This is a genomic window from Bacillus sp. SIMBA_074 (assembly GCF_046534555.1).
Classification (GTDB): Bacteria; Bacillota; Bacilli; order Bacillales; family Bacillaceae_G; genus Bacillus_A; species Bacillus_A mycoides.
This window is the reverse complement of sequence record NZ_JAWRYM010000001.1, coordinates 1-230,686: the sequence shown is the minus strand read 5'-3', so window position 1 is coordinate 230,686 and position 230,686 is coordinate 1. Positions and strand designations below refer to the sequence as shown.

General features: G+C 34.5%; 219 protein-coding genes, 7 pseudogenes, 2 riboswitches and 6 other annotated features (1 of these 234 cut by a window edge). Of the genes and pseudogenes, 173 read left to right on the top strand and 53 right to left on the bottom strand.

Features of this window, described 5'->3' with window-relative positions:
* A protein-coding gene (locus SB773_RS01130) for a DUF4179 domain-containing protein (protein ID WP_410588202.1) crosses the window boundary here: on the top strand, positions 1 to 394 show its 3' end. The gene continues 713 nt to the left of window position 1, outside the view; the window shows 394 of its 1,107 coding nt (coding positions 714–1,107); its start codon lies beyond the left edge, outside the window; it ends in the stop codon at positions 392 to 394.
* A gap of 40 nt (positions 395 to 434) precedes the next feature.
* Here the strand turns inward: SB773_RS01130 and SB773_RS01125 are convergent, their stop codons facing one another.
* On the bottom strand, positions 435 to 1,508 hold the full coding sequence (locus tag SB773_RS01125; protein WP_410588200.1) for a WD40/YVTN/BNR-like repeat-containing protein: 1,074 nt from the start codon (positions 1,506 to 1,508) through the stop codon (positions 435 to 437).
* 268 nt (positions 1,509 to 1,776) lie between these two features.
* On the opposite strand from SB773_RS01125, the gene SB773_RS01120 reads away from it, so the two are divergent.
* Positions 1,777 to 2,676, top strand: a complete 900-nt coding sequence (locus SB773_RS01120; protein WP_002012090.1) for a cation diffusion facilitator family transporter — start codon at positions 1,777 to 1,779, stop codon at positions 2,674 to 2,676.
* A gap of 193 nt (positions 2,677 to 2,869) precedes the next feature.
* The gene (gene fbpA / locus SB773_RS01115) at positions 2,870 to 3,040 is read left to right on the top strand and encodes a Fur-regulated basic protein FbpA (protein ID WP_002012091.1); all 171 of its coding nucleotides are present in this window, start codon (positions 2,870 to 2,872) and stop codon (positions 3,038 to 3,040) included.
* Between the two features lie 52 nt (positions 3,041 to 3,092).
* Here fbpA and SB773_RS01110 read toward each other — a convergent pair whose 3' ends face one another.
* Together SB773_RS01110 and SB773_RS01105 are read right to left on the bottom strand one after the other, a co-directional pair.
* Positions 3,093 to 3,764 (bottom strand): GntR family transcriptional regulator, encoded by a 672-nt coding sequence (locus SB773_RS01110; RefSeq protein ID WP_002030983.1) that lies wholly within the window; start codon positions 3,762 to 3,764, stop codon positions 3,093 to 3,095.
* A 16-nt stretch (positions 3,765 to 3,780) separates the two neighbouring features.
* Entirely contained in the window at positions 3,781 to 4,746 is a 966-nt protein-coding gene (locus SB773_RS01105; RefSeq protein ID WP_002126685.1) for a DMT family transporter, read from the bottom strand.
* 163 nt (positions 4,747 to 4,909) lie between these two features.
* Here SB773_RS01105 and SB773_RS01100 point away from each other — a divergent pair, with 163 nt between their 5' ends.
* Positions 4,910 to 5,221 (top strand): DUF3784 domain-containing protein, encoded by a 312-nt coding sequence (locus SB773_RS01100; protein ID WP_002064702.1) that lies wholly within the window; start codon positions 4,910 to 4,912, stop codon positions 5,219 to 5,221.
* A gap of 75 nt (positions 5,222 to 5,296) precedes the next feature.
* Here the strand turns inward: SB773_RS01100 and SB773_RS01095 are convergent.
* Positions 5,297 to 5,414: pseudogene (locus tag SB773_RS01095) on the bottom strand (cobalamin biosynthesis protein); the annotation flags it as partial.
* Positions 5,415 to 5,417: 3 nt separating this feature from the next.
* Here SB773_RS01095 and SB773_RS01090 point away from each other — a divergent pair.
* The 4 genes and pseudogenes from SB773_RS01090 to fumC all read left to right on the top strand — a co-directional run.
* Positions 5,418 to 5,507 (top strand): annotated as a pseudogene (locus tag SB773_RS01090) (TIGR03943 family putative permease subunit); the annotation flags it as partial.
* A gap of 112 nt (positions 5,508 to 5,619) precedes the next feature.
* A complete protein-coding gene (locus SB773_RS01085) occupies positions 5,620 to 6,279 on the top strand; it encodes a class I SAM-dependent methyltransferase (RefSeq protein WP_002030981.1) in 660 nt (219 codons plus the stop codon).
* A gap of 395 nt (positions 6,280 to 6,674) precedes the next feature.
* Positions 6,675 to 8,078, top strand: a complete 1,404-nt coding sequence (gene nhaC, locus SB773_RS01080; protein WP_002126686.1) for a Na+/H+ antiporter NhaC — start codon at positions 6,675 to 6,677, stop codon at positions 8,076 to 8,078.
* Between the two features lie 126 nt (positions 8,079 to 8,204).
* Positions 8,205 to 9,593, top strand: coding sequence for a class II fumarate hydratase (fumC, locus tag SB773_RS01075; RefSeq protein WP_002035171.1), 1,389 nt, complete (start codon positions 8,205 to 8,207; stop codon positions 9,591 to 9,593).
* Between the two features lie 205 nt (positions 9,594 to 9,798).
* Here fumC and SB773_RS01070 read toward each other — a convergent pair whose 3' ends face one another.
* Positions 9,799 to 11,148 carry an FAD-binding oxidoreductase gene (locus SB773_RS01070; RefSeq protein ID WP_410588195.1) on the bottom strand — a complete coding sequence of 450 codons (1,350 nt, stop codon included), beginning with the start codon at positions 11,146 to 11,148 and terminating at the stop codon, positions 9,799 to 9,801.
* 230 nt (positions 11,149 to 11,378) lie between these two features.
* Positions 11,379 to 11,801, bottom strand: coding sequence for a PH domain-containing protein (locus SB773_RS01065; protein WP_002126689.1), 423 nt, complete (start codon positions 11,799 to 11,801; stop codon positions 11,379 to 11,381).
* A 132-nt stretch (positions 11,802 to 11,933) separates the two neighbouring features.
* Between SB773_RS01065 and SB773_RS01060 the strand changes: the two genes are divergently transcribed.
* The 3 genes from SB773_RS01060 (at position 11,934) to SB773_RS01050 (ending at position 14,868) form a co-directional block, all read left to right on the top strand.
* Positions 11,934 to 12,122, top strand: a complete 189-nt coding sequence (locus SB773_RS01060; protein ID WP_012260704.1) for a hypothetical protein — start codon at positions 11,934 to 11,936, stop codon at positions 12,120 to 12,122.
* A 343-nt stretch (positions 12,123 to 12,465) separates the two neighbouring features.
* Positions 12,466 to 13,230: a DUF2087 domain-containing protein gene (locus tag SB773_RS01055; protein WP_002126691.1), complete on the top strand. Its 765-nt coding sequence runs from the start codon at positions 12,466 to 12,468 to the stop codon at positions 13,228 to 13,230.
* Between the two features lie 228 nt (positions 13,231 to 13,458).
* Positions 13,459 to 14,868, top strand: a complete 1,410-nt coding sequence (locus SB773_RS01050) for an MATE family efflux transporter (RefSeq protein WP_002086395.1) — start codon at positions 13,459 to 13,461, stop codon at positions 14,866 to 14,868.
* Between the two features lie 53 nt (positions 14,869 to 14,921).
* Here the strand turns inward: SB773_RS01050 and SB773_RS01045 are convergent, their stop codons facing one another.
* Positions 14,922 to 15,620, bottom strand: coding sequence for a peptidase E (locus tag SB773_RS01045; RefSeq protein WP_002031081.1), 699 nt, complete (start codon positions 15,618 to 15,620; stop codon positions 14,922 to 14,924).
* 541 nt (positions 15,621 to 16,161) lie between these two features.
* On the opposite strand from SB773_RS01045, the gene SB773_RS01040 reads away from it, so the two are divergent.
* From SB773_RS01040 to SB773_RS01015, 6 genes are all read left to right on the top strand, one after another.
* Positions 16,162 to 16,560 carry a DUF3942 family protein gene (locus SB773_RS01040; protein ID WP_002031084.1) on the top strand — a complete coding sequence of 133 codons (399 nt, stop codon included), beginning with the start codon at positions 16,162 to 16,164 and terminating at the stop codon, positions 16,558 to 16,560.
* A gap of 125 nt (positions 16,561 to 16,685) precedes the next feature.
* Complete coding sequence (locus SB773_RS01035) at positions 16,686 to 17,102, top strand: BlaI/MecI/CopY family transcriptional regulator (RefSeq protein ID WP_002031086.1); 417 nt, start codon at positions 16,686 to 16,688, stop codon at positions 17,100 to 17,102.
* 1 nt (position 17,103) lies between these two features.
* The gene (locus SB773_RS01030; protein ID WP_002126694.1) at positions 17,104 to 17,916 is read left to right on the top strand and encodes a M56 family metallopeptidase; all 813 of its coding nucleotides are present in this window, start codon (positions 17,104 to 17,106) and stop codon (positions 17,914 to 17,916) included.
* A 54-nt stretch (positions 17,917 to 17,970) separates the two neighbouring features.
* Positions 17,971 to 18,684: a cytochrome c-type biogenesis protein CcdA gene (ccdA, locus tag SB773_RS01025; protein ID WP_410588190.1), complete on the top strand. Its 714-nt coding sequence runs from the start codon at positions 17,971 to 17,973 to the stop codon at positions 18,682 to 18,684.
* 18 nt (positions 18,685 to 18,702) lie between these two features.
* Positions 18,703 to 19,257: a TlpA family protein disulfide reductase gene (locus SB773_RS01020; RefSeq protein ID WP_002031090.1), complete on the top strand. Its 555-nt coding sequence runs from the start codon at positions 18,703 to 18,705 to the stop codon at positions 19,255 to 19,257.
* Between the two features lie 14 nt (positions 19,258 to 19,271).
* Positions 19,272 to 19,955, top strand: a complete 684-nt coding sequence (locus SB773_RS01015; RefSeq protein ID WP_410588188.1) for a prolipoprotein diacylglyceryl transferase family protein — start codon at positions 19,272 to 19,274, stop codon at positions 19,953 to 19,955.
* 56 nt (positions 19,956 to 20,011) lie between these two features.
* Here SB773_RS01015 and SB773_RS01010 read toward each other — a convergent pair whose 3' ends face one another.
* Positions 20,012 to 20,557, bottom strand: coding sequence for a helix-turn-helix domain-containing protein (locus SB773_RS01010; RefSeq protein ID WP_002012259.1), 546 nt, complete (start codon positions 20,555 to 20,557; stop codon positions 20,012 to 20,014).
* A 149-nt stretch (positions 20,558 to 20,706) separates the two neighbouring features.
* On the opposite strand from SB773_RS01010, the gene dsdA reads away from it, so the two are divergent.
* Positions 20,707 to 22,044, top strand: a complete 1,338-nt coding sequence (gene dsdA, locus SB773_RS01005; RefSeq protein ID WP_050000190.1) for a D-serine ammonia-lyase — start codon at positions 20,707 to 20,709, stop codon at positions 22,042 to 22,044.
* Positions 22,045 to 22,197: 153 nt separating this feature from the next.
* Positions 22,198 to 23,445 (top strand): DUF445 domain-containing protein, encoded by a 1,248-nt coding sequence (locus tag SB773_RS01000; RefSeq protein WP_002086386.1) that lies wholly within the window; start codon positions 22,198 to 22,200, stop codon positions 23,443 to 23,445.
* Between the two features lie 30 nt (positions 23,446 to 23,475).
* On the opposite strand, the gene exsE is transcribed toward SB773_RS01000, so the two are convergent.
* From exsE to SB773_RS00980, 4 genes are read right to left on the bottom strand one after another with little or no spacing between them, the layout of a single operon-like run.
* A complete protein-coding gene (gene exsE, locus SB773_RS00995; RefSeq protein ID WP_410588185.1) occupies positions 23,476 to 24,438 on the bottom strand; it encodes an exosporium protein ExsE in 963 nt (320 codons plus the stop codon).
* Entirely contained in the window at positions 24,435 to 25,505 is a 1,071-nt protein-coding gene (locus SB773_RS00990) for a hypothetical protein (RefSeq protein ID WP_410588183.1), read from the bottom strand. The genes exsE and SB773_RS00990 overlap by 4 nt, the downstream gene beginning before the upstream one ends.
* Complete coding sequence (locus SB773_RS00985) at positions 25,498 to 25,941, bottom strand: hypothetical protein (protein WP_016092882.1); 444 nt, start codon at positions 25,939 to 25,941, stop codon at positions 25,498 to 25,500. Before SB773_RS00985 ends, SB773_RS00990 begins: the two co-directional genes overlap by 8 nt.
* Entirely contained in the window at positions 25,938 to 26,426 is a 489-nt protein-coding gene (locus SB773_RS00980) for an RNA polymerase sigma factor (protein ID WP_080029293.1), read from the bottom strand. The genes SB773_RS00985 and SB773_RS00980 overlap by 4 nt, the downstream gene beginning before the upstream one ends.
* A 276-nt stretch (positions 26,427 to 26,702) precedes the next feature.
* Here SB773_RS00980 and SB773_RS00975 point away from each other — a divergent pair, with 276 nt between their 5' ends.
* The 13 genes from SB773_RS00975 to SB773_RS00915 all read left to right on the top strand — a co-directional run bounded on the left by SB773_RS00975 (position 26,703) and on the right by SB773_RS00915 (position 38,783).
* A complete protein-coding gene (locus SB773_RS00975; protein WP_002012250.1) occupies positions 26,703 to 27,341 on the top strand; it encodes a response regulator transcription factor in 639 nt (212 codons plus the stop codon).
* A gap of 4 nt (positions 27,342 to 27,345) precedes the next feature.
* Entirely contained in the window at positions 27,346 to 28,446 is a 1,101-nt protein-coding gene (locus SB773_RS00970) for a sensor histidine kinase (RefSeq protein ID WP_016119985.1), read from the top strand.
* A gap of 136 nt (positions 28,447 to 28,582) precedes the next feature.
* Positions 28,583 to 29,521 (top strand): ABC transporter ATP-binding protein, encoded by a 939-nt coding sequence (locus tag SB773_RS00965; RefSeq protein WP_002086377.1) that lies wholly within the window; start codon positions 28,583 to 28,585, stop codon positions 29,519 to 29,521.
* Between the two features lie 36 nt (positions 29,522 to 29,557).
* Entirely contained in the window at positions 29,558 to 30,667 is a 1,110-nt protein-coding gene (locus SB773_RS00960; RefSeq protein ID WP_002126711.1) for an ABC transporter permease, read from the top strand.
* 1 nt (position 30,668) lies between these two features.
* Complete coding sequence (locus SB773_RS00955) at positions 30,669 to 31,814, top strand: ABC transporter permease (RefSeq protein WP_002086373.1); 1,146 nt, start codon at positions 30,669 to 30,671, stop codon at positions 31,812 to 31,814.
* Between the two features lie 129 nt (positions 31,815 to 31,943).
* Positions 31,944 to 33,155, top strand: coding sequence for a cardiolipin synthase (cls, locus tag SB773_RS00950; RefSeq protein ID WP_410588179.1), 1,212 nt, complete (start codon positions 31,944 to 31,946; stop codon positions 33,153 to 33,155).
* 368 nt (positions 33,156 to 33,523) lie between these two features.
* A complete protein-coding gene (locus SB773_RS00945) occupies positions 33,524 to 33,802 on the top strand; it encodes a TIGR04197 family type VII secretion effector (protein WP_088265847.1) in 279 nt (92 codons plus the stop codon).
* Positions 33,803 to 33,844: 42 nt separating this feature from the next.
* A complete protein-coding gene (locus SB773_RS00940; protein ID WP_033729660.1) occupies positions 33,845 to 34,207 on the top strand; it encodes a DUF3958 family protein in 363 nt (120 codons plus the stop codon).
* Positions 34,204 to 35,793, top strand: a complete 1,590-nt coding sequence (locus SB773_RS00935) for a T7SS effector LXG polymorphic toxin (RefSeq protein WP_410588176.1) — start codon at positions 34,204 to 34,206, stop codon at positions 35,791 to 35,793. The genes SB773_RS00940 and SB773_RS00935 overlap by 4 nt, the downstream gene beginning before the upstream one ends.
* Positions 35,790 to 36,443, top strand: coding sequence for an SMI1/KNR4 family protein (locus tag SB773_RS00930; RefSeq protein ID WP_078205669.1), 654 nt, complete (start codon positions 35,790 to 35,792; stop codon positions 36,441 to 36,443). The genes SB773_RS00935 and SB773_RS00930 overlap by 4 nt, the downstream gene beginning before the upstream one ends.
* Positions 36,444 to 36,679: 236 nt before the next feature.
* Positions 36,680 to 37,249 (top strand): imm11 family protein, encoded by a 570-nt coding sequence (locus SB773_RS00925; protein ID WP_410588174.1) that lies wholly within the window; start codon positions 36,680 to 36,682, stop codon positions 37,247 to 37,249.
* A gap of 230 nt (positions 37,250 to 37,479) precedes the next feature.
* The gene (locus tag SB773_RS00920; RefSeq protein ID WP_341099182.1) at positions 37,480 to 38,052 is read left to right on the top strand and encodes an imm11 family protein; all 573 of its coding nucleotides are present in this window, start codon (positions 37,480 to 37,482) and stop codon (positions 38,050 to 38,052) included.
* Between the two features lie 161 nt (positions 38,053 to 38,213).
* Complete coding sequence (locus SB773_RS00915) at positions 38,214 to 38,783, top strand: imm11 family protein (protein ID WP_340803337.1); 570 nt, start codon at positions 38,214 to 38,216, stop codon at positions 38,781 to 38,783.
* Between the two features lie 227 nt (positions 38,784 to 39,010).
* On the opposite strand, the gene pyrH is transcribed toward SB773_RS00915, so the two are convergent.
* Complete coding sequence (pyrH, locus tag SB773_RS00910; RefSeq protein ID WP_003188660.1) at positions 39,011 to 39,754, bottom strand: UMP kinase; 744 nt, start codon at positions 39,752 to 39,754, stop codon at positions 39,011 to 39,013.
* A gap of 378 nt (positions 39,755 to 40,132) precedes the next feature.
* Between pyrH and SB773_RS00905 the strand changes: the two genes are divergently transcribed.
* The 6 genes from SB773_RS00905 (at position 40,133) to SB773_RS00880 (ending at position 50,266) form a co-directional block, all read left to right on the top strand.
* Positions 40,133 to 41,404, top strand: coding sequence for a cation:dicarboxylate symporter family transporter (locus SB773_RS00905; protein WP_002130957.1), 1,272 nt, complete (start codon positions 40,133 to 40,135; stop codon positions 41,402 to 41,404).
* Positions 41,405 to 41,428: 24 nt separating this feature from the next.
* Positions 41,429 to 42,868 (top strand): aspartate ammonia-lyase, encoded by a 1,440-nt coding sequence (gene aspA, locus SB773_RS00900; protein ID WP_002012229.1) that lies wholly within the window; start codon positions 41,429 to 41,431, stop codon positions 42,866 to 42,868.
* Positions 42,869 to 42,942: 74 nt separating this feature from the next.
* A complete protein-coding gene (malS, locus tag SB773_RS00895; protein ID WP_002126727.1) occupies positions 42,943 to 44,655 on the top strand; it encodes an oxaloacetate-decarboxylating malate dehydrogenase in 1,713 nt (570 codons plus the stop codon).
* Between the two features lie 64 nt (positions 44,656 to 44,719).
* Positions 44,720 to 46,018, top strand: a complete 1,299-nt coding sequence (locus SB773_RS00890) for a sensor histidine kinase (protein WP_087946990.1) — start codon at positions 44,720 to 44,722, stop codon at positions 46,016 to 46,018.
* Between the two features lie 2 nt (positions 46,019 to 46,020).
* On the top strand, positions 46,021 to 46,953 hold the full coding sequence (locus tag SB773_RS00885; RefSeq protein WP_060751548.1) for a response regulator: 933 nt from the start codon (positions 46,021 to 46,023) through the stop codon (positions 46,951 to 46,953).
* 118 nt (positions 46,954 to 47,071) lie between these two features.
* On the top strand, positions 47,072 to 50,266 hold the full coding sequence (locus SB773_RS00880) for a DEAD/DEAH box helicase (protein ID WP_060751547.1): 3,195 nt from the start codon (positions 47,072 to 47,074) through the stop codon (positions 50,264 to 50,266).
* A gap of 135 nt (positions 50,267 to 50,401) precedes the next feature.
* On the opposite strand, the gene SB773_RS00875 is transcribed toward SB773_RS00880, so the two are convergent.
* Positions 50,402 to 50,533: a DUF3934 family protein gene (locus tag SB773_RS00875; protein ID WP_000047589.1), complete on the bottom strand. Its 132-nt coding sequence runs from the start codon at positions 50,531 to 50,533 to the stop codon at positions 50,402 to 50,404.
* A gap of 408 nt (positions 50,534 to 50,941) precedes the next feature.
* Positions 50,942 to 51,201, top strand: a binding site (T-box leader).
* Positions 51,202 to 51,271: 70 nt separating this feature from the next.
* Between SB773_RS00875 and asnA the strand changes: the two genes are divergently transcribed.
* The gene (gene asnA / locus SB773_RS00870; protein ID WP_016104478.1) at positions 51,272 to 52,255 is read left to right on the top strand and encodes an aspartate--ammonia ligase; all 984 of its coding nucleotides are present in this window, start codon (positions 51,272 to 51,274) and stop codon (positions 52,253 to 52,255) included.
* Positions 52,256 to 52,399: 144 nt separating this feature from the next.
* Entirely contained in the window at positions 52,400 to 52,840 is a 441-nt protein-coding gene (locus SB773_RS00865; protein ID WP_201038476.1) for a helix-turn-helix domain-containing protein, read from the top strand.
* A 289-nt stretch (positions 52,841 to 53,129) separates the two neighbouring features.
* Here the strand turns inward: SB773_RS00865 and SB773_RS00860 are convergent, their stop codons facing one another.
* Positions 53,130 to 53,582, bottom strand: a complete 453-nt coding sequence (locus SB773_RS00860) for a VOC family protein (protein ID WP_060751544.1) — start codon at positions 53,580 to 53,582, stop codon at positions 53,130 to 53,132.
* A 356-nt stretch (positions 53,583 to 53,938) separates the two neighbouring features.
* Positions 53,939 to 55,168 (bottom strand): aspartate kinase, encoded by a 1,230-nt coding sequence (locus tag SB773_RS00855; RefSeq protein WP_410588167.1) that lies wholly within the window; start codon positions 55,166 to 55,168, stop codon positions 53,939 to 53,941.
* Between the two features lie 201 nt (positions 55,169 to 55,369).
* A riboswitch (Lysine riboswitch) is annotated at positions 55,370 to 55,556 on the bottom strand.
* Positions 55,557 to 55,748: 192 nt separating this feature from the next.
* On the opposite strand from SB773_RS00855, the gene SB773_RS00850 reads away from it, so the two are divergent.
* Genes SB773_RS00850 through SB773_RS00840 form a run of 3 tightly spaced genes read left to right on the top strand, consistent with a single transcriptional unit; the run spans position 55,749 to position 58,904 of the window.
* Positions 55,749 to 56,657 (top strand): DoxX-like family protein, encoded by a 909-nt coding sequence (locus tag SB773_RS00850; RefSeq protein ID WP_410588165.1) that lies wholly within the window; start codon positions 55,749 to 55,751, stop codon positions 56,655 to 56,657.
* A gap of 4 nt (positions 56,658 to 56,661) precedes the next feature.
* Positions 56,662 to 57,273: a DUF4166 domain-containing protein gene (locus tag SB773_RS00845; protein ID WP_410588163.1), complete on the top strand. Its 612-nt coding sequence runs from the start codon at positions 56,662 to 56,664 to the stop codon at positions 57,271 to 57,273.
* Between the two features lie 5 nt (positions 57,274 to 57,278).
* A complete protein-coding gene (locus SB773_RS00840) occupies positions 57,279 to 58,904 on the top strand; it encodes a YndJ family protein (protein ID WP_002186172.1) in 1,626 nt (541 codons plus the stop codon).
* A gap of 28 nt (positions 58,905 to 58,932) precedes the next feature.
* Here SB773_RS00840 and SB773_RS00835 read toward each other — a convergent pair whose 3' ends face one another.
* Positions 58,933 to 59,418, bottom strand: coding sequence for an 8-oxo-dGTP diphosphatase (locus SB773_RS00835; RefSeq protein WP_002135545.1), 486 nt, complete (start codon positions 59,416 to 59,418; stop codon positions 58,933 to 58,935).
* 325 nt (positions 59,419 to 59,743) lie between these two features.
* Between SB773_RS00835 and SB773_RS00830 the strand changes: the two genes are divergently transcribed.
* The 4 genes from SB773_RS00830 to SB773_RS00815 all read left to right on the top strand — a co-directional run bounded on the left by SB773_RS00830 (position 59,744) and on the right by SB773_RS00815 (position 64,391).
* Complete coding sequence (locus SB773_RS00830) at positions 59,744 to 60,988, top strand: N-acetylmuramoyl-L-alanine amidase (RefSeq protein ID WP_002012211.1); 1,245 nt, start codon at positions 59,744 to 59,746, stop codon at positions 60,986 to 60,988.
* A 258-nt stretch (positions 60,989 to 61,246) separates the two neighbouring features.
* Positions 61,247 to 62,626: an S-layer homology domain-containing protein gene (locus tag SB773_RS00825; protein WP_078203068.1), complete on the top strand. Its 1,380-nt coding sequence runs from the start codon at positions 61,247 to 61,249 to the stop codon at positions 62,624 to 62,626.
* Positions 62,627 to 62,821: 195 nt separating this feature from the next.
* Positions 62,822 to 64,084, top strand: a complete 1,263-nt coding sequence (locus tag SB773_RS00820) for an MFS transporter (protein ID WP_002193108.1) — start codon at positions 62,822 to 62,824, stop codon at positions 64,082 to 64,084.
* 28 nt (positions 64,085 to 64,112) lie between these two features.
* A complete protein-coding gene (locus SB773_RS00815; protein WP_144512445.1) occupies positions 64,113 to 64,391 on the top strand; it encodes a hypothetical protein in 279 nt (92 codons plus the stop codon).
* 19 nt (positions 64,392 to 64,410) lie between these two features.
* On the opposite strand, the gene SB773_RS00810 is transcribed toward SB773_RS00815, so the two are convergent.
* Positions 64,411 to 64,875, bottom strand: a complete 465-nt coding sequence (locus tag SB773_RS00810; protein WP_016126764.1) for a hypothetical protein — start codon at positions 64,873 to 64,875, stop codon at positions 64,411 to 64,413.
* 89 nt (positions 64,876 to 64,964) lie between these two features.
* Between SB773_RS00810 and SB773_RS00805 the strand changes: the two genes are divergently transcribed.
* The 4 genes from SB773_RS00805 to SB773_RS00790 all read left to right on the top strand — a co-directional run bounded on the left by SB773_RS00805 (position 64,965) and on the right by SB773_RS00790 (position 68,702).
* The gene (locus SB773_RS00805; protein WP_016126765.1) at positions 64,965 to 65,273 is read left to right on the top strand and encodes a hypothetical protein; all 309 of its coding nucleotides are present in this window, start codon (positions 64,965 to 64,967) and stop codon (positions 65,271 to 65,273) included.
* 326 nt (positions 65,274 to 65,599) lie between these two features.
* Complete coding sequence (locus tag SB773_RS00800; protein WP_410588158.1) at positions 65,600 to 66,412, top strand: polyphosphate kinase 2 family protein; 813 nt, start codon at positions 65,600 to 65,602, stop codon at positions 66,410 to 66,412.
* Between the two features lie 531 nt (positions 66,413 to 66,943).
* Positions 66,944 to 67,279 (top strand): YrdB family protein, encoded by a 336-nt coding sequence (locus tag SB773_RS00795; protein WP_002064764.1) that lies wholly within the window; start codon positions 66,944 to 66,946, stop codon positions 67,277 to 67,279.
* A 154-nt stretch (positions 67,280 to 67,433) separates the two neighbouring features.
* Positions 67,434 to 68,702: an MFS transporter gene (locus SB773_RS00790; RefSeq protein ID WP_410588156.1), complete on the top strand. Its 1,269-nt coding sequence runs from the start codon at positions 67,434 to 67,436 to the stop codon at positions 68,700 to 68,702.
* Positions 68,703 to 68,759: 57 nt separating this feature from the next.
* On the opposite strand, the gene SB773_RS00785 is transcribed toward SB773_RS00790, so the two are convergent.
* Entirely contained in the window at positions 68,760 to 69,743 is a 984-nt protein-coding gene (locus tag SB773_RS00785; protein WP_002126759.1) for a ketoacyl-ACP synthase III, read from the bottom strand.
* 182 nt (positions 69,744 to 69,925) lie between these two features.
* Here SB773_RS00785 and SB773_RS00780 point away from each other — a divergent pair, with 182 nt between their 5' ends.
* The 7 genes from SB773_RS00780 to SB773_RS00750 all read left to right on the top strand — a co-directional run bounded on the left by SB773_RS00780 (position 69,926) and on the right by SB773_RS00750 (position 77,742).
* The gene (locus tag SB773_RS00780; protein WP_002168668.1) at positions 69,926 to 70,477 is read left to right on the top strand and encodes a cobalt transporter CbiN; all 552 of its coding nucleotides are present in this window, start codon (positions 69,926 to 69,928) and stop codon (positions 70,475 to 70,477) included.
* Positions 70,478 to 70,957: 480 nt separating this feature from the next.
* The gene (hflX, locus tag SB773_RS00775; RefSeq protein WP_002012171.1) at positions 70,958 to 72,217 is read left to right on the top strand and encodes a GTPase HflX; all 1,260 of its coding nucleotides are present in this window, start codon (positions 70,958 to 70,960) and stop codon (positions 72,215 to 72,217) included.
* 577 nt (positions 72,218 to 72,794) lie between these two features.
* Positions 72,795 to 73,874: an RNA-guided endonuclease TnpB family protein gene (locus SB773_RS00770; protein ID WP_002186163.1), complete on the top strand. Its 1,080-nt coding sequence runs from the start codon at positions 72,795 to 72,797 to the stop codon at positions 73,872 to 73,874.
* A 203-nt stretch (positions 73,875 to 74,077) separates the two neighbouring features.
* Positions 74,078 to 75,289, top strand: a complete 1,212-nt coding sequence (locus SB773_RS00765; RefSeq protein ID WP_002168666.1) for an MFS transporter — start codon at positions 74,078 to 74,080, stop codon at positions 75,287 to 75,289.
* A gap of 10 nt (positions 75,290 to 75,299) precedes the next feature.
* Positions 75,300 to 76,217, top strand: a complete 918-nt coding sequence (gene cysK, locus SB773_RS00760) for a cysteine synthase A (RefSeq protein WP_002168665.1) — start codon at positions 75,300 to 75,302, stop codon at positions 76,215 to 76,217.
* Between the two features lie 94 nt (positions 76,218 to 76,311).
* Positions 76,312 to 76,824, top strand: a complete 513-nt coding sequence (locus SB773_RS00755) for a GNAT family N-acetyltransferase (protein WP_002186162.1) — start codon at positions 76,312 to 76,314, stop codon at positions 76,822 to 76,824.
* 93 nt (positions 76,825 to 76,917) lie between these two features.
* Positions 76,918 to 77,742 (top strand): DUF4037 domain-containing protein, encoded by an 825-nt coding sequence (locus tag SB773_RS00750; protein ID WP_002168663.1) that lies wholly within the window; start codon positions 76,918 to 76,920, stop codon positions 77,740 to 77,742.
* A 41-nt stretch (positions 77,743 to 77,783) separates the two neighbouring features.
* Here SB773_RS00750 and SB773_RS00745 read toward each other — a convergent pair whose 3' ends face one another.
* Positions 77,784 to 79,418: a putative polysaccharide biosynthesis protein gene (locus SB773_RS00745; protein ID WP_410588151.1), complete on the bottom strand. Its 1,635-nt coding sequence runs from the start codon at positions 79,416 to 79,418 to the stop codon at positions 77,784 to 77,786.
* Between the two features lie 220 nt (positions 79,419 to 79,638).
* Positions 79,639 to 79,861 (top strand) — a binding site (T-box leader).
* Between the two features lie 302 nt (positions 79,862 to 80,163).
* Between SB773_RS00745 and SB773_RS00740 the strand changes: the two genes are divergently transcribed.
* The gene (locus SB773_RS00740; protein ID WP_002012165.1) at positions 80,164 to 81,507 is read left to right on the top strand and encodes a sodium-dependent transporter; all 1,344 of its coding nucleotides are present in this window, start codon (positions 80,164 to 80,166) and stop codon (positions 81,505 to 81,507) included.
* Between the two features lie 149 nt (positions 81,508 to 81,656).
* Here SB773_RS00740 and SB773_RS00735 read toward each other — a convergent pair whose 3' ends face one another.
* Positions 81,657 to 82,361: a polysaccharide deacetylase family protein gene (locus SB773_RS00735; protein WP_410588149.1), complete on the bottom strand. Its 705-nt coding sequence runs from the start codon at positions 82,359 to 82,361 to the stop codon at positions 81,657 to 81,659.
* A gap of 326 nt (positions 82,362 to 82,687) precedes the next feature.
* Here SB773_RS00735 and SB773_RS00730 point away from each other — a divergent pair, with 326 nt between their 5' ends.
* The 4 genes from SB773_RS00730 (at position 82,688) to SB773_RS00715 (ending at position 85,604) form a co-directional block, all read left to right on the top strand.
* The gene (locus tag SB773_RS00730) at positions 82,688 to 82,951 is read left to right on the top strand and encodes a CD3324 family protein (protein ID WP_002012161.1); all 264 of its coding nucleotides are present in this window, start codon (positions 82,688 to 82,690) and stop codon (positions 82,949 to 82,951) included.
* 155 nt (positions 82,952 to 83,106) lie between these two features.
* Entirely contained in the window at positions 83,107 to 83,793 is a 687-nt protein-coding gene (locus tag SB773_RS00725) for a DUF421 domain-containing protein (protein ID WP_410588146.1), read from the top strand.
* A 110-nt stretch (positions 83,794 to 83,903) separates the two neighbouring features.
* Entirely contained in the window at positions 83,904 to 84,545 is a 642-nt protein-coding gene (locus tag SB773_RS00720; RefSeq protein ID WP_044440442.1) for a FusB/FusC family EF-G-binding protein, read from the top strand.
* Positions 84,546 to 84,707: 162 nt separating this feature from the next.
* Complete coding sequence (locus SB773_RS00715; RefSeq protein ID WP_410588144.1) at positions 84,708 to 85,604, top strand: RCC1 domain-containing protein; 897 nt, start codon at positions 84,708 to 84,710, stop codon at positions 85,602 to 85,604.
* A 90-nt stretch (positions 85,605 to 85,694) separates the two neighbouring features.
* Here SB773_RS00715 and msrA read toward each other — a convergent pair whose 3' ends face one another.
* Positions 85,695 to 86,231, bottom strand: coding sequence for a peptide-methionine (S)-S-oxide reductase MsrA (gene msrA, locus SB773_RS00710; protein ID WP_131245864.1), 537 nt, complete (start codon positions 86,229 to 86,231; stop codon positions 85,695 to 85,697).
* A gap of 90 nt (positions 86,232 to 86,321) precedes the next feature.
* Complete coding sequence (locus tag SB773_RS00705) at positions 86,322 to 87,080, bottom strand: SDR family oxidoreductase (protein WP_410588142.1); 759 nt, start codon at positions 87,078 to 87,080, stop codon at positions 86,322 to 86,324.
* Between the two features lie 258 nt (positions 87,081 to 87,338).
* Positions 87,339 to 87,584 (top strand) — a binding site (T-box leader).
* A 67-nt stretch (positions 87,585 to 87,651) separates the two neighbouring features.
* Positions 87,652 to 87,890 (top strand) — a binding site (T-box leader).
* Positions 87,891 to 88,041: 151 nt separating this feature from the next.
* Between SB773_RS00705 and ilvE the strand changes: the two genes are divergently transcribed.
* Genes ilvE through ilvA form a run of 6 tightly spaced genes read left to right on the top strand, consistent with a single transcriptional unit; the run spans position 88,042 to position 94,943 of the window.
* Positions 88,042 to 88,941, top strand: coding sequence for a branched-chain-amino-acid transaminase (gene ilvE / locus SB773_RS00700; protein ID WP_002168658.1), 900 nt, complete (start codon positions 88,042 to 88,044; stop codon positions 88,939 to 88,941).
* A 22-nt stretch (positions 88,942 to 88,963) separates the two neighbouring features.
* On the top strand, positions 88,964 to 90,679 hold the full coding sequence (gene ilvB / locus SB773_RS00695; protein WP_002126786.1) for an acetolactate synthase large subunit: 1,716 nt from the start codon (positions 88,964 to 88,966) through the stop codon (positions 90,677 to 90,679).
* A complete protein-coding gene (locus SB773_RS00690; protein WP_002126787.1) occupies positions 90,676 to 90,906 on the top strand; it encodes an ACT domain-containing protein in 231 nt (76 codons plus the stop codon). The genes ilvB and SB773_RS00690 overlap by 4 nt, the downstream gene beginning before the upstream one ends.
* Positions 90,907 to 90,920: 14 nt before the next feature.
* Positions 90,921 to 91,928: a ketol-acid reductoisomerase gene (gene ilvC, locus SB773_RS00685; RefSeq protein WP_002126790.1), complete on the top strand. Its 1,008-nt coding sequence runs from the start codon at positions 90,921 to 90,923 to the stop codon at positions 91,926 to 91,928.
* 46 nt (positions 91,929 to 91,974) lie between these two features.
* Positions 91,975 to 93,648, top strand: a complete 1,674-nt coding sequence (ilvD, locus tag SB773_RS00680) for a dihydroxy-acid dehydratase (protein WP_002012150.1) — start codon at positions 91,975 to 91,977, stop codon at positions 93,646 to 93,648.
* A 32-nt stretch (positions 93,649 to 93,680) separates the two neighbouring features.
* A complete protein-coding gene (gene ilvA, locus SB773_RS00675) occupies positions 93,681 to 94,943 on the top strand; it encodes a threonine ammonia-lyase IlvA (protein WP_002012149.1) in 1,263 nt (420 codons plus the stop codon).
* A gap of 99 nt (positions 94,944 to 95,042) precedes the next feature.
* On the opposite strand, the gene SB773_RS00670 is transcribed toward ilvA, so the two are convergent.
* Positions 95,043 to 95,270: a hypothetical protein gene (locus tag SB773_RS00670; RefSeq protein WP_012260734.1), complete on the bottom strand. Its 228-nt coding sequence runs from the start codon at positions 95,268 to 95,270 to the stop codon at positions 95,043 to 95,045.
* 52 nt (positions 95,271 to 95,322) lie between these two features.
* Positions 95,323 to 96,426 (bottom strand): CapA family protein, encoded by a 1,104-nt coding sequence (locus tag SB773_RS00665; RefSeq protein WP_002126792.1) that lies wholly within the window; start codon positions 96,424 to 96,426, stop codon positions 95,323 to 95,325.
* 213 nt (positions 96,427 to 96,639) lie between these two features.
* Between SB773_RS00665 and SB773_RS00660 the strand changes: the two genes are divergently transcribed.
* From SB773_RS00660 to SB773_RS00650, 3 genes are all read left to right on the top strand, one after another.
* Positions 96,640 to 97,359, top strand: a complete 720-nt coding sequence (locus SB773_RS00660) for a DUF554 domain-containing protein (protein ID WP_410588137.1) — start codon at positions 96,640 to 96,642, stop codon at positions 97,357 to 97,359.
* Between the two features lie 14 nt (positions 97,360 to 97,373).
* Positions 97,374 to 98,240, top strand: coding sequence for a GNAT family N-acetyltransferase (locus SB773_RS00655; RefSeq protein WP_002126793.1), 867 nt, complete (start codon positions 97,374 to 97,376; stop codon positions 98,238 to 98,240).
* Positions 98,241 to 98,356: 116 nt separating this feature from the next.
* Positions 98,357 to 99,571, top strand: a complete 1,215-nt coding sequence (locus SB773_RS00650; RefSeq protein WP_002086285.1) for a multidrug efflux MFS transporter — start codon at positions 98,357 to 98,359, stop codon at positions 99,569 to 99,571.
* 55 nt (positions 99,572 to 99,626) lie between these two features.
* On the opposite strand, the gene SB773_RS00645 is transcribed toward SB773_RS00650, so the two are convergent.
* Complete coding sequence (locus SB773_RS00645) at positions 99,627 to 100,388, bottom strand: DODA-type extradiol aromatic ring-opening family dioxygenase (protein WP_410588135.1); 762 nt, start codon at positions 100,386 to 100,388, stop codon at positions 99,627 to 99,629.
* A gap of 209 nt (positions 100,389 to 100,597) precedes the next feature.
* Between SB773_RS00645 and SB773_RS00640 the strand changes: the two genes are divergently transcribed.
* From SB773_RS00640 to SB773_RS00620, 5 genes are all read left to right on the top strand, one after another.
* Positions 100,598 to 101,521 carry an alpha/beta fold hydrolase gene (locus SB773_RS00640; protein WP_098636097.1) on the top strand — a complete coding sequence of 308 codons (924 nt, stop codon included), beginning with the start codon at positions 100,598 to 100,600 and terminating at the stop codon, positions 101,519 to 101,521.
* A 56-nt stretch (positions 101,522 to 101,577) separates the two neighbouring features.
* Positions 101,578 to 102,183, top strand: coding sequence for a pentapeptide repeat-containing protein (locus SB773_RS00635; RefSeq protein ID WP_003188583.1), 606 nt, complete (start codon positions 101,578 to 101,580; stop codon positions 102,181 to 102,183).
* Positions 102,184 to 102,305: 122 nt separating this feature from the next.
* Entirely contained in the window at positions 102,306 to 102,665 is a 360-nt protein-coding gene (locus SB773_RS00630) for a YunG family protein (protein WP_002086281.1), read from the top strand.
* Positions 102,666 to 102,718: 53 nt separating this feature from the next.
* On the top strand, positions 102,719 to 104,044 hold the full coding sequence (locus tag SB773_RS00625; protein ID WP_002086280.1) for a bifunctional S-methyl-5'-thioadenosine deaminase/S-adenosylhomocysteine deaminase: 1,326 nt from the start codon (positions 102,719 to 102,721) through the stop codon (positions 104,042 to 104,044).
* A 155-nt stretch (positions 104,045 to 104,199) separates the two neighbouring features.
* Complete coding sequence (locus SB773_RS00620) at positions 104,200 to 105,828, top strand: peptide ABC transporter substrate-binding protein (protein ID WP_016126770.1); 1,629 nt, start codon at positions 104,200 to 104,202, stop codon at positions 105,826 to 105,828.
* Between the two features lie 65 nt (positions 105,829 to 105,893).
* On the opposite strand, the gene SB773_RS00615 is transcribed toward SB773_RS00620, so the two are convergent.
* A complete protein-coding gene (locus SB773_RS00615) occupies positions 105,894 to 106,424 on the bottom strand; it encodes a GNAT family N-acetyltransferase (protein WP_002126807.1) in 531 nt (176 codons plus the stop codon).
* 53 nt (positions 106,425 to 106,477) lie between these two features.
* On the opposite strand from SB773_RS00615, the pseudogene SB773_RS00610 reads away from it, so the two are divergent.
* Positions 106,478 to 106,750: pseudogene (locus SB773_RS00610) on the top strand (M23 family peptidase); the annotation flags it as partial.
* A gap of 59 nt (positions 106,751 to 106,809) precedes the next feature.
* On the opposite strand, the gene SB773_RS00605 reads toward SB773_RS00610, so the two are convergent.
* A complete protein-coding gene (locus SB773_RS00605) occupies positions 106,810 to 108,105 on the bottom strand; it encodes an Nramp family divalent metal transporter (protein ID WP_016103141.1) in 1,296 nt (431 codons plus the stop codon).
* 493 nt (positions 108,106 to 108,598) lie between these two features.
* On the opposite strand from SB773_RS00605, the gene trhO reads away from it, so the two are divergent.
* On the top strand, positions 108,599 to 109,558 hold the full coding sequence (gene trhO, locus SB773_RS00600; RefSeq protein WP_002086277.1) for an oxygen-dependent tRNA uridine(34) hydroxylase TrhO: 960 nt from the start codon (positions 108,599 to 108,601) through the stop codon (positions 109,556 to 109,558).
* Between the two features lie 48 nt (positions 109,559 to 109,606).
* Here the strand turns inward: trhO and SB773_RS00595 are convergent, their stop codons facing one another.
* Positions 109,607 to 111,082, bottom strand: a complete 1,476-nt coding sequence (locus SB773_RS00595) for a hypothetical protein (RefSeq protein ID WP_002126812.1) — start codon at positions 111,080 to 111,082, stop codon at positions 109,607 to 109,609.
* A 175-nt stretch (positions 111,083 to 111,257) separates the two neighbouring features.
* On the opposite strand from SB773_RS00595, the gene panE reads away from it, so the two are divergent.
* Positions 111,258 to 112,190 carry a 2-dehydropantoate 2-reductase gene (panE, locus tag SB773_RS00590; RefSeq protein WP_410588130.1) on the top strand — a complete coding sequence of 311 codons (933 nt, stop codon included), beginning with the start codon at positions 111,258 to 111,260 and terminating at the stop codon, positions 112,188 to 112,190.
* A 62-nt stretch (positions 112,191 to 112,252) separates the two neighbouring features.
* Here the strand turns inward: panE and SB773_RS00585 are convergent, their stop codons facing one another.
* A complete protein-coding gene (locus SB773_RS00585) occupies positions 112,253 to 112,381 on the bottom strand; it encodes a hypothetical protein (RefSeq protein WP_002086273.1) in 129 nt (42 codons plus the stop codon).
* Positions 112,382 to 112,520: 139 nt separating this feature from the next.
* Positions 112,521 to 112,667, top strand: a riboswitch (cyclic di-AMP (ydaO/yuaA leader).
* A gap of 142 nt (positions 112,668 to 112,809) precedes the next feature.
* Between SB773_RS00585 and SB773_RS00580 the strand changes: the two genes are divergently transcribed.
* The 5 genes from SB773_RS00580 (at position 112,810) to SB773_RS00560 (ending at position 119,696) form a co-directional block, all read left to right on the top strand.
* The gene (locus SB773_RS00580) at positions 112,810 to 114,636 is read left to right on the top strand and encodes an APC family permease (protein WP_002126816.1); all 1,827 of its coding nucleotides are present in this window, start codon (positions 112,810 to 112,812) and stop codon (positions 114,634 to 114,636) included.
* A gap of 604 nt (positions 114,637 to 115,240) precedes the next feature.
* Positions 115,241 to 116,401, top strand: a complete 1,161-nt coding sequence (gene nheA, locus SB773_RS00575; RefSeq protein ID WP_002126819.1) for a non-hemolytic enterotoxin NHE subunit A — start codon at positions 115,241 to 115,243, stop codon at positions 116,399 to 116,401.
* Between the two features lie 37 nt (positions 116,402 to 116,438).
* Positions 116,439 to 117,647 (top strand): non-hemolytic enterotoxin NHE subunit B, encoded by a 1,209-nt coding sequence (gene nheB, locus SB773_RS00570; RefSeq protein ID WP_002126822.1) that lies wholly within the window; start codon positions 116,439 to 116,441, stop codon positions 117,645 to 117,647.
* 108 nt (positions 117,648 to 117,755) lie between these two features.
* Positions 117,756 to 118,835, top strand: a complete 1,080-nt coding sequence (gene nheC / locus SB773_RS00565) for a non-hemolytic enterotoxin subunit C (protein ID WP_033708128.1) — start codon at positions 117,756 to 117,758, stop codon at positions 118,833 to 118,835.
* 234 nt (positions 118,836 to 119,069) lie between these two features.
* A complete protein-coding gene (locus tag SB773_RS00560) occupies positions 119,070 to 119,696 on the top strand; it encodes a LysE family translocator (protein ID WP_000432973.1) in 627 nt (208 codons plus the stop codon).
* A gap of 304 nt (positions 119,697 to 120,000) precedes the next feature.
* Here SB773_RS00560 and SB773_RS00555 read toward each other — a convergent pair.
* Positions 120,001 to 120,206, bottom strand: a pseudogene (locus SB773_RS00555) (hypothetical protein).
* Between the two features lie 342 nt (positions 120,207 to 120,548).
* Here SB773_RS00555 and SB773_RS00550 point away from each other — a divergent pair.
* The 6 genes from SB773_RS00550 to deoR all read left to right on the top strand — a co-directional run bounded on the left by SB773_RS00550 (position 120,549) and on the right by deoR (position 126,955).
* Positions 120,549 to 121,499 (top strand): nucleoside hydrolase, encoded by a 951-nt coding sequence (locus SB773_RS00550; protein WP_002126827.1) that lies wholly within the window; start codon positions 120,549 to 120,551, stop codon positions 121,497 to 121,499.
* 685 nt (positions 121,500 to 122,184) lie between these two features.
* Entirely contained in the window at positions 122,185 to 122,628 is a 444-nt protein-coding gene (locus SB773_RS00545) for a carboxymuconolactone decarboxylase family protein (RefSeq protein WP_000083030.1), read from the top strand.
* 241 nt (positions 122,629 to 122,869) lie between these two features.
* Positions 122,870 to 123,400, top strand: coding sequence for a GNAT family N-acetyltransferase (locus SB773_RS00540; protein ID WP_002126830.1), 531 nt, complete (start codon positions 122,870 to 122,872; stop codon positions 123,398 to 123,400).
* Between the two features lie 551 nt (positions 123,401 to 123,951).
* Entirely contained in the window at positions 123,952 to 124,347 is a 396-nt protein-coding gene (locus SB773_RS00535; RefSeq protein WP_002141295.1) for a DUF3224 domain-containing protein, read from the top strand.
* 115 nt (positions 124,348 to 124,462) lie between these two features.
* Positions 124,463 to 125,353, top strand: coding sequence for a Vgb family protein (locus SB773_RS00530; RefSeq protein WP_001223216.1), 891 nt, complete (start codon positions 124,463 to 124,465; stop codon positions 125,351 to 125,353).
* A gap of 654 nt (positions 125,354 to 126,007) precedes the next feature.
* Positions 126,008 to 126,955: a DNA-binding transcriptional repressor DeoR gene (gene deoR, locus SB773_RS00525; protein WP_000356572.1), complete on the top strand. Its 948-nt coding sequence runs from the start codon at positions 126,008 to 126,010 to the stop codon at positions 126,953 to 126,955.
* Between the two features lie 48 nt (positions 126,956 to 127,003).
* Here the strand turns inward: deoR and SB773_RS00520 are convergent, their stop codons facing one another.
* The gene (locus SB773_RS00520) at positions 127,004 to 127,366 is read right to left on the bottom strand and encodes a hypothetical protein (RefSeq protein ID WP_002086260.1); all 363 of its coding nucleotides are present in this window, start codon (positions 127,364 to 127,366) and stop codon (positions 127,004 to 127,006) included.
* 156 nt (positions 127,367 to 127,522) lie between these two features.
* Here SB773_RS00520 and deoC point away from each other — a divergent pair, with 156 nt between their 5' ends.
* From deoC to SB773_RS00490, 6 genes and pseudogenes are all read left to right on the top strand, one after another.
* Complete coding sequence (deoC, locus tag SB773_RS00515; protein WP_002012110.1) at positions 127,523 to 128,194, top strand: deoxyribose-phosphate aldolase; 672 nt, start codon at positions 127,523 to 127,525, stop codon at positions 128,192 to 128,194.
* Positions 128,195 to 128,299: 105 nt separating this feature from the next.
* Positions 128,300 to 129,481 carry a NupC/NupG family nucleoside CNT transporter gene (locus SB773_RS00510; protein ID WP_002035026.1) on the top strand — a complete coding sequence of 394 codons (1,182 nt, stop codon included), beginning with the start codon at positions 128,300 to 128,302 and terminating at the stop codon, positions 129,479 to 129,481.
* Positions 129,482 to 129,517: 36 nt separating this feature from the next.
* The gene (locus SB773_RS00505; protein WP_002126836.1) at positions 129,518 to 130,819 is read left to right on the top strand and encodes a pyrimidine-nucleoside phosphorylase; all 1,302 of its coding nucleotides are present in this window, start codon (positions 129,518 to 129,520) and stop codon (positions 130,817 to 130,819) included.
* Positions 130,820 to 130,852: 33 nt separating this feature from the next.
* The gene (locus tag SB773_RS00500) at positions 130,853 to 131,248 is read left to right on the top strand and encodes a cytidine deaminase (RefSeq protein ID WP_000358532.1); all 396 of its coding nucleotides are present in this window, start codon (positions 130,853 to 130,855) and stop codon (positions 131,246 to 131,248) included.
* Positions 131,249 to 131,414: 166 nt separating this feature from the next.
* Positions 131,415 to 131,811 (top strand): annotated as a pseudogene (locus SB773_RS00495) (DUF2871 domain-containing protein).
* Positions 131,812 to 131,826: 15 nt separating this feature from the next.
* Positions 131,827 to 132,309, top strand: coding sequence for a CcdC family protein (locus SB773_RS00490; RefSeq protein WP_002012104.1), 483 nt, complete (start codon positions 131,827 to 131,829; stop codon positions 132,307 to 132,309).
* 50 nt (positions 132,310 to 132,359) lie between these two features.
* On the opposite strand, the gene SB773_RS00485 is transcribed toward SB773_RS00490, so the two are convergent.
* Positions 132,360 to 132,590 carry a DUF896 domain-containing protein gene (locus tag SB773_RS00485; protein ID WP_002126840.1) on the bottom strand — a complete coding sequence of 77 codons (231 nt, stop codon included), beginning with the start codon at positions 132,588 to 132,590 and terminating at the stop codon, positions 132,360 to 132,362.
* A gap of 146 nt (positions 132,591 to 132,736) precedes the next feature.
* Positions 132,737 to 133,444 (bottom strand): alpha/beta fold hydrolase, encoded by a 708-nt coding sequence (locus SB773_RS00480; protein WP_078204143.1) that lies wholly within the window; start codon positions 133,442 to 133,444, stop codon positions 132,737 to 132,739.
* Between the two features lie 142 nt (positions 133,445 to 133,586).
* Between SB773_RS00480 and SB773_RS00475 the strand changes: the two genes are divergently transcribed.
* A complete protein-coding gene (locus SB773_RS00475; RefSeq protein ID WP_001100323.1) occupies positions 133,587 to 134,459 on the top strand; it encodes a LysR family transcriptional regulator in 873 nt (290 codons plus the stop codon).
* Positions 134,460 to 134,513: 54 nt separating this feature from the next.
* Here SB773_RS00475 and SB773_RS00470 read toward each other — a convergent pair.
* Both SB773_RS00470 and SB773_RS00465 read right to left on the bottom strand, forming a co-directional pair.
* A pseudogene (locus SB773_RS00470) lies at positions 134,514 to 135,381 on the bottom strand (urease accessory protein UreH domain-containing protein).
* A gap of 19 nt (positions 135,382 to 135,400) precedes the next feature.
* A complete protein-coding gene (locus SB773_RS00465) occupies positions 135,401 to 136,393 on the bottom strand; it encodes a F510_1955 family glycosylhydrolase (RefSeq protein ID WP_088004733.1) in 993 nt (330 codons plus the stop codon).
* A 223-nt stretch (positions 136,394 to 136,616) separates the two neighbouring features.
* Here SB773_RS00465 and SB773_RS00460 point away from each other — a divergent pair, with 223 nt between their 5' ends.
* Both SB773_RS00460 and SB773_RS00455 read left to right on the top strand, forming a co-directional pair.
* The gene (locus SB773_RS00460; RefSeq protein WP_002126845.1) at positions 136,617 to 137,900 is read left to right on the top strand and encodes an aminopeptidase P family protein; all 1,284 of its coding nucleotides are present in this window, start codon (positions 136,617 to 136,619) and stop codon (positions 137,898 to 137,900) included.
* A gap of 118 nt (positions 137,901 to 138,018) precedes the next feature.
* Positions 138,019 to 139,614, top strand: coding sequence for a multicopper oxidase family protein (locus SB773_RS00455; RefSeq protein ID WP_410588119.1), 1,596 nt, complete (start codon positions 138,019 to 138,021; stop codon positions 139,612 to 139,614).
* 51 nt (positions 139,615 to 139,665) lie between these two features.
* On the opposite strand, the gene SB773_RS00450 is transcribed toward SB773_RS00455, so the two are convergent.
* Positions 139,666 to 140,211 carry a hypothetical protein gene (locus SB773_RS00450; protein WP_088005179.1) on the bottom strand — a complete coding sequence of 182 codons (546 nt, stop codon included), beginning with the start codon at positions 140,209 to 140,211 and terminating at the stop codon, positions 139,666 to 139,668.
* A gap of 438 nt (positions 140,212 to 140,649) precedes the next feature.
* Here SB773_RS00450 and topB point away from each other — a divergent pair, with 438 nt between their 5' ends.
* The gene (topB, locus tag SB773_RS00445; RefSeq protein WP_002012275.1) at positions 140,650 to 142,794 is read left to right on the top strand and encodes a DNA topoisomerase III; all 2,145 of its coding nucleotides are present in this window, start codon (positions 140,650 to 140,652) and stop codon (positions 142,792 to 142,794) included.
* A 504-nt stretch (positions 142,795 to 143,298) separates the two neighbouring features.
* Positions 143,299 to 144,546, top strand: a complete 1,248-nt coding sequence (locus SB773_RS00440) for a DUF4153 domain-containing protein (protein ID WP_002126853.1) — start codon at positions 143,299 to 143,301, stop codon at positions 144,544 to 144,546.
* A gap of 125 nt (positions 144,547 to 144,671) precedes the next feature.
* On the opposite strand, the gene SB773_RS00435 is transcribed toward SB773_RS00440, so the two are convergent.
* The gene (locus SB773_RS00435; protein ID WP_410588116.1) at positions 144,672 to 145,625 is read right to left on the bottom strand and encodes an arsenic resistance protein; all 954 of its coding nucleotides are present in this window, start codon (positions 145,623 to 145,625) and stop codon (positions 144,672 to 144,674) included.
* A gap of 312 nt (positions 145,626 to 145,937) precedes the next feature.
* Here SB773_RS00435 and SB773_RS00430 point away from each other — a divergent pair, with 312 nt between their 5' ends.
* From SB773_RS00430 to SB773_RS00410, 5 genes are all read left to right on the top strand, one after another.
* Complete coding sequence (locus tag SB773_RS00430; RefSeq protein WP_016126776.1) at positions 145,938 to 146,630, top strand: FMN-dependent NADH-azoreductase; 693 nt, start codon at positions 145,938 to 145,940, stop codon at positions 146,628 to 146,630.
* A 239-nt stretch (positions 146,631 to 146,869) separates the two neighbouring features.
* The gene (gene brnQ / locus SB773_RS00425; RefSeq protein ID WP_002126859.1) at positions 146,870 to 148,228 is read left to right on the top strand and encodes a branched-chain amino acid transport system II carrier protein; all 1,359 of its coding nucleotides are present in this window, start codon (positions 146,870 to 146,872) and stop codon (positions 148,226 to 148,228) included.
* Positions 148,229 to 148,314: 86 nt separating this feature from the next.
* Positions 148,315 to 148,734 (top strand): VOC family protein, encoded by a 420-nt coding sequence (locus SB773_RS00420; RefSeq protein WP_050000219.1) that lies wholly within the window; start codon positions 148,315 to 148,317, stop codon positions 148,732 to 148,734.
* A gap of 355 nt (positions 148,735 to 149,089) precedes the next feature.
* A complete protein-coding gene (locus tag SB773_RS00415; RefSeq protein WP_410588113.1) occupies positions 149,090 to 150,739 on the top strand; it encodes a copper resistance CopC/CopD family protein in 1,650 nt (549 codons plus the stop codon).
* A gap of 35 nt (positions 150,740 to 150,774) precedes the next feature.
* Complete coding sequence (locus SB773_RS00410) at positions 150,775 to 151,395, top strand: YcnI family copper-binding membrane protein (protein ID WP_002126863.1); 621 nt, start codon at positions 150,775 to 150,777, stop codon at positions 151,393 to 151,395.
* A 118-nt stretch (positions 151,396 to 151,513) separates the two neighbouring features.
* Here the strand turns inward: SB773_RS00410 and SB773_RS00405 are convergent, their stop codons facing one another.
* Positions 151,514 to 152,290 (bottom strand): alpha/beta fold hydrolase, encoded by a 777-nt coding sequence (locus SB773_RS00405; RefSeq protein WP_016126777.1) that lies wholly within the window; start codon positions 152,288 to 152,290, stop codon positions 151,514 to 151,516.
* A 185-nt stretch (positions 152,291 to 152,475) separates the two neighbouring features.
* Positions 152,476 to 153,381 (bottom strand): DMT family transporter, encoded by a 906-nt coding sequence (locus SB773_RS00400; protein ID WP_002086216.1) that lies wholly within the window; start codon positions 153,379 to 153,381, stop codon positions 152,476 to 152,478.
* 97 nt (positions 153,382 to 153,478) lie between these two features.
* Between SB773_RS00400 and SB773_RS00395 the strand changes: the two genes are divergently transcribed.
* The 4 genes from SB773_RS00395 (at position 153,479) to SB773_RS00380 (ending at position 156,329) form a co-directional block, all read left to right on the top strand.
* On the top strand, positions 153,479 to 154,348 hold the full coding sequence (locus tag SB773_RS00395; RefSeq protein ID WP_410588110.1) for a LysR family transcriptional regulator: 870 nt from the start codon (positions 153,479 to 153,481) through the stop codon (positions 154,346 to 154,348).
* A 119-nt stretch (positions 154,349 to 154,467) separates the two neighbouring features.
* Positions 154,468 to 154,899: an Rrf2 family transcriptional regulator gene (locus SB773_RS00390; protein WP_003188522.1), complete on the top strand. Its 432-nt coding sequence runs from the start codon at positions 154,468 to 154,470 to the stop codon at positions 154,897 to 154,899.
* Positions 154,900 to 155,002: 103 nt separating this feature from the next.
* A complete protein-coding gene (locus tag SB773_RS00385) occupies positions 155,003 to 155,653 on the top strand; it encodes a DsbA family oxidoreductase (RefSeq protein WP_410588108.1) in 651 nt (216 codons plus the stop codon).
* Between the two features lie 73 nt (positions 155,654 to 155,726).
* Positions 155,727 to 156,329, top strand: coding sequence for a nitroreductase family protein (locus SB773_RS00380; RefSeq protein ID WP_002135720.1), 603 nt, complete (start codon positions 155,727 to 155,729; stop codon positions 156,327 to 156,329).
* Between the two features lie 189 nt (positions 156,330 to 156,518).
* On the opposite strand, the gene SB773_RS00375 is transcribed toward SB773_RS00380, so the two are convergent.
* A complete protein-coding gene (locus SB773_RS00375) occupies positions 156,519 to 156,938 on the bottom strand; it encodes a GNAT family N-acetyltransferase (RefSeq protein ID WP_002126872.1) in 420 nt (139 codons plus the stop codon).
* 190 nt (positions 156,939 to 157,128) lie between these two features.
* Here SB773_RS00375 and SB773_RS00370 point away from each other — a divergent pair, with 190 nt between their 5' ends.
* From SB773_RS00370 to SB773_RS00360, 3 genes are all read left to right on the top strand, one after another.
* Positions 157,129 to 157,263: a hypothetical protein gene (locus SB773_RS00370; protein ID WP_002012306.1), complete on the top strand. Its 135-nt coding sequence runs from the start codon at positions 157,129 to 157,131 to the stop codon at positions 157,261 to 157,263.
* A 107-nt stretch (positions 157,264 to 157,370) separates the two neighbouring features.
* Positions 157,371 to 158,981 carry an amidase family protein gene (locus SB773_RS00365; protein WP_003188520.1) on the top strand — a complete coding sequence of 537 codons (1,611 nt, stop codon included), beginning with the start codon at positions 157,371 to 157,373 and terminating at the stop codon, positions 158,979 to 158,981.
* Positions 158,982 to 159,140: 159 nt separating this feature from the next.
* On the top strand, positions 159,141 to 160,160 hold the full coding sequence (locus SB773_RS00360) for an AI-2E family transporter (protein WP_003188519.1): 1,020 nt from the start codon (positions 159,141 to 159,143) through the stop codon (positions 160,158 to 160,160).
* A 46-nt stretch (positions 160,161 to 160,206) separates the two neighbouring features.
* Here SB773_RS00360 and SB773_RS00355 read toward each other — a convergent pair whose 3' ends face one another.
* Both SB773_RS00355 and SB773_RS00350 read right to left on the bottom strand, forming a co-directional pair.
* Positions 160,207 to 160,491 (bottom strand): YesK family protein, encoded by a 285-nt coding sequence (locus SB773_RS00355; RefSeq protein WP_016126778.1) that lies wholly within the window; start codon positions 160,489 to 160,491, stop codon positions 160,207 to 160,209.
* Between the two features lie 111 nt (positions 160,492 to 160,602).
* Entirely contained in the window at positions 160,603 to 161,547 is a 945-nt protein-coding gene (locus SB773_RS00350) for an L-lactate dehydrogenase (RefSeq protein WP_002064875.1), read from the bottom strand.
* A gap of 200 nt (positions 161,548 to 161,747) precedes the next feature.
* On the opposite strand from SB773_RS00350, the gene SB773_RS00345 reads away from it, so the two are divergent.
* From SB773_RS00345 to SB773_RS00290, 12 genes are all read left to right on the top strand, one after another.
* The gene (locus tag SB773_RS00345; protein WP_003188516.1) at positions 161,748 to 163,184 is read left to right on the top strand and encodes a flavin monoamine oxidase family protein; all 1,437 of its coding nucleotides are present in this window, start codon (positions 161,748 to 161,750) and stop codon (positions 163,182 to 163,184) included.
* Positions 163,185 to 163,301: 117 nt separating this feature from the next.
* Entirely contained in the window at positions 163,302 to 164,225 is a 924-nt protein-coding gene (locus SB773_RS00340; RefSeq protein ID WP_041868035.1) for a CobW family GTP-binding protein, read from the top strand.
* 130 nt (positions 164,226 to 164,355) lie between these two features.
* Positions 164,356 to 164,961 (top strand): TetR/AcrR family transcriptional regulator, encoded by a 606-nt coding sequence (locus tag SB773_RS00335; protein WP_001290796.1) that lies wholly within the window; start codon positions 164,356 to 164,358, stop codon positions 164,959 to 164,961.
* Positions 164,962 to 164,976: 15 nt separating this feature from the next.
* Complete coding sequence (locus tag SB773_RS00330; protein WP_001161506.1) at positions 164,977 to 166,467, top strand: o-succinylbenzoate--CoA ligase; 1,491 nt, start codon at positions 164,977 to 164,979, stop codon at positions 166,465 to 166,467.
* A 4-nt stretch (positions 166,468 to 166,471) separates the two neighbouring features.
* Entirely contained in the window at positions 166,472 to 166,888 is a 417-nt protein-coding gene (locus tag SB773_RS00325) for a MaoC family dehydratase (protein ID WP_002012316.1), read from the top strand.
* Positions 166,888 to 167,883: a 3-oxoacyl-ACP synthase gene (locus tag SB773_RS00320; RefSeq protein WP_001219349.1), complete on the top strand. Its 996-nt coding sequence runs from the start codon at positions 166,888 to 166,890 to the stop codon at positions 167,881 to 167,883. Before SB773_RS00325 ends, SB773_RS00320 begins: the two co-directional genes overlap by 1 nt.
* Positions 167,884 to 167,945: 62 nt before the next feature.
* Positions 167,946 to 169,742, top strand: coding sequence for a 6-bladed beta-propeller (locus SB773_RS00315; protein ID WP_002126883.1), 1,797 nt, complete (start codon positions 167,946 to 167,948; stop codon positions 169,740 to 169,742).
* 234 nt (positions 169,743 to 169,976) lie between these two features.
* On the top strand, positions 169,977 to 171,194 hold the full coding sequence (locus tag SB773_RS00310) for a substrate-binding domain-containing protein (RefSeq protein WP_000061988.1): 1,218 nt from the start codon (positions 169,977 to 169,979) through the stop codon (positions 171,192 to 171,194).
* 91 nt (positions 171,195 to 171,285) lie between these two features.
* Complete coding sequence (locus SB773_RS00305) at positions 171,286 to 172,059, top strand: ABC transporter ATP-binding protein (RefSeq protein WP_410588101.1); 774 nt, start codon at positions 171,286 to 171,288, stop codon at positions 172,057 to 172,059.
* Positions 172,037 to 172,738, top strand: coding sequence for a branched-chain amino acid ABC transporter ATP-binding protein (locus tag SB773_RS00300; RefSeq protein WP_001196706.1), 702 nt, complete (start codon positions 172,037 to 172,039; stop codon positions 172,736 to 172,738). Before SB773_RS00305 ends, SB773_RS00300 begins: the two co-directional genes overlap by 23 nt.
* Before the next feature lie 21 nt (positions 172,739 to 172,759).
* A complete protein-coding gene (locus SB773_RS00295; protein ID WP_000382784.1) occupies positions 172,760 to 173,620 on the top strand; it encodes a branched-chain amino acid ABC transporter permease in 861 nt (286 codons plus the stop codon).
* Between the two features lie 49 nt (positions 173,621 to 173,669).
* Positions 173,670 to 174,623, top strand: a complete 954-nt coding sequence (locus tag SB773_RS00290) for a branched-chain amino acid ABC transporter permease (RefSeq protein ID WP_002126891.1) — start codon at positions 173,670 to 173,672, stop codon at positions 174,621 to 174,623.
* Between the two features lie 164 nt (positions 174,624 to 174,787).
* On the opposite strand, the gene SB773_RS00285 is transcribed toward SB773_RS00290, so the two are convergent.
* On the bottom strand, positions 174,788 to 175,576 hold the full coding sequence (locus SB773_RS00285; protein ID WP_002031321.1) for a LysR family transcriptional regulator: 789 nt from the start codon (positions 175,574 to 175,576) through the stop codon (positions 174,788 to 174,790).
* Positions 175,577 to 175,696: 120 nt separating this feature from the next.
* On the opposite strand from SB773_RS00285, the gene SB773_RS00280 reads away from it, so the two are divergent.
* The 12 genes from SB773_RS00280 to SB773_RS00225 all read left to right on the top strand — a co-directional run bounded on the left by SB773_RS00280 (position 175,697) and on the right by SB773_RS00225 (position 187,179).
* A complete protein-coding gene (locus SB773_RS00280; RefSeq protein WP_215576987.1) occupies positions 175,697 to 176,254 on the top strand; it encodes a DUF4865 family protein in 558 nt (185 codons plus the stop codon).
* 24 nt (positions 176,255 to 176,278) lie between these two features.
* Positions 176,279 to 176,689 carry a tautomerase family protein gene (locus SB773_RS00275; RefSeq protein ID WP_044444538.1) on the top strand — a complete coding sequence of 137 codons (411 nt, stop codon included), beginning with the start codon at positions 176,279 to 176,281 and terminating at the stop codon, positions 176,687 to 176,689.
* Positions 176,686 to 177,009, top strand: coding sequence for a carboxymuconolactone decarboxylase family protein (locus SB773_RS00270; RefSeq protein ID WP_033709001.1), 324 nt, complete (start codon positions 176,686 to 176,688; stop codon positions 177,007 to 177,009). Before SB773_RS00275 ends, SB773_RS00270 begins: the two co-directional genes overlap by 4 nt.
* A 101-nt stretch (positions 177,010 to 177,110) precedes the next feature.
* The gene (locus tag SB773_RS00265) at positions 177,111 to 177,554 is read left to right on the top strand and encodes a MarR family winged helix-turn-helix transcriptional regulator (RefSeq protein ID WP_060752042.1); all 444 of its coding nucleotides are present in this window, start codon (positions 177,111 to 177,113) and stop codon (positions 177,552 to 177,554) included.
* A gap of 52 nt (positions 177,555 to 177,606) precedes the next feature.
* Complete coding sequence (locus SB773_RS00260; protein WP_078179199.1) at positions 177,607 to 178,548, top strand: ring-cleaving dioxygenase; 942 nt, start codon at positions 177,607 to 177,609, stop codon at positions 178,546 to 178,548.
* A 16-nt stretch (positions 178,549 to 178,564) separates the two neighbouring features.
* Entirely contained in the window at positions 178,565 to 179,620 is a 1,056-nt protein-coding gene (locus SB773_RS00255) for an LLM class flavin-dependent oxidoreductase (protein ID WP_410588096.1), read from the top strand.
* 599 nt (positions 179,621 to 180,219) lie between these two features.
* A complete protein-coding gene (gene cydA / locus SB773_RS00250; RefSeq protein WP_002012335.1) occupies positions 180,220 to 181,623 on the top strand; it encodes a cytochrome ubiquinol oxidase subunit I in 1,404 nt (467 codons plus the stop codon).
* On the top strand, positions 181,610 to 182,626 hold the full coding sequence (gene cydB / locus SB773_RS00245; RefSeq protein WP_002141342.1) for a cytochrome d ubiquinol oxidase subunit II: 1,017 nt from the start codon (positions 181,610 to 181,612) through the stop codon (positions 182,624 to 182,626). The genes cydA and cydB overlap by 14 nt, the downstream gene beginning before the upstream one ends.
* On the top strand, positions 182,626 to 184,347 hold the full coding sequence (gene cydD, locus SB773_RS00240) for a thiol reductant ABC exporter subunit CydD (protein ID WP_044444534.1): 1,722 nt from the start codon (positions 182,626 to 182,628) through the stop codon (positions 184,345 to 184,347). The genes cydB and cydD overlap by 1 nt, the downstream gene beginning before the upstream one ends.
* A complete protein-coding gene (gene cydC, locus SB773_RS00235) occupies positions 184,344 to 186,068 on the top strand; it encodes a thiol reductant ABC exporter subunit CydC (protein ID WP_410588093.1) in 1,725 nt (574 codons plus the stop codon). The genes cydD and cydC overlap by 4 nt, the downstream gene beginning before the upstream one ends.
* 195 nt (positions 186,069 to 186,263) lie before the next feature.
* Positions 186,264 to 186,485: a hypothetical protein gene (locus SB773_RS00230; protein ID WP_215598270.1), complete on the top strand. Its 222-nt coding sequence runs from the start codon at positions 186,264 to 186,266 to the stop codon at positions 186,483 to 186,485.
* A 244-nt stretch (positions 186,486 to 186,729) separates the two neighbouring features.
* Positions 186,730 to 187,179, top strand: a complete 450-nt coding sequence (locus SB773_RS00225) for a DUF6376 family protein (protein ID WP_070141860.1) — start codon at positions 186,730 to 186,732, stop codon at positions 187,177 to 187,179.
* A gap of 35 nt (positions 187,180 to 187,214) precedes the next feature.
* Here the strand turns inward: SB773_RS00225 and SB773_RS00220 are convergent, their stop codons facing one another.
* The 3 genes from SB773_RS00220 to SB773_RS00210 form a co-directional block, all read right to left on the bottom strand.
* Positions 187,215 to 187,553: an EamA family transporter gene (locus SB773_RS00220; protein ID WP_002165951.1), complete on the bottom strand. Its 339-nt coding sequence runs from the start codon at positions 187,551 to 187,553 to the stop codon at positions 187,215 to 187,217.
* A complete protein-coding gene (locus SB773_RS00215) occupies positions 187,546 to 187,887 on the bottom strand; it encodes an EamA family transporter (RefSeq protein WP_002086172.1) in 342 nt (113 codons plus the stop codon). The genes SB773_RS00220 and SB773_RS00215 overlap by 8 nt, the downstream gene beginning before the upstream one ends.
* Before the next feature lie 273 nt (positions 187,888 to 188,160).
* Entirely contained in the window at positions 188,161 to 189,162 is a 1,002-nt protein-coding gene (locus SB773_RS00210; RefSeq protein WP_410588089.1) for a S66 family peptidase, read from the bottom strand.
* A 219-nt stretch (positions 189,163 to 189,381) separates the two neighbouring features.
* Here SB773_RS00210 and SB773_RS00205 point away from each other — a divergent pair, with 219 nt between their 5' ends.
* Positions 189,382 to 190,335, top strand: a complete 954-nt coding sequence (locus SB773_RS00205; protein WP_410588087.1) for a D-alanyl-D-alanine carboxypeptidase family protein — start codon at positions 189,382 to 189,384, stop codon at positions 190,333 to 190,335.
* Between the two features lie 248 nt (positions 190,336 to 190,583).
* Positions 190,584 to 191,183, top strand: a complete 600-nt coding sequence (locus SB773_RS00200) for a nitroreductase family protein (RefSeq protein ID WP_002141347.1) — start codon at positions 190,584 to 190,586, stop codon at positions 191,181 to 191,183.
* Between the two features lie 43 nt (positions 191,184 to 191,226).
* Here SB773_RS00200 and SB773_RS00195 read toward each other — a convergent pair whose 3' ends face one another.
* Positions 191,227 to 191,397, bottom strand: coding sequence for a hypothetical protein (locus tag SB773_RS00195; protein ID WP_002086168.1), 171 nt, complete (start codon positions 191,395 to 191,397; stop codon positions 191,227 to 191,229).
* A 705-nt stretch (positions 191,398 to 192,102) separates the two neighbouring features.
* On the opposite strand from SB773_RS00195, the gene entFM reads away from it, so the two are divergent.
* On the top strand, positions 192,103 to 193,395 hold the full coding sequence (entFM, locus tag SB773_RS00190) for an enterotoxin EntFM (RefSeq protein ID WP_002012346.1): 1,293 nt from the start codon (positions 192,103 to 192,105) through the stop codon (positions 193,393 to 193,395).
* Between the two features lie 166 nt (positions 193,396 to 193,561).
* Here the strand turns inward: entFM and SB773_RS00185 are convergent, their stop codons facing one another.
* Positions 193,562 to 194,326, bottom strand: a complete 765-nt coding sequence (locus SB773_RS00185; RefSeq protein WP_002086164.1) for an alpha/beta fold hydrolase — start codon at positions 194,324 to 194,326, stop codon at positions 193,562 to 193,564.
* Positions 194,327 to 194,601: 275 nt separating this feature from the next.
* Between SB773_RS00185 and SB773_RS00180 the strand changes: the two genes are divergently transcribed.
* The 8 genes from SB773_RS00180 (at position 194,602) to SB773_RS00145 (ending at position 202,274) form a co-directional block, all read left to right on the top strand.
* Positions 194,602 to 196,362, top strand: coding sequence for an ABC transporter ATP-binding protein (locus tag SB773_RS00180; protein ID WP_002031356.1), 1,761 nt, complete (start codon positions 194,602 to 194,604; stop codon positions 196,360 to 196,362).
* Between the two features lie 86 nt (positions 196,363 to 196,448).
* Positions 196,449 to 197,126, top strand: a complete 678-nt coding sequence (hitR, locus tag SB773_RS00175; RefSeq protein WP_002126920.1) for an envelope stress response regulator transcription factor HitR — start codon at positions 196,449 to 196,451, stop codon at positions 197,124 to 197,126.
* Positions 197,123 to 198,223 (top strand): envelope stress sensor histidine kinase HitS, encoded by a 1,101-nt coding sequence (hitS, locus tag SB773_RS00170; RefSeq protein ID WP_410588083.1) that lies wholly within the window; start codon positions 197,123 to 197,125, stop codon positions 198,221 to 198,223. The genes hitR and hitS overlap by 4 nt, the downstream gene beginning before the upstream one ends.
* A 98-nt stretch (positions 198,224 to 198,321) precedes the next feature.
* Entirely contained in the window at positions 198,322 to 199,041 is a 720-nt protein-coding gene (locus SB773_RS00165; RefSeq protein ID WP_000818985.1) for a 3-ketoacyl-ACP reductase, read from the top strand.
* Between the two features lie 149 nt (positions 199,042 to 199,190).
* Positions 199,191 to 199,862, top strand: a complete 672-nt coding sequence (locus SB773_RS00160) for an O-methyltransferase (protein ID WP_410588081.1) — start codon at positions 199,191 to 199,193, stop codon at positions 199,860 to 199,862.
* Positions 199,863 to 199,995: 133 nt separating this feature from the next.
* Positions 199,996 to 200,874 (top strand): aminoglycoside 6-adenylyltransferase, encoded by an 879-nt coding sequence (locus SB773_RS00155; protein ID WP_002168604.1) that lies wholly within the window; start codon positions 199,996 to 199,998, stop codon positions 200,872 to 200,874.
* 160 nt (positions 200,875 to 201,034) lie between these two features.
* Positions 201,035 to 201,865, top strand: a complete 831-nt coding sequence (locus SB773_RS00150; protein ID WP_002031366.1) for a peptidoglycan-N-acetylglucosamine deacetylase — start codon at positions 201,035 to 201,037, stop codon at positions 201,863 to 201,865.
* A 70-nt stretch (positions 201,866 to 201,935) separates the two neighbouring features.
* A complete protein-coding gene (locus SB773_RS00145; RefSeq protein WP_002012358.1) occupies positions 201,936 to 202,274 on the top strand; it encodes an SdpI family protein in 339 nt (112 codons plus the stop codon).
* A gap of 43 nt (positions 202,275 to 202,317) precedes the next feature.
* Here the strand turns inward: SB773_RS00145 and SB773_RS00140 are convergent, their stop codons facing one another.
* Positions 202,318 to 202,926, bottom strand: coding sequence for an NUDIX hydrolase (locus SB773_RS00140; protein ID WP_410588078.1), 609 nt, complete (start codon positions 202,924 to 202,926; stop codon positions 202,318 to 202,320).
* 81 nt (positions 202,927 to 203,007) lie between these two features.
* On the opposite strand from SB773_RS00140, the gene SB773_RS00135 reads away from it, so the two are divergent.
* From SB773_RS00135 to bcbE, 20 genes and pseudogenes are all read left to right on the top strand, one after another.
* Positions 203,008 to 203,646 (top strand): pyridoxamine 5'-phosphate oxidase family protein, encoded by a 639-nt coding sequence (locus tag SB773_RS00135; RefSeq protein ID WP_002012360.1) that lies wholly within the window; start codon positions 203,008 to 203,010, stop codon positions 203,644 to 203,646.
* A 236-nt stretch (positions 203,647 to 203,882) separates the two neighbouring features.
* Positions 203,883 to 204,114: a binding site (T-box leader), on the top strand.
* A 116-nt stretch (positions 204,115 to 204,230) separates the two neighbouring features.
* Positions 204,231 to 204,462 (top strand) — a binding site (T-box leader).
* 155 nt (positions 204,463 to 204,617) lie between these two features.
* Positions 204,618 to 205,913 carry a homoserine dehydrogenase gene (locus SB773_RS00130; protein ID WP_410588075.1) on the top strand — a complete coding sequence of 432 codons (1,296 nt, stop codon included), beginning with the start codon at positions 204,618 to 204,620 and terminating at the stop codon, positions 205,911 to 205,913.
* On the top strand, positions 205,906 to 206,964 hold the full coding sequence (gene thrC, locus SB773_RS00125) for a threonine synthase (protein ID WP_410588073.1): 1,059 nt from the start codon (positions 205,906 to 205,908) through the stop codon (positions 206,962 to 206,964). The genes SB773_RS00130 and thrC overlap by 8 nt, the downstream gene beginning before the upstream one ends.
* Positions 206,961 to 207,854, top strand: coding sequence for a homoserine kinase (gene thrB, locus SB773_RS00120; RefSeq protein ID WP_410588071.1), 894 nt, complete (start codon positions 206,961 to 206,963; stop codon positions 207,852 to 207,854). The genes thrC and thrB overlap by 4 nt, the downstream gene beginning before the upstream one ends.
* A gap of 92 nt (positions 207,855 to 207,946) precedes the next feature.
* Positions 207,947 to 208,159: a DUF6366 family protein gene (locus tag SB773_RS00115; protein WP_410588379.1), complete on the top strand. Its 213-nt coding sequence runs from the start codon at positions 207,947 to 207,949 to the stop codon at positions 208,157 to 208,159.
* A gap of 219 nt (positions 208,160 to 208,378) precedes the next feature.
* Positions 208,379 to 210,682, top strand: a complete 2,304-nt coding sequence (locus SB773_RS00110; protein ID WP_410588069.1) for a glycoside hydrolase — start codon at positions 208,379 to 208,381, stop codon at positions 210,680 to 210,682.
* A gap of 359 nt (positions 210,683 to 211,041) precedes the next feature.
* Positions 211,042 to 212,043, top strand: coding sequence for an LCP family protein (locus SB773_RS00105; protein ID WP_113770212.1), 1,002 nt, complete (start codon positions 211,042 to 211,044; stop codon positions 212,041 to 212,043).
* Positions 212,044 to 212,105: 62 nt separating this feature from the next.
* A pseudogene (locus tag SB773_RS00100) lies at positions 212,106 to 212,366 on the top strand (sensor histidine kinase); the annotation flags it as partial.
* 134 nt (positions 212,367 to 212,500) lie between these two features.
* Positions 212,501 to 213,322, top strand: a complete 822-nt coding sequence (locus tag SB773_RS00095; protein WP_410588066.1) for a peptidoglycan-N-acetylglucosamine deacetylase — start codon at positions 212,501 to 212,503, stop codon at positions 213,320 to 213,322.
* 14 nt (positions 213,323 to 213,336) lie between these two features.
* Entirely contained in the window at positions 213,337 to 213,993 is a 657-nt protein-coding gene (locus SB773_RS00090; RefSeq protein ID WP_060752135.1) for a YkyA family protein, read from the top strand.
* 161 nt (positions 213,994 to 214,154) lie between these two features.
* The gene (locus tag SB773_RS00085; RefSeq protein WP_002012374.1) at positions 214,155 to 214,835 is read left to right on the top strand and encodes an MgtC/SapB family protein; all 681 of its coding nucleotides are present in this window, start codon (positions 214,155 to 214,157) and stop codon (positions 214,833 to 214,835) included.
* A 77-nt stretch (positions 214,836 to 214,912) separates the two neighbouring features.
* On the top strand, positions 214,913 to 215,449 hold the full coding sequence (locus SB773_RS00080; protein ID WP_002141362.1) for a GNAT family N-acetyltransferase: 537 nt from the start codon (positions 214,913 to 214,915) through the stop codon (positions 215,447 to 215,449).
* A gap of 250 nt (positions 215,450 to 215,699) precedes the next feature.
* Complete coding sequence (locus tag SB773_RS00075; protein ID WP_410588063.1) at positions 215,700 to 217,508, top strand: IucA/IucC family protein; 1,809 nt, start codon at positions 215,700 to 215,702, stop codon at positions 217,506 to 217,508.
* Positions 217,509 to 217,575: 67 nt separating this feature from the next.
* Positions 217,576 to 219,417 carry an IucA/IucC family protein gene (locus tag SB773_RS00070; protein ID WP_410588061.1) on the top strand — a complete coding sequence of 614 codons (1,842 nt, stop codon included), beginning with the start codon at positions 217,576 to 217,578 and terminating at the stop codon, positions 219,415 to 219,417.
* Entirely contained in the window at positions 219,404 to 220,642 is a 1,239-nt protein-coding gene (locus SB773_RS00065) for an AMP-binding protein (RefSeq protein ID WP_410588059.1), read from the top strand. Before SB773_RS00070 ends, SB773_RS00065 begins: the two co-directional genes overlap by 14 nt.
* Positions 220,639 to 220,914, top strand: coding sequence for a petrobactin biosynthesis protein AsbD (gene asbD / locus SB773_RS00060; RefSeq protein ID WP_002064932.1), 276 nt, complete (start codon positions 220,639 to 220,641; stop codon positions 220,912 to 220,914). The genes SB773_RS00065 and asbD overlap by 4 nt, the downstream gene beginning before the upstream one ends.
* A gap of 24 nt (positions 220,915 to 220,938) precedes the next feature.
* Positions 220,939 to 221,943, top strand: coding sequence for a DUF6005 family protein (locus SB773_RS00055; RefSeq protein WP_410588057.1), 1,005 nt, complete (start codon positions 220,939 to 220,941; stop codon positions 221,941 to 221,943).
* A 14-nt stretch (positions 221,944 to 221,957) separates the two neighbouring features.
* Positions 221,958 to 222,800 carry a sugar phosphate isomerase/epimerase family protein gene (locus SB773_RS00050; RefSeq protein ID WP_002126948.1) on the top strand — a complete coding sequence of 281 codons (843 nt, stop codon included), beginning with the start codon at positions 221,958 to 221,960 and terminating at the stop codon, positions 222,798 to 222,800.
* Positions 222,801 to 222,922: 122 nt separating this feature from the next.
* Complete coding sequence (locus tag SB773_RS00045; protein ID WP_000113539.1) at positions 222,923 to 223,129, top strand: alpha/beta-type small acid-soluble spore protein; 207 nt, start codon at positions 222,923 to 222,925, stop codon at positions 223,127 to 223,129.
* 217 nt (positions 223,130 to 223,346) lie between these two features.
* The gene (gene bcbE / locus SB773_RS00040; RefSeq protein WP_080784646.1) at positions 223,347 to 224,597 is read left to right on the top strand and encodes a bacillibactin exporter BcbE; all 1,251 of its coding nucleotides are present in this window, start codon (positions 223,347 to 223,349) and stop codon (positions 224,595 to 224,597) included.
* A 48-nt stretch (positions 224,598 to 224,645) separates the two neighbouring features.
* On the opposite strand, the gene SB773_RS00035 is transcribed toward bcbE, so the two are convergent.
* On the bottom strand, positions 224,646 to 225,263 hold the full coding sequence (locus SB773_RS00035; RefSeq protein ID WP_410588053.1) for a LysE/ArgO family amino acid transporter: 618 nt from the start codon (positions 225,261 to 225,263) through the stop codon (positions 224,646 to 224,648).
* A 122-nt stretch (positions 225,264 to 225,385) separates the two neighbouring features.
* Here SB773_RS00035 and SB773_RS00030 point away from each other — a divergent pair, with 122 nt between their 5' ends.
* Together SB773_RS00030 and SB773_RS00025 are read left to right on the top strand one after the other, a co-directional pair.
* A complete protein-coding gene (locus SB773_RS00030; RefSeq protein ID WP_410588051.1) occupies positions 225,386 to 226,828 on the top strand; it encodes an aminotransferase-like domain-containing protein in 1,443 nt (480 codons plus the stop codon).
* Between the two features lie 12 nt (positions 226,829 to 226,840).
* Positions 226,841 to 227,008 carry a DUF3933 family protein gene (locus SB773_RS00025; RefSeq protein WP_002086120.1) on the top strand — a complete coding sequence of 56 codons (168 nt, stop codon included), beginning with the start codon at positions 226,841 to 226,843 and terminating at the stop codon, positions 227,006 to 227,008.
* An 87-nt stretch (positions 227,009 to 227,095) separates the two neighbouring features.
* On the opposite strand, the gene SB773_RS00020 is transcribed toward SB773_RS00025, so the two are convergent.
* On the bottom strand, positions 227,096 to 228,061 hold the full coding sequence (locus SB773_RS00020) for a patatin-like phospholipase family protein (RefSeq protein WP_410588049.1): 966 nt from the start codon (positions 228,059 to 228,061) through the stop codon (positions 227,096 to 227,098).
* Positions 228,062 to 228,143: 82 nt separating this feature from the next.
* Positions 228,144 to 228,305 carry a YjcZ family sporulation protein gene (locus tag SB773_RS00015; protein ID WP_002012392.1) on the bottom strand — a complete coding sequence of 54 codons (162 nt, stop codon included), beginning with the start codon at positions 228,303 to 228,305 and terminating at the stop codon, positions 228,144 to 228,146.
* Between the two features lie 224 nt (positions 228,306 to 228,529).
* On the opposite strand from SB773_RS00015, the gene SB773_RS00010 reads away from it, so the two are divergent.
* Together SB773_RS00010 and SB773_RS00005 are read left to right on the top strand one after the other, a co-directional pair.
* Positions 228,530 to 229,282 (top strand): YwqG family protein, encoded by a 753-nt coding sequence (locus SB773_RS00010; protein ID WP_341024128.1) that lies wholly within the window; start codon positions 228,530 to 228,532, stop codon positions 229,280 to 229,282.
* 146 nt (positions 229,283 to 229,428) lie between these two features.
* Positions 229,429 to 230,589: a transglutaminase domain-containing protein gene (locus SB773_RS00005; protein ID WP_088032600.1), complete on the top strand. Its 1,161-nt coding sequence runs from the start codon at positions 229,429 to 229,431 to the stop codon at positions 230,587 to 230,589.
* Positions 230,590 to 230,686: the final 97 nt, after the last annotated feature.

The window sequence follows — 230,686 nt, the reverse complement described above, 5'->3', positions numbered from 1 at the left end:
AAACATAGATAAAATGGAAGTAACCCCGATGTCCTTTATCGTTTTTTACAATCAGGAAGAATCTAAGGCATTACGGAGTATATGGGATAGCGCTGATGTGGAATTAGAAATAAAAGATGATTTAGGAAATAAATATGCAGGTGAAGGAAATGGCGGAACTAGTACAGTAGCAGAGCCACATAAAAGTAGTTGGAGTGCTACATTCCAAATGTTAAACGAAAATGCAACAAAGCTTATCGTTACACCTCGTGTGCACTTGCGAGTTCATACACCTGAAAATCATGGTGGAGTGGAATATGTGAATGGAAAAGAGAAGAAAATTGAAGTGCCGAAAAAAGAAGCGAAGAGTAAAGATATTGTTCTAGATGATATCGTAATTGATTTAAAGAAATAAAAGAGAGACTGCCTAAAAACATTAGGCAGTCTCTTTTTCGTTAAAAACTAGTTACGAGTAACGCATGCGGATGCTGCGTTTTATACTCATCTTTCCACGGAATATTTAGTTGTTCCCACGATTCGCCGCTATCATTGGATTGAAAGACGCCATTATTATTTAAAGTGTAAAACGTATGTGGTTCGGCTGGATTTGTAGCAAACATCGAAATGACTGTACCAATTGCAGATGGTAGACCTTGCTGTACTTGCTGGAACGGAGTATCTTTCGTTTTCCGATAAATATAAGATTCATAAGGAATACGGTGATGAGCAAGGTCGGCACTTGGTGCGGCAGAAACAAGAATTGTATCGCAATCAGCGGGATCGATAGCCATGCTGTATAAATAATGATGCTCAAGTCCGTCACTACATGAGATCCAGCTGTTTCCACTGTTATAACTTTCAAGATATGCACGATCAGGTCCGCCCATAAATCCGTCACCACATGATGCATAAAGGCGATTTGGGGCTTCAGGGTGCATGAGTAATTGATGAGCATCGATAGGAGCACCGAATTTTTTATCAATCCATGTATGCCCTGTATCATTACTTTGAATAACAGCACCAGCTTCGATTGAAACATGGAGTGTATTTGGATTGTTTGGATCAACTGTAATCCAGCGTACGTGATGGGTAAAAGGTCTAGGCGGAAAAGCCCACGTATAAGAAGATAATAATGATTTCATATTTTTAAGTTCAGTCCACGTTTCACCACCATTTTCTGAACGGAATAAAGCACTAGGTTCTGTACCTACATAAACGACGCCGTAGCCGTTAACTTGTTCATTTGAGCTTATCGTTATAGAAGTAATAGAAGAGTGTAAAATACCATCCTCTTTAGGGAAATCAAAGTAACGATATGAATCTCCAATTGGTCTCCACGAATCCCCGCCATCGTCACTTAGCCATAAACCTCGTCCAAATGTGCCGCAATAAACACGATTTGTTTGGAATGGATCAACCACAATACAGGTAGGTTGCATATTTTGTAAATGATATGTGGTTTCATAGTTACCATATTGTTCTTTTACTACAACAAGTTCACGCTCCATGCAGAGAAATAGTCGTTTCAATTTTGTAACCCCCTTAAAAATTCTTTCATTAGTAAACAATATGAAAATAAAAAAGAAGTAGTCTTGTTTTTAGTTGAGAAAAAGGACTTGTTTGAAAAGTAGCGAAGTTTGTATACAGAGGAAGCGGGATAAAGTGAAACTTTAATCAGTGGGGTATTGTTCATCTTCTACTGATTAGTAGCATTCACTATCGGGCGTTAATGGGGGATAAAGATAGGGAATGTGTTTCATACTAACATACAGATATTGCACTTAAAGGAGCATTTGTATGGGGCACTCACATGATCACGGTCATTCAAAAAATAAAAAAGCGTTATTAATTGCCTTCTTATTAACAACAAGCTTTATGATTGCTGAAGTTATTGGCGGATTTGTAACAAATAGCTTAGCACTATTGTCTGACGCAGGGCATATGTTAAGTGATGCAGTATCCTTAGCTTTAAGTTTACTTGCGTTCAAGCTTGGGGAAAAAACGGCAACGGCCGCGAAAACATATGGGTATAAGCGAGTCGAAATGTTAGCGGCATTATGTAATGGTGTCGTTCTTATTGTCATTTCAGTATATATTTTTATTGAAGCAATTCGTCGTTTTAAGGAACCAGTTGAAATCGCTAGTAATGGAATGCTCATTATTGCTGTGCTTGGTCTGCTTATTAATATTGTATCAGCTTGGATATTAATGAGAGGCGGAGATGTGAAAGGTAATTTAAATTTAAGAAGTGCGTTCTTACATGTACTAGGCGATTTATTAGGTTCAGTTGGAGCGATTATTGCTGCGTTACTTATTAAATTTTTTGGATGGACTGCTGCAGATGCGGTTGCTAGTATTCTTGTGTCTATTTTAGTCATTATAAGTGGATGGCGTGTAACACGTGATACAGTTCATATATTAATGGAAGGTGCACCGCAGCACATAGATGCTGAAGAGGTGAAAAATACATTATTAAATATTACTATTGTAAAAGAAGTTCATGATTTACATATATGGTCTGTAACATCAGATTTTCAAGTATTAACTTGCCATCTTATTATCGAAGGTAATGAAACGCAAAGCGTATTGAAAGAAGCAACGGATGTATTAAAGGGGAAATTTCATGTAGAACATGTCACCATTCAAGTTGAAATAGAAGGTGAATTTAACCATAATGAGACAACTTGCAAAGTATGAAAGAAAAAGGGTATGAAAAAATGTCATAACATTTTTCGCGTGGCATACATATATATAATGTGGCCACAAATACTTTGTAAGGTAAATATTTCATAAGATTACTTTACTTATTAAGAATCATCTTTTATAATCAAAAGTGGTAATTGATAAAGATTATCATTTTCAATGATCGTAGAAAGGAGTTTTTTAAAAGATGAGTAGTCAACTCCGTTTTGCTGTTGAAAATCGTAAGAGACATTTAATTGATGAGTTAATTGGAGCAGGGGTGTTTAAGATTCGCGACCGACAATTATACGAGCTGTCTTTAGAGGAATTGGAAAAAGAGTACGAGCATATTGAAGATTACGCAAATATTCAGGCATAGCACATAGATTATTAAAGAAGGAGCTGGTTACACTTTTGTGTAACCAGCTTTATTATTTCATAGAAATTATTTTTTGTATTTCTTTCATTGGACGGAGCCAGTTTTGAGACATCATTTGTTCCATTCGTTTTTCATCCTGTTTTTGTAGTGCTTGAATTATAGAGTGATGTTCTTTAATAGATTGACTTGCAGGCACGAAGTTTTGGAAAAATAAATATTCAAGGCGTAAAATGTGAAGTTGCATATTTTCTAGAAAAGGTTCAATATATCGGTTTTTAGCAATAGAAGTAATTGTATTGTGAAATCGTATATCTAGTTCTAAAGCTTTTTTTGAATCTTTTTCATGTATAGATTGTTGAAAAGCATCATTTATTTCGGAAAGTAGTTTAATATCAGCGTCTGTAACTTTTTGAAGTGCTTGCTTTCCTATAATTGAGTGAAGACCAGCTATCGTCTCATAAATGATAGATACGTCGTCTAACTTAATAGGCGCGATTTTCGTTTTTTGCCCAGGTACCATTTCAACTAATCCAGAAAGTTCTAAAATTTGTAAAGCTTCTCTAACAGGTGTTCTGCTTACTCCTAGTGCTTCTGCCAATTCCCCATCATTTATTTTTTCATCAGGTCGTAAAACACCTTCTATAATCCAATCTTGCAGTTGATTTAAAACGAGTGACTTTGCTGAAACTCTTCCTGGTTTTTTATAATTTTGAGGGACAGGCATAGTGAATTCAATCCTTTCATTGTATATGTTTCTTTTTCGTATTAACAAGCTTTAATTTTGGTTTTCCTTTATCCGGTTTTTGGCTTAATATGAGCACCATTACAATTACACAAAAAGCACCTAATAACTGAAAAGATTGAAACGGTACGTGCAAAATAAGCACAGAAGAAATAATAGCTGCGAGTGGTTCTGTACAGCCAAATAATGTTGTTTCTTTAGGCGTAAGGTATCTTATGCTATCTAAGTATAAATAAAATGCGATGAGTGTCCCGAAAATGACGACAAATGTAATGAGCGGGAGGGTACTTAGTTTTACATATTTCATAGTTGATAATAAAATGAATTCGTTTGTGGAAATAAAGTGTAAAATCGTTACGCCAATCCCCCCAATGATCATCCCCCATCCAACGATAACGGATGAAGACCACTTTTCTAACAATTCTTTTGAATACAAACTATAAAATGCAAGAGATAGTCCAGATAAAATGCCCCAAATGATAGCAGGTGTAGATACAGCTAAGTTATGAACAGAACCGTTTGTTAATAGGAGAAAAGTCCCTACTAATGAGAGGGTAATTGAAATATAATCAATTTTTGATGGACGAACGCTCCATTTGAAAAGTAAGTATACAGTGATAAATATAGGGGCTAAATATTGTAACAAAGTTGCAACAGCAGCGTTTCCTTCTTTAATAGAAGCGAAGTACGTGTACTGTACAGCAAGCATGCCTAAAAGACCGAACAAAATTATCTTATTTGCATCAGACTTTTGTTTCCAAATTCCAAATATTTCTTTTTTGTTCGCTCCGAATGATGACATAATGAGCAAAATAGCACCGGATATAAGCAAACGGATTGTAACTAACCATTCAGTAGAAACGTTTTCGTATTGAAAAAGTTGTTGCGCAGCTGTTCCGGACAATCCCCATAAACAAGCACCGATTATGACCATTATAATTCCTTTTAATCGATTTGGATCCATAAAATATATAGTCCTCCTTTCAAAAAAATATATATTAGATACAATATGCAATATATCACGAAATGGAGTGTTAATAAACTGAAATTTCTAATTAAAAATAAAATTGTTTAGTAAGAACGATCATCTTTTTTGTGTATAGTAAAATATCGTAGGGGAGAGTTATATGCTAGCAGGATTTTTGGTTTGTTTATTTGTTGGATTACTTATCATTTTTTTAGGCTATCAAATACATGTGAAAAAGAGATTGTTTTTGTTGGCAGGCTATCAGGAAGAAACGTTTGTTGGAGATAAAAATAAATTAGCGAAGCTTTCAGGTGTGTTTTCCTATATAGTCGGAGTTGCTACTATACTATTACCGTTTGGCTTAGAAAAAATAGGTGATGTAGTTGGTATCGTATATGCTATCTTAATTGTTTTAGGTACAATTGTGTTTCTTATTAAAGCAAATATGTTAAATAAGAGTACTACAAAGTGAAAAAGGCTCCATGCTACGGAAGCCTTTTTATTATGAAGTGAAAGTAAAAGCGGGAATAGGATCAACAAATGTATTTCAATCTTGTTTCATTTCTTTTTCTGTTAATAGAACGATTCATATCGATGCCGATAAATACAAGTTCAGTTATTTGATCTCCATATCGTTCATCCAAGTTTTTCAATGCTTCTGGTTCTAAGGAATGCTATTTCCACTTGTGAAAATAAGTAAAGTAGAGAAGATTAAGAAGCCAGCAAATCCATATGTATATGATGCTTTACCCCAATAAGAATGGGGTAATTCTTCATCTTTTTATGAAATATAATCATAATCGCGGCGCCAAAAAAATAAAGATAAGAGTAATTTGGTTTGTTAAAAATATGTGTATAAGGAGATACGTGATGAACTGGGTTACTCATAAACCATCGTTTGAATTTGAAAATTTTAGTCCTATTATTCGGTCACAATCTGCGTGGAGTGGGCATTTAGATTTCGCATATGATTTAGTAAGATTTGAAGAACCAGCAACTTTAGTTGAGTTAGGTACGCATTTAGGTGCTTCCTTTTTTAGTTTTTGCCAGGGGGTAAAAGATGGTGGGTTAGCCACAAAATGTTTTGCTGTAGATACTTGGGCTGGAGATGGGCATACAGGTCCATATGGAGAAGGGGTTTTTCAAATAGTAGAAAAAGTGGTGAGGGATAACTACCTGAATATAGGGAATTTAATTCGGTCTACTTTTGATGATGCTCTGGATGAGTTTCAAGATGAAACGATAAATCTTTTGCATATTGATGGCTATCATACGTATGAAGCTGTTTCTCATGATTATAAAACATGGTTACCTAAAGTTGCGAAAAACGGTATTGTATTATTTCATGATATTGAAGTTAAAAACGGTGATTTCGGTGTGTATAAGTTTTGGGATGAGGTCAAGGTGAAATACCCTCATTTTCAGTTTGGGCATTCATATGGACTCGGAGTTTTATTTCCGAAAGGTTGTAGCGATAAGTTTTCGGAAATACTTAAAAATAAAGAAGAGATACAAAATATGTATAAATAAAAGAGGCGCATGCATCGATTAAATGATGTGTGCTCTTTTTTTATGTGGAAATATATTATTACATATGAGGTGAAAGCGGTAGTAAAAAGTTTTGTTGAGGCAAATATTAAAAAGGTTATTATGGGTTAATAATTAGTGGGGATGGATAAAACCCTCATTGATTAAAGTTTTATTTCATTAGGTGTTTTTATCTAAATAAATAAAAATACAACATTTTTTATATTTTTCATTGCGAAAAGCGCAATCTACTTTTACAATAGAAAGGGTTGTGAATATATTATACTGAAAAAATAAATCGAAATAATATGAAAATTTTGTTTTGTCTTCGCTAATTGTATACTACATACACGTAAGACTACATACATCATGTTATCGACTTGTAAGGAGAGAAAAAAATGAAAAGTGTAAGATTACCATCGATGCTAGAAATTATTATTCTTTTATGCCTATTTCTTGCTGTCGTCTTTTCCTTCCAAACGATTTTTGATCTCCCAATTCAATTAGCGCTATTTATTTCATGGTTTTTAGTTATTGCGCTTGGATTAAGATTAGGATTTCGTTATCAAGAATTGCAAGATGCAATTACGAAAGGGATTTCTAATGGATTAGAAGCAATTCTTATTTTAGTTGCAGTTGGGGCTTTAATTGGAACGTGGATTGCTGGTGGGGTTGTACCTACATTAATTTATTATGGATTAGAATTCATTCACCCTAGCATATTCTTATTGGCAACTTTAATTATTTGTTCAATCACTTCTATCGCGACAGGAACATCATGGGGAACAGTTGGAACTGCAGGTATTGCTATGATGGCGATAGGTGAAGGGCTTGGATTACCACTTCCGCTTGTTGCGGGTGCAGTCCTTTCAGGAGCTTATTTCGGAGACAAATTATCACCACTTTCTGATAGCACAGTTCTTGCAGCTTCTATGGCGAAAGTAGATGTTATCGCTCACGTTCGAGCTATGCTCGTATTAGACGTTCCAGCTTATATTATTACCAGCATTATGTTTACTGTTGCTGGATGGATGTATGGCGGGGATAATGTAGATTTAAATAGAGTTGAGTTTTTAAAAGAATCTTTATTAAAGCACTTTGATATTAAAATATGGATGCTTGTTCCAGCGGTAATTGTTATTGTGCTATTGGCGATGAAGAAACCATCTATGCCAACAATTGCTATGGGAGCTTTAATTGGTGCAATTTGGGCAACACTTTTCCAAGGAATGAACTTTGGAGAGGCAATTGGAACAGCATATAACGGATTCTCAATTCAATCTGGTGTCGAGTTTGTCGATAAGTTATTAAACCGTGGTGGAATTAATGGTATGCTTGGTTCAGTAGCTGTTATTATTTTCGGATTAGGTTTTGGTGGATTACTTGAAAAGTTAGGTGTTCTAAAGGTAATCGTATCGAAATTTGAGAAGAAATTAAATTCTGCAGGTAATGTAACATTGTCTACATTAATCGTTGCATTTTTAGCTAACATATTTGGTTGTGCGATGTACGTATCACTTATTTTAACACCAAAAATTATGGAAGATAGCTATGATAAATTAAAAATAGATCGCCGCGTATTAGCACGTAACTCAGAAGTAGGTGGAACTTTGACTTCTGGTATGGTTCCATGGTCTGATAATGGTATTTTTATGGCTGGTATTTTAGGTGTATCAACATTATCATACGTTCCATTTATGTGGCTAAGCTTCGTATCACTCATTTTAGCAGTTATTTATGGATATACAGGCAAGTTCATTTGGTATGTAGATGATGCGGATAAAGGAAAGCAAGCATCATAAAAAAATTACCTTCTGCGGTGGCGGAAGGTAATTTTTTTTATATGTATTAATGAGAATTCTTATCATTTGATAGAAAGTCTGTTAAAATAAAAGATGTAGGTATTTTATTTTCAAGGGGATGAAAAAATGGAGTACAGAATTGAAAGAGATACATTAGGAGAAATGAAAGTTCCAGCTGATAAATTATGGGCAGCACAAACGCAGCGTAGTAAGGAAAATTTTCCGATTGGAACAGAGCATATGCCGCTTGAAATTGTAAAAGCATTTGCGATTTTAAAGAAGAGTGCAGCGCTTAGTAATCAAAAATTAGGAAAGCTATCAGAAGAGAAGACGCAAGCAATTGTGGAAGCTGCTGATGAAGTTATCGCAGAAAAATGGAATGAACATTTTCCACTTGTCGTATGGCAAACGGGTAGTGGTACACAATCGAATATGAATGTAAATGAAGTAATTGCAAACCGCGGTAATCAAATTTTGAAAGAAAAGGGATCTGACGTACATATTCATCCGAATGATGACGTGAACATGTCTCAAAGTTCAAATGATACGTTCCCAACAGCACTTCATGTAGCGTGTGTAATTGCGGTAGAAAACCATGTATTGCCAGCTATTACGAAATTAAAAGAAACATTAGCAGAAAAAGTAACTGCATTTGAACATATTATTAAAATCGGTCGTACGCATTTACAAGATGCAACACCTTTAACGTTAGGACAAGAAATTAGCGGATGGCACCGTATGCTTGAAAAAACAGAGCGTATGATTGCAGATAGCAATACATATATGAAAGAATTAGCAATTGGTGGTACTGCGGTTGGAACTGGAATTAATGCGCACCCTAAATTTGGTGAGATGGTAGCAGAAGAAATTAGTCTGTTTACAGGTAAACAATTTGTTTCTGCACCAAATAAATTCCATGCGTTAACGAGCCATGATGAAGTTGTATTTGCACATGGAGCATTAAAAGCATTAGCTGCTGATTTAATGAAGATAGCTAACGATGTGCGCTGGCTTGCAAGTGGTCCACGAAGTGGTCTTGGGGAAATTATTATCCCTGCAAATGAACCAGGAAGCTCTATTATGCCAGGTAAAGTAAATCCAACGCAAAGTGAAGCATTAACAATGGTTGTAGCACAAGTTATGGGGAATGACACAACAATCGGATTTGCTGCGAGCCAAGGTAATTTTGAGCTAAACGTATTCAAACCAGTTATTGCTTACAACTTCCTGCAATCTGCTCACTTATTAGCTGATGCAACCGTTTCGTTTAATGATAAATGTGCAGTTGGTATTGAAGCAGATGAAGAAGTAATTAATGAAAATGTAAATCGTTCATTAATGCTTGTAACAGCGCTAAACCCACATATCGGGTATGAAAATGCCGCGAAAATTGCAAAGCATGCCCATAAAGAAGGGTTAACTTTAAAAGAAGCAGCATTGCAATCTGGACTACTAACAGAAGAGCAATTTGATGAGATTGTAGATCCGAAAAAAATGATTGCTCCGAAAGAATAATAGAAGAGGCCAAGATTCTTAATTTAGAATCTTGGCTTTTTTATCCCGCTATTTGCCGGGCAGTAAAACTCCTACCTCAAAATTCGGCTGAAGCAAAGAAGTTAGGTGGGAGCCCTGCTGCCCATAAACGCCCGATTGGTGAAGGCTAATAATCAGTGGGGGATGAACAAAACCTCCACTGATTAAAGTTTCACTTTATCGCATATTAATTTTTAATTCCTTGCGGAAAAGTAAATACACATAAAGGGTCATATTTTTTACTGATTTTTCTTAATTTGTTCGCATGTGTCCCGTAATAAGCGTTCATATAATCTTTCAAATCGCTGTATGGGAAATTGATGAATGAGCCTTCTGTTATAGATTCTATATAGTCAAATCGGCTTTCTAACCATTGGGAATTATCCTTTTTAACAATCGGATCTTCCCATATAGTTTGGATTCCTAGAATATAATGTGCATCGCGGTAATAAAAAGCGCTCGCATCTTTACCTACATCTTGAATTTTTCCTCCAAGGGGGTAGAGACTTATAGCTGCAAAAATACTACCGGAAGCTCTATCTTCAATAAGACTAATAATTTTTTCGATTTCTTCCTCGTTATATTGTTTATGAACGAACCGGCCTATAGATTTAAATTGTTCAGACGAGGGATATGAAGATTCTACAATGGCCATTGCTTCAAGAAAACTGATATATTGTAAATTCATCTTCACCCCGTTTATATTGAGTAAATCTTGTAGAATGAACGCTGCATCTTCTGGGGTACCGTAATATAAACCTCGTCCATATATTGCAAGTCCTTCCACAGCAGAGTTGTATATGCTCGCACCGATTGTCATCTTACTATTTAAATTTACTAGCCAGCTTTGCCATGTGTGAAGAAATTCCTTTTGGATGTCTACTGAAGCGTTAGGCCAATATAGTTCAACGAAAGTAACTTTATCAACTATTGGAGGGAGCTTAAAAGTTAGCGAAACAACGATGCCAAAATTTCCGCCACCTGCCCCGCGACAAGCCCAAAATAAGTCTTTATGGCAAGTTTCATTAGCTGTAATTACTTTACCTTTATAGTCAATTAATTCTAACTCTATTAAATTGTCACAACCAAGGCCGAAATACCTACTAGAATAGCCCCAACCGCCACCTAAAGTGTATCCACTTACTCCAACAGTTGGACAAGTTCCTCCTGGAAATGGATAACCTTTTGAAGAAATAAAGTCATAGATTTGTTTATTTTGAGCACCACCTTGAATGACTAATGTATTTTTATGTTCATTAAGCTGCATACAGTTCATTTTACTTATATCAATTACGAGGACATTGTTTCCGACAGAATATCCTTCGTAATGGTGTCCACCAGAACAAATGCGAATAGCAATTTCATTTTTTCTCGCCCAAATAATCGCATTACTAACATCCCATTTCGTAAAACAATAAATGATAGCTAAAGGAAACTTTTGAATAGCCCGATTCCATTCTTGTCTAGCTTCTTCGTACTCACAATCATATCTTGTAATAATTTCACCTGTTAATCCTTCATAACTTAACTCATACATAATAAGCACCTTTCATTCATTTTGTGTAGTAGTTTGTTTTTCTAGAAATAGTGTATGTTCGTATCGTTTGTTTGTGATGAAGGCGTAGTATCTTTATGTAATAAAAAATAGACTAACTATTGGGGAGTTAGCCTGAGGGGAGAATAAATATGTAAACGGCGGTTTTACTTGGGGAGGATATTCAATTCTTATATAGTTATCCTAATAGCATTGAACTGTCTCAAACAAAATTATTCATTTGAGGTGCTATTGATTATTTTCACATTTGGCCAGTTTTCTTTTAAGAGTGAAATGAATTTCTCCTCTTCTTGTGGTACGAAAGATGTTACTGAGTCGAATAAATTATAATGAACTTCTATTTGTTGTCTTGTCCAATTTTCTGAACGAAGCTTTTTACCAGAGTATTTAATGTGGCGTATATTTTCAAATGGAATTTCAGTACGGAGTATGAAACCATGTTTAACAATAAGGGCAGATTCCGTTATTTTGTAATGAGAAAAATAGAAAGAAGAGAGATTCACGATATTTAAGAGCATCATGAGAGTGAAAAAAATAGAATTCTCATTTTGAAAGAATAGAGAAATAAAAAAAACGACTAAAAACAATGAGATTAAAATGATATGAAATGGATTTTTTTTCGCTTTAAATTTCAAGTAAATCACCTCGGTATACCAGTCATTAAAATAATTAAATCACAATATTGTAATGAAACGTAAAAATATGCAACATTACATATTCTTACGTTTCATTATTCGTGTAAACTTTTTTTGATGGGGTAAATTTGAATGGAGTTTTCAAAAGTGGAGTTGCATAAAATGATTTGCAGAAAAAGTATTAAAGTAATAGTCATAATTAGTTGTATGATGATTAGTGGTTGTTCAAATAGATTCGTTGAGGATGGAAATCGAAAACATGTATTTGTAAAAGCAAGTAAAGTTTTAGTAGAGGTTGTTTATAAAATATATAAAAGGTAAAAGGTGTTTTCGTATATGGAAACACCTTTTTTGTAGTTAAAATTGAATGCTGAAGTTTTGGAATGTGTGAATGCCGGTTCCATGTTGAATTAGGTTTGTAGCACTTAAATATTGAACAGCATATTTCACATCTTAATAATAAGTGGTTTCTAAAAACACATTCGCTGTTTGTTGGGATAAGTCCTTTTTATAATGTATAAATAGATATTTTTATAAAAGTTTGCAAAATAGGTAAACGAAATATTGAATTGTTTGCTTTTGGTATGGTAAGATGATGGAGTGGTAATAAACGGTATCGTAATTTGTTTATGGTTTTAATAAACCCTTTGGAGGAATGTTTAGTATGAGTGATATTTCAGAGAAGTTTTGGGATGCGTCGATAGAGGAATTGAAGAAAGGGTATGTATTTGACGAGGAAGCAGAGGAGTATGTTTGTTTAGCTTGTGGAGAAACGTTTATTAAAGGGGTTATTTATCAAGAAAATCAAGTGTTGTATGAAGCAGAGAAGTTTGTACAGTTGCATATTCAAAATGAGCATACATCTATGTTTGAATATTTATTAAATCTTGATAAAAAGTTTACAGGCTTAACTGATTTGCAAAAGAAAATGGTTCAGTTTTTCCATATGGGACTTAACGATAAAGAGATTGTAAAAGAAATGGATGGCGGGAGCACATCGACGATTCGCAATCATCGATTTACATTGCGCGAGAAAATGAAGCAAGCGAAAGTATTTTTAGCGTTAATGGAATTGTCAGAAGAAAAATCAAAAGTTCAAACTAAATTTGTACCGATTCATAGAACAGCTACGATGGTGGATGATAGATACAATATTACAGAGGAAGAAAATGCTGAAGTTTTAACAGTGCATTTTACAGAAGGTTTGGATGGACCGCTTTCTAAATTTCCAAAAAAGCAAAAGCGTAAATTGATTATATTACGTCATTTAGTGAAGAAATTCGATAGTAATAAAAAGTATACTGAAAAAGAAGTGAATACAGTTTTAGAAAATATATATCCGGATTTTGTAACTTTGAGAAGATATTTAATCGAATATGGTTTTTTAGATAGAACAGCTGATGGAAGCCAATATTGGGTGAAGTTATAAGAATGAAGAGAAGAAAATGAATAGATGCACATAATAAAAACAACTATACAAAGAGATAGAGGATTACAGATATGAAAAATATGTTAAAGTTCTATGATGAATTTGAAAATAGTGAGTGGAAGAGGCAATTACTTTGACGAGCAAACAGTATAGAAATGGTTGGAGTAATTACAACTATTTGAGCACGGATTTAACTGTGCAGATTTTAAATAAAAGGAGAAATGAAATTTGAAACCACCTACAGATAACAATAAAGAAGGTGTAGAGTCACAGAAGTCAGAAACAGAACATAAGCCGATATGGAAATCGATGTCCATGTTTTTAGTGCCGTTACTTTTAAGTAATGTATTACAATCAGTTGGACAGTTATTTGGAATGGTAGTAGTAGGAAGATGGCTAGGCGTAAATGATCTAGCAGCTATATCGGCATTTTTCCCGTTATTTTTCCTACTCGTTTCATTTGTAATTGGAATTGGTTCTGGTAGTTCAATTTTAATTGGTCAGGCATTTGGTGCTAAAAATGAGGAGCGCTTAAAAGCTATCGTTGGTACGACGCTTACGTTTACTTTTATTATCGGAGTCGTGTTGGCGATAATAGGTAGTATTTTTGCGATGGATATTATGCGTCTTATGGGAACGCCAGAAAATATTATTGAAATAAGTGTGCATTACGCAAGAATTTTATTTATATCTATGCCAGTGTTATTCTTATATTTTGCATATACAACATTTATGAGAGGTACAGGAGATTCAAAAACGCCATTTTACTTTTTAATCGTAAGTACAGCGCTAAATATGATTTTATTACCAATTCTTATTTTTGGCTGGTTAGGAGCTCCGAAATTAGATGTTTACGGAGCAGCCTATGCTTCAGTTATATCTACAGTTATTACGTTTATTGTCATGCTAGTGTATTTAAAGAAGAAAAATCATCCACTACAATTAGACGGGACAGTAAGAAAATATCTTCGTATGGACTGGGAGTTATTAAAATTATTGTTACGCCTCGGTATTCCAGCGAGTATTAATATGATATTAGTTTCATTATCAGAGATCGCGGTAATCGCATTTGTAAATCGGTACGGTTCAGATGCAACAGCGGCGTATGGTGTTGTGAACCAAGTTGCAAGTTATGTACAAATGCCAGCGGTTAGCCTCGGCATTACCGTATCAATTTTTGCAGCGCAATCAATTGGTGCGAACCAATTTGATCGATTACAGAAAGTTGTTAAGGCCGGAATTATTATGAATTATATCATTGGTGGTGTATTAATATCTCTTATTTACTTGTTCTCAAGAGATATTTTAGCACTATTTTTAACAAGTCAAAATACAATTGACATTGCTCATAGTCTAATCATGATTACATTATGGAGCTACTTAATTTTCGGTCATGCACAAATTATTAGTGCGACAATGCGAGCAAGTGGTACTGTACTATGGCCAACTGTAATCAGTGTTGTATCAATTTGGCTTGTTGAAGTACCTGTGGCGTATTATCTTTCTTACCATACGAGCCTTGGAATAGAAGGGATATGGATTGGGTATCCAGCTGCATTCATTGTCAGCTTAATATTACAGTATGCATATTATAAGCTTTCATGGCAGAAGAAACGAATTACACGATTAGTGAGTTAAAAGATGAAAATGTCCCTAAGTCATTATACTTAGGGACATTTTTTTATGAATGCTTATAAATAACTTTTTAAAGTTATGTCAAAATGTTGTCTAATGAGTTCTCCATTATTCATATAAAACTCCCAAGCTGTATCTGGCTCACCGATAATTTCAAATGAACCTTCTGTAATATATAAAGCGCAATTATCTTCTAATGCAATACCTTCTATATTACCTTGGTGAGTTTGTAAAAACGTATGGAAGGCATTCATTCTATTTAATTGATTGTAATGGGGACAAAATCTTTTGTTAACAATACCCCAGCCACTACTTTCTATATAACCGGAACCTTCATAATCTGAACGAATGCTAGATGTGAACCAGCACATAGCACCGGCACTATATCCTGCAATAAGTGTTCCACGTTTTAAAGCAAATAGTAACTTTTCATCTAGTTTATGTTCTTTCCATTGTTCAAGCATGTGAACGTAATTTCCACCGCCAAGGTAAATTAAATCGGCAGAATGAATCATCTCATCTATTTCATATTTAGTAGGTGTTTCGGTTGAAATGCGTAAAATTTGAACCTCACAATGTAATTGCTTTTCAAATGTTGCTAAAAATAACTTTATATATCCTTCATCATCACGACTAGCTGTAGGAATGAATAATACTTTTGGGTATTGTTTATTCGTTAATTCTATAAGTCGTTCATTAATATGCAAGTGATTTGGATCTTGTAAATCACCGCCACCAATGACTGCTAATTTCATAGTAAAGCACCACCTAATAATATTTGTTATGTAAAAATTCGATAGTGGGGAGTTACATTCCTTCTGTGATTTAATGAATAAGGGGAAATAAAGTGAACAATATATTGAAATAGCATAAGGAGTCGATAGCTGTGGATAGAAAGGAATTAGAAGCAGTTTAGCCCGCTATTTGCGGGCAGTAAACTCCCGTCTCAAAATTCGATTGGAGCAAAGCAGTTAGGCGGGAGCCCTGCTGCCCGTAAACGCCCGATTGGTGTGGGCTAATAATCAATGGGGGATGAACACCCCCCATTGATTAAAGTTTCACTTTATTGATATATAATACTGGAAAATATTGTTTCAAAATATGGGAACAATATGTTTAAATGAATATAACGACGTACTAATGAATGTTGAAAGAGTATTTATATTTAAAAAGTACAGGGAATACCAAAAGTTTTACAAAAGTGTTTTTTACTTTTTATAGGAACTTATTTTATAATATAGTTAAATTATATTAATATATTTATTAGCGTAGACTAAAAAGAGGGAGCGTGAAAGAGTGGATTTTCGATTTGAGTTCGCAGCGAAGGTGAAAGAATATTTAGATGATGAAAAAGATGAAAAAATAATAAAAGATGGACACAGAGATATAATTTATAAATATTTATATCCGTTAGAGAGTGAAATTGGAATTTTTAAAAACCCTAACTTTACTTTTTTTGCATCAGGAAGACGTTCACATATAGTATTAGAAAATATTGAATTTAAAACAGAAGTAAACGTAGAAAGTAATATAATTGAAATTACAAAAATAGTGGATAATGTGGTGATTCCATTAGATACTATCGTAGCTAAAGATCGGGAATTATTTGCACTTGGGCGTAATGAGAAATTTAGTGTGCAAATATTAGAATATTATCTCTATGATACATTTGGAGAGAAGTTAGGTTTACAATGAATCGAACGTGGTACAGATAACTAATTAGTGGAGATTAGGATTCATTTAAGTATCAGTTAATATCATTTATGTTTGACCTTCTATATATTTTATACTACAATCTGTAGTGTGAAAGGGGCCATACGATGTTTACTCAAAACTACAAGTTAAATGAGCAAGGGTTAAATCACTTTTTCGGACCGCTTGAAGCGAAAATAATGGAAATTGTTTGGGCTACTGAGGGTATTACCATTAAAGATGTGCAACAGAGATTAAGTGAAGAATCCCCGGTGAATTTTAATACTGTAATGACAGTTATGAACAGATTAGTAGAGAAAGCACATTTAGAAAAGCATATTGTGAAAAGAAGTGGTATGTATCGTACTACACAAACGAAGGAAGAATTTTTATCTAATCAAACGAAGAAAATGACACAGGAATTAATGGGTGAATTTGGAGATCTTGTTGTGAACCATATGATAGATGAGTTAGAACAAGCTGATCCATCTTTAATAAAAAAATTAGAAGAGAAATTAAGTCGGCTAAAAAAAGAGGACCGATAAAATGAAGTGGCAAATGCGTAAAATCGTTTTGTTAGCAGTGACTATTAGTGTGCTTTTTTTAAGCATGTTAGTATACTACGTTACATACCCATTTCTTTTTCAAAATAAAGCATTTTTCCTTTCTCAATTTTGTTTATTTGAATTACAAAAACATATGAGGGAACTATCAATACTTCGTATAATGATAGCCGGATTACTGTTATTTACTGTAATCATTATGAGTAAAAGAATTTGGAAGCAATTTTTTTATAGTAAAAGATTGAAAAGAAATCTCGTGTCTATTACTAGAAAAGGAAAGCAAGTGTACGTATTATCAACGTTACAGATTACGGCATTTACAATTGGATTATTTCGACCGAAAATTGTCATTTCAGAAGGAATGTTTCAGGCATTTTCTGAGGAAGAAATTGATGCGATTGTATTACATGAGGAATATCATCAAAAAAATCGAGATCCATTAAAGTTATTTTTCTTTACATTGTTAGCTGAGGGAATGATGTATATTCCTATATTAAAAGGGATGTTGCAGCGTTATCATGTATATCAAGAGCTATCAGCAGATAAATATGCGATGCAAAAAATGAAATCTTCATTTGAGCTAGGTAGTGCATTATTAAAGTTAATTAAAATAAAGACGATGGAAAATCAATGTATTACAGCGTCGTTTGCGAAAACCGCAATTAATTTACGAATTGAGCAAGTGTTGAATGAGAAAGTTGTTAAGCTGAATATACCATTACATACAAATTCAGTATATGTAACGTTAGGGCTATTTTGTATGTCGATTGTACTTATTGTCGGAGAGTGCATATAGCCTCTTTTTTTAATAATTAACACTACGCATTGTAGTGTATTTAGGGGGAATAAAATGAATGCGGCGGATTTAACAATTTGGCTAGTAGTAGGGGCTGGGATACTTTCATTTATATCACCATGTTCTTTACCGCTATATCCATCTTATTTATCATATATTACAGGTGTGTCTATTCAAGATTTAAAAGAAAATCGTGGGATTATGCAAAAGTCAGCGATTATACATACAGTATTTTTTATGATCGGTTTCTCGGTTATATTTTATGCGTTAGGTTTATCGGTGAGTTGGATTGGGATTACTTTTTCATCTAATCAAAGATTGATTCAACAAATTGGTGGGGTTTTTATTGTTTTGATGGGGTTATTTATGACTGGATTGTTTCAGCCTAAGTGGCTTATGGCAGAGAAAAAAGTGCAGTATAGAAGTAAATCGACAGGATATATTCGCTCAGTTTTGGTCGGCATGACATATGCAGCAGGATGGACACCGTGTGTTGGTCCGATATTTTCTGCAGTGCTTATGCTCGGGGCGACCAATCCGGAAAGTGCGCTTCTTTATATTACGGCATATACTCTTGGCTTTGCAGTTCCGTTTTTCGTGATGGCATTTTTTATTGGAAAGGTAAAATGGATTGTTACTTATGCCAATGTCATGATGAAAATCGGCGGTGGAATGATGATTTTAACAGGGGTTTTATTATACACAAATCAAATGACGAAAATTACAGCGTTCTTTATTCGTCTATTCGGCCGATTTACGGGATTTTAGAAATGAGGAGGAAGAAAAGTGAAGAAACTAATTGCTATTATACTAGCTGGGGCACTAATTTGGGCCGGAGTTAACTTTTATAATACTAAGAAAGAAGAAAAAGAAAGAAAAGCGAAACAAGCGGAGTTACAAGAGAAGGAAGTATTACCACAAGTGGGATTTAAAGCGCCGAACATAACATTAAAAGGATTAGATGGGAAGCTTTATTCGTTAAATGATGCAAAGGGAAAACCATATGTTATTAATTTTTGGGCATCATGGTGTGGTCCATGTGAAATGGAGGCTCCTGATCTAGTTCGTTTGTATGATAAATATAAGGAGGATGTTGAAATCTTTGCGGTAAATGCAACAATCGGGGATCCAGTACAAGAAGCGAGCGCATTTGCAGATCGTCACGGATTTAAATTTCCTGTTCTATTAGATATGGACGGAGTAGCTGGAATAGATTATAAAGTATTTTCTTTACCAACGACATTTTTTGTTAATAAAGATGGAATTATTGTAGATCATGCACGAGGTGTATTACCTCCAGATCAATTAGAAGAGAAGTTTAAGAAAATAATTGAGAATTAAGAGGGGATTTCATAGTGATGGAGTGGATGGTGAGGTTACAACCCGTTTCTCTTATAATAGGAAGTTTATTTGGATTTACTCTAATGAAACTAAGGATGAAAAAGCAAAATATTCAATATGAAAAAATGATGGATGCAGTAACGAATGGCTTTCTTATCATTGTATTAGTATGGAAATTCGCACCGGCAATTTTAAATCCGGTATGGGCCATTGGGGCGCCAATGCCAGCATTATTAGCTGTAGGAAGTATTAAGCATATTATAGTAGGGTGCGTAATTGCGAGTATATATATTGTTTGGAAAAGTAAAAAAGAGCAATTTTCTCTTCGGATTTTACTTGATACATTACCTTTTGGATTTTGCGTGAGTATAATCTTTTATTTTATATTCCATCAAGAAGTAGGTGCACAAACGACACTGCCGTGGGGGATGAAAATATATGAATCAAAATTTTTGTATCATCCTATTTTCATGTATGAGATTATACTCGCACTCGGTATAATTGGCTCGTTATGGATTAAAAATGAAAGATTAGGAAATGGAAAGAATATAAGCTTTTTTCTAATTTGCGAGGGAATTGCTCATATCATTATTTCACTTATTAGTGAACAAAATTCGGTTTTAGTTGGTCTTTCAATACAGCAAATACTCAGTTTTTGTGTTATTAGTCTAGGGATTTTGTTCGTACCAAAAAAATAAAAGTAGCCATGCACGGAGAGCATCTATGCATGGCTATTTTTGTATCATCATATGAATTAAAAAATCGGCGGAGTAACAGAAAATAAAACAATCGCATTTTTCTCGAATTGATTTACCCATTTATGTTTTAAATAAGCTGGTATTTTTACGCTATCACCAGTTTCTAATGTGTATTCTTCTTCATTTAAGTGCAATGTGATTTTTCCGTCTAATACAAATGCTAATTCTTCACCTTTATGTTCTAGAACATTTTCTGATGAAGCAGTATTCGGTGGGATAGTCATAATTGCTGTTGCTAAATTTCCTGTGAAATCAGGTGATAACAATTCATATGATAAATTATCGATAATCATTTTTTTTCTTTTATGAGAACGTACAATTAAATCGTCTGTATTATTTTCTTCAAGTAAAAAACTAAATGTTGGAACATCAAGAGCTTTTGCAAGTACCTTTAATGTTTGAATAGAAGGGTTAGCAGAACCACGTTCAATTTGACTAAGCATTGATGGTGTGATTTCGGCCATCTTTGCTAATTCTTTACTAGTTAATCCTTTTTCTTTTCTTTGTTTTTCAATCTTTTTACCAATATCTATATTTTCCATAATAAATGCTCCTTAATAATTATTAAATTATATTTAAATAAATTAAATTTAAATTAACTAAAATTAATTATTTATGTTAAACTATATTAAAATTAATTTAATTATAATTTATTATATGGCTATCTACAAGGATATGAGGAGGAAGAGGAATGAAGGAGATAGAGGCATTAAAAGAGCAATATCCACTAGTAAATAACTTAATCGCAACAGAAGAAGTATTTTGGATAAACCCGAATATGGAAAAGTATGAAACAGCAATAAAAAATTCGCCACTTAATGAAGAACATGTAAAAGACGCGGAAGAGAGATTAAAGCGTTTTGCACCATATATTGCGAAAGTATTTCCTGAAACGAAGGAAACAGGCGGTATTATAGAATCACCTTTAGTGAAAATACCTTCTATGAAACAATCTTTAGAGAAAAGTTATGGGCAACCTATTTTAGGGGGATTACTATTAAAATGTGATAGCGGGCTTCCGATATCAGGATCAATAAAAGCTAGAGGCGGAATATACGAAGTGCTGAAACATGCAGAGCAACTGGCACTTCAGTATGGAATGTTAACAGGGAAAGATGATTATTCAATTTTAGATAGTGATAGATTTAGAGGTTTTTTTGCGAAGTATTCAATTGCAGTAGGTTCTACTGGCAATTTAGGGCTTAGCATCGGTATTATGAGTGCGAAATTAGGTTTTAATGTGACTGTTCATATGTCGGCAGACGCAAAAGAATGGAAAAAAGATTTATTAAGAAGTAAAGGTGTAAACGTTATTGAATATGAAGCTGATTATAGTAAAGCAGTAGAAGAAGGAAGACTGCAAGCAGATGCAGATCCTAGCTGTTATTTTGTTGATGATGAAAACTCACATGATTTATTTTTAGGATACGCAGTAGCAGCATCACGTTTACAAAAACAATTAGAAGAGTTAGAAATTGTAGTAGATGAAGAGCACCCTTTATTCGTTTATCTTCCGTGCGGGGTAGGTGGCGGGCCTGGCGGAGTAGCATTTGGTTTAAAGTTATTGTACAAAGACAATGTGCACTGTTTCTTTGCGGAGCCTACGCACTCTCCGTGTATGTTACTCGGTTTAATGACAGGGCTTCACGATAAAATTGCCGTTCAAGATATCGGGATTGACAATGTAACTGATGCGGATGGGCTTGCAGTAGGAAGACCATCTGGATTTGTCGGTAAAACGATGGAACCATTTTTGAGTGGAAATTATACAGTAAGTGATGAAGAGTTATATAGATTATTAAAAGAACTGGCTGATACTGAAAATATTTATTTAGAGCCTTCTGCATTAGCGGGTATGATAGGGCCGTTGAATGTATGTAAAGCTGAAAATGAGTATTTACAAAAACAACAGTTAACAGAGAAGGTGAAGAAAGGTACTCATATTGTGTGGGGAACTGGTGGGAGTATGGTTCCGGAAGACGTGATGAATGGGTATTATAAGAAAGGTTTGGAATTAACGTGTAAATAAAAATGAGGCTATTTACAGCCTCATTTTTTTCATGTACATAAAATTCTTTGTTATTTTCGCACTAGTTCTTTATAGTATAGATATAAAGGATTGCTAATATCGAATAAAAATAACAAAAAGCTTTATTTTACATAATAAGAGGATGTGTATACGATGTCATTACAGACTAAATATATAGCGGGTATTTCGCTTGGGGTTATGGGCGTAGGTTTTGCGGCTTCCATCCCTTTTCAAGGAACGGTAGCTGGGGAGATTATTCAAGGGGGATTTGAAGCTGGGTTAGTTGGTGGACTTGCAGATTGGTTTGCGGTTACAGCTTTATTCCGTCATCCGTTGGGAATTCCAATTCCACATACAGCATTATTACCTAAAAATCGGAAACGGGTAACAAAGGGTCTCGTTTCTACGTTAGAAAATGAATGGCTGACGAAAGAAAGTATTACAAGTAAAGTAAAAGAAATGCAGCTAGCACAAATGGTACTGCAAATTGCTGAGAAAGAGTTACAGTCTGACGCTGTGAAAAAAGGAATTGTAACAATTGCTGAGAAAGCGATTCTTCAAATAGATACAGAAAAATTAGCAGTTATTATTGAAAAAGAATTAAAAACGTATTTGCATACAATTAACACAAGTAACATATTACAAGTTCTCGTGGATCAATTAGTAGTGCAAGAATATGATGAAAAAACACTTGATTACATATTAGTAAAAGTGAAAGATTGGACGGCTCAAGATGAAGCACGTTATCAGCTCGGAAGCTTAGGTATGAAGGCGATGGAAAACATAAAAGTAGATGGATTCCTGCAGTTTACTTTGAAATCATTTATGAATATTGTAGATGAAGATAAAATCGGCGGCATTTTGCAGAAGTTTATCATTAGTAATATTAACAGCTTACAAGATGCAGATAATAGCACAAGACAACTTATATTAGCGAAAATTCGTCAAGAGATTATAAATGTAAAAGAAAATGAATCTTTATTACAGGAATTAGAGAAGTGGAAAGAAAAATGGATTGCAAATTGGGATGCTACAGACAAAATAAAAGAAATGCTAGAGCAAGTACAGAGTAGGGCAGTTACCTTTGTGAAGAATGAAGAATTTGCTGATAAATATGTTGTTCCATTCTTACAAACACAAATGAATAAAATAAAAGAAGACGAACTGACTGTTCAAAAAATAGAAGATTGGTTACAAAAACAAGTTGTTACTATTGTTGAAAAGAATCATTCGAAAATTGGAAAGCTTGTGCAAGAAAACCTTGATAAGTTAGATGATAAAACATTAATCGAAATGATTGAAAATAATGTCGGTAAAGATTTGCAGTGGATTCGTGTGAACGGGGCTGTTTGTGGTTTTATGATTGGATTAATTTTAGAAGGAATAAAAGCGATTATATGAGAAAAACCTTCCACAATTGTGGAAGGTTTCTTATTTTTCGATAACGCTCATATTTAAATTATAAGCTTTCTCAATATTTAATTTGTACGTTCCATTTCCTGTTTTTATCGAGTTTTTATACCAATGTTCTTGCCCATTTAATTCTGGATTTTCTTCTGAAGAATTATTTTCTTTTTTCGCTAAATCTTCTACTTGTTCCCAAGGTGTGTTTCCGTGAGTTTCTTTTTGATTTGTTACGGCTGTTAAAGAAACATCACTTTCTTTAGTTAAATGAACAGATACGTTTGAACTGTTTTGTACAAACCAATTATTTTGTAATTGACCTGGATAAAGAGATAGTTCGTTATTCGAAGCGCGGATCTCTACATTTTTATTTTGCGGAAGAACGAGTGTTTGTTTCATCTGTGGTGCGAAGTTAAAAAACGTATGCTGAACCGGTAATGGTTTTAACGTTATATACATCGTTTCTCCAGTCGTTTGAACTGAAAGAAAATCTTCTTGTTTTAAATTGGGTTTTTCATTTTCTTTTGTCGTCATTTCGTATGTTCCAAGAAGGCTAACTTCATTTGAGTTCCTTCCGTCTATCGTTAGAGGATGGTTGTCTGTACCTGTATCTACTACAATTTTATTAATAGATTCAGGAATGCTAAGTTTACTTTCTGGAATCGTGTTCGTTTGTCTAGTTGTATTAATGGCGTAGCGAACTTCATCTAGTAATCCAGTTGATAATAAACAATAAAAAGCAATTCCAACACTTCCTAAAACTCCGATAAAGAAAATACTAAAAATATCATATTTAATAAATGATTGTTCCTTCTTAGAAAATAGAAGGTATAGTAAAATTTCAGCGCCAAGTATGATAAGTAAAACAGGCCACCATGCTGTTAATGTATCCAATACTTGAGTGCCTTTCATAACTGAAAATAGTAAGAAACAACCTAATGTAATAATGGAAAGCCCCATTGAGAATGTTCCAACGCGCCATGTTCTCATTCGTTTGTACCACCTTTGTTTTCTTTATTTCCAAGTAACAATTTAAAGCCGCCACCAATTAAAAGGAGAGCAACGATAGATGTTTGGAAATAGCGATAATATAGTTCACTAATATGAATGTTAAATAGAGTTACAAAATAATCATTCAAAATAGGAAGGACTGTTTGGTCTAATAAATAATAACCACCGAGTGTAATTAAACCGATACCGATCCATCTTTGATGATTTATAAAATAGTCGATGATAGGTTCGTCATGTACGCGTTCTTTTCCGTATTTGGCTGTTTGCTGTAATGTGTCAAAAAAGCTATAAAACCAAATGATTGGTACTAAAAATAAAAACGCAGAGAGTCTTAATAAATCGAGTAAATAAATGGATAGTAAAAAGGCTGCCATAAGCTGAAGACCACGGCGTTGTAAGCCTAAATACATATGTCCTGCTCCAGGGAACATTGCTAAAATAGAAGCAAATGTTTTACTTTTCTTTCCTTGTTCTCGGTGCTCTTCAAAGTCTTCAAAAATAGTACGATCAACTAATTGCTCGCCACGTTCTTTTTTCTGTAGTTGCTGAACAACATCGAAGAAATTATAAATCCATAAAACAGGTAACGTAATAAGGAAGATAAGGAAACTTCCTTGAGATGTTAAGAGTGCAACGAATATAATCATACTTCCGACTCCTGTGCAAGCGACTAAAAATGTAAGTCCGCGTTGCATAAGTCCTAATTGAAAATGACCAAGCCCAGGAATGATTGATAGAAGAATGATATAAAATCGTTCGCTTTCTTTAGAGGACTCTGTAAATGCTCCGGCTGCTTGTTTTTTCGATTGATTAATAATAGTGATAACTAAATCTAATAAATTGATCGCCCATAACACGACTAGTAAAAATAGAGAAAGAAAAGCAATATCACGCGCTCCTAATGCTATTGTACAAAATGCTGCAAAGATAAATAGAAATAAAGCCCCTCCGCTATATAAAATAAATCGTCCGAATTTCTTTAAATATAAATGTCCAAGCCCAGGAATTAGCCCTAATACAAGTGCTAAAAAGGGATTTTTATTCATGCTTTGAACCTCCGTCCTTTTTTGATGTGTCTACCGATTTGTTTACAATTTGTTGTGAGATAGAAGACTCGTTATGTTTTGAAGATTTCTCGAAATTTGATGTCGCTGTGAAAATATACTGGAATAAACCACTTACCATAAAAATAATTGTAGCCGCAGTCGCAATTATGTAGTGAATAATTGTGCGCTTTAGTGAGTTTGTTTTTATATTTTCATTAGGCTGTAACGTTTCAAAATTAATTTGCGTCATAACTTCGTTCGTAAATGAATCATCATTTATCATTGGAAGGTTTTCGTGTTGTTCATCAATACTTTCCATATAAAGTGCTAAACAATGATCACATTCATAAAGGTGTTCTTCCATAGATTCACGTTCATTGCTTTCTAAAAAATCTAATGTATAATTGCGCCAATCTTCTTTTGAATAATGCATCATAGAAACTCTTCCTCCTTCCAATGTTTTTTAATCCATTTTCTTGCCCGATACAGTTTCATTTCGACTGTTTTCACTTCAATATTTTCTTGCAAAGCAATTTCTTGATAACTTTTTTCTTCTAAGTAATGTGCGAGAACGACGTCACGGTAATTGTCGGGAAGTTCTCGCAGTTTTTGAGCAATGAGTAATTTTTGCTCTTTCGTCAATAATAATGCCTCGATATTATGAGAGGATTTTATATTTTCCGCAGTTTCTTTACATAAGGAGAGTTCTTCGTTTTCTCTAGCTTTTTTTCTCTTATAATCAATAGCGTGATTGGTGGCAATACGTGCCATCCACGTTTTTAATCCGCGAAATTGATAATTTTGGAGAGAGGCGTGAATTTTTACGAATACTTCTTGTGTAACATCTTTAGCATCTTCTTCATGTCTTAAAATGGAAAAGATAACTTGAAAAATATAATGACGATATGTTTGTACAAGGATACGAAAAGCATGTTCGCTTCCTTGCTGTGCTTTTGCAACTAATTGTTTTTCCTCAATCGGTCTCTCCCTCCTTTTTGACGCATTCTATTATATAGACGTAAGAAATGATAAGTCACCCTACACATGTTATAAAAAAAGAATAATATATTTTTAGCAGGAGGGCTATATGAAAAAGGTGTGAAAAAATGGTAAAGAGAAGTATATAATGAGCAAAGAGGAAATGCTACATGGAGAAAGGATGTGAATGTTAGTAGGATAAGGTCCATACTAACAAACATGAAAATTAAAATATTAATAGCCGATGATAATTCTTTTATTAGAGAAGGTATGAAAATTATTTTAAATACATATGAAGAGTTTGAAGTATTAGATACCGTAAATGATGGAAAAGAAGCTGTAGCGTATTGTAAAAAGTATGAAGTTGATATTGCGCTTTTAGATGTTCGTATGCCAAACATGAACGGGGTAGAGGCGACGAAGTTAATTTGTGAAGAGACAAAAACGAAGCCTCTCATTTTAACGACGTTTGATGATGATGAATATATTTTGGATGCAGTAAAAAACGGAGCGAAAGGTTATTTATTAAAAAATAATGATCCGGAGCGGATTCGTGATGCGATAAAAGGAGTTTATAACGGTCAAACTGTTATGCAAGATGTAGTGCTTGATAAAATTAAGTCTAATTTAATGGAAAGTAAAGAGGAAGAATCTAAAATTGATAAGAGCCTTTTCACAGAAAGAGAGCTTAGTATTATCGCATTAATTGCGAAAGGTTTCTCAAATAAAGAAATTTCGAAGCAACTTTTCATATCTGAAGGAACGATTGCAAATTATATTACATCAGTTTTAGGGAAAACTGGACTAGAACATCGCACACAAATTGCGATTTATTACTTAACAGGGAAAGTAGATTAATGTTATGGAATTTTGGTTAACTGTAAGTAAACTTATTGTCTTTTTATATATAGTGTTTAGCTACATTCATTTAAATGTTACGAACTTACCGTGGATTATACTTACTTTGCTTTTATATCTTTCTGTCAATGTGTTGATCTCTATATTTAAAAAAGATACGTACAAAAACATATTAACTTGTGTGTCAATTGGCGTAGTTATGTTATTTACATGGAAGGTTCATCCGTTTTTTATTTTGTTTTTACCTTTGAACTTATATGAAATTGCAAATTATTACATAAAAAAGAAATGGTTAATCTTTTTCATTATGATTCTTCCTATTATTTTTATAGGTGAAGGTATTCAAATGACGTATGGACTGATTAGTGCATTTTGTTTTTTTTCCTTAACGATAGCTCATCGCTATATAGCACGATTATTAAAACTAGAAATGCAAAATGATAAAATGAGAAAAGACATACAAAGACTTACGAAAAGCTTAAATGAAAATAAAGATTACATAAGGCAATCTGAATACACATTTAAATTAGAGGAAAGAAATCGACTATCTCAAGAAATTCATGATAAAATCGGTCACTCAATGACAGGTGCACTAATTCAAATGGAAGCAGCAAAGAGGTTAATGGAAATAGATAAAGAAAAATCTGTGGAATTATTACAAAATGCCATTCATATTTCAAAAGATGGAATTGAAAGCATTCGGATTACATTAAAAAATATGAAGCCACCAACTGAGCAAATTGGTATTCATCGTATGAAATTATTCATAGAGGAATTTGCTGGTAAGCATGATATAAATATTCCATTCGTATATAAAGGGAACTTAGATATGATTTCACCAATTCAGTGGAAGATTATTGGTGAAAATGTTATGGAGGCACTAACAAACGCGATGAAATATGCTGATGCAACAGTCATTTCAATAGATATTCATGTACTGAACAAGATGGTGAAAGTACAAGTGAAGGATAATGGTAAAGGTGCAGCTCTTGTTAAGAAAGGCCTCGGTATTATGGGGATGGAGGAGCGAACAGCATCAGTAAACGGAAAAATTATTGTAGATGGAACAAGTGGTTTTTCAGTAACAATGTTATTGCCGATATAAGAGGATGAGACGAGGATGAATCATCTCATATGAAAAAAGTGAATAATCTCATGTGAAAAGAGTGAACTTCTGCACTGAGCAGGTTCATTCTTTTTGTTTATAATAAAAGCAGAGAAACCGAAATAGGGGTGAAATGATGAACACATTGGAAATTAAAAATTTAACGAAAAAATTTGGTGATTTCATCGCGGTAGATAATATGTCTTTATCTATTAAAGAAGGAGAAATATTTGGCTTTTTAGGTTCGAATGGTGCTGGTAAGAGTACAACGATTAATATGATTGCTGGTTTGTTAAGAAGTAATGAAGGTGAAATTAGCATATTAGGAAAAAATATAAAGAAACATAATCGATTTGCGAAAATGAATATTGGTATCGTTCCGCAAGATATTGCGATTTATGAAGAGTTAACTGCCTATGAAAATGTGAAATTCTTTGCTGGATTGTATGGATTACGAGGAGCCGAGCTAAAAGCGAGAGTAGAGGAAGCACTTCAATTTGTAGGCCTTAGTGATAAACATAAAAGTTACCCAAAAAACTTTTCTGGCGGGATGAAACGAAGACTGAATATCGCTTGTGCAATCGCACATAGACCGAAGTTAATTATTATGGATGAACCGACAGTTGGAATTGATCCGCAGTCAAGGAACTACATTCTTCAGTCTGTCCGAAAATTAAATGAAATGGGAAGTACGATTATTTATACGAGTCACTACATGGAAGAAGTAGAAGAGATTTGTACGAAAATAGCAATTGTCGATCACGGTAAAGTAATTGCAGAAGGAACGAAAGAACAGTTAAAAGCAATTATTACAGATACGAAAGATATTTGGATTGAAGTAAAGTCAGTAGAAAATTTAGATGTAGAAAATTTAAAAGAGATAAATGGTGTGAAAGCTGTTCAAATTGAAGAGAACGTAATCAAGGTAAACTCGGATGCAGGATTAAATAATTTAAATAAAATTATTCAGCATTTCATTAATCATGACATTGAAATTCGTTCGTTAGAGGAGCAGGCTCCAAACTTAGAAACAGTATTTCTTACGTTAACTGGAAGAAACTTACGAGATAAATAACGGTAAATGAAGAAAAGGTAAAGGGAGGTTCATCAATTGAACATCTTTAACATTGCAGTGATGCACATTAAAAGAGATTTCAGGGACGTAAGAACTTTAGTTTTTATGTTAGCATTTCCAATTGTACTTATGCTTGTGTTAGGAACAGCGTTAACGAATGCATTTAATAGCGATAGTCAATCGTTTAAGGATATACAAGTGCTATATAAAGATGAAGCAAGTAGCACGTTTTCTCAATCATTTGAAGCATTTACAAAAGAAGTTGATAAATCAGGTATTCATTTTAAAAAAGCTTCCGAAGGTATAGATGGGAAAGAAGAAGTGAAGCAAAATAAATATGCTGCTTATGTAGAGTTAAATAAAGATGGTGCAAAATTTTATGGAAGTGACAAAAGTAGTATTGAGGGAAGTATTGTGGAAGGCATGCTTACAACATTTGTTGATAAGTACAACGTAGTGGCCGAAGTTGCAAAAGTAGATCCGAGTAAGGTTAGCGCAGTTATTTCAAACGGAAATCATAATGATTATATTAAAGAAACATCTTTACAAGCTGCTAAAAAACCAGGTTCTATGGATTACTATGCGGTTGTAATGACGACGATGATTGCACTGTACGCTGCAATGGGGGCGAGTTTTTTAATTCGAGGAGAACGAATACGTAAAACAGGAGATCGTTTAATTGCAGCACCTATAAGTAAAGCTGAGATTTTCGTTGGGAAAGTGCTCGGTAGTCTTGTAGCGAATGCACTTTGTCTATTACTCGTCGTTTTATTTAGTAAATTTGTTTTTCAAGCGAATTGGGGCGACCATATTGGAATCATATTTATTATTTTACTAACAGAAGTCTTTCTAGCAATTAGCTTCGGTTTAGGAATCGGATTTATTACAAAAACAGGTGAGGCATCTAGAGCGATTATTATGGTTGTTGTGCAATTAGCTTCTATTTTTGGTGGTGCGTATTTCGTAGTGGAAGAAAATGTCGTTACGAATTTATCACCATTAACGTGGGCCAACACAGCCATTATGAAAATTATTTATGCAAATGACATAGGGGCGGCACTGCCAGTAATATTTTTAAACCTCGGAATTTCAGCACTCTTTTTATTAATTGCGATTATTGCATTACGTAGACGGGAGGGGCTATAGTATGAAAGATATTTTATGGCTCATACAAAAAACGTTATCTGTGCTTTTGAAAAATAAAAAGGGGTTACTCATTATTATTAGCTTGCCGATAATAGGAACGCTCATTTCCTTTTCGATATATGGGAATGTAGGGCAAGGAACGTTAAATATTGGGGTTATAAATAAAGAAAATCAACCTATCGCAAATGATACAGTGAAATTTTTAGAAGGACTCAATCATGTAAATGTTAGTAAAATTAAGGAATCTGAAGTGGAAGATAAACTCACTTCAAAAAAACTTGATGGTGTTATTACATTACAGTCTGGTTTTTCTGAAAGTGTTCGAGAAGGGAAACCGAGTCATATTGAGATTTCATCGATTAAAGGCGATCAAGTAACAGGATTTATAAAATCGTATTTATATAACTATGTTGATAACATCGCTGCGATTAGTAAAGTGGCAGGGGCCGATCAAAGTACGTTTAATAGTATGTACGCGGGTTATCAAAAAAGTTCATTTAAAGTAAAGTCTGAGACACTTGAAGATACTTCAAAAAATAAAGATATGACAAATCAAACGATGGGTTATCTTATTATGTTTATGTTATTTTCAGCAGTGAACTTATCAGGATTTATTTTAAAAGAAAAAGAGAACAGAACGTATTTTAGATTATTATCAACGCCGATTGACGGAAAGAAATTTATATTATCTAATGTCGCAGTAAATATGATGATATTAACAGTACAAATTGTAATTGCAGTATTCTTTATGACGAATGTTTTTCACACAACTATAAATATGCCTTTCATAGTTATGATTGGTGTGCTTATGATATTCGCTTTAATTGCAATTGGTTTATCGTTAGTCATTGTGTCTTTTTCAAAAAGTTCAACTGCTTCAAATGCAATGCAAAATATAGTAATAGTACCAACATGTTTACTTGCTGGATGTTATTTCCCGTACGACATTATGCCGAAAGCAGTACAAAAAGTAGCTGATTTCCTTCCGCAGCGTTGGTTACTAGATACGATTTCAAAACTACAGCAAGGCATTCCATTTTCTGAGTTGTATTTAAATATTTTAATTTTATTCGCTTTCGCGATAGCATTCTTCTTAATTGCTATTTATAAGTTTGGAAGAAATAATGATGCGAGGAACTTCATTTAATGAAAAGGTGTGGCGCAATGCCACACCTTTTTGTATTCGCAAATAAAAGTAAGAAAGACATTTCGTATGAAAAAATAATTTAATGAAACACTACGAAATAGTAAGTAATATGAGCGGAAGGAAATCAAAATGATTAAAAAAATATTGCGAGTTACTTCTATTATTATTGCTATTTTCGTTTTTATTTTAATTTGGATGCATATCGATGTTACTTTAGGCAGGAAAATGGAAGCTGGGAAAAATATGCCGACAGAGTATGCACCTCATTATAGTGACTTTCAATTATATGTAGAAGGGAAGTCGTTTTATAAACAGTTATTTACTGATATAAGGGAAGCGAAGCAATCTATTTACACTTATTTTTATATTTTATCGGATGATAAAAGTAGCCATACTTTTTTAAACTTATTAAAGGAGAAGGCGAAAGAAGGAGTAAACGTCTATTTATCAGTTGATCGCATTAATGATTTATCATTTGAAAGAAAGATGAAAAATGAATTGCGGGAAAGTGGTATACATTTTACATATAGTAGAAAACCTGAATTGCCATTCGGATTTTATTCACTTCACCATCGTAATCATCGTCGTATTACGACGATTGATGGGGAGATTGGCTATACGGGTGGCTTTAATATGGGGGATGAGTACTTAGGGAAAGATAAGCGATTTGGATATTGGCGTGACTATCATGTGCGGCTTAGAGGAGAAGGAGCAAAAGATTTAGAAGAGCAATTCGCTTTAGATTGGAAACGAGATACGAAAGAACATATAAAAAGAAGTACGAATAAAGCGAGTAAAGGGAATACATTACATACGATGGTTAGCTACAATGGACATCACGTCGTTGAAAAATATATAAAGTTAATAAAACAAGCGAAACATTCAATTGTAATTACAACACCTTATTTTATAGCGAAAAATAAAGAATTAATGAATGCTTTAATTGGAGCGCAAAAACGTGGTGTTACAGTAAAAATACTTTGGTCATATAAACCAGATATTCCTCTTATTAAAGAGGCAGCGTATCCTTATATTCGTCAAGCTGTTAATAACGGGATTACGGTATATGGTTATAAAAAAGGTATGTTTCATGGAAAGTTAATGCTGATTGACAATGAACTAACTGTTATCGGTACAACGAACATAACTGCACGAAGTTTCTATATAAATGATGAGATGAATTTGTATATTCATGGTGGATCTATCGTATCAGAAGTGAATGAGGCGTTAACACAAGATTTTCATGACTCGAAAGAAATGACGAAAGAGTTTTTTGAGAAGTTATCTTTTTGGGAGCGTTGTAAGGAGAAATTTGCGGGATTGGTTGATTTTTATTTATGATGATTTAACTGGAATACTGGAAATGTAGAATATAGTAAATAGAAAGCTGTATTGTTTATTCAAAAAGTTGAGAAGTAAGAAAGAACCTTCAAAAACAGAAGGTTCTTTCTTATTTTATAATTTATTATTGGTAGTTAAAAAATAGTCTGGTCTGGCGGGTGCCCCTCCGTCTTCATTTGCGCTTCGGTAAAAAATTCAATATGTAGTTAAATTAAAGTTAAACTAATGCCTCTATTTTGATTAAGAGTTCTAAGTGAGTTCTAGTTGAATGCTTAAAAAACTGTAGTTTCATAACTGAAATTTTCGATAAATCAAAATGAGTAACGTGATATAATTTTATTATAATTTTGAAACTAAAAGGGGTTTAAATGATGGGAAACTTTCAAAGTAATTTTCAAACGGCTACACAAATTGCTACACAAATGAAAAATGCATCGGATACAATTCAAGGTGCGACAAATCGTTCTATAACAAAGGCGAGCCGTACTACACTATCTGTTAATGCCCAGGCGCAAGAAGCGAATCAACAAATGCTAGATTTGACTAGACAATTTTGTGGGGCCTTTCAACAAGAAATTGATAATATTCATTTAGTAGCTAAGGATTTTGAAAGAATGGATAACGAACTACAAAAGACATTTCGCTAATGTGGAAACCTACGGTAAAGGGAGAAGGGTAGGGAGAATAAGATGAGTCAAGATATGGAAAAGCAAATAAATCAATTAAATCAAGAATTACGGATAGTATTTGAAAAAAAGGATCGAAATCAAGCAGAGATTCAAATTCAGAGACAAGTAGAAATGGACTTTCACGAATTAAGAAGTCGAAATAATCGCTTATTCAATAGGATTTTAGAAACATGGCATAGTGATAAAGAAGTTTCTAATTTTTTTATGAATAAGCTCCAAGATTCGCAACATATTGAGCGGAAATTAACATTTGAATTGGAAAATCAAAAAGAAACATTACTTAAAGAAAGACGCGATCTTATCGATTTAGAAACCGACCTTACCTATCGGCAGCAGCGATTAAAAAGGGAGGATAAAGCATGAGTTTAAATATGTATTTAGGGGAAGTACAAAATCAGACCCAAAGCATGAATGCTGTATGTGTCGCTACTATCCAAGCTATGGAGCAAGCAATCCAATCAATTGATACCTTTGCAACTGATACAGTTTTACAAGGGCAAACATATAGTAGTGCAAAAATATTTTTTGTCCAAACTTTTCGTCCTTTAGCACAAGGTATCATTTATTTATGTGAAGAATTAATTCGTCAAAATGATGCGTTTCCAGGCGATTTTCAATCACAAGTTGCTTCCACAGATGTCATCGAACAAGAAATAAGAGAGCAAATTCAAGAAATTAATCGAATGGTCGCAAGTATAGAAGCGATTAGTATTGCTACAGTATTGCCTGGAATAGATGCTATGGTTATTGTTTTAGTGGAGATGAGAAAAAAACTGCAAGAAAAATTAGAACATCTATATGAATTTAACTATACGTCTAGTAATAACTACAACACAGCTCTTCAACTAGTGGCTAGCATTACTGCCGGCCTTGCTGAAGTCCAAAGCGGGAAAGGATTTAGTCCTGTAAGTGGTACGTTTAGTACACAAGGGTTAAATATGGATTGGACCGTTTCGATTCAAGAAATTGCTGATGAAAGAAAACGTCAAGTTGATAATCTTTTAAAGAAAGGATCAATGGAAGAGGGAGCTGTGTGCAAGAAACCTCCCGAAAAATCTATATCTGAAAAAATTATAGATGGTATTTTAGAAGGTACGGGTCAAGCTGTTGAAGATACAATAGATGGTGTTGTGGCACTTGGTAAATGGGAAACGTGGGAGAACATGGGATACGCTGTTACTCATTTAAATGAAACCTTACCTGCTATGTGGAACACATTGTCAGATTCATTTATTAATGATGTAATAAATGGAGACGCTGAAAGTCGTGCTAAGTGGGGAAGTTATGCTTTTACACAAATTGGACTTGGACTTATTGGTGATAAAGGATTAAGTAAAGTAAGTAAATTGGGGCAAATGGGCAATGTAACTACATTAACAAAAGGTTTATCCCATGTTACAAATAATTTGCAAATGGGAGACCGTCTGGCTATTGCAGGTATGGGTTCTATGAAAATTGAAATACCTACAATGAAAGATTATTTGGTTAAAGCAAGTAGTCCAAATAACGGAATGAATATAAAGCTAGGAAATGCAAAAAGACCAGGGGGATATCAAAAAGGAGATATCGATGAACATGGTTATTTAAGTCCGGCGGTTAATCGTGCTCCAGGAAATAAAAATATAGCTGCTGATAATCGAATACAATCACATCATCCTATACAAAATGAATGGGCTAAAAGATGGGCTATTAAGGGTGGATTTGATTATAACGAAAAGAAAGCTCAAGCAATACTTTTACCATCAAGTTCTGGTTTACCTCATGCGAAAATTTCTGCTATGCAAAGAAAGCGAAGAAGGCTTGAAGGATATGATACTGATATAAATTATGAATTTAATGTAAGCTATAGAGAAATGATTGAGGCAGGAGTTGATCAGAAAACTGCAAGAAAAGTATTGGTAGATGCTTATAAATATTTTGATAGTTTGGGAGGTTTTGTGAAAAAATGATAAATTTATCTAATGTTTCTGGTTTAATAAAAAATAAGCCAGCAAATGATATTAAAATTCAAGAAATAGAAGATGTAATGAAAGTTGAATTACCAAATGTACATAAAGATTTATTGAAATATACAAATGGTTTTTCTATAGGTGGAGGATTAATAATTTATGGTACTGATGATATTATAGAACGAAATGAGACTTGGGAAGTAACAGAATATGCAAATGGTTATGTTGCTATTGGTGATGATGGTAGTGGCAATGTTTTTTTAATGTCGCAAGGTGCAGATGTACGAGAAGTAAGGGCTGTTGATTCTGGTGATATGAATCCAAATCATGCCACTGTAGTTACATTAGATTTTATTGATTGGGTAAATACGGGGTGTTTGAATCAAAAAATACAGAAAATAAAAGAAGAAATCCCTGATACGTGTAATATAGTGTTAATAGAAATTCCTAATGGAGGATTAAAAGATTTAGTAAAGATAAAAAGTGTACTAGCACTTGATATTTCAACAGGGGAACTATTAAAAGGATCGAAAAACCTTCCTTTTACATTAGTAAAAGGAGCTCCATATGGTAAAGCAAAAAAAATAATTGAAAAATTAGGATCTATTGGTTTAGCACTAAATACAATACCAATGGATAAAAATAATTAATGTTAAATATAATTTGAAATTCATTTTTAATTGCCTGATATTAATTTAATGATTTATTAAAAACGAACTAACATTTTAAAGGTTAGTTTGTTTTTTATTTTTTTACAAGAATTAAATAAGGAATGTGAACCCAAACAGTGTTACATGGAATAGGAAGAGATTTATTAGAAGGTAATTTACGATTAAATGAACCCAAGAAATAACTATATAAATGGTAATAATAAAGGAGAATATATATGAAGATTTGGCAATTAAAAAGCTCGACTGATGATTATGAAACCTTTCAATTATTGAACTATGAAGAGGATAAAAAATATTTTAAAACTAGTTTTAACTCTATGGTGAGTTTGTCAGATTCATGGACGCCTAAGTTTATTGAGGTAACAGATGAAGGGAAATCAAGCGATTCCCCTATTTTTTGGGGAAAGTCTGGTGTACAAATAATTAGTGAAAAAGCCAAGAATTTTTTAGAACCTATAGTAGGAGATAATATTGAATTTTTACCATTAATTCATAAACAAACAAACAAAAAATACTATGCTATGCATGTTTTAAGGGTGTTGGAAGCACTTGATACTAATAAAACAATCTTTGATAAGTTAAGTTCAGGTTTAATAATAGGATGTAAAAAATTTGTATTTATTCCTTATGTTGTCCAGCACGAACCAGTTTTTAAATTGAATATAAATGGGAAGGTACATCCTAACTATCTTTTAGTATCAGATCAATTCAAAAATGCAATTTTAGAGAGTGAATTAAAAGGTTTTCAATTTACTGAAGTGTGGGATTCAGAAGAGGGTGCGTAAAGAAATCTAATTTAATTAGATTATTAATGGGAATCCATATCTAAGAGAGTAAAAAATAAAAAGCTTATGCACTTGTATAAGCTTTTTATTATGAATAAGTATAGAAAGGGATGGTAATTCATATTCAAGATATATTTTAGAATCACAAAGTAAATAGTAGTAAACGATTTTTTGTTACGTAACATTCTAGTTTACTTTAGAAGATAAAAGAATAGTTAAGGGGAATAAGCATGAAAATATGGGTATTAAAGAGCGTGTTAGATAACTTTGAATCTTTCCAGTTGTTAAATTTTGAGGGGGACCATAAAAAATATATTGATGGAAAAATAAATTCAATAACTCATTTAGCAAATTTATGGGGCAATATATTGATAGAGTGTGTAGAAGGAGGTAATTATAGTGATTTCCCTAAATTTTGGGGAGGAATTGGTGCACCAATGATTAGTGAAAAAGCCAAGAGAGTACTTGAACCTTTAATAGGTGAAAATGTTGAATTCTTACCACTTTTACGCAATTCAACTAGTGAGGTATATTATTTGGTCCACGTGTTGAATGTACTAGATGCAATTGATGGAGATAAAGCAATCTTTAAAAAAATGATTACAGGCCTTATAGTAGGTTGTGAAAAGTTCGCATTTGATTTTAATATAGTTCAAAATGAAGTGATTTTTAAGGTTTACATAAATGGAAAAATTCATCCTACGGCTGTTTTTATTTCGGACGAGTTAAAGGTTCTTATTGAACAAAGTAATTTAAAAGGTTTTGAATTTATTGAAGTGTGGGATTCGGAAGAGCTTTCGTAAAGGAATTTAATAAAAGTACATCAGATTAATGATGTTAATTAATACCCAAGAGAGTAATAAATAAAATATAAGAAGCTTATGTATTTGCATAAGCTGTTTATTATGAATAAGTAAGGTTTCAGAAACAACAATATATCACTCAGTAGTAAAGGAGAATAGCTATGAAGATTTGGGAATTAAGAAATTTCTCAGATAACTATGAGTCTTTTCAATTATTAAATTATAAAGAAGATAAAAAGTTTTTTGAAGGGAAGTTTAACTCTACAATAAAATTAGTAGATTCATGGAGAAAGCTACCTATTGAATGTTTAGAGGAAGGAAAGGCCAGTGATTTTCCGCACTTCTGGGGAGAAATTGGTGCCCTAATGGTTAGTGAAAAGGCAAAAAAATTATTAGAGTCTATAGTAGGTACTGATGTTGAATTCTTACCCCTTATACGTAACTCAAATAGTGAAATATATTATTTAGTTCATGTATTGAATGTACTAGATGCAATTGATAGTGATAAAGCAATCTTTAAAAAACTGATTACAGGCCTTATAGTAGGTTGTGAAAAGTTCGCATTTGATTTTAATATAGTTCAAAATGAAATGATATTTAAGGTTTACATAAATGGAAAAATTCATCCTACGGCTGTTTTTATTTCGGATGAATTGAAGGTTTTAATTGAACAAAGTGATTTAAAAGGTTTTGAATTTATTGAAGTGTGGGATTCGGAAGAGCTTTCGTAAAGAAATTCTAACATTATTAATGACCCTGATAAGTTTACGATAAAAATTTAAGTCCCCTTGTTATACAAATTAGGGGACTATTGATCTCGTATTAACGAGCAGTAAGATTCCCTCTTCAAAATGCGGCTAAAGCAAAGACGTTAGGTGGGAGATCAACTGCTCGTAAAAGCCCGATTGGAGAAGGCTAATAATTAGTGGGGGGTGGACAAAACTTCCGATGAAAAATACTATTTTTCATGCACAAGCATCGAAACATCATCATTAATCAACGTCCCAACATGTTCACCTAAACAAATTCTTTTCATAACGCCAGGCTCATCAAAGTTAAAGACGTGTGCCGGTAAATTATAATCTCGAGCAAGCAATAAAGCTGCTTGATCCATTACTTGTATGTTTTGCCTAACAATATCGTTATAGTTCAGTTTTCGATACATTTTCGCTGATTTATTATATTTTGGATCACTTGTAAAGACACCGTCTACACCTTGTTTTGCGACCAAAATGGCGTCGCTATTCATTTCAATGGCTCTTTGTACACTTGGGTAATCTGTTGTAACGAATGGTTGCCCGTTACCACCACCGAATATGACAACATAACCGTTATCTAAATGATGTACTGCACGTAGGCGAATATATGGTTCAGCTACTGCATTAAAAGGGATGGAAGTCATAACGCGTACTTCTCTATCTGTTTTACTTGTTAAAACGCCGCGAAGCATTAAGCTGTTAATAATCGTACCTAGCGTACCGATATTATCAGCTTCTACACGATCAATTCCCCATTCTTCAGCTAGATGACCTCTGAAAATGTTACCGCCGCCGATGACAATGGATACTTCGATATCTAGGTCAATAATGGATATTATTTCGTTTGCGATATGTTCTAATCGTTTGGAGTTAAAGCTATTTCCAGATTGATCAGCAAGTGCGCCGCCACTTAGTTTAATTAAGACGCGTTTATATGGTTTCATAACAATTCCCCCTATATAGATTGCAATAAAAAAGGAACAAAGGCTAATGCCTTTGTTCCTTCGTAAGAAAATGAAATAGAAAAGAAATAGATATGATGAACTTCTTCACGTGATTTTTCATAACATCCACTCCTTTTCATCCCCATTTATTTAGAATACGTATATCTTTTAGATTATACGAAATAATCTGATGTTTTATCAAGGTTATTTTATTTCTTTTTTATAAAAAAGTGTCAATGAATATTATAAGAAATAAATTTGAATTTTTTGTGACGAACTTGTAGGTTTTTGTATGATTTTGTAGGTTCGCTTATATGATGTGTGAGTAGCTTTTATAAATTCAAATTGAAAGCGTTCGCATGAAGGGGATGAACATAAATGAAAAAATTCGGATTGGCAACACAAATTTTTGTCGCGCTTGTTTTAGGGATTGTAGTAGGGGCAGTCTTTTATGGCAATAAAACGGCGATTTCTTATATCACACCAATTGGGGATATATTTATTCACTTAATTAAGATGATTGTAGTACCGATTGTTATTTCAGCATTAATTGTTGCGGTAGCTGGTGTAGGAGATATGAAAAAGCTTGGGAAACTGGGCGGTAAGACAATTCTTTATTTCGAAATTATTACGACGATTGCTATTTTAATGGGATTACTTGCAGCGAATATATTCCAACCAGGTACTGGCGTTGATATGAGTAATTTACAGCAAAGTGATATTTCTTCTTATAAACAAACAGCAGATGCAACAGAGAAGAAAGGCTTTGCAGAAACGATTGTTCATATTGTACCGAAAAATATATTTGAGTCTATTACACAAGGTGACTTATTACCGATTATATTCTTCTCAGTACTATTCGGTTTAGGAGTTGCAGCAATCGGTGAAAAGGGAAAGCCTGTTTTTAACTTTTTTGAAGGTGTACTCGAAGCGATGTTTTGGGTTACAAATCAAGTGATGAAATTCGCACCATTTGGTGTATTCGCATTAATTGCTGTTACGGTTGCAAAATTTGGTGTAGCAACACTACTTCCTTTAGGAAAACTAGTGCTAGCTGTATACGTAACTGTTATACTATTCGTTGTGATTGTATTAGGTATTAATGCACGAATGGTCGGAGTAAACATTTTTACATTAATAAAAATTTTAAAAGAAGAACTTATTCTTTCATTTACGACAGCAAGTTCAGAAGCTGTTTTACCTAATATAATGAGAAAAATGGAAGAGTTCGGTTGTCCAAAGGCAGTTGCCTCTTTCGTAATTCCGACAGGTTATACATTTAACTTGACTGGATCAGCTATTTATCAAGCGTTAGCGGCATTGTTTGTTGCACAAATGTACGGTGTACACATGTCACTGACGGAGCAAATAACGCTATTATTCGTTCTCATGTTAACATCCAAAGGTATGGCGGGAGTTCCGGGTGCATCATTCGTTGTTGTATTAGCGACGTTAGGATCAATGGGCTTACCGCTAGAAGGCATCGCATTAATTGCGGGAATTGACCGCATTTTAGATATGATTCGCTCAGCTGTCAATGTATTAGGAAATGCATTAGCTGCCATTGTTATGTCGAAGTGGGAAGGCGAATTCGATGATGAGAAAGCAAAACAATATGTAGAAACGGTCAAACAAACAAAAGCAGCGTAAGAGATTGTTAAGGAGTGAGTAATCATGGCAACATTAACTGAAGTTAAAAATGGAGTACGAATTGAAAAAGATTTTTTAGGTGAAAAAGAAGTACCAAATTACGCGTACTACGGTGTACAAACAATGCGTGCAGTGGAGAATTTCCCGATTACAGGATACAAAGTCCATGAAGGTTTAATTAAAGCGTTAGCAATTGTAAAAAAAGCGGCAGCACTTGCTAATGCAGATGTAGGAAGATTGGAATTGAAAAAGGGTGGTGCTATCGCAGAAGCATCACAAGAAATCCTTGAGGGGAAATGGCATGATCATTTCATCGTTGATCCAATTCAAGGTGGTGCAGGAACTTCAATGAATATGAACGCAAATGAAGTCATTGCCAATCGTGCCCTTGAATTATTAGGAATGGAAAAGGGAGACTATGATTATATTAGTCCAAACAGTCATGTAAATATGGCACAATCAACAAACGATGCATTCCCAACAGCGATTCATATTGCAACATTAAATGCATTAGAAGGCTTATTACAAACAATGGGTTATATGCATGATGTATTTGAATTAAAAGCAGAACAGTTCGATCATGTTATTAAAATGGGTCGTACACATTTACAAGATGCTGTGCCAATTCGTCTTGGACAAGAATTTAAAGCATACTCCCGCGTACTTGAACGTGACATGAAACGTATCAAGCAATCACGTCAACATTTATATGAAGTAAATATGGGAGCAACTGCAGTTGGTACAGGCTTAAATGCAGATCCAGAATATATTGAAGCAGTTGTAAAACATTTAGCTACAATTAGTGAACTACCACTTGTTGGTGCAGAAGATTTAGTAGATGCAACTCAAAATACGGATGCGTACACTGAAGTATCTGCAGCACTTAAAGTATGTATGATGAACATGTCTAAAATTGCGAACGACCTTCGTCTAATGGCATCAGGTCCACGCGTTGGATTAGCGGAAATTATGCTACCAGCTCGTCAACCAGGTTCATCTATTATGCCAGGGAAAGTAAACCCTGTTATGCCAGAAGTAATTAATCAAATTGCGTTCCAAGTAATTGGTAACGACCATACAATTTGCCTTGCTTCAGAAGCAGGACAATTAGAATTAAATGTTATGGAACCAGTACTTGTTTTCAACTTACTTCAATCTATTAGCATTATGAATAACGGTTTCCGTGCCTTTACAGATAATTGCTTAAAAGGAATTGAAGCGAATGAAGATCGCTTAAAAGAGTACGTTGAGAAGAGTGTAGGAATTATTACAGCCGTGAACCCTCATATCGGCTATGAAGCAGCAGCTCGCGTTGCGAAAGAAGCAATTGCGACAGGGCAATCCGTTCGAGAACTATGTGTGAAAAATGGTGTATTGTCACAAGAAGAATTAGAGTTAATTCTAGATCCATTCGAAATGACACACCCAGGGATTGCAGGAGCAACTCTTTTAAAGAAAAATTAAAAGAAGAGGGGGACAATCCCCTCTTTTTTGTTTACAATATAGAAATGCTATATATGAATAGAGGTAGGGATGTTATGAGTAAGTTTACAGTGGCTTCTAATGGTGCATTAGAAACAACATTAAGAGGAGCAGAAGTATTATCAACACCACTTTTAAATAAAGGGGTAGCTTTCACACAAGAGGAAAGAGAAGAGTTAGGTTTAAAAGGGTTATTACCGCCAGCGGTTTTAACGTTAGAAGAACAAGCACGCCGAGCGTATGAACAATTTAGTTCTCAGCCGGATGATTTATTAAAGAATGTATACTTAACAGCGTTACATGATCGAAATGAAGTGTTATTTTATCGTATTTTAACAGAGCATTTACGTGAAATGTTACCGATTGTATATACACCAACTGTAGGTGTAGCAATTCAAAGATATAGTCATGAATACCGTAAACCACGTGGCATTTATTTATCAATTAACGATCCATCAGGTATTGAAGATGCATTTGCAAATATCGGTGCAACAGCTGAAAACATTGATTTAGTCGTTGTAACGGATGGAGAAGGTATATTAGGAATTGGTGATTGGGGTGTTGGTGGAATTAACATCGCAATCGGGAAATTGGCTGTATATACGGCCGCAGTTGGAATCGATCCTAGCCGTGTATTACCGGTAATTTTAGATGTAGGTACAAATCGTGAGGAATTATTAAACAATCCATTTTATATTGGAAATCGTCACCCTCGTATAACAGGTGAAGCTTACGATGAATTTATTGATACGTTTGTTCAAGCGGTAAATAAACAATTCCCGAAAGCACTTCTACATTGGGAAGACTTCAGTTCTCGAAATGCACGAAAAATTTTAGATAAATATCGTCATGACGTTTGTACATTTAATGATGATATTCAAGGTACAGGGGCAGTTTCACTTGCTGCTGTATTATCGGCAGTAAAAGCTTCTGGTGTACCGTTAAGTGAACACCGTGTAGTTGTGTTTGGTGCTGGTACGGCTGGAATCGGTATCGCAGATCAAGTAAGAGATGCAATGGTTCGTGTCGGCTTATCAGACGAAGAATCACATAATCGTTTCTGGTGTATTGACCGTAATGGGTTGGTTACAGATAATATGGAAGATCTTCTTGATTTCCAAATTCCATATGCAAGAAAAGAAGCTGAAGTAAGTGATTGGAAACAAAATGATGTGATCGGACTTGCTGAAGTTGTGAAACATGTAAAACCGACAATTTTAATTGGTACATCTACTGTTGCAGGCGCATTTAAAGAGGAAATTATTAAAGAAATGGCTTCTCACGTAGAAAGACCAATCATTTTACCAATGTCGAATCCAACGCCACTTGCTGAAGCGAAACCAGCAGATTTAATCGAGTGGACAGAAGGAAAAGCATTAGTTGCAACAGGAAGTCCGTTTGAACCGGTTACATATAACGGTGTAACGTATGTGATTGGACAGTCAAATAACGCACTTATTTTCCCAGGACTAGGTCTTGGTACAATTGTTGTTCGTGCAAGCGTCATGACGGATGGAATGTTCGCAGCAGCAGCAGAAGCAGTTGCAAGTATGGTAGATACAAGTCAGCCAGGAGCGCCTATTTTGCCAGAAGTTGAAGAGTTACGTAATATCTCTGAACTGGTTGCGATTGAAGTAGCGAAAGTTGCAGTTGCAGAAGGTGTTGCTAGAGAGAACTTAAGTGATGACGATATTAAGATTGCCGTAAAAGAAGCAATATGGGAACCGGAGTATCGCCAAATAAAAGCGGTAGAAAAGGTTAGAATATAGAAGTAAAGCCCGTTTATAATTATAAGCGGGCTTTCACTTTTACAATTGAAAAAAAGCATAGGAAGTGGCACCTTTGAATTGGAATCAATTATGGAAGAAAGATATGTATCTTTTAATTATATTAATGGTTGTTGTTCCGATTGCTGGAGAGCTCAATTTTCATCCTTTTAATGATATGTTTCGTGTTAGTTTCGGGACACCGCTTTTCTTCTTTTTATTACTATTTTTAAGAAGAGTGCCAGCAGCAGCTGCAGGTATTCTTGTAGGTATATCTGTAGTCTTATTTCGTGTATGTCTTGACTGGGTATTGCAAGGTTCATTCCATATGACAGAATCATTTTATTTGCGTTATCCTGTGTTCTTTTATTATTTTATTTATGGAAGTCTTTTTTCGCTTTGTAGGGTGAATAAGTTTCATCAGAAGCCAATTGTGATAGGATGTCTTGGAATTACAATTGAAATTATCGCAAGTATGTCTGAACTTGCGTTTTATCATATGTTAGTGCTGGGGACAACGATAACAGTTTCTGAAGTGAATAAACTAATTATTATTGCTATTTTCCGTAGTTTCTTTGCACTTGGTTTTTTAAATATGATGAACTTATATGAAACGAAGTTAAAAGAATCACAAGTTCGAAAAGAAAATGAAAATATGTTAATGTACCTCTCTAATTTATATGTGGAATCTGTCCATTTGAAAAAAACGTTACAAAATGCTGAGTTAATTACACAAGAAGCATATCAACTATATCGAAACTTACAAGCGAACGATGATTTAAATAGCAAAACAGCATTAAAAATAGCAGGAGAAGTGCACGAAATCAAAAAGGATAATCAAAGAATTTTTGCAGGACTATCTAAACTGTTATTAGATAAAAATGTGGCTGAGTATGTAGAAGGACATGAATTAGCGGAAATGATTGTAAGAATTAATGAGAAGTACGCTGAAATGTTAGAAAAAGATATACGTTTTTCGGAACATATAGAAGGTGAGCATGCAGAATATCATGTGTACACGGTCTTATCCATTTTTAATAACTTAGTTGCAAATGCAGTTGAAGCGATTGAGGGTAGAGGTCTCATTATTATTAAGCTATATAAACGAGATAAACATATATTCTTTGAAGTAATTGACGATGGTCCTGGTATTGCACAGAAGTATAAGAAATTAGTATTTAAGCCAGGATTTACTTCAAAGTATGATCAAACGGGAACACCTTCAACAGGTATTGGACTTTCTTACATAAACGAAATGGTAACAGAGCTAGGTGGAGAAGTGAGATTAGAAGACCGAGAAACTGGCGGAGGGTGTAAGTTTATCGTTTGTTTACCGGAGTGCAGTTTAAAGCGGGAAGGAGAATAAAGTTGTTTTATTATATCGTAGATGATGATGAAGTTTTCCGCTCCATGCTTTCACAAATTATTGAAGATGGCGATCTTGGGGAAGTAATTGGAGAGTCGGAAGATGGAGCTTTTATTGAAGCAGATCAACTAAATTTTAAAAAAGTAGATATTTTATTTATTGATTTATTAATGCCAATGCGAGATGGGATTGAAACAGTTCGCCATATTGCGTCCTCTTTTTCAGGGAAAATCATTATGATTTCTCAAGTTGAATCGAAACAGCTTATTGGTGAGGCGTATACACTTGGTGTTGAATATTATATTACAAAACCATTGAACAAAATTGAGGTTATGTCTGTTGTACGTAAAGTAATGGAACGTATTCGTTTAGAGCGCTCTATACATGATATTCAAAAATCATTGAATAACGTTTTTAAGTGGGAACAGCCGCAAGTTCGAAATGAGCCAATACAAGAAGGAAAAAGAATAGCAGATTCAGGGCGCTATTTATTATCAGAACTTGGTATTGCGGGAGAGAATGGAAGTAAAGATTTACTTAGTATGTTGGAATATTTATATGGACAAGAAAAAGAGCAAACGTTTGAATTTGGATTTCCTGCGCTAAAAGATATCTTTCACCATATAACTATAAGAAAATTAGAGAATATAGCTTCAGATGCAGATATAGATAAGGAGAGAAAAGCATCTGAACAAAGGGTACGTAGAGCGATTTATCAATCGTTAAATCACTTAGCTTCCCTTGGATTAACAGACTTTTCAAATCCGAAATTTGAAAGCTATGCTCCGAAATTTTTTGATTTCACTGTAGTTAGAAAACGAATGACAGAAATGACAAAGGATGAAGTAGCAACTTCTGGCCATATACGAATTAATACGAAGAAGTTTATTCAAGTGTTGTATTTTGAGGCGAAACGGTTGATGGAGATAGCGTGAAAAAAGGTGCTTATAAATGAGCATCTTTTTTTATTAAATCTACATTTTATATTTTCTCGTAGAGCATGTAAAATGTTAGTTAAGAGAAATTGGTTTTAAATTAAGGAAGTGTCAAAAAATGAGTTTTACATTAAATAAATCGATTATTAAAGAAGTATGCGGAGAGACCTCATATAAAAGAGGTGAAGCTTATTATAAATCAAATAAAGTAATAATAAATCATTATGATGAAAATAAAGAAATTTGCGAGGCAACGGTAAAAGGGAATGAAGATTTTCATGTTACAGTAGAAAAAGCTAAAAAAGGTGATGTTGTTGCGAAATGTAGTTGTCCTTCATTAGCGTCTTTTCAAACGTACTGTCAACATGTTGCAGCCGTACTAATACAAATAAATTATAACCAGCAAACGGGCGGCATGTCCGAAAATATGAGCGGAAATGATCAATTAACGAGCGGGATGTTTCAGTTGTTTGCAGACAAACCACTGCGGCCAAAAAGTAAACAACACCGTTTTGATACACGTGAAATATTAGATGTTGCGTTTATATGTTCACCAGTAGCGACGAAAAGCGGTGGGGCCCTTCTTGGAATTCAGTTAAAACTTGCGAAAACATATTTTATAAATCATATTAGAGAATTTCTTTCTAACGTGGAGAAAAGAGAGACTTTTCATTGTTCCAATGAATTTACATACACACCAGATGTACATAGCTTCAGGCAAGAAACGGATGCGATTATTCAGCAGCTCATTAAAATTTATCATAATGAAAAAATGTATGAGGATACACTGGAAGTACATGCAAAACAAGATGATAGTATGATTTTAATACCGCCAGCTTCATGGAAGGATATGCTTTCTTTACTTTCTAAAGTTGAGTTTGTGGGACTTAATCAAGATGGAAAATCTTTTCACGGTTTACAAATTTCAAAAGGGCTACTTCCTTTACATTTTGAGTTTAATAAAGGGAGTAACGATGGGTTTACACTTTATATTGACGGCTTACAACAAGTAGAAGTAATGGATACGTATAGTTATGCTCTATTTGGAGGGAAACTGTATCAGTTGAACGCTGAGGATTGTAAGCGGCTTATCGAATTACAAAAAATGATGAATCGTTCTAGTAGTAACCAATTGTATATTCCAGCAGATAAGATGGAGCACTTTGTAGCAAAAGTTGTACCAGGGTTAATGAAGCTAGGAACTGTGCGAATAGATGAGGTAGTATCAGATTGTGTGGAAACGCCTTCGCTAAAAGCAAAATTGTATTTAGATCGAGTGAAAAATCGTTTGTTAGCAGGTCTCGAATTTCATTATGGAAACGTCGTGATTAATCCGTTAGAAGAGGATGGGCAGCCATCTGTTTTTAATCGTGATGAGAAAAAGGAAAAAGAGATTTTAGAAATTATGAGTGAAAGTGCCTTTGCGAAAACGGAAGGCGGTTATTTTATGCATAATGAAGAAGCTGAGTATAACTTTTTATATCATGCTGTTCCAACGTTAAAAGGTTTAGTTGATATTTATGCGACGTCAGCAATCAAATTACGAATTCATAAGGGAGACACAGCTCCTCTTATAAGAGTTAGAAGGAAAGAGAGAATTGATTGGTTATCATTCCGCTTTGATATAAAAGGTATTCCAGAGGCAGAAATTAAAGGGGTATTAGTCGCTCTTGAGGAGAAACGAAAATATTATCGTTTAGCAAGTGGTGCTCTACTATCACTTGAGAGTAAAGAGTTTAATGATATTAATCAGTTTATAAAAGAATCTAGTATTCGAAAAGAATTTTTAAAAGGCGAAGAAATAGATGTCCCTCTTATTCGTAGTGTGAAATGGATGAATTCACTGCAAGAAGGAAACGTATTAAGTTTAGATGAGTCTGTTCAAGAATTGGTAGAGAACATTCAAAACCCTAAAAAGCTGAAGTTTGCGGTGCCAAGTGGCTTAGATGCGATAATGAGAGAGTATCAAACATACGGATTCCAGTGGATGAAAACACTTGCCTATTATCGTTTTGGCGGCATTTTAGCTGATGATATGGGACTGGGGAAAACGTTGCAAAGTATTGCTTTTATAGACTCTGTTTTGCCGGAAATTCGAGAGAAGAAACTGCCTATATTAGTTGTTTCTCCGTCGTCCCTCGTTTACAACTGGCTTAGCGAGTTGAAAAAATTCGCTCCACATATTAGAGCAGTTATTGCCGATGGAAATCAAGCAGAGCGCCGAAAAATTTTAAAAGATATAACGAAATTTGATGTTGTCATTACGTCATATCCTTTACTGAGAAGAGATATAAGGTTATATGAGCAGCCATTTCATACGCTATTTCTTGATGAAGCACAAGCATTTAAAAATCATACGACGCAAACTGCAAGAGCGGTAAAAACAGTGCAGGCGGAGTACCGTTTTGGATTAACAGGAACACCTGTAGAAAATTCATTAGAAGAGCTATGGTCTATCTTCCACGTCGTCTTCCCAGAATTATTACCGGGAAGAAAAGAGTTCGGTGATTTAAGACGTGAAGATATTGCGAAGCGGGTAAAACCTTTCGTGTTAAGAAGGTTAAAGGGTGATGTATTACACGAACTCCCAGAAAAAATTGAGCACTTACAATCATCAGAACTTTTACCAGATCAAAAGAGGCTTTACGCAGCTTATTTAGCAAAGTTAAGAGAAGAAACGTTAAAACATTTGGATAAAGATACGTTACGTAAAAATAAAATTCGGGTTTTAGCTGGTTTAACGAGACTACGGCAAATTTGTTGTCATCCTGCTTTGTTTGTTGATGACTATAAAGGTAGTTCAGCTAAATTTGATCAGCTGCTAGAAATTTTGGAGGAATGCAGAAGTACAGGGAAGAGAATTCTTATCTTTTCCCAATTTACGAAGATGCTTTCGATAATCGGACGTGAATTAAATCGTCAAGCAGTTCCATACTTTTATTTAGACGGGAGTACACCAGCGCAAGAACGTGTAGAGCTATGCAATCGGTTTAACGAAGGAGAAGGGGATCTATTTCTTATTTCGTTAAAAGCTGGTGGCACAGGACTAAATTTAACAGGTGCAGATACAGTTATATTGTACGACTTGTGGTGGAATCCAGCTGTTGAACAACAAGCTGCGGATAGAGCGTATCGAATGGGACAAAAAAATACAGTGCAAGTGATTAAGTTAGTAGCACATGGAACAATTGAAGAAAAAATGCACGAGTTACAAGAGAGTAAGAAAAATTTAATCGCTGAAATTATCGAGCCGGGAGAAGAGAAGTTATCTTCTATTACGGAGGAAGAAATCCGCGATATTCTTATGATTTAATATGGAAAAAGCTATGCTTTCATAGAGATGAAAGCATAGCTTTTTTGTTGTAATAATTATATTTTGTTTTGTACAAAGTAAAGAGATAAAGTGAAACTTTAAATAGTGGGAGTTGTTCGTCTCCCACTATTTATTTTATTTCTTTGTACCTTTACTTTTGTATGGTTTTGCAGCTTTCTTTTTCGCACTTGATTGCCAACGGTTCCATCCTTTACTTCCTGTACCTTGTCCTACACCTTTTTTCGGTTTTGCTTTCGTTTTACTCATATGATCACTCCGTTATATAAAAAATCTGATTTGATAATAGCCAATGTTTTAGAAAAATACTATCGATAAATGACTATGCTTGCTTTAAATAAAAACAAACTGCTTGAATGCTATAGTATATCATGAAATTGCGAGTAAACTGAAAGGAATTATAAAGAAAATGAAAATAATAAGAAATACTGCGGATTCTATATTTCGAACAATCACACTAGTTGTTGTATATATGTTAGTTTCAATTAGTGAAATGTTTTTTGGATTGAAGAGACAAAGGAAATAAAAATGTTATATTAAGAACAGTCGGTAAAGGCATAAAATAAAGAATTGAAAATTTTTTTAAAACTTTTTGTTGACTTTATCTATTTTTTGTATAGAATAATCATTAATAAAATGTTTCAGAGATGTGACAATAAAACGACTATGAAAGGACGAGTAGTAGTAGGATGTAGTTTAAGCGAGTCAGGGACGGTGTGAGCCTGATACGAAGCCTATTATGAAGAACCTCCTGGAGTCGCTAACCGAAATCCTTTATAGGAAAGTAGACTTAGCCGGGAACTTCGCCGTTACAAGAAGAACAGTATCGAGATTTTTTAATCTCCGTACTGTATAAGTGAGCAACCTCTGTTGCTAATTTGGGTGGTACCGCGGAACCAAAGTCTTTCGTCCCAGTTTTTTGGGAAAGAAGGGCTTTTTTTGTTGGCTTCTTTTCACAACATCCAAACATTTTAGGAGGAAACCACCATGTATCAATCATTAATGACAGTAAGAGAGACTCAAATCGCAATTAAGGAAGTTAAAACATTTTTCGAGGATCAATTAGCAAAACGTCTTGAACTATTCCGCGTATCTGCACCATTATTCGTAACGAAAAAATCAGGATTAAACGATCACTTAAACGGTGTAGAACGTCCAATTGAATTTGATATGTTACATTCAGGAGAAGAATTAGAAATTGTGCATTCACTAGCGAAGTGGAAAAGATTCGCATTACATGAATACGGATATGAAGCTGGTGAAGGTTTATATACAAACATGAACGCGATTCGTCGTGATGAAGAACTTGATGCAACACATTCCATTTATGTTGACCAATGGGATTGGGAAAAAATCGTTCAAAAAGAATGGCGTACTGTCGATTACTTACAAAAAACAGTACAAACAATTTATGGAATATTCAAAGAATTGGAAGATCACTTATTTGAAAAGTATCCGTTCCTTGGAAAGTATTTACCAGAAGAAATTGTTTTCATTACTTCTCAAGAACTGGAAGATAAATATCCAGAATTAACACCGAAAGATCGTGAACATGCAATTGCGAAAGAACACGGTGCAGTCTTTATTATTGGAATTGGTGATGCACTCCGTTCAGGTGAAAAGCACGATGGACGCGCGTCCGATTATGATGATTGGAAATTAAACGGTGACATTTTATTCTGGCACCCAGTACTACAAGCTTCGTTCGAATTATCATCAATGGGAATTCGTGTTGATAGTAAAGCACTTGATGAGCAATTAACGAAAACTGGTGAAGACTTCAAACGTGAGTATGATTTCCATAAAGGTATTTTAGAAGACGTACTACCATTAACAATTGGTGGTGGTATTGGACAATCAAGAATGTGTATGTACTTCTTACGTAAAGCACATATCGGTGAAGTTCAATCTTCTGTATGGCCTGATGATTTACGTGAAGCTTGCAAGAAAGAAAACATTCATTTGTTTTAATATAAGTGAGAGGGAGAGTGGCTCGAAAATAGAGTTACTCTCCCTTTTTTATTGTGTAAACTGGTGGTTTACAGTGAGTGTTACTAATAGTTTCTTTCTTTTTCATCTCCTTTTATGTAATAATTTGTTAAAGGAGGGGACGTTATGAACTTAGGAGCACAGCTAAAAAAACTACGAGAGTCAAAGGGTTTTTCGCAAGAGGATGTTGCAAAGAAAATCGGTGTAACTAGGCAAGCGGTGTATAAGTGGGAAAATGATAAAAGTTACCCTGACATTGATAATTTAATTTTATTGAGCGAAATGTACAACGTTACGCTCGATGAATTAATAAAAGGGAATCAAAACTTTAAAGAGAAAATACATATTGATGAAGAAGATGAGGATTTTGAGAAAGAGAATGAGTTTGGCTTTTATATTGGATTTGGTTTGCTAATTATGAGTGCTTTCATTGATTACGAAGGAATTCAAGAGATTTTATTAGGGGCTGCGCTATTCATGATGGTCTTTTATTCCGACGTGAAGAAAGTTATTTTGAATGAATTTCGCTCGTTATTTAAAGGAAAAGATATATATGATAAGAAGTGAGAAGAGTCCGTTATATTTCCTAGGAAAAGGTATTGCGAATAATTTAATTATTTTATAACGATTTTTAGATATAGGTAATATGTTAAAAAGCTGTTTGTATAGAGTCTTGAAATCTATGTGTAAAATGATAATAAAGTTATTTAATTTTAAAAGCTCAAACGAGTATAGCCCCGTTCTAAAGTTAGGACGGGGCTGAAAATTTAAGTTTTATGGAGTAAGAATGTGCTTCAAATATTTTTACTTCAGTAATGAATATTTCAGTAAAGGCTTTTTATAAAACATCACTTACTTATTTGTTATCGAGTTCTTCCGCCAAACCGATTAAAATTCCTTCGGTTCCACGAATGTAGCAGAGTCGATACGAGTTCTCATACTGAACTACTTCTCCAACGAGCTGAGCACCATGCTTAGTAAGTCTGGATACCATTTCGTCAATGTCCTCGACGGTGAACATGACGCGCAGATAACCGAGGGCGTTTACAGGAGCTGTCCGGTGATCTGCTATAGTAGGTGGGGTGAGAAATCGCGAAAGTTCAATTCGGCTGTGACCATCTGGCGTAACCATCATAGCAATCTCTACGCACTGAGAACCGAGTCCAGTTACGCGACCAGCCCATTCACCTTCGACAGTAGCTCGCCCTTCGAGATTCAAGCCAATCTCCTCGAAGAAAGAGATTGCGTTATCAAGTGATTCTACAACGATGCTGATATTGTCCATTCTTAGTAATTTGTTTTTTGTCATTGTCTTTATCTCCTTATATGTATAAATTTATTATCTAATTATCCTCATAATTATACTAGAATCTCTTCTAAACAAAAAACACCTTGTCACAGTGTAGGAAAATGTGACAAGGTGTTTTCGGGTATGTCATATAACAACTTATTAACAAAAAACACTTCGTAAACTTTCTACTATTGAAATATACGCGAACTTTATTTCGTGAATACTATCATTTCAAGTAGTTTCAAGAATTTGATACTGTAGTTGCTATTTGATAAAAGAACTTCGACTTCCCCGCAAAATATTCCCACCCTATTTCTATTTATATAGGAAGGAAATAGATTCGTATAATTTGTTTTAAGTTTTACTGGTGGGAATTAACTCATCTGCACTAAAGGCTCAATTTTCGCCATAAATGATTGATGTAGTGCTTCAACACCATCTACTAAGTGAATACGGTCAATTACAACGGATACTTTAATTTCCGATGTACTTACCATTTTAATATGAATACCGCCTTCTTTTAAAGTAGTAAACATATTCGCAGCAACTCCTGGGTTAGATACCATACCAGATCCTACAATTGATACTTTTGCTAAATGATTTTCATGTTCTACAGATTCATAGTGAAGTGCTTCTTGATTTTGTTCCAATACTTCTAATGTTTCTCTTAAATCATTAGAATGGATCGAGAAGGAGAGGTGAACAGTTCCTTCATTTGTAATACTTTGAATAATAATATCTACATTAATATGTGCTGCTGCTAATGTAGAGAAAACTGTTGAAAGTGCACCTTGTTCTAATCCTTTAATTGTGACACGTGTAATATTATCCTCAAATGCAATACCTTTAACGATTGATTGTTGTTCCATGTTACATTCTCCCCTTACAATTGTTCCGTTTTCTTGTCCCATACTTGAGCGAACTTCTAAAATTACATTATGATTTTTAGCAAATTCAACAGCGCGTGGGTGTAATACGCCAGCACCGAGGTTGGCAAGCTCTAACATTTCGTCATAAGAAATTTCATCTAATTTATAAGCATCTTGTACAACTCGTGGATCAGTCGTATATACGCCGGTCACATCCGTATAAATATCACATTTTTTTGCTTTTAGTGCAGCAGCTAATGCGACAGCAGTCGTATCGGAGCCACCGCGGCCAAGCGTTGTAATTTCATTTTCTTCACTTATTCCTTGGAAACCAGCTACTATAACAATCGTTCCTTCAGTAAGGTGAGACTGAATACGAGTGGTGTTAATGTCAGTAATCCGTGCACTACTATGTACAGATTCTGTCGTAATACCAGCTTGCCATCCTGTTAATGAAATTGCGTTATAACCTTTTGTTTGTAGTGCTATTGTTAATAATGAAATAGTTACTTGCTCTCCTGTTGATAGAAGCATATCCATTTCACGTTTACTTGGATTTTCAGTAATAGCGTTAGCAAGTGCTACAAGTTTATCCGTACTTTTTCCCATTGCTGAAACGACAGAGACAATACTATGTCCTCGTTCATATTCTTCAATAATTAAATTTGCTACATGTTGAATGCGTTCGACGCTTCCGACAGAAGTACCGCCAAATTTTTGTACAATCGTTTCCATTACGAATTCCTTCTTTCGTCCATTTTTAAGAATAGGTTAGGACATATACAAATCCCAATATTCCTGTAGTTACTAGAGAGAAAAACAAAAAACACCATCTCAAATAAGTGAGGATGGTGCTGTTACAGGGAAAGGGAAACAGAAAACGGAGCTAATAAAAAAACCGCCAAAAAAGGAATATCATAAAAATGATATCTCTTTTTTGTAGATAGCTCTTCATACGTACACGTCTGTACATATGACAGTTCTGTTTCTATTCGAAAACAGCCCCAATTGATAAATGCAGAGAAATTTATCAATTTCGGCAACACTTCCTTTCCTCTAAAATCATAGACATCTCTGTGTCTCCTTTAGAATACTTATAAGCGTTGCAACCTCTATCTCACGTTTTAGGCGAGAGTGTATGATTTATGAAGTTGTTGGTAACATTTGTTTTATAATAATTTAAATTTTTCAGGGAATCAAGTGTTTTTTGTATTTTTTTGAAATTCTATCTTTTTATTAAATTAGTTTGTGAAAAATGTAGCAAAATCGATTCATTGCATGTACATTGAAAATATAGCGCATGGGAGGTGGAAGGATGGGGAAGAAAAAGCCTATTTATGTAGCCACAGAAATGAACACAACAATGGAGAAACTATGGGCATATACACAAGAGCCTGATATACATACAGAGTGGGATGCTCGTTTTACTGAGATTTCGTATTTAGAAAAAAAAGAGGGAGAACCACAGAAGTTTTTATATAAAACAAAGATCGGATTTGGACTTGAAATAGCCGGAGAAGGGGAATCGATAGGTGAAATAAGAAAAGAAACTGGAGAACGCATTTCCTCTTTAAAATTTTGGACAGACAATCAATTATCACTTATACAAATAGGGCGTGGTTATTGGAAGTATACACCGAATGAAGAACATATTCATTTTGAAACGCAATATGATTATGATACGAGATTTGGTCGTATAGGAAATGTGATAGATTTATATGTTTTTCGTCCACTATTAGGTTGGGCGACAGCATGGAGTTTTGATGCTTTAAAATTATGGTTAGAAAAGGGACTTCATCCTAAGTTGCTAATTAGAAGAACGATGACGTATTGGCTAGTTTGCTTTTTATTTGCTTTCGTATGGTTATATCAAGGGATTGTACCGAAATTGATGTTTACTCATTCAGAAGAAGTAAAGATGCTTTCTGCACTAATCGGATCGAATGAAAGTAGTATTTTTATACTTAAAATAGTTGGATTTTTAGAAAAAATATGGGGTGTTATGTGGCTATTGCCACTTCAAAAGCGAAAACTATTTATATTGCATATTATATTGTTGATAGTTTTAACATTAGCGGCAGGATGGACGAATATCGCTAGTTTTACGCAACCGTTTAATCCGATTACATTAAATTTTCTTCTAATAGGGTTATCGATTGTCGGTTATATAAATAGCACTAATTTGCCAAGCGCAAAAAATTGCAAGAGGACGAGAAAGGGATAAGTATATGGTTAATATTTATGAAAGATTATTAGGGGATTCTTATAAAAGGCTTCATCCAAAATTGCAGGAACGATATGCGATAACAAAGGAAAATAGCTTTATTGGGGAAGGGGAAATGGATGAAATTTATGGAGGATCTTTTTTCGTTAAATTAATATTAAAAATTACATCGAAGTTTCGAATATTTTTCTCTGAGCGAGGGCAAAAAGTTCCGTTTGTGATACATAATACCGCTGAGCGAGATGAACATGGAAATGAGTTTGTACGGTGGAATCGTACTTTTTATTTTCATAATAAGAAAAGATATTTTAACGCTGTTATGCAGTTGGATGAAGAGAATAATGAAATTGTAGATTATTTTGGTGAGCCACATTTACTCGTTTCTACATTGAATTTTTATATTGATGAAAAAGGCGGGATGCATATTTCTTCAAAGAAACAATGGTTTTTTATGTTTGGAAGAAAAATACCGTTACCTAGATTTTTATACGGAGAGGCAAAAATTGTTGAAAGTTATGATGATGCACTGCAATGTTTTCGAATTCATGTACAAGTACGGAATCCGTTAATTGGTTCGTTATTTTCATATAAGGGAACATTTGTGGAAAGGGAATAAACGATATGAAAAATATACTATTTGGGCTTGCTTGCTATATTATTTTTCTAATATATGAGTGGTCAAATGTAAACCCAGTTGAAGCAATTATTTTATTATCTATTTTGTTATTTATACCGATGTCTTTTTGTATTATTGACAAGAAAAAAAGAAATGGATCGTATGTATTATTTTATAAATTTGTATCGTTTTTATATCCAATCGCAGCAATCAGTGCAATGCTAGCTTTCGTAACAAATCACTATTTCTTTGCGCTACTTTGGTTTGCATATACAGGAATCGTTGCGTTATTTGGTGTAAGTAGATTGTTAGAAAGAGGATGGAAACCGATAGAAGAGACGGCTATCGATAGTGCGTTTATTTATTTGTTTTTAGGTGGTTTTTGGTTTTTTGCTTCAGTAGCAAAGGTTTCAATTATGCACTTTAGTTCTGACATTGTTTTACTTACAGCGGCACACTTTCATTATTCGGCATTTTTATTGCCGTTATCAGCTGGTTTACTTGGAAGAAAAAGAGAACGGGGAAGTAAGTTATATGACTCTATTATGTTTATCATCGTCATTTCTCCAATGACAGTTGCAATAGGAATTACGTATTCGAGGGTATTTGAATTTTTTGCAGTGTTCATATATTTATGTGCCATTTATGGATATGGGATTTACGTATGGAGAACGAAATTCAATGCTATAAGTGCAAAGATTCTCCTTACTCTTTCATCCAGTACACTTATGGTAACAATAATGTTTTCACTCATATATTCATACGGAAATTTCAAACAAGTAATGACGATTACAATTGCACAAATGGTCTGGATTCACGGTGTTGTAAATGGAATTGGAGTAGCGTTACCAGCTTTTCTTGGTTGGATGATTGAAAAGAGTACTCCGAATTATAAATATTACGGGAAAACAATGAGCAGGTTAAGAGGAAATGCGACAGTTGGTGAAGCATTTTTACATAACAGAAATTTAATAGATAGCAAGGAATACAAAGGTTTAGTTGATAAAATGAATGATTTTCATAGTGAGGCATTTGACATGACGAAGATTCCTTTAAGTATTATTCGTTTTTATGAAAATACAAAAGAGTATGAGTTACAATCGCATATTAAATGGACTCGTTGGTTCCGCCCGGTTGCATTTTGTTATGAGAAAATGAGTAAGCGTGTAGGACAAATACATTTAGGAATGGGCGGCAAGTGGGAAACGATGCATGGCTCTATCATTGGGATAATAGATGAGAAGGATGGAAGAGAGAATGTAAGGGCTTGGCTAAGAAAAAATGAAGCAGGAGAGTCTGTTTTTGTAGCCCTCTATTCAAAGCATGCATACAAGAACGAGACATATATGAATATCGCATTGCCTTTACCATATTCGAATATGACTGGTATTTTGAAGTTGTACAATGATACGAACCAGTTAATGATTACAAGTAAGCTAAGAGAGCGTCGTAAGGGAGATGAAGGGATATACTTACATACCCGCTTCTTTACAATACGCTTACCATTAGCAGAGACTTTTATTATTAAAGAGAGAAAGGATCAAATATTAGAAGCTAATCATAGAATGTGGATATTTGGAGTTAATTTTTTAGAAATTGATTATGAGATTAAGAAAATAGAGGGAAAGTAAGAAAGGCTTGGAGAGATTCCAAGCTTTTTTACGTATGGGTAATTGTCATAGCAACTTGTTTATCCAAGTCTTGGTCCCAAACACGCTGAATTTCAAACGTACCTTTTTCAAAAAATAATGGGAATCTCTCTTTAAACCAATCTTGCATAGGAAGATTGAGTGCTGTATCAATTGGCACCCATAATAATTCGCCTTCAGGAGGATTCAAAAGGAGTTCACCTTCAAATGAATCTGTCCAATAGTTAAATACCATATATCGAACATTTTCTTTCGGATTTACGTATTCATCTAATCCCTTAAAAGTTAAATTTGAAACAAGTAATCCAGTTTCTTCTTTTACTTCTCGTTTAGCAGCTTGAACGATACTTTCTGGAAAATCTACTTTACCGCCAGGAGCGATGTAACCAGGGAAGCCTAGATGATCCGGCCGTTGTATTAGTAATACTTCGTTATTATGTTGAATCATACACATTGTATAAATGCGGTGTTCGACGCTTTTCCAATTCGTGCTCATACGAATCTCTCCTCTTATAAAGTGAAACTTTAATCAGTGGGGGGTTCTTCATCTCCCACTGATTATTAGCCCTCACCAATCGGGCTTTTACGGGCAGTTGATCACCCACCTAACTTCTTTGCTTTCGCTGAATTTTGAGGTGGGGGTCTTACTGCCCGTTAATGCGGGATGAAATGAGTCTCTTATAGTTTAACTATAGTTATTTGTTCCAAAAAATACAATAATAAGACAAAATTATACAAAATGCAATTGACTATTACTAATTTTCAGAATTATAATTAGTCTGTTATATAAAAACATTGTACTTGAGAGGGGAATATATTCTATGAAAAATAGAATAATCGCAGCAGCAGTAATCGCAGCTAGTATATTATCTTATTCATCTAGTAGTTTCGCACAAATAAAAACGTTTCCAGATGTCCAAGCAGGGCACTGGGCAGAAGATTCTATTAACTACTTAGCAGAAAAAGGCGCAGTTACAGGTAACGAGAAAGGAATGTTCGAGCCTGGAAAAGAGATCACTCGTGCAGAAGCAGCTACAATGATGGCTAAAATCTTAAACTTACCATTCGATAAAGATGCTAAACCATCTTTCGGTGACTCTCAAAACGGATGGTATACCCCATACATCGCAGCTGTAGAAAAAGCTGGTGTTGTTAAAGGGAAAGGCCCAGGCGTATTTGATCCAACTGGGAAAATTGACCGGGTTTCAATGGCCTCTCTTATTGTAGAAGCTTACAAATTAGATTCTAAAGTAAATGGTACTCCAGCAACTAAATTCAGTGATTTAGAAAAAAGCTGGGGGAAAGCAAAAGCTAACATCCTAGTTGAATTAGGGATTTCTGTTGGTACTGGTGATAAATGGGAGCCTGAAAAAATTCTAACTAAAGCAGAGGCAGCTCAATTTATTAAAAAGGCAGATTCTCTTAAAATAGGTAACCCTTTAGTAGAAAAGGTAGTTATTATTGATCCTGGTCATGGAGGATTTGATCCAGGGAATCCAGGGCAAGGTGTAGAGGAAAGTGAAATTGTATTTGATATATCTTTAAGATTACAGCAATTGTTAGAAAAAAATACACCTTTAAAAGCTTTGTTAACACGTGAAGAGAACGGAAATCCAGGAAGTAACAAGAATGAGTCTCTTGTGAATCGAGTGAAATTTGGTCAAGAGAACAATGCAGATATATTTGTAAGCATTCATGCAAACTCTTCTCAAAATCATGATGGTTATGGAACGGAAACATATTATTATAAAAAATCCAAGCGTGGAGAAGAGACACAGATTGAAAAGGATAGCGAAGTATTAGCGAAAAAAATTCAAAAGCGAGTAGTAGAGGCACTACATACAAGAGATAGAGATATAAAAGATGATCATTCGTTTTATGTAGTAAATAAAAATACAGTACCAGCAGTTTTAACAGAGCTTGCCTTTATTGATAATAATATAGATAATGGCAAATTAGCTACTGAATCAGGAAGACAAATTGCTGCAGAGGCAGTTTATGCTGGGATTTTAGATTATTATGAGTGGAAAGGTTTCGATGTTTCAAAATATCGTTTAGCTAAATAAAAAATATTAATTGTTAAGTCCATCATCTATATAGAGATGATGGACTTTTTATATGAGTTTATATAATTTTGTATCAAAATAAAAAGATATATCGTATTATGCTGATTATAAATAAAATAATGGTAGATTAGTTTATTTGTATCACGTATACTTTTACTGTTGACTAATTAAGAGTTTGTTAGTTTAATAGGGAAAATTTTATTGAAAAGGGAGGCAAGTTAACACGGGACAAGCATATACATAACGTGTTAAAAAAATATGAAAAAAGTTATTTCTAATGTGTTAGCAGTGACAGTCGCACTTCAAGTAGTGATGGCTCCGGCAACTTCATTTGCAGCTGAAAAGGAATTTCCAGACGTTCCGAAAGATCATTGGTCGTATAAAGCAATTACTAATTTAACATCAAAAGAAATTATTGCAGGATATGATAATGGTAAGTTTGGATTCGGGGATGTTGTAAATCGTGAGCAAGTAGCCGCATTAATATATCGTGCATTAAAACTAGAAGCGAAAAGCGAATATAAAAATCCATACTCTGATATTAGCGAAGGAACGACAATGTTCCAAAATGAAATTTTAACTTTAACAGATATGGGGATTTTCGTAGGTGATGGTAAAGGAACATTTAGACCGAAAGAATCTTTAACTCGTGCTGAAATGGCTGTGATTTTACAGAAAGCTTTTAAACTAAAAGTAAAAGCTAATCATACATTTAATGATGTTTCGAAAGATCATTGGGCAAATGATGCGATTAGTGCATTAGAGTCTAACGGCATTGCTGCAGGTAATGGAGCAGGTGCATTTAATCCAACTAGTGTTTTAACACGTGAAGAATATGCACAATTTTTATTTAATGCCATGGCATCATATATCAATCTAGATGTAACGTTACCATCTAATGTAACAGCGCAAGAGATTGAAGATTTTATTGGGGAATTTCATTCTGACAGTCCCCTTATTGGAAATGGACAAGATTTTATTAAAGCACAAAATGAGTATGGTGTGAACGCTTTATATTTAGCAGCACATGCGATCTTAGAATCTGGGTACGGAAAATCAGAAATTGCATATCGTAAACATAATTTATTTGGGCTAAAGGCATTTGATTGGGATCCATTCGCAAATGCAAAATATTTAACGTCTTACGGGCAAAGTATTTCGTACAATGCTGATTATGTAAGAAAGAACTACTTAGAGAAAGGTGCTCCTCATTTCAATGGTTACACATTACCTGATATGAATGAAAAATATGCAACAGATAAAGCATGGGCTGGAAAAATTGCTAATATTATGGAACGTATTAAGCCTTTCAATAACAAAGATTATCAAAATGTAAAACGATTACCGAAAAACCCTAATACATTAAATGTAGATGCATTAGGCGAAACAATTCCATATAAAGATTATGCAAAAGACGCAAAAACTACTGTTCAGTCGGTAGGATCTTACTATCAAGTTCCATTCCCGTTTAACAACCCAATTAAGAGTGTACCAAACGTTACACAAAATGAAGTTGGAAAACTAGAAAATGGTACAAAAGTAAACGTATATCGTGAAGATCCAAATGGCTGGGTAGAATTCTCACTTGAAAATGCTCCAGAAAAATATTGGACATTGAAGAAGAACTTAAAATTATAAAGTGGAAAGGTGTTTTCATATATGAAAACACCTTTTTTATTTATATTCAACACGTAATATTTGTAGATTCATTATGATTTTCTTTTTTATATTTCTACCAATAATTTAACAGTTTCATATATAATTAAAGTTATTAAAGATTGAATTTTCCGTGTTTATCTTTGGGTATTAACTTAATTTGAAAAGAGGAGAGATATGCAAGGAGAAATACCAACAGAGAAAAATTTAGGTTATGTCGGTAAATTGTTATTGCCAGTTAAAGTGTCACCACACTTTAAGTTTTTATGGATTGGGCAATTACTTTCGACTTTAGGTAGTTCGATAACGATGGTTATTCTGCCAGTCGTTGTGTATTCATTAACTGGTTCAACAGTTGTAATGGGAATGACTATGGCAATATACATGCTTCCTAATATTCTTGCGTTACCGTTTGCTGGATTAGTCGTGGATCGAATTGACCGGGTGAAATTGATGTTATTTACAGATATAATTCGCTGTATATTAATGCTCTTATTTGCAACACTTATATTTATGGACATTTTAACAATTCCACTTCTATATGTACTTGTTGCATTATATGGACTTATGGAAGGGATATTTCAGCCGGCATATTCAGCTGTAAGAGCAAAAGTATTTGTACCGGAAATTCGAAATGCAGCTAATGCATTAACGCAAATGAGTAATCAAGGAATACGATTAATTGGCCCAGCACTTGGTGGGTTAATAGTATCAGTTACATCTGCAGGGATAGGCTTCGGACTAGATGCAGCAACGTATTTGTTATCATTTTTATGTTTATTATTTTTAAAAGAAATTAAGTTTAAAAAAGTAAAACCCATTGAAAAGAGTAAGATCGATTACAAACAAGAGTTTATGGAAGGTATTTTAGTTTTAAAAAGTCATCCGTGGTTGTGGATTACCATTCTAGTCTTTTCTTTCGTTAATATTTGTTATGCAGGCGTTATCGTTGTATTAATTCCATGGTTGTTTAATGTTCATCATCATTTTGAAGCTTACGTGTATGGCTTAGGTATGGCTGCTTCTGGTGCTGGAGCTGTAATTGCAGCACTAATTTTTGGTGGGAGGCAGCGGTGGCATAAGAGAGGATTACTTGCGTATGGTGGTGTTTTAATTAGTGGAATGGCGTTATTAATTATGCCTTTCGTTTCTTGGGCACCGGCCTTAATTGGATTAATGGCAATTGAAGGATTCGGTATTATGATATTTGGGCTTATTTGGGAAACAAGTTTACAAGAGCTTGTACCAGAAGAAGCTTTTGGAAGAGTGGCAAGTCTTGATATGTTAGGCTCATTTGCTTTATTACCATTAGGGTATGTGGTGGTAGGCTGGTTAGCTACTGTAATAGGTGGAAAGATAACAATTATAATGCTAGCTATTTTAGTACTCATAACAATTGGAATGGCATTGTCTGTACCAAGTATTCGGCGGTTCGATTGATTATGTAGGCTAAAAGGGGGGATGGTATATGACTATAGAAAACCTACATCATTTAGTAGTACATGAGTTGGGATGTAAATACGTTTTGGGAGAAAAGGTATTTGAAGCAAGGAATTTCACGGTGTATATTGCTACTCCTATAGAAAATAAAATGACATATAATCGACTCATCTTAATTAAGCATTTGTCTAATGAAGAGCCTCCCATACATGTTTGGGACAAAAAAATCTGTGTAGACGCTACAAAAATACATATTGCAAAAGAAGTGACAGAAGCAATTCAAACGGGTTTTGTAAATAAAGAGTAAGCCCTAATCAAATTAGGACTTACTCTTCATTAAACACAAATGTTTGCTTCATTTTTTTACTCTCATGTACTGGATGACCGTTGTAAGAGAAATTCTTTTCTTCCCAAGTAATGACAACTTTAAAATTATGGCTATTAAAGTCTAATGGGAATACCATGTAGTCAAAGCTTGTATGACTTTTTGAAACGTTGTTATTAGATGAAGTAGGATTAAAGGTAGCTTTAGATGTAGGTGTGTTATCAAGTATTTCCACCGATACATTTGCAACATCATTACCAATATTTTTTAAGAGTAAACTATACGTATCATATACACCTTGTTTTGGCTGCACGGCTTGCTTGTTTGAGTTATGAGATTTGTCAATTTCGATATACCACTGTTTAGACTTTGACGCAACTGGTAGTGATTGAAATGTGTATGCACTAGCTTGTATTGGTAGTGCTAAGCAGATTAGTGCAAAGAGAGAAAATATTTTTCGTTTCATCTTTAGAGAGCTCCCATTCTTTAAAGGATTTATTTGTTATTATCTTCTCTTTTTAAGATAATATACCATGTAGTTTAGGGGAGGGTATATTGAAAGAATTAGTAAGTATGGGAAGCAGCATGTTTCTACAACTGTTATTTTTGTATATATTTATTTCTGTTGTTTTATTGGAACTCAATCCATGGTATGCGGTAGTGGTTTATGTGGCTATTGCTATAATCAGTCTTCTGCTAGGAATATACTCGATTGCTTTCTCTATGAAGAGTAGCTTGAATACTATTTTTCTAACACTACCAGGTGGAATTATAATAACATTATTTTCAATATTAATTATTGGATTTACAGTGTTTGCTTACTTTTTACGAGAAGGAGATATTCCGCCTGTAATTCGTTTGTAGTATAAGTGAATCGATAGAGCTCCTATCTTTTCGTTATTAATCTTCCCAAGTATGTCACACGCACATTTAAAAAAACAAGGAAACTGTGTAGAGATTTTTCGGCATAGTTTCCTTATTTTGTTTTTTGATTAATAATAAATGCTTGCTAAAGGATACGAAAAAGCATATCAGGGGGATTAATTTATTAATATAAAGTAGCGTCCAACTTATAAAAGATAGATATAGGTGGAGGGGTACGAGTATTAGTTAAAAGAGATATTAATATGAAAAAATTACCAATAAATATGTTAAAATAACATTGTCATATAACAAGGGGGATTCGTTTGATGGAAAAAGAGCATCTTGCTAAAGTAGATTTAACGAAAAAAATTGAATCAAAATCTAAGTACAATAAGAAACTTGAAAAATATCAAATGCGTTTATTGGCACTACAACAAATATTAAAAGAAGAGAAAATAGCCGTTATGATGGTTATGGAAGGTTGGGATGCGGCAGGTAAAGGCGGAGCAATTAAGCGAGTGACTGAACATCTTGATCCACGCGGATTCCAAGTAAATCCAATTGGAGCGCCTGCTCCTCATGAAAAACGGTATCATTATTTGCAACGTTTTTGGCGGAAACTTCCTCAGTACGGGCAAATTACTATATTCGACCGTTCATGGTACGGCCGTGTATTAGTTGAACGTGTAGAAGGTTTTGCTACAAACGAAGAGTGGACGAGAGCGTATGATGAAATTAATGATTTCGAAAAACTATTAACAGATGATCATTACATAATAGGAAAGTTTTTCTATCATATTAGTAAAGAAGAACAGTTAAAGAGATTTAAAGAAAGAGAGAACAACCCTCTTAAAAGATGGAAAATTACAGATGAAGACTGGCGTAATCGGGAAAAATGGGATGAGTATGTCGAAGCAACGGAAGACATGTTTGAAAATACAAATAAGCCGAATGCAAAATGGCATATTATCGCGAGTAATGATAAATTATACGCCCGTTTGAAAACATTGAAAGTAATTATTTCATTAATTGAGGATTATTTCTTAGAGCATAATATAGAATTACCTTCTTATTATAATGAAATAAAAGAAGGAAAGAAAAAGAAAATTGAATCTGTGCAAGATGCAGGAGTCAAATAGTAAAAAGGTTTGTATAGGAAATATGAAGGGAAGCTGTCTTGTAATTTGGTAAACCCAAATTACAAGACAGCTTTTTAGTTGGAAGTATTTTGCATATTTATATAAAGCGAGTGTACCAATTATTTTAGTTTGTGCTGTAGTAAGTTTGTTGTTTTAGGAAGGGGAAGCTTTAAGAAAGAGTAGTAGGGGAATAGGCTAAATATGAATCGCATTTTAATTATGGAACGTTAGCTGTCAAAAAAATTTATAGAGTTATTTTGGGAACTCCTCGGTAATGGGCGAAACGTAAACCGTGGAGTTCTTTATTTTGTGATTATAGGCATATGTATCACTGTCATTAAGTATTTGCTTTCATTCATTATCCGTCAAGATCAAGTTTTTGAAGTTTAGAAAGGTAAACTGAATAATATTAATAAGTTGTATAATTGTTTTTTACATGTCATGAATGGGCACGTATCAAGTTCAAATAACGGATGCATAATATTATTTTCATAGGATTTTAAATATATTTTTCAAAGGGGTGTTCTTTAAATGTTTATAAAACCTATAAATTTAGCGATTCGATTTTTTCTAGAATTATGTGCTCTTGCATCACTATGTTACTGGGGCTTTCAATTTTGGGAAAGTGTATATGTGAAATTTATTTTTGGCATTGGCTCACCACTACTTTTTGCGACAATATGGGGGATTTTCATTGCACCTAAAGCATCATTAAAGCTGCCAGAACCATATAGGTTTATGTTGGAAATCATATTGTTTGGAGTTACCTCAGTTGCTCTATATGTTGTTGATCAAATAACCTTAGCTATTATTCTTGGGATGGTATTTATAATAAATCGCACTTTAATCATTATTTGGAAACAATAATTTTTTTGCTAAGTTTCTTCACGAAAGGAACTTAGCATTATTTAAGGTGTAGGAGTAACGAAATATGGATAAATTTAAGCGCTTTAAATTTTGGGATTTTGTTGTTTTATAGTACATTAACAAGAGATATTAGTTTCATAGGGAGGGTGAGGAAATGATAGATACAGCAGATGCTTTAATAAGTAAGCGTATGTATACAGAAGAAGAGCAACAAAAATTATATAAACGAACGTTAATAATCGTAAGTATTTCACAAATGTTTGGCGGAGCGGGATTAGCTGCTGGAATTACAGTAGGTGCACTTCTTGCACAGCAAATGCTTGGGACGGATGCGTATGCAGGATTACCGGCTGCTATGTTTACAATGGGATCTGCGGTAGCGGCTTTCTTTGTTGGGAAGTTATCGCAAAAATATGGTCGCCGAATAGGACTTGCAACAGGGTTTATAGTAGGGGGACTAGGGGCTATTGGAGTTGTATTGGCTGCGTTAACAAATAGTATTATTCTTTTACTAGTTTCTTTACTCATATACGGTGCAGGTACAGCGACGAATCTACAAGCTCGTTATGCTGGTACCGATTTAGCAGATAAGAAGCAGCGAGCAACTGCTATTAGTATTACGATGGTTATGACGACTTTTGGTGCGGTGGCTGGTCCGAATTTAGTAGGTGTAATGGGGGATTTTGCCCATTCAATTGGAATTCCTAACCTTGCTGGTCCGTTCATATTATCAGCAGCGGCATTTATACTTGCGGGTCTTGTACTTTTTGTTATGCTTCGTCCAGATCCATTAATTATTGCTAACATAATAGAAACATATAAACAAGAACATACATATAAAGGGCAACCAGTAACAGAAGAAATAATAGAGAATAAGCGTGGTGTTACCGTTGGAGCAATCGTTATGATACTTACTCAAATAGTGATGGTTGCGATTATGACGATGACGCCAGTTCATATGGGACACCAAGGTCATGGTTTAAGTGCAGTAGGTCTCGTGATTGGTTTTCATGTAGGTGCAATGTACCTTCCATCGCTTGTTACAGGAATGTTAATTGATAAAATTGGCCGTACTACGATGAGTATAGCTGGTGGGATGATTTTACTTGCAGCGGGTGTCATAGCTGCGATAGCACCGAGTGATTCTTTATTATTATTAATTGTTGCTCTTTCTTTACTTGGATTAGGATGGAATCTCGGATTGATTTGTGGTACAGCACAAATCGTTGACTCCACAACTCCTTCTACACGTGCTAAAACACAAGGGAAAATAGATGTTTTTATTGCGTTAGCCGGAGCTTCAGGTGGAGCGATGTCAGGAATGGTAGTAGCTAATTCCAGTTATGCGGCATTATCATTAGCGGGAGGGGCTGTAGCCCTACTGCTTATTCCAGTTGTGATATGGTCTCGGATAGGTAAATAAATTTCATGAAATTAAAAAGAGGTTCTAGTTATTCCCTAGAACTTCTTTTTAATGTATTTAACTTAAATCCCATGCCACAATAAGCCCTAAATGCGTAAGCCCACCACCAAATCCGTATAGCAAAAGTGTGTCTCCGTTATTTAATCTTCCTTTTTTTCTAGCTAAATCTAAAGCGAGTGGAATAGAGACGGAAGATGTATTCCCCATATCTTCCACACTCGTTAATGTTTTTTGAATAGATATTTTTGATTTTTCGCAAATAGATTCAATCATTCTTAAGTTAGCACTATGTGGTATGAACCAGTCTATATCATCTATTTGCAAATTTGCAGTATGTAATAGTTCTTTTATGCCGTATGGTACTGTTCGTACAGCCCATTTATATACTTCTCTTCCATTTTGAACAATTTTTTCACTTGTTTGTAGTGGTGTGCCATTCATAGTAGTAGATAAGTTTGTTCTGTATAGATGAATGCCACCGTCACCGTTTGTTCCCATGTGAGCAGCGATAAAGCTTGGTTTGTTTTCATCTCTTTCTAATAAAATAGCTCCAGCGCCATCACCGAACAAAATACAGGACGTTCTATCGGTGTAATCAGTAACTTTAGATAATGTCTCTGTCGCTATGACGAGTACTTTTTGATGTGATCCAGAAGTGATTAAGCTATTACCGACATGCAGTCCGTATGTGAAACCAGCGCAAGTCGCATTTAAATCAAAAGCTAGTGTATGAGGTATGTTGAAGTATTGTTGTATTTGGCAAGCAACACTAGGGAAAACATAGTCAGCAGTAGTTGTAGCGACGATGATACAGTCAATATCCTCTAAGTTTTTCTTATATGTTGTACACAAATTTTCGATTGCTTTAATGGCTAAGTGTGAGGAGTATTCGTCTTCGTTAGCAATTCTTCTTTCTTTCATGCCTGTTCTTTGTACAATCCATTCATCATTCGTATGGACCATCTTTTCTAAATCGTTATTAGACAATACTTGATCTGGAACATAAGTACCAATTGCGGTAATACGAGATTTAGAATTCATAGGAACATCTCCTAACTTATTTTTATAACCTGATACTAATATCAGGTTATAAAAATGTCAATAAAGATTTTCTGTTTAATAAAATTAATATATTTTAATAAAAAGAAAGGGATTTGAGGAGTGATGTCCAAATAATATACGGAAAGCTTCTAAAATTGATACTTTGAAGGGGTCTGAGATTCTTGAAAAGAATCATTTATTTGTTGTCTCTTGTTTTAATTTGTAGCTTTACTTTTTTTATTTTGCCAGAGAAATCTTATGCTTGTGACTGTATTAATGTATCACCAGAAGATGCATTTCAAAAAAATGATGTGGTGTTTGAAGGTAAGGTGTTAGAAGTTCAAGAGAAAGGTGAAGGCGGAATTAAAACATTATTTGAAGTGAAGAAAATTTGGAAAGGGACAAGTTCTTCGCGAATTATTATATATACAAGTGTAAGTAGCTGTGCATTTCGTTTTGCAGAGGGAGGAGAGTACTTAGTCTTTTCTTCTTATAGAGGAGAGGAAAAGTTAGAGACATCTATCTGCAGTGGAACGAAGAGATTAGATGAGGCAGAGATTGAGAAAAATGCTTTAAGTCATATTGCAAAAGAGTCTGTTCCAACGAAGAAAGTGAATTTAAAAGGGGATATGGTGAGCGGCTTAAGTTTGTGGCAAGTAACTATCATTTCTATAGGTGTGTTATTGTTAATTGCTGTTGTTATTTTTATTGTGAAAAGAATTCGCAAAAAATGACGATTAAAGTAAAAATATAAAGATTTTCTTTCTGTTTCTATAGGTGGTTTAATCTTGTGAAAGCGAATTACTTATGCTACACTTTATGTAACTTAAAATGAACGGAGGGGCTTCCTTTGATCTTAATCAGATTACGTCTCAATACTTTGTGCCGATAATTGAATAGCGCTCAAAGGCTCTGTCTGTGTACAGAGTGAACGGGATTGGTCTGCCTATTTTAAAGGAACCCTTTATTAAGCTTATATGTGAAAAAGAGGGAGGGACGAATACGCCCTCTTTTTGTTTTGCCTTTATAAATAGAATGGGATAGTATAGGTGAACACTTGTTGGATACGTATACTATCTTGGGACTTTTTGACCATGTATAGGACGAAAGCACTGCTTTCTTCTATTTCTTTGGTGAACCCTTATCCGTTTACGAAAACACAGGCAGTGACCTGTGTTTTTTATTTTGCGTAATCGAAATGGAGGAATAAATATATGGAAGAATTATTACAAAGAGCAATATTAGTTGGAGTAAATTTAGGTAAGGAAGCTGATTTTGCATATTCGATGGAAGAGTTAGCAAATCTTACGGAAGCTTGTGATGTGGAAGTAATCGGTCAAGTGACGCAAAATTTACAACGAGTAAATCCGTCGCATTATATTGGAAAAGGGAAGATTGAAGAAGTAGCAGCGTATGTGAAAGAAGCAGATGCAAATATGGTCATCTTTAATGACGAATTATCTCCTTCACAAATTCGAAATTTAGAAGAGGATTTAGATTGTAAAGTAATTGATCGTACCATTTTAATTTTAGATATCTTTGCGCAACGTGCGAAAACGAAAGAAGCGCAGTTGCAAGTAGAAGTGGCCCATCTTCAGTACATGATGCCTCGTTTAATCGGTCTTCGTGAATCTTTAGGAAGACAAAGCGGGGGAGTTGGCACGAAAAATAAAGGTGTCGGTGAGAAGAAGTTGGAATTAGATCGTCGTAAAATTGAAGAACAAATTGCGGCTCTAAATAAAGAATTAGAAGCACTTGTTGCACAGCGCCAAACGCAGCGTAAACAACGTAAGAAAAATGAAATTCCAGTTGTGTCGTTAGTAGGATATACGAATGCAGGTAAATCAACGATAATGAATACAATGCTTGAAATTTTTAATGGTACTGTAGAGAAACAAGTATTTGAAAAAGATATGTTATTTGCGACGTTAGAGACATCTGTACGAAATATTGATTTGCCGGATAATAAATCATTTTTATTAACGGATACTGTTGGATTTGTAAGTAAGTTACCGCATCATCTTGTGAAAGCATTCCGTTCAACGCTAGAGGAAGTGGCGGAAGCAGATTTACTTATTCACGTTGTAGATTACTCAAATCCCAATTATGAGCAATTAATTGATATTACAAATGAAACGTTAAAGAAAATTGGCGTGGAAAATATCCCGACGATTTATGCATACAACAAATCAGATTTGGTAGATGTTGAAATTCCGAAAGTGCAAGAAGATCGCGTTTATCTATCTGCGAAGAAACATGTTGGAATTGAAGAGCTTGTAGAAGTAGTTCGTTCACACATTTATAAAGAGTATACGAAGTGTGAAATGTTAATTCCGTATGATCAAGGACAGGTAGTTTCGTATTTCAACAATCATGCACACGTTTTATCTACGAGTTATGAAAACGAAGGTACGAAAATGGCACTAGAATGTAAGACGAGTGATTATGAGAAATATAAGCGTTTTTCTATTTAATAAAAAAAGGCGATCCTAATATGTTTTAGGATCGTCTTTTTCTTCATAGTTGCAAGCCTTCCTTTCGTCCTGCCTTAGTATAAAAGAAAATACAAAGAGTTCATATGAATAAATCCGACAAAGCACATAGAAAAAATATATTTTTTTAGAAGTTGAATTTCTGGAAAAAGAAATGAAACCAGTATAGAATAGAAATGTTTCAAAACTCAGAATTTATTCTGATTAAAGTCTAAATTTATTACAGCCCTTTCCGAACGAGAAAGCCCATCGCCTTTAGGCATGGGATGAAAGTGAGGTTGGATACGGAGTGCCACTGAAAATCGCAAGGTTCGTGGTACTTTAAGTATCCAAAGTATAGGTAGTTTCTTCGAGTCTTTTTGTTGTAATTTTTCGAAAGTAAATGATACATTGTAACTAGAATCAACGATGATAGAAGTACGTTTCAAAGTGTTTGAGAGGAAAATCTCCTCACCTCATGTAGTTGTAAAGTTTATGAACACGTTCTTATTTTGTTTCTATTGCTAGAAATGTATCAAATGAACGATGTTGAAAATCAAAAAACAAGGGGATGAAACGTATGTCACAGACCCTAACAGTGAAAGTGAAATTGATTCCAACAAAAGAGCAAATCCGTTTATTAGAACAAAGTAGTCACGAATATATCAAAGTTATAAATACACTTGTATCAGAAATGGTTAAAGCAAAGAAAAGTACGAAAAAAAGCACAAAAGATATCGAAGCAAATATTCCAAGTGCGGTGAAGAATCAAGCAATCAAAGACGCGAAAAGTTTGTTTGCTACAAAAGTAAAGAAAAGCAATTATAAAATCATTCCGATTTTAAAGAGGCCTGTTTGTATATGGAACAATCAAAATTATTCGTTTGACGCCACTCATATTTCAATTCCGTTTAAGGTAAATGGAAAGTCGACTCGTGTAAAAATCCGTGCTTTATTAAGCGATAAAAACAATCGCAATCTGAATCTATTAAAACATAAATTAGGCATACTTCGCATCACAAAGAAATCGAATAAGTGGATAGCCCAAATATCTGTCACACTTCCTACAAATAAAAGGACAGGAACGAAAATTTTAGGAGTAGACTTAGGTCTCAAGGTCCCCGCAGTAGCAATCACAGAGGATGATAAGATTCGTTTTTTTGGAAATGGTAGGCAAAACAAATGTAAGAAGCGTAAGTTTCGGTGTATTCGTAAGAAATTAGGAAAAGCCAAAAAAGTGAATGCGATTCGGCGATTGGATGATAAAGAACAAAGATGGATGCAAGATAAAGATCATAAAATAAGTCGTGAAATCATTAATTTTGCGATTGCAAATCATATTTCTGTCATTCGATTAGAACAATTAACGAATATAAGGCAGACGGCAAGAACAAGCCGTAAAAACGAAAAAAACCTACACACTTGGTCATTCTATCGTTTGTCAAAATTTATTGAATATAAAGCGATATTAGCTGATATTCAGGTTGAATATGTGAATCCAGCTTATACAAGTCAAAGCTGTCCGAAATGCGCTGAAAAGAACAGGGCACAAGACAGAAAGTACAAGTGTCAATGTGGGTTTGAGACACACCGTGATATCGTTGGGGCGATGAATATTCGCTACGCAACTGTGATTGATGGTAACAGTCAATCAGCCTAAGCACCTATATGGTCTGGTTTAGGAGGGGCAATGAGATGCCCTCATCTTGAAGGCTGTTCAAAACAGAAATGGACTGCGAACGTTTAGTCATTCAAGAATCCCACCCGTAATTCCGTAAGGATTCGGGCTTGCGACTTTAGTCGTGGGAGTCTCAAACTAACTGTAATAAATATATATTTTGTACAGGAAGGAGAAATACACATATGCAGGCAGTTTCACAAAAAAATACAGTAGAAACACCGACGATATATCGAATATTATTTGCGATTAGTTTCGGACATTTTTTGAATGATTCGATGCAAGCAGTTGTGCCAGCGTTGTTTCCTATTTTGGAAAAAACGATGAATTTATCCTATATGCAAGTAGGGTGGATTGCGTTTGCGTTAAATATGACGTCATCGATTATGCAGCCGGTTTTTGGGATGTATTCAGATAAGAAGCCGTCACCATTTTTATTACCGCTCGGTATGTTTTCGAGTATGCTTGGGATGATTGGACTCGCATTTGCACCGAACTTTATAGTTGTTATTATTTCTGTTTTATTTATTGGATTAGGTTCCGCGGTCTTTCATCCGGAGGGCGCTCGTGTTGCTTACATGGCAGCCGGTGCAAAACGAGGTTTAGCACAAGCGATTTATCAAGTGGGGGGAAATACAGGGAATTCTCTAGCACCTATTTTTACAGCATTAATTTTCGTTCCGCTCGGTCAAATTGGTTCTTTAGGTTTTACAGCCTTTGCAGCAGTAGGAATTGTATTACTAATTTTCGTATCAAATTGGTATAAAAATGAATTAGCCACTGGTGCTGTAAGAAGGAAAAAGAGGGCTGCACTTGAGGCTGAAAATGCGATTGTAAGTACGCACATTAAATTTGTTATTATACTTCTTGTTTTTCTAACATTTGTACGTTCTTGGTACGGTGCTGGTATCGGGAATTTCTATCAATTTTATTTAATAGAGCATTACGGTTTATCTATAAAAAATGCACAGTATTTCGTCTTCGCTTTTATGATTGCTGGTGTATTAGGTACTTTCTTTGGTGGTCCGCTAGCGGATCGATTCGGTAAGAAAAAGATTATTGTCTTTTCGATGCTCGGTTCAGCGCCGCTTGCACTATTGTTACCTCACGTTTCTCTTATGTGGGTTGTACCGTTATTTTTATGCATTGGATTTATTAGCTCTAGTAGTTTTAGTGTAATCGTTGTATATGCACAAGAACTTGTTCCAGGGAAAGTTGGAATGGTGTCAGGATTAATTGTCGGTCTTGCGTTTGGTCTTGGAGCATTAGGTGCTGTAGTCCTTGGGAAATTAGCTGATATGTATAGTCTTCAATTTATTATGCTATTATGTAGTTGTTTACCATTAATTGGACTTACTTCATTGTTACTGCCAAATGACAAGAAAACGATAGAATAGGGGATGTGCTATGAAATTATGCGAAAACGTTACAGAATTAATAGGAGATACACCTGTCGTCCGATTATCTAAATTTATTCCAGAAGACGCAGCGGATGTGTATGTGAAACTAGAAATGTTTAATCCATCACGCAGTGTGAAAGACCGTGCTGCTTATAATTTACTTCACGTTGCGGAGGAGAATGGTCTCATAAAACCAGGAGATACAATTATTGAACCGACAAGTGGAAATACAGGAATTGGCTTAGCGATGAATGCAGCTGCTAAAGGATATAAAGCGATTTTAATTATGCCAGATAATATGTCTAAAGAGCGTATTAATTTATTGAAAGCATACGGCGCAGAAGTAGTTTTAACACCAGCAGAACAAAGAATGCCAGGAGCAATTGCAAAGGCGGTAGAGTTACAAAAAGAAATTCCAAATAGTTTCATTCCGCAGCAATTTGAAAACCCAGCAAATCCGAATATTCATCGTTATACGACTGCGCTTGAAATTTATGAGCAAATGGATGGAGAGCTTGATGCATTTGTAGCAACCGCAGGAACAGGTGGAACAATTACAGGGACAGGTGAAACATTAAAAGAGAAACTACCAAACTTATATATTGCAGTAGTAGAACCGAAAGGATCACCAGTGTTATCTGGTGGTGTTCCAGGCCCTCATAAACTAGTAGGAACAAGTCCTGGTTTTATTCCAAAAAACTTAAATACAGAAGTGTATAACGAAATTATTCAAATTGCGGATGAAGAAGCGTTAACTACAATGAGAAACTTAGCAAGACAAGAAGGCTTATTAGTAGGGCCATCTTCAGGAGCTTCTGTTTACGCAGCAATTATGATAGCGAAGCGTCTAGGTGCTGGTAAAAAGGTTTTATGTATTGCACCTGATACAGGGGAACGTTATTTAAGTATGGGGCTATTTGAATAAAAGTGATGAAAACGCCTTAATAGTAAGGATGAAAATCCTCTATTAAGGTGTTTCTTTTAGAAAAATAGAGAATGGATGAGTGGGGAGAATGACAATGAAACTATTGAAACTGACATACGAATATCGCGAACAAATTATGGAGTATAGGCAGGCATTTTTACATTCAGGAGAACAACCACACGGCAGTAGTTCTTTACAAAATTTTGATTCTCTTGATGAATGGTTTGAAAAAGTGAGTATACAAGAAGTAGGAGAAAACTTACCATCTAATCGAGTGCCGTCTAGTCAGTTTTTAAGTATTGAAAAAGGAGAACTTATAGGTTTTGTGAATATTAGACATCGATTAAATTCAGAATTATTACTGGAAAGCGGTCATATCGGTTATAGTGTCCATCCGAATAAACGTCGCCTAGGTTACGCGACAAAACAATTGAAACTTGCATTAAGTGAAGCGCAAAAATTAGGGTTGAATAAAGTGTTAATAACTTGTGATAAAGAAAATATTGGTTCTGCTAAAACAATACAAAAGGTTGGCGGTGTGCTAGAAAATGAAGTAGTTTCTTCTAATTCTGGAGAAATTGTTCAGCGTTATTGGGTAGAAATATGATTTAGTGGAAATTTGAAAAGGTAATATAATGTTTAATATCGAAATAGATAAATGAAAAGTAAGGGGAGTACTGCAGTTTTAGGGGGAAATGCAATGGGATTAAAAGAGAAAGCGATAGAGATGTCGGAGATTTATAGGCAAAACCAGAAAGTCGAAGCTATTATTTTAGCAGGATCTGTAGCTAGAAAGTTAGAAGATGAACATTCAGATATTGAATTACATATTTTATGGTCAGCACCGCCAGAGGATGAGGATCGTCAAGGACCTATTAATAATATTGGTGGAACGATTTTGTCATATCATCCTTACGAGGAAGAAGAATGGTCGGAAACATATTTGACGAAAGAAGGAATTAAACTAGAGATTAGTAATTTTTTAACAGTGACAGTAGAAAAGGTTGTTTCAGAAGTTATAGAGCAGCATGATATAAATTATGAGAAACAATGTATTGTATCATCGGTTCATGATGGTGTGAGTTTGTATGGAGAAGTGAAAGTACATGCTCTAAAAGATAGAGTTGAAGCATTTCCAGAAGAACTGGCGAAAAGGATGATTTCAGAAAACCTTTGGTTAAGCAATCGTTGGCATAATCGAGAGGCGCTTTTAAAACGAAAAGACTGGCTTATGCTTTATGATGTTATTTGTGAAGTACAAAGGGATTTATTCGGTGTTTTATTCGGTTTGAATAGAATGTACGTGCACCATCCTGCATTTAAATGGATGGCTTATAATGTAGAGCGTATGAATATTAAACCTGAAAATCTATATGAGCGTATGGCGGATACGCTGATAGGGGAACCAGAGTATAGTGTACAGGAGTTAGAAGTGTTGATCGAAGAGGTATTACATTTAGTAGAACAATATGCTCCAGAATTAAATATTGCTGAACAACAAAAGCGCATTCAATATGCGAAGTAAAAAAACAAGAGATGTAACAACGCGTTACATCTCTTGTTTTTTTATTTTACTAACTTTCCTAATACAGGTAATCGTCGAATCCTATCACCGAGAATATGCGAAGCAAGTCCACTCGTTAATACGAATAAAAGATAAACAAGTCCTCCTGCTGATGCGCATATAAATACAATAATCAGTGATTCTACATAAGATTGGCCAGGAATAATCCAGCTTATAAATGCTCTTAATACGATCACAACAGCAGACATTGCTGCGGAGTAAATCGTAATAAGAAATACTGTTTTTGCTGTTTCGCCAATTTTAAATTTCGCAAACTTAACGATGTAGTACAACATAATAATATTTGAAACGAGATATCCAAGAATTGTTCCAAGTACAGCACCATGTCCACCGAATAAATGTAAGAGCGGTGTGTTCACCACAATTTTAACGAGAATACCGGCTGAGAATGCAATCATTGTTTTTCTTTGATAATCAATTCCTTGTAATATAGCGGCTGAAACTGTGAAAATTGCACTTAATACAGCAGAAGGTGCAAATGAAATTAAATATTGTGATCCACCAAGTGCAATTTCAGGATTTACATAAACCATGCGGAATGCATCGTAAGCGATACTAGCTAAACCGAATGCGGCTGGGATAGTGAAGAATAACAACACTTGAAATATCTTTGAAATTTGTCCTTGTAATTCATCTAGCTTCCCGCTTGTAAATGATTTCGTTATAGCCGGAATAATTGTTAATGAGAATCCAGTTGCAAGTGAAGCCGGAATCATAATTAACTTTTGGGCATAGTTCGTTATATAAGCGAAAACTGCATTCGCGGTTTCTAAAGGTTCTCCCATCGCTCTAAGGACATCAGCTACGGTATATTGATCTACTAACGTATAGAGCGGGATTGCAATGCCTACAAATACAATTGGAATTGCATAACGTAGTAATTCCATATAAATACTTCTTAACGGAATGTTTGATGATCTCGTTTTCAGCTCACCTTCAGGAGGTTTTAATCCATTATATTTTTTCCAGTACATCATTAAAATAGAGACGCTTGCAAGTGCCCCGATAACAGCACCAAATGTAGCAACTGCAACAGAAGAAGCTACTGAACCTCCTAATAGTTTTGAGACGATAAAACTACCAACTAAAATGAAAACGACACGTGCGATTTGTTCTACGACTTGAGAAACAGCACTTGGTTTCATATGTTGAAAACCTTGGAAATAACCACGTGTAACACTCATAGCTGGTACGATAATAAGCGCGAAGCTTAATGCTCGCATTGTAAGTGTTACGTCTGCGATAAATTGTGGATCTGGTGTTTTCGAGCGAATAATAAATTGTGATATGTACGGTGCTCCAATAAATAAAGTTAAAAATCCTAAAAAGCCCATAAACATCATTAATTTTACGCTCGAGTTATACAATTTTTTACTTGTACTATAATCACCAAGTGCATTATGTTTTGCAACAAATTTTGAGACGGCAATAGGAATACCAGCTGTTGAAAAGCTTAATAAAATACCGTACCAAGAGTATGCGTATCCATATAAAGCGACCCCTTGCGTTCCAACTAATAATTGAAAGGGGAAAAAGTATATAAAACCTAAAATTCGTGAAATCATTGTTGCACCACTTAATAAAGCGGTACCTTTTAAAACTTTTGAAGTAGACAAAATTCTTTCCTCCTACTCGTGCTGTCTTGCATTTATCGTATACTACTATAAACCTGCTAGAGAAGTTAATACAGTATAAACCATAAATGTTCTAATACTATTCATACAAAAGTCATATTTTGAATTTTTAAATAGAATGTAATGCATAAAATTTCAAAATATAAGTTGACACTATTTTTAATGTATGATAAAAATGATAGTAATCAATTCGGAAAATAATATTTGGGCAATGAAAGGGTATAGTAGTGAATATCTCCCTATTTCAGAGAGCTGATGGTTGGTGTGAATCAGTATATAGATTATTCATGAAGTTCGTCCTGGAGCATCTTTCATAAATCTCACATTATGAGGAAATGAAAGACGGTAGTTTATACCGTTATCAAATAAAGTGGTGAAGATTGTTTCACAACTAGGGTGGTACCGCGATATTTATCGTCCCTACGTATTTACGTAGGGACGTTTTTTATTTAGGTCCTAATTTTGGTGTGGCTTCATAACTAGGGTGGTACCGCGATATTTTATCGTCCCTACGTATTTGCGTAGGGACGTTTTTTATTTAGGTCCTAACTTTGGTGTATCTTCATAACTAGGGTGGTACCGCGATATTTTTGTCGTCCCTACGTATTTACGTAGGGGCGTTTTTTTATTATTAGGGAGGAAGTGAACGTATTAGAAAAGAGTATGGATAGAACAATATAAATACCGGATTGTAAAACAGAAAAAGATAAAGAGAGGAGATTAACAAATGAATTCACAGCAATGGACATCGAAATTAGGTTTCGTATTAGCTGCAGCAGGTTCAGCGATTGGTCTTGGAGCGATTTGGAAGTTCCCGTATATGGCCGGAATTGGAGGAGGCGGCGCGTTCTTCCTTATTTTCATCGGTTTCACATTATTAATTGGTTTACCGCTATTATTAGCTGAGTTCGTTATCGGAAGAAGTACACAAAAAGAGGCCGTTGATGCATATAGAGAAATCGCACCAAAAACATTATGGCCATGGTTAGGGAAGTTAGGGATTGTAACATGTTTCATATTACTTTCTTTCTACAGTGTTGTAGGAGGATGGATTATATTATACTTATGGAATGCAATTACAGGTAGACTATGGGAAGGAAATGGAGCATACGAAGCTACGTTTGGTGAAATCATTTCCAATCCGTATTTAGCAGTTGGATCACAGCTATTATTCATCCTTATTACTATTTTCATCGTAAGTAAAGGTGTACAAAATGGTGTTGAAAAAGTAAATAAATATTTCATGCCAGCGCTATTCGTTTTATTCTTCGTATTAATTGTTCGTGCACTTACGTTAGACGGTGCTGGAGAAGGAGTTCGATTCTTCTTACAACCTGATTTCTCAAACGTAACATCAGAAATCATTTTATATGCAATGGGGCAATCGTTCTTCTCGCTATCCGTCGGTGTAGCCGTTATGGTAACGTATAGCTCATACTTACCGAAAGAAGAAAGTTTACCGCGTTCAGCATTTTCTATCGTAGCTTTAACACTTGTTATTACATTACTTGCAGGGCTAGCGATTTTCCCAGTTGTATTCGCATTTGGAATGGAACCATCTCAAGGGCCGGGGCTATTGTTTATAGTACTGCCAGCTATTTTCAGTAAAATGGCGTTCGGGAAATTATTCTTCATTGTTTTCTTATTACTATTCTTCTTTGCTACTATTACATCAGCAATTTCGATGTTAGAAATTAGTGTTGCGTCTTTAACAACTAAAGGTAAAAGTAAAGGGAAACGTGAAAAAATGGCATTAATTGTTGGCTTGTTAATCTTTGTTGTAGGGGTTCCATCAGCCTTATCATTCGGTTTGTTAAGTGATGTGAAACCATTTGGGAAAACAATTTTTGATTTAGCAGACTATGCGGTTAGTAACATACTAATGCCACTTGGTGTTTTATTAGTTTCCATCTTTGTCCCTTTAAAAATGAAGAAAGATGTATTAATGAAAGAACTTGGTGTAAGTAAAAATAAAGGCTATAAACTGTTCGTATTATGGTTATTCTTACTTCGCTATATTGCACCAATTGCGATTATTATCGTATTCCTAAATGTACTTGGAATTATATAAAAAGAAAGGTAGCGTATCGCTCTATGATACGCTACCTTTTTATCCCGTATTAACGGGCAGTAAGACCCCCGCCTCAAAACTCAGCGAAAGCGAAGAATTTAGGTGGGGGATCAACTGCCCGTAAAAGCCCGATTGATTAAAGTTTCACTTTATTTTGCTCTTTTTTGTAATTCGTTTACTGTTACGAACTGATAGCCCTTCTTAGATAAAGAGTCTAAAATACCTTCAATGGTCTGTAAATTTTCATTAGACTCATCATACATAGAGTGCAGTAAAATGATAGAACCTGGTTTTACATTTTTATTAACATATTCAATTTTATCAGCTGTAGATTTATAAAAAGTATCAGGTTCAAGGTCCCATGTGATTGTTTCGATATTGTTTTTATTTAAATAATAGGGCAGACCAATTAGCTTTTTACCGTTAGGTGGTCTAAAATCAATTTCATCTGTATATCCTGTTTGACGGATTATCGAGTTCGTTTTTTCTATTTCTTCTTTAATAAAAGAAGGAGTTTTGAAAACCATTCTGTTATGAGAGTATGTATGGTTTCCAATTTGGTGTCCAGATTGTACGATATCTTCTCCTAACGATAGGTTTTTCTCTAGTTCATTTCCGGTTAAAAAGAAAGTAGCTTTTGCATTGTATCGATCTAGTAGCGGTAATATTTGTTTTACATTGTTAGTAGGACCATCATCAAAAGTTAAAGCAATCACTTTTTCATTTGTTTCTACTCGGTTTGTTAAACCTCCAAACAATTGAAAACTTCTTGCGTTCATCAATTTGTATGTTCCGAATAATGCTACAGTAATAATGAATAATGTAACGATTGTAATGATAATATTCTTTTTCATAACGCAACCTCACTATACTTTTGGATTGGACTAAAAAGTATTATATCAAACTAAGTAACTTCGTGCTTTAAAAAGGATGTGGATGCAAGGGGAAGAAATTTATCATATAATAAAATGCAAAAGGTATATTAGGAGGTGTTTATATGGCGATTATAATTCAATTGCCAGACACTGCAGCGTCTCATGCAAAGCCAAGTATGGAAATGGCGATACTTTGCGTGGGGTAGACAAGTAATATACAATCGCCTAAATGAGCTCGTATCATTTTTTATATTTGGCTTTGCACCTTATTGAAATGAACCATAAAAAATAAGGGGCGAGCAGAAATGAAATACGTTAAAGCTGCGACGGTTTTACCAGAAAGTTTAATTGCTGAAATTCAAAAGTATATACAAGGTGAAACAATTTACATTCCAAAACAAGAAACAAAACATTATAAATGGGGTACACAATCTGGAGGAAGAAAACAACTAGATGAAAGAAACAAAGCTATTAAAGAAGCGTTTAAAAGTGGAATTTCCATTCATCAACTTGCGGAGGAGCATTTTCTTTCCGGAGAAACGATTAAAAAGATTGTGTATTCTAAATGAAAATAAAAGAGTCTAGTTCAATTATTAAATTGAACTAGACTCTTTTTGTTTTGTATCTATTGGATATGAATGGGCAAGATAATAGAAAAAATGTGCCGGCTTTTTACTAAATAGAATATAGAGCATTTGAGTGAAAAGCAGAAAGGTGAGCATATATGAATCATCTAGGACAAATAACGATAGAACTATTTTTTGGTTTTTTTGTGCTATTGATTGCTACTAAAATATTAGGGAAGACACAAATATCTCAGTTAACGCCATTTGATTTTATTTCTGCCATAGTTCTCGGAGAATTAGTAGGAAATACTATATATGATCCGGAAATAAAAGTATGGTCTATTGTATATGCAGTACTTGTATGGGTAGTGTTAATTTATACAATAGAAGTGATAACGCAAAAATTTAGAGGGACGAGAAGTTTTTTTGAAGGCTCTCCGTCAATCATTATCCGTAATGGATATATTGACCGGGAACAACTAAGTTCAAATCATTTGGATATTAATCAACTACAACAAATGCTAAGACAACAAAAAGATATATTTTCAATCCGAGAAGTTGAATATATGATTTTGGAACCTAATGGAAACATAAGTGTTCTGAAGAAAAGCAAATATGAATCTCCTACTATAAATGATTTAAGTTTAAAACATAAACCTGTATACTTACCGATTTCATTAATTAGTGATGGTAAAGTAGTGAAAGATAATTTGAGGGAAGCAGGTTTTGATGAAGGATGGCTTTATAAACAAATAAAGCAAAAAGGGATTACTAAATTTGAAGATGTATTATATGCAGAATGGAAAACAGATGATGGTTTCTTTTGTCAGGAAATGCCTCGGTAGAACATAGTCAGAGTATGTAATGTTCATTTCTAAGTTATCTTTTACATATCAAAAAGCTGAATCATTGTATACAATAAGACTAGATCAACAATTTGCATGGAGTGATAAAGATGGAAGCTTTTATTAGAAGTGATCAATACAATTTTATAAAGTCACAAGCTTATATTTTAGCAAATGGACATGCGACGGCAAATGATAGAGGTGTAATTCAAGCGTTAAAATCACTTGCGATTGAAAAGATAATACATGTATTTGAGAATTTAACGGATGAACAGAAAGAGTTAATTGATACGGTATTAACAGTTCAAAATAGAGAAGATGCAGAATCGTTTTTAATGAAAATAAATCCGTATGTCATTCCGTTTCAAGAAGTTACAGCACAAACATTAAAAAAATTATTTCCTAAAGCGAAAAAATTAAAGCTCCCTGATATGGAAGAACTGGACATGAAAGAATTATCTTATTTAAGCTGGATTGATAAAGGGTCAAGCAGGAAATTTATTATAGCGAAAAATGATAAAAATAAGTTTGTTGGTCTGCAAGGGACGTTCCAAAGTTTAAATAAAAAGAGCATTTGTTCATTATGTCATGGACATGAAGAAGTAGGGATGTTTTTAGTTGAAATTAAAGGTAATATACCAGGAACTTTTGTGAAAAAGGGAAACTATATTTGCAAAGATGGTGTAGCTTGTAATCAGAATATGAAATCACTTGATAAATTGAACGATTTTATTGAACGATTGAAGAAATAAAGAAGGAACCTCTAGTATTTAAACTGGAGGTTTTTATTTTTTTTAAGAAGTAATAGTAGTCTTTTTCGTAGATGTAGATTTATAAAAAGTCAGATCATTTATAATAAAATTTGATGAAAATATTTATTTTGATATGGTTGCTTATATACAAGGAGGTAAAACATGAATTACATTTCACCGAAAGAAGAGATATTAAAAATGAAACGGTGGCCTAAAGATACGATAGCAGCGGGGCGTGGTCATACTGTTGCTCTTAAATTGGATGGCACGGTGGTAGCAGTGGGGCGAAATAAAGAAGGTGAATGCAATGTAAGCGGCTGGCGTGATATTGAAGCGGTCACGGCGGGTAATGTTCATATGGCGACGAACACGGGTAATGCTCATACAATCGGTCTTAAATCAGACAGTACTGTGACAGCTGTGGGCTGGAATAAGCATGACCAATGCGATGTAAACGATTGGCGCGATATTGTAGCGATAGCGGCGGGGTGGCGTCGTACTATTGGTCTTAAATCAGATGGTACGGTGGTAGCAGTGGGACGAAATAAAGAAGGCGAATGCAATGTCAGTGGCTGGCGTGATATTGTGGCGGTTGCAGCAGGCGACTGGCATACTATCGGCCTTAAATTGGATGGTACGGTGACGGCTGTGGGTAATAATCGGTATGACCAATGCAATGTCAGTGGCTGGCGTGATATTGTGGCGATAGCGGCAGGCTATCTTCATACAGTTGGTCTTAAATCAGAGGGCACAGTGACGGCTGTGGGTAATAATAAACATGGCCAATGTGATGTAAGTGGCTGGAGGGATATTGTGGCGATAGCGGCAGGGAGTAATCATACAATTGGTCTTACATCTGACGGCATAGTGACGGCTGTGGGTAATAATAAACATGGTCAATGTGATGTAAGTGATTGGCGCGATATTGTAGCGATAGCGGCGGGTTGTGCCCATACAGTCGGTCTTAAATCAGACGGCACGGTGGTAGCAGTGGGTGATAACGAATATGGCCAATGTGATGTAGGCAGTTGGCGCGGTATTCGAATGCCTAGTAATTAGTTTTAACAGCAATTGTTTTTTTTAGTGTATGGTACCTTTTTCAAAGATAAAAATGCACCGTGCTTTAGAGTGAAGCACGATGCGTTTTTATTATTTTTTTTGCCAATTTTCTTTAATGAAATCTTCACGACCAGATTCTTTTTGCTCGGTAGCATATTTCTCTGGATTCTTTTTATAAAAGTGTTGATGGTATTCTTCGGCTTCATAAAAAGGTGCAGTAGGACGAATTTCAGTCACGATAGGATCTTTAAACATACCGCTTTCTGCTAGAGTTTGCTTCGATTTTTCTGCAAGCTCTTTTTGTGTTTCATTATGATAAAAAATTGCTGTGCGGTAAGATGGACCACGATCGAAAAATTGTCCGCCGTCATCAGTTGGATCAATTTGTGGCCAATATAAATCTAGTAATTTTTGATAAGGAAAAATAGAAGGATCGAATGTAATTTGTACAACTTCTAAATGCCCAGATGTTCCAGTCTTTACTTGTTCGTATGTTGGGTTTTCTACATGACCACCTGCATAGCCGGAAAGTATTTTATGAATACCAGGAAGTTCATCAAATGGTTTTACCATGCACCAAAAACAACCGCCTGCGAAGGTTGCGAGTTCGTATGTTTTTTCAGACATTGCTGTAATCCTCCTAAATGTATATGTTTTATATAGTATTATATAAATTGTTTTATTGCGCAATAAAAAAGATTTGAAAATATATGTTTTTTATAAACAAGATCCTCCGCTAACATCAATTAATTGTCCAGTAACCCAGCGGCTGTCTGGAGAAGCAAGAAAAGCAGCAGTATCGGCAATATCTTCTACTTCACCTAAGCGATTGAAGGCGGAAATAGTAGTAGCGTACTGTTTCATCATTGGGTCGCTCAATAGTTCTGCGTTCATATCTGTTTTAATAAAGCCTGGAAGTATTGCATTTACTGTTATTCCTCGTGCTCCGAGTTGTTTTGCAAGCGTGAAAGTCATCGTGTTAATTGCACCTTTCGTCATACTATATGCAACGAAATCAGGCAAAGAAATGCGGGTGGCAGCTGATGAAATATTAATAATTCGGCTATTATCACGTAAACGTGGTAGTGCTTGTTGAATGATAAAGAATGGTGCTTTTGCATTTACTGAAACCATTCTATCAAAAAATTGTTCAGTCGTTTCTTCAATAAAAGCACCAGGACCGATTCCAGCGTTGTTTATTAAAATATCAAATTGTGTTCCACCAGTTCTTTTTTGTAATTCGTTATCTAAAGAAATATACAGGTTGTCTACACCGTGTAAAGATTCAAGATTTGCATCGATAGAAAAAGCTAATCCGCCATTTGATTGAATTTCATGAACAGTTTCTTCAGCATCTTCTTTTCGATTTCCATAATGAACAGCAACTAATGCACCGTCGTTTGCTAACCGTTTTGCGATAGCACGCCCAATTCCTCGGCTTGCTCCTGTAACTAATGCTATTTTTCCTTTTAACATAGTTTTCTCATCTCCTCATAAATTTTATATGTTTTTAAGTTGTTTTTCTTTATGTAGTAATGCGAACATACTTAAGTAATATATGAGTATGTGTAAGAAGTTCATTCCGATTTTGTTTTGAGAAAAAATAAATAGATTTCTAGTGAATAGAATGAATTTTAATTTTTTTCTAAAAACATGTTGACAATGAAAAGAACCGCGTCCTATAATACGTGTAACAAATAAAAGTGAATTGAGAATTTTCTAACTTTATATGTTGTATATGCAAAGAAGAGGAAAGTAGATGATTATGGTCGTTTCAGAGAGCTACTCCTAGGCTGAGAGAGTAGTAGCAATCGAATCATTGAAGATCACCTCGGAGCATCGCTTGCGAAAGGGAAACTGAGTAGAGGGCGGCGGCATCGTCTCCGGTAAAAGGACGGAGGTCTGATTGGACCTATGAAGCTTATATTTCGTGAGAAGTATAAGGAAGCTGAGTGGTAACGCGAAACTCTCGCCTCAGCAATCAAAGCTACTAATTTGTAGTAGTTGATTGCTGAGGCGAGAGTTTTTATTTTAAAAAATAGAATAAAAGAATGCGAGGAAGAGGAGAGTAAATGATAAAGATTGTTTCAGAGAGCCGCCCAAAGGCTGTGAGGGTGGTAACAATTGAATCATTGAAAATCACCTCGGAGCACTGCTTTTGAAGTTAGTAAAAAGTAGCGGAGTTGTTTCCGATAGAAAAACAAAAGTCTAATTGGACTTGCAGAGCTTATATTTCGTGAGAAGTGTAAGGAAGCTGAGTGGTACCACGAGTCTCTCGTCTCAGCAATGGATTGCTACAAGTGTGTAAGTAATCGATTGTTGAGACGAGTATATTTTTAAGGTTAGTATACTGAATATTCTGTTAAAAATACTCATCTCAGCAATCGATATAGAAATAGATTGCAAAAACAGAGATAAAACAGAGGAGCGATGTGAGATGGGAAACCAGTCCATCTATATGAATGGGGAATTTGTAGAGAAAGAAAAGGCAGTTGTTTCAGTATATGATCACGGTTTTTTATACGGAGACGGTGTATTTGAAGGGATTCGTAGTTACGGAGGAAATGTATTTTGTTTAAAAGAACATGTGAAACGATTATATGAATCGGCGAAATCTATTTTACTTACAATTCCAATGACGGTAGATGAAATGGAAGAAGCAGTTGTACAAACATTGCAAAAAAATGAATACACGGATGCCTACATTCGATTAATTGTTTCAAGAGGAAAAGGTGACTTAGGGCTCGATCCGAGAAGCTGTGTGAAACCGAGCGTAATTATCATTGCAGAACAATTAAAGTTATTCCCTCAGGAATTTTATGATAATGGACTAAGCGTTGTGTCTGTTGCATCAAGACGTAATACGCCAGACGCATTAGACCCACGCATTAAGTCAATGAACTATTTAAATAACGTGCTTGTAAAAATTGAAGCGGCACAAGCGGGAGTGCTAGAGGCTCTTATGTTAAATCAACAAGGATATGTTTGTGAAGGGTCTGGAGATAATGTTTTCATTGTGAAAGATGGAAAAGTGTTAACACCTCCTTCGTACTTAGGGGCGCTAGAAGGTATTACGAGAAATAGTGTGATTGAGTTATGTGAGCGTCTAAGTATTCCATGTGAGGAAAGGCCATTTACTCGCCATGACGTATATGTAGCAGATGAAGTGTTTTTAACAGGAACTGCAGCGGAACTAATTCCTGTAGTGAAAGTAGATTCAAGAGAAATTGGAGATGGAAAACCAGGAGATGTAACAAAAAGATTAACCGAAGAATTTAAAAAATTAACGAGAGAAAGAGGAGTACGTGTTCCAGGATTGGCGGCAAGTTTAGCGTAAATAGGGAGAGGAGTTAATTAAAATGGAGGAACAGTATACAGCATGTGATGAACTGCAGAGTGAAGAAGCTACAGGTGCTGGACACGTTATTCAATGTTTGAAGAAATTAGGTGTAACGACCGTTTTCGGTTATCCAGGCGGAGCGATTTTACCAATATACGATGCGTTATACGAAAGTGGTTTAAAGCACGTGTTAACTCGTCATGAACAAGCTGCAATTCATGCAGCGGAAGGATATGCGAGAGCTTCTGGAAAGGTTGGGGTAGTCTTTGCTACCTCTGGCCCAGGGGCGACGAATTTAGTTACGGGTTTAGCAGATGCTTATATGGATTCGATTCCTTTAGTTGTCATTACAGGGCAAGTTGCAACGCCTTTAATTGGTAAAGACGGATTTCAAGAAGCGGATGTTGTCGGAATTACAGTACCTGTTACGAAGCATAATTACCAAGTTCGTGATGTAAATCATTTATCACGAACTGTGCAAGAAGCTTTTTACATCGCCGAAAGCGGGCGACCGGGACCGGTATTAATCGATATTCCAAAAGATGTTCAAAATGCAAATGTAATATGTTTCTTTAATGAAGAAGTGGAGATTCCAGGATATAAACCAGAACCTTTGTCAGACAGTTTGAAACTGAGGGAGGTAGCAAAATCAATTTCAAAAGCAAAACGCCCACTCCTTTATATCGGGGGAGGCGTCATTCATTCAGGCGGATCTGAAGAACTCATCAAGTTTGCGAGGGAGAATCGTATTCCAGTCGTTTCAACTTTAATGGGACTGGGTGCATATCCGCCGGGAGATCCGTTGTTTTTAGGAATGCTCGGTATGCATGGAACGTACACTGCAAATATGGCAGTAACAGAATGTGACTTATTACTGGCGTTAGGTGTTCGTTTCGATGATCGTGTAACAGGAAAATTAGAACTTTTTTCTCCGCATTCGAAAAAAGTACATATTGATATTGATCCTTCTGAGTTCCATAAAAATGTAACTGTAGAGCATCCGATTGTTGGTGATGTGAAAAAGGCGCTACATATGCTATTACATATGTCTATTTATTCACAAACAGATGAATGGCTTCAGAAAGTGAAGAAATGGCAAGAAGAATATCCACTTTCATATAAGCAAAAAGAATTTGAGTTAAAACCACAGCATGTTATCAACTTAGTAAGTGAATTAACGAATGGTGAAGCGATTGTCACGACAGAGGTAGGACAGCATCAAATGTGGGCTGCTCACTTTTATAAAGCGAGAAAACCACGGACTTTCCTAACATCAGGGGGATTAGGGACGATGGGATTTGGTTTTCCAGCAGCAATTGGTGCTCAGCTTGCAAAAGAAGAAGAACTTGTCATCTGTATTGCTGGTGATGCTTCTTTCCAAATGAACATTCAAGAGCTGCAAACAATTGCTGAAAATAATATTCCTGTCAAAGTATTCATCATAAACAACAAATTTTTAGGAATGGTAAGGCAATGGCAAGAAATGTTTTATGAAAACCGTTTGTCGGAATCGAGAATTGGGTCACCAGATTTTGTGAAAGTAGCAGAAGCTTATGGTGTAAAAGGGCTAAGAGCAACAAATTCGTTTGAGGCGAAAAAGGTAATGCTAGAAGCATTTTCTCATGAAGGTCCTGTCGTAGTTGACTTTTGTGTAGAAGAAGGTGAGAACGTTTTTCCGATGGTTCCGCCAAACAAAGGGAATAACGAAATGATTATGAAGAGGTGGGAAGAATGAGTCATACTTTTTCATTAGTTATTCATAACGATCCGAGCGTCTTATTACGTATAAGCGGAATTTTTGCTCGGCGTGGTTATTATATTTCTTCTTTAAGCTTAAACGAAAGAGATACAAGTGGTGTTTCTGAAGTGAAACTAACAGCAGTTTGTACTGAAAATGAAGCAACGTTACTTGTCAGTCAGTTGAAAAAATTAATCAATGTACTGCAAGTAAATAAATTATAAGGAGTGTATGGAATATGAAAACTTATTATGAGAAAGATGCAAATTTAGAGCTATTAAAAGGGAAAACAGTTGCGGTAGTCGGATATGGATCTCAAGGTCATGCACAAGCACAAAATTTACGAGATTCTGGTGTGGAAGTTGTAGTTGGTGTTCGTCCTGGTAAGTCATATGAAGTAGCAAAAGCTGATGGATTTGAAGTAATGTCTGTTTCAGAAGCGGTTCGAACCGCACAAGTTGTACAAATGTTATTGCCGGATGAACAACAAGCGTATGTATATAAAACAGAAGTAGAAGAGAATCTTCGTGAAGGACAAATGTTACTTTTCTCACATGGTTTTAATATTCACTTCGGACAAATTAATCCGCCAAGTTACGTAGATGTAGCGATGGTCGCGCCGAAAAGTCCAGGTCATCTCGTTCGCCGTGTATTCCAAGAAGGAAATGGTGTCCCAGCATTAGTCGCAGTGCATCAAGATGCAACGGGAACAGCATTAAGTGTAGCACTAGCGTATGCAAAAGGTGTAGGTTGTACACGTGCAGGTGTAATTGAAACGACATTCCAAGAAGAAACAGAGACAGACTTATTCGGTGAGCAAGCAGTACTTTGCGGAGGAGTAACAGCACTTGTGAAAGCTGGTTTTGAAACGTTAACGGAAGGTGGATATCGTCCTGAAATTGCATACTTTGAATGTTTGCATGAATTAAAGTTAATTGTTGATTTAATGTACGAAGGCGGATTAACGAGTATGCGTCATTCTATTTCAGATACGGCAGAGTTTGGAGATTATGTAACAGGATCGAGAATTGTTACAGATGAAACGAAGAAGGAAATGAAACGTGTTCTTACAGAAATTCAGCAAGGTGAATTTGCGAAGAAATGGATTTTAGAAAATCAAGCAGGGCGTCCAACGTATAGTGCGATGAAAAAAGCAGAACAAAATCATCAGCTAGAAAAAGTAGGAGCAGAGCTTCGTGAAATGATGAGCTGGATTCATGCACCGAAAGAATTAGTAAAGAAATAGATTAATAGAGTATAAGTGAAAAATATGTAAGAAGGGATTTGACAAGATGAGAAGTGACATGATTAAAAAAGGTTTTGATAAAGCTCCGCATCGTAGTTTATTAAAAGCAACTGGTTTAAAAGATGAAGATTTTGATAAACCATTCATAGCAATTTGTAATTCTTTTATTGAAATTATTCCAGGTCATAAGCACTTAAATGAGTTTGGGAAACTTGTTAAAGAAGCAGTACGTGCAGCAGGCATGGTTCCATTTGAATTTAATACAATTGGAGTAGATGACGGTATTGCGATGGGTCATATCGGTATGCGTTATTCGCTTCCGAGTCGTGAAATCATTGCAGATTCAGTAGAAACAGTTGTAAATGCACACTGGTTTGACGGAATGATTTGTATTCCAAACTGTGACAAAATTACACCAGGTATGATGATGGCTGCACTTCGAATAAACATTCCAACTGTTTTCGTTTCAGGTGGTCCGATGGCAGCGGGGAAAACATCTAAAGGGGAAGTTGTCGATTTAAGTTCTGTTTTTGAAGGGGTAGGAGCCTATCAATCTGGGAAAATTTCAGAAGAAGAATTAAAGGATATTGAAGATCATGGCTGTCCATCTTGTGGTTCTTGTTCCGGTATGTTTACAGCGAACTCTATGAACTGTTTATGTGAAGTGTTAGGTTTAGCTCTTCCTGGTAACGGGAGTATTTTAGCGATTGATCCAAGACGTGAGGAGTTAATTAAACAAGCAGCAGAAAAATTAAAAATTTTAATTGAAAGAGATATTAAACCACGCGACATTGTAACAGAAGAAGCAATTGATGATGCGTTTGCACTTGATATGGCGATGGGTGGATCAACGAATACAGTATTACACACGTTAGCACTCGCACAAGAGGCGGGGTTAGATTACGATATGAACCGCATTGATGCAGTTTCAAGGCGTGTACCGCATTTATGTAAAGTAAGTCCAGCTTCTAATTGGCATATGGAAGATATCGATCGCGCAGGCGGGATTAGTGCAATTTTGAAAGAGATGAGCCGAAAAGAAGGGGTACTTCACCTTGATCGTATAACTGCTACTGGGCAAACATTAAGAGAAAACATTGCTCATGCAGAGATTCAAGATAAGGAAGTTATTCATTCTCTAGAAAATCCTCATAGTGAAGAAGGAGGATTACGTATATTAAAAGGAAACCTTGCGAAAGACGGAGCGGTTATTAAAAGCGGAGCAACAGAAGTAAAACGATTTGAAGGACCTTGCGTTATTTTTAATTCACAAGATGAGGCGCTTGCCGGCATTATGCTTGGGAAAGTTAAGAAAGGAGATGTAGTTGTTATTCGCTATGAAGGACCAAGAGGCGGACCTGGTATGCCGGAAATGTTAGCACCAACATCAGCAATTGCTGGTATGGGATTAGGAGCAGATGTTGCACTTTTAACTGATGGTCGCTTCTCTGGTGCTTCACGTGGTATTTCGGTAGGGCATATTTCACCAGAAGCAGCAGCTGGCGGAACGATTGCACTTCTTGAACAAGGAGATATTGTATGTATTGATGTTGAGGAACGCTTGTTAGAAGTGAGAGTTAGTGATGAGGAATTAGAGAAGCGTAAAAAAGGGTGGAAACGACCAGAACCAAAAGTGAAAACTGGGTGGCTTGGACGTTATGCACAAATGGTAACATCGGCGAATACAGGTGCAGTTCTGAAAATCCCGAATTTTGATTGAGCCAATATAAAAAGAGATAAGGATGATATAAAATGGTGCAAAATGTAAAGGAGAGAGTGAAAATTGAAGATATCTTAATGGCTCATAATTGCATGAAAGATATCGTTATTAAAACACCGTTACAACGAGATTCAGTTTTATCTGAGAAATATGAATGTGACGTATATGTTAAGCGAGAAGATTTACAAGTTATTCGTTCTTTCAAAATTCGTGGTGCGTATAATTTAATTCAAAGTTTACCGAAAGAAAAGTTACAAAATGGTGTTGTTTGTGCAAGTGCTGGTAATCATGCACAAGGAGTTGCTTATACGTGTAATTTATTGAAGATTCCGTCAAAGATTTTCATGCCGACAACGACACCTAAGCAAAAAGTATCACAAGTTGAATTTTTCGGTGGTGATTTCGCAGACATTGTATTAGTTGGTGATACATTTGATAGTTCTTTCCAAGAGGCGCAGCGCTATTGTGTAGAAAATAGGATGACATTTGTACATCCGTTTGATGATCCGTATGTCGTTGCTGGTCAAGGAACAGTCGCTGTTGAAATTATGCATGATATGGAGAAACCAGTTGATTATATATTTACAGCAATTGGCGGTGGTGGATTAGCATCTGGTATTGGTACATATGTAAAGGGGGTTAGTCCTACTACAAAGGTAATCGGTGTAGAACCGATGGGAGCTGCATCTATGAAAGAAGCTTTTCTTCAAAATGAAAATGTTGCATTAGAAAAGATTGATAGTTTTGTTGATGGAGCAGCTGTTAAGAAGGTAGGAAAGTTAACTTTTGAAACATGTAAAGATGTAATTGATGATATTGTTTTAGTACCGGAGGGAAAGGTTTGTACAACGATTTTAGAACTGTATAAGAAAAATGCGATTGTAGCAGAGCCAGCTGGTGCGCTTTCTATTGCGGCACTTGATCTATACAGAGATGAAATAAAGGGAAAAACAGTTGTATGCACGTTAAGTGGTGGAAATAATGATATTGATAGAATGCAAGAAATGAAAGAACGATCCCTTATTCATGAAGGATTAAAGCACTATTTCATCATTGAATTTCCGCAACGTTCAGGAGCACTACGAGAGTTTCTTGATAAAGGATTAGGACCGGAAGATGATATTACTCGCTTTGAGTATATTAAGAAACATAATAAAGAAAATGGTCCAGCTTTAGTGGGGGTAGAATTAAAGCATAAGGAAGACTATGAAGCTTTAATTACTCGTTTTCAAGAAAATAACATTCAATTCGTGGAGCTTAATAAAAATCCTGTGCTGTTTGATTTACTTATTTAATAAAAGAAAAGAGTTAACATACAATTCTACTTGAAATAAAAAAGGTAGATACAAGCGGAGGGAAATCCTGCTTGTTCTATCTTTTTTATTCTTTGAAAGTTAAACGAAATACGCTCCATATTCAAGAAGGATAAAGCTAGTTAACCAAAAAAGTATTGCAATACGAATGATTACATACATTGTAAATTCAAAGGGAGTAAGTTTTCTCTCTCGCTTTATTTTTCTTAGAAGTCTAACAGAAAAAAATGAACATAAAAGCAGGATCGCTATAGATATTTTATACACGTTTTCTAACAGACTTATATTTTCTAATAAGTTTTTCAGCATATTCATCACCTATCCCGTAATGTATGTTACAGAGAAATGAATCTCGTGCTGTTTAGTTGCGTTTGTTTATTATTTTCCCAGTGTCATCAATTTCTACATCAGTTGAAACCGTTTGTAAATATTGCAGTGCTTTTTTCTTTTCTTCTTCATTTACAGGAGAAACTTGGTTGTTGCGAATGATGTAAGGATTGAATGACATTTGGACATCCTTACCTTTAAAGGTTAAAGTTAATACGCCTGTTTCGGCACTCTTTCCATTTACATAATTCGGGAATAAAAAGTTTCCTAACGAGTATGCGATAGGAACTTTATTGTAATACTCAAATCCTTGTAACCAATGCGGGTGACTTCCAACGATTGCATCAGCACCCGCCTCTACCATTTTCGGAACATATTGTTTCTGGTATTCTATTGGGCGATTAGATTTTTCGACGCCCCAATGCATATAGACGATTACATAATCAGCATCTTTCTTTTGCTCTTGAATCGTTTTTGTTACAAGATCTAGGTCATATCCGTTTGCAACGCCGGGTTTATTGTCACCAGCTACCCAATTAAAGTTGGGCATAAAGCGTACAAAGGAAAGAAATTTAAACTTTTTTCCTTTTACAGTTAGTTCACGAGCAGTATAAGCATCTTCAGCATTTTTTCCGGCTCCAGTGTAAGGTAGTTTTAATTTTTCGACGTGAGAAATGGTGTCTAGTAGTCCATCTTGCCCATAATCAAGCGTATGGTTATTGCCAATGTTCACGATGTCATATCCGGTGTTTTTAATGGCTTGTAGTGTGGATGGATCACTTTTAATCCAAAATTGTTGCCCAGGTACTTTTTTTTCTCTCGTTGTAAATGCTGACTCTAAATTAACAAAAGAAATATCAGCTTTCGTTATTTCTTCTTTTACGTGTTGGAATGGATAATCAGCCCCATTTTTTTCGATTACGGGACGTAATTGCCAATCGAACATTGTATCACCAGAGAAGGTGAGTGTGATTTCAGGGTCTTCGGTTTTCTTTTCGCTTTTTGAAGCTGTTTTACTAGATTTGTTTTGCATATCAGGTTTGTCTTTCGCTTTTGAAATAAAAGAGTAGTTGATTAATAAAACAATTGGTGTAATGAAAAAGGCTATTAACAGAAATCGTTTTAGTAAAGTTTTCATAAATACCTTCCCTTTTGAGTTTATCCCGCAATTAGATTAACAATGAATCTACTAAAGGCAATCGGTCTTTGTATAGTTACAAAAAAATAGCGGGTTATGTAGTGAAAAACGTTTGTTAATATTCACAATATTACGTTAACATATAGGTAACCTGTAAATCAATGTATAAACCAAAATATAGAAATAAAGAATTCGAAGGGTGAAGAATGAGAAATGGTTATATTAGGAGCAGTTGTAAATGGGATTTGTATTATATTTGGTACTTTACTTGGTAAATTATTTAGTGCGATTCCAGAAAGTATGAAGGGAACAATTATGCATGCAATTGGTTTAGCGGTTACTGTACTTGGACTTCAAATGGCATTAAAAAGTGAAAATTTTCTTGTTGTCATACTAAGTTTAGGTATTGGTACGGTAATCGGAGAATGGCTACAATTAGAAGAAAGGTTAAAACTGTTAGGGGATTGGCTAGAAAATAAAGTTGGATCGAAAGGGAAAGGGAGCATATCAGAAGGCTTTGTAACAGCCACGCTTATTTTTGCAATCGGAGCGATGGGGATACTTGGTGCATTGGACAGTGGGATTCGCGGAAATCATGATATTTTATTTACAAAGGCGATTATCGATGGATTCATTTCTATTATATTAACGACAACTCTAGGAATTGGCGTAGTATTTTCAGCGATTCCAGTGATTTTATATGAGGGAGGTATTGCAGTTTTTGCAACACAAATTAATAGTTTTGTTCCAAAAGAATTAATGAATCAATTTATAGTGGAAATGACGGCTACTGGCGGTATTATGATATTCGCAATCGGATTAAACTTACTTGGATTTATTAAAATTAAAGTGGCAAATTTACTTCCAGGCATATTAATGGTTGGAGTAATTGTTTCTATTATATACGGTTATGGTTTGATAATAAGTCATTAGGGGAAGGGATATAGATGATGGAATTCCAATTTACAAAACGTGCATATAAAATATTGGAGATTGCAGCAGAAGAGGCTGAGTGTAGTAAAGGTATTATCCATCCAGTTCATCTATTTATAGGAGCTTGTAAGGAAGGTACTGGAGTTTGCGCGGAGTTACATATGTATTTATTTCACACGGTGGGTATGGATTTTTTAGCAAAGATATCGTTACTCCAACAATATTATGCAAATGAAATAGAATACATAAATGTTGGGGAGTTTAAAGTTTCAAATAAGACGATAGAAGTTTTAAAAGTAGCGAAGAAACGGATGGAACGTTTTCAGCAAATAGTAATAAATGAAGGGCATGTTTTATATGCAATTTTTCAAGGGGATACAGTTATTGATAAGGTTATAAGTGAAAAGATGAAAAAAGATCTATTGCAAATTACATCTGAACCAAGAGACTTGACGGTTGCATTAACAATATTTGATCCTATTTGTAATAGTTTAAGCTGTAATATTAGAAAAGCGATCTCTTCTGATTTTGAAAAGTTGGCACGTTTTGTTAAGGATGAATTTGGTGAGCGTTGGTTAAAATCTTTAGATTATGGATTTCGGACATATAAAGAAGAGTTACCTATTTTTATTGCTGAACAAGGAGGAGAAATCATTGGTTTCGCTTGTTACGATGTTGTGAGAGGAAAGAAAGGGTTGTTTGGCCCGATGGGTACAGCGAAACATAATCGTGTGAACGGTGTTGGGAAGACGTTATTGAATCATTGTTTATATAACATGAAGAAAAGCGGATATGAGTATGCAATTATAGGACAAGCAGGTCCGATTGAGTTTTACGAGCGATGCTGTAATGCACGTTTAATACCCATAGGAGATAATTAACTCTATCCCTTTGCAAAGAATGCAAAGGGATAGAGTTTTATTATGTATAAAGCAAATTACTAAACTTTTTCTAGAAAACGGTGTAGAATGGGTATCGAATGAAAGAAGGTGTAAAAATGGCCAGCTGGAAACGAAATTTAATGATTTGTTGGCTAGGTTGTTTTACCACTGCAGCCGGTATGAGTTTAGTAATTCCTTTTTTATCTTTTTATATTGAGGAATTAGGGGTGACCGGCACTTCTAGTATTGCACAGTGGTCGGGACTTGCATTTGGTGTGACATTTTTAATGGGTGCGATCGTATCACCAATATGGGGCAAGCTTGGTGATATACATGGTCGGAAATTGATGCTTATACGTGCGAGCCTTGGTATGGCGATAATTATGACGCTTATGGGGTTTGTGACAGATGTGTATCAATTAGTCGCACTTCGGTTTTTAATGGGATCGGTATCAGGTTTCCTTTCTACAGCGATGACACTTATTGCTGCAGAAACTCCGCAAGAACATTCAGGTTGGGCAATTTCTACAATCTCAACTGGAGGCGTGAGCGGTTCATTACTTGGGCCGATACTCGGAGGTTATTTGTCAGAGTTAATCGGAATGCGCCATGTTTTTCTAGTTACAGGAGCTTTCTTATTCCTGTCCTTTCTTATCGTCTTTTTCTTCTTACATGAGGAGAAACATTCTGCTAAAGAAAAAAAGGCACAGCCGAAAAAAGTATGGACGATGGTCCCTGCAAAACATTTAATAATAAGTTTATTTGTAGCAACGTTTATTATTCAGCTTGCAAATATGTCGATTCAACCTATTATTACGTTGTACGTAAAGCATTTGGCAGGACCAGGAACAGATCATATTGAAATGCTTGCAGGTGCAGTCATGTCTGCGACAGGATTAGCAGTTATTTTAGCAGCTCCTAAGCTAGGAAGATTATCAGATCATATTGGACCTCAAAAAACGTTAGTTGTAGCGTTGTTTGCTGCAGGAATTATTTTTATTCCGCAAGCATTTGTAACCTCAGCTTGGCAACTATTAATTCTTCGCTTTTTATTAGGTATTGCACAAGCAGGACTATTACCTTCCGTACAAACTCTACTAAAACAACATACGCCAACCCATGTAACGGGACGAATATTTGGATATAATCAATCGTTTCAGTTTTTAGGAAATATGATTGGGCCAGTACTTGGTGGACAAATTGCAGCTCATGCAGGCTTCCAATATGTTTTCTTCTCTACATCATCACTATTATTTATTGCGTGCATTTGGGTTTATTTTCATAGTAAGAACGAAGAGGTATCAGAGAAACGACATTTGGAAGTTAGTTAACTATGTGAATGAAAAACAGAAAAAGGATGAAGCAATATTGCTTCATCCTTTTTCATTAAAATTGAAGGCAAAGATAACTTAATGTACCAAGCTCGTAGCCACGGTGAATGACCGTACCGTCGTTCTCACCACTACCCATCGCGATAAATAGAGGAACAAAATGTTCCGCTCTTGGTACAGCTAATTGTGCATGAGGAGCATTTCTTTCCCAGTTAAACAATGCATCTTTATCGCTAGTATGCATATGATTTATAATCCAATCATCAAATTCAATCGCCCATTGTTCCGGAGTTGTTTCATTCCATTTTAATGCTCGTAAATTATGAACAGTAACTCCGCTGCCGATTACTAAAATATCTTCTTGTCCAAGTCCTTTTAGTGCTTCTCCAATTTCAAATTGTTCTTTTGCAGGAAGGAATGGATTTACTGATATTTGTACGACAGGAATATTGGCTTCTGGGTACATACGATGCAGGAGTGTCCATGAGCCATGATCTAAACCTCTCGGCATATTATGATGGACTGGAATGCCTTTGTTTTTAAATTTTGTTTCTAGCATAGACGCAATGCTAGAAGAGCCTTTCGCATGATATTTGATTTCGTATAACTCAGGAGGAAAACCTCCAAAGTCATAAATTGTTTCATATACTTCATCTGAAGAGGAGATCGTTAATACTTCACTTTCCCAGTGAGCGGTAAAAATAACAATAGCTTTCGGTTTATATGTTGCTCCAAGTGTCTTTAAAAAGCGTGTATAGTCTGTATCTTGAATAGCAAGCATAGGTGATCCATGTGCTAAAAATAGTGAGGGCATCATGATTAAAACCTCCTAAAAATATATTAATTACTTTATGTAAGTAACTATATAATTTTATTTTAAATTCGTCAAGATAATAGTTTAATATGTAATCGGAAAAATAGATCATTTGTCATAATGAAAGCAATTGCATATAATACATAATAAGAATAATGAATGTTTATTCATTATAAAAAAAGATATACATAATAGATTTGGAGGCTGTCGGAATGAGCATACAGGAAAATTTCGTTACGGCATTGGATAAATCGGAAATTTACTTGCGTAAATGGTTACCAGAAGGAAATCCGCGGGGAATTGTTCAAATTGCACATGGTATGACAGAACATGCAGGTGTTTATACAGAATTTATTGATGCCTTATTAGAAGCAGGATATGGTGTTTATGCTCATGATCATAAGGGGCATGGAAAAACAGTAAAAAGAGAAGAAGACTATGGTCATTTTGAACCAAATGTAGGTTGGAATCAGGCTGTGTCTGATGTTATCTTTGTTTCGGAAATGATAAAAGAAGAGCAGACATGCCCGTTATTTTTACTTGGACATAGTATGGGTTCTTTTTTATCAAGACGTGCTGTACAATTTAAAGGTGAATTATATGATGGATTCCTTATTTCAGGAACTGGTGGAAATCCAGGGCTTTTAGGAAGTATCGGTCATAAAGTAGCGACAATTGAGATGAAACTTCGCGGAAAGAAAACGAAAAGTCCGATGCTGAACTTCTTATCTTTCGGAAACTTCAACTCACACTTTAAGCCAAATCGTACGAAATTTGATTGGTTATCTTCAGATATTCATCAAGTTGATAAGTATATTGCGGATCCGTTATGTGGATTCATTTGCACGACTAGTTTTTACCGAGAATTGTTTCATGGAGTTCTAGAAGTAAATAAAATAGAAGAATACAAGAAGACACCAAAAAATCTTCCAATACATATATTCTCTGGTGATCGTGATCCTGTTGGGGATATGGGGAAAGGTGTAAAAGAAGTATACGAAAACTATAAAAAATGTGGTGTGAAAGATGTAACACTTCGTTTATATGAAAATGGTAGACATGAAATGTTCCATGAAGTGAATAGAGAAGATGTATTTCAAGATTTGATTTCATGGTTAGATGAGCATATTGTATAAGAAGAAACCTCACTTCATGCTGAAGTGAGGTTTTTTGAAAAATTGGAGGATTGATTATGAGTGAATTTGTAAATAAAGAATATGTAGAAATAGATTTTCAAGATATCTGGATAAAAGACGAGGAATTGAAAAATTGTACCTTCATAAAATGCCGTTTTAGAGGGATAGATGCATCAGAAGTTTTTACTAAAAATTGTAATTTCATAGAATGTGATTTTACTGGTACTCTTTTTAATGCTTCTATCCATCAAGGAACTACGTTTGCTAATTGTAGGTTTTTTGGTGCGAATTTATTTGTATCTAAGTTTGAAGAATGTAAAATGACTGGTTCGGATTTCGAAGAGGCGAATTTAGACGGAATAACAATTATATCAGGCGATTGGTCATATACGAATTTAAGGTTTGCGAACTTAAGTAAACAAATGTTAAAGGGTATTCGTTTAATTGAAGCTGACCTATATGAATGTAATTTAGAAAAAGCAGATTTGCGTGAAGCGGATTTAACGGGCGCACAATTAGGTAAGGTGAAACTTAGTGGGGCGGATTTAAGAGGAGCTGTAGTTGATAGAGTTGATTTTAAAGCTTTTGATTTAAAAAACGTGAAATTAGATATAGCGCAGGCGGTTGTAGTTGCGAGATGTTATGGAGCAAAGGTGAATTAAATCATTTGTAACACCGTTCAATATATTGAACGGTGTTACAAATAGTAATGATTTTTAAAAATTGCCTTTTACCGCTTTTATAATATGATGTGTGAAATTGCTAATGTCAGGAGATGCTGAATATGGATAGCATAAAGATTAAACAACTATATGAAGCATTAAGAAAATCTTGGTCAATAGAAACGAGTTCTAAGTGGACGAGCGAAAGCCCAGCAAAGGGACAATGTGGTGTAACGGCCCTTATTGTCCAAGAATTGTGCGGGGGAGAGATAATAAAGACGAAGATAGGTGAAGTATGGCATTTCTACAATAAAGTAGATGGGAAAAGGTATGATTTTACTAGGACCCAATTTCATGAAACATTAAACTATATGGACATGAAGTCGAGCCGTGAAGAAGCATTTGCAGATACAAATGAAAAACAATATAGCATTTTGAAGGAAAAGACAACGAAAGAATTAAAATTATCTTTTGACTCTTAATCTTCAATAAGTTACTATAATGGTGGTAACTAATTAAAGGGAACTTCATAGAGTTGAAAGGGGAAATACTTTTGAAAACAACTTATGTAAACGCTACAATTGCAACGATGAATGAACAAAATGAAGTGATAGAAAATGGATATATCATTGTAGAAAATGATCAAATTATAGATATAAATAGCGGAGAATTCGCTAACGATTTTGAAGTAGATGAAGTAATTGACATGAAAGGAAAGTGGGTTTTACCAGGGCTTGTCAATACACATACACATGTTGTTATGAGCCTTTTGAGAGGTATCGGAGATGATATGTTATTGCAGCCATGGCTTGAGACGAGAATTTGGCCACTTGAAAGTCAGTTTACGCCAGAGCTTGCGGTCGCTAGCACGGAATTAGGATTACTTGAAATGGTGAAAAGTGGTACAACATCATTCTCTGATATGTTTAATCCTATTGGAGTAGACCAAGATGCAATTATGGAAACGGTATCAAGGAGTGGAATGCGTGCTGCTGTTTCAAGAACTTTATTTAGCTTCGGAACGAAAGACGATGAAAAGAAAGCAATTGAAGAAGCTGAGAAATATGTGAAGCGTTACTATAACGAAAGTGGTATGTTAACTACGATGGTTGCACCACATAGTCCATATACATGTTCCACAGAACTGTTAGAAGAGTGTGCTCGTATTGCAGTAGAAAATCAAACGATGGTTCATATTCATCTTTCTGAAACAGAGCGTGAAGTACGTGATATTGAAGCACAGTATGGGAAGCGTCCAGTAGAATATGCAGCAAGTTGCGGATTGTTTAAACGCCCAACAGTTATTGCACACGGTGTAGTATTAAATGAAAATGAGCGTGCATTTTTAGCAGAACATGATGTTCGAGTAGCTCATAACCCAAATAGTAATTTAAAACTAGGTTCTGGTATAGCGAATGTAAAAGCGATGCTAGAAGCAGGAATAAAAGTAGGAATTGCAACAGATAGTGTGGCGTCTAACAACAATTTAGATATGTTTGAAGAAATGCGCATTGCAACATTATTACAAAAAGGTATTCATCAAGATGCAACAGCGTTACCAGTTGAAACAGCTCTTACACTTGCGACTAAAGGAGCTGCTGAAGTAATCGGGATGAAACAAACGGGCTCACTTGAGGTTGGAAAGTGTGCTGATTTTATTACGATTGACCCATCTAATAAGCCGCATTTACAACCGGCAGATGAAGTGTTATCACATCTTGTGTATGCAGCTAGTGGAAAAGATATAAGCGATGTAATTATTAATGGTAAACGTGTCGTTTGGAATGGTGAATGTAAAACATTAGATGAAGAGCGTATTATATTTGAAGCAAGTCGTTATAAACGAGGTTTACAAAGATAGGTAATTATATATCAGTTGAGAAAGCTATCCTTTTTTAAAAGGATAGCTTTTTTCTTGAACGAATAAATATTCAAAAGAATGTCGCATCTTTCTGTTAGTATTTCTGCTATAATATATAACGCTTTATAATATTTTATACTTAAGGAGAACAACTCATGAAGCGAAAAAAGAGCCATTTAATAGTAATGGCACTTGTTACAACTTTATTATTAGCAGCTTGTAATAATAAAGCGAATAAAAGTGACACAGAGGCAAAAAAACAAGTATTAAATGTAACGGTATCAGAAGAAATTCCTTCTCTTGATACTACAAAAACGATGGATGGTACATCAGCGCACGTTATGCAAAACATATTTGAAGGGTTATATGTATTAGATGATCAAGATCAGCCTATTCCAGCAGTAGCAAAATCGTTTGAAAGAAGTGAAGATGGTAAAAAATATACATTTGATTTGCGTAAAGATGCAAAATGGTCAAATGGAGACAGTGTAACAGCCAATGATTTTATGTTTGCGTGGAGACGGGCGGTAAGTCATGAAACAGCGTCTCAATATGCGTATATGCTCTTTTACGTGAAAAATGCGAAAGAGATAAATAAGGGAACAATGCCTCTTGATGAACTTGGGGTTAAAGTTATAAATGATTATAAGTTAGAAGTGGAACTAGAACAGCCAATTCCGTATTTTTTACAGTTGTTAGCGTTACCTATATACTTACCACAGCACGAATCATTTTTAAAAGAACAAGGAGAGAATTATGCATTGGAACCTAGTAATCTCATATATAACGGTCCATTTGTATTAGAGAAGTGGAAGCATGAACAAGAATTTCAATTAAAGAAAAATGATATATATTGGGATAAAAAGAAAGTGAAATTAGAAGAAATAAACTTTCAAATTGTGAAGGATACAGTGACAGCAGTAAATTTATATGAAGCTGGCGATTTGGATCGAGTACCAATTAATTCTCAATTTGTAGACAAGTATAAAGGGAATAAGCAATTGCATATGTCGAGCGATCCTGGAATTGCTATGCTACGTTTTAATGAAAAAAATAATGCGTTAGCAAATAAGAAAGTACGTCAATCTATTTCATTAGCGTTAAATAAGAAGGATTTTGTTGCTCACTTTATTAATAACGGGGCAAAACCTGCAAGTGGACTTGTACCAGTTGGTCATGTAAATGAAGAGACTGGTAAAGATTTTAGAAAAGAAAATGGAGATCTTTCTCCATATGATTTGCAAAATGCGAAAAAGATTTGGGAAGAAGCGAAAAAAGAAGTTGGAGTAGAACAAATAAAACTCGAGTTTTTAACGTTTGAACAAGATAACGCAAAACGTATGGCGGAATATATAAAAGGTGACTTAGAGAAGAATTTGCATGGATTAACGATACAAATTAAACAACAGCCATTTAAGCAAAAATTACAATTAGAACAAACAGGTGATTACGATATATCTATGGTAAATTGGGGACCAGATTATAAAGATCCAATTAGTTATTTAGAGCTATTTACGACAAGTAATCCAAATAATAAAATGAATTATTCTAATCCTCATTACGATGAGCTAATAAAAAAAGCTAAAAATGATCTTATACTAGATCAAAAGAAAAGATGGAAAGCGTTGCGAGAAGCTGAGCAGGTCATATTAGAGGACGCTGCGGTAGCACCGCTTTATCATATTGGTTCCGCTTATGTACAAAAGGATTATGTAAAAGGAATTGAAAAGCATCAATTTGGTGGCGTTTATACTTATAAGAATGCTTATATCGATAATAAGTAAAACTATTAATCAAAAAAGAAACCTTACTTTTAAAAGTGAGGTTTCTTTTTTGGGAATTATATCTATTAAACGGATTTTAATAAAGAATAAAAATTCGTATCATATGGGATATCATCTTGATACATATAGTTTTTTAGAATCCCTTCTTTTTCAAATCCTAATTTTAATAGCACTTTATTTGAAGCTTCGTTTTCAAGAAATACAATTGCCCCGATACGTTTTAAATGAAGCGTATGGAAGCCATAAGATATAATTTCAGAAACTGCCTCAGTAGCATATCCATTTCCCCAGTGTTCAGGCAAAAAGGCATAACTTATATTTGCTCGTTTATGTTCGGAAGACCAATCATGAAAACCAATTGTTCCGATGAGCCCTTTCTTGTCTTTTAATTCGATTCCCCATTTAATGCCGCTTCTTGCGTTGTACCCCAATTTAAAATTAGTAAGGATTTGTTTTACTTGATCCAAATTTTGCAATGGTTTTTGGCCATAATGGCGCAGGACATCGGTATTAGAAAAGCACTGTAATATACTCGGTGCATCTTCGTCGGTAAGTTCTCGTAAAATGAGTCGGTTGGTTTTTAATATAGGAAACATGCTTTCACTCCATTTCTTCTGAAACTAGAATGTGTTGTTATTATATAATCTAATCTGAAAATAAAGATTATTCAAGGGGTAAGGATGATTTTGAATCTATGGCTGTTAATCATATTTATTTACGACTAGATGAATCGGGGGTATTTTTGTTTCTTACACAAGTCGGTAACTCAGGAAGTTCAAGTGAACCACATTTACATATCCATCATCAAAGGCAGGATCCATCCAAGGTGAGTATGTTTTTCACGGAAGGCTTACCACTTTATTTTCGAACTGAAAAAGGTGCGATAATGCCGGAAAGAGGGACATACATAAGTGGTAAGTAGAAGGAAATCATTTCATACAAAAAGGGTATTCCAAATCAAATTTGGAATACCCTTTTTTATTAACCTACAAATGTTTGATACAGTAAGAAAATATTTAAAACGATAATAAGTGCAGCGATTAACCACGCGATAAATGTTGTAATGCGATGGTTGACGAGTGCACCCATAATCTTCTTATTACTTGTAAACATAATAAGTGGTACTAATGCAAAGGCAATACCGAAAGATAAGACAACTTGACTCATAACGAGAGCGTAAGTTGGATTTACACCTAAAGCGATAATAACGAGAGGCGGAATCATTGTTATAAATCGGCGTAAGTATAACGGAATATGCATTCGAATGAATCCTTGCATAATAATATCACCAGACATCGTACCAACAGAAGAACTAGATAAACCTGCTGATAAAAGTCCAATCCCAAATAATGCAGCCGATACAGGACCGACTAAATTACTGAACTGGTTAAAAGCAACATCAAGGTCTTCAACGTGCAAGCCGTTTTTAAAGAATAGTGCAGCTGCTACAATTAACATACTTGCATTAATTGCTCCAGCGATAACCATTGCAATAATAATATCGATGAATTCGAAGCGGAAAATCTTTTTCTTTTGTTCATCATTTGTTCCGACTACACGGCGCTGCGTTAAGGCCGAATGTAAATATATCGCGTGCGGCATTACTGTCGCACCTAAAATTCCAGCTGCTAAAAGGATGCTATCTACACCTTGGAATTTTGGAGTGAAAAGTCCTGAGAGTAGAGGGCTTAATTCCGGTTTTGCGTAAAAGACTTGGATACCAAAAGCGATAACAACGATAAAAATCATACCTGTTATGATAGCTTCTAATGGACGAAAGCCTCTGCGTTGAAATTCAAGAATAATAAATGATCCAACTGCTGTAATTAAAGCAGCTGGTAACATCGGAATTCCAAATAGTAAGTATAAGCCAAGTGCTGCCCCAATAAATTCAGCTAAATCTGTAGCCATAATAACGAGTTCCCCTTGTATCCATAAACCGATGGAAACTGGTTTGGGGAAGTTTTCGCGAGCTACTTCAGGAAGATTTCTCCCAGTAGCGATTCCTAATTTAGCTGATAAAGTTTGAATTAATACAGCCATTAAATTAGAAGCGAGTATTACCCAAAGCAATAAATACCCATATTGTGATCCAGCTGCGATATTTGTAGCGAAGTTCCCAGGATCAATATAAGCAACTGATGCGATAAAAGCAGGTCCTAAGAATGGTAACAGTCTTTTAAAGCCTTTTGTTTGTCCACTTAACGCTAAATGGGCTGATTGAACTGTTGTACTTTGAGAAGGGACTTGTTCATTTTTTGTTATATCTTTATTCATAGTAGTATTCCCCTTTGAAATCTTAACTTGATTAAAGTTTCACTTTATTTTTACTCATTATTTCAATACATTTAGATATATGATGTGGCAATTTCATTTGAACATAAAAGTTTCCTTAATGCAAATTATATGACTGTGTGCAATGAATGGTGTGACGATGCAAAAATATTTTGGGAGTTTATGGTTGTTGAATAAGGGAGAAGATAATAAATTATAGGGTTGTTTTTGAAATTTATGTGAACATACAGCCTATATTACAGCATATTAATTGATGGAAATGAAATTGTATGATATATAATATATTGGGATTACAACCTAACCGTAGTGTTTTGTTCTGTAATCTTGTTTTTATTTTTGTTAACTTATAGAAAAAATTGTAAATAGAAGAAAATAGGCTAAGTACAATTTAGTATGTATTTTCTTATTATATATGTTTTGATATGAACGTTAACTTATACATGATTTTAAAATTTAGATAGGTGGTAGAAATACATTGGCAACTACAAAACCATATAGAGTATTACTGTATTACATGTACACAACAATTGAAAACCCAGAAGAATTTGCTGAACAGCATTTAGAATTTTGTAAATCACTTGAGTTAAAAGGAAGAATTCTTGTAGCGACAGAAGGAATTAACGGAACTTGTTCTGGAACTGTTGAGCAAACAGAAAAATACGTGGAAGCGATGAATAATGATCCACGTTTTGCTGGAATCGTATTTAAAATTGATGAGGCAGATGAACATGCATTCAAGAAAATGCACGTACGTCCTCGTTCAGAGTTAGTTACACTTCGTCTAGAAGACGACATTAACCCGAAAGAAATTACTGGGAAGTATTTAGAACCAAAAGATTTTTATGAGGCAATGAAACAAGAAGATACAGTTATCATTGATGCACGAAATGATTATGAATTTGATTTAGGACACTTCAAAGGTGCGATTAAACCAGATATTGAATCATTCCGTGAATTACCAGATTGGATTAGAGAAAATAAAGAAACACTTGAGGGTAAAAAGATTTTAACGTACTGTACAGGTGGAATTCGTTGTGAGAAATTCTCAGGTTGGTTAGTTCGTGAAGGTTATGAAGATGTAAGCCAGCTTCATGGCGGAATTGTAACGTACGGAAAAGATCCAGAAGTACAAGGTGAACTTTGGGATGGTCAATGTTACGTATTTGATGAGCGTATCGCTGTACCAGTAAACCAAAAAGAACATGTTATCGTTGGTAAAGATCACTTTACAGGTGAACCTTGTGAGCGCTATGTAAACTGTGCAAACCCTGAATGTAACAAGAAAATTTTATGTTCTGAAGAAAGTGAAGCAAAACATTTACGTGCATGTTCTCATGAATGTCGTGTACACCCACGTAATCGTTATATCGTGCAACACGAATTAACAGAAGAGCAAGTAGCTGCTACATTAGAAAAAATCGAAGCAGGTAAGTAAGCATAATAGAAAACAGATGGTAGCATCGTGCTGCCATCTGTTTTTTAGTTACTTTGTACTATCCTTCTCTTTCACAGCAGAAAGTACAGTTTGTTTTACCCATGCTTTTCTTCGTTTATGTTGTACACTCCATTGGTATAAACTTTGTATACCTAAAATAAGTGAAATGACTATGCCACTAATCGCTATTAATAGAGCAAAAAATTCAAAAGGCGATGATATTTTGTTTGAATCGGTGTTTCTTAAAAGATCAATCATAGTAAACCCTAACATTTGGCCTACAACAGAGTAGAGCGTTAAAATTAATAATAAGAGGCTATCTTTTTTTGAAGCAACATTTTCTTGATATTTAAATAAACTATCGAGATTTTGTTTCGCGTTCGTGTACAGTACTTCAATGTTAAAAAGTTTTCTTAGACGAAAGAAAATATCTTCACTTTGTGATTGGGATACTAATTCTAAAGAAAAATAATTAGCTGTAAACGAATTTATTGAATAAATTAATTTCTCTATTTCATTTGTATCTTGTTCAATATTTAACTCGGCATAAGCGTTTGCCATCTTTAATAAAACAACTTTATGAAATAAATTTAATAATAAAGCGTAATAAAACTCCCCGTACATTTGACTAGCAAGTTTAGTGACTGCTTGTTCACCTTCATTTGTAATACATGTGAAAATATGTTCTTCCATAATAAAGTAACGGTTAGGAGCCCATCTTTGATAAGAATGTTTTGTTAAATAATCGTGAATATAAGGAACATTATTTGCACTAATATATGGCTTACCATCATCTGATAATCCGGAAAGACTGGAAGCTCGATATACATCGATTATATGAAGGTCTGACTCTTTGTTTATGGATAATAGAGTTTGTACATACATTCGCTGGTCTTCAAAGAAAGGGAATGTTTGAAAGTAAGAACTCCGCAATCTCTTGTTCTCAAAGAAGTCTGTTAAACCATGAAATAAATCACCGAATATAAGTTTTTCTACTTGTGAATATTTTTTTCCATCACATTCAATACAAATAGTCTCAGTCGTATCACTATTAGTTTCAAGTACACGGAAGCGAGCCGCGAATTCAATCGCTTCTGATAATGTCATGTTAGGAGCGGTTTTTATTTCTGTCCGAATTGTTAAGAACCCAAGCTCATAAGGACAAAGTGTTACATCAATAGAATGTATCTTGAATGGAACGGAAATAAGGTTAGTTGTTAAATGTCCATTTAAATTAAGGTCTTTAGAATAGCGCTGTAATCCTTTTTGATGTTCTGAATGAGGAAAGAGAATTTTATTTGTAAAGGAAAGATAGTATGCTTCCATATTTTGATGTGAAACTTGAAATTTCCCGTAATATGTATTTTCATCTTCAAGATGATCGAGTCGAAAAGGTCGAAAATCATTTTTTTGTAAGAAAGGGAACATATTTTGTTCATATCCAGTTTTAAACGAAAACGGGAATATAAATTGAAATATAGCTGTTGTTACATCTTTTTCCTCGATTGTTTGTATTGCCTCCATTTACATTGTTTCCTTTCCGTATAAGCTATAGAAACAACATGCCCAATTTTTCTTGAAAATAACCTCTCTTGTTCATTAGATTAAGAATGAAAATTCAGCTTATTTAACAAGGGACATGTATAATGTTATGTATACTAAAATTAGTATAATTGTGTTAGAAAAAGGGGGATGTTGTATGCGTATTTTAGTATTAGGAGCTGGGGGCGTTGGCGGATTTTTCGGTGGCCGATTAGTAGAAAAGGGAGAAGATGTTACATTTCTCGTTCGCAGCAAAAGAAAACAGCAATTAGAAGAAAAAGGCCTTGTTATTCGTAGTGTTAATGGAGATTTTTCATTTCAACCGAAATTGGTAACGAAAGAAGATAGAACGACTCCATTTGATGTGATTTTATTTTCAACAAAAGCGTATCATTTACACGAGGCGACCATAGATTTAAAGCCGTTTGTAGGTAAAAATACTGTAATAATCCCATTGTTAAATGGTATCGCTCATTTATCACTATTACAAAAGGAATTCGGTGAAGAGAAAGTAATTGGCGGTCTATGCTTTATCGAGACGACATTAAACGATCAGGGAGAAATTGTACAAACGAGTGCTGCCAACAGACTTGTATTTGGGGAAATTAAGCCTCAAGATTCAGAGAGAATAAAGCTTATTTCTAAAACATTTGCAGATACAAAAGCTAGTTTTGTTTTAAGTGAAAATATTGTGCAAGATATGTGGCATAAATATTTATTTATCACCGTAATGTCAGGTGTGACAACATTAATGCGTGCGCCGATAGGACCGATTCGTGAGAGTGATGGAGGCCGAGAATTTATTAGGAACTTATTTGAAGAATCAGTGCAAATCATGAAATCTATGGGGGCTCCAGTTAAGGAGAATATCGCCCAGGAACATATGAAAACGATTGATAAAATTTCGTATGATATGAAGTCATCGATGCAACGGGATATGGAAAAAGATTCGCTCATTGAAGGGAAGCATTTACAAGGATACTTATTGAAATTAGCAGAGGAAATGTCTATAGATGTGCCTTTATTAAGTGTTGTGTATCAAAATTTAAAGGTATATGAAAAAATGATTTTTACTAAAGAAATGGTATGAAAAAGAGTAAAGGATAGCAAAATATAAATGTTGCTATCCTTTTTTTGTTTCTTTTTGACAATTTATTCGTTTCTTTTCGGTTTATCTGTCGTATTTCGTTCTCTTTCACGTTTACCATATAGCTGATTAATTTCATTTGCTACTGCATCTAAATAGGAATCGGAAAAAAGTGGCTTCTTTTCTTTAGACATACGGGTCTCCTTTGTGGATTTTTAGTATTCATTATGTATATTTTTCGGTGGATTATGCGCAATCGTTTTAATTTTTTTCTTTTTTAAAATTTTTGTTTACTTTTTGAAAATAAAGGAGTATTATAATCCACAGTTTCAATTTTCTAAATCGCTGAAGCCACATGGTGCGGGGGACCCGTTCTTATGGATTAGTACATAATCCAATGGGGTGAATCCTTGAAAAAGGTAGGGCTACTCATAGGCCCGAATCCGACAGCTAACCTCGTAAGCGTTATATTGAGAAGGAAGGTGGAGCTTGTGCGACAAAAAAAATAATGTCTACAAGTCTATTTCGTTATGGCTTGTAGACATTTTTGTTTTCTGAAGAAATAGTTTATCGCTGTAACTAGCAAAATCGTTCGTACAAAATTATTGGAGAGTGGACAGCATTGGTTTCATCTATTAAAAGATTTTTAATTGGAAGACCGTTAAAATCAACTGAGTTAGGAGAGCAAAAACTTAATAAAACGAAGGCGCTAGCCATTTTATCTTCTGACGCATTGTCATCGGTCGCATACGGACCAGAGCAAATATTAATTGCACTAGCAGGTCTTGGAGCAATAGCTTATTGGTATTCCATTCCGATAGCTGTTGGGGTATTAGTATTATTGACAGCTCTTATTTTATCTTATCGACAAATTATTTTTGCTTACCCTCATGGCGGCGGAGCATATGTTGTATCAAAAGAAAATTTAGGGATGAATCCGGGATTAATAGCTGGAGGATCTTTATTAGTCGATTACATTTTAACTGTTGCAGTAAGTGTGTCCGCAGGTACAGATGCGCTCACATCAGCTTTTCCTAGTTTACATGCACATAATGTAATCATTGCGATTATATTTGTCATATTGATTACCATCTTAAATTTAAGAGGCGTAACGGAATCAGCTTCCGTTTTAGCATATCCGGTTTATTTATTCGTTGTAGCATTATTTATATTAATTGGTGTAGGAATATATAATATTTTGACTGGTCACGTTTCACCCACGCTGCATTCGCCAATTGGAACACCAGTTGCGGGAATTAGTTTGTTCTTACTGTTACGAGCATTTGCTTCAGGAAGCTCTGCTTTAACGGGTGTTGAGGCGATATCTAACGCAATTCCAAACTTTAAAGATCCTGCACCTAACAATGCAGCGAAAACATTGCTTGCAATGGGTGCATTACTTGCAGTTTTATTTTCTGGAATTGTCTTTTTAGCTTATTATTACGGAATTAATCCAAGTAAGGAAGTAACAGTCGTTTCACAAATTGCTGAACAAACTTTTGGACGTAATTTCATGTACTATTTCATACAAGGTACAACAGCTTTAATATTAATTCTTGCGGCTAACACAGGTTATTCTGCATTTCCACTATTAGCGGTTAATCTTGCAAAAGATAAGTTCATACCGAGAATGTTTACGATTAGAGGAGACCGCCTAGGTTATTCAAACGGTATTATTATACTTGGGATTTCTTCGATTATTTTAATTGTAGCTTTTCAGGGGAAAACAGAACACTTGATTCCGCTATATGCAGTAGGGGTATTTATTCCGTTTACACTTTCTCAAACTGGAATGGTACTAAAATGGCTTCGTGAAAAGCCTGAAGGATGGGCTTTAAGATTAACGGTTAATTTAATTGGTGCAGTCATTAGTTTTATCGTTATGAGCATGTTCTTTTTAACTAAGTTCGCACAAGTTTGGTCAATCCTTATTTTCTTACCTTTTATTATCTTCTTGTTCCATCGAATTAAGAAGCATTATGATGCAGTGGGCGATCAATTAAGTTTAAAAACTTGTGAACCACTTGTTCCGATTGAAGGGAATGTAATTGTCGTTCCTGTAGCTGGTATGACTCATGTAGTAGAAAATTCATTGAACTATGCTAAGGCTCTTTCTGCAGATCAAGTTATCGCTGTATATGTTGCTTTTGACAGAGAAGAGGAAAAGAAATTTGAAGAGAAATGGGAGAAGTGGCAACCTGAAGTAAGGCTTGTTACATTACATTCTCATTATAGAAGCATTATTCAGCCGCTTACAAAATTTATTGACACAGTGCAATATAAAGCGAGTGAATCAAATTACCGAGTTACGGTCGTTATACCACAGTTTATTCCGAAAAAAGGTTGGCATAACATTCTTCATAATCAGTCTAGTTTACTCATTCGTGCGTATTTACTCTATAAAAGAAATGTTGTTATTACGACAGTTCCATATCATTTGAAAAAGTAATAAGATTTTTTAAGGATAGCTTCACGAAAGTGAAGCTATCCTTTTTGTGTATATGCTATGCATAATTGCATATAGGCCTTAAAATTATATTACTATAATATAATCTCTTATGAGTAAACAGTGTTTTTTGTTGTGATATATGGATATCTTAATGGAGGAAGTTAAGTGGATTTTATTTTGGAATAAGGACATGAGGTCTTGAAAATAAAGGGAATTAAAATACTTCTTTACGATAGATGAATAGCTGTGTTTAAATGACCTTACAGTACAAAACTTTAATAAAAACAAAACTTAATTTCATATTCACGTGCGTTATTTATCTTAAAATGAATAATATTTTCATGTAATATATTCACTGTGTGAATATGGAAATTGCGATGAAACAGAAATTTTATACAATGTTATTCATACTAAGCACATGTGAAAAGTTATGAAATGTTTTATAACAATAAGTAAGTACTGTAGAAATAAAGTTTGAGAGAGGTGTTTCGTACATGACTCACGGTGAGAACGTTCTCTATTTTTAACCATCTCAAATAATGTGCAAGAAAATAGAATAATAAAATGCGATAGTAATAGTTGCTAATACATAGGAGGGGTTAAAGTGAAAAAAACTTTAATTACAGGGTTATTGGTTACAGCAGTATCTACGAGTTGCTTCATTCCTGTAAGCGCTTACGCTGAAGAGGGGCAACCAAAGGTGAAAGTATTAAACGTGCAAAATGTAATTGCTCCAAATACATTATCAAATTCAATTAGAATGTTAGGGTCACAGTCACCACTTATCCAAGCATACGGATTAGTTATTTTGCAACAGCCAGACATTAAGGTAAATGCGATGAGTAGTTTGACGAATCATCAAAAATTTGCAAAGGCGAATGTACGAGAGTGGATTGATGAATATAATCCGAAGCTAATCGACTTAAATCAAGAGATGATGAGATACAGCACTAGATTTAATAGCTATTATAGTAAGCTCTATGAACTAGCAGGAAAAGTAAATGAAGATGAACAGGCAAAAGCAGATTTTACAAACGCATATGGAAAATTACAATTGCAGGTCCAAAGCATTCAAGAGAGTATGGAGCAAGATTTATTAGAGTTAAATCGATTTAAAACGGTATTAGACAAAGATAGTAATAACTTATCAATTAAAGCTGATGAAGCAATAAAAACACTGCAAGGATCAAGTGGAGATATTGTGAAATTAAGAGAAGACATAAAAAGAATTCAAGGGGAAATTCAAGCTGAACTAACTACTATTTTGAATAGACCACAAGAAATTATTAAAGGTTCTATTAATATCGGTAAACAAGTATTTACAATCACAAATCAAACTGCACAAACGAAAACAATCGATTTTGTTTCTATCGGTACGTTAAGTAATGAAATTGTAAATGCAGCAGATAGTCAAACGAGGGAAGCAGCTCTTCGTATTCAGCAAAAACAAAAAGAGCTACTACCACTTATTCAAAAGTTATCACAAACTGAATCAGAGGCGACTCAAATCACATTCGTTGAAGATCAAGTAAGTAGCTTTACGGAACTGATTGATCGCCAAATCGCAACTTTAGAAACGTTATTAACGGATTGGAAAGTTTTAAACAATAATATGATCCAAATTCAAGCAAATATTGAAGAAGGCACGTATACAGACAGTAGTTTACTTCAAAAACATTTCAATCAACTTAAAAAAGTAAGTGATGAAATGAATAAGCAAACAAATCAATTTGAAGATTACGTTACAAACGTTGAAGTACATTAAACAGAAAAATAATTAGCGATATAGGGAGAGAAGAAAAATGACAAAAAAACCATATAAAGTAATGGCTCTATCAGCACTTATGGCAGTATTTGCAGCAGGGAATATTATGCCAGCCCATACGTATGCTGCTGAAAGTACAGTGAAACAAGCTCCAGTTCATGCTGTAGCAAAAGCATATAATGATTATGACGAATATTCATTAGGACCAGAAGGCCTTAAAGATGCGATGGAAAGAACAGGTTCTAACGCTTTAGTAATGGATCTGTACGCTTTAACAATTATTAAACAAGGTAATGTTAACTTTGGGAACGTAACGTCAGTTGATACATCTTTAAAAGGTAAAGTGATTCAGCATCAAGATACAGCGAGAGGGAATGCACAACAATGGCTAGATGTATTGAAGCCACAGCTTATTTCAACAAATCAAAATATCATTAATTACAATACGAAATTCCAAAACTATTATGATACTTTAGTTGCTGCGGTTGATGCAAAGGATAAAGCAACTCTTACGAAAGGTCTAACTAGATTATCAAGTAGTATTACTGAAAATAAAGCGCAAGTAGATAAGTTAGTAGAAGACTTAAAGAAATTCCGAAATAAAATGACGTCGGATACTCAAAATTTCAAGGGAGATGCAAATCAAATTACATCTATCTTGGCTAGTCAAGATGCTGGAATTCCGCTTCTGCAAAATCAAATTACAACGTATAATGAAGCAATTAGTAAATATAATGCAATTATTATCGGTTCATCTGTTGCGACAGCTTTAGGCCCAATTGCAATTATCGGTGGTGCGGTTGTAATTGCTACGGGAGCAGGAACTCCGCTAGGAATCGCATTAATTGCAGGTGGAACAGCAGCAGTAGGTGGTGGTACTGCAGGAATCGTCTTAGCGAAGAAAGAGCTTGATAATGCACAGGCAGAAATTCAAAAGATAACAGGACAAGTTACAACTGCGCAATTAGAAGTGGCAGGACTAACGAACATTAAAACACAAACTGAATATTTAACAAACACAATTGATACAGCAATTACAGCGTTGCAAAACATTTCAAATCAATGGTACACAATGGGATCAAAATACAATTCTTTACTTCAAAATGTAGATTCAATTAGTCCAAATGACCTTGTTTTCATTAAAGAAGATTTAAACATTGCGAAAGATAGCTGGAAGAACATTAAAGACTATGCAGAAAAAATCTATGCTGAAGATATTAAAGTAGTAGATACGAAAAAAGCATAATCGAATACGAATCGTTAGAGCGTTAAGTATTGATGAATGAGTTGAAGCTCCTGTTCAGTTGTGAGCAGGAGCTTTTTTATATCCTTATAAAGAGAATGGGTGAAAAGTATGCAGAAAAGATTTTATAAAAAATGTCTTTTAACGATCATGATTGCTGGGGTGGCAACGAGTAATGCACTTCCTTTACATCCTTTTGCAGCGGAACAAAACGTAAAAACATTACAAGAAAATGCAAAAAATTATTCTCTCGGTCCAGCAGGATTCCAAGATGTAATGGCGCAAACGACATCGAGCATATTCGCAATGGATTCATATGCAAAATTAATTCAAAATCAGCAAGAGACTGATTTGAGTAAAATAAGTTCAATTAATAGTGAGTTTAAAGGAAATATGATTCAGCATCAAAGAGATGCAAAAATTAATGCGGCGTATTGGTTAAATAATATGAAGCCTCAAATTATGAAAACGGATCAAAATATTATTAATTACAATAATACTTTTCAAGCGTATTATAATGACATGTTAGCAGCGATTGATCAAAAGGATAGCGGTAAATTAAAAGCGGATTTAGAAAAGTTGTATGCGGATATTTTAAAGAATCAAAATGAGGTAGATGTACTATTAGGGAATTTGAAAGCTTTTCGCGATAGAATGGCGAAAGACACAAATAGTTTTAAAGAGGATACGAATCAATTAACCTCGATTTTGGCGAGTACGAATGCTGGTATTCCAGCTCTAGAGCAACAAATAAATACATATAACGATTCGATCAAAAAGAGTAACGATATGGTGATTGCTGGTGGTGTACTTTGCGTAGCGTTAATAACTTGTCTTGCGGGGGGACCGATGATTGCGATTGCGAAAAAAGATATTGCAAATGCAGAACGAGAAATAGCCAGTTTAAAGAATAGAATTTCTGGATCGCAAGCAGAAGTGGCAATTTTGACAGATGCAAAAAATAAAACAACTAATATGACAGAAACAATTGATGCAGCAATTACAGCACTGCAAAACATATCAAATCAGTGGTATACGGTAGGTGCGAAATATAATAATTTACTACAAAACGTAAAAGGAATCAGCCCTGAAGAATTTACCTTTATAAAAGAAGATTTAAATACAGCGAAAGATAGCTGGAAGGATGTAAAAGATTATACAGAAAAATTACATGAGGGTGTGACGAAATAAACAGTGGACTAGTTCCGCTGTTTATTTTGTTATCCCGTTTTTTGTGAGAGCCGAGCTTGTAATTTTACCCATAAGTTTGCCGTGTGTTTTATCAATGTAACTTTAGGATAATGTTTGGTCAAATTGATACTAATAACCTCGATAAACTCCTGATCACGCTTTTTATATTTAATATTTTAAGTAAAAAAGCTATACTATAGGCAAAACTAAAAATTGGAAAGGAAATACTAGAACATGGAAAATTATTTGTTATTTATCCTCACAGCAATCCTAATCATAATAATGCCTGGTCCCGGTTTTGCCTTAGTTACAAAAAACACTATCTCGCATGGTAAAAATGGTGGGATAAAGACCGTCTTAGGAACGGTATCTGGAATGATGATTCATACAATAATGGCTACACTAGGACTTTCTGCCATCCTAATGAAATTCTCTATGTTATTTACATTTATAAAATATGCTGGGGCTTTTTACTTAATTTACTTAGCTGTAAAGTCAATTAAAAGTGCCTTGTCTAAAAAAGAAGATATGTCAGGTTCAGTGGAAATGAACTCTAAGGATATTGGAACGATTAAAAGTTTTAGACAAGGATTTACCACGGCAATCTTAAACCCAAAAACTGCTGTGTTTTTCCTAAGTTTTCTACCCCAATTTATTGTGAGCAATCAAAGTCATCTCTTCCAATTTCTTTTGTTAGGACTCACATTTACGACTTTGACAGCAATATGGTATTTACTTTATATCTCACTAATACGTCAATTAAGAACTTTTTTAAGAAAAGAAAAAGTGAACCGTACAATAGAGGGTATTACTGGCACAGTATTATTAGTATTTGGAGTTAGGTTATTTTTCCAAAAATAAATATGTATATGAAAAGAGAAATAATCAATGGTGGTTATTTCTCTTATTCACTTATTCTAAAACTACCATTATAGATTTCTAGAGGTGAGATGATTTTTTGTTGGGTATTTATGTTACTATCACTGTAAAATTGTGAAGAAATGTACTTAAACTAACGGGGCAGGATAGTTGAATAAGAATAAAAATATTTTTATAAGTTAAATTTATTGAATATCATAAAATATTTATAATTAAACTTTTTTCTAAATCAACACTCGATGGCGAGGTGGTGTTACCTCAAATATAATTATTTTATTTGAAGATTTCATTTTAATTTTTCAAATCTTTTCATAGGTTGATATACAAAGACGTGTAGTGATAAGCCTATAACTGCAGTAATGTTTAAAATAATACTTATAATCATTAAAGACCATTCTATAACTGGAGAAAAGTATCCGTCCGTACTTAATGTAGAAGAACTTACATCTAGTATTAAAATAACTATTAGTATAAAGGTAAGTTTTTAACCAATTTGAATCCCCCCCTTTTAAGAGTGATATCTTTATATTATTATATTTAAAAAATAAATTATATAATTAATTATAAGATAGTTATCTATGAGAATTTAACTTGTTTTTTCGTTTTGGGGTGTTAAAAAATTCTTAAGTTGATGGGCATGGGATAGCACACCATGCCTATGAACTTAAGAACAGAAACTTACGCTTGAACATAATATCAAATTTAGATGAGCAAAGCTATTTCAAGTGAATAGAATCCACTCTTTAAGAATACATAAAATATATACATACAAGCTTAGTCTGATCACTACATCATTAGTGAAAGTAGGATTCTATAGATTTTGGAGGAAGAGATATGAAAAAAAAGGTTCTCCTGTTTACAGATTTGGGGATTGATGATGCGTTTGCTATACTGTACACTTTTTTTCGTAAAGACATTCAACTTGTAGGAATTGTAGCCGATTATGGAAATGTATCCAGAGAAAATGCAATAAGAAATATTAACTATTTGAAGTACATTGCGGGAAGAGAAGAGATACCCGTATTCCTTGGTGCTTCTGTACCGTTGACAGGTATATTGATTCAGTATTTCCCTGAGGTACATGGAAAAGTCGGATTAGGACCTATCATTCCCCCTGAAATTTCATATCCAGTTTATCCTTTAAATGATATTTATCAAATTATAGAATCAAATTTAGAAGATCTTACAATTATCAATTTAGGAAGACTTTCTTCGCTAGCTACGACTTTTGTGTTGAATTTAGAAACAATGCGAAACGTAAGAGAATGTATTTGCATGGGGGGAGCTTTTTTCTATCCAGGTAACGTAACTGCTGTGGCTGAAGCTAACTTTTACTCAGACCCTTATGCAGCAAACTTAATTCTGCAGCATGCAAAGAACTTGACAATTATTCCTTTAAATGTGACTCAACATGCGATTGTTACACCCGAAATGGTCCAGCAAATCGATGCATTTCATCGGAATACACAGGATCTTGCAGGACTCATCATCAAACCTATGTTAGACTATTATTATAAATTCTACTCTAAGTCTAATCCTGGTATAAGTGGAAGCCCTATGCATGATTTTGTAACAGTGTGGTATTTGCTGAATCAAGAGGCTGTTGGCCTTTCAAGAGTACCCATTAAAGTAATTCCTGATCAAGGAGAAGGATTTGGTCAAAGTATTGCAGACTTTCGTTTTGCTACTAATCCAGGCTATAAAACGCATAATGTAGCTTTTCAGCTTGATTATAAAAGATTCAAGAAGGATATTATGGAAACGTTTTTAAAGAAGAGAGTGTAACAGACTTTATTAACTTCAGATAATAGGGATTATGTGAATGAAATGCCACTTCACTTAACGTACAGGAATTCGACTTTTTTAGGTTAAAATTCGCTTAGCATATAAAACTTCCAAAATGTTGGCTGTATCCCATCACTATCAAGCTAACAAAACAAAATCCCCCTAAAATGAAAAAATCCGCTGACTTCTCAAAGTAATTAACTGTAGTGAAAGAAAATTTTTATTTTGGGGGTACATTAAAACTTTAGCTTGACGGGCAGGGGGTCTCGTCACATGCTTATCAAGCTAAGAAATTAGTTGTTCTCCAAAACGAAAAAATTAACTAAATCCCCATAAATAACTATAGGAAGATAAAAACACTGTAGCTTTCGAATAAAGTTTGATCAAAATTATGTAGTTGTTTGGTGATAATAAAATTGTTTCATTTATAATAAAATCATTTAAAAATTAATAGAGTTATTCAATTTATTCTGACGGTAATAATAAAGTAATTAAAAAGTGAAAATATTTGTTTGGAAAATACGGTTACTCATTTGCGATATTTACGTACCATGAAACAACTAATTACACTGTCTATAACTGAAATTCTCTTTGATTTCGAATGCTTTACAAACAAAAAAATAGCACGAATGTTCGTATGAAGGTATAATTATAAGTATCTTAAAATCAAAGGAGGTCTTGCCTTATGAGTCAAAGAATTTCCTACTATGATGTTGCACCTGATGGCATGAAAATTATGATGGATATGGAGAAGTACACTAAGAAATCTACAATTAATCGAATTACTAGAGAACTTATAAAGATTAGAGTCTCTCAAATTAACGGTTGTGCTTTCTGCATGGATATGCATACATCAGATGCCCGTAAGATAGGTGAAACCGAACAACGAATTTATTGCTTGAATGCTTGGAATGAATGTGATTTTTATACACCTGAAGAGAAAGTTGCTCTTGAACTATCTGAGCATATTACTCTAATTCCCACTAAAAGAGTTCCTGAAGACCTATATAAGCGAGTACGTGAACACTATGACGAGAAACAATATGTTGACCTTGTTCTGGTAATTAATCAAATCAACAGTTGGAATAGAATTTCTATTGCAATGGGAAATACAGCAACTAAAAAATAATTGCTCTCAACGAACGGTAAATAAGAATAAAATTAAAGATGTTTAAAAATCACAATACAATTGTTTCATTTTTCTTTATTACGCAGTTATCATAAACTGTAACATAACCAAATTTTTGAAATTTATTGGTTCATCCTTTATAGCTTTTATAATAATATTATCTTGAAACACGAAGGGACTGAACTATGCGCAGATATCAATATCTTGACCCCAAAATAAAAACATAATGGAGGTAAAAATATTGATTACAGAACTACAAACCGAAAGATTAGTTTTAAGAAAAATGAAAGTATCAGACTCAGCTAGCATGTTTACAATTTGGGCGGATCCAGAAGTTACAAAATTTATGAATATCAATAGTTTTACTGATGAAAGCCAAGCGGTAGATATGATTGAAATGCTTGATAAGTTATCTCGGGAAAACAGAGCTATTCGTTATTCAATAATTGAATTAGAATCAAATGAAATTATCGGTTCTTGTGGTTATAATTCATTTGATTTCAAAAACGCCAAAGCAGAAATTGGTTACGATATTAGTAAAGCTTTTTGGGGTAAGGGGTATGCGCCAGAAGCCATTCTCTCTTTAATGGATTATGCGTTTAGTACTTTAGAATTCAATAGAATAGAAGCAAAAGTTGAATCTGAAAACATCAATTCAATAAAAGTCTTACAAAAGTTAAACTTTACATTCGAAGGGACAATGAGAAAGTGTGAAAAATCTAATGAAAAGTTTATTGATCTAAGTATTTATTCAAAATTAATAACAGATTAACTTATATTACTTAGCCTACATTCCTTAAAATGTAGACTATTAAATACCCTCGAAGCATCCTTAATTGCTATTAATTGAAAGTGAGGGCTACGGCTCTCTTTTTTAATTCACAATTTCTAGTACAATTGAAATAATTAAGAAACGTATAGAGTAATCCGTCCGATCTTAACCACTGAAGAAAAATTAACAGAGGAAGAGATCATGAACTTTGCTGTTGAAATGAGGGAAAAGAAATAGAAGGACACAACTATATAATAAGAAAAATCTAGAAGATACGTAATATTTAAAAATGAACCGTCTCATAAAGAACGTGTAGTAATTTCTACGTGTTCTTTTTTAATAAAAATGAAAGTAAACTGTTAAATAAAAATTTACTTTCAATGTCATATAAGAAGAACAAAAAATAAGTCGTCTTTTGCTCTTAACAGGGTCTTACCAGCAGCATCCGTTACTTTAGAAACACTCCTATGAGATATAATTATTGATGGTACTTTTTAGGTGATATACTGGAGGTAGATTACTCATCTAATGATGAAGGGAGGTTTACGCGTATGGAAGTAACATTTACAGTAAGTAAATGGGATGAAAAGCCAGTCAATGACACTAGAAAAGATTTCCCTATTAATATTGCCCATGTCGAATATGATATTGACGGTGAATTAAAAGGAAAAGCTTTTGTTGAATATTTATTATATTATTTAGAATCAACTATAGATGATGGTCACTTGGCTACTGCTAAAATTTCTGGATTTTTACATTTCGAAGGAATTTATAAGGGAAAACGAGGGACATTTATAGCTATAGAGCAAGGGATATTTGATAAAGGAAATCTAGATTCCCCTGCAACAATCATCAAAGCTACTGGTGAATTAGAAAGCCTGAAAGGGTCCTATAATTATAAGTTTACAGGTCAAACCAGTAAAATGATTCTAGACTTTGAATTCTAACAAAATATCTTATACTTTAGCAAAAAGGGCATCCACTGTAATACCAGGAATGTCCTTTTTTAAACTAAATTATACCGAAAAACAAGACTCAAAATTTTCAATGGGAGGAAATGATATGAGGATCACGATACAAGAATATGTGGTCAATGAAATAGATTCAGGACCATATGGAATAACCGTAGGAAAAGACGGAGCATTGTGGTTTACGGAACAGAAAGGGAATCGAATTGGTAGAATAAATGCTACTGGTGAAATAAATTCTTTTCCCATTCCGACAGCAAATGCAGGAGCTATGTCAATTATCTCGGACCAGACCGGTGACTTATGGTTTACGGAATATAACTCAAGCAAGATCGGTAAAATGTCGATGAACGGTCTTTTTGAAGAATATGTACTCCCTACAACGAACGCTGCACCTTTTGGCATAACGGAAGGCCCAGATGGAGCAATATGGTTTACAGAAATGAATAATGGTAGGATCGGAAGAATAACAAAGTCAGGGGAAATCACCGAGTTTGAATTGCCTAACTCCAAATCATTTCCCTCTTTTATTACTCTGGGATCAGACGGTGCATTATGGTTTACACAGAATCAGAACAATAGGATTGGGAGAATAACCACTAAAGGTGAGGTCAAAGAATATCCAATCCCAACACCCAACTCCGGGCCAGTTGGAATTGCGAGCGGCCCAGATGGAGCAATATGGTTTGTGCAAATCATAGGCAATAAAATTGGTAGAATTACGTTCGAAGGTGAGATCAAAGAATTTGTTATACCGACGCCGAACGCTCGTCCTCATGCCATAATACCTGGGAAGAACAGAGATCTTTGGTTCACAGAATGGGGAGGTAACCAAATCAGCCGTATTACAGTTGAAGGAGTTATTACGGAATATACGATACCTACAAATAATGCAGAGCCACATGGTATCACGTTTTGTCCGGATGGCGATCTTTGGTTCGCTGAAGAGTGTAATCAAATTGGACGTCTAACAATCATTACGTAATAGGGATATCGTCCATCGCTATCAAGCTCAGAAAAGTAAATATCCCATCACCATCAAGTTAAGAATTTGGTTGCTCCCCAAAACGAAAAAATGTGCTTTTTTGTTACAAGTAGCACAAAATTTCGTTCTGGGGGTACTATAAAATTTTAGCTTGATGGCGATGGGGTCTCGCCATCAAAACATGAATTTCGCACGCTAAGGAATTTCTATATTAAAAAACTTGGCTTTACCGTACGTTAAGGAAGTTCCATAAACGATATTTAATGTTTGTTATTGTTACTACAGAAAGAACAAAAAGAATGAATTAAATATGAATCGATTTATCCCGCTATTTGCGGGCAGTAAGACTCCCACCTCAAAATTCGGCGAATACGAGGGAGTTAGGTGGGAGTCGGACTGCCCGTAAAAGCCCGATTGGTGAGGGCTAATAATCAGTGGGGGATGAACAAAGCCCCCACTGATTAAAGTTTCACTTTATCTGATTCAAGATCATTTGTATCGAGTGTATGAAGCTAAAAAATAAAAGTTTCATTGTAAATCCTAAGTGGAGTAGAAGTTTAGGTTGATAAATAAGGGAGTCGAATTTTTTTGCATAAAGCTGTATAATGTTTGTAACGAAAAGGAAATACAGGAAAGGATATGTAATGAGTTACTATGGATAAGGATAAACAACAATTAAGCGTTGAAGTTGCAAGATTATATTATCAATCAGATTATAGTCAGCAAGAAATTGCTAATAAATTAAATATTTCAAGACCGACGATTTCTAGATTATTGAAGTATGCGAAAGAAAAAGGATTTGTTCAAATTAGTATAGCTGATCCATTTGCTGACTTAGATAACGTTGGGAATTTACTTAAAGAAAAGTATAACCTGTTAGAAGCGCATGTCGTATTTTCTCCAGTACCAGAATATGCAACGATTACGGAGTATATTAGTAAATATGCAGCTGAGTATATGGAAAAGACAGTGAAAACTGGTGATATCGTTGGTGTAAGCTGGGGAATGACGATGTATGAAATCGCTAGAAAAATCGTACCGCAACATGTGAAAGGTGTAGAGGTTGTCCAGTTAAAAGGTGGCATTAGTCACTCAAGTGTAAATACATATGCGAATGAAACGATCGCGTTATTTGCAGATGCTTTTCAAACGACGCCAAGAAATCTACCTCTTCCAGTTATATTTGATAATGCGGTGACAAAAGAATTAGTGGAGCAAGATAGACATATTCATCACATTATTGAAATGGGGAAACAAGCAAATATTGCAATTTTCACTGTTGGAACAGTGCGTGATGAAGCGTTATTATTCCGATTAGGATATTTAGATAAGGATGAAACGAACATTTTGAAAGAACAAGCTGTCGGTGACATTTGTTCACGTTTCTTTGATGGAGACGGAAATATTAGTAGCGAAGAAATTAATAAGCGTACAATTGGAATTGAGTTAGAGGAACTTAAATTAAAGAAACGTTCTATTTTAGTTGCAGGTGGTAATAGAAAAATAAAAGCAATTGACGGTGCGTTACGTGGCGGGTATGCAAATGTACTAATTATAGATCAGCATACAGCGAAAGAATTGTTACATTATCAAAAAGGTTAGAAATAAAAGGCTTTCTCAAAATATTAATTTTGAGAAAGCCTTTTATTTTTAGTATGAATAAATCAATGTGTAGTACCTTGTAAAGTATTTGTAAGGAACGCTCTTTGATTGATCTCCTTTTTCAAAAATTAGGGAGTTAGCCATAATATCTCTATCTACAAAACTCCAGCCATCTTGCTCCATCATATCGATAAAAGGTTCCATTTTTCCGCGCTTTACTAAGTAGGGGTATTGATTATCTATCGGTTCTACTTCCACCATTTCTTTATCTTGAATAACCATCTTAGACATAGCTAAAGCAAATGGAACTGGGTTTCCTTCTTGGAAAATAACATCCCTTTTATAAAAAATAAATATGGATAGTGAGGTGCATACTAGCAATGTGAATATAAAGAATTTTGACTTAAACAAGTGGTTCACATCCTTTATTTACAAGCTTATACTACTTTCAATGTATTACTAGAAATTCCCTTCTAAAAAAGAATGAACAAAAGTTCAAAAGTGTATTTACATTTGTTCAACTAAGAGTTAGAATGAAGTTGTTAAAAGATATGAGGAGTGAAGATAATGAACATTGCAAAGTTAATTGACCATACAATTTTAAAACCAAATTCTACAAAAGAAGATGTTATGAAAGTAATCGAAGAGGCAAAGCAATACAAATTTGCTTCAGTTTGTATTAATCCTACATGGGTAAAGCTAGCTGCTGAAGAATTAGCTGGACATGATGTAGACGTTTGTACTGTAATCGGTTTCCCATTAGGAGCAAGCACTACTGAAACAAAAGCATTCGAAACAAAAGATGCTATCGCAAAAGGTGCAACTGAAGTTGATATGGTAATCAACGTAGGTGCTTTAAAAGATGGCGACAATGAGTTCGTTGAAAAAGACATTTATGAAGTAGTACAAGCAGCAAAAGGAAAAGCTCTTGTAAAAGTAATCATTGAAACTTGCCTTCTAACAGATGAAGAAAAAGTTCGTGCTTGTGAATTATCAGTAAAAGCTGGCGCTGATTTCGTAAAAACTTCAACTGGATTCTCAACTGGCGGAGCAACTGCAGAAGATATCGCATTAATGCGTAAAACAGTTGGACCAAACGTTGGCGTGAAAGCATCTGGCGGCGTTCGTACACGTGAAGATGCAGACAAAATGGTAGAGGCTGGAGCTTCTCGCGTTGGAGCAAGTGCTAGTGTTGCAATCGTATTAAATGATGCAAAAGGTGCTACAGATAATTACTAATTAATAAAGTGTGAAAAGCAATAGATACACGTTTAAAGTAAAGTGTATCTATTGCTTTAACAATTGAAAAGAATGTAAGCGGATACGAATGGGAGGAGACGGCTTATGAAATACTTAATCGGTGTTTTAGGCCTCGTATTGATTTTAGGTATCGCTTGGCTTGCTAGTAATGATAGAAAGAAAGTCAAATATCGCCCAATCATAACGATGGTTATATTACAATTCATTTTGGGGTTTTTATTATTAAATACAAGCGTAGGGAATATATTAATTAGCGGAATAGCAGATGGTTTTGGAGAATTATTAAAATATGCCGCTGATGGTGTGAATTTCGTATTTGGTGGATTAGTAAATCAAAAAGAGTTTTCATTCTTTTTAAGTGTATTAATGCCAATCGTATTTATATCAGCTTTAATAGGTATTTTGCAACACATTAAAGTATTACCTATTATTGTGAAATCTATCGGTCTAGTATTAAGTAAAGTAAATGGGATGGGGAAACTCGAATCATATAACGCGGTAGCTTCTGCGATTTTAGGACAATCTGAAGTGTTTATTTCAGTTAAGAAACAACTAGGATTATTGCCAGAGAAAAGAATGTATACATTATGTGCATCTGCAATGTCTACAGTATCTATGTCTATCGTTGGATCATATATGGTGTTATTAAAACCGCAATATGTTGTAACCGCTTTAGTGCTTAACTTATTCGGTGGCTTCATTATTGCTTCTATCATTAACCCGTATGAAGTTACTGAAGAAGAAGATATGTTAGAAGTACAAGAAGAAGAGAAAAAGACATTCTTTGAAGTATTAGGGGAATACATTATAGATGGATTTAAAGTTGCGATTACAGTAGCAGCTATGTTAATTGGTTTCGTTGCCCTTATCGCATTCATTAATGCAGTATTTAAAGGTGTAATCGGTATCTCATTCCAAGAAATTCTTGGTTATGTATTTGCACCATTTGCATTTATTATGGGTGTTCCATGGCATGAAGCAGTTAACGCAGGGAATATTATGGCGACAAAACTTGTATCAAATGAATTTGTTGCGATGACAGATTTAGCACAAGGAAACTTTAATTTCTCAGATAGAACGACAGCGATTATATCTGTATTCTTAGTTTCATTTGCAAACTTCTCTTCAATTGGAATTATTGCTGGGGCAGTTAAGAGCTTAAATGAAAAACAAGGGAATGTAGTCGCAAGATTTGGTTTGAAATTACTTTTCGGTGCAACGTTAGTAAGTTTCTTATCAGCAACAATCGTTGGCTTATTATTTTAACAGATTCATATAATATAAAAAGGAATGGTGATTACAATGAGAATGGTAGATATTATTGCGAAAAAACGTGATGGAAAAGAATTAATGACTGAAGAAATCAAATTCTTTATTAATGGATATACAGATGGAAGTATTCCTGATTATCAAGCGAGTGCACTTGCAATGGCAATTTTCTTTAAAGATATGACGGATCGTGAACGTGCAGATTTAACGATGGCAATGGTTGAGTCTGGAGAAACAATCGACTTATCAGCAATTGAAGGCATTAAAGTAGATAAGCATTCAACTGGCGGTGTTGGTGATACAACAACATTAGTATTAGGACCATTAGTTGCTGCTTTAGATGTACCAGTAGCAAAAATGTCTGGTCGTGGTTTAGGACATACGGGCGGGACAATTGATAAATTAGAAGCGGTAGAAGGATTCCACGTTGAAATTACGAAAGAACAGTTCATTGATATTGTAAACCGTGACAAAGTGGCTGTTATCGGACAAACAGGAAACTTAACACCTGCTGATAAAAAGATTTATGCATTACGTGATGTAACAGGAACAGTAAATTCAATTCCTCTAATTGCAAGTTCAATTATGAGTAAAAAAATTGCAGCTGGTGCTGATGCAATCGTACTTGATGTAAAAACAGGTGCGGGTGCATTTATGAAAACCGAAGAAGATGCAAAAGAATTAGCTCATGCAATGGTACGTATCGGAAATAATGTTGGACGTCAAACGATGGCAGTAATTTCAGATATGTCACAACCTCTTGGTTTTGCTATTGGTAACGCTCTAGAAGTGAAGGAAGCAATTGATACTTTAAAAGGCGAAGGTCCAGAAGATTTAACAGAATTAGTACTTGTATTAGGAAGCCAAATGGTCGTACTTGCGAAAAAAGCAAATACATTAGAAGAAGCTCGTGAAATGCTAATTGAAGTGATGAAAAATGGAAAAGCAACTGAGAAGTTTAAAGAGTTCTTAAGCAACCAAGGCGGAGACAGCTCAATTGTAGATAATCCAGAAAAAATGCCACAGGCGAAGTATGTAATTGATGTACCTGCAAAAACTTCAGGTGTGATTTCAAACATTGTTGCAGATGAAATCGGTATCGCAGCTATGTTATTAGGTGCAGGTCGTGCGACAAAAGAAGATGAAATCGATTTAGCGGTAGGATTAATGTTACGTAAAAAAGTTGGCGATGCAGTAAAAGAAGGCGAGCCGTTCGTAACGATTTATGCAAATCGCGAAAATGTAGAAGATGTAAAAGCAAAAATCTATGAGAACATTTCTATCGCTGAAACAGCAGTGGCTCCTAAATTAGTTCATACAGTTATTACTGACTAATCATAATTACATTTACTTTGAGGAGGAAATAATATGGATAAGAAAAAATATATCGAAGAAGCAAATAAGATGTTATCGAAAGCGTATATTCCGTATTCTAAATTTCCTGTTGGTGCAGCGCTAGTTACAAAAGAAGGTAAAATCTATACTGGTTGTAATATAGAAAACGCTTCTTACGGTTTATGTAACTGTGCAGAAAGAACAGCAATATTTAAAGCAGTATCAGAAGGTGAGCGCGACTTTAGTTACTTAGTCATTACAGGAGAAACTGACGGACCTATTTCACCATGTGGTGCTTGTAGACAAGTTATTGCTGAATTTTGTGATCCGAAAATGCCAGTTTTACTAACAAATGTAAAAGGCGATGAAAAAGAAGTGACTGTAGAGCAGTTACTGCCTGGTGCCTTTTCAATTGAAGATTTAAAATAAGTTAAAAGGCCATTCCACAATTAATAGTTGTGGAATGGCCTTTTTTATTTTCAATAATAGAATGTAATAATCTGTTCATATTCCGTTCATAAACTTTGCGTAAAATGATTGCAGTGAATATGGAAAGTGACGATATAAATTGTCGTTCTACAGCAGGAGGAATATGATGAAGAAATTATATAATGCAGCATTCATTTACTTAATTATTGGGTTTATTATCAGGTGTATTTGCAAGAGAGTATACGAAAGCGCAAGGCATTAAAGGATCCACTATGTTGCAATTAGTGCATACACACGTATTAGTGCTCGGCTTTGTATTCTTTTTGGTCGCTTTAGCTCTATTTAAAGTATTTAATGTCCGTGAAACAAAAAGTTTTCGTGCGTGGTTTGTTGTTTATAATGTAGGATTAATTTTTACTATTGCTACAATGGTATTTAGAGGTATTCTACAAGTAAATGGAACTGACTTTAATGGTTTAAGCCATATGGCTGGATTAGGTCATGTCATTATAAGTGTTGGGCTCGTTTGGTTTATGATTTTGCTCAAAAAATCTTTTAAATAGATAGGAGTGGAGAGTATGAGTTTAGCACTTTTATCAAGTATAGTAGCGGTTTGTATGGCCGTTGGAGTTATGTTTCTTCGCTTTAAGTCAGCGAAAAAACCGGTAACGAAAAAGAAAATTATATTACCGCCAATTTTTATGAGCACTGGTGCAATGATGTACTTCTTACCAGAGTTTCGATTAACGTCTTTAGAAATAGTAGAGGCAATTAGCGTAGGACTTATTTTCTCTATATTTCTTATTAAAACATCTAAGTTCGAAATAAGAGGCGAAGACATATATATGAAACCATCAAAAGCGTTCATATTTATTTTAGTTGGTTTATTAGCTGTCCGGGTAGCATTAAAATCATATTTAAGTCAGTCGATTGATTTAACCCAATTAAGTGGAATGTTTTTCTTACTCGCTTTTGCGATGATTGTATCGTGGAGAATTGCGATGTATCGCTCGTTTACTAAATTAGAAAAGACAATAAAAAGAGCTGGAATTTCTATATAGGAATTTCAGCTCTTTTTATGTTTTATACGATTGTTTTTTTAGCTTTGATTTCATTTGCTTAATTTTAAACGTATTTGAGCATCTTGTAATGCAACTGGTGTAACGTTAAGACCATTTTGATCAACGATTTTTGTGTTTAATAAAATGGAATCTAAGCTCCCGCGAAATGTTTTTGTATAGTTTTGACGCAACATTTGTTGTTCTTGTTTTTCATCAACTGTTAATCCAAAGGTTCTTTCTTTTTTTGATAATTCGTTAATACGGAATAAAATGTTTTGCATTTTGTTCACCTCTTATTTTAAATTAAATTAGTTACTTACTAATTTATAGTTATTTTAACTTTTTCATATGAATATGTCAAGAAGGGTAAAAGAAAAGTAGACACCCGTATTACAGTAAGTGGGTGTCTACAAGGAAAATATAAAGTTTAGCTTAATTCATGTAAGTGACTAACAAGTTCTGTTGTTTTAGAAAAGAATGGTGAATGATCAGCTTCCAAAGTAATTATTTTTGTGCAAGTAGTTTCTGTATGCATTCGGCGCTGAAAATCAATCGGAATCGCTCTATCTAGAGTTGTTTCGATATAAATACGATTTACAGTTCCAAAGTTCTCTTCTGATATTTTCAGCTCTTTTTGGAACGGTCCTAGTGGTTGAGGACGCATTTGATTAAAAGATGCTCCTTTAATAGAACCGTCTTCTGTAGCATTTAAAAATGTTTGTTCAATCAACTCTGGTATAAGTTCTGCGGTCATGTCATTCTCATTTATAGAGAATTGTGGGCCAGCTTCTCCGTCTAACTTACTACCAAGACTTTCTCCATTTTGTGGCAAGAATGCACAAAGATATACTAATTTATCGATTTTATTTGGTATAAGCTCAGCGGTTTGAGTGATCACAATTCCACCCATACTATGTCCAACAAGAATAACTTTTTCATTTTGTTGATTTATAATAGTTGTTACTGCATTAACATAGGAATCTAATGTTATATTTTGTGATGGAGTTGTATCTTTCCCACTTCCAGGTAAGTCTAGTGTAATAACTGTATGTCCGAAAGCCTCTAGTTGAGGTTTTACTAAATCCCATGCCCATTCACCTTGCCATGCTCCATGTACTAAAACGTAAGTACTCATTTAATCAACACTCCTCTAATGTTTATATGTTTATTTTTTCGTAATATTGATGATGTATAATTAGTGTATATGAAGTGGATTGATAAATATAATGAAGCTTATTTATAGATGATATAAATAACTTTTATATAAGGAGAACAGAATGAACGTTTTTGATTTTAAAGTTTTTAAATACGTGGCTCGTTTGAACAGCATTAGTTTAGCAGCTAAGGAGTTACATATGACACAGCCGGCTATAACTCATATCGTAAACAAATTAGAGAAACGATATGCTATAACATTATTTGATCGCTCTAGACAAGGAACTGTTTTAACTGAAAATGGAAAAGAATTTTTAGTTTGTGTAGATCGACTTCTAATGGAGTATGAAAACCTTGAAGAAACAGCTTTACAATTAAAAAATAATAACTTGTATAAGATTGTATTAGCTACATATCCTTCAGTTACTGTATATTGTTTAGCGGAGTGTATCGAACTAGGTAATTTTGATCAAAGTCAGTATGTGCTTGCAGTTCGAGAAGGAAGCTATCAAGAAGTGTTAGATTGGCTGTCTTCTGGAAGTGCAGATTTTTCTATTTCTATAAAAGAAAATTTAATACCAGGATTTCATTATGATGTAATTGGTGAAGATCCGTATGTTATGGTTTCTTCTAAGTCAGTTCCATCAGGTCTTACAATGAAAGAGTTGAAAAATTATCCTTTTATAATGCCGCTCTCTGGTTGTAAAGAAGTACTTGAACCATATTTGATGAAAAATGAAATAGTAGTTAATAAAGTGATGGAATCAGAGACAATTAGTTCGGCGTTAGCACTGGCTTTACAAGTTAAAGGAATAACAATCGTTCCATTATCAGGACTTCATAAACAAATTATTCATGACTTCATCGTGCAACCGATAGAAATTAAAATTCCACGACAACTTATTATGCAATGGTCACCTAAAAAAGAAAATGACGCACTGTTTCTGGCGTTTGTTACGAATTTACTAAGCCAACTACAACAAAAGAAAAAATGAATAAAATGATACAAAAGGTAAGCTCATTTCACTGAAGCTTACCTTTTGTGTGTATTACCAATATAGGACAGTATCATAAAGCTCGATTAATATAAGGAGAACACCGGCTATACGCTGAATGTTTTTTCCTATTTTTCGGCTCTTCTTCAGTAAAGTCCCATTTAATCCAAGGTAGGAGATGATGAACATAAGTACAACGATAGGTAGAGCAGTTCCTATCGAAAAGAATGTCGGAAACAAGTATCCATAATTAGATGAGAAAGATAAAGGGATTAACGTTCCGAAAAATAGAACGAACATAGTCGGACAGAAGGCTAAGGAAAAGAGAATCCAAGTAAAAATGAGCCAACCTCATTTTGTTTTCGTATAAATTTGATCGAGAAGAAACTTCTTCCTTTTATAATACCTGCCAACATTAGCCCCATTAAAATTAATAAAGGTCCAATTATTTTTCGTAACCATGGGAAATACAAAGTTAATATTTGCTGAATCTCTTTTCCTAAGAACCATACTAATAGTCCAAGTGTCGTAAAAGCTATTATTTTTCCTAAAATGAATAACAATATATGTTTCCATGCATGTCTCTTTTGTAAAGATTGATTGCCATAAAGTGAAACTTTAATCAGTGGGGGGGTTGTTCATCCCCCACTGATTATTAGTTGAACCAATCGGGCATTTACGGGCAGTTGATATCCCACCTAACTTCTTTGTACTATCCGAATTTTGAGGTGGGAGTTTTACTGCCCGTTAATGCGGGATAAAGTGTAATAGCGCTAATGTTTCCTGTTAATTGGCAAGGAGAAAGGGTACCTACAATGCCTAATAAAAACGCAAATAAAAGAGGAATTGATTTCGTAGCATTCGCGATATCCATTAAAGGAGACATGAGTTGATAACTCCACTCGCTAACTGTTGAAAACACGTTATATTCACCTTTCTAACTAGTTATATTGTAATGTTCCATTTTTAGTAATCTGCTTCCACGTTTTACCGTCATCCATAGAAAGAAAGACATTTGCTTTCATTGTAGCAAAAACTATTTCAGCTGAATTTTGAGGATTTTGTGATATGTACATAATTGTATCTTTAGAATCTAAAGATGGAATCTGTAAGTTTGTTTCTTCATTTGTAGCAATTGATTTCTTCGTAATTAGTTGCTCAGTTTGCTTATTAATAGAGGCATAGATAATGTCTTCATTACTTAATGTAACTGCGGTCGATTCAACTGGTTTAGAAAATAGTGCAAATGTATTTCCATAATCTGTAGACAAATATACACCGTCTTTAGCACTTACCGCGACTACACTAGATTGATCTGGATGTGCTGAAAAGGAATGGATTGTACTTGAAAGACCGTTTAATTTACTATTTTTCCAATCTTGTCCGTTGTTCGTACTGAAATAAAAACCTTGTTGTAATTTAGAATTTGGACGCTCATTGTATAAATAAATTGCTTCCGTATTATATCCGACAGCAAGGTTATGAAAATCAGATTCTCCATAAAACGCTAGCTTTTCGAGGGTATTACCGCCATCAGAACTTTTCATTAACCCTAAAGGATTTTTTAAATTTGCACCTGGTTCAGGATGACCGCTGGCAACAAATCCATTCTTTGTTGCCTGAAATCCCATGTAATCATGTAGCTCAGTCGTAGTTTCAAACCATTTACCATTTTGATAAACTTTTATACCACTGTGAGTTGCGATAGAAACCCCAGGCATATTTCTCGCGTAGCCAATTCCATGAATGTGCTCGATTTTTCCAGATGTAATTTCTTTATAGAAGTTTTGCGGAATCGTAGTTGCTGTTTCTTTATTTTTTGGCTGAGATTGCACCGTTTCTTTTTTAGCTGGTGCTGTTTCAGCATTGCTAGAACATCCTGTAATTATTAATAAAGAAGTAATTGCTAACCCTGTTGCTACATAATGTTTCACTTTTGTAGACTCCTTTCCATATAAATGAGATTTTAAGTATATGGAATAAATGTCAAGAAATTGTGGAGTGGTATGCATAATTTAGAGTGGAAGGGGCCCTAGTAATGAAGATTTTCTTTTCTCTATGAGCACTATTAATTGACGAAAAATTATAACAATAATAGAATGAATTATATTGGATAATTAGTTTCAAAATTATACATAGAACGCTAGGGGGATTATTATGAAATCAACATTTTTTGCTCAAAATAGAGAACGATTAGTAAACACATTACCGGATGAATCTATTACTATTTTATTTGCTGGGCAAGCACCTCATATGTCAGCCGATGCACATTATAAATTTGTGCCGAATCGAAATTTTTACTATTTAACGGGAATCGATGAGCCAAATGTTATTTTCATGTTGAAAAAGTTTGGAAATAGTGTGGAAGAAACTCTTTTCATTGAAAAATCAGATCCAGTAATGGAAAAATGGGACGGTAAAACAGTTTCTAAAGAAGATGCAGAACAAATTTCAGGCATAAAAAAAGTTGTATATATAGAAAGCTTTGAGAAGACAATGGCAAATACACTTTTCACAGAAAATGTGAAGCATCTGTATTTAGATTTAGAGCGTCGTGAGTGGAAGGGTACTGAGACGAAAACGTTAGCGTTTGCTAAATATGTAAGAGAACAGTATCCACACGTTTTAATTGGTAATGTATATCCGCATATTTGTGAATTACGAGTGTTTAAAACGGAAGAAGAAATTGAAATCATTAAAGAAGCGATTGCTGTAACTAAAGAGGGTATTTATAACGTGCTGAAGCATGCAAAAGCAGATGTGATGGAATATGAATTAGAAGCTCATTTTGATTTTACGCTTAAATCATCTGGAATTAAACATCATGCATTCAATACAATTTTGGCGAGTGGTAAAAATGCTACAGTCCTTCATTATGAAGATAATGATGCACAAATTCAAAATGGTGATTTAGTGCTGCTCGATTTAGGTGCTCAAAAAGATTACTACAACGCTGATATTAGTTACACATTCCCAGCTAGTGGAACATTCTCTAGTCGCCAAAAACAAATATATAATATAGTGTTAAAAGCATTGAAAGAAACAACTGAGCTTATTAAGCCAGGATTAAAGTTTACTGCATTAAATGAGCACACAAAAAAGGTACTGGCAGAAGAGTGTAAAGCTATTGGTTTAATTCAAGAAGATGAGGAACTATCTAAATATTATTATCACGGCGTGAGTCATTTCCTAGGTTTAGATACTCATGATGTAGGAACATACAAAGATAGAGTATTAGAAGAAGGTATGGTCATTACGATTGAACCAGGTCTATATATTGAAGAAGAATCAATTGGGATTCGTATTGAAGATGATATTCTTATCACAAAAGACGGGTATGAAAACTTGTCAAAAGATATCATTAGAACAGTTGAAGAGATTGAAGAGTTTATGAGAGAAAATAATGTAAATGTAAAAGAAGATGAAGTTGTTACGAAATAATAATTAGAAGAGGCGCTCAATTTTGGGCGTCTTTTTATTTGGACCATTTTAAACCTCCATATTTTCTTGAAAATTGTCTTCTATAATAATCTTGAAAAAGAAAAAGGAGGGATTTTCAATGAAGAGATTTGTATTAACAGCAGTTACAGTCTCCGTAATATCTTTAATTGCTGCATGTTCTGCGACCACAAATACAACAAATGATCATAAAAATATGGACGATAAAAAAACAACACAGACTGAAACGGCTACAAAACCATTCAAAGTTGTAAAAGGGCCAGAAGTTACTTTAGTAGCGAAAGAAGAAAAGCAAAAGCTAAGTAACGGTGTTATTGTTCCAGTCTGGACATTTAATGGCTCATCCCCAGGTCCAGAAATCAGAGTGAAAAAAGGTGAAAAGGTTAAAGTGACATTAAAAAATGAATTATCTGCACCAGTATCTATTCATTGGCATGGGTATCCTGTCCCAAATAACATGGATGGAATTCCAGGTGTGACGCAAGATGCGGTTGAACCTGGAAAGAGTTTCACCTATGAATTTGAAGCGAACGTACCAGGAACATATTGGTATCATTCGCATCAAGATTCTGTGAATCAACTAGATAGAGGTTTATATGGTGCTCTCATTGTAGAAGATACTAATGAAAAATATGATAAAGATTACACATTAATGTTGGATGAATGGGTTACAGATAAAGAAGAAATTAATAAGCAGTTAAAAGAAATGACAAAAGGGCCAACAGGTAATAAATCTAAGGGTAATGAAAATACGAAAAAGAATGATGATATGAAAGGCATGGATCATTCCGGTATGGACCATGGAAATATGAAGATGGAAGGTCATGATATGAGTATGTATGACTTATTCACAATCAATGGTAAAAGCGGAGATTTAGTAGAGCTGTTAAAAGTGAATGAAGGGGATAAAGTTCGTCTTCGACTCGTTAATGCTGGTTATCTATCACATGATATACATGTTCACGGTCATGATATAAAAGTAATTGCGACAGATGGTCAACCAATTAACGATCCAAAAGTTATAAAAGACAAAGTAATTTCAATCGCACCGGGTGAACGTTATGATATTGAATTTACAGCTAACAATCCTGGGAAATGGTACGTTGAAGACCATTCAGAAAGTAAAGGTGCAAAAGGAATGAAAGCTATTATTGAATATGATGGCAGCAAAGAGATGAAAGACAAAGCAGATGAAAAAGAAAAATTACCGAAATTAGATATGACGAAATATGGTGCTAAAAAATTAGGTAGTTTCACGTTAAATCAACAGTATATTGCCACATATAATATGGACTTGAATACGCAAATGAATGGAAATGAAATGGTATATACAATTAATGGAAAGGCATTCCCAGATATTGACCCAATTTCAGTGGAAAAGGGTGACTTAGTAAAAGTAAAATTAGTAAATCGCTCTAAAGCGGACGATCATCCGATGCATTTACACGGTCATTTCTTCCAGGTGTTAAGTAAAGATGGAAAACCGGTAGAAGGTTCTCCAATTGTGAAAGACACTTTGAACTTAAAACCAGGAGAAGAATATGAAGTAGCCTTTGTAGCAGACAATCCGGGTGAATGGATGTTCCACTGTCATGATTTACACCATGCTTCAGCGGGGATGGTAACAGAAGTGAAATATACAGATTATAAATCTGATTATGTTCCAAACCCTAACATTCCTAATAAGCCAGAATAATATGAAGCAGTTATCCTATGGATAGCTGCTTATTCATTTTCGTTGCAAGTGTTAATGCATATGTTGATCGTGCCCGGATGAAGATGGGGGAGTATGATCGGGGAATGTCACGAACACGGCAACGATAATTACCACACTAATTGAAAGTAATAATAAAAAACGCCGTTGGATAAAAGTAGAAAAGATTTCTGATAAAAGTTGAATTATACATGACATAGTTATTGTTATAGTAAGTAAAAGACTAATGAACAGTATACTGTGAGCTTGTTGAGCGTTTAACATTTCTGTAATCATTGCTCCCATCATACTTGCCATTAATCCAGAAAACATTCCTTCTAAAGCGGTAAATAGGTGAAACCGTAGACCGACTAAAAAACCGATACAACTACTAATCAAAATCGCAAGCAAAGTAGAATATAGTAATTCACCTTTAAAAAGAATACCTAAATAAAAACCGATACTTAAACCGATACACATACTAAAAGACATAATAAATACCATATACTCCATTAGGGTACCCTTGCGTTTAGATATATATGATGTAATAAGAATCGAGATACAACAAAGTGTTAAGGCAGTTAACGTATAAGCGAACATCATGATACCTCCCTGTCCTATCATTCACTTCATCATATGTTCAAATGGAGAGTACTTATGCTAATATATATCTGCAAATTATCTGCACAATTTAAAAAAGGTAAGTTCAGTATAATTTTCAAATAATGATGGTTATCTTAGTGGACGATGCTTCATAAAGAATTGTTGTATTTTTATTTTGAGAGAATATATGTAAGCAAGTAGTAGTGAATGGAAAAGATGTTCGATTTTTGAGCGTCTTTTTTGTCTATAAGCATGAGAAAGAAAGTGTTATATAATGAGTTTCTATTGTGAAGCCATAAAGAATAAGCGTATAATATTATAGGTCTCCCATTTGTGAGGCAAACCGCGAATGATAAATAAGATGGTTGTTTTATCATCGCTTCTAAACAGATAGACAATGAAAGTAACACTGGAATACAGATAGGGAGTTAGAAGATGAAATTAATTATTGCTGAGAAACCAGATCAAGGTTTGGCTCTTGTTTCACAGTTTAAATATCGCCGGAAAGATGGGTATTTAGAAGTAGAAGCAAATGAGTTATTTCCAAATGGAGCGTACTGTACATGGGCAATTGGTCATTTGACGCAGTTATGTAATCCAGAACATTATCACGCTGAGTGGAAGAAATGGTCACTTAATACATTGCCGATGATTCCAGAGCGTTTTCAATTTGAGGTAACAAAGTCAAAGTATAAGCAATTTAACGTTGTGAAACAGCTGTTACATAATCCACAGGTAACAGAAATTATTCACGCGGGCGATGCTGGGCGTGAAGGGGAACTGATTGTAAGAAATATTATTAATCTTTGCAACGTGCAAAAGCCAATGAAGCGTCTTTGGATTTCATCTTTAACGAAGCAAGCTATTTATCAAGGATTTAAAAACTTACTAGATGAAGCAGATACGATTAATACGTATTACGAAGCATATACAAGATCTTGCGCTGACTGGGTCGTTGGTATGAATGCATCGCGTGTCTTTAGTATTTTGCTAAAGAAAAAAGGAATGAATGATGTGTTTTCCGCTGGTCGTGTACAAACACCAACATTAGCACTCATTGTAAAGCGTGAAAAAGAAATAGAGAACTTTAAGTCAGAGCCGTTTTGGGAAGTGTTCGCAACCTTTAATATAGAAGGAAAGAAATATGAGGGGAAATGGGAGAAAGATAATGAGTCCCGCTTAAATGACCCTGATTTGGCAAATAAAATTGCAGCGTTTTGTCAAAACAAACCGGCTGTAGTAAAAGAAATGAAAACGGAGCGTAAAGAGTTTCAGCCGCCGTTTTTATTTAATTTATCAGCACTGCAAGCGACAGCGAATAAAGCCTTTAAATTTTCACCAAAAAAGACACTTGATATAACGCAAGCACTATATCAAAAAGGGATTGTCTCTTACCCTCGTTCGGATTCTAACTATGTTACACAAGGAGAGGCAGCGACGTTCCCTGATATTTTACAGAAGTTAAGTCAGTTTGATGAATATAAAGGTTTATTGCCAGCACCAATTGAATCGATTATGAATAATAAGCGTTATGTGAATGAAAAGAAAGTTACAGATCACTACGCAATTATACCGACAGAGCAAGTTACAAATCCAAGCAAACTATCAGGTGATGAAAAGAAAATTTACGATATGATCGTAAGAAGGCTGATTGCGGCGCATTATGAAGTAGCAATCTTTGACTACACAACGATTACAACTCTTGTAGACGAACGTGCTGCGTTCATTTCGAAAGGAAAACAACAAATTCAAGAAGGATGGCGTAAAGTCATTTTCCAAGACGATAAAGATGACGAAACGATTCTTCCAATTGTAGCTGAAGGTGAACAAGGGAAAGTTGTAAAGGTGAAAGTGAAAGAGGGGAAAACACAGCCACCGAAACGTTATACAGAAGGACAACTTATTACGTTAATGAAAACGGCCGGTAAGTATTTAGAGAATGAAGAGCTTGAGAAAGTATTGAAGAAAACAGAAGGTTTAGGTACGGAAGCGACTCGTGCCGGTATCATTACGATGCTGAAAGACCGTAAATATATAGATGTACAGAAAAACCAAGTGTACGCAACCGATAAAGGGAAAGTATTAATTACAGCAATCGGTGATAAAATACTAGCTTCACCAGAAATGACAGCAAAATGGGAGCAACGCCTTGCGGAAATTGGAGAAGGTACAGCTTCACCAGCGACATTTATGGAGCAAACGAAAAAGCTATCAGCTAAAATTATTGAAGATGCGGTAGAAATGTCGGAGAAATGGGATTTCACCGGATTACATGTTGAATCGATTGAACGAAAAGGATCGAAATTTACAACAGGTAAAAAGGTCGGGAACTGTAAAAAATGCGATGGCGATGTTATTGATAAGTCGACGTTTTACGGTTGTTCTAACTACAATACAACACAATGTGACTTTACCATCTCGAAGAAGATTTTAAGCAAAGCTATTTCGCAAAAAAACATGACGAAACTATTAAAAGGTGAGAAGACCGATTTAATTAAAGGCTTTAAAAAAGGCGAGAAAACGTTTGATGCGAAGTTAGAGTGGAAAGATAATAAGATTAATTTTGTGTTTGAGAATTAAGTGGTTTTAACAAATGAAAAAGCCCTTTCCCGAGTAAAATGTGCTGTATTAGGTTTGAAAATATAGATAGAAAAGAAAAAGCATGACAATTTTATGTCATGCTTTTTTATTTTATAATTACAGAGTTTTGTATACTAGCACTAAAATTTATTTGAAATAATTGTTTGAAAAGGTGTTATTAAATTGGACGTTTATATCATTTTGAGCATTTCTTTTATATAAAGGGGAAATAAGGAATTAGAAAATAAAAACAAGCAATGAAGAGAACAGCTGAAAGTAGCTTACACCGATGTTTATAAAAAGTTATAGAGCATTTCTTTGAATGAGGAATGCTTTTTGTTTTTGCTTGGAATAAAAATATACAACAAAAATACTATCTAAAATAATAAAAATTTATTGCAAAACGATAAAATTTATATTAAAATCAAAATCAGAATAAATAAGTGTGGTGCTTTTTATGGAAAAGGTAACAACGTTATTTTTAAAATTAGAGGAGGTATAAATATGGAGGTTAACAATGTGATAATTGAAAATATGGATAACCCTCATGAGTTGGAGAGAATGTATAGAAAAGACCCGAAAGCTTTTAAAAAGTCATTCTCACAAGCATGGGATGAAAACCCTGATTCTCAGGTTCTTGGTGCTTGGTATGAAAGATTGCATTTCAAGGAGACGGCAAATACAGAAAAACCTTCATTGTTTCAAAAAGGTTTCTTATTCATGGGCATTTTAGCTATTCTGGCAGGGCTAAGCACCAGGGTAATCTTCCATTTTGTCGAGCAGGAAGCAATTGCTCCAATTAACTTGGCTTTTGGTGTAATTCCCTTTATTGCTGCTTATTTTATTTACAATAATACTCCGAAAAAAAGTATTATTTATTTCCTTGCAGCATTGTTCCTAATTGCCGGGGTGTATCTTAATATGTTGCCATTAAATTATAAAGACAGCAGTATCCTTGCGTATTTACATCTTCCTATATTCTTATGGGTCTTAGTAGGGCTTGCGTTTACAGGAAATGAATATTCAAAAGGAAGTACGAGATTAGCTTATATTAAATTTAATTTGGAATATTGTATTCTCTACGCCAGCATGGCAGTGAGCGGAATGGTACTAGCAGCATTAACCATGCAGTTATTTAGGTTTGTTGACTTGAATATAGAAGACTTCTATTTTAGTAATGTTATTTTATTTGGTGCTGCCGCTCTCGCTATTGTGGCTGCATACTTGGCATCAATGAATCTTAAACTTGCTAAGAATATTACACCATACATATCTAAAATTTTTAGTCCTCTCGTCTTGATCACATTGTTGATTTATCTTATAACGGTTATATGGGTCGGGAAAAATCCGTTCTTGGACCGCAATTTCCTAATGGCCTTCAACGGAATACTCCTTGGTGTATTGGCTGTTACCATATTTTCCATTGTTGAGAGTGAATCAGACGAGAAAAAGAACATTTCAGATTATATCAATTTTGCCTTAATTGTTCTTGCGCTTATTATTGACACTGTAGCTTTGTCAGCCATCGTATTCAGACTTTCTTCTTACGGGATTACACCTAATAGACTTGCTGTCTTAGGAGTAAACATACTGATCTGGGCAAATCTAATTTGGATTATGTTTTCCTATATGCGTTTTCTACAAAACAAATCAGGACCGACAGCTATCCAAGATGCCGTTACGAAGTATTTGCCAATTTACGGACTTTGGGCAGCTTTCGTTATATTTACTTTCCCTATAATTTTTAATTAGAAAGACTTTGTTAACGTAACGACAAGCTAATTTTCTATAACGTATAAAATCCTTAGAGCCGATAAGTATCGTTACTTCTATACTTTCTCGACAATAAAAAAACGTCCCAAAGTAGGACGTTTTTTTTATGTGTATTGCTGTTTTTTCTTAATAAGTAATAACACTTGTGACACACACGCTAGTACTGGTAGTTCTATTAACGGTCCAATCACTAATGCAAGCGCGATAAGAGGCTCGTCTGGAAAAGCAGTCACAGCAATTGCGAGTGCAACAGGCGAGTTTCTCGCTAATGTTGTTACAGTGTCTTCATAGGATAAATGCATCATACGTCCTACAAACTGTCCTAGTATAAAGTTAATTATGAAGAACAGTAATACTGGTATAAGTAACAATAAAACAACATTCATATTTTGTAATAAGTACTTACCTTGTGAGGCAAACATCGCTACTATTGCTAAACTTAAAAATACAATTTGAGCAGAGCTGAAAAACGGAATGAGTTTATTCTCAAGTGTTTCAACTTTTTTCATTTTATGCATAATGAATTTTGTAGCGTGCGCAAGTAAAAATGGTAAGACGATTACGATAACAATACTTTCTACTAAAACAGAAACCGCTACAGTTTTCATGACACCAGCAAATAAAAATAAATAAATTGGAAGCAGTAGTACTTGTAAAATTAAATTTACTGGTAGAATTGATGTAGATAATGCGACGTTACCTTTTGCAATCTCTGTGAAAATTAAATACCAGTCTGTACACGGAGTAACCATTAACATAATAAAGCCGACCCAAAGTGCTGGGTGATCTGAAAGAAATAACGCGCCTAATCCCCAAGCAAGAAAAGGTGTCCATATAAAGTTAATACCTAGGCTTGTTCCAGCGAATTTTAAGTTACGGAAGCCATTTTTTATATCATTTAATGGGATGCTGAGGAATAATCCGTAAAGCATTAAAAATAAGAAGGGGACAATAAATTTTTCTGAATGCATATGTATCATATTAAATTGTCCTAATATAACCCCGAATATAACAGCTGCAAGAATGATAAAGGTTTGAATCTTTTCTAAAGTACTCATTAATAAATCCTCTCTATAGATGAATTTCTCTCTCTAGTTGTATTATACAAGGGATTTCACTTATGTGTTTTCGAATTTATCATTTCGAATGAGGAAATATATTTCTTTGTTATTTTTAATCCGAGACATTTTTCTTTTTGAGAAGTTACTTGACTAAAGTAAGCGGGTGTATTACAATCACTTACATAAGGTAATTAAATAACAAAAAGTTTTAATTTACTTAGGTTAAGGTATCAATTGGAACTTTTTATTAGAATAAGAATTTTTATGATGATGAATAATGAATATGATAAGAAAGTTTAGGTGAAGAAAATGGGGTTATTTAGCTCATTGTTTGGTAAAAAAGAAGAAAATACAAAAGTAGAGGGGAATAAAACAATGTCAAAAGTATTATTTGTAAAAGCAAACGATCGTCCAGCGGAGCAAGCAATTAGTTCAAAAATGTATGAAACATTTGTAAGTGCTTATAAGGAAGCAAATCCGAATACAGAAATTACGGAGTTAGATTTATTTGCATTAGATCTTCCGTATTACGGAAATATCGCTATTTCAGGTGGATATAAACGTAGTCAAGGAATGGAGATAACAGCTGAAGAAGAGAAGGCAGTTGCTACAGTAGATAAATATTTAAATCAATTTTTAGAGGCTGAAAAGGTTGTATTTGCGTTCCCATTATGGAACTTTACAGTACCAGCACCATTAATTACGTATATTTCATATCTTTCTCAAGCTGGAAAAACGTTTAAATATACAGCGAACGGTCCAGAAGGTTTAGCTGGTGATAAGAAAGTAGTTGTTTTAGGCGCTCGTGGTTCAGATTACTCTTCTGAACAAATGGCTCCTATGGAAATGGCTGTTAATTACGTTACAAACGTACTTGGGTTCTGGGGAATTACCAATCCAGAGACAGTTGTAATTGAGGGACACAATCAATATCCAGATCGCTCACAGCAAATTGTTGAAGAAGGTTTAGAGAACGTTAAGAAAGTAGCGGCGAAATTTTAAATAATGATAGTAAATGTAAAAACCAACATGGATGACCATGTTGGTTTTTTAGTCTATTCCCTATGTTAAAAAATGTATATTTATAAAATAAAAGAAAAGTTTGAAAATAGTATTGCAAAATATTATATATCAAACTATAATGAGTTCAAGAATAGTTGATACTTAAATTAAATATTCAGAAAATTCAATTAGTTAAAATTGGAAAATGAGATAAGGAAATTTGAATGGGGGGTTATATTATGGCGAATAAAGTACCGTTTTCGTTCATAGTAGTTATTGGATTAATGTTATTTGCACTATTTTTTGGAGCAGGAAATTTAATTTTCCCAGCTATGCTAGGTCAATCGGCAGGAGAGAATGTATGGATTGCTAACGCTGGATTTTTAGTAACAGGAGTAGGTTTACCATTACTAGGTGTATTAGCCTTTGGTTTTTCAGGTAAAGATGATTTACAGTCATTAGCAAGTCGTGCTCACCCAGTGTTTGGGATTGTGTTTACAACAGTTTTATACTTAGCAATCGGTCCGTTATTTGCAATACCAAGAACAGGAAATGTTTCTTATGAAATTGGTCTTAAGCCTTTTATGCCAGAGGGATTAGGTTCTACACCGTTAATTCTTTTTACAATTATATTCTTTAGCATCACTTGTTTTTTTTCGCTAAATCCTGCGAAAATTGTCGATATTGTTGGAAAAATCTTAACGCCAATTAAATTGACATTCATCGGTATTTTAGTAATCGTTGCTTTTATTCATCCGATTGGAGAAATGCAAGCACCAGTTGAAGGGTATACATCACATGCATTTTTCAAAGGATTCCAAGAAGGATACTTAACAATGGACACGCTTGCATCGTTCGTATTTGGGATCATCATTATTAATGCAATTAAAGAAAAAGGTGCGAAAACGAAAACACAAATTATGGTTGTTTGTGCAAAAGCAACACTGATCGCAGCATCTATTTTAGCAATTATTTATACAGCTCTTTCTTATATGGGAGCTTCAAGCGTTGCGAAGCTTGGACATTTAGAAAACGGCGGAGAAGTATTAGCAAAAGTTTCTAACTACTATTTCGGATCATATGGCGGAGTATTATTAGGGTTAATGATTACAGTTGCTTGTTTAACAACAAGTGTGGGACTTGTATCAGCATGCTCTTCATTCTTCCATAAGTTATTTCCAAATGTTCCTTACAAAGCAATTGCAATTACGTTATGTGTGTTTAGTGCTATTGTTGCAAATGTTGGATTAACACAACTAATCGCAGTTTCTGTTCCAGTATTAACAGCGATTTATCCACTAGCAATCGTGTTGATTTTCTTAACATTCTTCCATTCATTATTCAAAGGAAGAGCTGAAGTTTATCAAGTGAGTTTAATCGTAACGTTTATCATCAGCTTATTTGATGGATTAAGTGCAGCTGGAGTTAACATTGAAGTAGTAAGCCGTGTGTTCACTAAATTCCTTCCGATGCAGGAAGTAGGATTAGGCTGGATCTTCCCAGCGATTATCGGTGGATTTATCGGATATGGCATTAGCATTTTAAAAGCGAAAAATCAAGTTCGCCCAGCAGCTAGTGCGAATAAGAAAATAAGTTAAATGAAAAAAGTTATAGAATTTGATTCTATAACTTTTTTTGTTACTATTGATAAGAATAGAAAAAATAAAGTAATAGGGGAAATAAAATGAAAAAAACAATTGACCATATCGGGATCGCAGTTCGTGATATAGATAGTACGATACAGTTTTATGAAAAGGTTTTATCAGGAACTTTAATAGATCGATACGTAAGTGAAGCACCTGGTGTTGAAAGCGAAGTAGCTATTCTTGAAGTTGATGGTGATAGAATCGAATTACTTGCGCCAACGAATAATACAACTTCTCCAATAGCACGATTTATAAAGCAAAAAGGGAAAGGTGTCCATCATGTTGCGTATCGTGTAGACGATTTAGATGTAGCTTTAGAAGAATTAAAGGAACAAGGGATTCGAACGTTAGAACATACGCTTCGAATTAATAAACACGGTAGAAGATTAATATATCTTAACCCAGCGGATACAGAGGGAACAATCATTGAGTATTGTGATTATCCGGAAGCGAAATAAAGGAAGTTTATCCTTGAGAAAAGGTGTTACGTAATAACGTAACGCCTTTTTAATTTATGTATTTCTCTTTATATGGGAGGTTATTTCACACTTTTTTCACAAATGATTCACGATAACTTTTCTTCTTTAGAAACTTACATAAATATATTTTATGCTATAATGATAATCTACTTTAAAAATATAAGTAATATATATATAAGTAGCTACTATTTTGTTAGAAGTGTAGAGGTGAGGAATAAATAGAGAGTGATACTAAATAAATCCTTATACTTAATCAGGTTAATATTTTATCAAGAAATAAAACTTGGGAAGTAAAAAGTAATGAAAGTGTAGTGACGAAAAAGAAAGAAGTGAAATGATTGTGAAAGTAATACGAAGGTTAGGGGCATGGCTATTAATAGCGTGCGTGTTTATCATATTGATACCAAAAAGCGCATCTGCTCATGCGTATGTTGTGAAATCAAATCCTGCTGAAAATGAAACGTTAAAGAAAGCACCATCTGTTGTGAAAATTGAATTCGATGAGGACATACAAGTTTCAAGTTTTAATACATTGTTCGTAAGAGACACCTCAGGTAAAAGAGTAGATTTAAAAGATGCACATATTGATAAGAAAAACAAAAAAATATTAGAGGCTGGGTTAAAAGAGAATCTCAAAAATGGTCTCTACTCTATTCAGTGGAAAGCTATTTCAGCTGATGGACATCCGATTCAAGGAGTTATTCCATTCCGTATTGGATTAGCAGAAGCGGGAACAGATGATATAAAAGTAGAAGAGATGGGCTATGTTCCCCAAATCGATATGATTATGGAACGCGGAATTTTATATACAAGTTTTTCTCTATTTATTGGTGTTCTATTATTTAATCTTATCCTTTATAAAGGAAGTGTAAGTCAAGTTCAGTCGAGGAGTAAGAAAATAATATGGATATCATTATTTGGGATATTCATTAGTTTACTTTTCAATTTACCGTTGCAAGCGAAAATAAATGCTGATGTTTCATGGCTAGAAGCATTCGATCCTTTATTATTAAAAGAAACATTACAGCTATCTGTTTTTGGTTATGTATGGATCACTCAAATGGCTCTTATTAGTACGCTTATGATTGTTACATATTTTGCAGTGAAGAGTGAGAGGGTTTCGTCGTTTAAAGTATGGAGCATTCCAATTGTATTATTTATTGGGTTACTTGTTATGAAAGCCTTCAATAGTCATGCATATGGATTAAAGTTTAAAGAAATTGCTGTCGTTATGGACTTTCTGCATTTATTCGCAGCTTCGTTATGGATGGGGGGGCTATCATCGATTGTTCTTCTGTTACGTAAAGAGGCTGACAAGTGGACTATGTATTGGGATGCGATTAAGCGTTTTTCGCCATGGGCAACAGGTGCTGTCATAGTGATTTTATTAACGGGTCTTTTTAACAGTACATTTTTTATTCCCACGATCCATTCCCTATTTGATACGAAGTATGGATTGGCCTTATTAGCAAAGATACTTTTATTCGTGTGTATGGGGATATTGGGAATTATTCATTATGTGAAAGGGAGAATGCGAGCGCAGCAAAGGTTAGGAGCTACGGTGAAAGTAGAGTTTATCATTGGAATTATCGTTTTCGTAATCGTAGCTTTTATGACAAATGTACAAACGCCGCCGATGCCTCCTACGGGACCTTTTACAGAGAGTAAACAATTAGATAATGGATATGAACTTACTTTACATGTAAGTCCTAATAAGGTAGGACAGAATACATTTCATATTACTTTGAAGGATGAGAATGGACAGCCTGTTACTGATATGGAACAAATTGTATTGACGACTCAATCTTTAGATATGAATATGGGCAAAGGTTCATTTAAAGTTTCGGCAGTGTCACCGGGAGAATATGAAGCGGAAGGTATGTATATTAACATGACAGGAAACTGGGATATACAAGTTCACGGATTAACAAAATCTCTTGATAGTTTCGATACGGATTATAAATTTATTGTAGGTGGCAGATAAAAAAGACGTTATAAATGAAAAGGAGTTTATAGAAAATGAAACGTATAAAAAAATTAGGAACAACAATGATCGCAACAATAATTGCAATGGGTATTTTTTCGTTACCTGTTAGTGCTCACGTAACTGTGAAACCAGCAACTTCTGACGTTAGCTCTTGGGAGACTTATACAATAAAGGTACCTGTTGAAAAGAATATGGCAACAACAAAAGTCACACTGAAAATACCGTCTGGAGTCGAGTTTCAACAGTACGAGCCAGTGCCAGGGTGGAAAGTGGAAGAACAAAAAGATGCAGCTGGAAAAGTTAAAACTGTAATATGGGAAGCAACAGGAGAAGGGATTTTACCTGGTCAGTTCCAACGATTTACTTTCGTTGCTAAAAATCCAGATAAAGAGCAACAAATAGCTTGGAATGCATATCAACAATATAAAGATGGAGAAATTGTTGAATGGACAGGCGATGAGAAAGCTGAAAAGCCCCACTCACTTACTACGATTGCAAAAGGTACATCATTAACAGGAGAACATGGTGAAGTATCTAGTGTGGAAAAAAATGAAGGTACAAGTAATATGCAAACAATAGCAATTGTCTTATCAGTTTTAGCGATTGTATCTTCCGTAGGTACGTGTGTTTTTGTAGTACGTCGTAAAAAGTAGGGAACATTGAAAGGTCTCATTGAAAGTAATGAGACCTTTGTTAATAAAATTTTGAGATTAAGCAGCTTCGAGGGGGATTAGAGCTACAAATACAACATGGTTTATTAAGATAAGGAACTCAATTGACTGTCATTACTTCTTCTGGTAGGTTATCATGCTTAAGCCAGTTTTCAATTAAAGTATTAAATAGTTTGGGATTTGCTAAAGGGATTCCATGACCGATTTTAGGAATGATAATACCTGTGCAATTAGGATTGCTTTCAAGGATTGCAGTCATCGAGTCTTTCATGATTCTTTTTTCGTTTTCTCCAACAGTCACTAATATATTGCTACTAGCATTCTCGAAACCTTTTGGTATTGTAAACGACATATTTTCTTCTAATATCCTCACAAATGTATTTTTACTTATTTGACAACTTTCATGATAATAGTTATCAAATTGTGTTTCATCTATGCACATTGATTTTGCTTGTATTTTGGAAAACGTCTTACTCTTTATAAGTGGATAGGTTAAGCCAAGGGATCTTATTAATGTTTTAGCGAAAGGAATTAGTTTAACTAATGCGCTATTTATCATAGCGTATTGAATTAAGTTTGGTTTCATGCTGAGCATTGCAATTAATACTTGAGCACCTAACGAAAAACCGATTACTATAACAGTTTTACCTTGTCCTTTTTCTTCAACTAATTCGATGATTTTTTCAGCACTAAAGTGTATTGAAAAATGATCCTTACTACTATTTTTCCCTTGCTCGGGTAAATCAGGAACAAGGCAGTGAAAGTTAGTAAAATGTTTAATTTGTTTGTCCCACATCCATCCACTGACTCCGCCCCCATGAATAAAAACCATAAGTGGAGAGCTTGAATCTCCAAATTCTTTATACTGTAAAACCATATAATTCCCCCTTATGATTAGAATTGTTAGTCCATACATATGTATTAGAGATAATATTTTCTACTTAATTATCATCATACAATAAAAAAGAAAAATTTTCCTTTTGCTAAGATGTTAAGTGACTGTACTCATAAAATGGTAAAAAAGAAAGAGCCTACAAGTGGTAGACTCTTTCTCATATCTATTTATTTCACTTCAACTTGCTGCCTTACAGCAAGTGCTTTCGGCTTTATATTTACAAAACAAATGCTTACGATAATAAATAAAAGTCCGATGAATAAGCTAATTGTAATGGCCTCATGTAAGAAAATTGAACTTACAATAATAGCGATCAGTGGGATAAGGAACGTATAAGCCCCAACTTTACTTGCCTCACCAGCTCCTACAAGTGTAAAGTAAGCGAGCCATCCCATTGCAATAACAAAGAACGAGATGAATAGTAGTACACTTACAAATGGTATACTCCAAGCGATGTTAGACCAGCTCTCAAATTCTGAACCAAATCCGATTAAGCAAAGTCCGCCAATAATAAGCTGAAGTGTTACCATCCAAATGGCATTAACGCGGTGTCCAGTTTTCTTAATAAATACTGTGCCGAGTGCCCAGCCGATAGCGCACCCTAAAGCAAGTAGTACACCGATAATAGAAATATGTCCAGTTAAACTACTAGAGCTAATAACCCCAACACCAATAAATCCAAGAATAAGTCCGAAAATTTTCAAGCCGTACATAGATTCTTCAAGCCAAATCCATGAGAAAATGCCGAGTAAGACAGGTTGGAGAAATACGATTGCGGAGAAGAGTCCGGCGGGCATATACTGAAGTCCGACAGTTTGTAGTCCGTAAAACAAAATAATATTGAGTAAAGATGAAATAAAGTATAAATGCCAAGTTTCCTTTAAATTTAATTGTTTGTATTTCGGTAATGCGAAAGTAAGTAAGATAAATCCTCCTATTAATGTTCTAATCCCTGCAAAGAGTACGGGTGGTGTGTAATGCAGAGCGAATTTTGATAACGGCCAATTAATTCCCCACATAATAACGAGAAATGTAAGGATTATGGCAGTCTTAGTTCGAGAAAGCTGTGTCACTGTAATCCCTCCTTGTTGTATTCCATTTCACTATGATATGATATCGACTATGATAAATAAAATGAATCTTTTTTATAAGGAGTATAAGTGATTAGTTATGACCATTACACAACTTCAAGTTTTAATTAAAACGGTTGAATTAGGGAGTTTTACGAAGGCTGCTGGGATGTTAAATATGACACAGCCAGCTGTAAGTCATGCGATTTCAAGCATTGAGTCAGAGTTAGGAGTTACCATTCTTATACGCGATAAACGAAAAGGGCTAATCGTTACGGATGTTGGAAATAGAATTCTTGTACATATTAGAGAAATCTTAAACGGCGTTGAGAAGATTGAACAAGAAGTAGCGATGGAGAAAGGGCACGAAATTGGGACGATTCGAATTGGGAGTTTTCCGAGTGCTTCTGCACATTTCTTACCCAAAATGATAAATCTTTTTAAGGAGAAGTATCCGAACTTAGAAGTCGTTCTTTGTGAAGGTACGATTAAAGAAGTTGAAGATTGGTTAGTATCGAGGGTTGTTGATATAGGAATTGTTATTTTGCCTAATAAAGATATGGAGATCGTGCCCTTAACGAAGGGGAAAATGGTTGTTGTCTTAAGAGAGGATCATCCTCTTTGTAAGAACGATTCTATTACAATAGGTGATTTAGAGAATGAACCGATCATATTATGTAAGGGTGGGTACGAACCACCCATTATCGATATGTTTAAACAAGCGAACGTACCACTTCGGGTTGAATATATAATTTCCACAGTTACAACAGCTTTAAATATGATTCAAGAAGGATTAGGAATCGCAATTTTGGCTGAGTTATCTTTAACGAGTTTACCAAAGAATATACAAACGAGAGAATTGGAACCACAAGTATGGAGAGAAATTGCTTTAGCTGTTCCTTCATTAAAGGATTCTTCACTCGCTGTACAGCTATTTATTGAAGAATTCCAAGACTTGTTTGCAGAATAAGGAGAGGTGTCTCATATATTGTAATGGGGCACTTTTTTATTTGCTTTAAAAAATTTGTAAAAAGGATTGACTTATATTCCTGTTGTAACTATAATGATTACATCGAGGTGGTGATCACGATGAAAATTAGTAGCCGCTTTTCTATAGCTGTTCATATTTTATCTATTTTGAAAAACAATCCATCTTCAGTTTGCACTTCAGACTATATGGCCGAGAGTGTAAATACAAATCCGGTAGTCATTCGTAAAATAATGTCTTACTTGAAACAATCTGGATTTGTTTACGTAAATCGCGGACCAGGTGGCGCGGGATTATTAAAGGATTCACATGAAATCACATTGTTAGATGTGTACCATGCAGTGAATGTAGTAGAAGAAGACAAACTATTTCACATTCATGAAAAACCGAATCCAGACTGTCCAATTGGGGCGAATATTCAAGCTGTTTTAGAGGTTATTTTAGTTCAGGCGCAATCTGCGATGGAAGAAGTGTTGAGAAATATTACGATGGGGCAGTTATTTGAATCTTTACAACAAAAAATGAAAGCATAATATGATAATTGCAAGTCTCTAAAAGAGAATGCATATTTTTTTCTTAAAATTGTAACTGTTTTGGTTACATCTAAAAATAAAAAGAAGGTAAGGTGTAAAAGATATGACTGTAAAAATGAAAGTATACTCAGATTTTATATGCCCGTTTTGCTTTTTAGCAAAAGGCCTATTAGATGAAGTAGCGAAAGAGAAAGATGTAGAAATCGAATGGATGCCATTTGAATTGCGTCCAAGTCCATATTCTAAAATAGATCCTTGGAACGAGCCAGATAAGTTAGGTTCATGGGATTCTTTCATTCTTCCTACTGCAAAAAAATTAGGGGTTGAAATGCGTCTGCCACGCGTTTCTCCGCATCCATATACACATTTAGCTTTTGAAGGGTGCCAATTCGCGAAAGAGCGTGGACTTGGAAATGAGTATCATCACCGAGTATTTACTGCGTTTTTCCAAGAAGAGCAAAACATTGAAGATATTGATGTATTAACGAAATTAGCGGTAGAAGTAGGGCTTCCTGAAGCTGAATTTAAAGATGCTTTAGTAAATCGTAAATATAAAGAAAAACATCAAGAAGCAATTCAGCATGCATATGATGAAGCAAATATTATGGCTGTTCCAACTGTCATGATTGGAGATGAAGTCATTCAAGGACTTGCTAGTAAAGAAACGCTAGAAAGAGTAATTGATAAAGAAATCGAAAAGGATAAAACAAATTCATTTGAAGGTATGCAATGTAAGACGGATGGATATTGCTAATTCGTCTTGCATGAAAGACTCAAGTTGATTTGTTTAAATAAAAATAATAAAACATATATTTGGAGGAATTAAAATGTCAGCAACTACAACAAATTTAAAAGAAGCAATCGTGAACCGTCGTTCAATTCGTAAAGTAACAAAAAACGCTACAATTACAAAAGAAAGAATTGAAGAAGTTTTAAAAACAGCTTTACACGCACCAACTTCTTTCAATATGCAAAGTGGCCGTATGGTTGTATTAATGGATGGAGAGCATGAAAAGTTTTGGGATATCGTAAAAGAAACGCTTAGATCACGCGTGCCAGCAGAAAATTTTGAAGCAACAGTAGAAAGACTAAAAGGCTTCCATGCAGGTGTAGGAACAGTTCTATTCTTTGAAGATCAAGCAACAGTAGAAAAAATGCAAGAAAATGCACCATTGTATAAAGATCAGTTCCCATTCTGGTCTCATCAAGGAAATGCAATGCTACAACATACTGTATGGATGCTATTATCGGCTGAAGGAATTGGAGCGTCATTACAACATTACAATCCAATCGTAGATGCTGAAGTGAAAGCAACTTGGAACATTCCAGCAGAGTGGAGCTTAGTAGGACAAATGCCATTTGGTGAGCCAAATGAACAACCAGGGGAAAGAACATTCTTACCTACTGAAGATGTAGTGAAATTTTATTAAAAAATACAATTCAAAATCAAAATTAAAAAAGTTAGATAAATGAAAGGACAGTAGATAGTATATATACTATCTACTGTCCTTTCTTATTTAATATTCACACCCAATCGTGGAAGATCTTATTTAAGATAAGCATTACTGTGAGAACAATTTCTTTAATATTGATGACGTATAATTAAAAATCTATTATGTTTATTTTTTTGAAATTACAGTAAACATCCCCGTCATGTTTGGTGAGTAATCTTTAAAATCATATTTTTCATAGAACGATTCTTTACCTTGTGATGCAAACAAACCGACAAATGCCTTATCAGGGGCATTCTGATTTAAGTATTCAACCAAAATATGCATGATTTCTTTCCCGATTCCATTTTTCTGATAATCTGGATGGACTACTATATCTTGAATATAGAAATAGATAGCCCCATCACCAACAATTCTCCCCATACCCACAATTTGTTCATTATCCTTGACTGTGATGCAGTGAACAGAATTCTTCAGTGATGTTTCCACCACTTCAAAATTCATATAATTAGTCCATCCCACAGACTCGCACAAATATTTGTACTCTTCCAATGTTGGAATGTTATTTTTAAACTCATATTTTTTCAAAATGTATCCTCCAAGTCCTCAAATTCAACAAGTATAATAAATTCGACATTTTTCTATCTATTCCTCTTACGCAACAGAACTCCTTTTAGTTATTGAATTTAGTGTAGTTTCCTTATTTGTATTTGTGTTAATTTATAAGAGTTTAGGGAAGAAATATAAGAAATAATCCGGTGAGAAAGGAAGTAGAAAAATGAATGATGAGAAAAAATATACAGTGGTAGGTACTGATGTTGATGAAGTGAAACGTTTAAATAAAAATTCAGGATTAACATATAATCAGGTGAAGGAATTGTTAGCGAAGCAAATGCAAAAAAAAAGTAATTAGATTGAAATCTTTCATTTTTTCATTTAGCATTTTGATTGGAGAGAGTTAAGTAAAAGGTAACTCTCTTTTTTATATAAATGAGCAACTTTTAGAGTGGAGGAAGCAACATGAAAAAATGGGTAAAGATAACGTTGTCTATCGCCGGAGGTATTGTTCTATTGGCATGTGCCGGAGGATATTACGTGTATAAAAATTATTTTCAAAAGGAACCTGAGCGTATTGTATATGATAAAGACAGAGTGTTAAAACCGATACATAATCAGCTTAAGGGGATCGACATAGATAATATAAAGATAAAAGAAAAAGAAGTTGTAAATGCGACTGTGGATGAGCTTCAAAAAATGGTTGATGATGGGAAATTATCATATGAAGAATTAACGAGTATTTATCTTTTTAGAATACAAGAACACGACCAAAGTGGAATATCATTAAATGCTGTTACAGAGATTAATCCTGATGCGATGGAAGCAGCACGAAAGTTAGATAAAGAGAGAGCGTTAAAGAAGAAATCGAACTTATATGGCATTCCTGTCATTGTAAAAGATAATATACAAACGGAAAAAGTGATGCCGACAAGCGCAGGAACTTATGTATTAAAAGATTGGATTGCAGATGAAGATGCGACGATCGTGAAGAAGTTGAAAGAAGAAGGTGCTTTTGTTTTAGGAAAAGCGAATATGTCTGAATGGGCAAATTATTTATCTTTTACAATGCCAAGTGGATATAGTGGGAAGAAAGGACAAAATTTAAATCCATACGGTCCGATTACGTTTGATACATCGGGATCAAGTTCTGGATCTGCTACAGTAGTTGCAGCAGATTTTGCACCGCTTGCGATTGGCACAGAAACGACTGGATCAATTGTAGCACCAGCATCCCAGCAATCAGTAGTTGGATTACGTCCATCTTTAGGTATGATTAGTAGAACTGGAATTATTCCGTTAGCTGAAACGCTTGATACTGCAGGGCCTATGGCAAGAACGGTAAAAGACGCGGCAACGTTATTTAATACAATGGTAAGTTATGATGAAAAAGATGCTATGACAGAAAAAATGAAAGATAGAGATAGAATAAATTATACGAATGATTTATCGATAGATGGATTAAAAGGGAAAAAGATAGGGATTCTTTTTTCTGTAGATCAACAAGATGAAAATAGAAAAGCAGTAGCAGAAAAGATTAGAAAAGACATTCAAGATGCAGGTGCGATATTGAGTGATGATATTCAGTTAAACAGCGAGGGTGTAGATAATCTGCAAACATTAGAATATGAGTTCAAGCATAATGTTAACGACTATCTTTCGAAGCAAAAAAATGTGCCTGTAAAATCGTTAGAAGAAATTATAGCGTTTAATAAAAAAGATAGTAAAAGACGAATGAAATATGGACAAACATTAATTGAGGGCTCTGAAAAATCTGCTATAACGAAAGGTGAGTTTGAAAAAGTAGTTCAAACGAGTCAAGAAAATGCAAGAAAAGAGATAGATAGGTATTTAGTAGAAAAAGGTTTGGATGCTCTTGTGATGATTAATAATGATGAAGTTCTTCTATCAGCTGTGGCTGGTTATCCAGAATTAGCAGTGCCGGCAGGGTATGATTCTGATGGTCAGCCGGTAGGCGTAGTGTTTGTTGGGAAACAGTTTGGTGAAAAAGAACTTTTTAATATTGGATATGCGTATGAACAGCAATCTAAAAATAGAAGATCTCCTAAAATATAGAGTTGATAAAGTAGTTTTTAGAAAAGTATTAGATAAAAAAATCCGACAATAAAAAAGAAAAAAAGGATTCTTTCCAATTAGTAAGAAAGATTGTCTATAGAAGTTCATAAAATGTAATATATCCGATTTCCATCCATTGAAGGGAGAGGTTAATTCTTAATGAATGAAGTGAAAAATTTCTTTCGAAGCAGAGGGTTTCAACGGTTTCTCGTTTTAATAATATTAGCGCTTGTATTGTATGGATTAAAAAGTATGATTAATTTAATATTAATTACGTTTATTCTCACGTTTTTGATGGATCGATTTCAAAAGTTTATTTCAAAAAAATTGAAAGTAAATAGGAAAGTGGTTATTGCTTGTTTATATATTGTATTAGTGACGTTTATTGTAACTACATTATATAAATATTTACCTGTGCTAACGATACAAATTTCACAATTGATTTATCAATTTAAATTGTTTTTTCAACATCCACCTGATAATGAGATGATTAGATACGTACTTTCAGCAATTAATGAAATGGAAGTATCAAAATATATTGAACAAGGTGTGGATGTCATTTATCAATCAATAGCAAACATAGGAAAGGTAAGTTTGCAAATACTATTGTCTCTTATTCTAAGCTTATTTTTCTTATTGGAAAAAGAGCGAATTATTTCATTCACGTCTAAATTTAAAGATAGTAAATTAAAGATTTTTTATGAGGAGATTGCATATTTCGGTGAAAGATTTGCAAGATCGTTCGGAAAAGTGATTGAAGCACAGTTTTTAATTGCAGTTGTAAATTGTGTGCTCACTGTAATTGCACTTGTCATTTTAGGATTTCCACAGCTTCTTGTATTGGCTGTCATGGTCTTTCTACTCGGCTTGATTCCAGTTGCTGGTGTTATTATTTCCTTGTTTCCACTTTGTATCATTGCCTATAACGTCGGCGGGGTTATGTATGTTGTATACATACTAGTGTTCATTACAGTAATCCACGCTCTTGAAAGTTATTTTTTAAATCCAAAATTTATGTCTGCAAAAACGAATTTACCAGTATTTTATACATTTATGATTCTTATCTTTTCAGAGCATTTCCTCGGAATATGGGGGCTTATTATCGGAATACCAATCTTTATCTTTTTATTAGATGTACTTGACGTAAATAACGATGAACCGATTAAAGATAATAAATGATAGAAAATGACCGATGTTTTCTCTTGATGAAAACATCGGTCATTTATTATTTTTTCTTTGGAGGAGGTAGTTTAATGAATCTATTTGCAATTAAAGCTATAATAACAGCAGCAAAAATAAAGACTGCGATTACACCAACTCCCATACCTGCCCATCCTCCTATAAGGAAGATACTTATCGGTATTGCTAACAAGCTTAAAATAATTAGAATCAATCCGAGATTCTTATCATATTTTGTAGTTGGGAATAGCGTTCTGATGATTAAGAAGAGGAAAAGTATTAAGGATGCTACAGCTAGCAAGAGGATTACAATCGTCCAAGAATCATTCATGAAATCACTCCTTTTTATAGATAATATTACAGTTTAAATTGAGGGGGAACTATAAAAATATAAAAAAGCAATCCAATATAAATCGGATTGCTTTTTTGATTGAAAATATGATTAAAGAACAGGAGCCATTGTTTCTTTCAATACTTGAACAGAGTGATCGAATTTTAATTCTTCCTCTTCACTTAGTTCAACTTCTAAAATTTCACGAACACCGCCGCGGTTTAAAACAGCAGGTACGCCAATATAAACATCTTGTTGGCCGTATTGACCTTCAAGGTATGCTGATACAGTTAATACGCTGTTTTCGTTGTTTAAGATTGCTTTCGTGACACGTAAAAGTGACATGCCGATACCGTAGTATGTAGCACCTTTTCGTTCAATAATATGGTAAGCTGCATCACGCACGTTTATGAAAATATCATCTAAATCTTTTTGGTTATATGTGTTGTCTTTTTCAAGAAGCGTTTGTAGTTTTTGAATACCAATTGATACGTGACTCCAAACAGGAAGTTCTGTATCACCGTGCTCTCCGATAATATAAGCGTGAATGTTATGAGGTCCAATATCGAAGTACTCACCTAACATATAGCGGAAACGAGCAGAATCAAGAGTTGTACCAGAACCGATTACGCGTTCTTTCGGTAATCCAGATTCTTTCCAAGTTACGTAAGTTAAAATATCTACAGGGTTTGTTGCGATTAAGAAGATACCGTCAAAGCCGCTATCCATAATGCTACGAACAATTTGCTTGAAAATTTTAGCATTTTTCTCAACTAAATCTAAACGTGTTTCACCTGGCTTTTGTGGTAATCCAGCTGTAATTACAACAAGATCTGCGTCTTTACAATCTTCATAACTACCTTTCCAAACCTTTGTTGGAGCTGGTGCGAAAGGAACGGCATGGCTTAAGTCCATTGCTTCTCCTTCAGCTTTTGCTTCATTTACATCAACTAAAACAAATTCTTCAGCTACAGCTTGGTTAATCATACAGTAAGCATAACTACATCCAACTGCTCCTGTTCCTACTAATACAACACGGTTAATACCTTTTTTCATTTCAAAATTCCTCGCTATTTCATAAATTTTATTATGTAAGATAATACGTCTTACTTCTATAGTTTCATATCTATTTTATTACATTTTATAAAAGATATTCAAGTGATTGAAAATGTATCCACTCAATTACTTGAATGAAACATAGGAATCCTGTTAAACGAATATAATTCAGTAAAATCCTTCGTAAAAGGGGAATTGGCATGGGGAATCCATTATCGATGGAACAAATGCTTCAAATTGTTCATGAAGGGCTTGCCAAAACGAATAACCCCAAACGGATTACAGTTGCCGGTGCAGGGATATCTGGATTAGTTGCAGCATCTTTATTAAAAGAGGCTGGACACGAGGTAACGATTATAGAAGCGAATAACAGAATAGGTGGCAGGGTGTATACGATTCGTGAACCATTTAGCGCAGGGTTATATTTTAACGCAGGCCCTATGCGTATTCCGGATACTCATGATTTAACTTTAGCCTACATTCGTAAATTTAAACTACCGTTAAACCTTTTTATTAATAAAACTTCTTCAGATATAATTTATACGAATAACAAAAGAACGAGATTGGATGTGTTTGAAAAGGATCCAAGTGTACTTGGATATCCAGTTTTAGATAAAGAAAGAGGGAAAACAGCAGAAGGGTTAATGTTAGGGGTATTAGAACCGATACTTAATTATATTAAGAAAGATCCGGATAAAAACTGGATTATTGTTGAAAAAAAGTATAAAACATATTCGCTCGGTTCATTTTTAACCGAGTATTATTCAGATGGGGCAATAGATATGATCGGAGTACTTCTTGATATGGAAGCATACATGGGAATGTCCTTAATTGAAGTATTACGCGAAATGATCTTTTTCACTTCAACGACGAAATATTATGAGATAACGGGCGGGATGGATGCATTACCAAATTCATTTTTACCAGAGCTAAAGGATAATATTTTTATGCCGTATAAAGTAGAAAAAATTATACAGGAAGATAATAAAGTAATGATGCAAGTAACACATGAACAAACGTTAAATTCATTTATAGTAACTGGTGACATCGCTATTGTCACAATTCCATTTTCAGCTTTGCGATTTGTAGAAGTTCAGCCATATCATTTATTCTCTTATTATAAAAGGCGGGCAATTCGTGAATTAAATTATATTGCTTCAACTAAAATTGCGATAGAGTTTAAAAGTAGATTTTGGGAAAGAGCAGGACAATATGGTGGTAAGTCAATTACAGATTTACCTATCCGCTTTACATATTATCCGAGCTACGGCATTCATACACCAGGGGCGGCTATCGTTTTAGTGAGTTATACGTGGGCAGATGAGGCGTTAACGTGGGATAGTCTCTCGAATAGAGAACGTATTCGTTATGCGTTGAAAAATTTAGCGCAAATATATGGAAATGTGGTTTATAGTGAGTATGTTGCGGGAGAATCTTTTAGCTGGAGTCAAAATCCGTATTCTTGCGGAGCATTTACAGCTTTTGAACCAGGGCAAGAGCTTGAATTGTTTCCATATATTACGCCGCCAGCGGGTAGAGTGCACTTTGCAGGAGAACATACGACATTAACACATGGATGGATGCAAGGAGCAATCGAGTCTGGAATTAGAGTTGCTCATGAAGTGAATGGAAAATGAAACGATAATCTAGTAGTTTTGTTTACAAATAGGTATTCTTTTAATAAAATGATAAATATAAATCGTAATAATTACGCTTTGAAGAAATTTGAAGTAGAGAAATGGATGGTCAGTCGAATGAGTAAAGTAGAAATTCATATATTAGGTGGTTTTTTAGGTAGCGGAAAATCAACATTGCTGCAAAATTTATTATTAGCAGAAAAGAAGAAAAATCGAAAAGTTGCAGTTTTGATGAATGAAATCGGTGAATACTCGGTAGATACAGATATTATTGGAAAAGAGAATGTGTTAAGGGAACTGCTGAAAGGATGTATTTGTTGTACGTTAAAAGAAGAGCTTGAAATTCAATTACATTCTTTATATCAACAAGAAAGACCAGATGTAATTTATATAGAAACAACAGGTGTCGCACATCCAATTGAAGTGTTAGATGCATGTGTATCACCAATTTTAGCTCCTTTCCTTGAAGTGAAATCTATAGTAGTCGTATTAGATGCAGTAAGATGGTTAAACCGAAGTATATTAAGTGCAAATGTACAACAGCTATTACATGAGCAAATGAAATATGGAAGTCATATTCTTATTAATAAATCAGATTTATTAACAGATTCGGATAAGAACAAAGTACTTGAAGACGTAAAGGCAATAAATAATCATGCGAAATTGTTTGAAACAAAGTATTGTAATATATCTTTAAAAGATATAGAAGAAGCTGAATTTGTGAGAGATGGAGAACATGAGACACTACATGTCAAACAGCATTTACATATACAAACGATGACGTATCAATTTACGAAATCGATTGATCAAGATAAATTATATGAATGGCTTTCGAATTTACCAGATAGTATTTATCGCGTAAAAGGATTTGTGAAATTCCATGGAGATAAATACCCTCACTTATTCCAATATTCATTTGGCGTACCAACCTTACTGGAACAAGACTTCGGTTTCCCGACAAATTTGGTAGTAATAGGGGAAGGATTAGATAAGAAGCAATTGGTTGAGGGGTTAGAGAAAGTAGAACTTAATTCTAATTAAGATTAAAGGACTAACTTCAAAATAAGTTAGTCCTTTTTTGTATGTAGAAAAACGCTTGCGGATTTTGTCTAATGAAAATAATTGAAAAATTCAGAAATATATTTATAATCAAATCTAAGAGGTGATTCAGGTGTCAGAAAAAATAATAATGGATGTAAAAAACCTAACAACAAAAGGGTTAGAAACGAGAGAGAAATTATTGTGTGCTGCAGAAGAGGTATTTGGTAATAAAGGATATTACGAAGCTTCTATCGTGAATATTACACAAGAAGCAACAGTAGCGCACGGAACTTTCTATAATTACTTTCCATCTAAAAAAGATATATTTGATGAATTGATTCGCAGATTGAACCGTGAGTTACGCTTAATTATTAAAGAAGAAATGAAGGGGATATCAAGTTATGAAGAGGCACAAAGAAGAGGTTTTCAGGCCTTTTTTCGATGGGTGAAAGATCGTCCTAATCTATATAACATTGTACAACAGGCGGTAGTTGTTGATGATAATTTATATAGATGGTATTATGCAAAGCTCGCAAATGGATTTTTAAAAAGTTTATCGGCTGGCATGGAAGCGGGAGAATTTAAACAACTTGATAAAGAAACAATTGCGTATTGTCTTATGTCAATTGGTCAATTTTTAGGAATGCGATGGGGCTATTGGGAAGAGAAAGATGTTCCGGAAGATGTATTTGAAGCAGCGATGTCATTAATATTTGAAGGATTGAGAAAGAGATAAGGGAGTGGGGAAAATATGCAAGGCATTGCTTATTGGATTGAAAAACGGGCCTATTTACATCCAGATCGCATTGCCATTATTACAGAAGAGGAGGAAATGACATATAAACAGTTACATGAGTATGTAAGTAAAGTAGCAGCATATTTAATTTACGACTTAAATGTGCAAAAAGGAGAGAGGATAGCTATTTTATCACAAAATAGCTTGGAATATATTGTACTTTTATTTGCTATAGCAAAGGTAGAATGTATTGCTGTTCCACTGAATATACGGTTAACAGAAAATGAACTTATATTTCAGTTAAAAGATAGTGGAGCTACAGTTTTATTTGTAGAGGAAACATTTCAAAATATGGCACTGTCAATGCAGAATGTAACATATGTACAAAGAGTTATTTCGATTAAAAGTTTAAAAGAAATAGAAGATAGAAAAATTGACAACTTTGAAGAGATAAATGAAAGCGCATCCTTTATTATATGTTATACCTCGGGGACAACAGGACAACCGAAAGGAGCTGTACTTACACAAGAGAATATGTTTTGGAATGCGCTTAATAATACATTTGCGATTGACCTAACTGTTCATGACCGCTCCATTGTGTTATTGCCTTTATTTCATATTGGTGGGATTGGTTTATTCGCATTTCCAACTTTATTTGCAGGTGGAATAATCATTGTTCCGAGAAAATTTGAGCCAACCATAGCTCTTTCTATGATAGAAAAATATAAAGTGACTGTTGTAATGGGAGTACCTACAATTCACCAAGCATTAATTAATTGCGCAAAGTTTGAAACTACAAATTTACAATCAGTTCGCTGGTTTTATAACGGTGGTGCACCATGTCCAGAAGAGTTGATGAGAGAATTTATAGATAGAGGATTTTTATTTGGTCAAGGCTTTGGTATGACTGAAACATCACCAACCGTATTTATGCTTTCAGAAGAAGATGCAAGACGTAAAGTAGGCTCAATTGGAAAACCTGTTCTGTTTTGTGATTATGTACTTATTGATGAAAACAAAAATAAAGTTGAGATTGGTGAAGTTGGAGAGTTACTAATAAGAGGACCAAATGTAATGAAAGGGTATTGGAATCGGCCAGATGCAACAGAAGAAACGATTCAAGATGGTTGGTTATATACGGGAGATTTAGCTAAAGTTGATGAAGATGGTTTTGTATACATTGTCGGTAGAAAAAAAGAAATGATAATTTCCGGTGGTGAAAATATTTATCCCCTTGAAGTAGAGCAAGTTATTAATAAACTATCAGAAGTATGTGAGGTAGCAGTAATTGGTACACAACATGTAAAGTGGGGAGAGATTCCAATCGCCTTTATTGTGAAAAAGAGTTGCAGTGTATTAACTGAAAAGGAAGTCATTGATCATTGTCGTTTATTTCTAGCCAAATATAAAGTTCCAAAAGAAATTGTGTTTCTAGAGGAATTGCCTAAAAATGCAACTGGTAAAATTCAAAAAGCACAGTTAGCAAATCAACTGAAAAGTAGGTGAAGGGATGATTATGTATAGTTCCGGTCAACAGGCATCATGTAGTAAAACAATAACAGAAACGGATTTTGTATTATTTGCGGGTTTGAGCGGGGATTTTAATCCAATTCATATTGATCATGAGTATGCAAAACAAACTAGATTTAATCAAAGAATCGCACATGGTTTATTAACTTCTAGTTTATTATCACAATTGTTAGGCGTTCATTTACCAGGAAAGGGTTCCGTTTATATGGAACAAACTATTAAATTTACAGCGCCAGTTTTTATAGGAGATACGATTACAGCTACGGCAACAGTACAAGAATTTATGATAGAAAAGAGAGTTTTGAAATTGTTAACTGAGTGTCATAACCAAAAAGGAGATTTAGTGTTAACAGGTGTAGCGACTATGATGGTGCCAAAAGAAGGAGGAATTGTCTAATGAGAATTGGGATTGAAGCAACTGGTGTTTTCTTCCCAAAAGACGTAGAGACGGCCGCAGATTTATCTAAAAAAACAGGTATTCCTGAGAATATTATTATAGAAAAGTTTGGGTTATATGAAAAACATGTCGCAGACGAAACGATGCATGCATCAGATTTAGCTATTGCTGCTGCAAAGCCAATATTATTACAAGTAGATCCTCAATCTATTGATGTAGTCATTTATTTTGGCAGTCCACATAAAGATTACCACGTATGGTCTAGTGCCCCAAAAATTCAGCATGAACTTGGATTGAAAAATGCTTATGCTTTTGAAATTATGAATGTTAGTTCTTGCTTTCCAATCGCTCTCAAAGTCGCAAAGGATATGCTCTACTCTGATAAATCAATTGAAAATATATTATTAGTAGGTGGATGTAAAGAATCTCAAATTGTAGATTATGATAATCCACGCTCACGTTTTATGTTTAATTTTGCTGATGGCGGAAGTGCAGCTTTAGTAAAAAAGGGAGCTAGCAACGGTGAAATATTAGGCAGTGCGATTATAACGGATGGTTCATTTCATGACGATGTTCGTATTCCAGCTGGTGGATCGAAGCAGGTTGCGAGCTATGATACAGTTGAGAATCGACAACATTATATTGATGTAATAGATCCTATTAGTATGAAAGAACGTTTAGATCCAATTTCAACCCCTAATTTTGATAAGGTTATTCGGGAGGCGTTAAGAAAAAGTGGATTTACTCCTAAAGATATTAAAGTATTGTTACCACTGCATACAAAACGCTCTATGCTAATAGAATTGTTACAGGGGCTGGGCTTAGTAGAAGAGCAAGTTGTATATTTAGATCATTATGGGCATATGTCAGCACTTGACCCATGTATAGGTCTTCATTTTGCAAATGAGCAAGGGAAATTACAGCCTGGAGATATTGCAGTAGTGGTTAGTGCAGGTACTGGGTATACTTGGGCAGCTACTGTGATTAGATGGTAGTAAGCATGGATTTTATCAAAAAAATTATATGTTGTTTTTTCATTGTTATTGTGAGTCTAGGGATGTTTGCTTCTGTAGGAAGTGCCTCTGCTGTAAAATATGTGAAATCATGGGGGAGTGAGCTAGATACTTCTAAGTTATTAAGGACACCAGTGGCGATGGCAAGGGATGCAAAAGGATTTTTGTATGTTGTTGATATGGGGAATAATAGGATTTTGAAAATAGATAAGAATGGAGAAGTTGTTGATGCTATAGGAACTTTAGGTGAAGGTCCGGGACAGTTTAATATGCCATTTGGTATTGCTGTTGATAAAGAAGGTAATATTTTAGTTGCGGATACAGCGAATTATCGTATTCAAAAATTTAATGAGGAGTTTCAATTTATTAAAAGTTGGGGCACAAAAGGTAAAGGAAGTGAGCAGTTCTCGTTTCCTAGGGAAATTGCAGTAGATAGCGATAACAATTACTATATTACGGATGAATACAATCATCGTATTCAAAAATATAGCCCGGATGGGCAGTATATTCAAACAATAGGGAGTTATGGAAAGGCGAATGGAGAAATGGCTTTACCACAAGGAATTGCGATAAATAAACAAGACGAGGTCTATATTGCAGACACATATAACAATCGTATTCAAGTGTTTGATAAAAAAGGGGAGTTTCAGCGAGTAATCGGAACAGGAATTGCAGGTTTAGGCCCATATCAATTCTACCATCCAAGAGGAATAAATTTTGACTCAACATCTGGATCGCTATATGTAGCAGATACATATAACAATCGGATAATGAAATTTACAAATAAAGATCAATTTTTATATACAGTAGGTAACTTTTTTCAGTTTGTTTATCCTAATCAAGTTTTTCCGGATGGTAAAGGGAATATCTATATAACGGATACGGGAAATAATCGTGTACTTTTATATAATGAGGTAGGCCTAACAGCGGTAATGAAGAAAACCATAGGTAATGAAAGGAATGGAAATACACAATATGCAGGACCTTATGATGTCGAAAGAGACACGAATGGAAATGTTTTTGTATCTGATTCTTTTAATCATCGAATTTTGAAATATGATATATCTGGGAAGATTGTTGCTAAGTGGGGAAGTTTATTTGGTACTGGTGGGCCACTTGGGTTCGGAAGTCTTCCAGGACAGTTTTTTGTTCCAAGACAGATTGCAACGGATCGTTACAATAATGTGTATGTATCTGATTCTGTAAATCATCGTATCCAAAAATTCACCAATTCAGGGATAGCGCTTGCTTCATATGGTTCATTTGGAGTATTACCAGGTTTTTTTCAATTTCCATCTGGAATAGCTATTGATAGCAAAGGAAACATATTTATAGCTGATTCAGAAAATCATCGTATTCAAAAATTTAATCCATTCTTTGTATATATGAAAGAATGGGGGAGAAAAGGAAGTGGAGAGGGAGAGTTTTTTCAACCTATGCAATTAGCAATTGATTCAAAAGATAATGTTTATGTTGTGGATCGGATTAATAATAGGGTTCAAAAATTTGATAATGAGGGTAATTTTCTTACAAAATGGGGTACAAATCATGGAGCTGGAAACTTAGATCCACTAGAAAATTGGAGAGAGGGTTCAGGAGATCTTTTTTTGCCAATAGGAATTGAAATCGATATAAATAATACGGTATATGTCACAGATACTTCTAATAATCGTGTGAATATTTACAATGAAAATGGGAATTTTTTAGAGTCTTTTGGAAGTTTTAATGGTATGTCAGGGCAGTTTTTCTCACCACAAGGAATAGATGTGGATAGTCAAGGGAATATCATTATTACAGATGGTTTACTCCAAAGAATTCAATTTTTTAAGAAAGCTAATTAATATTGGAGACTCAAAATGCTTGTTAGAAAGGATAGAAGTTTAATAGTTTGGGAATGCGGTATAGGTAGGAATAAAATATTTATATGAAATTGTAAAGGTGTTTAATGGAAATCGGAGAAGATACATGTATACTAACAATCTCGTTTATATTATTCAAAGGAAAAGTCATAATTACGGATGGGTAACTTTGGCGTGTTTGACTCTATCAGAAAGTAAAGTATGGGGAGGATCACAATGTCGATGAAAAAACGTAAATGGCTAAAAATGGTGGCTGCTGGTTGTGTTTTAGGTTCGTTATTAATAACGGCAGCTTGTTCAGGAAAGAAAACAAGTACAGAGGATGAAAAGACGATTAAGGTAGGGGTTCTTGCTTCATTAACAGGTCCATTAGAATCATATGGAAAACAAACAGTGAACGGATTTGAATTAGGGTTAGACTATGCAACTGGTGGAACTGGGAAAGTGGAAGGGAAGAAGATTAAGTTTGTTGTAGAAGATACGGAAACGAAAGCTGATGTAGCGGTTAAAAAAGCTACGAAGTTATTAGAAGAAGAGAAAGTCGATTTTTTAGTCGGATCGTCTAGTTCAAGTGATACATTAGCGGTTTTACCACTTGCAGAGGAATATGAAAAAATAATGGTTGTAGAACCAGCAGTAGCTGATAGTATTACCGGGAAGAACTGGAATAAATATATTTTTAGAACAGGTAGAAATTCATCTCAAGATGCAGTCGCTGGTGCTGCGGCAATTGCTAAAAAAGATGTAAAAATAGCAACGTTAGCACAAGATAATGCTTACGGCCGTGAGGGAATTGCGGCATTTAAAGCTGGAGCGAAGAAATTAGGTGCGAATATTGTAAACGAGCAATATGCTGATACAAATTCGACTGACTTCACTGCAAATATTCAAAATATTATTAGCTCAAAACCAGATTATTTATTTATCGTTTGGGCAGGTGCGAATTCACCTTGGAAACAGTTAAAAGATATGAATGTGGAAGCGCAGGGTATTAAAATTTCTACCGGTGCACCAGATATACCGGCATTAAAAACGATGGATGCGTTAGTAGGAATGCAAGGTTTTTCTGTTTATTATCACACACTTCCGAAAAATAAGGTGAATGATTGGTTAGTTGAAGAACATAAAAAACGATTTAATGGTGCGGTGCCAGATTTATTTACAGCAGGAGGAATGTCAGCGGCAATTTCAATTGTAGAAGCTTTAAAGAAAACAAAAGGTGATACAGATGTAGATACATTGATTAAGAAAATGGAAGGAATGGAATTTGATACACCGAAAGGAAAGATGAAATTTAGAGAGAAGGATCATCAAGCGATGCAGACACTTTATTCTATCACATTGAAAAAGCAAGATGGTGTTGATTATCCGGTGCCAGTATTAGAGCGAGAATTAACGATGAAAGAGACAGAACCCCAAGTTCAAAATAAATAGACTGAATTTTCTGTTGTTTTCGTATAAAGAGGGAGTACACCCTCTTTATACGTATTTCTTTCATACTTAAAGCTTTAAAGGGAGGGATTTCGTGACACATTTGCTAGAAACGAAAAATCTTTGCGTATCTTTTGGCGAGCATCATGTTATTAAGGATGTGAATTTAACAGTACAAAAAGGAAAGCTCATTTCAATTATTGGACCAAATGGTGCAGGAAAGACAACGCTATTCAATTTACTAAGTGGACAAATTTCTCCAACAAAGGGTGAAGTATATTTTAAAGGACAAGAGATTACAAATTTATCAATTTCGGATCGTACTCGATTAGGAATTGGTCGTTCTTTTCAACTTACAAATATATTCCCAGAGTTAACGGTACTTGAAAATGTTCGTTTAAGTGTTCAATCATTTGTGCAAGATTACTATAGTTTTTTTCCGAGTTCGGCAAAATTTAAGCAACAAGTTGGAGAGGCAAGACGTTTCTTAAAAACAGTATTACTTCACGAGAAAGAACATGTATTAGCGAAAGATCTAGCGCATGGGGAAAAACGAAAGTTAGAGCTTGCGATGTTATTAGCTTTAAAAACGGATGTGTTACTACTTGATGAGCCGACGGCAGGTATATCAGTTGAGGAGGTACCGGCTATTTTACAAGTGATTGAAAATATTAAGAAACATCCAGAGAGTACAATTGTACTTATTGAACACAAAATAGATATGGTACTAGGTTTGTCAGACCATCTTATCGTTTTATTCCATGGAGAGTTATTGGCTGAAGGTTTGCCCGAAGAAATGATGAAAGATGAGCGTGTACAAAGTGCTTATTTAGGGGGATTATATAGTGGCACTATTACAAGTGAATAATATAGAGACGTATTTAGATCAGTTTCATATTTTACAAGGGGTATCTCTTACTGTTGAGAAAGGAACGATTACTGTACTGTTTGGAAGAAATGGGGCAGGGAAGACTACGACATTACGTTCGGTTATGGGATTTCACCATATCGCACATGGTGAAATTTATTATGATAGTACACAAGTAAATGGATTATCTACACATTTAATTTCAAGGAAAGGAATAGGGTATGTACCAGAAAATCAAGGTATTTTTCACGACCTGACAGTAGAAGAAACATTCGCTCTTGCTAGGGGGAAGGGAGAAGAAGCGGAAGAAAAAATAGACTGGATGCTTGAATTATTTCCAGATTTAAAGCAATTTTGGCACAAAAAAAGCGGACTCTTAAGCGGAGGGCAAAAGCAAATGCTAGCAATTTCAAGAGCATTTATTAATAGTGATGGTTTATTACTTATTGATGAGCCGAGTAAAGGCTTGTCGCCCATTATGATAGAAAAATTAATGATAGCCATTTTGAAAATGAAAGAGAAAACAACAGTTTTACTCGTTGAACAAAACTTTATGATGGCTAGTCAAATTGGTGATTACTTTTATATTATGGATAACGGAAGAATTGTTCATAACGGTTTTATGCATGAATTAAAAGAGGATAAGGAAATGTGTCACAAATATTTAGGAATCTCTTAACATGAATCCGGGGTGAGAAGGATGGATGTGTTAATCAATTTATTTGTAAATGGGATTTCAACAGGGATGCTCATTTTTTTATTAGCGTCAGGTCTTTCACTTATTTTCGGTTTAATGAGCGTTCTAAACTTCGCACATGGTGGGTTATTTGCATGGGGAGCTTTTACAGGTGTATGGATATTTAATACAACTGGAAGCTATTTACTCGCTTTAATTGGAGCAATTGCTATGGGGATGTTTCTTGGATTCATTTTAGAAAGATTCCTTATTAGACCGGTATATGGAAATCATGTTCGCCAACTTCTTGTGACGCTTGGAGGAATGCTTGTACTTAGTGAATGTATTAAAGTATTTTGGGGGCCAAATCCAATTGGTGCTAAATTACCGTTATGGTTACAAGGTAGTTATACATTTGAAGGCGTTATATTAATTAAATATCGTCTATTCGTTATTTTAATTGGGATCATCATTTACATTGCCTTACTATTATTGCTCAAAAAAACAAAGATAGGTCTTATGATTCGCGCAGGTGTAATGGATAAAGAGATGGTTCAAGCGCTCGGTATTAATGTAAAAGCGATATTTTCTTTCGTCTTTTTATTAGGAGCAGGGATGGCGGCTTTGGGAGGCTTCTTATTAGCACCGTATTCAGGTGTTATTTTCGCCGAGATGGGTATGCAGTATGCGATTTTAGCTTTTATAGTAGTGATAATTGGAGGATTAGGAAGCGTACAAGGTTCAGCAATCGCTTCTTTAATTGTTGGATTAGCTGGTGCTTTTACAGCATATTTTATACCGGATTTATCACTTGCAATTAATATGTTAATGTTACTATTTTTCTTAATAGTGAAGCCAACGGGACTTGTTGGTGAAAAGGGGTGAAATGGTGAACAGCACATCGAATCGAATTAAAGTATACTTCGGAGTATTTATGCTCATTTGTTTAAGTGTATTTCCATTCGTAAATGATTCACGGAGCTTGTTAATTTTGTTCACTCAAATCTTCATCTTTGCTATTTTCGCTATGAGTTTTGATGTTCTCCTTGGATATACAGGTATTGTTTCATTCGGTCATTGTATGTTCTTTGGTATAGGGGCGTATGGGGTAGCACTTTTATTTGATCGACAAGGGGTGTCTATCACAAACTTTTTTATAGGAATAGCAGCCGCAATTATTGTATCAGCCATCGTTAGTTATATAATCGGTTTGCTTTCTTTACGGCTGAAAAGTCATTTTTATGCAATGTTAACGCTCGCTATTTCCCAGCTGTTTTTTGTACTTGCTGAAAAATGGCGTTCACTGACTCATGGAGGAGATGGATTTACATTTCGTGTACCAGATATATTCCGTGATCGTTTTACATTTTATTATATAACATTTATATGTCTAATCAGTATTTTCATTTTGTTACGTCTTTTCACAAAATCTTCAATTGGGAAAGTGTTAAAGGCGATTTCACAAAATGAACAACGAGTTGAAGCACTTGGCTATAAAGTTCTTCATTATAAAATTATTGCTAGTGTTGTTGCAGGAGTAGTTGCAGCGATTAGCGGTGGTTTATTTGTCATCACATTACGCTTTGTAAATACGACTGTATTTTCAATTGAAATGACGTTAAATGCATTATTGATGACAATGATTGGGGGAGTTGGAACGTTAATCGGAGCTATTGCTGGAGCAGGAATTATTGAATCACTGAAATATTATTTATCAGAACTAGCTACAGAGTATCCGATTTTTGAAAGGTGGACGATTATTCTAGGTTTATTATACATTATCGTGTTATTAGTTTTTCCGAAAGGGTTAGTTGGAACGGTTAAGAAGTTGAAGAATTTTAAAAGAAGTAAGAAGGAGAAGAGTACAGGGGTGGAACAGAACGTGTAAAATAAGTCTTCAAGATGAAAAGGGATGTCCTAGTAGTTAAACATATTAACTAGGTAACATCCCTTTTTATTTTATTAGGCCGTACGATAGTATATGAAGTTATATTAGCGATTCGAAAAGGGATATCTATTTGCCCGTAAAATACGATAAGTGTAGCCTCTTTATTAATTAAATAGTTCACCTGGAATCACTTTATCTAAGTCTCGAGTTGTAAAGAAGTTAATAGGTAGTTTTTCAACCGCGACATTTTCAACTGGAACTAATTTATCATTTCTAATCGGTAAAAAAGCTATCCCATTTCCCTCAACAATAAACTCTTCAATAAGCGAATAAGAATCTAACTGTTGAAGTTGATGCTGAGATAGATTGTTTTCTTTTAGAAATTGTATTGTCATATTTCTAAAAGGGCACTTTTTATCGTTACTAACAAAGAAAAGTTCTTTTGAAAAGTCAATGTTACACTGTTCTTTCGCTTTTAATAAGCCTACAGAAATTGAAGTGGTGAATACTTTTTTAAACGCTGCGTCGGGATAATCCTCATAAGTTATGACCATATCAACTTTTTGTTGCTGTAGTAGTTTTTGTAAATGGCTACTACTTTCTATATATATTTGATAATTTCTGAAATTTTCTTTAATACGCATACTTAAATAATTAGTCAAAATAGATTGTGACGTCGCTATTACATAAGAAGAAGCACTTGTTTTAATTTCATCTTTCGCTTCTTCTAAAAGAGCTAATATTTTATTCGTGTAGTCTAATAAAATGTCACCAGAAGGTAACAGGGAAACACCTTTGTTATCTCTATGTAGTAAAGGTGTTTCTAATTCTTGTTCTAATTTTTTGATTCGCTCAGTTACATTTGGTTGTACATAGCCTAGCTCTTTAGCAGCTTTACTAATAGAACCTTCGTTAGCTACAGTTTTAAATATAATAAGATCATTTATTTCCATTCATTTCAGCCCCTTATACGGTATCATTATAAATGATATCAAACATAATTTATACCTATTTTACGTCAGCCGATCGTCGGTTTATCATTATGTATATAAGATAGAAAGGGAGTGATAAACATGATTGGTATGCAATATAAGGTCATTTTGCCAAAAGATTATGATATGGGGACTATTAGAGCAAGGGTGAAAAAGAATGGTTATAAAACGGATGGTTTTCAAGGGTTGAATTTTAAGGCTTATTTAATTGCTGAGGCAGGTAAGGATGGGGATTTCCATAATTGTTATGCACCTTTATATATTTGGAATGGTCATGAAGGGATGAATAAATTTATCTTTGAAGGGTATTACGATAATATTTTGCAATCGTTTGGGTGGCAACAAATAAATATAGGTGTTCCATTAGTTGTTAATTTAAGTAATGATTTTAGAAAAAGTAGATATGCTGTTGAATATGCAGGGAGTATTTCTCAAAGTAAATCGCTGATTGGGACGCAATTAAATAAAAATGTGCAAAACATAGAAAAATGTTTAGGAAATGTAATAGTTTATAATCCGGATAAGTGGGGATATAGTCAATTCAGTTTTTATAAGGAAAAGCCTGAAATAGATGTAATGGACGATGTTACTATTTATGAGATTTTACATATTTCACGAGGATATGTTGTTGAATGCTAAATTAAGAAAAAGGAATGAAAATCTATGCCTTTTGTGAACGTTTATTATCATGAAGATATATTAAATAAAGAAGAGTTGAAAAAGATAGGTGAATGTATCCATCTTTCATTAATCGAACATTTTAACATCCCTGAAAATGATTATTTTCAAATATTTTTACCTTATCAACAAAATCAATTTTTGTATAATCCATATTATTTGTTGGAAAGAGGAGAAATGAGAACTGAGAATATGATTCATGTTTCTATTACATGTGGACCTGGAAGAACAGTGCAACAGAAAAAAGGTTTGTATCAATCTATATCCTTTGAAATTTCAGCATGTTCTAATGTGAAAGTTACTGACATTTTTATTACATTACATGAGACAGCTGCTGAAAACTGGTCATTTGGTCAAGGGATGGCACAATTGGTAAAAATGAAGGGAGCAAAATGATGAATGAACCAATTGAATTCTATATTCCAAAGAAAATGAGAGAAGTAGCACCTGTATTTTCTCATTATAGTGAAGAGATATTATTTGAGGAAGTGTGGCGGGATGCCGCTTTAACATTAAGAGAAAGAAGCTTATGTACATTGTCGGCACTAATCAGTCTTGGTAATACAGAACAATTACCATTTCATCTGAAGCTAGCTAAACAAAATGGGATAATGGAGAATGAATTAGTTGCATTAATAACACATATGGCTTTTTACGTTGGTTGGCCAAAAGCTGTGGCAGCTTTAAATATAGCAATGAATGAAATGGAAAGTTAAGAATAATGATTTTGGGAGGTATTTTTAACATATTTCTACTTGCATTACTATCACTTGAGTGGTAAAGTGATAGTAAGATCAACGCTAGGAAGTGATGAAACATGCGTGAAAATACGATAGGATCGTTAATATGGTTACGCCTAATACGATTTACGAACCAAAGTAATCAAATGTCAAATGAGTTTTTAAAACGTTTTGATTTAACAACAGCCCAATTTGATGTGCTTTTGCAAATACGGACTTATCAGCCATTAACACAAATGGAGTTAGCAGAAAAGGTTACCGTTACACAAGGCGGTATTTCTCGAATGTTAACACGTCTTGAAAAAGAAGGATATATTATACGAAAACAAGATTGGAAAACGAAAACAATTAGTCTTACAAAGCAAGGGGAAGCGGCTTTAGAAAGAGCATTGCCAGAGCAACTTGCATTTCAATCATCATTTTTTGATGATGTATTAAATGAAGAAGAGCAGAAAATACTATACGAGTTGATGTCAAAAGTTCATAAGCATAGTGAAAAAAAAGAATTACCGAATGAGTAATTTTTTTTACTCAATCAATTGACTAATCAAGTGATAAAGAGGAGGAAGTTTTATGTATACAATTCCAGGACATCACCACATTTCTATGGTGACTAAAAATGCGAAAACGAATAATAATTTTTATCGAGATGTCTTAGGATTACGCCGGGTGAAAAAGACAGTCAATCAAGATAATCCATTTATGTATCATTTGTTTTATGGTGATTTAACAGGGAGTGCCGGAACTGAATTATCATTTTTTGAAATGCCGAATGTAGGTAGAACAATCCGTGGTACAAATGCAATAACACAAATAGGCTTGCTCGTACCTTCAATAGAAAGTCTTACATTTTGGAAGAGACGTTTTGAGTCACTCCAGGTGGCGCATGGGGAAATTACAACTTACGCCGGAAGAGACGCACTGCACTTTGAAGATCCAGATGGTCTACGGTTAGTGCTGTTAAATAATAAAGATGAAGAGGTGCCTGAATATTGGACTGCATGGGATGAATCTTCTGTAGAGCAGAATCATCGTATTTTAGGCATGGGAACAGTTGAAATGACAGTGCGCAGTTTAAATAAATTATCAAAAACATTAACAGGTTTGTTTAGTTATAAAGAAGTATCTCGTTCAGACGATGAGGGGATTTATCAATCTATTGATGGTCAATCTTTTGGAGAAATTTTGGTGAAACAGCAAGATGGAGAGAGTGAAAGACCCGGAAAAGGAAGTATTCATCATTTAGCTATTCGTGTGAAAAATGATGAAGAACTGAGTTATTGGAATGAAGCGGTGAAAGATAAAGGGTTCCAATCAACAGGGATTATCGATCGCTTTTATTTTAAAAGTTTATATTTCCGTGAGTCAAATGGCATTTTATTTGAGATTGCGACGGATGGACCAGGATTTACAGTAGATTCAACAGTTGAAGAATTAGGAAAAGAGCTGGATTTACCACCATTTTTAGAAGAGAGAAGAAAAGAGATAGAAGAGAAATTAATACCACTTAATTAAAAGGGAGAGAACAACTATGGAAAAATACCGTATGGATACAAGTAAAGGAATAGAGTTTGGATTATATTCAATTGGGGATCATGTTTTAAATCCACATAACGGAGTGAAAATTAGTGCAGAACAAAGAATTCATGAATTAATTGAAACAGCAAAGTTAGCGGATGAATCTGGACTTGATGTGTTTGCTGTCGGTGAAAGTCATCAAGCGCATTTTACAACGCAAGCTCATACAGTTATTTTAGGAGCTATTGCACAAGCTACGAAAAACATTAAAATCGCTAGTTCTGCAACAGTATTAAGTACGTCAGATCCGGTTCGTGTATATGAGGATTTTGCCACAATTGATTTAATTTCTAATGGTCGTGCTGAAATCGTTGCTGGTCGCGGCTCTCGTATTGGGGGATATAGTTTACTTGGTTACGATGTAAATTATTATGAAGAACTATTTGAAGAGAAGATGGAACTTTTATTAAAAATAAATAAAGAAGAAAGTGTAACATGGAAAGGGCAGTTTAGAACGCCACTTGAACATGCGGCAATTATACCGAGAGCGAAAAATAACAATATGCCGATTTGGCGTGCTGTTGGAGGGCCACCTGCTAGTGCAATTAAGGCAGGACGCGCAGGTGTACCAATGATGCTTACGACACTTGGTGGCCCAGCTGTTAATTTTAAAGTTTCGGTTGATGCATATCGTGAAGCAGCTGAGCAAAGTGGTTTTGATCCAGCAACATTACCAATTGCGACAACAAGTTTATTTTATACAGCAGAAAATTCACAAGATGCACTTAGTGAATATTATCCTCATATTAATGCTGGTATGCTTGCGCTACGCGGTGGTGGGTATCCAAAACAACAATTTACTAACGCAGTAGATCACCGTGATGCGTTAATGATTGGTAGCCCGCAACAAATTATTGAAAAAATGCTTTATCAATATGAATTATTTGGACAGCAACGTTTTATGGCACAGATTGATTTTGGCGGTGTACCATTTGATAAGATTGAGAAAAACATTGAATTAATTGCTACTGAAATTATGCCGGCTGTTAGAAAATATACAACGAAATAAATAAAAAAGTACCGGGAATATAATCTATTCTCGGTACTTTTTTATTTAGTCAGTTTGAAAAATGACAAAAAAACGAATTTTATGTCTAGAGAAAGGGGAGTTTTTTTCTATTTGTGAATAACAATATTGTTGATTTGAATTTTGGAAATACATTTTTCTCTTGACAAAAATCTAACGTGTTTTCAGGTTTGATTCGAGGACATTTTTCAAAGGGAAAGTCAAGCGTATGAAGAGAAAAACATAATAACAATTGATATAAGAGTGTGTTGTATGTTTGAAAAGTACGTTTTTAAAATGTGAGAAATCTAATTCAAAAAAATTACAAAAGACATATTTCAGACAAAATCCTGTCAATAATACGTCAAAAATCACCTGAATTTATTATGTAAGTATATTATACAATTCGATTAACGAATAAAACACTACTGAAATAGTGAAAAGGTAAATCGTATGAAGAAAGTTCTTTTGTAATTATCTAAAAAACTGACAATCTATATTTTCAGAAAGTACATAAACGAATTTATCTTTTTGTATTTCCAAATGATTGAATTGTTCATTCAATTCAATCGATAAAAAATTATGAAGGAAGTGATTTAAGCATGGAAACGCTCGAATTGGCACGAATACAATTTGCATCAACAACGATTTTTCATTATTTTTTCGTTCCGCTGTCTATAGGTTTAGCTTTTATCATTGCGTTAATGCAAACGTTGTATGTGGTAAAGGGACAAGAAATTTATAAGAAGATGACAAAGTTTTGGACACAAATATTCCTTGTTAACTTCGCAGTAGGTGTAGTAACAGGTATTTTACAAGAATTTCAGTTTGGTATGAACTGGTCAACGTATTCACGTTTTGTTGGTGATGTTTTCGGACCATCACTTGCAATTGAAGGTTTATTAGCATTTTTCATTGAGTCTACATTCCTAGGTTTATGGGTATTCGGTGAGGATAAACTTCCGAAGCGAGTTCACCTTTTATGTATTTGGCTCCTCTCAATAGGAACAATGTTATCAGCATTTTGGATTTTAACTGCAAGTGCATTTATGCATGCCCCAGTAGGATATGAAATGGCAGCAGATGGACGTGCACAGATGAATGATTTTTGGGCGATTATTCAAAATCCACAATTATGGGTGCAATTCCCACATACAATCACGGCGGCAATTGCAACTGGTGCATTCTTTATTGCAGGTGTAAGTGCATGGAAAATATCAAAAGGTCAAGAAACTGCGGTGTTTAAAAAATCGTTCCGAGTTTCTATCGTTGTTGGAACAATTACAACTGCATTGGTATTATTTTTCGGTCATGCACAAGCACAAAATTTAATTAAGACACATCCGATGAAAATGGCAGCAGCTGAAGCATTATGGAATACGAGTGAGGATCCAGCTCCATTTACAGTATTTGCAAAAATTGATACAGAGAAGAAAGAAAATTCGTTTGAAATTCAAATCCCTTATATGCTAAGTCTATTGTCATACGATAAATTTAGCGGTCAAGTTGAAGGGATGAATCAAATTCAAAAACAATATGAAGAAAAATATGGACCTGGAGATTATATTCCGCCAGTACATACTATGTTCTGGAGTTTTAGAGCGATGGTAATGAGTGGAACATTCATGCTTCTTTTAGGAATGTACGGCTGGTTCTTATCAAGAAAAGATCGCTTAACTGAAAACCCTTGGTATTTAAAAATAATGGTATATGCAATTGCACTACCGTTTATCGGTAATACAGTAGGTTGGATTATGACTGAAATGGGACGTCAGCCTTGGGTTGTCTTCGGTGTTATGAAAACAGAAGATGCTGTATCTCCAAACGTTTCATTTGGAGAAGTATTATTCTCTCTTGTTTCATTCACATCACTATATTTAATTGTTGGAGGAATTACTGTTTACTTATTCGTTCGTATCATTAAAGGACATGCGAATAAGAAAACGAAAAAGGATTATCAAAGCCATGATCCATTTGATAAGGAGGAAGAGTATGTTATCTCTTAATGAGTTGTGGTTTCTAATTATCTCAACCTTATTCGTTGGCTTCTTTGTACTTGAAGGTTTCGATTTTGGTGTAGGAATCGTTTCAAGGTTTTTAGGGAAAAACGATTTGGAAAAACGTATATATTTAAATACAATTGGGCCGTTTTGGCACGCAAATGAAGTATGGCTTGTTTGTGCTGGTGGCGCTATGTTTGCGGCATTCCCGCACTGGTATGCAACTTTATTTAGTGGGTTTTATATTCCATTTGTGTTTATGCTTCTTGCATTAATTATAAGAGGTGTTTCCTTTAAATTCCGTGCGAAAATAGAAAATCATAAATGGAAGAGTTTCTGGGATTGGGGCATGTTTATTGGAAGTTTGCTACCTCCTATACTTTGGGGAGTTGCAATCGCAAACTTTATGACAGGTGTACCAATTGATGGAAGTAAAAATATGGTAGGCGGATTTATGAAATTACTTCACCCATTTGCGTTACTTGGGGGAGTTATGTTTCTTCTTCTATGTATTGTTCATGGTTTGCAATTTCTTACTATACGTACAACAGGAAAATTACGAGAACGCGCACGTATTGCCGCGACAAAGATTGCACCTTTTGCATTAATAACACTTCTTGTTTTTGCAGCTGTAGGGTTATGGAAAACAGATATTTTCACCGCACATGGTTCAGAGTGGCTAATGGTTCCAATTGGAGCTTTTGTAGCGCTATTTGTTTCTACTTTATTAAATAAAAGAAGAAGAGATGGTTGGGCTTTCTTTATGACGAGTTTAACAATCATTTTGTTAAGTGCAAGTGTGTTCATCGGTATGTTCCCGCGTGTCATGATTAGCTCATTAGGAGCGGTAAATGATTTGACAATTTATAATGCGGCATCAGGACCTTATGCATTAAAACTGATGAGCTATTTTTCTCTTGCTATTTTACCGTTTGTTATCGGTAGTCAAATATGGAGTTTCTATGTATTTAGACAACCTGTTAAGTCAGACAAAGATTTGGAGTACTAATGAAAAGAAAAAGAGGACTTCCGTCGTATCCTGGTAGCCGAGTTTTATATGTAACTTTAAGTCTTATTAGCATTTTAGAGGCGTGTAGTATCATTGCGCAGACAGTGTTTTTAGCACGAGCAATCACATTTTTATTTCATGGAGAAACAGTGCAAGCTGTGCTAAATGAAACTGTTTATTTTGGGATCACGTTTGCAGCACGCCAAATGTTAGTGCGAACATCGCAAATATTGGTTGAGCGTTTCGCTGAAAAAACAGGATTTGCATTACGTAAACAGTTAATAGAAGCATATTTTACGTTAGGGCCGAGATTTGTCCAAACGAATGGGACTGGTCATCTGGTTACTTTATCGATAGAAGGTATTGAGAAATTTAAAACATATATTGAATTGACAATTCCTAAAATGATTAGAAGTAGTATCGTTCCAGGGCTAATTGTTCTATATGTTTTTACACTGGACATTAAGTCTGGAATCATTTTAGTTGTAACGATTCCAATTGTGATCATATTTATGATCCTTCTAGGATTAGCAGCGCAGAAAATGGCGGATAGCCAATATGAGACATATCGTGTACTTTCTAATCATTTTGTAGATACGTTAAAAGGATTAGAGACATTAAAGTATTTAGGGAAAAGTAAACAGCACGAAGGAAAGATTGAAAAAGTAAGTAAACGATATAGAAAAGCAACGATGCGTACTTTGCGAGTTGCTTTTCTTTCTTCTTTTGCATTAGATTTCTTTACGAGTTTATCAATTGCATTTGTAGCAGTTGGATTAGGGATACGGTTAATAGATGGGACAATTATACTGTTGCCAGCTCTTACGATTTTAATTTTAGCGCCGGAATATTTTCTGCCGATTAAGCAAGTTGGAGCGAATTATCATGCTACATTAGATGGACAACTTGCAATGGAGCAAATAGAAGAAATTTTAGAGAAACAAAAAGAAATAGAAAAGAAAGATTCAAATGTAGATATAGTATGGAATTCTTCTAGTAGTTTGAAATTACAAGATGTAAAAGTAAATAATGATGAATCTGAAAAGGCTATATTAGAGGGAATTGATTTTACTTGGCAAGGTAACGGTGCTATAGGCATTATTGGTGAAAGTGGGGCAGGGAAATCAACGTTAATCGATGTGTTAGCAGGATTTCTACCGCCTTCGGGTGGGAAGATGTTAGTAAATGGTGTGGAAATTGGTGAATCTACTCGAGAAGATTGGCAAAAAAATATTGCTTATATTCCGCAGCAACCTTATATTTTTCCGCTTTCATTAAAAGATAATATTTGTTTCTATGAAACGAATACAATTGATGAAGAAGTTGAGAGAGTTATTAATGAAGTTGGTCTTCGTTCGCTCGTTGCATCATTACCACATGGGATGTACGAAAGAATTGGAGAAGGTGGACGTATGCTTAGTGGCGGACAAGAACAACGTGTCGCTATGGCACGTGCACTTTTAAGTAAAAAGCCAATCATTTTATTAGATGAACCTACAGCACATCTTGATATTGAAACTGAATTTGAAATAAAGCAATCGATGTTACGTCTGTTTGAAGGTAAGTTAGTATTTCTTGCAACGCATCGTCTGCATTGGATGAAGCAAATGGATCATATTCTTATTTTAAATAAAGGGGAAATTAAAGAAAGTGGAACATATGAAGAACTTTTAAAGAATGAGACATTACATTTTCATAGGGAAGAGAGGGGAGAGCGATGAGTAATTGGATTAAACCTTATATACAGCAAAATAAAGGTAGAATGACGTTGACTATTTTCCTCGGGCTTCTTGGAGTTAGTTCAGGTGCGATGCTACTTTTCATTTCAGGTTATTTAATTTCTAAATCTGCTCTCAGACCAGAAAATGTAATGGCTGTATATGTTCCTATAGTTGCAACGCGTGCGTTTAGTATAGGGCAAGCTGTCTTTCATTATTTAGAGCGTTTAGTAGGGCATGACGTCGTTCTACGAATTTTAGAAAAAATGAGGACAAAACTATATAGAATTGTAGAACCACAGGCGTTATTTTTACGCTCTCGATTTCACACTGGTGATGTACTAGGTGTATTGTCTGATGATATAGAACATTTACAGAATCTATATTTACGTACAATATTCCCTAGTATATTAGCGTTAGTTGTATATAGCATTTTCGTAATTGTTATCGGTGCATTTGACTTAGTATTTGCACTTATCGCAGCTTGTATGTTAGCTGTTATTGTTTTTCTTCTCCCATTCGTATCACTACTTTTGATGAAACGACATCATGTTGCTTTGAAGCGAGGAAGAAATCGTTTGTATCAACAATTGACAGATGCTGTATTTGGATTATCTGATTGGCAGGCGAGTGGTAGAAAAGATGAATTTATTAATGCGTATGTAGAGCAAAATTTCCAGTTGTTAAAGACAGAAAAGAGAGTGAAACGCTGGTACCATATTCGAGACAGTATCATTCATTTAATAGTCGGCATTGTAGTTATTTCAATGATTATGTGGACTGGAAATCAAGCAGCAAGTGAACAGATTGCACCTACAGTTATTGCAGCGTTCGTATTAATGACATTATCTGTGACAAATGCGCTTATCCCTATATCAGATGCTATTGATCGAATTCCATCTTATGTAGAATCTGCTCATAGGCTTAAAAGCGTAGAAAGTGATAGCATTTTGCAAGACGGAAATGAGTTACCTGGAGATAAAGATTACGTTGCACAAAAACATATAGATATTGAACTGAGTAATGTGTCGTATAATTACCCGGATAGTAATGAACCTGTATTAAAAGATGTATCATTGCAAATAAAGGCAGGAAAGAAAATTGCTATTTTAGGTAGAAGTGGAACAGGAAAATCTACTTTACTAAAACTGTTAACTGGGGCATTACGTCCGGTAAGTGGCCAAGTTATATTGAATGGTGAACAAGCTCATACGGATTTTTTGTCAAAATATATTTCTGTATTAAACCAAAAACCACATTTATTCGATACGACAATTGGAAATAATGTGCGGATCGGTAAACCAGAGGCTAATGATGAAGAGATATGGAGAGCTTTAGAGAAAGCACAGCTAGCACCGCACATTGCTTCTCTTCCTGATGGATTACAAACAAAAATGCATGAAATGGGAAAGAGGTTTTCTGGCGGAGAAAGGCAAAGGGTAGCATTTGCAAGAACTCTTATGCAAGAAGCATCGATTATTGTGCTTGATGAACCAACTATCGGTTTAGACCCTAAAACGGAATTAGCCTTAATAGAAACAATGTTTTCTGCAACAGAAGAAAAGACTGTTATTTGGATTACACATCATCTTGTAGGAATTGAACATGTAGATGAAATTATTTTCCTTGATAGTGGCCAAATCGCTATGCAAGGTAGTCACGAACAGCTACTGAAAGAAAATGAGAAATATCGTAGGTTATATGAGCTTGATAAAGGTATATAAGAATGAGATGCAAAAAAACACAAATTCTTGGTAGTTCAAGGTTTGAGTTTTTTTGTATTTGTGGTGAAATCATATAAGCCGTATAAGCTATTTGATCATGAAATGGTTATATATTGTTAGAAAGGGTGTTTAAAACCTATCCTTTCAAGGCAATACTTGAGCCATAGTGAATGGATTGTTGGAAGGCGTGATTATATGTTTGAAGAGGATGGCATTGTTTTAATACTGGAGCCTGCTGATGAGCGGAATATGAGGAAATTTATTTTTACAGTACCGAAGTCAGTTTATGAAAAAAAAGAAATTTTATTACATTACGGAACACCTTTAGGTCAAGGATATACGGACATTATAGAAGATATTATTAGTGTACATATAGACATAGATATTATAACAGTAATAGGGCATGTGAGAGAATAAAGAGAAACTTTAATTATTGAGAGTTATAAGTATCTGGAAAACAGACGTACTTAAAATAAGTATGTCTGTTTTTATATTTAAATGAAGATAGTTTCGAGGTACATGTTGAACAGGATAATAATGATTTTTCTAGAATGTATAAGAGGAAGATTAAAAAAATAAGATATGATGTGATAAAGTGTATAAGAAGAAAATAAAGTGTTTATAAATGAATAAAAGTATGGCAATTATTTAGGAGGTAAAAATGAAGTTTACAAAAACAATGTTACTTTCAATTGTAGTTTCAATTGGTTTGATGGGATGTTCGCTAGTAGAGGAAGGGAAGAACTCCATAGATTACGCTCAAAAAGCGACAGACTATGTAAATGAAATAAGTGCATTTGCAAATGAAGCGCCAGCATTAGCAGAAAAGGCCGTTAATGATGGGGAAGCCCGGAAAGAACTAGAAACGAAACTTACTGAAATTAAACAAGATATACCAGCTTTTAATGAATTAACACCACCAGATGTAGCGAAGGATCTTCACCAGCAAATCGTCGGGTATAATGAAAAGTTAAATACATTAATTGATACCTCTATGCAAAAGATAGAGGAAGGAAAGATGAATGTAGAGCAGTTTAAAAACTCTGAGCTTATGCAGACGATAGAACAAGTTCAGGATTTGAAAGATAAGGTTCAAAATTTAGGGCAATAACAAAAAGATCCGTTTATCATAAACGGATCTTTTTGTTATTGTATACAATAGATGATTACACCAATGACAATAATAATGTTGCCAATGATTTTTCGTTTCGTTATTTTCTCCCCTAGGAAGTACCAACTGAAAATTAAAATGATGATATAACTTAATGATTCTAATGCAGATGCTTGCTTTAACGCCAAGCCCTTTAAGGCGATCACATTTAATCCGGCATTAATTACAAATAAAAAGTAGCCGATGATAACATAAGGATTCACATATTCTTTTATTCTAGAATCATATTGTTGTAAAGTAGCCTTTTTTAATAATATTTGTGAGTAATTGGCTAAAATTATCCCAAATATCAATAATAACATATAACTATTCATCTTTTGTCACCACCACAATTCCGACGATAATAATAGCTGCGCCAAGTATGTGATTCCACTGTATCGTATCTCCAAACAGGAATACTGACCAAAGCATTGACCATAGTATGATAATCCCACGGTGTGAATATGCTCTAGAAATTTCAAAGTTCTTAATGACTTGTTGCCATAGAATTGCATATCCGAATAAAAGTACAACAAGTCCGAAGTAAGCAATAAAAAATGAAATTGATGCAATAGGGAATTGAGATGCCCATTTCATGTAAACCATAATGATAGAATATATCAAGAAGGCTACATGTAGAAATACATAGTTTTTAATAGTTGGTTTCATATATTCACTCTCTTTTACATATAAATACATACATTTGAAATGAATGTATGTAATCAATAGTTTCTTATTACATAATGTACATTGAAATTGTTTTTTCAGTACATATCATAGATTGTTGCTTATCATTTCACATTCCAAAATATATAGTAACATGTCTTCTATTGTAAAACAACAGAAGACATTAGGCACTATTAGTTATGAGTGATATCCACTTCCTTCTATTAAAAATGTAATTGTATTTTTAAGCATTACAAGATAGTGGAATAAGTGTCGTTAGTCTCTCCATCGCTCTATAATTTGTATCGTTTTATTTGTTGCATCCATCTCTACTTGAATACCTATTGGCAAAGTAATCATTGGATGAGTATGACAACAATCAAAATCGGCTAGAAAAGGAAGTTTTTGATTTTGTAATACTTCTAATAATATTTCGTAAGGTTTTCTATTTGTACCACAATCATCAAATTGCTCATGTTTTCCAAGGATGATACCTGAAACTTTATCAAAAACGCCGTTAATTTTAAGTAATGAAAAACTTCTTTCGATAGTAGCTGCATCTTTTGAGCTATCTTCAATAAAGAGAATGTCACCATCTTGAATAAGTGGCATATAGGGGCTACCCCAAATACCTTGTATAGTATTTAAATTCCCACCAATAATACGTCCAGTAGCTTTCCCACCAATTACTGAAATCCAATTGTTCGGTCGAAGATCTTTTTCTTTCGTTTTTTCTTCCCAATTAATAAATTCATCTGACCAAAATAACGGCTGGTTTATGTTGTAAGGAAGGTGTTGATCAGTTAATAAAGTATCCGCAAAATATTTGTACGTGCAATCTACGAAAGGCTCAAATTCACCAAAAGAAGGAACAAGTGCTGGACCATAAAATGTAGGAATGCCTGTTTTTGCATAAATTCCTAGTAATAATGCTGTTGTGTCTGAATAGCCAATCATTATTTTAGGATTCTTTTGAAAAGTCGCATAATCAATATAAGGTAATAATGAATTTGAATTCAGTCCCCCAATTGTCGACATGATACAAGAGACGTTAGGGTTTCTAATCAAGTCATTTAATTCCTCAGCACGCTCTTTAATGTTCCCGGAGCGATAATAATCATATTGACCTGTTAGTGAACCTTCTAATATATGAAATCCTTTCTTTTGTAAGTATAATTTTGCGCGCTCAAATCTCTTTGGAGAAGTATAGGTTACTGGTGAAGAGGGAGAGTAGATGCCAATGGTATCGCCATATTTTAATGCTTTTGGAAGTATCATTTGTATAAATCCTTTCTATTATATAGTGTTTTTGTGTTTAAATGTAATTGAATATTCTTATATTTCGTTGTTTTTAGTGTAACACATATGAAAAAGAGAACGAGGTTGAAATTATAATTGTTATAGATGAATAAATATGCTTTTTACCTTGACGATATAAAGTAATTGTTGTTATGGTTAAACATGAGTGTATAAAAGGTTTGTTAAAGGAGTTTTAGAATGAAGCGGTTAAAATGGGGAAGATTAACAATCCTGTTAGTAGTAATTCTGGGTATATGTTGGTTCTTTTTCCAAGGAGTTCAAAAGAGTGAAACAAATGTAGATACTCAGCCTTTACAAGTGGCAGAGCTACCTAAAACAGGGCTATCTGAAAAAGTAGTTCCACCAAAATATATACCACCAGAAATTGATGCAAAAGCAGCTATTATTATCGATGTGAGTAATGGAGAAGTTATTTATCAAAATAATGAAAATGAAGCTGTTGCCCCTGCTAGTATGTCAAAAATGATGACAGCATATCTCGTTTTAGAGAGTATACATAATGGGAAAGTCCACTGGGAAGATCCAGTGAAAATAAGTGCAAAGTCGGCACAAACAGAGGGTGCAAAAATCCCGATGCAAGCAAATGATACATTAACTGTTAAGGACTTATATCATGCGTTAATGATTGAATCGGCTAATAATTCGGCTGTCGCTTTAGCGGAACATGTAGCTAAGACAGAAAAAAACTTTGTTCAACTTATGAATGAAAAAGCAAAGCAGTTAGAAATGTCAGATAAAGCTAAATTCGCGAATGCTTCCGGATTGCAGGAGCCCGACGGAAGTGAAACAAAAATGACAGCAGCTGACGTATCGAAATTAGCGTACCATCTTATAAAAGATTACCCAGAGATATTAGAAGTGACTCACTTACGTCAAAGTCAGTTAGCATTTAATAATATTAATGTTACAAACACAAATGAGATGTTAAACAAAAATAATAAAGCTTTATATATAGAAGGAATAGACGGTTTAAAAACAGGGTTTACAGATAGCGCAGGGTATTGTTTTACAGGTACTGCAAAACAAGGCGATAATCGTGTTATTACAGTTGTTATGGGGACAAAAAGTAAAACAAAACGTTTTACAGAAACAAATAAATTAATGTCCTATGCATTTCAATTGCTTAATTAGGTGAAGAAAGAAGTAATTTAGATTGTTATAAAAATAAGACAGACAGTTTATTGAACCTTGATTTTGGTGACAATAAACTGTTTTTTTATTCTTTGACGTATAGGAAGTGAAAACTCAAGTGATATCATTTGAGTTTGTTTTTGTTTGTTGATATTATTAAGTTAAGAACTTATTAATAATAAGTTCGAGAGGCATTATATGCTTCGTACATATGATACTGCCTCAAATGAAAATTGGAGGGAATTGTAATGGCAAAAGATTTTTACTCAGCAATTGAAGACAGAAGATCTATTTACGCGATTAGTAAAGAGCAAGTAGTTTCTGATGAAAGAATTCAAGAAGTGATTTATCATGCTGTGAAACATACACCTTCGGCTTTTAATTCTCAAAGTGCAAGAGTTGTTGTATTACTAGGTGAACAACACGACAAATTATGGAATGTTACGAAAGAAACGTTACGAAAAATTGTGCCTGAAAATAATTTTGCACCTACTGAAGAGAAAATGAATGCATTTAAAAGTGGCTATGGAACAGTTTTGTATTTCGAAGATAGTAAAGTAGTAGAAAGTTTGCAAGAGAACTTTGCACTATATAAAGATAATTTTCCTACATGGTCTCAGCAATCTTCTGGAATGTTGCAATTTGCCATTTGGACAGCATTAGAGATTGAAGGTTTTGGTGCTACACTACAGCATTATAATCCGTTGATTGATGAGGAAGTAAAAAAAGAATGGGATGTACCTGAAAACTGGAAGTTAACTGCGCAAATGCCATTTGGTAAACCGGTAGTTTCGGCAGGAGATAAAGAATATCAGCCATTAGAAACTCGTGTGAAAATTTACAAATAAAATAAAAAATAAAAGGTGAACAGAGATATAATCTGTTCACCTTTTATAAGTAGTAAGGATTTTTTTTGTAGGAATTTTTCATCTGATTTTTTAATTTGTTTTTACGTGTTTCAATAGTTGATACTTTTTGTAATGTTATAATTGAAACGAATTGAAAAAAAGCATAGTACAGTTCTATATTTTTATTTATAGGATCATCTATTATGTTTTTCATAAATATATCTCCTTTTTTTATCTCACTATTTGCGGGCAGTAAGGCTTCCATATCAAAATTCAATGACCGACCTGTAAAAGTTAGATTGGTTTCAGTGTGGGGTGAATAAAATTTATATGGATTAAAATCCTACTTTATATATGATAATACAAATATCCTGAAAATTCCATAGATAGTGAAAAATAGATAGTGGAATGTGTATTTTCGTCAAATTAGAACAGAATTTTTGGAGTTAAATCTTACAAATCGTCAAATCTTTTAAAAACGATGGATAATATCAAAAATAGTTTTCTGAAAATATTATACTATTGATAAAAAAAGCATTTTTTTGTCATGATAAGAGTATGCTTCATGGAAGGGACTTTACTAGAAAATACATTCTTTGCATTGTATTAGATTAATAGAGTTTTTTAAAGTGGATAGCAAAAGAAAAATATATATTAAGATAATGAATGGAATGTCGAATTTTCAATGAAATACATAAGAAATTTGAAAAAAGCATTGCAAAAACACACTGTTTAATGATAAAGTTCACATGAAGTTCACACTAAATTCACTTCAATCGTTTAAAATAAATGATGTGTGAAAAATAAAACTCTTGCTAAAAAATGGAACTGGATGAATATTTTACTTTGATAATATTGTAAAGTACTAAGTTTATAGTTTTCTCAAGAGGATAGTAGGGAAAGGAAGTAAAGACAACTTATGAAAAAAGTAATCGCAGGTTTAGCAGCAGCATCTGTAGTAGGTGTAGCAGTTCCTGGAATGGATTCTGCTCATGCACAAGTTTCAAATGATGCGCTAAAAGAAATTAATGGACAAACTCAAACTCAAACGACTGTAACTGAAACAAAAACGGTAGAAACAACTTCTGAATTAAAATACACAGTAACAGCTGATGTATTAAATGTACGTTCAGGTGCTGGTACAGGACATAACGTTATTTCTAAAGTGAAATCAGGTCAAGTACTTCAAGTAATTGGACAAGAAAACGGTTGGTTCAAAGTTAGTGTAAACGGTCAAACAGGTTATGTAAGTGGGGACTTCGTAACAACTGGTGGCAACAAAGGAACTACTACTACTGTTCAGCAAGGAACAGGTACTTACACAGTAAACGTTTCTTCATTAAACGTACGTACAGGCCCAAGTGCATCTCATACTGTTTTAGGTTCTGTAAATAAAGGAAAAACAGTTCAAGTTGTAGGTGAAGTTCAAGATTGGTTTAAAATTAACTTCAATGGTGGAACTGGATACGTAAGTAAAGACTTCGTAACAAAAGGTGGTTCAGCTGTATCTAACGAAACTCAGCAACCAACTACAAACAACAACAACAATACTACTACAGTTCAAACTGGTGGATCATATGTTGTTAACACAGGTGCTTTAAAAGTACGTACAGGTCCAGCTACATATAACCCTGTAATTGGTGGGGTAACAAACGGTACAGTATTAAACGTTACTGGCGCTGAAAATGGTTGGTATAAAATTAACCATAATGGCCGCACTGGTTACGTAAGTGCAGACTTTGTTAAGTTTGTAAAAGGCGGAGTGAACAATGTAGTTACTGGTGGTAACCAAGGTACGAACCAAGGTACGAACCAAGTACAAAAACCAACAGCACCAACAGGTGGAGATACATCTTCAATCGCTGGATTCGCTAGATCTTTAAATGGTTCACCATACAGAACTGCTGGTACAACACCTGCTGGTTTTGACTGCAGTGGATTCATTCACTACGTATTAAATCAAACTGGTCATAAAGGCGCTCGTCAAACAGTTGCTGGATACTGGAGCTCTAAAACAAAGACTAACAGTCCACAACCAGGTGATTTAGTATACTTCCAAAATACTTATAAATCAGGTCCTTCTCACATGGGCGTTTACTTAGGTAATGGACAGTTCATCAGTGCAGAAACTGACGCAACTGGTGTACGCATTAGCTCTGTAAGCAACTCTTACTGGAGTAAGCACCTATTAGGTTACACAAAAGCATACTAAGAAAAAGTATTTTATATACTTTTCGTATAGAGAAAAGGCTTTCCAGGGAAACTTGGGAAGCCTTTTTCATAGTTGGATAAACTAACAGTATAGTAGTATTTATCCTGCTATTTGCGGGATAATAATCAGCGGGGATGGACAAATCCCCGCTGATTAAAGTTTCACTTTATGTCAATTTTCCATGCAAAAACTTAGCATATAAATCATGAAAATAGTTTGGACGGAATAAGTTTGCTGCATGACCTGCTAATGGAATTTCTTTATATAAAACGTTCGGAAGAATGGACTTCAAATCAAAGAGACAAGATTTATAGAGATGATCATGTTCTCCCATCACCCATAATATAGGATGGGGAAGTGCTTTTAATTTAGATTTTAAGTCGAATTCTAAGCGGTGTCGTAATGACTCAGCAATAATGGACGAGTGTAATTGTAATCCGAAACGGTAATAAATATTTCGTGAAATAACAGCGAACGGATTTGCCCTTAGTATTCCACTTGGAAAAATAGTACTAGCATACTGAGAAAGCCAAGATGAATATTCATCACCACGTTTTTCCCAAAATTTCTGAAAAACATTATATAAACGGGAAGGGTTATTATAATGTCCACCAATATGACAAATACTCAATACTTTTTCTGGATGCATTTGTGCAAATGTCGTAGAGATATAACAGCCATAGCTTAGAGCACAAATATGAGCCTTTTTAATTCCCTCTTTTTCATACAAGTTCAATAATTGATCTACGAGGCGCTGTATTGAAAAGTCGATAGCTTCTCCTTTATCGTCGCCGTGACCTAATAAATCATAAGTTATAATGTTGTAGGAGGCAGAAAATCGTTTATGCTCTTTTTTGAAGGCGCGGCGATTTCCAACTAATCCATGAATAAAAATGATTGTTTCCTTTTCGGAATGTTTATTTGTTTGCAAAAAGGATACTCCTTTCAATGCTGGAGATTTATATAGTGTTTTAAATTAGCTAATTGATAAAATTAGTTATATATTTTCTATGCGTAGTCTATAATTTACATAGAATAATAATAAGTACCAGGTAATAATATCAGATATTTATACTTGTTGTAAAGATGAGTTTATATGTATATTTTGTAAAATTAGAAAAAAGTGTGTTTACATTCAGTTTACATTTATAGCGTATTCTAGTTTTAGAAAGAATAGTTTTGTTTATAACGAGGAGATGAACGACAATGGAAGTTAGGAATACAGAAAAGAAAAAAGGGAATTGGAGGCAGTTTTTACGTCTCATTCAAGATACAAATCCACCGAAAGGCATTCTTATTTTTGCATTAATAATGAGCTTACTTTCTACTGGAGCGAGTTTGTTTATTCCAATGCTGACAAAAGGGTTAGTTGATAATTTTTCACTTTCTTCAATTAGTACGGGACAAATTGTTGGATTAATTGCATTCTTTATTATTCAAACAATTGCTGCGGGATTGTCTATTTATTTACTGAATTATATTGGACAAAAAATTGTGGCTGGACTTAGGGAACGATTGTGGAAAAAGGTACTTATTTTACCAGTGTCTTATTATGATCAAAACAGAACGGGAGATACAATTAGTCGTATGACAAATGATACAGGTGTTGTTAAAACATTAATTTCTGAGCATTTGTCAAACTTATTAACAGGCGGTATCTCAATTATTGGGTCATTAATTGTATTATTTGTTTTAGACTGGAAAATGACAATTTTACTTTTAACGGTTATTCCATTATCGGTACTAATTTTAGTTCCACTTGGACGGAAAATGTATAAGATTTCAAAAGCACTTCAAGATGAAACGGCTTCTTTTACTAGTGTATTAACACAAGTACTATCAGAAATTCGTTTAGTAAAATCTTCAAATACGGAAAAAAAAGAATATGAAACAGGTAATACAGGTATCCAAAAATTATTGCAATTTGGTTTGAAAGAAGGAAAAGTACAAGCATTAATTTCACCTGTTATGTCGTTTGTTTTAATGGCATTGCTTGTTATTATCGTAGGGTATGGTGGAATGCGAGTTTCTAGTGGTGCATTAACAACAGGTGAACTTGTAGCATTTATTTTGTATTTGGTTCAAATTATTATGCCAATGAGTCAGTTATCAATGTTCTTTACTCAGTTCCAAAAAGCAATTGGTGCAACCGAAAGAATTAATACGATTTTAGAATATGAAGTAGAAGATCATGAAACAGGTATGAATGTTACAAATGCGAAGCAGCCAATCGTTATTGAAAATGTACATTTTGAGTATAACGAAGAAGAGAAAATCTTGAAAAATATCGACTTCACGATTGAATCTGGAAAAGTAACGGCGATTGTAGGACCAAGTGGTAGCGGAAAAACAACTTTATTCTCGCTGTTAGAACGTTTTTATGAGCCAACTAGTGGTTTCATAAAATTAGGGAAAGAACCAATTACAGCATATTCATTACAATCATGGCGACGTCAAATTGGTTACGTTTCACAAGATAGTCCGTTAATTGATGGAACGATTCGCGATAATATTTGCTACGGTGTTGAGGGTGAAGTGACGGATGAAGAAATTGAAAAAGTAGCAGCGATGGCGTATGTTGATGCGTTTATTCATGATTTACCAAGTGGATACGCAACAGAAGTTGGAGAGCGTGGTGTGAAGCTTTCTGGAGGGCAAAGACAACGAATTGCGATTGCTCGAGCGTTACTACGAAACCCGCAAATCCTTATGTTAGATGAAGCGACGTCAAGTCTTGATAGTAAATCGGAATCGGTTGTTCAGAAGGCGTTAAATAACTTAATGAAAGGTAGAACAACTTTAGTTATTGCGCATAGACTTTCTACTGTTGTAGATGCAGATAAAATTATCTTTATTGAAAAAGGGAATCTTACAGGAAGTGGCTCACATGATGAGTTATTACGGACACATGACATGTACCGTGAATTTGCAATGCAACAATTGAAAATTAAAGAAGGAGCATTATAGAATGAAAACAATCAGTGAAGGGGCACTTCACTGATTGTTGATTTTAGAGTGCTAAAAAGTATGTTAAGCAGAAAGGATATGATTCCTTGATACCCAAAATTTTAATTGTAGATGATGATCCGCACATTAGAGAACTTGTTTCTGTATTTTTGGAACGAGAAGGTTTTCAAACATATGAGGCCGTTGATGGATTAGATGCTCTTCGAAAAATAGAAGAAGTGAGAGTCGAAATGGCGATTATTGATATTATGATGCCAAATATGGATGGGTTTGATTTATGTTATGAATTAAGAAAATACTATGATATCCCAATTCTTATGCTGACTGCTAAAGGTGAAACATCTCAAAAAGTAAAAGGATTTCACCTCGGAACAGATGATTATCTTGTAAAACCATTTGATCCTTTAGAATTAGTTGTGAGAGTGAAGGCATTATTGAAACGTTACCAAATTACAGTATCGCAATCTATTCAAGTTGGGAATGTACTGTTAAATCGTAAAACATTTGAAGTTAACGTTGGAGAACAAACGGTGACGCTGCCGCTAAAAGAATTTGAGTTGCTCTTTACATTAGGATCTAAAGCGGGGAGAACTTGTTCAAGAGAGCAATTAATAGAAGACGTATGGGGATATGATTTTGAAGGGAATGAACGCACGCTAGACGTTCATATTAATCGGTTGCGTGAAAAGTTTCAAGAAGAGCTATCAAAGTTTAGTATAAGGACGATAAGGGGCTTAGGGTATCGCTTAGAGGTAAGTAAATGAGAAAAAGAGAAAGAATGAGTAAGATGAAGATGTTAAAAGTAATAGGGGCGATAGTAGCGCTCTTTGCTTTTCTTACTATAATTTGGTCAATAGCCTTTTTTGTATCGTCTAGTGTAATGAAAGCTTTTGAAATAAACGTATCGCCTTTTATTACTTTTCTAATTAGTGATATGGTCGGCTTTGTTTTTATCGTTCTTATTTGGACATTAATCGGAATTTTAATGAGACCGAAGCGAGAGGCGATGATTTGGACGATCATTGAACCGATACAAAAAATTGCAAAAGGGGACTTCTCTGTAAAAATACGGAATGAAGAAAAATATGATGGCGAAATTGGTGTGCTTGTAAAAAGTATTAACGATATGACGGATGAACTTAATGCAATGGAGAAAATGAGACAAGAATTTGTATCGAATGTTTCTCATGAAATACAGTCGCCATTAACATCTATTAAGGGATTTGCTCGAGCGCTACAAGATGATAATCTACCAGTTGAAAAAAGAAAACATTATCTTACTATTATTGAAACTGAAACAACGCGATTATCTAAATTGAGTCAAAATTTATTGAAGCTAACACTTTTAGAGTCAGAGGAGTATTCACCAGAAAGAGCTCCTTATCGATTAGATCAACAGTTGAAACAAATTGTGTTAAATAGTGAGCCTCTTTGGGATGAAAAAGGACTTGAGCTAGATCTTGATATGGATAAAGTGTGTGTTACTGCAGACAAAGAAAGTATGAGCCAAGTATGGATTAATTTAATTCATAACAGTATTAAATTCACACCAAATGGTGGCACGATTACAATTCATTTAAAAGAACATAAGGAATTCCTGGAAGTAAGTATTCATGATACGGGAATTGGTATATCCGAAGAACAGAAACAACATATTTTTGAACGTTTTTATAAAGCGGATTCTTCACGAAACCGTGCTTATGGAGGAAGTGGATTAGGTCTAGCAATTGTAAAAAAAGTACTCGACCTTCATCAAGGAAAAATAAAAGTTGAGAGTGTAGAAGGAAATGGTACAGAATTTATTGTGCGTATTCCAAATCATGAAGAAAAATGCATTTACCATTACTATAGTTACCTATAAGTAACCTACGCACATAAAAGTGCATCATTGCCTTTTTACATAAACATAGATACACTTTTAATATAATAAACAACTGAGAAGATTAAGGAGTGTTACACTTGGCAGAATTATTACAAGGAAAAAATGCTTTAATTACAGGAGCAGGTAGAGGGATTGGTCGCGCTGTAGCGATCGCATTAGCGAAAGAAGGCGTAAATGTTGGTCTTTTAGCTCGTTCAGAAGAAAACTTAAAAGCAGTTGCGAAAGAAGTAGAAGCAGAAGGCGTAAAAGCTGTTATTGCGACTGCTGACGTATCTTCATATGAAGAGGTAACTACTGCAATTGAAACATTAAAAAACGGTTTAGGATCTATCGATATTTTAATTAATAACGCTGGTATTTCTAAATTCGGTAAGTTTTTAGAATTAGACGTTGCTGATTGGGAAAAAATCATTCAAGTAAACTTAATGGGTGTATACTATGCAACTCGTGCAGCTTTACCAAGTATGATTGAACAACAATCTGGTGATATTATTAATATTTCATCTACAGCAGGACAAAAAGGTGCACCTGTAACAAGTGCATATAGTGCTTCTAAATTTGGTGTTCTTGGTTTAACAGAATCGTTAGCGATGGAAGTTCGTAAACATAATATCCGTGTAACAGCTTTAACACCAAGTACAGTAGCAACTGACATGGCTGTAGACTTAGGATTAACTGATGGAAATCCTGATAAAGTAATGCAAGCGGAAGATATTGCAGAGTTTATCGTAGCGCAGCTGAAATTAAATAAACGTACATTTATTAAATCAGCAGGACTTTGGTCTACTAATCCGTAAGGGATAAATATAAAATACAAAGAAGGGACATCTATTCTGTAATGGAGTGGGTGTCCCTTCTTTATTTTTTGTGTATGAAACGGAATTTTCGGTATAATTAAATTTGAATGGTAGATAAGTATTAAAAACTTGAAGGGGATGGTATTTCCATGAGTACGATTGAGAAATGGACGGCTGTTGATCAATATATGAGTGATGTATTAATACCGAAAGACTCTACATTAGAAGAAGTTCTTCAAGCAAACGCTGCAGCTAATTTACCGGCACATGATGTATCGCCAACTCAAGGGAAGTTTTTACAACTATTAGTACAAATTCAAGGAGCGCGTAACATTTTAGAGATTGGCACTCTAGGCGGATATAGTACAATATGGCTTGCAAGAGCATTGCCATCTGGAGGGCGAATTGTTACATTAGAAGCAAGTGAAAAGCATGCTGAAATTGCACGGAGCAATATTGAGCGTGCCAATTTGAATGATAAAATTGAAATACGATTAGGATTAGCGTTAGATTCTTTAAAACAAATAGAAAATGAGAAGTATGAACCATTTGATTTTATTTTCATAGATGCGGATAAACAAAATAACCCTGCTTATTTTGAATGGGCACTGAAACTATCACGCCCTGGTACTGTAATTATTGGGGATAACGTAGTACGTGAAGGTGAAGTTATTGATAATATTAGTAGGGATCCTCGTGTACAAGGGATACGCCATTTCTATGAGCTAATAGCTGCTGAGCCGCGTGTAAGTGCTACTGCGCTTCAAACTGTAGGAAGTAAAGGGTACGATGGGTTTGTAATGGCAGTCGTAACAGAGTAATGTAAGGAGGAAAAAGGGATGAAAAAGAAGTTTCAAAAATTATAACGTGTATCTTGTACAACGAATTTAGCTCGTGGACCTCCAATTTACATAGCTTTATATTATATATTAAAAACTTGGAGGCTATAAGAAGATGAGAACTGAAAAAGAAATGTTAGACTTAATTATAAATACAGCAAAAGAGGATGAAAGAATTCGAGCTGTCATCATGAATGGGTCACGTGTGAATCCAAATGTGAAAAAAGATTGTTTTCAAGACTATGATATTATTTATGTTGTAAAAGATATACAATCTTTTACGTGTAATCATAGTTGGATTAATAGATTTGGAGAAATAATGATTGTGCAAATGCCGGAAGAAATGTCGTTACTTCCAGCTGATAAAGACGGGAAATTTCCGTATTTAATGCAGTTCATGGATGGGAATCGAATTGATTTAATGCTAGTTCCAGTTGATTTAATAAATAAATTTATTGGACAGGATAGTTTAAGTAAATTACTACTGGATAAAGACAAATGTATTGGAGAATTTCCGCCAGCAAGTGATAAAGATTACGTTATAAAAAATCCTACAGAAAAAGAGTTTTTGGATTGCTGTAATGAATTTTGGTGGTGCAGTACAAATGTAGGAAAAGGATTGTGGCGCGAGGAACTTTCTTATGCGAAAGGAATGCTTGAAGGCCCAATGCGTGATATGTTAATCGTAATGCTAGAATGGCATATTGGTATGAAAACAAATTTTACAGTGAATACCGGAAAGTTTGGTAAGCATTTCGAGCAATATGTTGAAAAAGATACGTGGGAGCAATTTAGAAAGACATTTTCAAATGCAGAATATGAAAATATATGGGAGTCATTCTTTGTAATGGGTGATTTATTTAGGGAAGTTGCGAACGAAATTGCTAACACATATGGATATCAATACCCGCAAGATGATGATGACAAAGTGACAAGCTATTTAAAACATGTGAAAGTTTTGCCGAAAGATAGTACATCGATTTATCCCGCATAAACGGGCAGTAAAACCCCCACTGATTAAAGTTTCACTTTATTAATTGTATAAAGCAGTAAGACTGTCCTAATTACGGACAGTCTTATTTTTGTTCATGAATAAGAATTTCTCTAACAAAGTACAGATGAATCACATATGAAATTTTAGGGAGGTTTTTATCATGTATTATTTTTACGCACCAGAAATGTTCGTTCCATTTCATTGGGGACTAGAACGAAATGTTTCGTATGCTTATATGCCATATCATTCATTTTATTATGGAAACTATATAGACGCAGTGCCGTATGTATTAAATGTTCCGCAAAATGATCAAGTCAAAGTGAAGGAAGAGAATCGGGGGTCATGGACACCTTTTTCATGGGTTGAAAAATATGCGTATGCATTTTCAGGACCATACAATAAAGCGGAAGTAGCTCTTACATTTGATGATGGACCAGATTTAGTATTTACGCCAAAAATTTTAGATAAGTTAAAACAATATAATGTAAAAGCTACTTTTTTCTTACTTGGTGAAAATGCAGAAAAGTTTCCGAATGTAGTAAAGCGTATCGCGAATGAAGGGCATGTAATTGGTAACCATACGTATAATCATCCGAATTTAGCGAAAGTAAATGAGGCTGAATACCGTAATCAAATTATAAAAACGGAAGAAATATTAAATCATTTAGCTGGTTATGCACCGAAGTTTATACGTCCACCATACGGTGAAATACTTGAAAATCAATTGAAGTGGGCGACAGAGCAAAATTTTATGATTGTACAGTGGAGTGTTGATACAGTTGATTGGAAAGGGGTAAGTGCTGATACGATTACAAATAATGTGCTAGGGAATTCATTTCCAGGAAGTGTCATACTTCAACATTCGACTCCAGGTGGACATTTGCAAGGATCTGTCGATGCACTAGACAAAATCATTCCGCAGTTAAAAACGAAAGGGGCACGTTTTGTAACACTTCCAAGTATGTTCCAGACATCTAAAGAGAGAAAATAAAAATGTTAATAATTGGGATTTTAAGAGTTGTATAGTATAATGAAGGTGTAAGTTAGGGGGGATATAATTGATGGATGCACTAGTAAACATAGGAATGAGCATATTGATTGGTATTATATTTATACTTGCGGCACTTATTCTTCAAAAAAATCCACCGACGGATATTAACGCAGCATATGGTTACCGTACGAAACGGTCTATGAAAAATAAGGAATTATGGGATGCAGGTAACAAGTATAGTGCAGAAGTGATGAAACAAAATGGATTCATTATGATGTTAATTGGAAGTGTTATTAGTATACTGTTTAGATATCCACATACAATGATAGCGATTATGATTGTTATGCTGTTGTTAATTATACGATTATTTATACGAGTAGAGAAAAAATTAAAGATACTTGAGCAATAAAAAATAAGACTCCCGAATAAAGTAAGCTGGGAGTCCTATTTTTTTATAAACTATTTTTGTTTAGCGATTCTTGTCCTTGCACTATAACAAATTCATAGTATTCAAGATCATAAGGATAAATATCTTCAAATGTTATCGTTATCGGATTATTGTTTAAAACAGAATTAGTCGTTAAAGATAAAATCTCTCTTCTTAATAGTTGTAGAAAAGAAGTCGCATGTACTTTCATCACATCGTCTACTTCTTCACCTGGTGCAAATGGAAGTGGTTTTATTACATTGTGGAAATACATATGACAAAACTCACGATCAGTAAGGCTTGAAATTTCATAATCTATTTTATAGATTCCTTTGTATGTTAAATCATTCGTTTGGAAGGAAAGACCCAGTTCTTCCTCAATTTCACGTAGACCGCCAATTAGTACATCTTCATCATGCATAATATGTCCGGCGGATGTAATATCCCATATACCCGGAGCTTCTTTTTTATTATTAGAGCGTAATTGGAAATATAAGAACATATCCTCAGCATCTTTTTCTATAAACCAGCAATGAAATGTTTCGTGCCAATCACCGTCACGATGCACGTCATCACGTAATTTCTTTCCAAGTGTATTTCCTTCAGCATCAAATATTGTTAACCACTCTGTCATTTTAATTCCCCTTTCTGCAAATTTTATTATACAATATTTGTATTGAATTTTGGGAAAATAAAGAAAAAGGAGTGATTATTAGTGAAGATAGAGAATAAGGAAATAAAATCAATAATTTCAACTGAGGAAGAATTACGACAAATATTGGGGCAACCAAGTGAACGGGCTTTGAAAAAAGTTATTTCATCACTTGATCACCATTGTGTAGATTTCCTGTCTAAATCGCCTTTTCTAGTATTATCTACTGCAAATAAATTCGGAGAGTGTGATGCTTCGCCGAGGGGAGACGCACCTGGATTTGTATATGTATTAAATGAAAATAAAATTATCATCCCAGAAAGACCGGGTAATCGTCGTATAGACTCTATTTTAAATATAATTTCAAATTCGCACGTAGGGTTAATCTTTTTTATTCCGGGTCTTGGGGAAACACTCCGAATAAACGGTAAAGCATATATTACGAACGATGAAGAAATTTTGAAAGAAATGCAGGCGAATGGACGCAATCCGTTACTTGGAATTGTTGTTGAAATAGAAGAATGCTATATTCATTGTGCAAAAGCTTTTATTCGTTCAAAAATGTGGGATCCAGAGTCATGGTTAAATAAAACAGAGCTACCTTCAGCACCGAAAATGTTAATGGAGCATGCGAAAGTGAATGCTTCAGAAGAGGAAGTTGCACGTTCTTTAGAAGAAAGTTATAGGGAAAGATTGTATTAAAAATTATTTTTTAAATATAGTGTTGAAGTATGAAACTCTAAACGTTTTAGAGTGAGACTTTAACTATGAATATTGTTAATTTGTATGTGATGAATATATGTGCAAGAGAATAAATCTGTATTAGATGATTTGTTATTTTAAAATATAATTATTCATATTCTTAAAAATTGTGAAGAAAAATAGGCTTGCTTTTTAAAAAGTTGATAACTATAATAAGTTAACAAATAGACATGAACGAAAAAGTAACGATAAGGACATGAGATGATTTTTACGGTTTACAGAGAGGGAAGACAAGGCTGTGAGCTTCCTAACACGAAAAATGATCTTACCACCTTTGAACTTCAATAGTGAACGAGTAATCTAGTAATTATTGACGGTATCAGCCGTTATCTGAACTTGAGCAATCTAGAAGAAAGTAAGTCTAGGTTGGAACAAGGGTGGAACCACGAAAACACATTCGTCCCTTTCCTAGGGATGAGTGTGTTTTTTTTATAGTTTTTAAGATTGAAAATTTAAAATAATTAAAAAATAGTATTGATTTTGTTTTTTATGCGAGTATAATGAGTTAACAAATAAACATGAGCGAAAAAGTAACGATAAGGACATGAGAACATTTTTACGGTTTACAGAGAGGGAGGCCAAGGCTGTGAGCTTCCTAACACGAGAAATGATCTTACCACCTTTGAACTTCAATAGTGAACGAGCAATCTAGTAATTATTGACGGTATCAGCCGTTATCTGAACTTGAGCAATCTAGAAGAAAGTAAGTCTAGGTTGGAACAAGGGTGGAACCACGAAAACACATTCGTCCCTTTCCTAGGGATGAGTGTGTTTTTTTATTACTTTGAAAGGAGGTGCGGTAACATGAAACGATTAGTACGTACGGAAATAACCACCACCTGCATGATTAAAAAGCAGAGTAAGGTGATTCACAGGTGTAACAATTAAACTATTTAGGAGGAGATTAGAAAATGAATAATGTTATTAATGTTGGGGTATTAGGGTTAGGTACTGTCGGAAGTGGTGTTGTCCATATTTTGAAAGAACATTATAAAAAAATCACTCTTGATACAGGATATGAAGTAAAGGTAAAGACAGTCGTTGTACGTGATTTGGAAAAGGAACGTGATGTTTGCATTGATGGAATCGTAGTAACAAGTAATGTCGATGAAGTTCTAAATGATTCAAATATTGATATTGTAGTAGAGGTAATGGGCGGAATTGAAGAAGCGAAAGAGCATATTGTGAAGGCTTTGCAAAGTAAGAAACATGTCGTAACAGCAAATAAAGATTTAATGGCTGTATATGGTGCGGAGCTTCTGCAACTGGCAAATAAAAATGAATGTGACCTATGTTACGAAGCGAGTGTAGCCGGTGGGATTCCAATATTAAGAGGATTATCAGACGGGCTAGCTTCAGATCAAATTGAAAAAATAATGGGAATCGTAAATGGAACAACAAATTATATGTTAACAAAGATGAGTCAAAATGGATGGTCGTATGAAGAGGCTTTACAGGAAGCGCAAAAATTAGGGTTTGCAGAATCAGATCCGACAGCGGATGTAGATGGACTAGACGCTGCGAGAAAGGTAGCAATTCTTGCAAACTTAGGTTTTTCGATGAATGTTTCTTTAGATGATGTTCAAGTTAGAGGTATTCGAAAGGTTGAAAAAGAAGATTTAGAGATGGCCGAAAAATTGGGATTTACAATGAAATTAATTGGTAAAGCTGAAAAACAAGGATCATCCATTCACTTAAGTGTAGAACCGACTTTATTACCACGTCATCATCCGCTATCGAATGTGAATAATGAATTTAATGCGGTGTATGTTCACGGTCAAGCAGTAGGGGAAGTGATGTTTTACGGACCTGGAGCTGGGAAGTTACCAACTGGTTCTGCTGTAGTAAGTGATATTATTTCAATCGTTAAAAATATGAATCAAGTTCCGAAAAATAAAAGTGCGTTAAAAGAACCAGAGCCTTACGAATTACAAGGAGATGAAGAAGTAGTTTCGAAATATTTCTTACGTATTTCATTACGAGATGAGCCTGGAATGTTTAAGAAAATAACAGAATGTTTCGTTGATTATTCTGTGAGTTTAAAAGAGGTAATTCAATTACCTTTGAATCGTGAGCTTGCAGAAGTCGTTGTTGTGACGCATCGAACTTCAAAATATCAATTCGAACAAGTTTTAGGGGCGATAGAAGATGTCGCAAGTGAAATAAACAGTTACTACATTATTGAGGAGGAAAAACAATATGTATAAAGGACTATTAAAACAGTATGCTTCTTATTTACCAGTGAATGAAAACACACCTGATGTCAGCTTAATGGAAGGGAATACACCTCTGATTCCATTATTAAATATATCAAAGCAATTAGGAATTCAGTTATACGGGAAATATGAAGGAGCGAATCCAACAGGTTCTTTTAAAGACCGTGGCATGGTAATGGCAGTTGCAAAGGCGAAAGAAGAAGGGGCAGAGGCAATTATTTGTGCATCTACAGGTAATACATCGGCATCAGCTGCCGCATATGCGGCACGCCTCGGAATGAAATGTATTATCGTAATACCAGAAGGAAAGATTGCGCATGGGAAATTAGCGCAAGCAGTTGCTTATGGAGCGGAGATCATTTCAATAGAAGGGAATTTCGATGATGCACTTAAGGCTGTAAGAAATATTGCTGCAGAAGAGCCGATTACATTAGTAAACTCAGTAAATCCTTACCGAATTGAAGGGCAAAAAACAGCGGCAATTGAAATTTGTGACCAGTTGCAAAACGCACCAGATGTTCTAGCTATCCCTGTTGGAAATGCTGGGAATATTACAGCATATTGGAAAGGGTTCTGTGAATACGAGAAAGAAAAAGGCTATAAGAAGCCCAGAATTCACGGCTTTGAAGCGGAAGGAGCGGCGGCAATTGTAAAAGGACATGTCATTGAGGCACCTGAAACGATTGCAACAGCGATTCGCATCGGTAATCCGGCAAGTTGGTCGTATGCAGTAGAGGCTGCCGAACAGTCTAATGGTGAAATAGATATGGTGTCAGATGAGGAGATTTTACATGCGTATAGATTGTTAGCAAAAACTGAAGGAGTTTTCGCAGAGCCAGGATCAAATGCTTCATTAGCGGGCGTAATTAAACATGTTCAATCTGGAAAAATCAAAAAAGGCGAAACAGTTGTTGCAGTTTTAACTGGAAATGGTTTAAAAGATCCTGATATCGCAATTTCTTCTAATAAATTTGATATTGCAAGTGTGTCAAATGATATAGAACAAATTAAAGATCATATTAAAGGGGTGATTATGTCGTGATACCATTAAGAGTTCGTGTTCCTGCTAGTACAGCGAATGTTGGACCAGGATTTGATTCTGTTGGAATAGCTTTGTCATTATATTTAGAAGTAAGTGTAAAGGAAGAAGCTGATAAGTGGCAAGTGATACATTCTTTTGACGATTCAATTCCAAAAGACGATAAAAATTTAATTGTTAGCACGGCATGTAAAGTATGTCCTTCTTTATCACCCCATATAATAGAAGTTACTAGTAATATTCCGCTGACAAGAGGGCTAGGAAGTAGCGCATCAGCGATTGTAGCAGGAATAGAGCTTGCGAATCAACTTGGAAATTTATATTTAACAACTGATCAAAAGGTTCAAATTGCTACAAACTTTGAAGGACATCCAGATAATGTCGCTGCTTCTATTTTAGGTGGAACTGTAATCGGAGCACTTGATGGAAAAAATGTTTCGGTTGTAAGGGTTGAAAGTAAGGAATTAGGCGTAATTTCTCTTATTCCGAATGAAGAGCTAAATACGGATGAAAGTCGATCTGTATTACCAGAGATGTTTCCGTTTCATGAAGCGGTTAAGGCTAGTGCGATAAGTAACGTATTAGTAGCTGCGTTATGTCAAAAGAAGTGGGAAGTTGTAGGTGAAATGATGGAAAGAGATCATTTCCACGAGCCATATCGTTTAGAACTTGTACCGTTATTACCATCAATTCGTAAATGTGCAAAAGAATTCGGAGCATATGGAACAGCGCTTAGTGGTGCGGGACCATCCATTTTTATTTTAACTCCGTACGAGAAGCGTAAAGAAATAGCTGACCAATTAGCGAGAGTATTTGCAGCTATGAAAGTATGTGAGCTTGAAATTGATCATAAAGGGATTACTGTAAATAAGGAAGAACATATTGGATTATAAAGAAAGCTAGCATCGCTAGCTTTCTTTACGTTATGGAGAATCTATTTTAAAGGGGATTTTTCGGAATGAACATTAATTTTAGAGGTGATTATATGAGTTCAAAAGAGTCACCAGAAGAAAAAAGAGAACGCATGAGACAAAGTGAATTGAAAAATAATCCTACCGGTTCTTTGAATGATGGACTCAACAGGGCGGAATCAGGTAGCCCCGCTGATATGACAGGTGGTATGAATTGGAAAGGTACAGGGATATTAATTTTAGTGCTAATTTTAGGATATATTATATATAGTTACTTTTTCAGTTAAGGAAAGCTTGATGGAATTTAGATTTGCTTGATCTAATTATTAGTGAGAATAAAAAAAAAGGATTAAAGTCCCCCTGTATTACATATTTTCTTTAAACAGATTATAGTAATACGTAAATTTTTTTGCTCATAATAGAGCTAGCATAATGCTAGCTCTATTATTTTTTTGCCATATTCCTGTAACAAACCTCCTGTATATTCATTGGTGGAGGTGCAGAAGATGAAAAAAATGATAGCGATATGTCTTCTTACAACATTGTCACTTTCGACTTTAGTCGGGTGTGATGTAAAAGGTAATGATGCTTTACAAGAGTCTAAAATAAAGAAAGCGACGTATAAAGATTTTACTTACGATGTAAATCCTGAGACTTTTACGTTAACTGTAGAACATGATGGTGTAAAAGAACAGGCATCACAACCGTTACCAAAAATGAAGGTATCGAATTTGAAAAAAGACAAGGATCATACATCATGGGAATATCCGGATCAAAAAGTAAAAGTAAATTTAGAAAAGAAAAAAGACCACTTAAATATTGAAGTGGAATCGACTGGTGCAGAAAGTTTTACATGGCCAAAAGTGCAAGCTGAAAATTATACACTTCCGTTATGGGAAGGTAAGCAAATTCCGAGTAATGATGAGAATTGGAAGAAGTTTTTAAAGGATGATGCATATTCATTTGCTGAATCATTTTCTATGAAGTTTTTTGCATTAAATGGTTCTAAATATTCGATCGTATATATTGCGAACAATATGTTTAATAATGAATTGAAATTTCATTCAGATCCGAAAATAGGGTTTGATTTTACACATGAATTCCCGAGTATAAATAAAAATAAAACATATGGGTTTCAATTATATGTGACAAATAATGATGCAGTAAGTATCGCTAAACTGTATAAGGATAATATTGCTCGAAAAGGTGAATTTAAAACATTACAAGAAAAGGCAAGAAAAAATAAAGAAATCGAAAAACTTTACGGGGCAGCTCATTTTTACTTTTGGAATCAAAATGGTTTATCAGAAAGTAACGTGAATTGGCCGAAGCTAAGAGAGCAAATAAATAGCCCGGTGTTTAGCCATATAAAAGACCTTATTCAAAAGAATAGTTCAGAGCCTGGGGAATTGAATGTATTTGAGCAGGTGAGTAAACAAGACTTTATCGATAAGTACCAAAAAAATGTTGTTTTACGCTATACAAACGAAGTATTATCTATGAAGGAATTGTATAAAGAGGATATTTTCCCGAAAGTTAATCAGGAAGCTAGTGTGTTATTAAAGAAAGGTGTAGATCACTTATCGAAGACAGAGCTGTATAGCTTAAATAAACATTTATTAAAGTCAGTACTCGGTGATGCAGTTGAAGAAGTAAGTAAATGGGGTAAAGCAGATGGAACGGATATAATAAAGGAAATGAAAAAAGTAGGGATAGACAAAGCGTGGATTGGTCTACCGAACTGGGAACAAGGATTTATGCAGCCTAATTTCGTTACAGAAGCTAAGGAAATGGGATATTTAGTTGGTCCGTATGATTCTTACCATTCTATTCACGAAAAAGGTGATAAAAATTGGAACACAGCTTCTTTTAATGACCCATCGTTATATGAAGAAGCCACTGTAACGAAGAAAAATGGTGAGAAAGTGCAAGGGTTTTTAGGGAGAGGCCGAAAATTAAATCCGACATTATCACTTCCTAGTGTAAAAGAACGAATGAACGATATATTACAAAATGGCCCTAAATATAATTCATGGTTTATTGATTGTGACGCGACGGGCGAAATTTATGATGATTATTCAACAAAACATTTAACGACACAAGAACAAGATTTACAAGCAAGATTAAAACGAATGGATTATATTGCGCAAGAAAAAGGTATGGTAGTTGGCTCAGAAGGCGGAAATGACTTTGCAAGTAGCACGATTGCATTTGCTCACGGCATTGAAACGCCTGTTATTAAATGGGACGATGAAGATATGAGGAAAAATAAAACAAGTCCGTATTATGTGGGCGGATATTGGTCACCGAATCAAAATGTTCCAGAAAAATATGCAAAACAAGTACCGTTAAAAGAAGAATATAAACAAGTATATTTAAATCCAGTATATTCGGTACCATTATATAAACTAGTATACAATGATTCGGTTATTACAACGCACCACTGGGAATGGGGAAGTTTGAAAGTAAAAGATGAGGTAGGAAACCGAATGTTATATGAGTTATTGTATAATGTGCCTCCGTTGTACCATTTAGATGAAGTAGAGTGGAATAAGCATAAACAAGAAATTACGCAGCATCTGAAAGTTTGGAATGAAGTTCATGAAAAGGCAGTAAAAGAAGAAATGACGAACTTTGCATATTTGTCAGAAGATAAATTAGTCCAATCTGCTTCTTATGGAAAAGGGATTAAAATCATTGTGAATTTCTCTAATGATGATGTGGAAATAGAAAAAACGAAAATAAAAGCAAAATCAGCTTTAATTTATAATAATGGGAAGCAAATGATATACACACCAAATGAGAAATAATAAAGTGAAATTTTAATCAGTGGGGGGTTTATCCCTCACTGATTATTAGTCATCACCAATCAAAATTTCACGGCCCAAACTTGACTCTTTTATTCCTGATAAATTATGAGGTGAAAGTCTTACTACCTGCAAATAACAGAATGATAAATCTGTAAATTTGAACGTTTTGAAGTGTTAAATTTTTGAAGTTGATAAATAGTGACTTGCCAAAAATAAGCACGAGAGTATAATGTGAAATGGAATACATATTGGATTCATGATGTAACCTTACAAAAATGTAAGGTGATTGAAAGGAAATTCAATATGAAGATTACTAGACATACATTATACTAGGAAAAGAGAAAGAGAGGAGAATGAACATGAGCTCTGAATTAGAACAAAATACGAGAAGCAGTAAAAAACGTTCTAAAAGAAAATCAATAAAATGGTTCATTTTAATTCCATTTTTCCTACTTGTTTTTGGAGGAGTAGGATATGGATCGTTTATATATAACAAAGCAAAAGCTGTTGTAAGTGATGCATATGCACAAATTGATAAGTCATCAAAAAGGGACAAAGAAGTGGAACCTTTAAAGGATAATATTTCGATTTTAATCATGGGTGTCGATGGAAGCGAAATGAGAAAAAGCCAATATGGTGAAGCGGTTCGAACAGATGCACTTTTATTAGCGACAATTAATAAAGATGATAAATCCGTTAAATTAGTAAGTATTCCTCGTGATTCACGTGTTTATATTCCATCTAGAAAGAAATTAGATAAAATTACACACGCACACGTATTTGGTGGTGTTGAAAGTACAAGAGATACAGTGGAAAGATTTTTAAATGTACCAGTTGATTATTATGTGAAGTTTAACTTTGAGTCATTTGTACAAATTGTAGATTCAATTGGTGGTATTGATATTGATGTACCTGTTACTTTCACAGAACAAGATAGTAAAGACCAAGCAGGTATGATCCATTTAGAAAAAGGTTACCAACATTTAAATGGTGAACAAGCCCTTGCACTTGCTAGAACGCGTAAAATTGACAGTGACGCAATGCGTGGTCAAAGGCAACAACTTGTAATTGAAGCAATTGCGAAAAAAGCAATGTCTGTTCAATCAATTAGTAAAATGGGCTCTTTACTTGATGCAGTTGATAAAAATATGAAAACAAACTTAACGTTTGATGATATGCTTGCTATTACGAAAAATATGGCAGGATCAGATTTGCAAATGGAAAAGATGCAAATAGAAGGAACGGATAAACGTATTGGTGGTATTTATTATTACATTCCAAACGAAAAAAATGTGAAAGATATTTCGACTAAGTTAAATGAGCATTTAGGTGTTACACCAAAACCAACTCGAAATGAATAAGTATAAAAAAAGGTTGGCCTCAGCCAATCTTTTTTTATGGAAATGGATTGCTTCATTTATTTTTAGTAGAAGGGCTACTAGTTTTTTCACGTCTACAGTTAAATCATTTTAATTTATATAAACAAAAGGTGCAATTGTACGATATACTAGAGGAAAGAATTTGGTAATTAACTCCTAAAATAGAGAAAATAAATTCATCTCATTGCAAGTTGAAAGCGAATTGAATTGATAGAAGATCAAACAGGTTAAAACAAATCTTCTTGAAAGTTGTACATAGTGCAATCAAGAATTGGTATGAAAAGAATAAAGAGTTTGTTGAGGCAGGAACAACAATTTTGATAAAACTCCCATTATAATTCATATTTTAGATTGTTTATATAGTGTAATAAAATAAATAGATGTATAATTATATTGGGTGATTTATATATAAGATTAATAGGGAGAGGAATTCGATAGAATGGAAAAGGCTTTTAAAATTAAACGAGTTGCAGTTGTTTCAGTAGCGATTGCAATAGTAGCTATTGGGTATTTCATGTTTCAATCTATTACTTCACCAGCAAAAGCTGTTGCGAAGCAAGAAAATATAGTGCAGCTTGCAAGTGAACAATCGAAAGTTGAAATGAATAAAACGGCGCCAAGTCGTTTTAACGGAATGGAAAGAAAAGTTGCTTATCTTACATTTGATGATGGGCCAGGAAAATATACGGCTGAATTATTAAATATGTTAAAACAGCATGATGCGAAGGCGACATTCTTTTTAATTGGTGCGAATGTGAAACAGTTTCCTGATTTAGTAAAACGTGAAAATGCAGAAGGACATTATGTTGGAATGCATAGTATGACACACAATTTTGCGAAGTTATATAAAAATGGCGAATATGTTAATGAAATGAAAGAAGATCAAGGCTTAATCGCAAATATTATTGGGAAAGCCCCTAAATTAACACGTCCTCCATACGGATCGATGCCTGGTTTAAATGAAGGTCTTCGAAATAAAGTAGTTGAGGATGGTTTAAAAGTGTGGGACTGGACAATTGACTCTTTAGACTGGAAATACAATAAAGTACCAGTTGATGCAGCGGCAGCGCAAATCGCTCAAAATGTATTAGCTGGTGCAACAAAACCGCAAGAAGTCATTTTAATGCATGACATTCACCCGCAATCAGTTGCTGCTGTGCCAGCAATTTTAAAGGGTCTAAAAGAAAAAGGTTATGAATTTGAAGCATATCATGAAGAGAGTCACTTCCCAGTGAACTTCTGGCATGATAACCGTATGTAATGGAGGAATTGAAGTTGAAATATGGAAAAGTAGCAGTTGTTGGAGCATTATCAGTAGGATTATTATCAGGTTGTTTCGGTGAAAAGCCAGAAGAAAATTTACATACGGCTTTTGAAGCAGCAGCGACACAAGAAAAATCTTTAGTTGAGGATACGAAAAAATTAGAGCAATTAGAAAAGCAAGGGCAAGAACTATATTCTCAAATTTTACAAGAAGGTAAAGAACATAATGAAGCAGTTACGAAGAAAATTGAGCAAGCTACTGTAAATGTAGATGAGCGTGAAAAAGTATTGAAAAATGAGAAAGAACTGTTAAAAAAAGCTCAGAAGGAAACGAAATCGGTTCAAAGCAATATAGAGAAGCTTGAAGATAAGAAATTGCAAAAACAAGCAAAAGCAGTAGAAGAATCGTATAAAAATCGTTATGATGCCTTCCAAAAGATGAATGAGAATTACACGAAGGCGTTAGCGACTGAAAAAGAACTGTATGAAAAATTAAAAGTAAAAGAAACGAAGTTAAAAGAAATTGGTGAAAACGTTAAAACTGTTAACGAGTTAAATGTGGAAACGCAAAAGGCGAAAGAACAATTTAATACACATACAAAAGAGTATAATGATAATAAATTAGCATTTTATAAAGATGCACAAATTAAAATTAAAGAAGTATCTTAATTACGATGAAAAATCTATAGAAAAAGCCGAAAAAACATTATAATAAAAAATGTTTTTTCGGCTTTTGTCGTTAAATGAATAGAAAAGACTGGAATTGATATCATAAAAGAGTTATAGTGAAATATTCGAAGGGAAACATTGTAAAGTAAGGAGAAGGAATTATGTCATATGAATTTTTATTCAAATTAGGTTTAGCACTTTTTTTAGGATTATTCATCGGAATAGATAGGCAGCTAAAGAATAAACCGCTTGGTGTGAAAACAAGTATGGTTATTTCCGTAGCGAGTTGTTTAATTACAATGGTTTCAATTGAATCAGTGAATGTTTATTCTGTACCGGGTCATACAAACATGGATCCAATGCGTCTCGCCGCTCAAATTGTTAGTGGGATTGGTTTTCTTGGAGCAGGGGTAATTTTACGAAGAAATAATGACGTTATTTCAGGATTAACGACAGCCTCTATGGTATGGGCCGCTTCAGCACTAGGTATTGCGATTGGTGCAGGGTTTTATATACAAGCGACGGTTGCTATGATTTTAATTATATTAGCGATTAACGTACTTCCGCAAATTGTGAAAATTGCAGGCCCTTATTCATTAAGACAAAAGGACTTATCTATAAAAATTACCGTAAACAAACATCGAGAGTTAGACGGGATTTTTAAGCAAATTAAAAATTTAAATATGCAAGTGAAACGAGTGAAAATTAAAGATATTGATAATGGGGCATCTCAGCAATTGGAAATGGTCATTTTAGCTCCAGAAGATTTATATACAACTGAATTATATAGTTCTTTAAAAGAAATCGATCATGTTGTTTCAGTAGAAGTTGAAAGTAGATAAAAAGAGTGATGAAAATTCACTCTTTTTTTAATGCATACAAAACATCTTGCTATAATTATTTTCTAAGGGGGATGAGTATGGTGGAGATACATATTAGAAGGGCAATAAAAGATGATATTTCGGCAATTGCAAAAGTGCATGTGGATAGTTGGAAAACAACGTATAAGGGGATATTCTCTAATGAAATTTTAGACAATATAACGTATGACCAACGAGAAAAGCTATGGGAAAGTATATTTCAAAAAGAAGACGGGCATCAATTTAGGTTTGTAGCAGAAACGTTAAATGGTAAAATAATTGGATTTATCGATGGGGGAGTTGAAAGAACAGGTACATATAATTGTGATGGGGAATTATATGCAATATACATTTTACAAGAGTATCAAGGAATGAAGATAGGACAAAGATTATTTCAAGCTTTACTATTTGATTGTAAAAAAGATAATATGCAATCTCTTTTAGTTTGGGTAGTTTCTAATAATCCTTCTAAAAAGTTTTATGAAAAATATAATCCGGAAAAAATTGACACGAAACTTTTAGAAAGACTAAATGTAGAAGAAATAGCATATGCTTGGCGAGATATGGATTGTTTATACAAATCACTATTAATTTAGAACGCGATAATATTATTATGTAAACTTAATCTACAAGAATGAAAAAATACATCAATAATTATATTGGTGTATTTTTTTGTTGACGGATTAAATGTTTTGAAAAGGTGAAAAGTTTAGTTAGATAAAAAAATTCTGAAATATATCTTGAAATGATTATCATTATCAATTAAAATCATAGTTGATAATAAAATTCAACTGTCAGAAGTTTCACGAAAAAATGATAGTGTTCGTCTAAAAGAGGAGGAGCAGTATGCAGCATGCGAAACAAATCGCGGAACATGCAACAATACAAAGCTTTTTAAATTGTTATTTAAGAGAAACAGGAAGTGGAGAATGGATTACGGAGGATAAAAGGATAGAAAATATTTTCTGCCATTCATTTCAAAGAGACGCTATCCCCACTTATTTATGCTGTCGGTTATCGGCACAAAACGTTACTTTGTATGGGGAAGTTATATATAAATCGTCAACGGACCGTCATCTATTTGGAGAACAATTTTATTACCAAATTGGCGAAAATAAAAATGTTATTAAAGCAGATTATATTACGGTTATTATGTTTTTAATAAAGGAAATGTCTATTAACTATGGAGAAGGTACGAATCCTGATGAACTTATGCTTCGAGTTATCTGTAGTTGTCAAAATATTGAGAAGTTTATACAAGGAAGGGAGCAGGATACAGCTGAATTATATGGTTTCCATACGACTTTTATAGAGGCGGAGCAATCTTTATTATTTGGACATTTAACTCATCCTACACCAAAGAGTAGACAAGGTATATTGGATTGGAAAAGTTCAATGTATTCTCCTGAATTAAAAGGGGAGTGCCAACTTCACTATTTTAGGGCACATAAAAGTATAGTAAGTGAAAAGTCATTGTTACAAGATTCTACAACGGCGATGATAAAAAGCGAATTAAAGAACGATGAAAAGGTAGGTCAAGAATTTATTGAAGAGTACTGTCAAGAAGATGAATATTCATTAATTCCAATCCATCCGCTACAAGCAGAATGGCTATTACATCAATCTTATGTGCGAAATTGGATGAATCAAGGTGTACTTGAATATATCGGTCCAGTAGGTAAGTGTTATATGGCGACATCATCACTTAGAACGCTATATCATCCTCATTCGAAGTATATGTTCAAGTTTTCATTCCCTGTAAAGGTCACGAATTCAATGCGTATTAATAAATTGAAGGAACTTGAGAGTGGACTTGAAGGTAAGGAAATATTGAATACTAAAATTGGAGAGGTGCTAGAAAAGTTTCCAGGATTTGATTTTATATGTGATCCGGCCTTTATTACTTTAAAATACGGGGCACAAGAGTCTGGATTTGAAGTGATTATTCGAGAAAACACATTTTATAGTGAAAATGAAAATGATGCAACGCTTATCGCTGGATTAGTACAAGATGCAATTCCGGGTGAAAGAACTCGTTTAGCAAATATTATCCATCGCTTAGCGGATTTAGAAGGTAGAAGCTGTGAAGAAGTAAGTTTAGAGTGGTTTAGACGATATATGAATATCTCTTTAAAGCCGATGGTATGGATGTATTTACGTTATGGCGTTGCATTAGAAGCGCATCAACAAAATAGTGTTGTTCAATTGAAAGATGGTTATCCAGTTAAGTTTTACTTCCGTGATAATCAAGGTTTTTATTTCAGCAATTCAATGAAGTCAGTGCTAGATAATGAACTAGCGGGTATTGGCGAACGTACTGGGAATTTATATGACGATTACATTGTAGATGAAAGATTTCGTTACTATTTAATTTTTAATCATATGTTTGGACTAATTAACGGTTTTGGTACAGCAGGATTAATAAAGGAGGAAATTCTTCTTTCGGAATTAAGGTCTGTACTTGAAGCGTTCCTTCCATATAACCGCGAACCTTCTACATTTTTAAGTGAATTGTTGGAAGAAAATAAATTGGCATGTAAAGCAAATTTGCTAACGAGATTTTTCGATGTTGATGAACTGACAAATCCTTTAGAGCAAGCAATTTATGTACAAGTAGATAATCCACTCGTTAGAGAAGTGGCTGTTCGTTCATAAGTAGTGCTAAAATTTCACGTAATACAAATAATGGAATTTGATATTCCGTATTATAGCGGAGGGATTTATGAAAGAAGAAGTTTATCACATAAAAATATTGAAGGCACTCCAATCAAAAGAGTACATTTCAGTAAGAAGAAGAGTATTCCGGCAATTAGTAGAATCGTTAATTTATGAAGAGATCATTACACCGATTCGTATACAAAAGGGAGAGCAAATACTTTTTATTATACAAGGTCTTGATGAAAAGGATCAAAATGTAATGTACCAATGCTATGGGCAAGAACGTATGACATTTGGGCGTATTTGTTTACATGACTCATTAATAATGAGAGTTCAAGATGAGGAAGAAGAAATACAATCAGTTTCACAATTTTTACAGGAGATTTTTCGGATTGTTCAAGTGGATCGAACGAAATTGGATTCTTTTATTCAAGAATTAGAACAAACAATCTTCAAAGATACGATTGCACAATATGAGAGAAGTTGTGAAGAAGACTATCTTGCGAAATCTTATGATGAGCTTGAAAGTCATTTAATAGATGGACACCCGTATCATCCTAGTTATAAAGCACGCATCGGGTTTCAATATCGTGATAATTTTCAATATGGATTTGAATTTATGCAATCAATGAAAATTATATGGATTGCAGTTCATGAGAAATATACGACTGTAGGATATGAAAGTGAAGAGAGTTATAACTGTACCTTTAAAGAAGAAATTGGTGAAAAGAAAATCGAAGAGTATATGGATCGTATTCGAACAATGGACTGTGATTCGAAGAAGTACATGTTTATACCTGTTCATCCTTGGCAGTGGGAGAACTTTATTATTCCGAATTATACTGACCATATACAGGATAAATATATTATTTATTTAGGGAAATCAGAAGATGATTATTGCGCGCAGCAGTCGATGCGGACATTAAGAAATGTTACGAATCGAGAGAAACCATATGTAAAGTTATCAATGAATTTACTCAATACTTCAACTATCCGTACATTAAAACCACATTCGGTTGTGAGTGCACCTGCTATATCGAATTGGTTAAAAGATATAGTAAATCATGACCCTTATTTAAGGGATGAATCGCGTTTAATTTTGTTAAATGAATTTTCGAGTGTTACGTACGATGCGAATAAAAAAGCTACGTATGGCTCATTAGGATGTATTTGGCGCGAAAGCGTTCACAAATATTTAGATAAGAAAGAAGAGGCAATCCCATTTAACGGTTTATATGCCAAGGGAAAAAATGGGACACCAACTATTGATTTGTGGTTAAAGAGATATGGAGTAGAAAGCTGGTTACAATTGCTTATTCAAAAAGCAATTATCCCAGTTGTACACCTCGTTGTAGAGCATGGAGTCGCATTAGAATCACATGGACAAAACATGATTTTAGTTCATGAAGAGGGAATACCAGTCCGTATTGCACTAAAAGATTTTCATGAAGGACTGGAGTTTTATCGTCCATTTTTGAAAGAACTCGAAAAATGTCCTGACTTTACTAAAATGCATAAAACATATGCGAATGGTCAAATGAATGATTTCTTTGAAATGGACCGTATTGAATGTTTACAAGAAATGGTTTTAGATGCGCTTTTCCTATTCAATCTAGGTGAACTGGCTTTCGTGCTGGCAGATGAGTATCAGTTGAAAGAGGAACAATTTTGGATCATTCTTGTTGAAGAAATAGAAGATCATTTTGAAAGATTTTCGCATTTGAAAGAACGTTTTGAAGCATTACAATTATATGCACCTACATTTCATGCAGAGCAATTAACGAAGCGTCGTTTATATATGGATGTGGAATCGCTTGTTCATGAAGTTTCAAATCCATTGTATAGAGCAAAGCAACTTACAATACAAAAATCAGTTGTTACAGGGGGAAATCATGCTAATCGTTAATAAACAAGAATTTAGCAAATATGATTTTGAATTGAGATTACAAGGTTACGAGGGAGTGGAACAATTTCAAGAAGCAGAAGGAAATAGATTTGCACTTTGTCTGAAAGATCCATTCGATATTATTACGTTTGTGTTTTTCCTAAAAGAAAAAAGAGCATCTGTACTACTTATTCATGAAGATACGCCAAAGGATACAGCTATTGAAATGGCAAAGCGCGCAAAGTGTACTGCACTTTTATACGGAGAAAGTAACGCCTTTACAAAATTAGAAGTTCCAAATCTATTACAAGAAGAACCGTCTTTATTGCAGTATAGTTCAGGTACAACAGGAGAGCCAAAACTGATTCGTAGAGCATGGACGGAAATTGAAACAGAAATTGCTGCTTACAATGAAGCTTTAAAATGTGAAGAAGACGAAGTGCCAATTGTAATGGCTCCAGTTTCACATTCATACGGATTAATTTGTGGCACGTTATCAGCAATTACGAGAGGTAGTAAGCCTATAATCATTACAAATAAAAACCCTAAATTCGCATTAAATATAGTTCGTAATACCGAAAAACATATCATATACGCAGTACCACTTATGTTACATATTATGGGGAGTTTTCCACAAGGGACTTTTCAGTTTCATAAAATTATGACATCAGGATCACCTTTGCCAGAAACGCTATTTTATAAGTTAAAGGACATGACGAAATACATGATGCAGCAGTACGGCTGTTCTGAAGCTGGTTGCATTAGTATATGTCATGCTATGGAAACACATTTGGATTTAGGAAAACCACTTCCTCATGTAAGTATTAACATAGGTTCAAATGAAGATGAACCTGAAGAAATCGTAGTGAAAATTGCTGAAAAGGAGATTTATACAAAAGATTTAGGTTATAGATCTGAGCAAGGCATTCATTTCATGGGGCGAATAGATGATGTTATTAATGTGTCCGGTCTAAAGGTATTTCCTATAGAAGTGGAAGAAACGATACTTCGATTAGAAGGTATTCAGGAGGCGATTGTATACCGGGGCAAGCATCCTGTGATGGGAGAAATAGTAAAAGCGAAAGTAGTCTCTCGTATTGAACCAGTACAAATACGAGAATGGTGCATACAGCATTTACCGTCTTATAAAGTGCCACATGAAATTGAAAATGTAGCAGAGATTCCGAAAAATAAAACAGGGAAAGTAAGTCGGAAGTTATTAGAGATGGGAGAGATAACAACATGAGTCGTGAAATGTTAAAAGAAGCAGTTTTAAGTATTATGAGAGAAAAAATGGAACTGAAAAATGTAACGCATTTAGAAGAAACGATGCGTTTAAATCAAGATTTATATATAGATTCGGTAATGATGTTACAGCTTATAGTATACATAGAAATGGATTTAAAGCTATGCGTTCCAGAGGATGAGATAGACCCAAAGGCTTTTCTTACTGTAGGATCTTTGCTTGACTTTATGGAAGAGTTACAGCCGTTACACGAAATAAATGTGAATAACTAACCTTTTAGGAAAGTGGATGAGAGTATGACTTCAATTAAAGTTCACTGTTTAGTGAGTTGTTTTTGTGAAATTATAAAAAGGCGTAGCGATATAGATTTCCGTCCATTTTATTTCGGATTATGGGATGGAGATTTTGATATAACAGAAGACGGGATTATTTCTTATCATTCCGAAAACATTAATCATGATAACTACTTACTTTGGTATGAAAAATTGTATGGCATTAAAGTGAACGAATGGTACGATCATTCAAAAGATAAAAGTAGCAATGTAGAAACATTTTTAGAATTAGTAGAAAATAAGCCGGAAAATCGTTACGTAATTGTAATGGTTGATATGTCTTTATTGCCTGAGAGAGAAAATAAGTTTCATCAAAAACCGTTTCCGCATTACTTAATGATATCGAAGACAGAGAAAGAAGAGGAATGGTTCATGCTTGATCCTGATTTTCGCTGGGAAGGGAATATGGAAAGAGAAAAAGTGCTCCATTCTGTTAAAGACAACCCATTTGGTGGAGGCTATTTCATTGATATAGAAGGAATTCAGGAGCCAACACAAGAGATGGTAGAAAGTTATTTCATGGAAACATTCAAAAAAGATGATAATGAACTAACAATGGAATTAAAAAAATTAATAATAAAAATGGTAAATGAAGAGGATGGGTATTCACTTTCCGGGCTCGTAACGGCAGTAAAGCAAATACCCGTATTGGCAATACGTAAATATAGCTATGAACATGCCTTTGCATACTTCCGTGAAACTTTACAATATTCGGAGCAAGAATTTGATTATTGGTGTGATCGAGTGGAAGACATTGTACAAGGATTTACAAATGTACAGTACCGTGCTATTAAAATGGCAATGACAAACAATAAAGATATGTTATTACCAATTGTTGAGAAACTTGATGAAATGAATACAATTGAACTGCAGATTAAGGATGAACTAGAGAAACAGTTTCTGTTATGGAAAGAAATGATAACAAATCAGTCTTTCTTAACTAATACAAGTTCATTGAATTTAAGATAAGGGAGTTCAAAACAATGAAATATTCGCTATGTACAATTTCATTTCGCCATCAACTAATTTCATTTACTGATATTGTTCAATTTGCATACGAAAACGGTTTTGAAGGAATTGAGTTGTGGGGGACCCATGCACAAAATTTATATATGCAAGAGCGTGAAACGACAGAACGAGAAATAGATTATTTAAAGGATAAAAATTTAGAAGTTACGATGATAAGTGATTACTTGGACATATCATTATTAGCGGATTTTCAAAAAACGATGGAAAAATGTGAACAGCTGGTAACACTAGCTAATTGGTTTAATACAAATAAAATTCGTACGTTTGCCGGGCAAAAAGGTAGTGAGGATTTCTCGGAACAAGAGAGAAAAGAGTATGTGGAGCGAATTCGCATGATTTGTGATCTATTTGCTCCGCATAATATGTATATACTATTAGAAACACATCCAAATACGTTAACGGATACTTTGCCGTCTACTTTGAAATTGTTAGAAGAAGTAAATCATCCATATTTAAAAATAAACCTTGATTTTCTTCATATATGGGAGTCTGGTGCAGACCCTGTAGATAGTTTTCATCGATTAAAGCCGTGGATACAACATTACCATTTTAAGAATATATCATCAGCGGAGTATTTACACGTGTTTGAACCAAATAATGTATATGCCGCTGCTGGAAGTCGTATAGGAATGGTTCCATTATTTGAAGGTATTGTAAACTATGATGAAATCATCCGGGAAGTGAGAGATACTGATCATTTTGCTTCGCTTGAATGGTTTGGGCATAATGCGAAAGATATATTGAAAGAAGAAATGAAAGCATTAACGAATAGAAAATTAGAAGTAGTAAGTTCATAAGGTGAAATGATGAAAGAGTCTCGTTTAGGAGACTCTTTTTTTATTTTAACAATAACCAAAAATTACCATGTATTTAATTTCGGATTTGATACAGTTTAATATATATAAGGAGGTGATCGGTAATGGCTAGAAATCGTAACGCTAATCAATTAGCATCACATGGAGCACAAGCAGCTCTAGATCAAATGAAATATGAAATTGCACAAGAGTTTGGTGTACAGCTTGGAGCTGATACTTCTTCACGTGCAAACGGTTCTGTAGGCGGTGAAATTACAAAACGCCTTGTAGCGATGGCAGAACAACAGCTTGGTGGCGGATATACTCGCTAAATGTAGAAGGTTATAGGAGAAAGGAAGGATTCTTCCTTTCTTTTTTATTTTCAATTAATTGGTATGGATATATTGTGAACAGGATTCAAAGAATAGGAGTAATGCTATATTTTACCCAATTTCTTTTGTTGTAAATGGAAAGTAGTAAAGATGAAATAGCCCTGGTGGAATGTAAACATAATTTCCAGCAGGGCTATTATATGGTAAGAAATATATGATGAAAGGTTCCGAAATCAACATGTTAAAAAAAGAAAACTGTTGTTTAATTGCACTTGCATCAGTTCCACTTGTTATGACGCTAGGTAATTCAATGCTTATTCCAATCCTGCCAACCATTGAAAAGAAATTACATATTTCATCTTTCCAAGTATCCATGATAATTACAATTTATTCTATCATTGCAATTATACTTATACCGATTGCTGGTTATTTATCAGATAGATGGGGACGAAAGATGGTAATGGTTCCAAGTTTATTAATTGCAGCTATTGGAGGAGCGATAACGGGATGGGTATCATGGAAAGTTGATAACCCTTATGTTTGGATTCTTATCGGAAGAGCAATTCAAGGGATAGGTGCTGCTGGTGCTATGCCAGTTGTCATACCATGTGTCGGTGATTTATACAAAGATGAAAAACAGGTTAGTGCAGGTTTAGGAATCATTGAGACGTCAAATACATTTGGAAAAGTATTGAGTCCCATATTAGGATCAGCTCTTGCAGCTATTGTATGGTTCTTACCATTTTGGGCGATTCCAGTTTTATGTGTAATATCGATTGTTTTACTACTGGTACTAGTAAAGGCGAAGAAACAAGAAGAAGAAGCCCCACCACTTAAGGAATTTATTCAATCTATTATCTCTACGTTTCGAGAAAAGGGAAGATGGTTAATTGCCATTTTTATACTAGGTGCAATTATTATGCTTATTTTATTCGGAATACTTTTTTATCTGTCAACTATACTGGAGTCGAAGTACGATATTCATGGTATATGGAAAGGGTGTGTACTCGCTATTCCTTTACTTGTACTATCACTTAGCTCATATATGGCTGGTAAAAAAATTGGAGATAAACAAGATATTATGAAAAAGTGTATCTATATTGGATTTTTACTGGCTGCTGCATCTGTCTTCTTACCTTTATTTCTAAAAGGAATCTATTTGCTACTTCTTTGTCTCGTTATTATGGGGGGAGGAATTGGTATGGCGTTACCATGTCTAGATGCTCTTATTACACAAGGGATTGAAAAAGAGCAGAGGGGGACAGTTACGTCATTTTATAGTTCAATGCGATTTATCGGTGTAGCAGCTGGACCACCCCTGTATTCTTTTTTTATGAAAGGGGCAGACCATGAAGTGTTTTATTTAACAAGCATCTTCGCTGCTATTGGTGCTGTCATAGCAATTATTTGGATTAAACCAGCAAAAGATGAAATGATGTTAAAACAGAAACCGGAACCAACTTCATAATGCGAAAGAGAATTGCATGCCAATTACATAACATGCAATTCTCTTTAATTAGTTAGGAAAAACAACTTGTTTTAACATATAAAGTGCGACTCCCCATATGAGTAGCCCTGAAATTTTATTTAATACTATAATCGTTTTTCCTGTTGAGTCAAATCCTTTTAGAAATTTTCCAGCAAAAGCTAAACTAATAAACCAGATCCAAGAAACTATAATTGTTGCAAAAGTGAAAGCCCATTTCTCACTTCCTATGTACTGTATAGAGTTTGTTCCGATTACACCAATTGTGTCTAAAATTGCGTGTGGATTTAGTAATGAAACTGATGCGGCGAAAATAATTTGATTTTTTAAAGGCATGCTTTTTTCTTGTTTTACATCATTTGAAGAATCGCTTCTCCAAATAACCCAGCCCATATACATAAGAAAGAAAAATCCAATCATATACAAGGTGGTTGTTAACCAAGAGAAAGTTAAGAGGAAAAGGGAGACACCTTGTACAGCAATTAATATTAATAATGTATCACATATAGATGCAGTCAAGACTACAGGAGCAGCTCGCCAAATATTTGGTTGACTAGCGCCTTGGTTAAAGACGAAAACATTTTGGACACCTAATGGAATGATAAGACCAAATGCAAGGATGATCCCGTGAATAATTGCTTCACTCATCAGATTACCTCCTACTTAATTTGATTAATTATGATAGTCTATATTGTATAGAAGAAATGAAAATTTGTATCCATCCATATGGTTGGATAGGTTACCAACCATAAAATATGTGAGGTGATATAATGGAAAGGCTCGTTTGGAAACCTAATATGTCTTCATCTATTCCTTTGTATAAACAAATAGAATCTTATATAAAAGAGAGAATTGTTAATGGGGAATGGACAATTGGAACTAAATTACCTTCACAAAGAGCTTTGGCGCATGCGTTTGAAGTGAACCGAAGTACAATTGTAATGGCTTTCGATGAGTTAATAGCAAAAGGGTATATTGAGGGGAATGGACGGAAGGGAACAATTGTTATAAAAAATAGTGAGAATACTTCAACATATGCCCCGCCTCCAAACTGGCAGTCTTACGTAGAAACAGGACTTCATTATCCGAATCTTCCTGCTGTACAAGAGATTAATCAAGCTGAATTTACTCCCAATGTAATTCGATTAGGAACAGGTGAACTTTCACCGAGTCTCTTACCTGAGAAAAAGATGAAGGGTATTATTAATAAAATTTTACAATCATATGTTCCACTTGGGTATGAGGAACCGAAAGGGAATCTCCATTTAAGAGAAAAAATTGCGGAATATTTAAAAGGGCATGGGGTATATGTATCTCCTGACTCTATTTTAATTGTTTCAGGGGCAATTCAAGCATTGCAGCTTATTTCTATGGGGCTTCTTCCGAAAGGAGCGTCAATTTTATTAGAAAAACCATCATATTTATATTCGCTTAATGTATTTCAATCAGCAGGAATGCGCTTGATTGGAATACCAATGAATGAGAATGGTATAAATACTTCATACATTACAAAATATAAGAAACAATTTAACGCATCTATTTTATATACAATCCCATCTTTTCATAATCCGACCAATTTTAGTATGAACGCTAAGAAGAGGGAAGAAGTGATGGAGGTATGTAATGATATTGGATTACCTATTATTGAGGACGCGGTATATCAAGATTTATGGTTCGATGCACCAGTTTCAAAACCTTTAAAGGCATATGATAAAAATGGGGTCGTGCTACATATTGGAAGTATGTCCAAAGTCATTAGTCCTGGTTTAAGAATTGGGTGGGTTGTTGGATCAGAATCCGTTATTCAAAGATTAGCAGATATAAAAATGCAAACTGATTATGGTTCAAGTTCTATATCCCAGCAGATTGCAGCGGAGTGGTTTGAAAATGGATTGTATGATGAACATTTACAGTTTGTAAGAAGTGAATTGAAAAAACGTAGAGATTTTATGATAAGTATGTTAGAAAAGTATTGTAGTGGCATTGCAACTTGGCATGAGCCAGCAGGAAGCTTTTACATTTGGCTACATATAAATCTACCAATTTCGAATCGTAGTTTATTTGAAAAAGCTTTACAAGAAAAGGTGTTGTTAAACCCAGGCACTTTGTATGATAGAAGTGCAAACCAATTTTTACGTCTTTCTTATTCCTATGCAACTGTAGAAGAAATTGAAGTTGGAATAAAAAAGATCGCGCAATTAATTAAAATGTAAAAGGAGAAAAACATGAAACAATATGTGATTTGCCAAATGATTGATGGAGATAAATATTTAGCTGCTTATGCGGAGACAAAACAGGATGCAATTGAAAAAGCAGAATTGCTAGGTTTAAGAACTGGAAATCGTTACATAGTAATTACCGCAAAAGAAGCAGAAGGGTTAACTTATCCTTAAATAATGGGAGAGTACATAAGAAGTAAATAAGCCTAATATATTATTAGGCTTATTTACTATTAAAGTGTGACAGGGAAAATAATATAATTATGAGTCAAGTTGACGGAAATACCGATTTGTTTTTCGATTCTGATTTCCGTCTCTATATTCATCAACATATTGTCTGAAGTTCCAGGATTGTAAAAACTTATTAGCTGCATTATAACCAGAGTTATAGAGCCATTCTTTCTCTTCTTTAGTTAGTTGAAAATTAGTACTGGTAATGCTTCCTGTCGGAATTGTAATAGTTCTAGCCTTTGATTCTTTATCTAAATGACGTAAATCATGAGCTTGCATCATCGTTTTAAATAATCCTTTGAACATGGAAATAGGTTCGTCATAGTGGGCGGGATCAGCTTGAATCTCATCTTTTACAAAATGAAATCCAAAGGTAGGCCAGCGAGGAGAAGTCGGTGAATCGAAAATCCAAATTGGGTAATTACTTAAAATACCGCCGTCAACCATATAACAAGGCTGCTTCCATTTTGGTGTTCTCCATTTCACTGGTTCGAAGAAGAAAGGAATGGTTCCACTCATTCTTACTGCTCTAGCGATAGAGAAGCGGTAATTTAAAAATCCGTAGTTTGGTAAGTCATCGGGAAAAATAACCATTTTACCATTGCTTATATCTGAAGCAATAATTTTGAGTTTATTCAAATCGGGTAAGTCTGTAAACAAATGAATTCCTTTTTTTCTAAGCAGGTCTTCTAGCCATTCTTCGAGAAATACATTTGAATAAATACCTAGAGTAGACCAAGCGCTTAATCCTTTACCAATAACGGGGATTTTATCAAGAAAAGTTTTTTTAGTGAATTTTTCATGATCAATGTCTGTTACAATCGTCTTTAATTCGGAACAAGAATATCCTGCTGCTAGAAGAGCTGCAATAATAGCGCCGGCTGATGTTCCAGCTAAACGTTCCCATTCATATCCTTTTTCGGCTAACGCGCAAATTGCCCCTACATGAGCAATTCCGCGTACACCGCCTCCTTCAAAAACACCATCAATTTTCATTGAACATACTTCCTTTCTAAAAAATGAAAATGGAAAAAAAGCACGTATTGTACGTGCTTTTTTACAATAGTTTTTAAGTTTACTAGCAGCCTACAAAGCCGCCCCAACAGCTAGCTCCGATGATGATTAGAAGGATAAATAAAACGATTAATAAAGCGAAACCTCCATAACCACAACCGCCACCACAACTACCGCCGTAACCGTAACCACCGCCGTAACCGCCGCAACTATATCCGTAACCCATGTGGAATTCCTCCTTAAATTAAAAATAAAAATGAACGAGGGGAAAATGTACTGGAAGAAATAAAGAACTATCGTGTTTGTAGGAACAATGTATACTATGCTTTTTTAAACTTGTTCGCGTACGAGGGATAAGCCCGTTTTTTGGAGGGCTTGTTGAATTTACAATGAATGAAGTATAATCTTTGTGCTATGATACAAATAAGTATGTAAATGTAAGGAGAATTTATGGAACAGAAAATTGAAATATTAATTGATAAATATGAACTAACACATTTGAAACAGGAACTTATTAATACTGTATTTCCTTGTATAAAAGTTGTGCCAAAACAACAGGAAATAATTGCGATAGGCAGTTCGAAAATGGGCGGAGTTCCTGATTTGCCAAATACATTTGAATATCCAACATACAAAGAGAATCCGTTACGTTTTATCGCACAATTTAATTTAAGTGATTTACAAAACGTTGGTATGGATCATAATCTTCCTAAGAAAGGGATGTTATATTTCTTTAGTATTGAAAATTACTTTGAAGAAGATGTGAATCCAACCGAAGCTGGACGTGTACTTTATTATGATATCCCTGTAGAGCAATTACGTAGAGCAGATGAAATACAAGCGAAATATAACCAGTGTGCAATTACTTTTGAACTGACGTATAAATTACCGGAGCTTTTCATTGAAGATGAGGCGGATTCAGATCGTTTCTTGCAATTACTTGAAGAGCTAATCCCAGACAACTATGATAATCATCAAATGTTTGGAGAACCATTCTCTGTACAAGGTGAGGTATTGTACGAGACTGGACAATATATGGGGATAGATCCACAGCATATGACGCTCTTATTCCAAATTGATTCAGATACTAAAAATTGTAATATGATGTGGGGAGATTTAGGGATGCTTTATTTCTGTATTGGAAATGAAGACTTGAAAAATCGCCATTTTGAAAATACATGCTGTGTGTTGCAAACTTGCTAAAAAAAGGGTTGTTCTTTTTCTAAAAGAACAACCCTTTTAAAAATGTTAAATATGCATAATCTCATATGACCTATTTTGAAAAGTATTGTATACTCTGAAACTATACGATACTTTTTGTATAGTTATAGAATGTAAGGAGTGACAAGATGGGAAAGACAAGTAAGTATGTGACAGCTGCCGCACTTTGTTCAACTATAGTAATGGGAGGCTTACAGGCGTCAGCTGTATCTTATGCGGCTACGAATCCGACTACAGTGACAACACAATCAGATGCAAAGTTGTTAAATGATTTCAGAAAAGAATTAAAAAAACAGATTGATAATAGAGAAGAAAATATTACAATCACATATAAAACAAAAGATAGAAATGCTAGAAATATTATGGACCAATTGTATGGCGAGTTTAATAAAATTGTAGATGCTGATGAGTATGTAAAATATAATGTAGCGTCTACTAAATATTCTATAAAAGGGATGCCTGGGAATTATACATTTACATTACAAGTGAAGTATCGTGAATCAAAAGAGCAAACACAGTATGTAAAGTCTCAGGCGAAAGCAATTGTAAATTCTATCATTAAACAAGGCATGGATGAACATGAAAAAGTGAAAGCTATTCATGATTATGTTGTGAAACAAGTATCATATGATACGTCTTATCAAGCATATACAGCGTATGAAGCGTTAGCGAATCGTTCTGCCGTTTGCCAAGGATATACATTGTTAACATATCAATTACTAAAAGAAGCAGGTATTCAAAATCATATTGTAACAGGTACAGGGAATGGACAAGCTCACGCATGGAATTTAGTGAACATTGATAACAAGTGGTACCACCTTGATACTACATTCGATGATCCAGTTCCTGATAAAGCTGGGCGCGTAACATATTCATATTTTAATATGTCTGATGAACAATTAAGCAAAGACCATGAATGGGATCGTAGTGAATATCCAGCGGCAACTACAAGCTACTTCAACGAATTAACAAGCAAAATAAAAGCCGGTAGTTCAAAAACTGCTGTATATGAACAAATGTTAAAAGAAACAAATTTAAAGTATTTATCTGCACAATACGGAGCGGAAAATTACAATGAGTTTAAGAAAAAATTACAGCAACAATTTGCTTCCAAGCCAGAAAAAGTAGAAGTACGATATAAGCAGTCAATGGATGGAACGATGCAAGATATAAAGAAAGTATTAAATGAAATAACTTGGCCAAAAGGTGCAAAGCGTGTATCTTATCAAGTTGCGCCATATAGTGCAATGACAGGTTATTCATTAGCGACAATTACATTTACGTATTAATGAAAAAGAGCATCTTTAAATGAACTGCACCCCAATTGTTAGACACAGTCTAACAATTGGAGGTGCAGTTTTTCTATGGCTAAATTTACAGCTGATA

What these genes read in the sequence shown, in the direction of transcription:
- SB773_RS00510 (WP_002035026.1), top strand. Translation starts at nt 128,300, where the DNA reads ATGAAATACTTAATCGGTGTTTTAGGCCTCGTATTGATTTTAGGTATC.
- SB773_RS01120 (WP_002012090.1), top strand. Translation starts at nt 1,777, where the DNA reads ATGGGGCACTCACATGATCACGGTCATTCAAAAAATAAAAAAGCGTTA.
- SB773_RS00380 (WP_002135720.1), top strand. Translation starts at nt 155,727, where the DNA reads ATGTCAGCAACTACAACAAATTTAAAAGAAGCAATCGTGAACCGTCGT.
- SB773_RS00105 (WP_113770212.1), top strand. Translation starts at nt 211,042, where the DNA reads ATGAGCTCTGAATTAGAACAAAATACGAGAAGCAGTAAAAAACGTTCT.
- SB773_RS00285 (WP_002031321.1), bottom strand. Translation starts at nt 175,576, where the DNA reads ATGGAAATAAATGATCTTATTATATTTAAAACTGTAGCTAACGAAGGT.
- cydD (WP_044444534.1), top strand. Translation starts at nt 182,626, where the DNA reads ATGAAAAGAAAAAGAGGACTTCCGTCGTATCCTGGTAGCCGAGTTTTA.
- SB773_RS00055 (WP_410588057.1), top strand. Translation starts at nt 220,939, where the DNA reads ATGACTTCAATTAAAGTTCACTGTTTAGTGAGTTGTTTTTGTGAAATT.
- SB773_RS00955 (WP_002086373.1), top strand. Translation starts at nt 30,669, where the DNA reads ATGAAAGATATTTTATGGCTCATACAAAAAACGTTATCTGTGCTTTTG.
- SB773_RS00395 (WP_410588110.1), top strand. Translation starts at nt 153,479, where the DNA reads ATGACCATTACACAACTTCAAGTTTTAATTAAAACGGTTGAATTAGGG.
- SB773_RS00595 (WP_002126812.1), bottom strand. Translation starts at nt 111,082, where the DNA reads ATGGAGGCAATACAAACAATCGAGGAAAAAGATGTAACAACAGCTATA.
- SB773_RS00270 (WP_033709001.1), top strand. Translation starts at nt 176,686, where the DNA reads ATGATGAATGAACCAATTGAATTCTATATTCCAAAGAAAATGAGAGAA.
- SB773_RS00340 (WP_041868035.1), top strand. Translation starts at nt 163,302, where the DNA reads ATGAGTAAAGTAGAAATTCATATATTAGGTGGTTTTTTAGGTAGCGGA.
- SB773_RS01000 (WP_002086386.1), top strand. Translation starts at nt 22,198, where the DNA reads ATGTCATTACAGACTAAATATATAGCGGGTATTTCGCTTGGGGTTATG.
- SB773_RS00020 (WP_410588049.1), bottom strand. Translation starts at nt 228,061, where the DNA reads ATGAAAATTGATGGTGTTTTTGAAGGAGGCGGTGTACGCGGAATTGCT.
- SB773_RS00740 (WP_002012165.1), top strand. Translation starts at nt 80,164, where the DNA reads ATGAATTCACAGCAATGGACATCGAAATTAGGTTTCGTATTAGCTGCA.
- pyrH (WP_003188660.1), bottom strand. Translation starts at nt 39,754, where the DNA reads ATGAAACCATATAAACGCGTCTTAATTAAACTAAGTGGCGGCGCACTT.
- SB773_RS00005 (WP_088032600.1), top strand. Translation starts at nt 229,429, where the DNA reads ATGGGAAAGACAAGTAAGTATGTGACAGCTGCCGCACTTTGTTCAACT.
- SB773_RS00865 (WP_201038476.1), top strand. Translation starts at nt 52,400, where the DNA reads ATGAACTTAGGAGCACAGCTAAAAAAACTACGAGAGTCAAAGGGTTTT.
- SB773_RS00500 (WP_000358532.1), top strand. Translation starts at nt 130,853, where the DNA reads ATGGATAAGAAAAAATATATCGAAGAAGCAAATAAGATGTTATCGAAA.
- SB773_RS00655 (WP_002126793.1), top strand. Translation starts at nt 97,374, where the DNA reads ATGATGGAATTCCAATTTACAAAACGTGCATATAAAATATTGGAGATT.
- SB773_RS00430 (WP_016126776.1), top strand. Translation starts at nt 145,938, where the DNA reads ATGGGGTTATTTAGCTCATTGTTTGGTAAAAAAGAAGAAAATACAAAA.
- SB773_RS00265 (WP_060752042.1), top strand. Translation starts at nt 177,111, where the DNA reads ATGCGTGAAAATACGATAGGATCGTTAATATGGTTACGCCTAATACGA.
- SB773_RS00115 (WP_410588379.1), top strand. Translation starts at nt 207,947, where the DNA reads ATGAGTTCAAAAGAGTCACCAGAAGAAAAAAGAGAACGCATGAGACAA.
- SB773_RS00750 (WP_002168663.1), top strand. Translation starts at nt 76,918, where the DNA reads ATGGGATTAAAAGAGAAAGCGATAGAGATGTCGGAGATTTATAGGCAA.
- SB773_RS00010 (WP_341024128.1), top strand. Translation starts at nt 228,530, where the DNA reads ATGGAACAGAAAATTGAAATATTAATTGATAAATATGAACTAACACAT.
- SB773_RS00645 (WP_410588135.1), bottom strand. Translation starts at nt 100,388, where the DNA reads ATGATGCCCTCACTATTTTTAGCACATGGATCACCTATGCTTGCTATT.
- nheB (WP_002126822.1), top strand. Translation starts at nt 116,439, where the DNA reads ATGACAAAAAAACCATATAAAGTAATGGCTCTATCAGCACTTATGGCA.
- SB773_RS00260 (WP_078179199.1), top strand. Translation starts at nt 177,607, where the DNA reads ATGTATACAATTCCAGGACATCACCACATTTCTATGGTGACTAAAAAT.
- ilvA (WP_002012149.1), top strand. Translation starts at nt 93,681, where the DNA reads ATGGTGCAAAATGTAAAGGAGAGAGTGAAAATTGAAGATATCTTAATG.
- SB773_RS00370 (WP_002012306.1), top strand. Translation starts at nt 157,129, where the DNA reads ATGAATGATGAGAAAAAATATACAGTGGTAGGTACTGATGTTGATGAA.
- SB773_RS00795 (WP_002064764.1), top strand. Translation starts at nt 66,944, where the DNA reads ATGTTTATAAAACCTATAAATTTAGCGATTCGATTTTTTCTAGAATTA.
- SB773_RS00830 (WP_002012211.1), top strand. Translation starts at nt 59,744, where the DNA reads ATGAAAAATAGAATAATCGCAGCAGCAGTAATCGCAGCTAGTATATTA.
- SB773_RS00735 (WP_410588149.1), bottom strand. Translation starts at nt 82,361, where the DNA reads ATGAAAAAGAATATTATCATTACAATCGTTACATTATTCATTATTACT.
- SB773_RS00460 (WP_002126845.1), top strand. Translation starts at nt 136,617, where the DNA reads ATGAAATCAACATTTTTTGCTCAAAATAGAGAACGATTAGTAAACACA.
- SB773_RS00650 (WP_002086285.1), top strand. Translation starts at nt 98,357, where the DNA reads ATGGCCAGCTGGAAACGAAATTTAATGATTTGTTGGCTAGGTTGTTTT.
- SB773_RS00800 (WP_410588158.1), top strand. Translation starts at nt 65,600, where the DNA reads ATGGAAAAAGAGCATCTTGCTAAAGTAGATTTAACGAAAAAAATTGAA.
- aspA (WP_002012229.1), top strand. Translation starts at nt 41,429, where the DNA reads ATGGCAACATTAACTGAAGTTAAAAATGGAGTACGAATTGAAAAAGAT.
- SB773_RS00990 (WP_410588183.1), bottom strand. Translation starts at nt 25,505, where the DNA reads ATGAATAAAAATCCCTTTTTAGCACTTGTATTAGGGCTAATTCCTGGG.
- SB773_RS00815 (WP_144512445.1), top strand. Translation starts at nt 64,113, where the DNA reads ATGACTATAGAAAACCTACATCATTTAGTAGTACATGAGTTGGGATGT.
- SB773_RS00725 (WP_410588146.1), top strand. Translation starts at nt 83,107, where the DNA reads ATGAATCATCTAGGACAAATAACGATAGAACTATTTTTTGGTTTTTTT.
- SB773_RS00935 (WP_410588176.1), top strand. Translation starts at nt 34,204, where the DNA reads ATGAGTTTAAATATGTATTTAGGGGAAGTACAAAATCAGACCCAAAGC.
- SB773_RS01085 (WP_002030981.1), top strand. Translation starts at nt 5,620, where the DNA reads ATGAACTGGGTTACTCATAAACCATCGTTTGAATTTGAAAATTTTAGT.
- SB773_RS00880 (WP_060751547.1), top strand. Translation starts at nt 47,072, where the DNA reads ATGAGTTTTACATTAAATAAATCGATTATTAAAGAAGTATGCGGAGAG.
- SB773_RS00940 (WP_033729660.1), top strand. Translation starts at nt 33,845, where the DNA reads ATGAGTCAAGATATGGAAAAGCAAATAAATCAATTAAATCAAGAATTA.
- SB773_RS00670 (WP_012260734.1), bottom strand. Translation starts at nt 95,270, where the DNA reads ATGCTGAAAAACTTATTAGAAAATATAAGTCTGTTAGAAAACGTGTAT.
- SB773_RS00455 (WP_410588119.1), top strand. Translation starts at nt 138,019, where the DNA reads ATGAAGAGATTTGTATTAACAGCAGTTACAGTCTCCGTAATATCTTTA.
- SB773_RS01070 (WP_410588195.1), bottom strand. Translation starts at nt 11,148, where the DNA reads ATGTATGAGTTAAGTTATGAAGGATTAACAGGTGAAATTATTACAAGA.
- SB773_RS00535 (WP_002141295.1), top strand. Translation starts at nt 123,952, where the DNA reads ATGGAAGTAACATTTACAGTAAGTAAATGGGATGAAAAGCCAGTCAAT.
- SB773_RS00945 (WP_088265847.1), top strand. Translation starts at nt 33,524, where the DNA reads ATGATGGGAAACTTTCAAAGTAATTTTCAAACGGCTACACAAATTGCT.
- brnQ (WP_002126859.1), top strand. Translation starts at nt 146,870, where the DNA reads ATGGCGAATAAAGTACCGTTTTCGTTCATAGTAGTTATTGGATTAATG.
- SB773_RS01035 (WP_002031086.1), top strand. Translation starts at nt 16,686, where the DNA reads ATGTTTACTCAAAACTACAAGTTAAATGAGCAAGGGTTAAATCACTTT.
- SB773_RS00810 (WP_016126764.1), bottom strand. Translation starts at nt 64,875, where the DNA reads ATGAAACGAAAAATATTTTCTCTCTTTGCACTAATCTGCTTAGCACTA.
- fumC (WP_002035171.1), top strand. Translation starts at nt 8,205, where the DNA reads ATGGAGTACAGAATTGAAAGAGATACATTAGGAGAAATGAAAGTTCCA.
- SB773_RS00215 (WP_002086172.1), bottom strand. Translation starts at nt 187,887, where the DNA reads ATGAAACCAACTATTAAAAACTATGTATTTCTACATGTAGCCTTCTTG.
- SB773_RS00660 (WP_410588137.1), top strand. Translation starts at nt 96,640, where the DNA reads ATGGTTATATTAGGAGCAGTTGTAAATGGGATTTGTATTATATTTGGT.
- SB773_RS00420 (WP_050000219.1), top strand. Translation starts at nt 148,315, where the DNA reads ATGAAAAAAACAATTGACCATATCGGGATCGCAGTTCGTGATATAGAT.
- malS (WP_002126727.1), top strand. Translation starts at nt 42,943, where the DNA reads ATGAGTAAGTTTACAGTGGCTTCTAATGGTGCATTAGAAACAACATTA.
- bcbE (WP_080784646.1), top strand. Translation starts at nt 223,347, where the DNA reads ATGAAAGGTTCCGAAATCAACATGTTAAAAAAAGAAAACTGTTGTTTA.
- SB773_RS00015 (WP_002012392.1), bottom strand. Translation starts at nt 228,305, where the DNA reads ATGGGTTACGGATATAGTTGCGGCGGTTACGGCGGTGGTTACGGTTAC.
- SB773_RS00440 (WP_002126853.1), top strand. Translation starts at nt 143,299, where the DNA reads ATGGAGGTTAACAATGTGATAATTGAAAATATGGATAACCCTCATGAG.
- SB773_RS00280 (WP_215576987.1), top strand. Translation starts at nt 175,697, where the DNA reads ATGATTGGTATGCAATATAAGGTCATTTTGCCAAAAGATTATGATATG.
- SB773_RS00850 (WP_410588165.1), top strand. Translation starts at nt 55,749, where the DNA reads ATGGGGAAGAAAAAGCCTATTTATGTAGCCACAGAAATGAACACAACA.
- SB773_RS01030 (WP_002126694.1), top strand. Translation starts at nt 17,104, where the DNA reads ATGAAGTGGCAAATGCGTAAAATCGTTTTGTTAGCAGTGACTATTAGT.
- SB773_RS00065 (WP_410588059.1), top strand. Translation starts at nt 219,404, where the DNA reads ATGCTAATCGTTAATAAACAAGAATTTAGCAAATATGATTTTGAATTG.
- SB773_RS00860 (WP_060751544.1), bottom strand. Translation starts at nt 53,582, where the DNA reads ATGACAAAAAACAAATTACTAAGAATGGACAATATCAGCATCGTTGTA.
- SB773_RS00975 (WP_002012250.1), top strand. Translation starts at nt 26,703, where the DNA reads ATGAAAATTAAAATATTAATAGCCGATGATAATTCTTTTATTAGAGAA.
- SB773_RS00490 (WP_002012104.1), top strand. Translation starts at nt 131,827, where the DNA reads ATGAGTTTAGCACTTTTATCAAGTATAGTAGCGGTTTGTATGGCCGTT.
- SB773_RS00620 (WP_016126770.1), top strand. Translation starts at nt 104,200, where the DNA reads ATGAAGCGAAAAAAGAGCCATTTAATAGTAATGGCACTTGTTACAACT.
- SB773_RS00275 (WP_044444538.1), top strand. Translation starts at nt 176,279, where the DNA reads ATGCCTTTTGTGAACGTTTATTATCATGAAGATATATTAAATAAAGAA.
- entFM (WP_002012346.1), top strand. Translation starts at nt 192,103, where the DNA reads ATGAAAAAAGTAATCGCAGGTTTAGCAGCAGCATCTGTAGTAGGTGTA.
- SB773_RS01105 (WP_002126685.1), bottom strand. Translation starts at nt 4,746, where the DNA reads ATGGATCCAAATCGATTAAAAGGAATTATAATGGTCATAATCGGTGCT.
- SB773_RS00230 (WP_215598270.1), top strand. Translation starts at nt 186,264, where the DNA reads ATGTTTGAAGAGGATGGCATTGTTTTAATACTGGAGCCTGCTGATGAG.
- cydC (WP_410588093.1), top strand. Translation starts at nt 184,344, where the DNA reads ATGAGTAATTGGATTAAACCTTATATACAGCAAAATAAAGGTAGAATG.
- SB773_RS00505 (WP_002126836.1), top strand. Translation starts at nt 129,518, where the DNA reads ATGAGAATGGTAGATATTATTGCGAAAAAACGTGATGGAAAAGAATTA.
- SB773_RS00475 (WP_001100323.1), top strand. Translation starts at nt 133,587, where the DNA reads ATGAACGTTTTTGATTTTAAAGTTTTTAAATACGTGGCTCGTTTGAAC.
- SB773_RS00715 (WP_410588144.1), top strand. Translation starts at nt 84,708, where the DNA reads ATGAATTACATTTCACCGAAAGAAGAGATATTAAAAATGAAACGGTGG.
- SB773_RS01110 (WP_002030983.1), bottom strand. Translation starts at nt 3,764, where the DNA reads ATGCCTGTCCCTCAAAATTATAAAAAACCAGGAAGAGTTTCAGCAAAG.
- SB773_RS00785 (WP_002126759.1), bottom strand. Translation starts at nt 69,743, where the DNA reads ATGAATTCTAAATCTCGTATTACCGCAATTGGTACTTATGTTCCAGAT.
- SB773_RS00200 (WP_002141347.1), top strand. Translation starts at nt 190,584, where the DNA reads ATGGCAAAAGATTTTTACTCAGCAATTGAAGACAGAAGATCTATTTAC.
- SB773_RS00690 (WP_002126787.1), top strand. Translation starts at nt 90,676, where the DNA reads ATGAGTCATACTTTTTCATTAGTTATTCATAACGATCCGAGCGTCTTA.
- SB773_RS00720 (WP_044440442.1), top strand. Translation starts at nt 83,904, where the DNA reads ATGGAAGCTTTTATTAGAAGTGATCAATACAATTTTATAAAGTCACAA.
- fbpA (WP_002012091.1), top strand. Translation starts at nt 2,870, where the DNA reads ATGAGTAGTCAACTCCGTTTTGCTGTTGAAAATCGTAAGAGACATTTA.
- topB (WP_002012275.1), top strand. Translation starts at nt 140,650, where the DNA reads ATGAAATTAATTATTGCTGAGAAACCAGATCAAGGTTTGGCTCTTGTT.
- SB773_RS00450 (WP_088005179.1), bottom strand. Translation starts at nt 140,211, where the DNA reads ATGTTCGCTTATACGTTAACTGCCTTAACACTTTGTTGTATCTCGATT.
- SB773_RS00095 (WP_410588066.1), top strand. Translation starts at nt 212,501, where the DNA reads ATGGAAAAGGCTTTTAAAATTAAACGAGTTGCAGTTGTTTCAGTAGCG.
- SB773_RS00825 (WP_078203068.1), top strand. Translation starts at nt 61,247, where the DNA reads ATGAAAAAAGTTATTTCTAATGTGTTAGCAGTGACAGTCGCACTTCAA.
- nheC (WP_033708128.1), top strand. Translation starts at nt 117,756, where the DNA reads ATGCAGAAAAGATTTTATAAAAAATGTCTTTTAACGATCATGATTGCT.
- hitS (WP_410588083.1), top strand. Translation starts at nt 197,123, where the DNA reads ATGAGAAAAAGAGAAAGAATGAGTAAGATGAAGATGTTAAAAGTAATA.
- SB773_RS00930 (WP_078205669.1), top strand. Translation starts at nt 35,790, where the DNA reads ATGATAAATTTATCTAATGTTTCTGGTTTAATAAAAAATAAGCCAGCA.
- SB773_RS00140 (WP_410588078.1), bottom strand. Translation starts at nt 202,926, where the DNA reads ATGACAGAGTGGTTAACAATATTTGATGCTGAAGGAAATACACTTGGA.
- SB773_RS00155 (WP_002168604.1), top strand. Translation starts at nt 199,996, where the DNA reads ATGAGAACTGAAAAAGAAATGTTAGACTTAATTATAAATACAGCAAAA.
- SB773_RS00150 (WP_002031366.1), top strand. Translation starts at nt 201,035, where the DNA reads ATGTATTATTTTTACGCACCAGAAATGTTCGTTCCATTTCATTGGGGA.
- SB773_RS00480 (WP_078204143.1), bottom strand. Translation starts at nt 133,444, where the DNA reads ATGAGTACTTACGTTTTAGTACATGGAGCATGGCAAGGTGAATGGGCA.
- SB773_RS00145 (WP_002012358.1), top strand. Translation starts at nt 201,936, where the DNA reads ATGGATGCACTAGTAAACATAGGAATGAGCATATTGATTGGTATTATA.
- SB773_RS00385 (WP_410588108.1), top strand. Translation starts at nt 155,003, where the DNA reads ATGACTGTAAAAATGAAAGTATACTCAGATTTTATATGCCCGTTTTGC.
- asbD (WP_002064932.1), top strand. Translation starts at nt 220,639, where the DNA reads ATGAGTCGTGAAATGTTAAAAGAAGCAGTTTTAAGTATTATGAGAGAA.
- SB773_RS00045 (WP_000113539.1), top strand. Translation starts at nt 222,923, where the DNA reads ATGGCTAGAAATCGTAACGCTAATCAATTAGCATCACATGGAGCACAA.
- SB773_RS00180 (WP_002031356.1), top strand. Translation starts at nt 194,602, where the DNA reads ATGGAAGTTAGGAATACAGAAAAGAAAAAAGGGAATTGGAGGCAGTTT.
- SB773_RS00530 (WP_001223216.1), top strand. Translation starts at nt 124,463, where the DNA reads ATGAGGATCACGATACAAGAATATGTGGTCAATGAAATAGATTCAGGA.
- SB773_RS00035 (WP_410588053.1), bottom strand. Translation starts at nt 225,263, where the DNA reads ATGAGTGAAGCAATTATTCACGGGATCATCCTTGCATTTGGTCTTATC.
- SB773_RS00705 (WP_410588142.1), bottom strand. Translation starts at nt 87,080, where the DNA reads ATGTTAAAAGGAAAAATAGCATTAGTTACAGGAGCAAGCCGAGGAATT.
- SB773_RS00640 (WP_098636097.1), top strand. Translation starts at nt 100,598, where the DNA reads ATGAGCATACAGGAAAATTTCGTTACGGCATTGGATAAATCGGAAATT.
- SB773_RS00615 (WP_002126807.1), bottom strand. Translation starts at nt 106,424, where the DNA reads ATGTTTCCTATATTAAAAACCAACCGACTCATTTTACGAGAACTTACC.
- SB773_RS00635 (WP_003188583.1), top strand. Translation starts at nt 101,578, where the DNA reads ATGAGTGAATTTGTAAATAAAGAATATGTAGAAATAGATTTTCAAGAT.
- SB773_RS00665 (WP_002126792.1), bottom strand. Translation starts at nt 96,426, where the DNA reads ATGAAAACTTTACTAAAACGATTTCTGTTAATAGCCTTTTTCATTACA.
- nhaC (WP_002126686.1), top strand. Translation starts at nt 6,675, where the DNA reads ATGAAAAGTGTAAGATTACCATCGATGCTAGAAATTATTATTCTTTTA.
- SB773_RS00110 (WP_410588069.1), top strand. Translation starts at nt 208,379, where the DNA reads ATGAAAAAAATGATAGCGATATGTCTTCTTACAACATTGTCACTTTCG.
- SB773_RS00360 (WP_003188519.1), top strand. Translation starts at nt 159,141, where the DNA reads ATGAATGAAGTGAAAAATTTCTTTCGAAGCAGAGGGTTTCAACGGTTT.
- ilvB (WP_002126786.1), top strand. Translation starts at nt 88,964, where the DNA reads ATGGAGGAACAGTATACAGCATGTGATGAACTGCAGAGTGAAGAAGCT.
- SB773_RS00295 (WP_000382784.1), top strand. Translation starts at nt 172,760, where the DNA reads ATGGATGTGTTAATCAATTTATTTGTAAATGGGATTTCAACAGGGATG.
- cls (WP_410588179.1), top strand. Translation starts at nt 31,944, where the DNA reads ATGATTAAAAAAATATTGCGAGTTACTTCTATTATTATTGCTATTTTC.
- SB773_RS00915 (WP_340803337.1), top strand. Translation starts at nt 38,214, where the DNA reads ATGAAGATTTGGGAATTAAGAAATTTCTCAGATAACTATGAGTCTTTT.
- SB773_RS01010 (WP_002012259.1), bottom strand. Translation starts at nt 20,557, where the DNA reads ATGGAAAATATAGATATTGGTAAAAAGATTGAAAAACAAAGAAAAGAA.
- SB773_RS00770 (WP_002186163.1), top strand. Translation starts at nt 72,795, where the DNA reads ATGTCACAGACCCTAACAGTGAAAGTGAAATTGATTCCAACAAAAGAG.
- SB773_RS00390 (WP_003188522.1), top strand. Translation starts at nt 154,468, where the DNA reads ATGAAAATTAGTAGCCGCTTTTCTATAGCTGTTCATATTTTATCTATT.
- SB773_RS00255 (WP_410588096.1), top strand. Translation starts at nt 178,565, where the DNA reads ATGGAAAAATACCGTATGGATACAAGTAAAGGAATAGAGTTTGGATTA.
- SB773_RS00080 (WP_002141362.1), top strand. Translation starts at nt 214,913, where the DNA reads ATGGTGGAGATACATATTAGAAGGGCAATAAAAGATGATATTTCGGCA.
- SB773_RS00985 (WP_016092882.1), bottom strand. Translation starts at nt 25,941, where the DNA reads ATGATGCATTATTCAAAAGAAGATTGGCGCAATTATACATTAGATTTT.
- SB773_RS00330 (WP_001161506.1), top strand. Translation starts at nt 164,977, where the DNA reads ATGCAAGGCATTGCTTATTGGATTGAAAAACGGGCCTATTTACATCCA.
- SB773_RS00790 (WP_410588156.1), top strand. Translation starts at nt 67,434, where the DNA reads ATGATAGATACAGCAGATGCTTTAATAAGTAAGCGTATGTATACAGAA.
- SB773_RS00205 (WP_410588087.1), top strand. Translation starts at nt 189,382, where the DNA reads ATGAAGCGGTTAAAATGGGGAAGATTAACAATCCTGTTAGTAGTAATT.
- SB773_RS00755 (WP_002186162.1), top strand. Translation starts at nt 76,312, where the DNA reads ATGAAACTATTGAAACTGACATACGAATATCGCGAACAAATTATGGAG.
- SB773_RS00435 (WP_410588116.1), bottom strand. Translation starts at nt 145,625, where the DNA reads ATGAGTACTTTAGAAAAGATTCAAACCTTTATCATTCTTGCAGCTGTT.
- dsdA (WP_050000190.1), top strand. Translation starts at nt 20,707, where the DNA reads ATGAAGGAGATAGAGGCATTAAAAGAGCAATATCCACTAGTAAATAAC.
- SB773_RS00835 (WP_002135545.1), bottom strand. Translation starts at nt 59,418, where the DNA reads ATGAGCACGAATTGGAAAAGCGTCGAACACCGCATTTATACAATGTGT.
- SB773_RS00210 (WP_410588089.1), bottom strand. Translation starts at nt 189,162, where the DNA reads ATGATACTTCCAAAAGCATTAAAATATGGCGATACCATTGGCATCTAC.
- SB773_RS00875 (WP_000047589.1), bottom strand. Translation starts at nt 50,533, where the DNA reads ATGAGTAAAACGAAAGCAAAACCGAAAAAAGGTGTAGGACAAGGTACA.
- panE (WP_410588130.1), top strand. Translation starts at nt 111,258, where the DNA reads ATGCGTATTTTAGTATTAGGAGCTGGGGGCGTTGGCGGATTTTTCGGT.
- ilvC (WP_002126790.1), top strand. Translation starts at nt 90,921, where the DNA reads ATGAAAACTTATTATGAGAAAGATGCAAATTTAGAGCTATTAAAAGGG.
- SB773_RS00405 (WP_016126777.1), bottom strand. Translation starts at nt 152,290, where the DNA reads ATGGTTTTACAGTATAAAGAATTTGGAGATTCAAGCTCTCCACTTATG.
- SB773_RS00730 (WP_002012161.1), top strand. Translation starts at nt 82,688, where the DNA reads ATGAAATACGTTAAAGCTGCGACGGTTTTACCAGAAAGTTTAATTGCT.
- SB773_RS00290 (WP_002126891.1), top strand. Translation starts at nt 173,670, where the DNA reads ATGCTCATTTGTTTAAGTGTATTTCCATTCGTAAATGATTCACGGAGC.
- SB773_RS00350 (WP_002064875.1), bottom strand. Translation starts at nt 161,547, where the DNA reads ATGAAAAAAGGTATTAACCGTGTTGTATTAGTAGGAACAGGAGCAGTT.
- SB773_RS00550 (WP_002126827.1), top strand. Translation starts at nt 120,549, where the DNA reads ATGAAAAAAAAGGTTCTCCTGTTTACAGATTTGGGGATTGATGATGCG.
- SB773_RS00310 (WP_000061988.1), top strand. Translation starts at nt 169,977, where the DNA reads ATGTCGATGAAAAAACGTAAATGGCTAAAAATGGTGGCTGCTGGTTGT.
- asnA (WP_016104478.1), top strand. Translation starts at nt 51,272, where the DNA reads ATGTATCAATCATTAATGACAGTAAGAGAGACTCAAATCGCAATTAAG.
- SB773_RS00030 (WP_410588051.1), top strand. Translation starts at nt 225,386, where the DNA reads ATGGAAAGGCTCGTTTGGAAACCTAATATGTCTTCATCTATTCCTTTG.
- cysK (WP_002168665.1), top strand. Translation starts at nt 75,300, where the DNA reads ATGAAATTATGCGAAAACGTTACAGAATTAATAGGAGATACACCTGTC.
- SB773_RS00365 (WP_003188520.1), top strand. Translation starts at nt 157,371, where the DNA reads ATGAAAAAATGGGTAAAGATAACGTTGTCTATCGCCGGAGGTATTGTT.
- deoR (WP_000356572.1), top strand. Translation starts at nt 126,008, where the DNA reads ATGGATAAGGATAAACAACAATTAAGCGTTGAAGTTGCAAGATTATAT.
- SB773_RS00905 (WP_002130957.1), top strand. Translation starts at nt 40,133, where the DNA reads ATGAAAAAATTCGGATTGGCAACACAAATTTTTGTCGCGCTTGTTTTA.
- SB773_RS00085 (WP_002012374.1), top strand. Translation starts at nt 214,155, where the DNA reads ATGTCATATGAATTTTTATTCAAATTAGGTTTAGCACTTTTTTTAGGA.
- SB773_RS00195 (WP_002086168.1), bottom strand. Translation starts at nt 191,397, where the DNA reads ATGAAAAACATAATAGATGATCCTATAAATAAAAATATAGAACTGTAC.
- deoC (WP_002012110.1), top strand. Translation starts at nt 127,523, where the DNA reads ATGAACATTGCAAAGTTAATTGACCATACAATTTTAAAACCAAATTCT.
- SB773_RS00925 (WP_410588174.1), top strand. Translation starts at nt 36,680, where the DNA reads ATGAAGATTTGGCAATTAAAAAGCTCGACTGATGATTATGAAACCTTT.
- cydB (WP_002141342.1), top strand. Translation starts at nt 181,610, where the DNA reads ATGTTATCTCTTAATGAGTTGTGGTTTCTAATTATCTCAACCTTATTC.
- cydA (WP_002012335.1), top strand. Translation starts at nt 180,220, where the DNA reads ATGGAAACGCTCGAATTGGCACGAATACAATTTGCATCAACAACGATT.
- thrC (WP_410588073.1), top strand. Translation starts at nt 205,906, where the DNA reads ATGTATAAAGGACTATTAAAACAGTATGCTTCTTATTTACCAGTGAAT.
- SB773_RS00845 (WP_410588163.1), top strand. Translation starts at nt 56,662, where the DNA reads ATGGTTAATATTTATGAAAGATTATTAGGGGATTCTTATAAAAGGCTT.
- SB773_RS00345 (WP_003188516.1), top strand. Translation starts at nt 161,748, where the DNA reads ATGGGGAATCCATTATCGATGGAACAAATGCTTCAAATTGTTCATGAA.
- SB773_RS00765 (WP_002168666.1), top strand. Translation starts at nt 74,078, where the DNA reads ATGCAGGCAGTTTCACAAAAAAATACAGTAGAAACACCGACGATATAT.
- SB773_RS01100 (WP_002064702.1), top strand. Translation starts at nt 4,910, where the DNA reads ATGCTAGCAGGATTTTTGGTTTGTTTATTTGTTGGATTACTTATCATT.
- SB773_RS00160 (WP_410588081.1), top strand. Translation starts at nt 199,191, where the DNA reads ATGAGTACGATTGAGAAATGGACGGCTGTTGATCAATATATGAGTGAT.
- ilvD (WP_002012150.1), top strand. Translation starts at nt 91,975, where the DNA reads ATGAGAAGTGACATGATTAAAAAAGGTTTTGATAAAGCTCCGCATCGT.
- SB773_RS00130 (WP_410588075.1), top strand. Translation starts at nt 204,618, where the DNA reads ATGAATAATGTTATTAATGTTGGGGTATTAGGGTTAGGTACTGTCGGA.
- exsE (WP_410588185.1), bottom strand. Translation starts at nt 24,438, where the DNA reads ATGAGAACATGGCGCGTTGGAACATTCTCAATGGGGCTTTCCATTATT.
- SB773_RS01055 (WP_002126691.1), top strand. Translation starts at nt 12,466, where the DNA reads ATGAGTGATATTTCAGAGAAGTTTTGGGATGCGTCGATAGAGGAATTG.
- SB773_RS01060 (WP_012260704.1), top strand. Translation starts at nt 11,934, where the DNA reads ATGGAGTTTTCAAAAGTGGAGTTGCATAAAATGATTTGCAGAAAAAGT.
- SB773_RS00920 (WP_341099182.1), top strand. Translation starts at nt 37,480, where the DNA reads ATGAAAATATGGGTATTAAAGAGCGTGTTAGATAACTTTGAATCTTTC.
- SB773_RS00485 (WP_002126840.1), bottom strand. Translation starts at nt 132,590, where the DNA reads ATGCAAAACATTTTATTCCGTATTAACGAATTATCAAAAAAAGAAAGA.
- hflX (WP_002012171.1), top strand. Translation starts at nt 70,958, where the DNA reads ATGGAAGAATTATTACAAAGAGCAATATTAGTTGGAGTAAATTTAGGT.
- SB773_RS00840 (WP_002186172.1), top strand. Translation starts at nt 57,279, where the DNA reads ATGAAAAATATACTATTTGGGCTTGCTTGCTATATTATTTTTCTAATA.
- SB773_RS00315 (WP_002126883.1), top strand. Translation starts at nt 167,946, where the DNA reads ATGTTTGCTTCTGTAGGAAGTGCCTCTGCTGTAAAATATGTGAAATCA.
- msrA (WP_131245864.1), bottom strand. Translation starts at nt 86,231, where the DNA reads ATGTCTGAAAAAACATACGAACTCGCAACCTTCGCAGGCGGTTGTTTT.
- SB773_RS00585 (WP_002086273.1), bottom strand. Translation starts at nt 112,381, where the DNA reads ATGTCTAAAGAAAAGAAGCCACTTTTTTCCGATTCCTATTTAGATGCA.
- SB773_RS00630 (WP_002086281.1), top strand. Translation starts at nt 102,306, where the DNA reads ATGGATAGCATAAAGATTAAACAACTATATGAAGCATTAAGAAAATCT.
- SB773_RS00220 (WP_002165951.1), bottom strand. Translation starts at nt 187,553, where the DNA reads ATGAATAGTTATATGTTATTATTGATATTTGGGATAATTTTAGCCAAT.
- SB773_RS00050 (WP_002126948.1), top strand. Translation starts at nt 221,958, where the DNA reads ATGAAATATTCGCTATGTACAATTTCATTTCGCCATCAACTAATTTCA.
- SB773_RS00605 (WP_016103141.1), bottom strand. Translation starts at nt 108,105, where the DNA reads ATGAATAAAGATATAACAAAAAATGAACAAGTCCCTTCTCAAAGTACA.
- SB773_RS00075 (WP_410588063.1), top strand. Translation starts at nt 215,700, where the DNA reads ATGCAGCATGCGAAACAAATCGCGGAACATGCAACAATACAAAGCTTT.
- SB773_RS00970 (WP_016119985.1), top strand. Translation starts at nt 27,346, where the DNA reads ATGGAATTTTGGTTAACTGTAAGTAAACTTATTGTCTTTTTATATATA.
- SB773_RS00560 (WP_000432973.1), top strand. Translation starts at nt 119,070, where the DNA reads ATGGAAAATTATTTGTTATTTATCCTCACAGCAATCCTAATCATAATA.
- SB773_RS00545 (WP_000083030.1), top strand. Translation starts at nt 122,185, where the DNA reads ATGAGTCAAAGAATTTCCTACTATGATGTTGCACCTGATGGCATGAAA.
- SB773_RS00320 (WP_001219349.1), top strand. Translation starts at nt 166,888, where the DNA reads ATGAGAATTGGGATTGAAGCAACTGGTGTTTTCTTCCCAAAAGACGTA.
- ccdA (WP_410588190.1), top strand. Translation starts at nt 17,971, where the DNA reads ATGAATGCGGCGGATTTAACAATTTGGCTAGTAGTAGGGGCTGGGATA.
- SB773_RS00820 (WP_002193108.1), top strand. Translation starts at nt 62,822, where the DNA reads ATGCAAGGAGAAATACCAACAGAGAAAAATTTAGGTTATGTCGGTAAA.
- ilvE (WP_002168658.1), top strand. Translation starts at nt 88,042, where the DNA reads ATGGGAAACCAGTCCATCTATATGAATGGGGAATTTGTAGAGAAAGAA.
- SB773_RS00025 (WP_002086120.1), top strand. Translation starts at nt 226,841, where the DNA reads ATGAAACAATATGTGATTTGCCAAATGATTGATGGAGATAAATATTTA.
- SB773_RS00325 (WP_002012316.1), top strand. Translation starts at nt 166,472, where the DNA reads ATGATTATGTATAGTTCCGGTCAACAGGCATCATGTAGTAAAACAATA.
- SB773_RS00965 (WP_002086377.1), top strand. Translation starts at nt 28,583, where the DNA reads ATGAACACATTGGAAATTAAAAATTTAACGAAAAAATTTGGTGATTTC.
- SB773_RS00415 (WP_410588113.1), top strand. Translation starts at nt 149,090, where the DNA reads ATGATTGTGAAAGTAATACGAAGGTTAGGGGCATGGCTATTAATAGCG.
- SB773_RS00355 (WP_016126778.1), bottom strand. Translation starts at nt 160,491, where the DNA reads ATGAATGATTCTTGGACGATTGTAATCCTCTTGCTAGCTGTAGCATCC.
- SB773_RS00410 (WP_002126863.1), top strand. Translation starts at nt 150,775, where the DNA reads ATGAAACGTATAAAAAAATTAGGAACAACAATGATCGCAACAATAATT.
- SB773_RS00855 (WP_410588167.1), bottom strand. Translation starts at nt 55,168, where the DNA reads ATGGAAACGATTGTACAAAAATTTGGCGGTACTTCTGTCGGAAGCGTC.
- SB773_RS00070 (WP_410588061.1), top strand. Translation starts at nt 217,576, where the DNA reads ATGAAAGAAGAAGTTTATCACATAAAAATATTGAAGGCACTCCAATCA.
- SB773_RS01045 (WP_002031081.1), bottom strand. Translation starts at nt 15,620, where the DNA reads ATGAAATTAGCAGTCATTGGTGGCGGTGATTTACAAGATCCAAATCAC.
- SB773_RS00225 (WP_070141860.1), top strand. Translation starts at nt 186,730, where the DNA reads ATGAAGTTTACAAAAACAATGTTACTTTCAATTGTAGTTTCAATTGGT.